Raw genomic sequence first — 226,958 nt, 5'->3', positions numbered from 1 at the left:
GCGATTTCGCCCGCAACGCCTATCTGTCGGTGTTCGTCACCAAGTCCATCGCCAAGGGCGGGGCGCTCTCCTCGGTGGTGCCCATGGTCAGCCATGTGGACCACACCGAGCACGACGTGGACATCCTCGTCACCGAGGTCGGCCTTGCCGACCTGCGGGAGCTGGCGCCGCGGGAGCGGGCGCGGGTCATCATCGCTAATTGCGTGCATCCGCTCTATCGCGATGCCCTGGCGGACTATTTCGAGCGGGCGACCGCGCGCGGCGGACACACGCCGCACATCATCGAGGAGGCCCTTTCCTGGCATGTGCGGGCGCGGGAAGAGGGCACCATGCTCCCGGAAAAGACACGGAAGATCGCGTGACCGCCACGGCGGCGTCACCGTGCCGCCGCGGCAGGGGGAACTAATCCCAAGCGCAGCCGTTCGTTTGGTCACGAATCCGTGCTATCTCGCGACCGCGAAATTTTGCGTGCTGCGGAGGAATGGTGCCCATGTTCCCGACGCCGAAGCCGGTCCTGACGCCCAATACCTACGCCTACGAGTCCGAGCCCATGGTGAAGCCGACCGGCTTCCGGGAGTACGACGCCCGCTGGTTGTTCCAAAAGGAAATCAACCTCATGGGCGTGCAGGCCCTCGGCATGGGCCTCGGCACGCTGATGCACGAGATGGGCGTGAAGCCCGAGATCGTCACCGGCCACGACTTCCGCTCCTATTCCTCCTCCATCAAGCTGGCGCTGGTTTCCGGCCTCATGGCGGCGGGCATCAAGGTCCACGACATTGGCCTCGCCATGTCGCCCATGGCCTATTTCGCCCAGTTCGCGCTGGACGTGCCGGCCGTGGCGATGGTCACCGCCTCGCACAACGACAATGGCTGGACCGGCGTGAAGATGGGCGTCAACCGCCCCCTCACCTTCGGCCCGGACGAGATGACCCGGCTCAAGGAGATCGTGCTCGGCGCGAAATTCGACCTCAAGGGCGGCGGCGCCTACGTGTTCGTCGAGAACTTCCCGGAGGTCTACATCAAGGACCTCACCAACCGGCCGAAGCTGAAGCACCCCATCAAGGCGGTGGTGGCCTGCGGCAACGGCACGGCCGGCGCCTTCGCCCCGAAGATCCTGGAGGCGCTGGGCGTCGAGGTGGTCCCGCTTGATACCGAGCTGGACCACACCTTCCCCAAGTACAATCCCAATCCCGAGGACATGGAGATGCTCCATGCCATGCGGGACGCGGTGCTGGAGCATAATGCGGACGTGGCCCTCGGCTTCGACGGCGACGGCGACCGCTGCGGCGTGGTGGACAATACCGGCGAGGAAATCTTCGCCGATAAGGTGGGCGTGCTGCTCGCCCGCGACCTCGCCAAGCTCCACCCCAACGCCACCTTTGTTGTGGACGTGAAGTCCACCGGCCTGTTCGCCACCGATCCCGAGCTGATCAAGCTCGGCGTGAAGGCGGACTATTGGAAGACCGGCCATTCCTACATGAAGCGCCGGGTGAACGAGACGGGCGCGCTGGTGGGCTTCGAGAAGTCCGGCCACTATTTCTTCAACAAGCCCGTGGGTCGCGGCTATGACGACGGCCTCGTCTCCGCCATCGCCGTGCTCGACATGCTGGACCGCAACCCCGGCAAGAAGCTTTCCGAGCTGCGCGAGGCGCTGCCCAAGACCTGGTCCTCGCCCACCATGTCGCCCCACTGCGCGGACGAGGCCAAGTATGGCGTCGTCGCCAAGGTGGTGGAGCATTACGAGAAGCTGGCTTCCGAGGGCGCCACCGTCACCGGCCAGAAGATCCGCGACCTCGTGACGGTGAACGGCGTGCGCGTCACCTGCGAGGACGGCTCCTGGGGCCTGCTGCGCGCCTCCTCCAACAAGCCCGAGCTGGTGGTGGTGGTGGAAAGCCCGGTCTCCGAGGCTCGCATGCGCGAGATGTTCAAGGAGATCGACGGCGTGCTGCGCCAGCACCCCGGCATCGGCGAATACAACCAGACCATCTGAGGCGGCATCGCGTGCCGTGGATCAGGCGGCCGGAGCCAATGGCTTCGCCCGCTCGATCCGGGCGCGTTCCTCCGGCGAGTTTAGCGTCTGCCAAAGATCGACGCGGCGCTGGACGTTCAGCCAGAAATCCGGGCTGTTGCCGAACACGCGCGCGAGAATGAGCGCCGTCGCGGCCGTCACGGCGCGGCGATCATTGCACAATTCGTTCACATGCTTCCTGGGAACACCCATGGCCTCCGCGAGCGCGGCCTGGGTGAGGCCGAGCGGGACCATGAATTCCTCGACGAGGATTTCGCCGACCCCTGCCGGCTTGCGCTTGGTCAACCGCATGAGTGGCCTCACCGATAGCTGTGGTCATCGAGGTAGAGGTCGAAAGCTTCGCCGCGTTCCCCGTCCCAACGGAAGATCAGGCGCCACCGCAGGTTCACGCGGATCGAGTGAAAACCATCGAGCGAACCGCGCAGCTTCTCGAAATGGTTGCTGGGCGGCACGCGCAGATCCTGATCGGTGGTCGCGTCGTCGATCATTTGGAGCTTTCGGAACAGCCGATCCTCGATATCCGCCGGGATGTGGCGGGAGCGCGTGTCATCGACAAAGAACGCTTCCAGCCACGTATCGCGGAAGCTGACGATCATTTTGCCCCCCGATCTAGACCCAATGTACCACTCAATGGTACATTGGGCAACTTTTCCCTCAATGCGCCGTGGCGCCCTCCTGGGTGGCGCGGGGGATGATGGCGCCGCGGTGCATGATGACCTCGGCGGCGAGGCGGTGGCCGGCCTGGGCGGCGGCTTCGGGCGTCGCGCCGGCGATGCGGGCGGCGAGATAGCCGGCGTTGAAGCTGTCGCCGGCGCCCGTGGTGTCGAGGGGGGAGACGGCGCGCTCCACCGGCACTTCCACGGTGCGACCCTCGGCATGGACCAGCGCGCCGCCGGCCCCGTTCTTCACCACCACTTCGCTCACCCCGTAGGTGGTGATGCGCTCGATGGTGGCGGCGGGGGAGGCATCGCCCCAAAGGGCCGCCTCGTCCTCGAAGGTGGGCAGCGCCATGCTCGAGCGCTTCAGCGCCTCGGCGAACACGGTGCGGGCGCGGGAGAGATCGCCGCCCCAGCCGCGCGGGCGGAAATTGCCGTCGAACACCCGCCAGGCCGGCGGACCGCTGCGGCTGTCGCCGGCCCCGCCCGCCATCTCCAGAGCGGCGAGGAAGCGGCCGAGCCCCTGGTTGGAATAAAGCGACAGGGTGATGCCGGAATAATAGACCGCGCCCGCCCCCACCAGCGCCGCTGCCACCTGCTGCCAGCCGTCCGCCTCGAACAGGGAGCGGGCCGGGGCGGTATCGCGCCAATAATGGAAGCTGCGCTCTCCGGCATTGTCCGTGGTGATGAGGTAGAGGCCCGGAACCTTGCCGCTTACGCGCGGGATCAGGCTCATGTCCACGCCCTCCGCCGCGCCGAGGGCGAGGATGTCGCCGGAGAATGCGTCGTCTCCGAGCGCCGTGGCATAGGCCACGTCCACCCCGGCGCGGGCGAGATAGACTGCCGTGTTGAAGGTGTCGCCGCCGAAGGCGAGGCCGAAGCGCCCGTCGGAACCGCGGGCGAGTTCCACCATCACCTCGCCCACACAGACCACTTTCGCCACGGCTGCCTCCGATTGTCGTGCCCTGCGTCGTCCCGCCCTGCGCGGGCGCCGGACCCTATCACAGGGATCAGCTCATTCCACCGGCGGCGGCACCGCGTGGGTCCAGGTGCCGTCGCGCGGCTCGGGGCCGGTCGGGCCCGGCTTGGCAGTGTCGCCTTCCACCTGGGGCGAGCCGTAGCGGGCGCGCAGGTCGGCGGCGCGGCCGCGGTTGGCGGCGATGAGGCAGAGCGAGCGCTGCTCGAAATTGCCGATGCCGCGCGGCCCCTCGAATGGCGCGACGCCCTGGCAGTCGAGATTGCGGAAGAGGAGGAAGCGCGACTGCGCCTCGTCCAGCTGGGTTTTCCAGCGCGCGCGCTGGGTGCCTTGCAGGTCGGTGCGCGCCTCGATGACGGTGAAGGCGTTGGCCAGTTCCGCCTCCAGCGCCTGCTCGGACGTGCGGGTCACGTCATAGAGGCAGCGATTGTACTGGCCGCCCGACACCTTCTCGCGCGGGCAGGCGACGACCACCTTCCAGCGCTCCGGCGTCGTCGTATCGCTGCCGCCTGCGCGGGGCGGCTGAGGGCGCGCCGGGGACGGGCCCGGCGGCAGGTCCGCATCGGCCGGGACGGCGGGCTCCGGCTCAGGCTCCGGCAAAGCGGGCGCGACCATGGGGGCGGGACCGTCCGGCAGCGGGCGCGTCAGCACCAGCAGCACGGGCGAGAAGGCCAGCAGAACGAGGGCGAGGGCGAGAAGCGCCCGCCGGCCCGTCCACCGCCGTGCCGCCCCCACGCCTCAGGCCACCTTGCGGTTGGCGGCGAGGAAGTCGCCCATGCGGCCGAGCGCTGCGGTGATGTTCTCCCGCGAGGTGGCGTAGGAGAGGCGCAGATAGCCCTCGCCATGGACGCCGAAATCCGGCCCGCCGATCACCGCGACGCCCGCCTCCTCCAGCAGCGCCGAGGCGAGCTTCTTGGCGGCGGTCCAGCCGGTGCCGGTGATGTTGGGGAAGGCGTAGAAGGCGCCCTTGGGCGTCGCGCAGGTGACGCCGGGCAGGGCATTCAGCCCTTCCACCACCATGCGGCGGCGGGCGTCGAATTCGGCGGTCATGGCGAACACCGCATCCTGTGGACCTTCGAGGGCGGCGATACCGGCATATTGTGTCGCGGCGTTGACGCAGGACCAGCAGTTCACCGCCAGCTTGCGCACCTGGTCGTAGAGGCCCTTGGGCCAGACCGAATAGCCGAGGCGCCAGCCGGTCATGGCATAGGTCTTGGACCAGCCGTTGAGCAGGATCAGCCGGTCGCGGATCTCGGGATAGGCAAGGAGGGTACGGTGCTCCTCCCCGTCGAACAGGAAGCGGTCGTAGATCTCGTCCGACATGAGGGCGACATGGGGATGGGCGGCGAGGCCCTTCACCAGCTTGTCTATCTCGGACGCAGGCGTGACGCCGCCGGTGGGGTTAGCCGGCGAATTGATGATGAGCAGGCGCGTCTTCGGCGTGATGAGGGCCAGCGTTTCATCGGCCGAGAAGGCGAAGCCGTTCTCCTCGCGGATCGGCACCGGGATGGGCGTCGCGCCGGTGTGCTCGATCATGGAGCGGTAGATGGGAAAGCCGGGATCGGGATAGAGGATTTCCGCGCCGGGCTCGCCGAACAGGCGGATGGCCGCATACATCGTGACCTTGCCGCCCGGCATGATCATCACGAGGTTCGGGTCCACCTCGACGCCATAGCGGCGGTTGAGATCGCCGGCCACCGCTTCGCGCAGGGGCAGGATGCCAACGGACGGCGTATAGCCGTGCTGACCGTCGCGCAGCGCCTTCACCGCGGCCTCGACGATGTGGGCCGGCGTCTGGAAGTCCGGCTGGCCGATGCCGAGGTTGAGGATGGAGCGCCCCTCCGCCTGAAGCGCCGTGGCGCGAGCGAGAACGGCGAAGGCGTTCTCCTCGCCGATGCGGTCGAAGGCGGGATTGGTGGTGAGCATGGCCGGCAGATCCTCGGGCGCGCGGCGTCTTGTGCGCCGCTTTCAAAAAGGACGCCTTGGATAGCACCGAAGGTCCCGGGTGGGGAGTGGGGGAAAATCTGCTGCAGCGCGTAAAGCGTGGCCATGGTCAGCATGTTACGACGGGTCGTGTGCCGAATCGCGAGAGGCCTTCATGCCCGCATCGACCCCCCGCCTGCCGTTCGAGGACACCGAGATCGCCATCGTCGGTGCCGGCATTGTCGGCCTGTCGGTCGCCCATGTGCTGACGCGCCTCGGCATCTCCGTGCGCTGCTTCGATGCCGGCGCGGCGGGCGGCGCCCAGTCGGCCGGCGGCTCGCGCATCATGCGCGCCGCCTATAACGACCCGAAGATGCTCTGGCTCGCCCGCAAGGCCAGCGCCGGCTGGGCGCGGTGGGAGGAGGAGGCCGGCCGCCCTCTTCTCGAGCGCACCGGCTCCTTCCTCATCGTCTCGCAGGCCGAGGCGGAGCTGAAGCGCCTCGCCGGGCTCGGTCTAAAGGTTCGCTTCGTCTCTCCGGCCGAGCAGGAACAGATGCTGCCGGTGCATCGCCCGTGGTCCCGGCCGGTGATCCTGGAGGAGGAGGCCGGTACCATCCGCGCCCGCGACAGCATCGAATGGCTGGCCGCGACGCTGGGCGATGCGCTTCACGAGCACACGCCGGTGCTGGGCCTCACCCAGCGGTCGGGCCATGTGCTGGTCTCCACCCGCAGCGCCATCTGGCGGGCGCGGCGCGTGCTGGTGGCGGCGGGCATGCAGACGCCGGTTCTCTCCGGCGCCATGGGCGTGAAGGTGCCGCAGGTCTACAGCGTCCACCAGCGCCTGCTCTTCCCCATGACCGGCGATCTCGCCACGCGGCCCATGGTCTCCTTCCGCGACAAGAGCGACCACCGCCACGGCGTGCTTTACACCTACGGCCTGCCGGCGCTGCATGACGGCCTGTTCGCCGTGGGACTGGAGCCGAGCGACACCGACCGCAGCGGCGGCGGCCATCCCGACCAGGTGATCGAGCACACGCTGGCGCTGGCAGCCGAGACGCTCCCCGGCCTCGACACCTCGCGCTTCACCATCGAGAGCTGCGTTTCCACCTCGCTGGAGCATCCCGACGACGGTGCGCCCTGGGAATCCGAGCGCCTTGAGGTGGTGCGCCGGGGCGCGGTGGACTTCTTCGCTGGCGGCCACCTCTTCAAGTTCGCCCCGGCTTTGGGCGAAATGCTTGCCGGCATGGTGCTGGGCGAGGACGTGCCGGATATGCTGCGGCCGGAGTGAGGCTTCGCCCCAATAAGAATCCCCGAAGGAAACGCCATGCACCTGCCCGAGAACCCGTTCAAGCGCGCGCTCCATGCCGGCACCCAGCAGATCGGCCTGTGGTGCGCCGTGCCCTCCAATTATGTCTCGGAGATCCTGGCCGGCGCGGGCTTCGACTGGCTGGTGCTGGACACCGAGCACGCGCCCAACGAATTGCCCAACGTGTTCAATCAGCTCCAGTCCATGGTGGGCTACGCCACCCAGCCGGTGGTGCGGGTGCCGTGGAACGATGCGGTGACGCTGAAGCGCTTCCTCGACATCGGCACCCAGAGCTTCCTCATTCCCATGGTGCAGAATGCCGAGGAGGCCCGCGCGGCGGTGGCGGCGACACGATATCCGCCGGATGGCATCCGCGGCTATGCGGTGGCGTCCCGCGCCACCCGCTTCGGCCGCATCGGCGATTATTTCACCCGCTACGCCGACGAAATGTGCGTGCTGGTGCAGGTGGAGACGCTGGAAGCGCTGGAGAAGGTGGAGGAGATCGCCGCCGTGCCGGGCGTGGACGGCATCTTCATCGGCCCCGGCGATCTTTCCGCCTCCATGGGCCTCCTGCACCAGCCCACCCATCCGAAGGTGGTGGAAGCCATCGAGGACGGGCTCAAGCGCATCACGGCCGCCGGCAATCGCGGCGGCGTGCTGGTGGTGGGCGACGAGGCGCTGGCCCGCCGCTACATGGCGGCCGGCTCGGTCTTCACTGCCGTGGGGGTGGATGCGGCATTGTTCGCACGCAGCGCTGACGCGCTGGCGCAGCAATACAAGGCTTAGGCCGCTCTTTGTGGCGACGCGTTTCTTCACGCGAACCGGTCCCCACTTCGCTCGAAAACGCTTTACTCCCGCAGCATCCGGCGGATCACCTTGCCGGTGGTGGTGAGCGGCAGTTCGTCCACGAACTGGATTTCGCGGGGATATTCGTAGGACGCGAGGCGGGTGCGCACGAAGTCGCGGATTTCCGCTTCCAGCTCCGGCGTGGGCTCCACGCCGGGCATGGGCACGATGACCGCCTTGACGATCTCCGTGCGCAGCGGGTCCTTCTTGCCCACGGCCGCCGCCATGGCGACGGCGGGGTGCTTCAGCAGCACGTCCTCGATCTCCGCCGGGCCGATGCGGTAGCCGGCCGAGGTAATGACGTCGTCATCGCGGCCGAGGAAGTGGAAATAGCCCTCCTCGTCCCGCGTCGCGAGATCGCCGGTGAGGAGCCAGCCGTTCTTCACCTTGTCGGCAGTGGCCTCGGGGCGGTTCCAGTAGTTCAGGAACATCACTGGGTCCGGCGCGCGCACGGCGATCTGGCCCATCTGGCCCGGCGGCAGAATGCGCCCGTCCTCGCCCAGCACCGCCACCTCATGGCCGGGCACGGCCTTGCCCGTGGCGCCGGCCTTGGCCACGCCCAGCGCGGCCGAGGAGCCGATGACGTAGTTGCATTCCGTCTGGCCGTAGAACTCGTTCACCGGAACGCCGAGCGCCTCGCGGCCCCACTCGAACGTCTCCGCCCCCAGCGCCTCGCCGGCCGAGCCCACCGTGCGCAGGGCGAAGTCGAATTTTTCGCGGGGGTTCGGCACCTGCCGCATCATGCGGAGCGCGGTGGGCGGGATGAAGACGTTGCGCACCTCGGCGGTCTTCATCAGAGCGAAGGCGGCTTCGGGATCGAACTTGCCGCGCGGCTGCGCCACCACCGGCACGCCCAGCGCCAGCGCCGGCAGCACGGTGTTCAAGAGCCCACCGGCCCAGGCCCAGTCCGAGGGCGTCCACATGCGGTCGCCCGCCTGGCCGATGCCATCATGGGTGAAGGTGACGCCGCTCACATGGGCGAACAGCACCCGGTGGCCGTGCAGCGCGCCCTTGGGCTGGCCCGTGGTGCCGGAGGTATAGATCATCAGCGCCGGATCGTCCGGGCCGGAGGCGATGGGGAGCGGACGGTCAGAGGCCGCCTCCACCAGTGCGGAGAAGCCGACGGCGGCATGGCCCGGGCCGTCCACATTCACCACCAGATCGAGCGTTTCCGGCCGTGCGACCAGCTTGGCGAGGCCGGCATCGTCGGTGACGAGGGCGCGGGCGCCGGAATCCAGAAGCCGGTAGGCGATGGCATCCACGCCGAACGCGCCGGCGAGCGGCACCGCGATGGCGCCCATCTTGTAGACGGCGAGATGGGTGACGAGCACTTCGAGCGACTGGGGGAGGAGAATGGCCACCCGGTCGCCGGGCCCGATGCCCTGCGCGACGAGCGCATGGGCCAGCCGGTTGGAGAGCCGCGCCAGCGCGCAATAGGAGACGGGGGAGAAGCCGTTGCCGTCGGGCAGGAAGAGCGCGGGACGGTCCGGATGCTGCGCCGCGATGGCGTCGCAGGCGTGGACCGCCATGTTGTAGCGCTCCGGCAGCATCCAGCGGAAGGCGCGGCGCCGGCGCTCGTATTCGCTGGAAACTGCGCCTGATCCCGATGCGCCCGTGCTGTGCGCCAGCATCCCGACCCGTGCCTTTCCGCCCCGCCCCTTTGTTGCGGTGCACGCTACAGGCTCGGACGCCCAAGGTCCACCCGGCCGTTAGCCGGGGTAACGCACTGCGGATTCGGGGAGGATCAGGCGGGCGGACGGACGGCTCAGCGCCGGACGCCTTCTTCCTGCATCAGGGCCTCGGTGGCGGCGATGGCGCCTTCCAGCTCGGAAATCTTGCGCAGCATGCCGTCGGAGGGAAGGGTGGAGCCCTTGGCTGCGGTGAGGACCAGCTCGCGCTGGGCCGCCTTGAGGCGATCGAGAAGGCTTGCGAGGTCAGCCTCGGCCTGTTGCGCCATGTTCGTGTTCAACTCCGGCATCGCCAGCAGGCTGGGCCTGCGAACGGAAACTGCAAAAACGGAAACGGCGCCGCGCTTGCGCCCGGCACCGCTGGTTGCATTGCTCTTCACCGCCGCCCGGAAGAACCGGCCGGCGGCAAAGGGATCTGCGAGATCAGTCGGCGAGCTCGATGCCGCGGGCTTCCGGACCCTTGGGGCCCTGACCCACCTGCACCACCACGCGCTGGCCCTCGGCGAGATCGCTGAGGCCCGAACGGGAGATGACGGTGACGTGCACGAACACGTCCTTGCCGCCGCCTTCCACCGCGATGAAGCCGAAGCCCTTCTCGGGGTTGTACCACTTCACGGTGCCCACGCGCTCTTCGGTGGGGCCGGTCGCGGCACGGGGGCCGCCGCCGGCGCGGGGGGCGCCGCCGAAGCCGCCGCCACCACCACCGAAGCCGCCGGGACGGTCGCCGAAGCTGCGGCGGGCCGGAGCGGCCTCCGCGGTCGAGGTGTCGACTTCGAGCACTTCAGTGACCTGGCGGCCCTTCTGGCCCTGGCCGACGCGCACCGACAGCTTGGAGCCGGGGGGCACGCTTTCCTGGCCGGCGGCCTCAAGGGCGCGGGCGTGCAGGAACACGTCACCCGAACCGTCGGACAGCTCGACGAAGCCGAAACCCTTCTCAGGGTTGAACCACTTCACGGTGGCGTCGATGGGCGGGCCGGAGGGGGCGGGGGCGCTGAAGCTGCTGCTGGGCGAGGAAAAGGGGCGGTCCCCTCCGAAGCCGCGGTCACGCGGCGGCGCAAAATCGTCGTCAAAGCCACGGCGGCGCGGCTCTCGGAAGTCTCGGTTACGGCTCATGTGTATTTCCGTTGAGGTCAGTCGCCAATTTTGGCTTAGGGCCATCCACCACTGCCGGACAATGATGCGTTTCTACGTGCCACACTTTAACTTGCACGCTCCGGGCGTCTTGATATCCGCCTTCGCACAACGCCTGTTCCAGCCACCCGCGTCTCGCCTCGCAGCCTATATGACAGGTCGGAAAACATGCCCACGCACTCGGGCGCACGGCTCCGACCAACATGCAGACTAACACATCTCTCCCGCTTTGGTACATGAATGTTGGGCGACGGCGCCGCTTGATTTGTTGCGCAGCATGGAGCGGGTCATTCCTTGACCTGACGGCGCCGCCCGCGCGGGGAGGTGATGGGCCGCCGGCGCGGGCCATGCGAAGACTTCTAGTTCGATTGTACCTCATTCTATTTTGCGGCGGCGCATCTATTCATGAGCGCTCCCCGCCCGTTCCGAAGGAGGCCGCCATGGCCGAGGCCGCCGCATCGCAATCCGCTGATCCGCAGGCTCCCTCCCGCCCGCACGGCCACGGCGCGGCGTTCGCCTATGAGGCGCCGCTGGCGGATGTGCCGGTGTCGTCCGCGACGCTCGACCTGCTGGAGACGCGCCGCTCCCTGCCGCTCCGCGCGCTGCTCGCGCCCGGCCCAACGCCGCAGGAGCTGGACCGCATGCTCGCCATCGCCGCGCGGGTGCCGGACCACGGCCGGCTGGTGCCGTGGCGCTTCATTGTCATCGAGGGGGAGGCGCGCGAAGCCGCCGGCGCGCGGCTCGATGCGCTTTATGCCGCGCAGAACCCGGGCCTCGCGCCGGACAAGGCGCGCATGTGGCGGGACTATCTGATGCGGGCTCCGGTGACCGTGGTGGTGGTCAGCCGGGCGGACCCCGCGGCGAAGATCCCCGAATTCAACCAGATTCTCTCGGCTGGCGCGGCGGCGATGAATCTGGTGGTGGCGGCGACGGCGCTGGGCTTTTCCGCGCTGTGGCTGCTGAAATGGCCGGGCCGCGACCCTGCTGCGGCGGCGCTCATCGGCGTCGGGGCGGGGGAGAAGGTGGCCGGCTTCATCCATGTCGGCCGGCCGGCGACGCGGCCGGAGGATCGTCCGCGCCCGCCTCTGGCCGACGTGGTGACGCGCTGGCAGCCGTGAGGCGGCTCAGGTGAGCGACATCTCCACCGCATAGGCGCGGCGGAAATACTTCACCGAGATATAGAGGGCGACGAGGCTGAACAGGGCCATCAGGCCATATTCGCCGATGTCGCCGAGGTGCATCAGACCGGCCAGCGCCCAGCCGGCGGCAATGGCGGTGGCGAAGGCCTCGGTGGCGATCAGCGCGGTGGCGCTCGCCACTGTGAACAGGCTGCCGCCCCCAGTCTTGCCCAAACCCGCCATTCCAGTCTCCCGATACCGTTCGGCGCGATCCGGCCGAACCGCGCGGCGGGCGTCGGACGCTGGAGTCTTTCGCCGGCCGCTGCTCTATAAGGGGCGGAAACTGCGCTGGGCGCGTCGCCGGGTCAAGTCCGGGGCCGTGCCATCCCTCTCCCGTCCTGCCCGCGAGGAGCCCCGATGCTGGCCGCCGAAGAGTATGAAAGCACCCACGCCGCCCGCGGCATCATCGCCGCGCCGCACCACCTCGCCGTCGCGGCCGGGCAGGAGGTGCTGGCCGAGGGGGGCAACGCCGTCGAAGCCATGATCGCGGCGGCGGCGGCCATCGCCGTGGTCTATCCGCACATGAACCATGTGGGCGGCGACGGCTTCTGGCTCATCCGCGAGCCGTCCGGCCGGGTGCGCTACATAGAGGCGTGCGGCTTCGCCGGCAGCCTCGCCACCATTGCCCGCTACCATGAGCTGGGCTTCGAGACGATCCCCACCCGCGGCCCGAACGCCGCCGTCACCGTGCCCGGCGCGGTGGGCGGCTGGGCGCTGGCGCTCGATGCGGCGCGCAGCCATGGCGGGCGGATGACCCTGCGCCGGCTGCTGGAGCCGGCCATCCGCTTCGCCCGCGAAGGTGTGGCGGTGACACGCTCGCAGACGCGGCTCACCCGCGAGAAGCGGGCGGAACTGGAGAAAGCCCCCGGCTTCGCCGAGGTGTTCCTGCCGGGCGGCGCGGTGCCGGAGGAGGGATCGCTGCAGCGCCAGCCGCGCCTCGCCGACACGCTGGACCACCTCGCCTCCGCCGGCCTTGACGATTTCTACCGGGGCGATGTGGGTCGCGAGATGGCGGCGGACCTCGAGCGCATCGGCAGCCCCGTGACGCGCGCCGATCTCGAGCGCTACAGCGCTCGCGAGCGGCCGCCGCTGGAGATGAAGATCGGTCGCGCCCGCCTGTTCAACGCCCCGCCGCCGACCCAGGGCCTCGCCTCCCTCCTCATCCTTGGCCTGTTCGACCAGCTCAAGGTGGCGCGGGCTGAGACGTTCGAGCACATCCACGGCCTCGTGGAAGCCACCAAGCGCGCCTTCCTGGTACGCCAGCAGGTGGTGTGCGATCCCGAGCACCTGCCGCACGATCCCGCCGCTTTCCTTGATCCCAAGGCGCTGGCGCAGCGGGCGGCGAAGATCGACATGGGCCGGGCGCTCGCCTGGCCGCACGAGGCGAAGCCTGGCGATACCATCTGGATGGGCGCCGCCGACGCCTCGGGGCTGGCGGTGTCCTACATCCAGTCCATCTATTTCGAGTTCGGCTCGGGCTGCGTGCTGCCTTCGACCGGCGTGCTGATGCAGAACCGCGGCTCCAGCTTCGTGCTCGATCCGAAGGCGCTCAACCCGCTGCTGCCCGGCCGGCGGCCGTTCCACACCCTCAACCCAGCTCTCGCGGAACTTGCCGACGGGCGCATCCTCGCCTACGGCACCATGGGCGGAGAGGGGCAGCCGCAGACGCAGGCGGCGGTGTTCACCCGCCACGCGCTGTTCGGTGTGCCGCTCGCGGAGGCCATCGCCCGGCCGCGCTGGCTGCTGGGCCGCACCTGGGGCGACCAGGAGACCAATCTGAAGCTCGAATCCCGCTTCGACGGCAATCTCGTGGACCGCCTCCTGTCCGTGGGCCACGAACTGGTGGTGCTGCCGGAGGCCTATTCCGACACCATGGGCCATGCCGGCGGCGTGGTGATCCACCCAGGCGGGCAGCTCGAAGGCGCCCATGATCCGCGCGCGGACGGCGGTGCGGCGGGCGTCTGATGGCTTGAGCTTGACGCCCGCCACGGCCGGCGCCGACCATGTCGCGAACAACCACAACGGGAGCGCGCCAATGGTCGGACGGGGAATGATCGGGCGACGGTCTTTGGTGAAGGGCATGGCCGGCTTCGGCCTCGCGGCGCTGGCCGCCGGCCGCGCTTCTGCGGCGGGCGAGCAGACGTTCGCCGGCGAGCCGCCCACCCGTGGGCCGGTCCAGCTCACCCGCGAGCGCGTGCTGGGGCAGAGCGCCATCCCGGTCTACCGCTACCGGGTGGTGAAGGTGCATCCGCACGACACCTCCTCCTACACGGAGGGTTTCGTGCTGGAGGGCGGCACCATCTATGAAGGCACCGGCCTCTACGGACGCTCGCGGCTCATCGAGTGGGATCTCAAGAGCGGGCGGGTGCTGCGCGAGCGGGCGCTGGACCCCAACGTCTTCGGCGAAGGCGTGACGGTGATGGGAGACCGCATCTACCAGCTCACCTATCTCGACAACCACGCCTACGTCTACGACCGCAGGAGCTTCGAGCGGATCGGGGACTTCCGCTACACCGAGCAGGGGTGGGGGATGACCCATGACGGCACCCACCTCATCACCAGCAACGGCTCCTCCTCCATCGTCTTCCGCGATCCCGCCACCTTCGAGCGGGTGCGCACCATCTTCGTCTCCGATGCGGTGGCGCCGCTGGGCTTCCTGAACGAGCTGGAATATGCGGACGGCAAGCTCTACGCCAATGTCTGGCAGAGCCACTTCATCGCGATCATCGATCCGGTGGACGGGAAGATGCTCGGCTGGATCGACCTCTCGGGCCTCAATCCGGATCCGGCGAAGCTGGTCTATCCCTATGTGCTGAACGGCATCGCCTTCGATCCCGCCACCGGCCACCTGCTGGTCACCGGCAAGTGCTGGCCCCATGTGTGGGAGATCGCGCTGGAACCGCGCTGAGGCTGGCCGGCCTGAGCCGGACATGAACTTGGCCCTGAGATGAAACCGGCTGCCGTCCGGGGAAGACGACAGCCGGGGAGCTTCGGCTGCGCCGGCGGGGGAAACCGCGGCGCCGCACGGGTCACAGCCCGGCGCAGATCGCGCCGCTGCTAAGTCTTGGCGTCAAGCTGACCTCCTTGCTCGATGCCGCGCGCGCAGCCCGGCCCACGCCTGCCACTGCAGGCGCGCCGGACCCCGGCGGGGCGTTCTTGATCTTGTTGCGAATGTCGCCGATGCGGACATGAGGGGGGCATGAGACGTCTCCATGCCGGCGCCCCCGCCTGCTCAGCGTTGCCATCATAGCGCGCCGGCGGGGCACGTACACCTCGCCCGGGCTGCCGCGCGAAAACTTGATCCGGGCTGGACAGGGGCTGAGGGCGATGGGGGCATGGGACCGGCGCCGGACAAGCAAAAAAGAACCCGGCTTGAGGCCGGGTTCCTGTCGCTCGCCGTGTAAAACTGGACCCAGAACGCCAGATGCTGGACGCTCAGGCGGCCTCTTCGGCTTCCATGTCCTGGTCGAGGTCGGCCTCGTCCGCCACCTTGGCGGCACCGCGGCGCGGACCCTTGAGGAGGTTCTGCTCGATGAGCTTCACGGCCTCGGTCTCGGTGATGTTCTGCACCGCCGACAGCTCGCGGGCCATGCGGTCGAGGGCGGCCTCGTAAAGCTGGCGCTCGGAGTAGGACTGCTCGGGCTGGGCCTCGGAGCGGTACAGGTCGCGCACCACTTCGGAAATGGCGACGAGGTCGCCGGAATTGATCTTCGCTTCGTATTCCTGCGCGCGGCGGCTCCACATGGTGCGCTTGACGCGGGCGCGACCCTGCAGGGTCTCGAGCGACTTCTCGACGATGTTGGTCTCGGAAAGCTTGCGCATGCCGACGCTGGCGATCTTGGCGAGGGGCACCCGCAGCGTCATCTTGTCCTTTTCAAACGAGATCACGAAGAGTTCGAGCTTGAAACCGGCGACTTCCTGTTCCTCGATGGCCATGATCCGGCCAACACCATGGGACGGGTAAACAATGTGCTCGCCCGTCTTGAAGCCGAGACGGGCCTGCGCGTTCTTCTTTGCCGACATGCTCTTGACACTCCTGATCCGGCCCGCGAAAACGGGCCGAACCTGTTGGTGCGCCGGCCGGCCGGTCCGGTCCCGGGACGGCGCGCACCTTCAGCTGCGGATATGGGTCGCGGCCGGAACGCCCGCCACCCCGCTCTGCCAGACGATGTACAGACAGCCTTGGTGCCGCGCCGCAGGAAAACGGCCGGCACAATATTCTCGCCCCTTTGTTCCCGAGAATGCACCCTGGAATGTGCGCGAACACATTGCGGGCGCCATGTGGCTGGTGCTGGAAGCAATCGACTGTAAAGTCACGTATATCACAATTTTTGTCGGAATCAAAGCGCGCGTGTCGCCAACCTTACCTTCGCCGGTAAGGGGCCGCGACTTGGGCGACGACTGGACGTTGACCGCGGCCGACTTGCGGCGCGTTGCACGGTGCCGCTTTGCGCTGCCTCCCGCCGGTATCATATAAGCATTTCTTTATATCCTTATTGCCCGGTTGGGGCCGCCGTGCTATTGGGCGCGCCACGATTGGCGGCTCGCACTGTGCCGCCCCGAGCCGATCTCAAGCGGAGCGATCCATGAGCAACGATTACGTGGTGAAGGACATCAACCTCGCGGACTGGGGCCGCAAGGAACTGGACATCGCCGAAATCGAGATGCCCGGCCTGATGGCCACCCGCGCCGAATACGGTCCCGCGCAGCCGCTCAAGGGCGCCCGCATCGCCGGCTCGCTGCACATGACCATCCAGACCGGCGTGCTCATCGAAACGCTGAAGGCGCTCGGTGCCGACGTGCGCTGGGCCTCGTGCAACATCTACTCCACCCAGGACCACGCCGCGGCCGCCATCGCCGCCGCCGGCACCCCGGTCTTCGCCATCAAGGGCGAGACGCTGGAGGAATACTGGGAGTACACCCACCGCATCTTCGAGTGGGCGGACGGCGGCACCCCCAACATGATCCTCGACGACGGCGGCGACGCGACGCTGCTCGTCCACCTCGGCAAGCGCGCGGAAGAGGGCGACACCGCCTTCCTCGACGGCGCCACCAACGAGGAGGAGGAAGTCCTCTTCGCGGCCATCAAGCGCCGCCTCAAGCACAAGCCCGGCTGGTACTCGCTCCTCGCCAAGAACATCCAGGGCGTGACGGAAGAGACCACCACGGGCGTGCATCGCCTCTACGAGATGCAGAAGAAGGGCACGCTGCTGTGGCCCGCCATCAACGTGAACGACAGCGTCACCAAGTCGAAGTTCGACAACCTGTACGGCTGCCGTGAATCTCTGGTGGACGGCATCCGCCGCGGCACCGACGTCATGATGGCCGGCAAGGTGGCCATGGTCGCGGGCTTCGGCGACGTGGGCAAGGGCTCGGCCGCCTCGCTGCGCAATGCCGGCTGCCGCGTGATGGTGTCCGAGGTCGATCCCATCTGCGCCCTGCAGGCGGCGATGGAAGGCTACGAGGTCGTCACCATGGAAGAGGCGGCGCCCCGCGCCGACATCTTCGTGACCGCCACCGGCAACGTGGACGTCATCACGGTGGAGCACATGCGCGCCATGAAGGATCGCGCCATCGTGTGCAACATCGGCCACTTCGACAGCGAGATCCAGGTCGCGGCGCTGAAGAACTTCAAGTGGCACAATGTGAAGCCGCAGGTGGACGAGGTCGAGTTCGCCGACGGCAAGCGCATCATCCTCCTGTCCGAGGGGCGCCTCGTGAACCTCGGCAACGCCACCGGCCATCCGAGCTTCGTGATGTCGGCGTCGTTCACCAACCAGACGCTGGCGCAGATCGAGCTGTTCACCAAGCCCGGTCACTACGACAAGAAGGTCTATACCCTGCCGAAGGCGCTGGACGAGAAGGTCGCGGCGCTCCACCTCGACAAGATCGGCGTGAAGCTGACCCGCCTCACCGACCAGCAGTCGGCCTATATCGGCGTGGCCCAGCAGGGCCCCTTCAAGCCCGAGCACTATCGTTACTGATCGCGTCTGATCGCGTCTTTCCATACGCTTCGCGAACGCCGGCCCTGGGGCCGGCGTTCTGCGTTCAGGCGGGCTCCGCGGCCTCCGTGTGGCACCGCATTGTGTTCACCTGCGAACGGGGATAGGTGTTGGTGACCCGCGACGCGCGGGAAGCCGGTTCCGTGATCGCCATGCGGCGGGGTGTCGGAACGGATCGATCCGGGGCATGCCGCGCTCCGGGCGAAGGCTTCCGGCGAGGAGCGGGGGCGGGTTCGGGCCTCGGGATGACCGGGGCCGAGACCTGCAGCGGGGCATGTGCGGGGGCTGGTTGCGGGGGCTTGGCCTTGGACGGTTACGTGCGACGCTCGCGAGGCGCCTACCTGCGCGAAGCATCCTGTTGCGATGCGCATTCCCCCGCCGGCCGGAGCGCCGGCCGCGGTTCGTCACGCTCACCCCTGACGTTCGCGCCCGGCTGAGAGGCAGCCGCCCTTCATGTCCACCAGCTTTTCCCGCGACCGTTCGCGCACCGTGCCGTTCGCTGCGGAGATCGGCGCCCTCGGCGTCGTCTTCGGCGACATCGGCACCAGCCCCCTCTACGCCCTCAAGCAGGGCGTGCTGGCGGTGGGCGGCACCAATTTCATCGGCGCCGACGTGCTCGGCCTGCTGTCCCTCATCACCTGGAGCATCATCCTCTCCGTCACGGTGAAGTACGTCTTCCTCGTGCTCAGGGCGGACAATGACGGCGAAGGCGGCATTCTCGCCCTCGTGACGCTGCTCGATCTCCATCGCAGCGCCATCGGCCTGAGATGGTACCTGCTTGCAGCCGGCCTGCTCGGCGCCGCCATGCTGATCGGTGACGGCGTGCTCACGCCGGCCATGTCGGTGCTCTCCGCCATCGAGGGCCTGCAGGTCATCGCGCCGGAGCTGGAGCACTGGGTGGTGGCGCTCACCTGCCTGGTGTTGCTCGCCATCTTCTTCTCCCAGCGCCTGGGCACCGAGCGCATCGCCTCCTTCTTCGGCCCGGTGATGCTGCTGTGGTTCGGTTCGCTCGGGGCGCTCGGCGTCTACGGCATCCTCCAGGCGCCGCAGGTGATCGCGGGCCTCGATCCGCGCTACGGCATCATGCTGATGGTCCAGCATCCCGGGCTCGCCGGCGTCATCCTCGGTGCCTGCTTCCTGGCGGTGACGGGCGGCGAGGCGCTCTATGCGGACCTCGGCCATTTCGGCCGGCCGGTGATCGCGCGGGCCTGGCTGTTCGTGGCCATGCCGGCGCTGCTGCTCAACTATTTCGGGCAGGGCGCCATCCTGCTGGTGGACCCGAGCGCGGTCCGCAATCCCTTCTACGACCTCTGCCCCGACATGTTCGACATCCCGCTGCTGTTCCTCGCGACGGCGGCGACCGTGATCGCCTCGCAATCGATCATCACCGGCGTGTTCTCGCTGGCGAAGCAGGCCATCGAACTCGGCTACCTGCCGCCCATGCGCATCCGCTACACCTCCGAGCACAACGAGCAGCACATCTATGTGGGCCGGCTGAACTGGCTTCTGATGATCGCCTGCATCGCCGTGGTGCTGGGCTTCGAGGCGTCCGACCGGCTGGCGTCGGCCTACGGCATCGCGGTGGCGTTCGCCATGGTGACAACCTCCATCCTGTTCATTGCCCAGGTGAAGCGGGCGTGGGGCTGGCCCTCCTTCGCGGTCTGGGCCATGGCGGCCGGCCTGCTGACGGTGGATTTCGCCTTCGCCTCCGCCAACATGACCAAGATCCACGACGGCGGCTGGCTGCCGCTTTCCATCGCCGCGGTCATCATCTTCGTGATGGTCAGCTGGCGTCGTGGCCTGGAAGCTGTGGTGGCCCAGCAGGTGCGCTTTACTGAGCCTCTGGACAATTTCGTCGCCCGCAAGGACCGGGTGAACGATGTGGAGGCGCCGCGCACTGCCATCTTTCTGTCTCGTGCGGGTGCGATGACGCCCGTGGCGCTTTCCCGTATGGCAGATCTCCTGAAGGTCCGCTTCGAGAAAGCGGTGATCGTCTCGGTCTGGATCGCCGCCCGCCCCAGGGTGTCGGTGGAGGACCGGGTCAAGGTGACCACCCTCAACGAGGGGTTCGTGCGGGTCGATCTGCGCTTCGGCTACATGCAGCAGATCGACGTGCCGTCTGTGCTGGGTCCGGCGCTGAGCGCGCGGGGCATCGATCCGGATGCGGCGATCTACGTGATCGGCCACGAGCGGATCATCCCGCCCGACGAGGTCATCAAGCTGAGGGACGTGGTCGCCCACGTCTTCGCGTTCCTCGCGCGCAATGCCGAGCGTTCGGTCGACCGGTTCGGCCTGCCGCGCGCCCGGACGGTGGAGATCGGCTATCCGGTGAAGCTCTGAGCATACGCTCCGGCACCGGCGGCCAGTCCGATCCCAGCCTCAGGCAGGGCCTAAAGTGTATCACGAACCCCAAGACGGCCTGACCACGACCGAGACGCCGCAAAAAAATGCTCCCCATAGGGCAGGGGAGCAAACTACAACAGGGGCGTCCGACGTCGTCGCGGGCGGGGGGAACGGTGACGATATGGCTGCGCGCACTTTGGCAGTGAGAGTATCGACGTTCTTCAAGGAACGCGTGGGGCTGCACGGCCTCGGCTTCATCCTGAGCCTGATCGTGATTGCCTTCGCGGCGGTCGTGCTCTACCGGATGCTGCACAACCTCAAGTGGTCGGACGTGCTCGACGCCCTGCGCGAGAAGAATCCGCGCGACGTCGCCATCGCCTTCTTCCTGGTGGCCGGCGCCTATCTGACGCTCACCTTCTATGACTGGTTCGCCCTGCGCACCATCGGCAAGGGCCATGTGCCCTACCGCACGGCGGCGCTGGCCGGCTTCTGCTCCTATTCGGTGGGGCACAACGTGGGCTTCACCGTCTTCACCGGCGGCTCGGTGCGCTACCGCATCTATTCGGCCTGGGGCCTCGGCGCCATCGATGTGGCGAAGATCTGCTTCGTCGCCGGCCTCACCTTCTGGCTCGGAAACATCGCCGTGCTCGGCCTCGGCATCACGCTGCATCCCGAGGCGGCCACTGCCGTGGACCAGCTGCCGCCCTTCGTGAACCGGCTGATCGGCGTCGGCGCCCTGTGTGCGCTGGTGGCCTACGTCACCTGGGTATCGCTGGCGCCGCGCACCATCGGCCGTTCGACCTGGTTCGTCACGCTCCCGCGCGGCCCCACCACCCTGCTGCAGGTGGGCATCGGCATCCTCGACCTCAGCCTGTGCGCCGCCGCCATGTACATGCTGATGCCGGCCTCGCCCTATATCGACCCCATCAGCCTCGCGGTCATCTTCGTCACCGCCACCCTGCTCGGCTTCGCCAGCCACGCGCCGGGCGGTCTCGGGGTGTTCGACGCGGCGCTGCTCGTCGCGCTGCCGCAGTTCGACAAGGCCGAGCTTCTGGGCGCGCTGCTGGTGTTCCGGCTGTTCTACTACATCGTCCCCTTCGCCTTCGCCCTGACCCTGCTGGGCGCCCGCGAACTGAGCCTGCGCATCGCCGGCAAGGAGCAGGCGGCGGCCGAGAAGGCCGAGGCCAAGGCCCGCGCCGCCGCATCCAAGACACCGGCCGAGTGACTTCGCGCCCGCGGAGCGGGCTTCCGCGGGCCCGACCGCCGCCTTCGCAGGCGGCGGCCGTTGCAAACGCCGTGTGGCCGATATAAAAAGCGAGCGCTCGCTCGTTTTTCTCATCGCATCCCGAGGGCGCACCATGGACTTCACCATTTCGCCGGCCCTGGAAGACCTCCGCCGCCGCATCGCTGCCTTCGTCACGGATGAGATCATCCCGCTCGAAAGCGATCCCGCCGCCTACGACGCCCACGAGAACATCGCCGCTGCGCCGCTCGAGCGCCTGCGCGCCAAGGCGAAGGCGGATGGGCTGTGGTGCCTCCAGTTGAAGCCGGAGAACGGCGGCCTCGGCGTCGGGCGGATGGGCATGGCGGTCTGCTACACCGAGATGAACCGCTCCATCTTCGGCCCGGTGGTGTTCAATTCCGCGGCCCCCGACGACGGCAACATGATGGTGCTGGAAGAGGTGGGCACCCCCGACCAGAAAGCCCGCTGGCTCGCCCCCATCGCGCGCGGCGAGGTGCGCTCCGCCTTCGTCATGACCGAGCCCCACCCCGGCGGCGGCTCCGACCCCTCCATGATGCTCACCCGCGCCGAGAAGCAGCCGGACGGTTCCTATCGCATCTATGGCCGCAAGTGGTTCATCACCGGCGCGGAGGAGGCAGCGCACTTCATCATCGTCGCCCGCACCTCGGACGATGCGCGCAAGGGCCTGACCGCCTTCGCCTTCCACCGCGATGCGCCGGGCTGGCGCATCGTGCGGCGCATCCCCATCATGGGGCCGGAGGAGCACGGCGGGCATTGCGAGCTGGAGTTCGACGGCCTCACCATCCCGGCCGAGGACGTGCTGATGAAGGAGGGCGACGGCCTGAAGGTCACGCAGATCCGCCTCGGCCCGGCGCGGCTCACCCACTGCATGCGTTGGCTCGGCCTTGCCATGCGCTCGGTGGCCATCGCCCGCGACTATGCGGCGGTGCGCGAGGGGTTCGGCATCCGCCTCGCCGATCGCGAGAGCGTGCAGACCATGCTCGGCCGCATCGCCATGGAGATCGAGATCGGCCGCCTGCTGGTCATGAAAGCGGCGTTCGAGCTTGATCGCGGCGGGCTCGCCCGCAAGGAAATCTCCATGGCCAAGATCAAGGCCGCCAACACCCTGCACCTCGCCGCCGATACCGCCATCCAGATCAATGGCGCGCGCGGCTATTCCAAGGACACGGTCCTGGAGTGGATCTACCGCTACGCCCGTCAGGCGCGCATCGTGGACGGAGCCGATGCGGTACACGAAATGGTGCTGAACCGCTTCCTGGAGAAGGAAGGCGACGGCTTCTGGAACTGGCCGGTGGCGGGAGGGACTGCGTGAGCGCACCGGCCTCCTCCCTCGGCTTCGATGCCGCCGCGCTGGACGCCTGGCTGAAGGCCCGCGTGCCGGGCCTCACCGGCACGCCGCGCTTCGAGGCCATTTCGGGCGGTCAGTCCAACCCGACCTTCTTCGTCACCTATGACGATCGCGCCCTCGTGCTGCGCAAGCAGCCCCCGGGGGAGCTGCTGCCCTCCGCCCATGCGGTGGACCGCGAATATCGCATCATGCACGCGCTGGCCGGGACCGGCGTGCCGGTGCCGCCCGTGCTTGCCCTGTGTGAGGACAAGTCCGTCATCGGCACCCTCTTCTATGTGATGGAGAAGGTGGACGGCCGGGTCTTCCACGACTGCACCCTGCCGGGCGTGTCCCCGCAGGAGCGCCGGGCCATGTACGAGGCCATGGCCAACACGCTGGCGGCCCTGCACAACGTGGAGCCCGACGCTGTGGGGCTGTCCGATTTCGGCCGCCCCGGCAATTACTTCAGCCGCCAGATCGCGCGCTGGACCCGCCAGTGGGAACTCTCCAAGACCCGCGAGGACGCAAACATCGACCGTCTCGTCACGTGGCTGCCGGCGCATGTGCCAGCGGACGAGACGAGCCGCATCGCCCATGGCGACTACCGCATCGGCAATCTCATGTTCCATCCCACCCGTCCCGAGGTGGTGGCGGTGCTGGACTGGGAATTGTCGACCCTTGGCCACCCCTTGGCGGACCTTGCCCATTGCGCCATGGCCTGGGTGTCGCGGCCGGAAGAATATGGCGGCATCGACGGGCTCGACCTCGATGCGCTGGGCATTCCCGCGCGTACGGATTTCGTCGCAGCCTATCAGGCGGCGGCGACCCATGGGGCGCAACTCACCGACTTCCACATGGCCTTCGCCTTGTTCCGCTGGGCAGTGATCTTCGAGGGCATCGCCGCGCGGGCGAAGGCGGGCAATGCCGCTGCCGAGGGTGCCGCCGACACCGGCCGCCTCGCCGAGGCCTTCGCCGCGCGGGCGGCGGCGTTCATCTGATCGGTCAGGCCAGCGCCTTCAGCACGAAGGCGTTGACCTGCGCCACATAGGCCGGTGCCTCGATGCCGCGCTCGCGATATTTGCTGCGCTTCACATACCAATCCTGCAGCAACGGCTTGATGAGCGTCGCCGCGAACAGAGGATCGCCGGCCGCGAACGTGCCGCGCCGCATGCCTTCCGCGATGGCATCGGCAAGAATGCGCTCGGTGGTGCGCTCGCTCTCCACGGCGCGCCTGCGGGCTTCGGGCGGGAAGGCCTTCGCCTCCATGTAGGCGAAGACGAACCAGGGGTGCATGGCCTCGGTGAGGAGGATGTGGCGCTCGATCAGCCACGCAAGGTGCCGGGCCGGGTCCGCGCGCACCGCCTCCGGCGCCCCGGCAAGCGCGCCCTCGGCGGCCTCCGCCACTTCCTCCAGGATCATGAGGAGCAGCGTGTCCTTGCTGTCGAGGTAGGAATAGAGCCCGCCCATGCTGAGGCCGGATTCCTCCGCCAGCTGGCGCAGCGTCATGGCGTGGAAGCCGTGACGGTTGGCCAGTGTCAGCGCCGCGCCGAGGATGCGGGCAAGGTTCGCCACCGCCAGATGGGGCTTGCGCACCTTGATGGTGTCGCGATGCCGGGCAAGGATGCGCGCGGCTCTGGCCGCGAGGGCATGGTCCGGCGCATGAGATGTCGCGATCTGCGCGTGCGCCGCCTGTTCCTCGCCCAATCGAGACCCCCGCCAAAGCTGTGTGCAGACTGCGACCGGGCCGGCGAATGTCAAGCGAGGTGCCGCACCGGCGGATTTGTCCCATCCCCTTGCATCATGGCCCCGCCTTCGCTTTTCTGCCGGAAAGGGACCGGAGCCCGTCCGCATGAGCCTTCTGCGCGTCTATGCCCGCACCATCAGCCTCCTCGGGCCGGAGGCCCGGCTGGGGGCGCTGCTGGCCGGCTCGAACCTCGCCCTGGCGGTGTCGCAGTTTGCCGAGCCCATCCTGTTCGGCCGCATCATCGATGCGTTGGCGAGCGCGCAGGCCGCCCAGCGCCTGCCGCACACGGACGACCTCGTGCCGCTCCTGGCGGCTTGGGTGTGCTTCGGCTTGTTCAACATCGGCGCCGGGGTGCTGATCTCGCTCCACGCCGACCGGCTGTCCCATCGCCGCCGGCTGGGCGTGCTGACCCAGTATTTCGAGCATGTGCTGCAACTGCCGCTGAGCTTCCACGGGGAAACCCATTCCGGCCGCCTGCTGAAGGTGATGCTGGAGGGCGTCGATGCCCTGTGGGGGCTCTGGCTTTCCTTCTTCCGGGAGGATTGCGCGGCGATCCTCTCCCTCGTCATCCTCGTGCCGGTGGGCATCTACCTGAATTGGCGGCTGGGGCTGGTGCTGATCGTGCTGATGGCGGTGTTCGGCGCCATCACCGCCTATGTCATCCGCCGCACCGAGGCGATGCAGCGGCAGGTGGAGGAATACAATTCCGATCTCGCCGAGCAGACCTCGGACGCGCTGGGCAACGTGGCGGTCATCCAGAGCTATACCCGCACGGAGGCCGAGGTCTCCGGCCTGCGCGACACGGTGAACCGGGTGCTGGCGGTGCAGATTCCGGTGCTGTCGTGGTGGGCAATGGTGTCCATGGCCACCCGCGCCGCGACCACGCTCACCATTCTCGCCATCCTGCTCATCGGCACGTGGCTCTACATGCAGGGCCTTGCCAACATCGGCGACATCGTCACCTATGTGGCCTTCGCCAACATGCTGATCGGCCGGCTGGACCACACCGTGTCCTTCTTCAACCGGCTGATGATGTCGGCGCCGCAGCTCGCCCAGTTCTTCGAGGTGCTCGACACGGTGGGCGCGGTGCGCGACCGGCCGGGGGCCAAGCCCCTGCCGCCGGTGAAGGGCGACGTGACGTTTGACGACGTGTCCTTTTCCTATGACGGCAAGCGCACGGCGGTGGGGGATGTGTCGTTCCACGCCGCGCCCGGCCAGACCTTCGCCTTCGTGGGCACCACGGGGGCGGGCAAGTCCACCGCGCTCGCGCTGCTGCACCGGGTGTTCGATCCCCAGTCCGGCGCCATCCGCATCGACGGCGAGGACATCCGGGACGTCACCCTCTCCTCCCTGCGCCACGCCATCGGCGTGGTGTTCCAGGAGCCGCTGCTGTTCAACCGCTCCATCGCCGACAATCTCAAGGTGGGCAAGCCCGACGCCACCGAGGCGGAGATGCGCGAGGCGCTGGCCCGCGCGCAGGCGCTGGAACTGGTGGAGCGCAATCCGCTCGGCCTCCAGGCGGTGGTGGGCGAGCGCGGCCGCGCGCTCTCCGGCGGCGAGCGCCAGCGGCTCTCCATCGCCCGCGCTCTGCTGAAGAACCCGCCCATCCTCATCCTCGACGAGGCGACCAGCGCGCTCGATGCTGCCACCGAGGTGAAGGTCCAGGCGGCGCTGGACGAGGTGATGAAGGGTCGCACCACCTTCGTCATCGCCCACCGCCTCGCCACCGTCCGCAATGCCGATCGCATCCTGGTGTTCGAGCACGGCGAGGTGGTGGAGGCCGGCACGTTCGAGGAGCTGGTGCGCCTCGGCGGCCGCTTTGCGGCCTTGGCCCGAGCGCAGTTCATGGCCGGTGCCGAAGAGACCCGGCAGCCGGCACCCGCGGTGATCGTCGAGACATGAGTGCCTTCGGCGGCCGAGCATTGCGTACCGTCAAGGACAAGCTGAAGTCTTCATGGTAAAGGTTTCGCGCTTTAAAGGAGTGCGGCCGAATTGTGGCAGACTAGGTTTGGCTTCCACCTGTGCCCGACCGGCAGTCCGCGTCCTTCCGCCTTTTCCGCGCAAGCGAAACCGGTTATGGAAGGACAGTTCCTGCGCGCGATTTCTCAACAGGGAGCGGATCGGTTGGCGCCCACGACATCACGTTTCGCCCTCCGAGCCTCGTTTGTAGGCTGCCTGTTGGCCGCTTTCGGGCTTGTGCTTGCCGCCGGTGCCCCGGCCCGCGCCAACCCGATCCTGCTGGTGGAGGCCGATACCGGCCGGGTGATCGAGCAGAAGGAGGCCGGGCGCCCCTGGCATCCCGCCTCCGTCACCAAGCTGATGACGGTCTATGTCGCGCTTAACGCCGTGCGCAACGGTCGCCTGACCTTCGACACGCCGCTCACCGTCTCGCCGGCTGCGGCGGCCCAGCAGCCCTCCAAGATGGGCTTCAAGGTCGGCACCGTCGTCACCCTCGACAATGCCCTGAAGATGGTTCTGGTGAAGTCGGCCAACGACATGGCCTGGCTGGTGGGCGAGGGCGTCGCCGGCTCCATGCCCGCCTTCGTCGCCGAGATGAACGCCACCGCCGCGCACCTCGGCATGACCGGCACCCATTTCGAGAATCCGAACGGCCTGCCGGACCCGGCGCAGGTGACCACCGCCCGCGACCTCGCCATCCTCGCCCGCGCCATCATCTATCATTTTCCCGAGCAGGAAGCCCTGTTCCGCATCCCGGCCATCAAGATCGGCAAGGTGGTGCTGCGCAACTACAACCGCCTGATCGACCGCTATCCCGGCGCGGACGGCATGAAGACCGGCTTCGTCTGCGGCTCCGGCTACAATCTCGTCGCCACCGCCACGCGCGGCAACAAGCGCCTCATCGCGGTCATCCTCGGTGCCCGCTCCGGCACCGCCCGCACGGAGCAGGCGGCGCTGATGTTCGAGAAGGGCTTCCAGTCGTCCTGGTCGGTGTTCGGCGCGGCAGCCCCGCTTCTGTCCGCCATCCCCAACAGCGGCGGGCCGATCTATGACATGCGGGCGGAAGTGTGCGGCGGCAAGCGCGCCGTGACCGCCTCCGAGGCGGACGACGAGCCGGATCCGCAGGCAAGCTCCAGCTTCTCCTTTGCGACGCCCGCGCTGCCCAAGTCCGGTGCCGAGCTGCTGCAGACCCTGCCGCCCTCCATGCCGCCGGTTCCGGTCTATGTGGGCACGCGCAATGCGGTGGAGGACTTCGCCACCGCCTACGAACCGGACCCGCCGAAGAAGCCCAAGGCCGGCGCCGGGTCGAAGCCCGACAGCAAGTCGGCCTCCACTTCGGACAAGCCTAAAGCCAGCGGGGATGCGGCGAAGAAGCCGGCGGCCAGCGCCGACAAGAAGCCCGCCCAGCCGCAGGGCGCGGTCGCGGCCGGCAGCTCGGCCACGCCGAAGCCGAAGCCCAAGCCGGCCCCCGCTCCGGCCAATCCCGAGGCTGCCGCTCCTGCGCCCAAGCCGGCGACGTAAGTCGCCGGTTCAGTACGCCAGTTTCGGCGACGTAGGCGCCGGTTCAGTAGGCAAGCTTTGGCGACGTAGGTCGCCGGTTCAAGCAACGGGTTTGGCGACGTAGGTCGCGGGTCCAAACCGTCAAGGCACCCTTGACCCGGCAGGCCGTCTCGTAGAGGCAGGGAGGCAATCCATCCCTCCGTCCGGGAGACACCCCATGCCGGGCTCCTCCGACGCTTTCCCCCCGGAAGGCGCCTCTCCGCCAGAAGCCGCGCCCCGCCGCGGGCCGCCCGATCCCATTGCCGTCACCGTGCTCACCGGCTTTCTCGGCGCCGGCAAGACGACGCTGCTCAACGCCCTCCTCGCGGATCCGGCGCTGGCCGACACCGCCGTTCTCATCAACGAGTTCGGCGAGGTGGGGCTGGACCATCTGTTCGTGCGGCCGGTGGAGGAGGGCATCGTGATGCTTTCCTCCGGCTGCCTGTGCTGCACCGTGCGGGGCGATCTCGTCGCCGCGCTGGAGGACCTGCTGCGCGGCCGCGACAACGATCGCCTGCCGCCCTTTTCCCGCGTCGTCATCGAGACCACTGGCCTGGCCGATCCGGCGCCGGTGATCCACACCCTGATGACGCATCCCTATCTCGGCCTGCGCTATCGGCTCGACGGCATCGTCTGCGTGGTGGATGCGGTGAACGGGGAGGCCACCCTCGATGCCCACGCCGAGGCGGTGAAGCAGGCGGCGGTGGCCGACCGCATCGTCCTCACCAAGACCGATCTCGTGACGGACGCTGAAGCCCTCCATGCGCTGAAGACGCGGCTGCATCGCCTCGCCCCGGCGGCGAAGATCGTCGATGCGGCGGCGGGGGAAGCGACGGCGGACGCCCTGCTCGGCGCCGGCCTGTTCGACGCGAAGACGCGGACCCCGGACGTAGCCCGCTGGCTTGCCGCAGAGGACGTAGCGGCGGCGCAAAGCGAGTTGGACCCCGCGGGTCTCGATCCCAACCGTCACGACAGCCGCATCCGCGCCTTCACCCTCGCCACCGACGCCGCCATTCCGGCCGCGACGCTGGACCTGTTCCTCGAGCTGCTGCGGGCAACCCATGGCGCCAGCCTGCTCCGCATGAAGGGCATCGTGAAGCTGGCCGAGGAACCGGACACGCCCGTGGTGCTTCACGCCGTGCAGCATGTGATGCACCCGCCCGCCCGCCTCGCCGGCTGGCCCGACGACGACCACAGGAGCCGCCTCGTAATGATCGTGCGCGACCTCGACCCGCAGGTGATCGCCCGCCTGTTCAACGCCTTCCTCGGCATCCCGCAGGTGGATACGCCGGACCGCGCCGCGCTCACCGACAATCCGCTGGCTCCTCCGGGGATGGCCCGATGAGCGCCCCCGTCCCCACCCCCGAGGCGGTGCTCTCCTTCTGGCAGGCCGCCGGACGCGAGAAGTGGTTCGGCGGCGGTCCGGCATTCGACGAAGAGGTCCGCGCCGCTCTGCTCCCAGCCTATGAGGCGGCGGCGGAAAGCGCCCTCGACGGCTGGCAGGGCACCGCGCCCGGCGCGCTCGCTCGGATCATCCTGCTCGATCAGGTGCCGCGAAACGCGTTCCGGGGCACGCCGCAGGCGTTCGCCACCGACGCCATGGCATTGGCGGCGGCGGAGAAGGCGGTGGACCGCGGTTTCGACAGGGACCCCTCCATTCCCGACGCGCTGCGCAGCTTCTTCTATCTGCCCTTCATGCACGCGGAGGACCGGGCGGCCCAGGTCAGATGCGTGGCGCTCTACAAAGCGCTGGGGCAGGAGGAGGGACTGCGCTACGCGCTCATCCACCAGGAGTGCATCGAGCGCTTCGGCCGCTTCCCCCATCGCAACGCCGTCCTCGGCCGCGCGACCACGCCGGAAGAGGCGGACTATCTGGCAAACGGCGGCTTCAGCGGCTGAGGCGTGCCTTTGCACCTTCCCCAGCGGCCCGGCCGGTGGCGATGACCGCCTGAAGCAGGTACCCGCCCGTGGGCGCCTCCCAATCCAGCATTTCGCCGGCGACGAACACCGGCGGGAGGTGGGGCGGCAGGCCGAGGAGCGAAAAGTCTCCGGCGATGCCCTCCCAGCCGATGCCCCCGGCTGATGAGATGGCCCGCTCCAGCCCGGCATGGCCGGTGACGGTCAGGGGGAGCGCCTTGATGAGGCGGGCCAGCGTCGCCGGATCGGATTTGCCCGGGCCAAGCTTGGCCGGGCCGGTCGCCTCGCGGAGGAGCCCCACCGCCACCGGTGCCAGCCCCGCGGCCTTCCGGAGGAAAGTGGAGAGCGAGGCGCTGCCCGGCCCACCGCCGAGCCGCCGGGCCAGCTGTGCGCCATCGAGGTCGGGCCGTAGATCCACGTGAAGCGTCACCGGTCCGTCCGCCAGTGCCCGCCGGAGCGGCGCGGAAAGGGCGTAGATGGCGCCGCCTTCGAGCCCCGCCGCGCTCACCATGGCCTCACCCCTCACCGTCACGCCGTTGAAGGTAAGCGCGATGCGCTTCAGCGGCGTGCCCGCGAACTTCTGTCGGAAAACCTCGGACCAGGGGACGAGCACGCCCATATTGGCCGGCACGAAGTCGTTGACCTCCACGCCGAGGCTCCGCAGCGCCGGCACGAAGGCGCCGTCGGAGCCCAGCCGCGGCCAGGAGGCGCCGCCGAGGGCGAGGATGACGGCATCCGCCTTCACGTCGGCCCGGCCGTCGGGCGTCTCGAACAGCAAGGTCCCGGTGGTGTCGAAGCCCCGCCAGTCGTGGCGGGGATGGAAGGTGACGCCGTTCGCCGCGAGGCGGCCCAGCCAGGCGCGCAGCAGCGGCGAGGCCTTGAAGCTCTTGGGGAAGACGCGGCCGCTGGAGCCGACGAACGTCTCCTCGCCCAGCCCCGCCGCCCACTCGCGCAGCGCCTGCGGCGGGAAGGCATTGAGCGCGGGGGCGAGGCGCTCCGCGGCCGTGCCATAGCGGGCGCGGAAGGCGTCCACCGGTTCGGAATGGGTGAGGTTCAGCCCGCCGCGCCCCGCCATCAGGAACTTTCGCGCGGCGGACGGCATGCGGTCATAGAGCGTCACCCGCAGACCGGCCGCCGACAACACCTCCGCGGCCGCGAGCCCGGCGGGGCCGGCACCGACGATGGCGATGAAGGGGGGAGGCTGGGTCACGATCGGGTCCACGATTGCAAGGCGCTCGCGTGTAAGCACGGCGGCGCTCCGGACGCCAGCTTTCTCGGCTCTGGTCTGCAAAGCCGTGGACGGCGGGGATTTGCCGACCCGCCCATCGACGTGCGGGCGCGCGATGCTATGTATGGGGCAGGCCAGCGACGGCCCCGAAGGCAGCCAGATGAGCGACGAGCAGCAGATCGACGACCAGCAGGATGGACCGGGCTTCGACCTCGGCCTGCCCGAAGCTGCGCCGCCGTCGGCGCCGGCCGCCCCCCCAACACCCACCCAATCCTCACCCGGCGCCTATCGCGTGCTCGCGCGCAAATACCGGCCGCAGAATTTCGCGGACCTGATCGGCCAGGAGGCCATGGTCCGCACCCTGCGCAACGCCTTCTCCTCGGGGCGGATCGCGCAGGCCTATATCCTCACCGGCGTGCGCGGCGTGGGCAAGACCACCACCGCCCGCATCCTCGCCCGCGCGCTGAACTACGAGCCGGCGGACGGCGCCCCCGGCGGCCCGAGCCTCGATCTCGCGGTGATGGGCAAGCACTGCCGCGACATCATCGAATCCCGCCATGTGGACGTGATGGAGATGGACGCCGCGTCCAACACCTCCATCAACGACATCCGCGAGATCATCGAGAGCGCCCGCTATCGCCCGGTGATGGCGCGCTACAAGGTCTACATCATCGACGAAGTGCACATGCTCTCCACGGCGGCCTTCAACGGGCTGCTGAAGACGCTGGAAGAGCCGCCGGAGCATGTGAAGTTCATCTTCGCCACCACCGAGATCCGCAAGGTGCCCGTCACCGTGCTGTCCCGCTGCCAGCGCTTTGACCTGCGTCGGGTGGAGGCGGGCACGCTCGCCGCGCACCTCTCGGGCATCTGCGCCCGCGAGGGCGTGACCATCGAGCCGGAGGCGCTCTCCATCGTCGCCCGCGCGGCCGAGGGCTCGGTGCGCGACAGTCTTTCGCTGCTGGATCAGGCTATCGCCCATGGCGGCGGCACGGTGAGCGCGGAGGAGGTGCGGCGCCTCCTCGGCCTTGCCGACAAGGGTCGCGTCATCGATCTGTTCGAGGCGCTGATGAAGGGCGAGATGGCCCGCGCGCTGGCGGAATTCCGCGACCAATACGATTCCGGCGCCGACCCCGCCGTCATTCTCACCGACCTCGCCGACTTCACCCATCTCGTCACCCGCCTGAAGATCGTGCCCGACGCGGCCGACGACGCGGCGCTGGTCGAGGCCGAGCGGGTGCGTGGGTCGGAGATGGCGCAGGGCCTGTCCATGCGGGTGCTGGCGCGCGCGTGGCAGATGCTCTCGAAAGGCATCGGCGAGGTGCAGCAGGCGCCCAAGCCCGCCCAGGCGGCGGAGATGGTACTGGTGCGCCTCGCCTATGCCGCCGACCTGCCGAGCCCGGACGAGGCGCTGCGGCGGCTGAAGGACCAGCCGGCGCCCGCGCCCTCCGCGCCATCGATGCCGCCCCCCGGCGGTGGCGGCGGCGGTGGCCCGCGCCTCTCCCTCGCGCCCCGCCCGGCGGAAGCCCGGCCCCAGCCGCGCGTCGAGATCCGCACCGATGCCCGCGCGGCGCTGCCGGCGGAAGGTCCGCGCCTCGGCAGCCTTGCGGATGTGGCGGCGCTCGCTGCGGCCCGCCGCGATCTCGCCCTGAAGCACGGTATCGAGACGCAATTGCGCCCCGTGCATGTGGAGGACGGACGCATCGAGGTGGCGCTGGTGCCCGGCGCGCCCGGCAGCCTCATCCAGGACCTCTCCCGCAAGCTCAACGACTGGACCGGCCGGCGCTGGATGGTCTCGGTCTCCTCCCAGTCCGGCGGGCCGACGCTGGCGGAGGAGAATGCGGCGGTGAAAGCCGAGCGGGAGGAGGGCATCAAGGCCCATCCTTTGGTCGCCGCCGTGCTCGCTCGCTTCCCCGGCGCCGAGGTGGTGGACGTGCGCACCCGCGAGGAGCCCCCCGCCGACGAGGGGCTGGCGCCCTCCGAGGAGGATTACCTCGCCGGACCGGGCGCCGACGACGAGATCGAATTCTAGAGCACACCGGGTGTGCTCTATCTGTTTGTTTTCTTACGCAACCACTTTCGCTGGAATTGCTCAAGCAAGGGATGACAGCACCATGCGCGACCTCATGGGCATGATGAAGCAGGCCAAGGAGCTTCAGGACCGCATGCAGCAGATGCAGGCGGAACTGGAGACCGTCGAGGTGGAAGGCAGCTCCGGCGGCGGTCTCGTCTCGGTGCGCGTCACCGCCAAGGGCGAATGCAAGGCGGTGCGCATCGACCCCTCGCTGGTGAAGCCGGACGAGGTGGAAATCCTCGAAGACCTCATCGTCGCCGCCCTGGCCGACGCCCGCGGCAAGGCCGAGCGGGTGATGCAGGAGAAGATGAAGTCGCTCACCGGCGGGCTGGCCTTGCCGCCGGGGCTGAACCTGTTCTGACGTCAGCGCTCCCAAACCATGCCGGCGAGGCGCGGGTCTGCGGCGAAGGCCTCCCGCCCGAAGGACAGTCGCTGGCGCGGCGCCTCGCAGACAGCTGAAACGCCGGTGCGGCCGAGCAACACGTGCCATGTCCGCCGCTCCACCGGCGCCGGGGCCGCGAAGGCCGCGCAGGCGAGCACGGCGAGGTTGGCGCCCGCATCGGGATCGCGCACCGAGCGGTAGCGGATGATCTCCACCGCCGCCGCCCGCGCCGCATCGGCGAGATGCTGGCAGGGGGCATAGTCGATGGGGTGGGTCCAGGCCGACCCGTCGCGGGAGAGCGGTTCTGCCGTGAGATCGAGATGGCGGTCCGTCCGCACCTCGGCAGCGAAGGCCGTGAACTGGCCGGCGCCGCGCGGCCATGGCGTCCCCGGCGATTCCGCGAAAAACAGCAGGCGATAGAAGGCCAGCTCCGCCAGCGCCGTCTCCGGCCGCTCCGCCGCATAATAGACGCCGGCCGTGCGCCCCGCGCGGCGGAAACGCGAGCCATGGGGATAGGGCGGCTCGTAGCGGAAGGGCGTGAAGAGCAGATAGTCGAGGTGTCGGCATTCCGGCGGGAGCGGTGGTTTGGTGGCCTCGATGAGGTCTTCCAGCACCTTCTGCTCGTCGGTGTCGTCCACCAGCTTGAGCGTGGACGTGAGGTGCTGCGCCTCCACCAGCCGCCAGCAGCGCCCGGCATAGGGCCGCGCCTCAGACGACAGCGCGTCGGGCGTCCAGATAGGCGATGACATCCATCAATCCCGGAATGGTCCTGATCTTGTCGATGGGCGCGGCGTCCAGCGCGGTGTTGGGGCTGGTGAGCCATGCGCGGGCGATGCGCTCATCCCCTCCGGCGATGGCGTCCAGCGAGCGGAACAGGCGCACGAACAGAATCGCCAGCTCGAACGGCTTGGTGCCGGCCTCCAGCGCGAATTCACCCTTCTTCATGCGGGTCAGCGAGGCGGGGCTGAGGCCGACGACGGTGGCGAGCGTCGCGCCCGTGACGCCCAGCCGGTCCGCGGCGCGCAGCAGGGCCTTGGTCAGAACCGCGCCCTGGCTGAGGGGCGCTTCGGCGAGGGGGGCAGCACGCATGTGGGCTCCCGGTGCATTCATCTGGAAAGAATAGCACGGGATAATTTCTAGGGGAATATCTTCGCGCTTGGAGAGGCCCAAAAGAAAAGGGCGGCCTCGCGGCCGCCCTTCCCCATTCAACGCGGGTGCGAAAGATCACTCCGCCGCGCCGGCCTCGCCCTCGGAGGCGGTGCGGCCGGCTTCGCGCTCGGCCTTGGCCTTGGCTTCGAGGTCCTCGCCGGTGGCCTGGTCGACCACCTTCATGGACAGGCGGGTCTTGCCGCGCTCGTCGAAGCCCATCAGCTTCACCTTCACCTTGTCGCCTTCCTTGACGACGTCGGAGGGCTTGGCGACGCGCTCGTTGGCCATCTGCGACACGTGGACGAGGCCGTCCTTGGAGCCGAAGAAGTTCACGAAGGCGCCGAAGTCCACCACCTTCACCACGGTGCCCTCATAGATCTGGCCCACTTCCGGCTCGGAAGCGATGGACTTGATCCAGTTGATGGCCGCCTTGATCGAGTCGCCGTTGGCGGACGCGATCTTGATGGTGCCGTCGTCCTCGATGTTGATCTTGGCGCCGGTCTTCTCGACGATCTCGCGGATCACCTTGCCGCCGGAGCCGATCACTTCGCGGATCTTGTCCACGGCGATCTTCATCACCTCGATGCGCGGGGCGTGCTCGCCGAGTTCCGCGCGGGCGGTGGTGAGGGCCTTGGCCATCTCGCCGAGGATGTGGACGCGGCCGTCCTTCGCCTGGGTGAGGGCGACCTTCATGATCTCCTCGGTGATGCCGGCGATCTTGATGTCCATCTGGAGCGAGGTCACGCCCTGCTCCGTGCCGGCCACCTTGAAGTCCATGTCGCCGAGGTGGTCCTCGTCGCCGAGGATGTCGGAGAGCACCGCGAACTTCTGGTCCTCGAGGATGAGGCCCATGGCGATGCCCGCCACCGGACGGCGCAGCGGCACGCCCGCATCCATCAGCGCCAGCGAGGTGCCGCAGACGGTGGCCATGGAGGACGAGCCGTTGGACTCGAGGATCTCCGACACCACGCGCAGGGTGTAGGGGAACTCGTGCTTGGCCGGCAGCATGGGGTGGATGGCGCGCCAGGCGAGCTTGCCGTGGCCGATCTCGCGGCGGCCGGGCGAGCCCATGCGGCCGGTCTCGCCCACGGAGAAGGGCGGGAAGTTGTAGTGCAGCAGGAAGTGCTCCTTGTAAGTGCCTTCCAGGCTGTCGATGAACTGCTCATCCTCTCCGGTGCCGAGGGTGGCGACCACCAGGGCCTGCGTCTCGCCACGGGTGAACAGGGCCGAGCCGTGGGCGCGCGGCAGGATGCCGACCTCGGAGACGATCGGGCGCACGGTGCGCACGTCGCGGCCGTCGATGCGGATGCCGTCGTCGAGGATGTTCCAGCGCACGATCTTGGCTTCGAGCGCCTTGAACACCTCGGAGACCACCTGCGGGTTCGGCACGGACGTGCCGCCGATGGCGAGCTCCTCGTAATACTTCTTCACCTTGGACTTGGCGGCGCCGACGGCGGCGTAGCGGTCCTGCTTCTGCTTGATCTTGTAGGCGGCGCGCAGATCGTGTTCGGCGATCTCCTTCACCTTGGCCTCGATCTCCGAGACGTCGAGCGGCGCGAAGGTGCGGGGCTCCTTGGCGGCCTTCTCGGCGAGGCGGATGATGGCCTCGATCACCGGCTGGAAGTGGCGGTGGCCGAACATCACGGCGCCGAGCATGATTTCCTCGGGCAGCTCCTTGGCTTCCGATTCCACCATCAGCACCGCGTCGCCCGTGCCGGCGACCACGAGATCGAGGGAGCTTTCCTTCACCTCGTCCACGGTGGGGTTGAGCACGTACTCATTGTCGATGAAGCCGACGCGGGCGGCGCCCACCGGACCCATGAAGGGGATGCCGGAGAGGGTCAGCGCGGCGGAGGCGGCGACCAGCGACACGATATCCGGATCGTTCTCGAGGTCATGCGCCAGAACGGTGACGACCACCTGGGTGTCGCACTTGTAGCCCTCGGGGAAGAGGGGGCGGATCGGGCGGTCGATGAGGCGGGAGACCAGTGTCTCCTTCTCGGACGGACGACCCTCGCGCTTGAAGTAGCCGCCGGGGATGCGGCCGGCCGCGTAGGTCTTTTCCTGGTAGTTCACGGTCAGCGGGAAGAAGTCCTGGCCCGGCTTCGGCTCCTTGGCCGAGACGACGGTGGCGAGGACCTTGGTATCGCCGTAGGTGGCCAGCACGGAGCCGTCGGCCTGACGGGCCATCTTGCCCGTCTCGAGGGTGAGGGTGGTTCCGCCCCAGTCCAGCTCTTCGCGGTGGATATCGAACATGTCTTGCTCTTTCAGTTCAGGCGCGAACGAAAAAAGCCATGAGCAAGACGGCCGGACGCGCCGCGCGAAGCCAACCCCTCATGCGGGGGCTCCGACGGTTGCGTCCGGCGATCCTGCCATGGCTTCTTCCATTCACGGACCCGCAGCAGGCCCCATGCCCGCTGCGCAAATGCACCCCCCGTGGCGGGGGCGCGCGGCGCCAACCGTTCCTCGGCCGGCGCCGGAAACCGGCGTCAGCGGCGGATGCCCAGACGGCCGATGAGGGACTTGTAGCGGCCCTCGTCCTTCTTCTTCAGATAGTCGAGGAGGCTGCGCCGCTGCGAGACGAGCTTCAGAAGCCCGCGACGCGAGTGGTTGTCCTTGTTGTGGGACTTGAAGTGCTCGGTGAGGTTGGTGATGCGCTCGGTGAGGATCGCCACCTGCACCTCGGGCGAACCCGTGTCGCCGTCCTTGGCACCAAAGTCCTTGATGAGCGCCTGCTTGCGCTCGGCCGTGATCGACATCGGTCAATCCTTTCAACAGAGAGTGGGGAGGAGGCGGAAGCCCTGGCGCCGGGTCCCTCGGAGAGGTAACGGCGGGCTCTCGATCTCCGCTCGGCCGGGCCGGGATGTCGTCCAGCACGGTCGACGCTGTGCGAAACGCGGGTTGGGTCCAGCGACCGCCCGTTGCCGTTTCCGTATTGTCGTCAGCATATTAAGCTGCCAACAGGAAACGCGGCGCCCCGAAGGGCACCGTCCGCGCGGCGGACTATATCCAAATTTCCGCGCCCGGCCAGCGGAATGTTTCGCCCCTTCCGGGGGCTCAGTCCGCGCCCTGATCGGGCGTGTGGCCGGCGGCGGTGATGCCGGCGATGGCGCAGGCCTCGTCATTGTCAGAGGTGTCGCCGGAGATGCCGACCACGCCGATCACCTTGCCGTCGCCGGAGCGGATCAGCACGCCGCCCGGCACGGGAATCAGCGAGCCGCCGATGGCCGAGGTGGCGGCGGCGATGAAGAAGGGCTGATCCTTCGCCCGCTTGAACAGGGAGCGCGAGCCCATGCCCAGCGCCAGCGCGCCCTTGGCCTTGCCGAGGGCGATGTCCATGCGGTTGAGGCTGGTGCCGTCCTCGGATCCGGCCGCCTTGAGCGCGCCGCGCGCATCGAGCACGCAGACGGCGAGCGGGTTCATGCTGCCCGCCCGCGCATGGGCGAGGGCCGTCGTGACGATGGTCTGGGCCTGATCGAGCTTGAGTTCCGACACGCCTTGGTCCTTTCCCCTTCGGACGCCGGGCGGCGTCGCGATTGCCTCTGATGTCTCCCTCTAGCCCATGCGGCGCCCGATGCGAACCGGGTGGGGAGGGCGGGAAAATCATCTCCCCTGTGCGCCCGTCGCCGTGCCACCATGCGCCGCCCCGCCCCAGAGATCCGATCCGGGAGAGCCGTCATGATCCCCACGCGGACCGTAGCCCCGCGCCAGAGCCGCGAACCCGGGCATCGTCGCAAGTTTCTGGTGGTGGTGGACGATACCCCGGAATGCGACCGCGCCGTCTATTACGCCGCCCGCCGCGCCGCCGGCACCGAGGGCGGGGTGGTGATGCTGGGGGTCCTGGAGCTTGAAGGCGTCAGCCAGCAATGGCTCGGCGTCGCCGATCTGATGCGGGCCGAGGCTCATGAGGAGATGGAGGCGCGGCTCGCCAAGTACGTCGCGCGGGCGCGGCAGGTGGCCGGCATCGCACCGGAGACCGTGATCCGGGAGGGTGCTTTGGCGGAGGCCATCGGCGCGGTGATCCATGAGGACCGCGATATCGCCATTCTGGTGCTTGCCGCCGGGACCGGAAAGGAAGGGCCGGGGCCGCTGGTGGCCTCGCTCGCCGCCGGCCATGCGGCACGGTTTCCCATCCCCGTCACCATCGTGCCGGGCGCGCTGACCGATCAGGAACTGGACGGACTGGCCTGAGAGCGTAAACCGCCGGGACGGATCGCTCCATCCCGGCGGTCGCGCGGCCCGGCGAGAAACGCAAGGACTTGATCCTCGCTCGGGACGGCGGTTCGCATGTCTGGTTGATCCGGCAGCTTTGGCGGATCGGGCGCGGCAGGCCTGACGCGGACGGGCCATCGAGATACGATGATGGCGGGCTCTTCAGCGTCGGGCGTCGCCATCGACGGGTCGAGGCGGAGCGCGGTCGGCGGGGTTGAACACCCCGCGTGCGGCGCAATTGCGGCGGCCCGGCTCGGGTGGGGCGGATGTGCCATGCGCGAATCGCAGGTCATTGCCGGCAAAGCGCTAACTTGGATGCCGGGCTTGCGTGTCCGGCATTTCCGTCTATATTAGCGCCGTCCCCCATGGGGATGCCTCAGCGCCATCGCAGTCGAAGGTGATGAGAGTGGGCCCCGGTCGGGACCCGCTCCTTTTCTGCTTATCCGGTGTTCCGCGACACCAGGATGCGCCCTTCGGGGTGCCGGGCGGGCCTGATGGCCATATGAATTTCGGGCGCCGGTGCCGAGCCGCCGCGTCCGGCAAAAAATGAACCAGCGGACGACGCGCGGCGGACAAGCCGGCGCGAAGCGATCCGCACCCGGAGTGACATGACCGAGATCAACGCCGTGCTGGACGATCCCAACGAGCCGCGCCTCATCACCGAGACCGGCGTGGCGGCCCGCGTCGCCGCCATCGCTTCCGGCGTGCTCGGCGGCCTGGGCTATCGCCTGGTGCGCGTGAAGGTGACGAACCGGGACGGCGGCACCGTGCAGATCATGGCCGAGCGCCCCGACGGCACCATGTCCATCGACGATTGCGAGGCCGCCTCCCGCGCCCTCTCGCCGGTGCTCGATGTGGAAGACCCCATCGCCAGCGCCTATCGCCTCGAAATGTCCTCGCCGGGCATCGACCGGCCGCTGGTGCGGCTGTCGGATTTCGTGCGCTGGGCGGGCCACGAGGTGAAGGTGGAGATGAGCGTGCCGGTGGACAGCCGCAAGCGCTTCCGCGGCATCCTCACCGGTGCCGAGGATGGCGATGCGCTGGTGCGCCGCACCGATGCGCGCGCCGACGAAGAGCCCACCGTCCGCCTGCCGCTCCGCGACATCCACGATGCCCGCCTCGTGCTCACCGACGCGCTGATCCGCGAGGCGCTGCGCGCGGCCAAGGCCGCCGGCCAGGAGCTGGACGAGGAGGCCGAAGACTTCCTCGACACCGTCGATCCGCTGGAGGCCGACGACACGTTCGAGCCGGGCGATCTGGACGGTGACGACGACGGGGCGCCCGCCAAGCCGGCGCGCGGTCCGGTTGCCAACAAGGCCGCCACCGGCAAGGTCGCCGGCAAGAAGGCGAAGAAATCCAAGGTCGCGGGCAAGAAGCCCGATGGAAAGAAGTCCAACGCCAAGAAGAAGGCGGGCCTCGAGACGGCCGCCTCCTCGGCCAACGCCAGCAGCGTGAAGGAGAAGCACTGATGGTCGCCGTCAGCGCAAACCGGCTGGAGCTCCTGCAGATCGCCGATGCGGTCGCGCGGGAGAAGTCCATCGACCGCAGCATCGTCATCGCCGCCATGGAAGATGCCATCGCCAAGGCCGCGCGCTCGCGCTACGGCCAGGAGACGGACATCCACGCCGACATCAACTCCAAGACCGGCGAGCTGCGCCTTGCGCGCCACCTGCTGGTGGTGGACGAGGTGGAGAATACCGCCACCGAGATCACGCTGGACGGCGCCCGCCGCCACAATCCCGCGGCGCAGGTGGGCGACACCATCGCCGACACCCTGCCGCCCTTCGATTTCGGCCGCATCGCCGCGCAGAGCGCGAAGCAGGTCATCGTGCAGAAGGTGCGCGAGGCCGAGCGCGACCGGCAGTATGACGAATACAAGGACCGCATCGGCGACGTGCTGAACGGTCTCGTGAAGCGTGTCGAGTACGGCAACGTCGTGGTGGACCTCGGCCGTGGCGAAGGCATCCTGCGCCGCGACGAACTCCTTCCGCGCGAGACGGTGAAGACCGGCGACCGCATCCGCGCCTACATCTACGACGTGCGTCGCGAGCCGCGCGGCCCGCAGATTTTCCTCTCCCGCACCCATCCCCAGTTCATGGCGAAGCTGTTCGCGCAGGAAGTACCCGAGATCTACGACGGCATCGTCGAGATCAAGGCGGTGGCCCGCGATCCCGGCTCCCGCGCCAAGATCGCCGTCATCTCCCGCGACCAGTCGGTGGACCCGGTCGGCGCCTGCGTCGGCATGCGCGGCTCGCGCGTTCAGGCGGTGGTGAACGAGCTGCAGGGCGAGAAGATCGACATCATCCCCTGGAACCCGGACATCGCCACCTTCATCGTCAACGCCCTTGCCCCCGCCGAGGTGGTGAAGGTGGTGCTCGACGAGGATCGCGAGCGCATCGAGGTGGTGGTGCCCGACGCCCAGCTCTCGCTGGCCATCGGCCGCCGCGGCCAGAACGTGCGCCTCGCCACCCAGCTCACCGGCTGGGACATCGACATCATGACCGAGCAGGAGGAGAGCGAGCGGCGGCAGAAGGAATTCGCCGAGCGCACCAAGATGTTCTCCGAGGCCCTCGATCTCGACGAGATGATGGGCCAGCTGCTCACCTCCGAGGGCTTCACCTCGGTGGAGGAGATCGCCTACGTGCCGATCTCCGAACTGGCCTCCATCGAAGGCTTTGACGAGGACACCGCCACCGAGCTGCAGTCCCGCGCCCTCAAGCACCTCGCCGAGGTGGAGGAGGCGCTCGACGCCCGCCGCAAGGAGCTGGGCGTCGAGGACGAAGTGAAGGACGTGCCCGGCGTCACCTCCAAGATGCTGGTCGCCTTCGGCGAGAACGACATCAAGACCGTCGAGGATGTCGCCGGCTGCGCCACCGACGATCTCATCGGCTGGAGCGAGCGCAAGGACGGCGAGACCATCCGCCATGCCGGCGCGCTGGACGGTTTCGAGTTCTCCCGCGAGGACGCCGAGGCCCTCATCATGCAGGCCCGCGTCGCCGCGGGCTGGATCGAGGCCGAGCCTGAAGCCGAGGGCGAAGACGCCCCGGCCGAAGACGCCTGAGCCCAAGGAGATGACCACTGGTGCACGCTATACTGGACGAGGACGAGACGGACGGGGGGCCGCGCAGCTTGTCTGCGGCGCGGGCGCCTTTGTCGCGCCTGTGCCTCGCCACGCGGCGGGTGCTGCCGGTGGCCGACATGCTCCGCTTCGTGGTGGCGCCGGACGGCGCCATCATCCCGGATCTTTCGCGTAAGCTCCCCGGCCGTGGTGCCTGGGTGGGGGCCACGCGCGCCGATTTCGAGACGGCGCTGAAGAAGAAGGCCTTCGGCCGCGCCTTCAAGGGTCGCGGCAAGGCCGCGCCCGATCTTGCCGATCTGGTGGATCGGCTCATCTACAAGGACGCCCTCGCCGCCCTCTCCCTCGCCAACAAGGCGGGACGGGTCGTGACGGGCCACACCAAGGTCGAGGCGGCCCTGGGCACCGGCGATGTGCTGGTCGTCCTCAACGCCAGTGACGCGCGCCCGGACGGGGTGCGCAAGCTCAATGCCCTCCTGCGTCAGGTCGAGGCCGCCGGTTTCCGAGCGGTCACCGTGGTCGATTGCTTTCCCGGCATCGATTTGGACTTGGCGTTGGGGCGGTCAAATGTGGTACATGCGGCGCTGCTCGCGCATCCGACGGCCAAAGGGTTTCTGGAGCGCTGCCACAGGCTCTCGCGCTGGCGGACGGGTACGTCCCTCGGCGAGACGCTCGGGCAGGGTCCAAACCCCAGCCATGGCAATGATTTGAGCCATGGTGCTGATCTCCCGCATGACCCCGGCCGGATGCAAGGAACGGATACGGAATGAACGACACCAAGACCCCAGGCGACAAGACGCTGCATCCCGCCCCCGGCAAGACGCTCACGCTGAAGCGCCCGGTGGAGCAGGGAACGGTGCGCCAGAGCTTCAGCCATGGCCGCTCCAAGGCGGTCGTGGTGGAGAAGGTGAAGCGCCGCGTCATCGCCCCAGGTGAGGCAGGACACGGGAGCGCGCCTGCGGCGCCGGCTCCGGCCGCCCCGCCTGCGCAGGCGAAGGCGCCTGTGGCTCCGGCTGCGCCTGCCCGTCCCGCACCGGCGGCTCCCGCGCCGTCCGCTCCGGCTCCCGCCGCGCCGGTCGAAGCCAAGGCTCCGGCTGCACCGCCGGCCGCACCTGTTGCCACGCCTGCCGCTGCTCCCGTTGCGCCGGCTCCGGCCGCGCCTGCGCCCGCCGCTCAGGTGGAGGCGAAGGCCCCGGCTGCACCGCCCGCTCCTGAGCCTGCTGCTCCGGCCCCCGCCGCTCCGTCGCCTGCCGAGCCGGCACCGGCCGAACCGGTTGCTGCCAAGCCTGCTGCCGCCAAGCCGGAGGCAGCTCCGGCTGCCGCCGCTCCGGCGGCGCCTGCGGCTCCGAAGCCGGCAGCGCCTTCCGCACCGGCTCCTGCCGCGGCCCGTCCGTCCGCGCCGTCCGGCGCGCGTCCCTCCGAGGGACCGCGCTCCGCTTCGGGCCAGACCTCCCGTCCCGGTTCCGCGGGCCAGTCCTCGTCGCGCCCTGGCGCGCCGTCGCGTCCCGGCCAGCCGCCGCGTTCCGGCGGGCCCGGCTCGGATCGGGACCGTCGCCCCGGTGGCGGTGGCGCCCCGTCGCGTCCCGGCCAGCAGCGTCCCGGCGGTTCCGGCGTGGTGCTGCGCACCCTGACCGAGGAAGAGCGTAACGCCCGCGCCAGCGCGCTCGCCGACGCCCGCGTTCGCGCGGTCGAAGAGCAGCGCATGGCCGAGGAGCGCCGTGCCGCCGAGGAGGAGGCCCGTCGCCGCGCCGAGCGCGAGCGCACCGAGCGTGCCGAGCGTGAGGCCGCCGAGGCCCGCAAGCGCGAGGACGAGGCCCGCCGCGCCCAGGAAGAGGACAAGAAGCGCAAGGCCGAGCAGGAGGCGCGCAAGCGCTTTGGCGGCGAGGAGCAGGGCGCGGGCGCCCGTCCCGCCGGTGCCGGTGCCACGAGCGCCCGTCCGCTCACCCCCCGCCCCGCCGGCACCACCGCTCCGGCAGCGGGTGGCACCGAGGAAGAAGAACGCCGTGGCGGTGCCGTCCGCCGTGGACCGGGCGCCCGCCCGGCTGCCCCGGTCAAGGTGCCCCGTGCGCCCGCCGGCCAGGAGAAGCAGCGCGGCCGCCTGACGCTCGTCACCGCCCAGTCGGGCGAGGAGGAGCGCCAGCGTTCGGTCGCCTCGTTCCGGCGCCGCACCCAGCGCATGACCGGTCACCGGCAGCAGGAGAGCAAGGAAAAGATCGCCCGTGAGGTGATCCTTCCCGAGACCATCACCATCCAGGAACTCGCCAACCGCATGTCGGAGCGGGCCGTGGACGTCATCCGCATGCTGATGAAGCAGGGGCAGATGGTGAAGATCACCGACGTGATCGACGCCGATACCGCCGAGCTCATCGCCGAGGATCTCGGCCACACCGTGCGCCGCGTGTCGGAGAGCGACGTCGAGGAAGGCCTGTTCGATACCCCGGACGCCCCCGAGACGCTGGAGCCCCGCCCGGCGGTCGTGACCATCATGGGCCACGTCGACCACGGCAAGACCTCGCTGCTCGACGCCATCCGCAAGGCGAACGTCGTTTCCGGCGAGGCCGGCGGCATCACCCAGCACATCGGCGCTTACCAGGTCACCGCGCCTTCGGGCTCGAAGATCACCTTCATCGACACCCCCGGCCATGCCGCCTTTACCGCCATGCGCGCCCGCGGCGCCAAGGTGACGGACATCGTGGTGCTGGTGGTGGCGGCCGACGACGGCGTGATGCCCCAGACGGTGGAGGCCATCAACCACGCCCGCGCCGCGCGCGTGCCGCTGATCGTGGCCATCAACAAGATCGACAAGCCCGGCGCCAAGCCCGAGCGCGTGCGCTCCGAACTGCTTCAGTATGAAGTGCAGGTGGAGAGCATGGGCGGCGAGACGCTCGAGGTGGAAGTCTCCGCCAAGGAGCACCTCAACCTCGACAAGCTGCTGGAGGCCATCGCCCTCCAGTCCGAACTGCTCGACCTGCGCGCCAATCCCAACCGCGACGCCGAAGGCACCGTGGTGGAAGCCAAGCTCGATCGCGGCCGGGGCCCCGTGGCCACCGTCCTCGTCCAGCGCGGCACCCTGCACGTGGGCGACATCGTGGTGGCCGGCGCCGAGTGGGGCCGCGTGCGCGCCCTCATCTCCGACACCGGCGCCAATGTGGACGCGGCCGGCCCCTCCTTCCCCGTGGAAGTGCTGGGCTTCAACGGCACGCCGGAGGCGGGCGACCGCCTCGCCGTGGTGGAGAACGAGGCCCGCGCCCGCGAGATCACCGATTACCGCCAGCGCCAGAAGCGCGAGAAGGCGGCGGCCCGTTCCGCCACCATCCGCGGCTCGCTGGAGCAGATGATGAGCCAGGTGAAGGCTTCGGGGCGGAAGGAATTCCCCCTCATCATCAAGGGCGACGTGTCGGGCTCGGTGGAAGCCATCATCGGCGCGCTGGAGAAGGTCGGCAACGACGAGGTGCAGGCCCGCATCATCCATTCCGGCGCGGGCGGCATCAACGAGAGCGACGTGACGCTGGCGGAGACCTCCGGCGCGGCGATCATCGCCTTCAACGTGCGCGCCAACAAGGAAGCGCGCGACGCGGCCGAGCGAGCCGGCATCGAAATCCGCTACTACAACATCATCTACGACCTCGTGGATGACGTGAAGAAGGCCATGAGCGGCCTGCTCGCGCCCATCAACCGCGAGACCATGCTGGGCAACGCCCTCATCAAGGAGATCTTCCTGGTCTCCAAGGTGGGCAAGGTCGCGGGCTGCCAGGTCACCGACGGCGTCGTGGAGAGGGGCCAGCACGTGCGCCTCATCCGCGACAACGTGGTGATCCACGAAGGCAAGCTCGCGACGCTCAACCGCTTCAAGGATGCGGTGAACACCGTCCACGCGGGCCAGGACTGCGGCATGTCCTTCGAGAACTACCAGGACATGCGTGCTGGCGATGTGATCGAGTGCTTCCGCGTCGAGGTGATCCAGCGCTCGCTGTGACCTGAAGACGAGCGCAAGGCTCGACGTTTCCGCCTCCGAACTTCCTCTCCTGACGGGGAGAAGGCCGGAGGCGTCGACGATTAACCGGAACGGCACGGTCCAAACCCGTCCGCTCCACAATCGAGGAGAAGGCGCCACGGCTTTGCCGGCGCCGAACGAAGCAGAAGAAAAATGAAACCCGACACCCGCACGGGAGGCGGCCCCTCCCAGCGCATGCTGCGCGTGGGCGAGCTTGTCCGCCATGCTTTGGCCGACGTGCTGTCCCGCGGCGACCATATCGATCCGGTGCTCGCCGGGCACATCATCACGGTGCCCGAGGTGCGCATGTCGCCGGACCTCAAGATCGCCACCTGCTACGTCATGCCCCTCGGCGGCAAGGACATCGCCCCCGTCATCAAGGCGCTGGCCGACAATGCCCGCCGCATTCGCGGCGAGCTGGCGCGGCGCGTGGAGCTGAAGAGCGTCCCCGAGCTGCGCTTTCGCAAGGACACGTCCTTCGACGAGGGCGCCCGCATGGATGCGCTCCTGCGCTCCCCCCAGGTGCAGCGCGACCTCGATGCCCTTGAGAGCGGCGCCGAGGACGCGACCGACCAGACTTCGACCGACAAAGAGACTGACGCCGAATGACCGTCCGAGCCATTGCCGAAGCCGCGGCTGAAGCCGCCGCCGAGCCCATCGTTGAAGCCGTTGTCGAGACCGCCGTCGCTGCTGAAGCGGCCGAAGCGCCCCGCGCCGGCGAGCAGCCCCGCGCCAGCCGCGAGCAGGACAACCGCCCCCGTGCGCCCAAGCGCGACCTCGATGGCTGGGTGCTGCTGGACAAGCCCACCGGCATGACCTCCACCCAGGCGGTGGCGGTGGTGAAGCGCATCTTCGGGGCCAAGAAGGCCGGACATGCCGGGACCCTCGACCCTCTGGCCTCCGGCTGCCTGCCCATCGCCTTCGGCGAGGCCACCAAGACCGTTCCCTATGTGATGGACGGCCGCAAGACCTACCGTTTCACGGTGCGCTTCGGCACCGAGACGGACACGGACGATTCCGAGGGCAAGGCGGTCGAGACCTCGGACCTGCGCCCCTCGGACGACGAGATTCTCGCGGCGCTGCCCACGTTCCGGGGCGAGATCATGCAGGTGCCGCCGGCCTATTCGGCGCTGAAGATCGGCGGCGAGCGCGCCTACGACCTCGCCCGTGAGGGTGAGGAGGTGAAGCTGGAGGCGCGCCCCGTCACCATCTTCCGCATCGAGCTGATGGAGCGTCCGGACGCCGACCATGCGGTGCTCGAGGCCGAGTGCGGCAAGGGCACCTATGTGCGCGCCATCGCCCGCGACCTCGGCCGCATGCTCGGCTCGCGCGGCCACATCTGCCAGCTGCGCCGCGCCTGCGTCGGGCCGTTCCTGGAGGAGCGCCTCGTGCCCCTCGACGAATTGCGCGACCGCGCCGAGGCGAGCGAGGAGGCGCTGATGGACGCCCTCGATCCGGTGGCCGTGGCGCTGGAGGAGATTCCCCAGCTCAACGTTACGCCGCAGGATGCCCATCGCCTGCGCTGCGGACAGAGCATCATCCTGCGCGGCCGCGACGCGCCCATCGTCGAGGGCCACGTGGCGGTGTCCTGCCAGGGTGCGCTCATCGCCATCGGCGACGGCGAGAACGGCGAGGTGTTCCCGCACCGCGTGTTCAACTGGGGCAAGTCCTCTGGCAAGTCTTCGGGCAAGCCCTCCGGCCGTCCGCCCCGGCGTGGGCGCTGACGCCCGTTTCGCAAAAGCGAAGCATACGGCATATCTTTTGCCTTCCTTCCGTGGGGCTTACTCACGGAAGGACGATAGATGCTGCGTTTCCGCGCGCTTCGAACCACTCTCGCCACCGCGCTTTTCCTCGGTCTTGCCGGAGCGGCACCGGCCGGCGCGGAGAGCGTGGTCCGCTATGGCATCTCCATGGCGGACATTCCGCAGACCACCGGTCAGCCTGATCGTGGGGCAGGTGCCTATCAATTCACCGGCTACACCCTGTACGACCCGCTGGTCGCCTGGGAGATGAACGTGGCCGACCGGCCCGGCAAGCTGGTGCCGGGCCTCGCCACCGAGTGGAAGGTGGACCCGGCCGATCCCAAGAAGTGGCTGTTCACCCTGCGCAAGGGCGTGAAGTTCCACGACGGTTCGGACTTCAATGCCGACGCCGTGGTGTGGAACCTCGACAAGGTGCTGGACGAGAAGGCACCCCAGTTCGACAAGCGCCAGTCCGCCCAGGTGAAGACCCGCCTGCCGTCCATCGCCTCCTGGCGCAAGGTGGACGACATGACGGTGGAGATCACCACCAAGGACGTGGATTCGTTCTTCCCCTACCAGATGCTCTGGTTCCTGGTGTCGAGCCCGGCGCAATACGAGAAGCTCGGCAAGGACTGGGACAAGTTCGCCCAGAACCCCTCGGGCACCGGCCCCTTCAAGCAGGACAAGCTAGTGCCGCGCGAGCGGCTGGAGCTGGTGAAGAACCCCGATTACTGGGATAAGACCCGCCTGCCCAAGACCGACCGGATGATCCTCATCCCCATGCCGGAGGCGCTGACCCGCACCAACGCGCTGCTCGCTGGCCAGGTGGACCTCATCGAGACCCCCGCGCCCGACGCCGTGCCGCAGCTCAAGGCGGCGGGGATGAAGCTCGTGACCAACGTCACGCCGCACGTGTGGAACTACCACCTCTCCATGCTGCCCGGCTCGCCCTGGACCGACATCCGCCTGCGCAAGGCGCTGAACCTCGCGGTGGACCGCGACGGCGTGGTGGAGCTGATGAACGGCCTCGCCCAGCCCGCCAAGGGGCAGGTGGACAAGACGAGCCCCTGGTTCGGCAAGCCCACCTTTGACCTCAAGTATGATCCCGAGGCCGCGAAGAAGCTGGTGCAGGAGGCGGGCTATTCCAAAGAGAAGCCGCTCAAGACTACCTTCATCATTGCCGCCGGCGGCACCGGTCAGATGCTCTCCCTGCCCATGAACGAGTTCCTGCAGGCGAGCTTCAAGGAGATCGGCATCGACGTGGAGTTCAAGGTGGTGGAGCTGGAGGCGCTCTACACCGCCTGGCGCAAGGGGGCGAAGGACCCGATGAACGAGGGCATCACCTCGAACAACATCGCCTATGTCACCTCCGACCCGCTCTACGCCCTGATCCGCTTCTTCGATTCGCGGCAGGTGGCGCCGGTGGGCGTGAACTGGGGCTATTACTCCAACCCCAAGGTGGATGCCCTCATCGACGAGGCGAAGCGCACCTTTGACACCAAGAAGCAGGACGAGCTGCTTGCCCAGGTGCACCAGCAGGTGGTGGACGATGCCGTTCTGGTCTGGGTGGTCCACGACGTGAACCCGCACGCGCTCTCGCCCAAGGTGAAGAGCTTCGTGCAGGCCCAGCACTGGTTCCAGGACCTCACCACCATCGGCCTCAACTGAGGCCTGCCCACAAACGCAAAGGGCGCCCCACTGGGGCGCCCTTTTTCATTCCGGGAACGCGATCAGAGGATCTGCGCGGCGTCCTCGAAGGCGAGGCGCGGCAGGCGGGGCATCACCTTGGAGGCATCGCCGTGGCCGATGGCGGCGATGAAATTGGTCTTGGTGGTGCCGCCGGGGAAGAATTCCGCGTCCACCTTGGCGGCGTCGAAGCCGGAGATGGGGCCGACATCGAGGCCGAGCGCGCGGGCGGCGAGGATGAGATAGGCACCCTGCAGCGAGGAATTGCGGAACGCGTGGGGCTCGATCATGCCCGGATTGTTGATGAACAGGTCGCGGAACTGCGGATAGTGCGGGAACAGCTCGGGGATCTTGTCGTGGAAGTCGAGGGCGTAGCCGATGATGGCCACCACCGGCGCGGCGAGGATCTTGTGGTTGCTCTCCGGCAGGGCCGGGCGCAGGCGCTCCTTGGCTTCCGCGGTGGTGAGAAACACGTAGCGCGCGGGCTGGGTGTTGGCGGAGGTCGGGCCGTACTTCACCAGATCATAGAGGGCGCGGACTTCCGCCTCGGTGACCGGCGCATCGGTCCAGCCATTCTGGGAGCGGGCGGCGAGGAACAGGCGGTCGATGGCGGCGGCATCGATGGCCGGGGTGACGGTCTGCGACATGGGGGGCATCCAATTTGAACCGGCGAGCGCAGGGAGGTGCGCGGGTGATGCAATGGACGTAGGACCGCGCGTCCGCGCCGGCAACGGTCCCGCTTCGCAAGAGGCTATTGCGTTTGTGCAATGACGTTACGGCGTATGCGATTCATCACCGGCGCTGATCGGTTCGCCACTTCATTTGATGGCGCACGGGCGCGCCCAGGCTCTATAAGTCGCGCCGGCGCACCCGCCGATGTCCCTCCGCGCCTCCACCCTGCTTTCGTGCCCGCGAGCAATCCATGATCTCCCCTGCTGCGCCCGTCCCCGCCTTGCCCGTGGAGGATCCCTATCTGGAGCGTGTGCGCGAGCACGTGCGCGCGCTGCCCGAGAGCGGGATCGTCGAGGTGATGAACTACGGCCGCGACCGGCCCGGCATGATCCCGCTCTGGGCCGGCGAGGGCGACGTGCCCACCCCGCCCTTCATCTGCGAGGCGGCCGCATCCGCCCTCCACGCGGGCGAGACCTTCTACACGTGGCAGCGCGGCCTGCCGGAGCTGCGCGCCGCCATCGCCCGCTACATGAGCGGCCTCTATGGCGTGCCGGACATGGCGGAGCGCTATTTCGTCACCGGCTCGGGCATGCAGGCCATCCACGTGGCCATGGCGCTGGTGGCGGGGGCAGGCGACGAGGTGCTCATCCCCTCGCCCACCTGGCCCAATGCCGCCGCGGCGGCGCAGAAGGCGGGCGCGCGCGCCGTCTATGTGCCTTTCAATTACGGACCCGAGGGCTTCTCCCTCGATCACGATCGCCTCGCCGCGGCGGTGACGCCCGCGACCCGCGCCATCTTCCTCAATACCCCGGCCAATCCCACCGGCTTCGTGGCGACGCTCGACGACCTCAAGGCGGTGCTGTCCCTCGCCCGCCGCCACGGCCTGTGGATCATCGCCGACGAGATCTATGGCCGCTTCTATTATGGGCAGGAGGGGCGGGCGCCGTCCTTCCACGACATCATGGACGAGGAGGACCACATCCTTTTCGTCCAGACCTTCTCGAAGAACTGGGCCATGACCGGCTGGCGCATCGGCTGGCTGGAGGCGCATCCGCGCCTCGGGCAGATCATCGAGAACCTCATCCAGTATTCCACCTCCGGCGTTGCCGCCTTCATGCAGCGCGGCGCCATCGCGGCGCTGGACCAGGGCGAGCCCTTCGTCGCCGAGCAGATCGCCCGCGCCCGCCGCGGCCGCGATCTCGTGGGCGATGCGCTGCTCGCCACCGGCCGGGTGGACCTCGTGAAGCCGCCCGGCGCCTTCTACCTGTTCTTCGGCATCGAGGGCCGGCGCGACGTGCGCAGCCTTGGCCTGACCCTGGTGGACGAGGCCAATGTGGGCCTTGCCCCCGGCACCGCCTTCGGGCTCGGCGGCGAGGGATTCATGCGCCTGTGCTTCGCGCGGGGCGATGCGCAGCTCGCCGAGGCGAGCCGGCGCTTGGTCGACTGGCTGGAGCGGACACGGCCGACGGGATCGGACGCCGCGTGAGGGGCTTGCCCTTCAGGATGCGCTCTGCCGCATCGGCGGTGATCACGCTGGGGGCCGGAGCCCTCGGCGGCGGCGCCTTCGCGCTGCTCGGCCTGCCGGCGGCATGGATCTCGGGCTCGCTGGTCGCCTGCATCGGCCTCGCGCTGGCCGGGGTGCGCATCGTCGTGCCCGAATGGCTGCGATTCCTCGCCTTTGTCGTGCTCGGCACCTCCATGGGTACCATGCTGACGCCGGAGACCTTCGCCCGCGCCGCCACCTGGCCGGTGAGCATGGCGTGCCTCGGCGCCAGCGTGCTGGGCACCATGGCGGGCGGAACGCTCTTCCTCACCCGCGTGGCCGGCTGGAGCCGGGAGAGCGCCTTCTGGGCCTCCGCGCCCGGTGCCTTCGGCACCGTGGTCGCCATGGCGGCGGACACCAGTGCGGACCTGCGGCAGGTCGCCTTCGCCCAGACCCTGCGGCTGTTCCTGCTGGTGGCGGCCCTGCCCAACGTGCTGGCGGCGCTGGGGATGACGGCGGGCGGCGTGCCGCCGCCGCCGCATGTCTCGACCATCGCAGAGATCGTCATCCTCTTCCTCGTCTGCACCGGCGCGGCCCTGCTCGCGGCGCGGCTGAAGCTGCCGGGGGGCCTGATCCTCGGGGCGCTCGCCGGCAGTGCGGTGCTTCACGCCACGCGGCTCTCCACCGCCGTGCTGCCGGCGGGCCTGCTCATTCCGGCTTTCGTGGTGCTGGGGGGTAGCGTCGGCGTGCGCTTCATCGGCACGTCCCTCGCCACCATCCGGGCCTATGTGCTTGCCTCGCTCGGGGCCTTCCTGGTGGCGGTGGCGATCTCCACGCTGTTCGCCGTGCTGGCGGCGTGGCTGACCGGCGATGATCTCGGCAAGCTCGTCACCGCCTTCGCGCCGGGTGCGCTGGAGGCCATGACGGCGCTTGGCTTCGCCATGGGCTACGACCCGGCCTTCATGAGCGCGCACCACCTTTTCCGCTTCGCCGGCCTGTCGGTCGCGCTGCCGGTGGCGGCGCGGCTGATGTTCGCCGCCGCCGAGGAGGCTGGGCGGGACCACACGCAATAGTGTTCTGAAACCTCCGCCCCAAGGTTGCGATGCAGCATTTCCAGCAGCAAACACGTACCGCTGCTTCCGTACGGGGAAGCGTGTGCTGGAGAACAAGCCTTGCGTACCCTTGATGATCTCGTCCTGCTCGTCGGCCGGCTCTTCCTCGCGGCTCTCTTCCTGCCGGCGGGAATCGGCAAGCTTGGCAACCTCGCGGGTTTCGCGGGCTCCCTCGCCGCCAAGGGCGTCCCGGCGCCGATGGTGTTTGCAGGCCTTGCGGCGGCCACCGAGGTCATCGGCGGACTGCTTCTCATCGCCGGTCTTTTCCCGCGCATCACCGCGCTGTGGCTCGCGGGCTTCACTGTGGTGGCCACCGTGCTTTCGCACCTGTTCTGGACGTTCCCGGAAGCCGCTCAGGCCGGGCAGCAGATCCACTTCTTCAAGAATGTCGCCATCATCGGCGGTTTCCTGATGTACTTCGTCGCCGGCCCCGGTGCGATCGCCATTGGCGGCAAGAAGGCGCTCTGAAGACGGGGCCTTAGGGCGCCGCCAAGTTCAGTCTTCGCCGTAGCGGTGAAGTTCGGAGCCGTGGCGCCTCAGCCACGCCTCCGCTTCCTTGCGGTTGGGGCAGACCTGCTCCACCAGCCGCCAGAAGCGCACCCCGTGGTTCATTTCGAGCCGGTGCGCGACCTCGTGGGCCGCGAGATAGTCGAGCACGAAAGCCGGCGCGAGGATCAGCCGCCAGGAAAAGGAGAGGTCGCCGCGCGCCGAGCAGGAGCCCCAGCGGCTCGCCGTGTCGCGAAGCGTGAGCCGTCCAACCTCGACCCCGAGGGCCTGCGTATAGTGCTTCACCGCGGCGGCAAGGTCGCGCCGCGCCTCCTTCTTCAGGAAGTCCTGCACGCGCCGGGCGACGTGCGGCGCCTCCCCGGCCACGCAGAGCGCGGGCATGCCGCGGACGGCCGGCTCGATCCACACGGTGCCGCGCGCATCGGGACGGTGGACGATGCGGTGCGGCTCGCCGCGCAGGGGGATGACGGCGCCATCCGCGAAGGGCACCGCCTCCGGCAGGCGCACGAGGCGCACCCGCACCCATTCGCGATGCCGCTCCACGAAGGCGCGGGCGAAGGAGAGCGCCACATGGGGCGGCGCCGTCAACGTCACGTCGCGGGAGGTGGCGCGCACCCGGAGCGTCAGGCGGCGGGCCTGCGGATGGCGACGGACCATGACGCGCAGCAACTCGTCATCAAGCAACAATTCGATCGTCTCGGCGCCGGGCGCGAGCGACGATTTGCGGTTCTCGTTGCGAGTCTCACGGCGAAACAGCATTGGGCAGCCGGGGCGAAGTTACCTCCGGTATCTTCCCAAGAATTTCGCCGCGCCGCCAGTGCTAAGTCGGCGCAATCCGGGGATAAAGCGCGGTCACATTCTTGTTGAGGGCGAACACATCCGGCTCTTCCTCGCCTGCGGCCTCGGGCGCAGGGCGGTCCGGCATGGGCCGGGCCCGGCCGTCGCGCCGGAATTCCTGGGAAAGGATGAAGTCCGAGATGCGCGGCGCGATCTCCGAGCGGAAGCGCGAGCCGTTGAAAACGCCGTAATGGCCGACGCCCGGCTGCTCCCAATGGGCCCGCATGTCCTCGGGAATCCGCGGGCACAGCTTGTGCGCGGCCTTGGTCTGGCCGATGCCGGAGATGTCGTCCTTCTCCCCCTCCACCGTCATCAGCGCGACGCGGTGGATGGCGTCCGGCTTCACCACCTGCGAGTGGTGCATGATCTCGCCCTTGGGCAGGGAATGGGTGATGAAGACATTCTCCACGGTTTCCAGGTAGAAATCCGCGGTCAGGTCCATGACGGCGAGGTACTCGTCGTAGAAATCGCGGTGCTTTTCCGCCGAGTCGCCGTCGCCCTGCACCAAGTGCCGGAACAGATCCCAATGGGCCTGCAGGTGCCGGTCGAGGTTCATGGACATGAAGCCGTTGAGCTGCAGGAAGCCGGGATAGACCTCGCGCAGGGCGCCCGGGTGGGGCCACGGCACCGTGGTGATGACGTTGCGGCGGAACCAGTCGATGCCGCGGTCCTTGGCGAGGGCGTTGACCGCCGTCGGGGCCTCGCGGGTGTCGATGGGGCCGCCCATGAGCACCATGGACTTGGGCACGAAGGGGTCTTCCTCCGCCTCCATCCGGGCGATGGCCATCATCACCGGCACCGCCGGCTGGCACACGGCCATGACATGGCAGTTGCCGCCCATGCGGTGGAAGATGGAGATGAGGTAGTCCACATAGTCGGATAGGCTGAAGCGGCCTTCCGACATGGGCACCAGCTTGGCGTCGATCCAGTCGGTCACGTAGACGTCGTGGGTGGGCAGCATGGCCTCGACCGTGCCGCGCAGCAGCGTGGCATGGTGGCCGGACACCGGGGCCACGATGAGCAGGCGCGGCTGCGGGCGGCGCGGCGGATATTCGAACGCGCGCTCGAAATGCAGCAGCCGGCAGAAGGGACGTTCCCACACCGTGTTGACGTGAACCGGCACCGTCTGGCCCGCGGCCGAGGTATGGGTGATGCCCCAGTCCGGCTTGCCGTAGCGGCGCGTGGTGCGCTCGAACAGCTCGCAGGCGGCCGCCATGGACTTGCCGATGGTGGTATGCGAGACGGGATTGATCGGGTTTTTCAGGAACAGCCGGCTGGCGTCGGCCATGGCCCGGGATGGGTTGAGCGCCGCATATCCCATCTCGTACATCCAGTAGAGCGGAGTCGAGAGTCCAACGTCGCCTTGACGCGGCAGCCGGGTGGCACTTGCAAACTCGCCGATTGCCATGACTGCTCCTCACCATTACTGCGCTGCCCAGAAAGGCGGCACGTTGACGCAAGCGTGTGCCCACTTCCAAGGTTGGTCAATGCCGACAAAAGACATAGGGCGCTATTGTTCCGCTGCTATGGCAGTAGGGTCACTATTCCCTTTCGCGAGGCTCGCTTCTGCGCATCGGGACACCGGGACCGCTACTCCATGACCACTGCCTTTGTAACGCCGCCACACGGCAGATCGTTCGGCCTGCGTCTCGACACTTTGATTCGCCTGCGATGGCTGGCGATTTCAGGCCAGATTGCGGCGCTGGTCGTGGTCAATCTCGGCCTTGGCTTCCCGCTGCCGCTGACATCCTGCCTCGCCGTGGTCGGTCTTTCCGCGCTGGTGAACGTCCTGCTGCGGGTCAAGTATCCGGTCGCCCGCCGGCTCGGTGACGCCGCGGCGGGACCGCTGCTCGCCTATGACGTGCTCCAGTTGACGGCATTGCTGTACCTGACGGGCGGATTGAAGAACCCGTTCGTGCTGCTCTACCTCGCGCCGGTGATGATCTCCGCCACCGCGCTCGCCTGGAGCACCACGGTGATGCTCGGCATCCTGGCCGTCGCCTGTGCTGGCGCCGTCGGCCTCTGGACCCGCCCGCTGCCGTGGGCCGGCGCCGATGTGCCGGTGCTCCCGGATCTGTACCTGGCAGGTATCTGGGTGTCCCTATCGGTTGCGGTGGGCTTCATCGGCATGCATGCGTGGCGGGTGGCGGAGGAGGCCCGCGAACTCGCCGACGCCTTGGCCGCCACCGAGCTGGTGCTGGCCCGCGAGCAGCACCTCACGGCCATCGACGGTCTCGCCGCCGCTGCTGCCCACGAATTGGGCACGCCACTGTCCACCATCGCCCTGGTGGTGAAGGAGATGCACCGGTCCATCGGCGACAGCAGTCCCTATAGCGAGGATGTCGCTCTGCTGCGCGACCAGGTGGCGCGCTGCCGTGACATCCTGCAGACGCTGACTTCGCTGAGGTCCGGCGATGCGCCGTTCGATCGCATGCCCCTGGCCCTGCTGCTGGAGGAGGTCGTGGAGCCGCACCGTAATTTCGGCATCACCATCGCCGTGTCGGTGAAGGACGATCCCGACGCCCCGGTCATCGCCCGCAATCCGGGGCTGCTCTACGGCCTGGGCAACCTCGTGGAGAACGCGGTCGACTTCGCCGCGACGCGGGTGGACATCAGCGCCCAGTGGACCCCGTCAGGTCTCGACATTGTTGTGGCAGACGACGGGCCGGGCTTTTCACCCGAAATTTCCGGTCGCATCGGCCAGCCCTATGTCACCTCCCGCGCCCGCGAGCGGCAGGATGCAGACCTTGAGGCGGAGAGTGGCCTCGGTCTCGGCTTCTTCATTGCCAAGACGCTGCTGGAGCGCACCGGGGCAAATTTGACCTTTGAAAACCGCGTGCCGCCGGCTACCGGCGCGGTCATCGGCATCCACTGGCCACGCAAAGCGTTGGCGATCGAGGTGGATGGGGACGCGACAAAGGGACGCGCATTGGATTAATCTACGGGCAGATCGGCGTAAAAGCCGCATCGCTCGTGCTTGTTTGCCGGCATTGCCGATCAGGGATTGAGGAAGACGCGATGAACGAGATGCCTGAGGTGGGGGAAGACCGGTCGGTTCTGATCGTCGATGATGATCGGTCCTTCCTCCAGCGCCTCGCGCGGGCCATGGAAGCCCGCGGCTTCGAGGTCGCCACCGCCGAGACGGTGGCCGACGGCCTCGCCCGCGTCGAGACCTCCGCTCCCGCCTATGCCGTGGTGGACATGCGGCTCGGCGACGGCACCGGCCTCGACGTCATCTCCGCCCTCAAGAAGAACCGCCCCGGCGCGCGCGCCATCGTGCTCACCGGCTACGGCAACATCGCCACCGCCGTCACGGCGGTGAAGCTCGGGGCCGTGGATTACCTCGCCAAGCCCGCCGATGCGGACGACGTGGTGGCGGCGCTGCTCGCCAATGCGGATCACAAGCCGACCCCGCCCGAGAACCCCATGTCGGCGGACCGGGTGCGCTGGGAACACATCCAGCGGGTCTATGAATTGTGCGGCCGCAACGTGTCCGAGACCGCCCGCCGCCTCTCCATGCACCGCCGCACCCTGCAGCGCATTCTGGCCAAGCGGGCGCCGCGCTAGCGGTTCCCATTCGGAAGGTGCAGGTCTTTGCCGTCACGCAGTCTTGTGTGACGGCCACGTCATGGCCACGACGCCCCCGACCACGCAGGCGAGCCCGATCCAGGCGTCCGGTGCCAGCGTCTCGCCAAGGCACAGGACGCCGATCGCGACGCCGATGGGCACCCTGAGATAGGCCTGCGCCGTGGTGCCAATGGAGCCGAGCGTCCGCACCAGCCGGAAATAGATGACGAAAGCGAGCGCGGTCGAGAAGACCGACAGCAGGCCCAGCGCGACGATGGAGCCGACGCTCGGCGCCAGCGTCCAGGGCTGGTCCACGGCAATGCTCACCGGGAGAAGGATCGCCGCGCCGCAGATCAGGGAGCCGGCCGCCGGCACCATCGGGTCGAACCCCTTGAACGACCTGCCGAAGATCGCGGCGCCGGCATAGCAGACCGTAGCGGCGACGATGGCGAACTGGGCCCACACTTGCTTGCCAAATCCCTCCAGCGCCCCGAAGCCGACGATGAAGCCCGTCCCCGCAAGACCTGCCGCAACGCCGAGGAGCTTGCGGGCGGTCACGGCTTCATGCCGGGTCACGAGGGCCGTCAGCAGGAAGGTGAAGATGGGGGAGGTGGCATTCAGGATGGTGGCGACGCCCGCGTCCACGGTCTGCTCGGCCCAGGCGATCAGGGTGAACGGCACGACGCTGTTCAGCCCGGCCTGGAACAGGAAGCGCGCCCAGGTGGCCCGATCCCGCGGCAGCCGCATGCCGCGCAGTCGAAGGATGACTGCGAGGAGCGTGCCGGCGATCAGGGTTCGGGCGGCGATGAAGGTCAGTGGCGGGATGGTTTCCACCCCGATCTTGATGAAGGCGTAGGACGCACCCCAGAGCGTCGAGAGCACCAGAAGCAAAAGCAACTCGATACCGAGGCGCGTCCTGCCTGCCATTGTGATCGCGTCCCTCACTAGAAAATCCACTGCCTCTCTAGCGGGCAAAGGCGTCGGCATGCTTCGGCGGCGGCCGAAGCATCCGGCGGTGACGCGGGCGGCACGGGCGGCTAGCTTTCCGGCATGTCGAACATGGTTTCGGGAAATACCGTTGCCGAAGTCGCCCGCCTGATCGGCGACGTGGCGCGCGCCAACATCCTCTCGGCATTGATGGGCGGGCAGGCGCTGACGGCGGGCGAACTGGCGCATCGCGCCGGCGTGACGCCGCAGACCACGAGCGGCCATCTTGCCCGCCTCGCCGAAGCGGAACTGGTCAAGGTGGAGAAACAGGGGCGCCACCGCTATTACCGCCTCGCCTCGGCAGAGGTGGCGCAGGCACTCCACGCTTTGATGACCGTCGCGGCGGGAGGGCCGAAGCGTCATCGTCCCATCGGTCCCAGAGATGCAGCGCTGCGGCTCGCCCGCACCTGCTACGACCACATGGCCGGCCGACTTGCCGTGGCCCTCGCCGACAGCCTCTGCGCCAACGGTCACGTCGTCATCGCCGACGGTGCCGGACTGGTAACCGACACCGGCCGCCGCCTCCTCTGTGATTTTGGCGTCGCGCTCGACGATGGGGCCAAGGGGCGGCGGCCACTCTGCCGCACCTGCCTCGACTGGAGCGAGCGCCGGCCCCATCTCGCCGGCCGCCTGGGCGCGGCGCTGCTGGATCGGGCGCTGGATCTTGGATGGGTGCACCGCGCGACGGACAGCCGCGCGCTACGCCTTTCTTCGGCTGGGGAACGCGGGTTCTCCAGCGCTCTCGGCCTGCCGGCTGGCTGGCGCGATGCGCCGGCGGCCTGACCTCCAACCCCTACACGTCCGCGCGCAGCAGGTCCGGGTCGTAGAGCACGGCAAGCCGGGTGGCGGCGGCGCGGGCGAAGCGCAGGGTCAGCGCCTTGCGGGTCGCTGCCGGCAGGGGATGGAGCGGCGCGGCCCTCAGGCATTCGGCGCCGAAAGCGTCGGCGACGAACAGGCCGGTCTCCTCCGGCAGGATCTCCACCGGGAAGTCCATCGGCACCGCGAACATCAGCCGGTCGCAGAAATCGCGATATTCCGGCCATTTGGCATCGGTGCGGAAGTCGGTCACCGACGACTTGATCTCGATGATGGTGATCTCGCCCTTCGGCCCCAGCGCGAGGATGTCCGCCCGCCGCCCGCTCACCAGCGAGAATTCGGGCAGCCCGGCCATGCCCGACAGGGCCAGATGGCGCAGCATGCCGCGTTGAACCGCCCGGGCGGTCTCCGACTGGCGGCCGTCCGGCCGTGGCTCGGGGAGGAGCGCCCGCATCGTCGTCTCAGGAGGCAGCCTTCAACGCCTCGGCCTCCTCGTGGGACGGCTCGGGCGCGAAGGCGCGCTTGATGGCGGCGTTGAGTTCGCCGCCGAACACGAAGATGGAGGCGGTGAGGTAAAGGAAGACCAGCGCGATCATCACCGAGGCGAGGCCGGCATAGGTGGTGACGTAATTGGCCGGAAATTCCGCCAGATAGAAGCCGAAGGCCGAGGCGGCGACCAGCCACATGACGAGCGTCACGAGAATGCCGGGAGCCACCTCCGCGAGCTTGCGCCGTCCGGCCGGCAGCCACAGGTGCGCCACCAGCAGCGACACCACGAGGATGATGGAGGTGGCGCCGAAGCGCAGCACGGTGATGGTGCCCGAAAAGCGCTTGAGCGCCGGCACCTGCGCCACCGCCGTCTGCCAGAGCAGCGGCCCGAGCACCACGAGGAAGGAGAGCGCCAGCATGGCGGCGGCGGCGATCAGCACATAGCCGATGGATTCCAGCCGCAGCCAGTACCAGGCCCGCATCTCCTTCATGCCATAGGCGCGGTTGAGGCCGATGCGCAGGCTTTCGACGCCGTTGGAGGAGAAATAGAGGGCGAGCACCACGCCGTAGGTGAGCACGTCGGTGCGCACCTGGTTCACCACGTTGTAGATTTCGCGGGAAATGGGGCCGGCCACCTGTTCAGGCCAGGTCTCCAGGATGAGCTGGATGGTTTCCTGCGCCAGCGGGCGAAGGTCGAGGAAGCCGGCCAGCGCGGTGACGAAGATCAGGAACGGGAACAGGGACATGAGCGCCGACAGGGCAATGTGGCTGGCAATCGCCCAGCCGTCGTCGGCGGAGAAGGTCCAGAACGCATCCAGAACGATATGGTAGATGCGCCGCAGCATGTGGTCTCCCGTTTCAACTCACATCGGGCTTTCCGGCCGGAATGGCAAGCGCCGGCAGCGCCCGTCCACGGTCCGGCTGGTGGCGCCGCGCGCCTTCGGCTAGACAGCGCAGACAGGGCGCCGTCGATCCGGCGTCCGGACCTGCCGAGAGGCCTCATGCCGCGCCAGCCCAAAAGTCCGGCTGAATTGTTCCCGGCTGAATCCCCGGGGGCCGGGACTTCCCAGGCCGACCCGGAAGATGCAACGCCGGACACCGCATCGGGCGTTCCCACGCTACGGGATCGGCTGGGCAAGATCATCGCCCTCGCCCACCTCAAGCTTGCGCTTCGGGCGACCATCGCCGGCATCGTCACCTATCTGCTGGCGGAACAGTTCTCCCTCCCCAACGGATATTGGGCGGTTCTGACGGCAGTGCTGGTGGTGCAGGCGACGCTGGGCGCCAGCCTCTCGGTGGCCATCGACCGGGCCTTGGGAACACTGGCGGGCGGTGTCGTCGGCGTGGCCGGGGCCATGCTGGCGGGGCCATCCCCGCTGGAAACCCTGGCCGTGCTGTCGCTGGCGCTGTTCGTCGCTGCGGCCATGGCGGCCCGCTCGCCCAGCTTCAAGCTGGCGCCGGTGACGGTCATCATCGTCATGCTCGCCCATCCCGGCGGCGACGCGCCGTGGCTGGCGGGGTTGACGCGGGTGGCGGAGATCGCACTGGGCGGGGTGGTCGGCCTCCTGTGCGCCATCCTCATCCTGCCCGAGCGCGCGCTCGGGAAGCTGTTCCCCCATTGTGCGAAGGCGCTGCGGCTGACCGCCCGGTTGCTGGACCTCGGGCAGGGCGGGCTGCTGGGGCGGGGGCTCGATCCCTCGGCCGTGGACCGGCTCAACGGCGGCGCACGGCTCGCTTTGCGCGCGGCCGACCTGCGCCTCGTGGAGGTGCGCGCCGAGCAGACCGGGCGGCTGACCACCCAGACCGATCCTGCACCGGTGGTGCGGGGCGCCCGGCGGCTGTGGCATTCCGCCATCATCCTGCTGCGCAACGCCGACCGGCCGCTGGACGAGCCCGTCGCCGGCCTCGTCTCCGCCACCCTGACCGCCGCGACGACGGCGCTCTCCGCCCAGATGTCAGCCATCGCCGACCGGCTCGACGGCCAGCCGGTTGCCGACCTCGCCACCCGTGCCGATGCGGCAGGTGCAGCTGTGGCGGCGCTGGAGGCGCGGGTGGAAGAGCTGAATACCCAGGGCGCCTTCGGTGCGGTGGGCGCGGAGACGCTGACGGCCCTGTTCTCGGCGGTGTCCGCCTGCGTCCACATGCGGGAAAATCTCGAGGAGCTGGCCGCCCGCCTCGCCGAGGTGCAGGGCGAGGCGCCCTGACGGCCGACTGCCGCTCCGTCCACTCACGGCGAAAGTCGGATCGACCGCGACGGTGGATTCCGTATCAAGGCGCATGCGCCGCACCATTCGCGGCGCAGCGCCTGATCCGGCCTTGTCCCGGCTTTCGTAATCAGGCGTTGCCTTGGCCGGGTTCCGGGGCAAGGATAGGTCAATTGCGCAATGCACAATCAAGGGGGAGAGTTCATGTCCGCCAGCGCCGCCGTTCAGTCCGTGCCCACCGGGGAATTCGACGCAGTGGCGCTCGGGCGCGTCGCGACCGACAGCCTGGAGAAGCTGCTGGCCGAGGCGACCTCCCTGGTGAAGGCCAAGGTGACGGATGGCGGGCGCATCTCTTCCGCTTTGCTGGAGAAGGAGCAGCGCGCCACCCACGGCCTCGCGTGGCTCGCCACCTACGTCTTCTCCGTGCGCGAGCTGGTGCACTATGCCGACCGCCTGACCGAGATGGGCAAGTTCGGCGACACGGAGAAGCTGATCGTCCAGATCGGCCTCGGCGAGTACACCGCCCAGATCCTCGGCGGCATTCCCATGAGCCAGGGCGAGATCGTCCGGCTGCCTGATCTTTACGTCTCCGGCGCGACCATTGCGGCGCTGGCCGCCGAGCCGGCCATCGCGGCGCTCGTGGAGAACGGCAACACGGCCGCGAGCCGCGCCGCGCTCGCCGACATCATCCGCGACGCGCATCTCGCCGGCACCATCGGCGAGGCGGGTCTGGACGAGACCACCGAGGCGATGCGCACGGAGATGCACCGCTTCGTGGAGGCGGAGGTCGCCCCCCACGCCCACGAGTGGCACCTCAAGAACGACTACATCCCGCTGGAGATCATCTCCCAGCTGTCCGAGATGGGCGTGTTCGGCCTCACCATCCCCGAGGAGTTCGGCGGCCTCGGCCTGCCGAAGGAGGCCATGTGCGTCGTCACCGAGGAGCTGTCGCGCGGCTATATCGGCGTCGGCTCGCTCGGCACCCGCTCGGAGATCGCGGCAGAGCTGATCCTCGCCGGCGGCACGGATGAGCAGAAGGGCCACTTCCTGCCCAAGATCGCCTCGGGCGAGATCCTGCCCACGGCGGTGTTTACCGAGCCCAACACCGGCTCCGACCTCGCTTCGCTCCGCACCCGCGCGGTGAAAGAGGGTGACGTCTACAAGGTCAACGGCAACAAGACCTGGATCACCCATCCCGTCCGCGCCGACATCATGACCCTCCTGGTGCGGACCAATCCGGCCGAGCCCGGCTACAAGGGTCTGTCCATCCTGCTCGCGGAGAAGCCGCGCGGCTCCGACGAGAACCCGTTCCCGGCCGAGGGCATGACCGGCGGCGAGATCGAGGTGCTGGGCTATCGCGGCATGAAGGAATACGAGATCGGCTTCGACGGCTTCACCGTGCCGGCGAAGAACCTGCTCGGTGGCGAGGAGGGGCAGGGCTTCAAGCAGCTCATGACCACCTTCGAGAGCGCCCGCATCCAGACCGCCGCCCGCGCCGTGGGCGTGGCCCAGGCGGCCATGGAGGTGGGCCTGAAATATGCCGAGGAGCGCATCCAGTTCGGCAAGTCGCTCATCAACTTCCCCCGCGTCGCCGACAAGATCGTGATGATGGCGGTGGAGACCATGATCGCCCGCCAGATCACCTACTTCGCCGCCCGCGCCAAGGACGAGGGCCGCCGCACGGACCTTGAGGCCGGCATGTCCAAGCTGCTCGGAGCGCGCGTCGCCTGGGCGGCGGCGGACAACGCCTTGCAGATCCACGGCGGCAACGGGTTCGCGCTGGAATATCCCGTGTCGCGCATCCTGTGCGACGCGCGCATCCTCAACATCTTCGAGGGCGCGGCGGAGATCCAGGCGCAGGTTATCGCCCGCCGCCTGCTGGACGGGGGCAATTGAGCGGCTCGGCTAGAGGGATCGGCGAAGCCGTGCTGATCGAGGACGCGCGGCCTGAGGACGAGGCCGCATGGCGTCGCCTGTGGGCGGGCTACAACGCCTTCTACGAAACCGAGGTGGGGGCGGACATCATCGCCCGCACCTGGGCGCACATCCTCGATCCCTCGGTCCCCATGATCGGCCGCATCGCGCGGCGCGGCAGCGCGCCGGTGGGCTTCTCCATCAGCATCCTGCATGAGGGCACCTGGGTCGCCACCCCGGTCTGCTATCTGGAAGACCTGTTCGTCGATCCCGCCTGCCGTGGCGGCGGGATCGGCCGTGCGCTGATCGCCGATCTCGTTCGCCTTGGCCGGGAGCGGGGCTGGTCGCGCCTCTACTGGCACACGCGGCAGGACAACCCCGCCCGCCGGCTCTACGACGAATTCGTCCTGGCGGACGATTTCGTCCGCTATCGCATGGACCTCTGACCCGCCCGCTCAGGCGAGCCGGGCGGCATTGTCACGCGCATAGGTCTCAAGCGTGCGGGGGGCATGGCCGGTCAGCGTTTCCACGTCACCGGTGATGCCCGCCGTCCACCCCTCGCGGACGGGATGGAACAGCGTGGCGAGGAAACGTGCATAAGCGTCCGGCACCCCGGCGCCCATGAGGATGCCGACGAAAGCATCATCGCTCACCGGCGTGTAGGCGATGGCCTTGCCCGTCACCCGTGAGAGGATGGCCGCCGCCTCGCCATAGCCCAGCGCTTCGGGGCCGGTGAGGTTGAAGGCGCGCCCGTCGAAACGGTCCGTGGTCAGCGCCGCGGCCGCGCTTTCGGCGATGTCGCGCCGGTCGATGAAGCTCGTCTTGCCATCCGCGGCCGGTACGGCGATCACGCCGTGATCGATGCCAGGCTTCCAGAAGGTCTGGAAATTGTCCGCGAACCAGTTGGGCCGCAGGATCACGAACGGCGTCCCGGAGCGCTCCAGCACCAGCTCCACCTGCCGATAGGGAATGGCGTCGTCCGCATCGACCCCGAGCGCCGTCATCAGCACCACCTTCACTTTCCGGGCGGCCGCGGCTTCCACCACGGGCAACAGGCGGCCAGTGATGTCGAGCGAGCCGGTGGGGGCGAGCAGGAAGACGCGGTCTACGCCCTCGAAGGCAGCGGCTAAGGTGGACGGATCGTCCATATCGATGGCGACGCCCTGCGCTCCGCCCACCGGTTTGCCCGTGCGGGAGGCCGCCTTCACCTGCTCACCCTTCGCGAGAAGGGCCTCCACCAGCGGCTGGCCCACATTGCCGTTGGCCGCGAAAACCAGAATCTGACCCGACATGATCGCTCTCCTGCTGACCGGCGCACCGGGCGAGGCATCCAAGGATAGGTTTCTATTGGAAACCAGCTTCCGAATGGATACATATTCCTGGTCGAGCGAGCCCAAAAGAGAGCACTTTGAAGTCACATGGTCACTTCCGGGAAACCTGAGGACATGCAGGCGCCGGGCGGCGAGAGCTGTCGCCTGCCGTGGCCCTTCGACGTCTACGAGGCCCAGTGCCCCACCCGCATGGTGCTGGACCGCATCGCCGACAAATGGGCGGTGCTGATCCTCGACCGCCTGCGCGACGGGCCGGTGCGGTTCAACCACCTGAGGCGGGACATCAAGGGCATCTCTCAGAAGGTGCTGTCGCAGACTCTGAAAAAGCTGGAGCGCGACGGGCTCCTCTCGCGGGCGGTGTTCCCCACGGTGCCGGTCACCGTGGAATATGCGTTGACCCCCCTCGGCCGGACGCTGACCGACGCGGTGGCGGCCATCGCCCATTGGGCCGAGCGCAACATGGATGCGGTGCTGGCCGCCCAGGCGGCCTATGATGCGCGGGCGGGAGGCGACGCGGGGCTCTAATCCCCCGTGCCCTCGTCCGCCTCTTCCGGCCCCGGCACGTATTCCAGGATGTCGCCCGGCTGGCAGCCGAGGGTTTCGCAGATGCGGGCGAGCGTGTCGAAACGCACGCCGCGCACCTTGCCGGACTTGAGCAACGAGACGTTCTGCTCGGTGATGCCGATGCGCTCGGCCAGCTCGCGCGAACGCATCTTGCGGCGCGCCAGCATCACGTCGAGATTGACGATGATGGGCATGGTGCTCCCATAACCTCCCCGCTCAGATGAAGCTCGCGTTTTCTTCCGCGATGCGCGCCGCCTCGCGCATGACCGCACCCACTCCGATGACGAGCAGGCCGACGATCACCGCCACCACGTCATGGCTGGAGATGGAGACGGCGATGGCGCGCGCACCGGGCGGATTGTTGAGGGTGAGGGCGATGCTCAGCGCCGCTCCGACGAAGGGTGCGATCAGCCCCTGAAGGGCAACCGCCGCGCCGAAGCGTTCCAGCCGCACCGCCAGCAACGCGGAGATGAGTTCGCCGCGCCCGAAGTCGCGGAAAATCTGGCGCACCTGCAACAGGCCATAGGCGAGGATGCCGAGCGGGATCGCGGAAATCGCGAGCCCGGCCGACAAGCTCGCGCCATCGAGCGCGACGGGATGCCCGACGAGGCCGACGCGCGGGACGATGACCCGTTCCACCAGCCCCGGCGACAGCCAGATGCCGAGGCCGGACGCCACGAGCAGCAGCAGAATCACGAGGGTTGCGACCGACAGTGTGCGGCCGAGGCGCACGACGCGATGGAGTTTGGGGTCGAGGGGCAAAGCGGACATGAGCGACCTTTCCTTGACGCATTCATTTTTTATCGTAAAACAGTAATTATTCAACCCAAAATGAGAGATCGAATGCATTTCTTTCCCGCCCTTGGGCGCGCCTTGTGGCCGCTCGCCGTGCTGGCGCTCGTTCTGTCCGTCGGTGCCTGCTCCCATGTGCCCATCAGCTCTCTGCCCCAGCTCGCCACACTTGATCTCGAGACGGCGGACCTCACCGTCCTGCGTGCGGCCGTGCGCGCGCCGAAGGAGATCGTCGCGGTTCCCGGCGGAGCGTTCGTCGTCATGTCCTACTGGCGACAGGGTGAGGAGGCCCGCAAGACCACCGTGCAGGCGGCGCTGGAGGTGGAGGCTGATCCGAAAGCGCTCTCGGCGCTGAAGGAGGAGGAGCGCACGGGCATGCGCATCACCGTCTTCCGGCTGACGGACGAAGGCCGGCGCAAGCTGGAGGCGGCGCGCAGCGAGGCGCTGGCGCTGAAATCGGACGAGCTGGCGAAGGGCCGGCGCGCCAGCGGATCGCTCGCGGTTTCCGCGGAGGGGTGCGTGCGCGGCACGCTGCCAGCGGGGCCGCTCCTGCTCAGCACCTATCTCAGGCTGAAGCCGGGCGGAAACTTCGTGACCCTGATCCAGGACATCGATCTGAGGACGCTGCTTGCCCAGGCCGGCTCCGACGAGAGCGCCATGAAGCCGTGCGTCAATTGAAGCCCTGCGCCAATTACCCGGGGCTCACGCCTCGGCCGGCGGGATCTCCACTTCCATCGCCTCGTGGCCGGTCAGGCGGAAGAAGGCGCGCAGCGCATCCGGCGTGAGCACGGTGGTGCGGGCATTGGTGAGCGGGTGGCAGCCCACGAGATCGGCGCGCATGAGCGCGGCGTCGATGGCGAAGCGGACACGGCCTTGGGTGTCGTTGGCGAGCGCCAGCAGGCTCACCGAGCCGGGCAGGATGCCGAGGTGCTCCATGAGCGCCTCTGGCGAGGCGAAGGAGAGCGAGCCCTTCGCCCCGAGCGGTCCGCGCAGGGCCTTGAGGTTCACCGGGGTGTCCTCGGCCAGCGTGAGCAGGAAATAGGTCTTCTTCCCGTCGCGCAGGAAGAGGTTCTTCGTGTGGGCGCCGGGAATGTCGCCGCGCAGCGCCTGGGATTCGGCCACCGTGTGGACGGGCGGATGCTCGTAGGTGGTGCCGGGGATGTCGTTCTGGACGAGGAAGGCGAGGAGCGTGTCGGGCGTGTGGGGCGTGTTGGTCATGGGCCGGTCGGTCTGGTCGGGAAACAGGCGAGCCTTAGACCCGTCCCGCTGCCTCGGGCAAGCGGGCTCCCGCGCCTGAGGGCCCGAAGGCCGCTCGCCCGGGGCCCTGAACAGCCCGCCCGCCCGAGGGCGTGAAGGCCGCCCGCTCCACGGAGCCGGCGGCCTGTTCAGTCAGCGCAGCTGGGTGAGGCACGCGCCGGCCGCTTCGGCGGCGGGGCGGGCGTTGCTCATGGAGACGGCGCCGGACTGCACCAGAGCCTTGGTCTTCGCGGTCACGAGCGCCCGCGGGTCGGACGCGCTGGCGAAGCCCGGCGCGACGGCGGCATAGATCGCCTTGGCGTCGGCGCCGAGGCCGGCGGCGCACTGGTCGGCCGAGGCCTTGTCGGCGAGCGCCGGGGCGGCGCAGGCGAGGGTGAGGGCGGCGGCGCAGAGCAGGGACTTCATGGGGTGTTGCCTCCAGTGGATTTCAGGACGCGCGCGGTCAGCGGACGCCGACGCGGTTCACCGGGCCGCCGGCATTCACGCCGGCTCCGGGCGCGACGCCGACACCGGGCGCACCGACGCCGACGCCGGGGGTGACTCCCACTCCGGGGGCACCGGCGCCGGGCACGCAGCCTGCGGGATAGCCGGGCCGGGTGCAATGGACCGCTGCACGGGCCGCCGGGGCCGTGGGACGGGCGACGCAGCCCTTGGGAACGCCGACCGTCCGGCAATAGACCACGGCGCCCGCGGGAGCGGTCGTCGCGAGCGTGACGACGGCGGCGGGGGGCATCGCGGCGAGGGTTGCGGCAAGGAAAGCGGAACGTGTCAGCAGGCGCAGTCGCATGGCGGCCTCGGCATCCTTGGAAGACACCTGTGCGTGACGCCCGGGGTGACACCGCGCCGAGGTGACTTCACGTGAGCTAGGCGCCATCCTGTCTTACCGCAATGGCGATTCTTGGCCCGACTGACGTTGGGTCCTGCGGGACGATGGGGCGGAGGCGCGGGTGCCGGGGCGGCGGGTTGCGGAGCGGTCGGGTTCGGCGGTGGATTGGCTCGATGCCGCGTGCGGGGCCGAGACGCGGGCGGCGCTTGCCGCCCATCCGGCCTTCCGGCCGGCGGTGGCGCGCCTCGTCAGCGAGATCAGCGCGCTCTACAGCGGCAACCGCCTGCTCAATCGGTTGCTCAGCGATCGCGGCCGCAACATGCTGGGCCTTCTGGTTCTCTATCTCGATGCCTTGCCGCCGGCCGAGGGCGGCGGGCTGACGGCGGCGCGGATCGTCGCCCTGTGTACCGCAACCGGCCTGTGCAGCCGGGGCCGGGCGAAGGCGATGCTCGCCCTGATGCGCTGGGGTGGCTATCTGACGTCGGCGGCGCCCACCGAGGATCGACGGGTGAAGCCGCTGATCCCGCAGGAGAAGCTCGTCGCCCTCCAGCACCAGCGGTGGCGCCTCGTTTTCGAGGCCGGCAGCGCGCTCGATCCTGAACTCGCCCGGCTCGCGCCCCGCCTTTCGGATGCGGCCTTCACGCGGATGCTCGCGGTGATGCTGGGCGATGCCTTCCTCGCCGGCTTCCGCCCGGTCTCCGCGGCCCGCGAACTGGAGGATCTGGTTGATCGCGACGGCGGTCTGATGGTGCTGATCGCGCTGCTCACCGCCGAATCGGCGGGCGACGAGCCACCCTCCATCGCCAATCTCGCGCGCCGCTTCCACCTGTCGCGGGCGCATGTGCTCGATTTGCTGCGGCTCAGCGAGGAGCGTGGGCTGGTGGAGCGCGGCGCGCGCGGCACCGGCCATCTGTCCCCGCTGGGGCGGGAGGCGCTGGAGCGCTTCTTCGCCTGTATCTTCGCCGTGATGTCGGGCGCCGCCCGCGCCGCCGAGGCCCGTCTTCACGGCGCGTGAAAGCACCTTCGCCCGGAACGCCCTTTCGCTCCTGCACAATTTCCTTAAGACTAAGGTCGAAAGAGACGTGCGCCGCAGCAGCGGACGAGTCCGGGGGAAATCGGATGACGAATTTGGCACTTTCGAGCGGCATCGCGCCGCGCGCAGAGGACGTGAAGGACCAGCCGCTGCGCGACGACATCCGGCTGCTCGGCCGCATTCTCGGTGACACCGTGCGTGACCAGGAAGGCGCCGAGGTGTTCGACCTCGTGGAGCGCATCCGCCAGTTGTCCATCCGCTTTCACCGCGACGACGACCAGGCGGCCCGCGACGAGCTGGGCGGCCTGCTCGGCGCGCTGCCCGCCGACCGCTCCCTCGATACCATCCGGGCCTTCAGCTACTTTTCCCACCTCGCCAACATCGCCGAGGACCAGCACCACATCCGCCGCAACCGCGCCCACGCCATCGCCGGCTCGGCGCCGCGGGCGGGCAGCCTCGCCTATGCCTTTTCGCGTGCGGAGCAGATGGGCATCGGCCGCGAGGCACTGGCCCACTTCTTTTCCGGCGCCCGCATGAGCCCGGTGCTCACCGCCCACCCCACCGAGGTGCGCCGCAAGAGCACGCTCAACCGCGAGATGGAGATCGCCGCCGAGCTGGATCGCCGCGAGCGCGTGGTGCCCACCCCGCAGGAGCGGGAGGAGGGCGAGGAGATCCTGCGCCGCGCGGTGCTGACCCTCTGGCAGACGGCGCTGCTGCGTCGCATCAAGCTGACCGTGCTGGACGAGGTGGCGAACGGTCTCTCCTATTACGATTACACCTTCCTCACCGAGGTGCCGCGCCTCTATTGCGCCATCGAGGACCGCCTCGCCGAAGAGGGGGACGAGGTGCAGCTTCCCTCGTTCCTGCGCATCGGCAGCTGGATCGGCGGCGACCGTGACGGCAACCCCTTCGTCACTGCTCAGGTGCTGAAGGAAACCGTGCGCCTGCACCGCGACCGCATCCTCGCCCATTACGAGGAGGAACTGGTGGCGCTCGGGGCCGAGCTGTCCCTGGCCCAGCGCCTCGTGACCGTTTCCGATGCCCTCACCGAACTCGCCGCCCGCTCACCGGACCGCTCCCAGGAGCACCGGGAGGAGCCCTATCGCCTCGCCCTCGCCTACGTGCTGGAGCGCCTGCGCCAGACCGGCCGCAAGCTGCGCGGGGAGCCGCTGACGGCCGAAGGGCTTGTGCCCTATGCCACGGCGCAGGAGTTCCGTGCGGACCTCGACATCATCAGCGAGTCGCTGGTGGCAAACGGCTCGAAGGTTCTGGCGCGCGGGCGGCTGCGGCTGCTGCGCCGCGCGGCCGACTGCTTCGGCTTCCACCTCGCCTGCATCGACCTCAGACAGAATTCCGATGTCCATGAGCGCGTGGTGGCGGAACTGCTGGAGAAGGCGGTGCCCGGCAGCAACTACGCAGGCCTCGACGAGGAGGCGCGCATCGCGCTGCTGCTCAAGGAGCTGGCGACGCCCCGGCCGCTCGCCTCGCCGTTCATCGCCTATTCGGACGAGACCTGCTCGGAACTCGACATCCTGCGCGAAGCGGCCGCCGCGCACCGGGCACTCGGACGGGAGGTGATCCCCAACGCCATCATCTCCAAGGGCGAGGGCGTGTCGGACCTCCTCGAGGTGGCGCTGCTGCTCAAGGAGGTCGGCCTCGTCACCAGCGACGGGGCGGGCGGGCTCGTGAGCGAGGTGAACATCATCCCGCTGTTCGAGACCATCTCAGACCTCAAAGCCTGCGCCAAGGTGATGGACCGCGCCTTCGCCATTCCCGCCTATCGAAAGCTGGTGGAAAGCCGCGGCGCCGAGCAGGAGGTGATGCTCGGCTATTCGGACAGCAACAAGGACGGCGGCTTCGTCACCTCCGGCTGGGAACTATACAAGGCGGAGATCGGCCTCATCGAGGTATTCCGCGCACATGGGGTGCGCCTGCGCCTGTTCCATGGCCGCGGCGGATCGGTGGGCCGGGGCGGCGGGCCGAGCTACGACGCCATCCTCGCCCAGCCGGGCGGGGCGGTGAACGGGCAGATCCGCATCACCGAGCAGGGCGAGATCATCGCCTCCAAATATTCCAACCCCGATGTGGGCCGTCGCAACCTTGAGATCCTTGTCTCGGCGACGCTGGAAGCCTCCCTGCTCCAGCCGCAATACAAGGCGCCGCGCACCGAATTCCTCACCGCCATGGAGGACATCTCGGACACCGCCTTCGCCGCCTATCGCAACCTCGTCTACGAGACCGAGGGCTTCGAGGACTATTTCTGGTCCTCCACCGTCATCAACGAGATCGCGACGCTGAACATCGGCTCGCGCCCGGCCTCGCGCGCCAAGACCCGCTCCATCGAGAAGCTGCGCGCCATTCCGTGGGTGTTCTCCTGGGCGCAGTGCCGGCTGATGCTGCCGGCCTGGTACGGCTTCGGCACGGCGGTGGAGGCCTTCGTGGCGCGCCGGCCGGACTATGGCCTCTCCTTCCTCAAGGCCATGCAGCATGAATGGCCCTTCTTCCGCACGCTCCTGTCCAACATGGACATGGTGCTGGCGAAGAGTTCGCTTGCCATCGCCTCGCGCTATGCGGAGCTGGTGCCGGACGTGGAATTGCGCACCGCCATCTTCGGCCGCATCCGAGCGGAATACGAGCTGACGCTGAAGCACCTCCTCGCCATCATGGACCAGCAGAAGCTGCTGGAGGGCAACCCGCTGCTGGACCGCTCCATCCGCAACCGCTTTCCCTATCTCGATCCGCTGAACCACCTGCAGGTGGAGCTTCTGCGCCAGCACCGCGCCAGCCCCGGCGACGACAAGGTGCTGCACGGCATCCAGCTGTCCATCAACGGCATCTCGGCCGGCCTGCGCAACTCGGGCTGAGGGCGCACCTGTCCCGTTCCGGCACAGGCCGGGACGGCCGATCGGGACGCAGCGGGAACGGGGCGTGACCGAATCGGCCGCGGCCCCGTTTTCCATGTTCGTTCTCTTTGGCGGCACTTCCCCTCGACGCGGGCTCTTCCCAGCTGCGTCGCTTGGCGCTCTAATCAAAACGATTAGGGCCAAGCCCCAACACCAATAGCCCAAGGGATTTCGTATGCCCCTCACCCTCGGCGTCATCGCTGATGACTACACCGGCGCCTCCGACCTCGCGAACACGCTGTCAAAGGAGGGTGTGCGCACCGTCCAGACCATCGGCGTGCCGGATGCGGCGCTGGCCCTGCCCGATGCCGACGCGGTGGTGGTGTCGCTGAAAAGCCGGTCCATCCCGGCGGACGAGGCGGTGGCACAGTCGCTGGCGGCCTATGCGTGGCTGAAGGGGCGGGGGGCATCGCACATCCTGTTCAAGGTCTGCTCCACCTTCGATTCCACCGACGAGGGCAATATCGGCCCCGTCACCGATGCCCTGCGCGTCGCCACTGGCGCTGCCATCGTGCCGGTGACGCCGGCGTTTCCGGAGACCGGGCGCACCGTCTACATGGGCCACCTCTTCGTGGGCGGCTTGCCGTTGAATGAGAGCCCGTTGAAGGACCATCCCCTCAACCCCATGACCGATTCGGACCTGAAGCGCGTGCTCGCCCGCCAGAGCGCGGGCCGGGTCGGACTGGTGCCGCTGAAGGACGTGGCGGCGGGCGCCGATGCGGTTTCCGCGCGGCTGGAAAAGCTGGCGCTGGAAGGACGCACGGCGGCCATCGTGGATGCGGTGTTCGACCGGGATCTGGAAGCGGTGGGCATCGCGGCGGCGGCCCTGCCGCTCTCCACCGGCGCCTCGGGCCTCGGCCTCGGTCTGGCGCGGGCGCTGATCGCGGACGGGCGGATGTTGCGGCAGCAGAGCGATGGCGCGGCATTGGCGGCGGGCATCGGCGGCCCTGCGGCGGTGGTCGCGGGCAGTTGCTCGAAGGCGACGCTGGAGCAGATCGCCATCGCGGAAGGCCAGATGCCGGTGCTGCGGCTTTCCGCCGAACGCCTCGTGACCCATCCCGAGGCGGAAGTCGCCGCCGCGCTGGAGTGGGCGAAGGCGCGCCTCGCATCCGGGCCGGTGCTGATCGCCGCGAGCGGAGCGCCCGAGCAGGTGGCCGAGGTGCAGGCCCGCTTCGGCCGTCACGCGGCGGGCGTCGCCATCGAGCACGGCACGGCGGCGATTTCCGAAGGGCTGGTGGCGGCCGGGGTGCGCCGGCTGGTGCTGGCCGGCGGCGAGACATCCGGAGCAAGCGTGGACCGGCTGAAGATTCCCGCCTTCCTCGTCGGCCCCGAGATCGCTCCCGGCGTGCCCCTGCTGCGCACCGAAGGGCAACCGGGCGAACCCATGGTGCTGGCGCTGAAATCCGGAAATTTCGGCGGGCCGGACTTCTTCGCGAAGGCGCTCGCGATGATGGGTGTGGGGTGAAACGTTCGCCCGAGTAACCGGCCGAGACGCAGCATAGAAAAAGCCCGGCTGAACGGGGCAGTCCGTTCGGCCGGGCTTCGTCCGCGGGTCACGTCGCGGAGCGATCTTCAATGTGACGAATGCGGCGCTCCGCCCCCGATGGGGCGAGCCCCGGCTGAGTGCCCTCCTCAGCCGCCGTGGGCGGGGCCGGAATGGGGGTCGTTATCCGAGAACGGGCCGGAAGTGGTCGCGGCTGTGGTGTCGCGGTGCTGCTGGGCGCGCTGTTCCTGGATGGGGGAGCTGGCGGCCTGACGCTCGAGGCTCACAGGCGCGGCATTGATCGGCAGGCGGGCCTCGTCGCTGTAAGCTCCGGCGGCGACGGCGTGCGCCTCGTTGTTCAGCGCGGTCACGTATTCGTCGGCGAATGCGGAAGTCGCGGAAGCGGAAAGTCCCGTGGCAATCAACGCCGCCGCAATAATCTTCGCAGTGTTCAGGGTCTTCATGGTCTTCTTTCCTATACATCCACCAATACACGAGGTGGCGACGCGCCATGTGTGTTCGGCTTCGTCTGGTGGTGAACTTATGTATTCGGGACAGTTTCGCAAATCACGACGACGTGTGCGCTGCAATAACAAACTTGTCATCGTCATCTGCGCGAAGATCGATTTGCATTCGTGCACATGAACGCGGAATTTATCTCCGCATGGCGGAAAACGGACGCGATTTATATTGTTATCGTTTGTCTACAAACATCAGTTTTAATCTACGAATTACATTGGGTATGAATGTCATTTCGCTGATTTTATGAATATGCCAATCGTATTTTCAGCGATGTCGTAAGGGCTGAGCGCTGTAAAAAAGCCCCGGCATCTTGCGATGCCGGGGCCGGGCAGACGTGTGCGTGGTCTCGAAGCGGGTCAGGACCTGGAAGGGCTGCTTGGCCGCCTCCTATTCCCCCGGCTGGAGCGCATGAGGCTCATGAGCGGCCGGCGTGCTCCCTACGGTCCCGTGCCCGTGCTGGGTAAGCGGCCGGTTGCCCGCCAGCCCGCGCAGCATCACGTAGAACACCGGCGTCAGGAAGATTCCGAAGGCTGTCACGCCGATCATGCCGGCGAACACCGCCGTGCCCATGGCCTGCCGCATCTCCGCGCCCGCGCCGATGGAGGTGACGAGGGGCACCACGCCCATGATGAAGGCCAGCGAGGTCATCAGGATGGGCCTGAGCCTGAGCCGGCTCGCCTCGATGGCCGCCTGGATCGGCGTGCGGCCCTCGAACTCCAGCTCGCGGGCGAATTCCACGATCAGGATCGCGTTCTTCGCCGAGAGCCCCACCAGCACCACGAGGCCGATCTGGGTGAAGACGTTGTTGTCCCCGCCCGCGAGCCATACGCCGGTCATGGCGGCGAAGAGGCCTGTCGGCACGATCATGATGATGGCGAGCGGCAGAACGAGGCTCTCGTACTGCGCCGCCAGCACCAGGAAGACGAGGAAGATGGCGAGCGGGAAGACGAACACCGCCGAATTGCCGGCCAGGATATCCTGGTAGGTCAGCTCGGTCCATTCGAAGGAGAAGCCCTTGGGCAGGGTCTCCCTGGCGATGCGCTCCACCGCCTGCTGCGCCTCGCCCGAGGAGAAGCCGGGCGCTGCGCCGCCGTTGACGTCGGCGGAGAGGAAGCCGTTGTAGCGCATGGCCCGCTCCGGCCCCGCCGCCGAGCGCACCTTGAGCAGCGCGGAGAGCGGGATCATCTCGCCCGTGGCCGATCGCACCTTCAGCGTACCCACGTCCTCGGCGCGGGCGCGGAAGGGGGCGTCGGCCTGGACGCGCACCGTGTAGGTGCGGCCGAACTTGTTGAAGTCGTTCACATAGGATGAGCCGAGATAGATCTGCATGGTCTCGAACACGTCGGTGACGGCGACGTTCAGCTGGCGCGCCTTCACCCGGTCGATGTCGGCAAAGAGCTGCGGCACGTTCACCTGATAGGAGGAGAACAGTCCGGCCAGCTCCGGTGCCTGCCGGGCGGCGCCGAGGAAGGCCTTGGTGGCCTCGTCGAGGGCGGCGTAGCCGAGGCCGGCGCGGTCCTCGATCTGCAGCTTGAAGCCGCCGATGGTGCCGAGGCCCTGCACCGGCGGGGGCGGGAACATGGCAATCATCGCATCGGGGATGCCGGCGAACTTACCGTTCAGCTTCATGGCGATGGCGTTGCCGTTCAGCCCCGGGTCGCGGCGTGCCTCGAACTCGTCGAGGCCGACGAAGACGATGCCGGAATTGGACGAGTTGGTGAAGCCGTTGATGGACAGGCCCGGGAAGGCGATGGCCGACTTCACGCCCGGCTCCTTGAGGGCGATGTCGCTCATCTTGCGGATCACCTCCTCGGTGCGGTCAAGGGTGGCGCCGTCGGGCAGCTGGGCGAAGCCGACCAGATATTGCTTGTCCTGCCCCGGCACGAAGCCGGGGGGCACCGCCTTGAACAGCACGCCGGTCAGCGCCACCAGCACGATGTAGAGGCCGAGCATCAGCACCTTCTGGCCGATGACGCGGCGGACCACCCCGCCATAGGCATTGGAGCCGCGCACGAAGGCCTTGTTGAAGCCGCGGAAGAACCAGCCGAACAGCCGGTCCATGATGCGGGTGAGGCGGTCCTTCGGCGCGTCGTGGCCCTTCAGCAGCAGGGCCGAAAGCGCGGGCGAGAGGGTCAGCGAGTTGACGGCCGAGATCACCGTCGAGATGGCGATGGTGAGGGCGAACTGCTTGTAGAACTGGCCCGTGAGGCCGGTGATGAAGGCGAGCGGCACGAACACCGCGATCAGCACGAGGGCGATGGCGATGATCGGGCCGGACACCTCTTGCATGGCCTTGTAGGTGGCCTCGCGCGGGGAGAGGCCACCCTCGATGTTGCGCTCCACATTCTCCACCACGACGATGGCGTCATCCACCACGATGCCGATGGCGAGCACCAGGCCGAACAGCGTCAGCGCATTGATGGAGAAGCCGAAGACGTACATCACCGCGAACGTGCCGACGATGGAGACCGGCACCGCCAGCAGCGGGATGATGGAGGCCCGCCAGGTCTGGAGGAACACGATCACCACCAGCACCACCAGAGCGATGGCCTCCAGTAGCGTGTGGATCACCGCCTCAATGGAGGCGCGGACGAACTGGGTGGTGTCGTAGACTATGGAATAGTCCACGCCCTCCGGCATGTTCTGCTTGATCTCCTCCATCACCCGCCGTGTGTCGTCGGCGATGCGGATGGCGTTGGAGCCCGGCGCCTGGAAGATCGGCACCGCCACCGCCTGGGTGTTGTTGAGGAGCGAGCGCAGGGCATATTCCGAGGCGCCGAGCTCGATGCGCGCCACGTCCTTCAGGAGCACGATTTCGCCGTTGGCGCCGCTCTTCACGACGATATTGGCGAACTCCTCCTCGTTGGCGAGGCGGCCCTGCGCATTGATGGAGAGCTGCAAATCGAGCCCCGGCGCGCCGGGGGAGGCGCCGACCACGCCGGCCGCCGCCTGCACGTTCTGGGCGCGGATCTCGCGCACCACGTCGGCGGCGGAAAGGCCGTGCTCGGCCACCTTCTGCGGGTCCAGCCAGATGCGCATGGAATAATCGCCCGCGCCGAACAATTGCACCTGTCCCACGCCGTCGATGCGGGCGAGGCGGTCCTTCACGTTCAGCACCGCGTAGTTGCGCAGATAGGTCGTGTCGTAGCGGTTGTTGGGGGAGATCAGGTGGACGACCATGGTGAGGTCCGGCGAGGACTTCACCGTCGTCACGCCGAGACGGCGCACCTCCTCCGGCAGGCGCGGTTCCGCCTGCGAGATGCGGTTCTGCACCAGCTGCTGCGCCTTGTCCGGGTCGGTGCCGAGCTTGAAGGTGACGGTCAGCGTCATGATGCCGTCGGTGGTGGCCTGGCTCGACATGTAGAGCATGCCCTCGACGCCGTTGATGGATTCCTCCAGCGGGGTCGAGACCGTCTCGGCGATCACCTTGGGATTGGCGCCGGGATAGGTGGCGCGCACCACCACCTGCGGCGGCACCACCTCGGGATATTCCGAGATGGGCATCGCCCGCATGGCGATGAGGCCGGCGAGGAAGATGAGGACGGAGAGCACGCCGGCGAAGATTGGGCGGTCGATGAAGAATCTGGACAGGTTCATGGAACCCTCCCGCCACGCGGCGGCTGGATGAAGACGGGCGAAACGCGGAACGCGGCCGGCACCCCTGCTGCGCTGTGCGCGCGGGAATGATCCGGCAAAGGGGTGAGGGGCTGCACCGGACGAGGGGGGCGTTTACGCCCGGCGCAGCCCTCTCCCGACCCCCTCCGTGCGGGGAGGGGGCGAGACGATCTCCTGGGAGCGGTGGCCGTTCCGGCAGGGCCGGAAAGGCCGGCTTGGGTCAGTTCGTGCGGGTGGTCGCAGCGTCGCTCACCCGCATGGCGACGGGCTCGGGCGTCACGGCGGCACCGGGGCGGACCCGGTGCAGGCCGTTGACGACCACGCGCTCGCCGGCGGACAGGCCGTTGGTGACGACGCGCAGACCGTCCACGGGAGCACCGAGGGTCACCTCGCGCCACACCGCCTTGTTGGAGGCATCGACCACGAAGACGAACTTCTTGTCCTGGTCAGTGCCCACAGCGCGCTCGCTGACGAGCACGGCGGGCGCGGCCTTGGGCTGGCCCATCTCCAGCCGCACGAACTGGCCCGGCAGGAGGCGTCCGTCCGGATTGGCGAAGCGGGCGCGGACACGGACCGTGCCGGTGCGGGGATCGACCTGATTGTCCACCAGCTGCATCACGCCTTCCACCGGCGGGGTGCCCGCGGCGACGGTCATCAGCACCGGGATCTGGTCGAGCCGGTCGGCCACGTCACCACCACCGCCGAGTCCGGCGAGGGCGCGGGCGACGGTGCCTTCGTCGGCGCTGAAGCTGGCGTAGATGGGGTCCACCGAGACCAGCGTGGTGAGCACCGGCGCGCCGGGGCCGGCTGCCACCAGATTGCCGACCGTGATCTCCGACTTGCCGACGCGGCCGGAGACCGGGGCGCGGACCTTGGTGTAGGAGAGGTTGAGCTTCGCGGCAGCGAGCTTCGCCTGCGCGGCCCTGAGGCCGGCCTCGGCGGCGCGCTGTCCGTTGAGGCGCTCGTCCAGGGTGCTCTGGGAGAGCGTCTTGGTGGTGAACAGCTTCTCGCCGCGCTCCAACTCGTTGCGGGCGAGGTCGAGGCGGGCCTGGACGGAGGCGACCTGCGCCTCGGCCTCGGCCACGTCGGCCTCATAGGGCTCGGGATCGATGGAGACGAGGAGTTCGCCCTCCCGCACCAGCGCGCCTTCGCGGAAATGCACCGCCTTGATGGCGCCGGCCACGCGGGAGCGCACCTCCACCCGCTCCACCGCCTCCAGGCGACCGGAGAAGGTGTCGAACAGGCGCGCCTCGCGCTGCTCGACGGTGGCCACCGAGACCGGCACGGCCGGCGGGGCGGACGCCGCCGCGGCAGCGGGCTTGTCGGCATGGGCGCCGCCTTCCTTGGGCAGGCCGTAGAGCACGCCGAACACGGCAAGCAGCGCGGCAGTGCCGAGCAGCAGAGCCTCCCGGAGGCGGGACTTCTTCGCGGCGGCGGGCTTGGTGGAGGCGTTCTCAGCAGTCTGGGGGGTGGGAGGCGTATCGTTCGGAGCGGTCATGGGGGCAGTCCTTGGCGGTCGGTCTGTCAGAGGACGGCCGGATCGGCCTTCAGCCGACCGGTCCGTGAAGCGGGACGCGTGGAAACGAAGAAATCGCGGAACAGGTCGCGCATGGCGGTGCTCCAGGCGGCCGGTTTGGGAGCCGGACACGAGATGCTGTCGGGCCATTCGGTCGGGCCCTGAAGGATGTGCACGCAGGTCGGAACGCCGGCCGAGGCGAGCGCGTCGGCATAGCGCCGGCTCTCGTCGCACATGGGACAGTCCTCGGCGCTCACCACCAGCGCCGGCGGCAGGGCGCCGAGGCGGGAGGAGGCGAGGGGCGCGGCATAGGGATGGGCCGCCTTCTCGGGCGAGCCGAGATAGGTCTGCCAGCCATCCGCCCACTTGCAGCCGCAGCTGCCGGCATCGGCGCGGCGGATGGAGGCGGTGGCGAGGCTGGGATCGAGCATGGGCGAGACGAGGATCTGCCCGGCGATGGGAGGGGACTGCTGGTCACGCGCCATCATGGCGAGGCCGGCGGCGAGGTTGCCACCCGATTCCTCCCCCGCGAGATAGAGCGGCGCGCCGCGCCCGGCGAGGGCGGCCCGGCGGCGATAGACGTCGGTGACGGCGGCGAACAGCGCTGTCAGGGCGAAGGGGAACGGGTGCTCGCAGGCCAGCGGATAGTCCGCCGAGACCACCACCGCCCCGGCCGCCGCGAGGATGCCGGAGATATAGGCCCCGCACTCCAGATTTCCGCCGGTGAAGGCGCCGCCGTGGAGGTGGAAGACGAGTGGCGCGGACCCCTTCGCCGGACGCGCCCCATAGAGCCGCGCCGGCAGCGCGCCGGTCCCGGTCTCAAGGGTGATGGTCTCGGTGGCGGTGGTCATGATCTCGTCCCTCGCGTGAGGCCGGCGGCGGCCGCGCTCTCACGCTCTTGTGCAATGCAGTAACGATATTGGAGGGATAGAACGCGATAAACCGCCTTAACGTGACATCATTATTCACGTGACGGAACAATATGCACAGAAGGGCCTGCCCATGGACCAGCTCACGGCGATGCGCGCCTTCACCCGCGTGGTGGAAACCGGCAGTTTCACCCGGGCGTCCGACCTGCTGGTCATGCCGAAGGCAACGCTCACCAAGCACGTTCAGTCGCTTGAGGCGCATTTGCAGACACGCCTCCTCAACCGCACCACGCGGCGGGTGACGGTGACGCCGGACGGGGCGGCCTATTACGAGCGGGCGCTCGCGATCCTCCACGACATCGAGGAGCTGGACGGCTCCCTTTCTTCCGCCCAGGCGGCCCCGCGCGGCAAGCTGCGCATCGACATCTCCCCCTCGCTGGCGACGCAACTGCTGATGCCGGCGCTACCGGACTTCTTCGAGCGCTATCCCGATATCGCGCTGGATGTGGGCTGTACGGACCGGCCGGTGGACCTGCTCGGCGAGAATGTGGACTGCGTCATCCGCGTCGGCGAGATCCGCGATCCGAACCTTGTGGCGCGACGCATCGGCGTGCTGCGCTTCGTCACGGCCGCGTCGCCCGGCTATCTCGCGCGTTACGGCGTCCCGAAGCACCCCCTCGACTTCGAGGAGACGCACAAACTGATCCGCTATTTCAGCCAGCAGAGCGGCCGCTACCACCCCTTCGATTTCACCCGTGGCGACGAAGTGGTGGAGCTGACCGGGCGCTACAGCGTCGCCACCAATGACGGCAATGCCTATATCGCCGCGGCGCTGGCCGGCATGGGCGCGATCATGTCACCCACCTTTCAGGTGGAGGAGCACCTCGCCTCCGGGGCGCTGGTGCCCATCCTGCCGGACTGGGAGGCGGGCGAGATGCCCATCCATGTGGTCTACCCGCCGAGCCGCCACCTCACCAGCCGGCTGCGCGTGTTCGTGGACTGGGTGGCCGAACTCTTCGCCCGCTCCGAGGTCACCCGCCGCCGGGCGGCGTGAGGGCGCGGATTAATCGTCCGAATAGCGCTGCTCGGCCCACGGGTCGCCGCGCATGTGATAGCCGCGCTCCTCCCAGAAGCCGGCCTTGTCGCGGGCGATGAACTCGATCGCCTTGATCCACTTGGCGCTCTTCCAGAAATAAAGGTGCGGCACGACGAGGCGCGCGGGGGCACCGTGTTCCTGCGTCAGGGGCCGGCCTTCCCAGCTGTGGGCGATGAGGGCGTCCTCCGAGGCGAAATCGGCGAGGAGCAGGTTGGTGGTGTAGCCGTCATAGCTGTGCAGCATCACCGCCGCCGCATGGGGGGCGGGACGCACGGCTTCGAGCAGGTCGCGCGTCAGCACCCCTTCCCACGTGTTGTCGTACCGCGACCAGGTGGTGACGCAGTGGATGTCGCTGAGGCTGCGGCTCTGGGGCAGGGCCGAGAAGGCCGCCCAGTCCAGCGAGAGGGCGGTCTCCACCGCGCCGGTCACGTCCAGGCGGAAGGATTCCCGCGTCACCACGGGCTGGAGGCCGAGGTCGAGCACCGGCCAGTCGCGCACCAGATGCTGGCCGGGCGGCAGGCGCTCGGAGTCCGATCGGGCGATGCGGCCGGTGAGGAAGCGGCCTTCCTCGGCCCAGCGTTGCTTGGTGGTGGTGAGCTTGGTGTCGGGCGGAAGCGCGTCTTCGCTCATGGTGGGCAGCTCCAGGCGAATGGAGCCGCATGATGCCACGGCCGGGGTCGCGGAGGAAATCAGGTTACCGACGAAATCGCCCGGCTTGCCCTGTCGCCGCTTGTGTGGGAGAGGCACGCCCGAAGGACCGGTGACACCATGAGCATGGCCGAGACCAGCGGGGCGGCCCCCGCCGCATTCCCTGATCTTCTGCCCGCCTTGCGGCCTCTCCTGCCGGAGCTGCGCGGCACGCTCACCGCCAATGCGCCGCTGGCCGACTTCACCTGGTTCCGCGTCGGCGGACCGGCCCAGCTCCTGTTCCTGCCGGCCGATGCCGACGATCTCGCTTATGTCCTGGCCCATCTCCCGGCCGATCTTCCCGTGACGGTGATCGGCCTCGGTTCCAACCTCATCGTGCGCGACGGCGGGGTGCCCGGCGTGGTGATCCGCCTCGGCCGCGGTTTCACGGATGTCGCCGTGGAGGGCACGCGCATCGTCGCCGGCACCGGCGTGCCCGACGTGAAGGTGGCCCGCGCGGCGGCGGATGCGGGGCTGGCCGGCTTCTCCTTCCTGCGCGGCATTCCCGGCGCCATCGGCGGCGCATTGCGCATGAACGGCGGCGCCTATGGCGGCGAGACCAGGGACGTGCTGGTGGAGGCCGAGGGCGTCACCCGCGCCGGCGCCAAGGTGCGCTTCACCAATGCCGAGATGGGCTTCACCTACCGCCATTGCGGCGTGCCGGACGACGTGATCTTCACCCGCGCCATCTTCGAGGGCCGCCCCGGCGATCCGGTGGAGATCGCGGCCGAGATGGCCAAGATCACCGAGAGCCGCGAGGCGACCCAGCCCATCAAGAGCCGCACCGGCGGCTCCACCTTCAAGAACCCGCCCGGCACCAGCGCCTGGAAGCTGGTGGACGCCGCCGGCTGCCGGGGCCTCACCATCGGCCGCGCCCAGGTGTCGGAGCTCCACACCAATTTCCTCATCAATCTCGGCGGCGCCACGGCGTCCGAGATCGAGGGGCTGGGCGAGGAGGTGCGCCGGCGGGTGAAGGAGACCTCCGGCGTGGCGCTGGAGTGGGAGATCAAGCGCATCGGCCTGCCGCTCTCGCCCGCCTGAGCCATTAGCAAAACCTAAAACCGGACCGCGCCATGGTGATGGCGCAAAGCTGCTCTCTTCAGGGCGGGCGCCGGCGCGCGCCGGTAACGGAACGGGAATGACGTCGATGGCCAAACACGTGGCGGTGCTGATGGGCGGATGGTCCTCCGAGCGGGAGGTCTCGCTCAATTCGGGCGCCGCCTGCGCCGCCGCCCTTGAAGGCGCCGGCTACCGCGTGACGCCCGTCGATGTGGGCCGCGATGTTGCCGAGGTGCTGGCCCGGCTGAAGCCGGACGTGGTGTTCAACGTGCTGCACGGCGCGCCGGGCGAGGACGGCACCATCCAGGGCATCCTCGAAATCCTGCGCATCCCCTACAGCCATTCCGGCGTGCTCGCCTCGGCGCTGGCCATGGACAAGGCGCAGGCGCGCATCATGCTGGCCGCGGCCGGCGTGCCGGTGGCCAAAGGCGGGCTGATCAGCCGGGCCGCGGCCGCCAAGGCCCATGCCATGGAACGGCCCTACGTGCTGAAGCCCAATACCGGCGGCTCCAGCGTGGGCGTCTTCATCGTGCGCGAGGACCAGGAGCACCCGCCCCAGGAATTGACGCGCGAGGACTGGACCCTCGGCGAAAATCTTCTTGTGGAGGAATTCATTGCCGGGCTCGAGCTGACCTGCGCCGTGATGGGCGACAAGGTCTTCGATGTCATTGAAATTGAATCGACCCAGGCGTTTTACGATTACGAAAGCAAGTATGCACCGGGTGGCTCGCGCCACATCCTTCCGGCCCGCATTTTACCCGAAATTTACCAACGGGTGCAGATGTTAAGCCTCACGGCGCATCGAGCTCTCGGGTGCCGGGGGGTGTCGCGGAGCGATTTTCGCTTCGACCCGTCGAAGGGCGATGCCTCCGGCCTCGTCTGTCTCGAGGTCAACACCCAGCCCGGCATGACGCGGACGTCTCTGGTGCCAGAACTGGCCGCTCACGCGGGCATCTCATTCGGCGAGCTTGTGACATGGATGGTGGAGGACGCGTCGCTGGATCGCTAGGACCCCGCCCCGGCGCGGGCAGGCGACCCCCGCAGCGCCCCGGAGAGCGCCCAGGTGCAGGCTATGGGTCAAGGCCCGATGCCGCCCCCCGCGCCGCTGCGCCGCCCCCCGGGCGGCACAAGCGCCTCGCCATCGATCCCCGGCCGGCCAGCCGCTTCGCGCTGTTCCTGCGCCGCCTGTCGGTGCGCATGTCCACCTCGCGCCTCGGCCGGCGCAGCGCCAGCCTCCTCGCCATCGCGGTCGTCGGCGGCTTCTCCGCCTACGGCACCGTGCTCGGCGGGCATGTGGAAGAGGCGAAAAGCATTGTCATCGACGTGGCGGACGCCGCCGGCAACCTCGCCGGCTTCAAGGTGAAGGAAGTCAACATCGCCGGGCACAATCACGTCACGCCCGCGCAGATTCTCGCGACGGCGGGCATCAAGTCCTCCACCTCCATCCTCTTCCTGAACGCCGACGAGATGCGCGCGCGGCTCGAATCGCTGCCGTGGATCGCCAGCGCCAGCGTGCGCAAATTCTATCCCGACCGGATCGAGATCGCCGTCTCCGAGCGCCAGGCCTATGCGCTCTGGCAGGTCAACGGCGAGCTGAAGGTGATCGCCCGCGACGGCATTCCCATCGCCCCCTATTCGGACGATCCGCGCTACGTGCAACTGCCCATCGTCGTCGGCGAGGGGGCGCAGAACCATGTGGGCGAGATCGTCGACGTGCTCGCCCGTCTGCCCGCCCTCAAGGAGCAGGTGCGCGCCGCCATCTTCGTCGCGGAACGGCGGTGGACGCTGAAGACCCGCAACGGCATCGACGTGCGCCTGCCGGAAGAGAATCTCGAAGGGGCGCTCGTCGCCCTCATGGACCTCGACCGCGAGAAGAAACTGCTCAGCCGCGACATCACCATCGTCGACCTGCGCCTGCCGGATCGCGTGGTGGTGCGCCAGTCCGACGCTGCCGCCGCCGCCCGCGCCGAAATGCTCAAGGCCCGCGCCAAGGCAAAGAAGGGAGGCCCCGCATGAGGGGACGGCTCGCCCAGGGCTTCGCGCCGAAGATGCGCCCGCTGCCGCCGAAGAAGGGCGGCATCGTCGGGGTGCTCGACATCGGCACCAGCAAGGTGGTCTGCGCCATCGCCCGGCTGAAGCCGCGCGGCGCATCCGACGTGCTGACGCGGCGCACCCACGCCATCGACGTGCTCGGCATCGGCCACACCCGCGCCCACGGCATCAAGGGCGGCGCGGTGGTGGACATGGCCAAGGCCGAACTCGCCATCCGCCAGGCGGTGGACATGGCCGAGCGCGCCTCGGGCGTGCAGATCGCCTCGGTGGTGGTCGGCGTCTCCGGCGGCCGGCTCGCCTCGCAGCATTACGAGGCCGCGGTGCGCCTCTCGGCTCCGGCGGTGGAGGAATTCGACATCCGCCGCGTGCTGGAAGCCGCCTCCACCTACGCGGTGGGCGACGGCCGCGCCGTGATGCACGCGCTGCCCGTGGGCTATTCGCTGGACGGCCGGCGCGGCATCGGCGAGCCGTGCGGGATGCTCGGGCGCGAACTCGGCGCGGACATGCACGTCATCACCGCCGATCTCACAGCGCTGAAGAATCTCGTGCTGTGCGTCGAGCGCTGCCATCTCTCCATCGAGGCCATGGTGGCGGCGCCCTATGCGGCGGCGCTCTCCTCGCTCACCGACGACGAGATGGAACTGGGCGTCACCCTCATCGACATGGGGGCCGGCACCACCACCTTCTCCATCGTCGCCGGCGGCCATTGCCTCTATGTGGACGGCGTGGCGCTGGGCGGCCAGCACATCACCAACGACGTGGCCCGTGGCATGCCCGCGCGCCTTGCCGATGCCGAGCGCCTGAAGGCGCTGCACGGGGCCGTGGTGGCGGTCTCCTCCGACGACCACGACATGCTGACCGTGCCGCCCTTATCGGGTGATTCGCGTGACCAGCCGCACATGGTTCCCAAGTCCCGGCTCGTCACCATCGTGAAGCCGCGGGCGGAGGAAATCGTTGAACTGTTGCGCGATCGCCTCAGGGCCTCCGGCCATGCCGGGGATGCCGGCCGGCGCATCGTGCTCACCGGCGGCGCGGCGCAGCTTCAGGGGCTTGCCGATCTCGTGGCGCGGGTCATCGGCCCGCAGGTCAGAATCGGCCGCCCGCTTGGCGTTTCCCGTCTTCCCGAGGCGGCGCGCGGCGCGGCCTTCGCGGTGACGGCAGGTCTTCTCGTCTATCCGCAGGTGGCAGGGCTCGAACACTTCGAGCCGCGCCGGCGGCAGGCGGCAGTGGGCGAGGGACCGGGCTATTTCGGTCGCGTCGGCCGCTGGCTGAAGGACAGCTTTTAGACATGGTTAACGAAAGCTGCCGTAACAAAGAGGTCATCAAGGATTCGCGAGCGGCGGACAGGGCCGATCGGGACGGAGCAATAGCATGACGATCAACCTTCAGATGCCCGACATTCGTGAGCTTCGTCCCCGGATCACGGTGTTCGGTGTGGGCGGCGCCGGTGGCAACGCCGTTAACAACATGATCACCTCCGGGCTCCACGGCGTGGAGTTCGTGGTGGCGAACACCGACGCCCAGGCCCTCGCCCTCACCAAGGCCGAGCGCGTGGTGCAGATGGGCGTGGCGGTGACCGAGGGTCTCGGCGCCGGCTCCCAGCCGGAAGTCGGCCGCGCCGCCGCCGAGGAAGTCATCGACGAAATCCGCGATCACCTGTCCGGCTCGCACATGGTCTTCATCACCGCCGGCATGGGCGGTGGCACCGGCACCGGCGCTGCCCCCGTGGTGGCCCGCGCGGCCCGCGAGCTCGGCATCCTGACCGTCGGCGTGGTGACCAAGCCCTTCCACTTCGAGGGCCAGCGCCGCATGCGCGTCGCCGAGCACGGCATCAGCGAGCTGCAGAAGAGCGTCGACACCCTCATCGTCATCCCGAACCAGAACCTGTTCCGGGTGGCGAACGAGAAGACCACCTTCGCCGACGCCTTCGCCATGGCCGACCAGGTGCTCTATTCGGGCGTCGCCTGCATCACCGACCTGATGGTGAAGGAAGGCCTCATCAACCTCGACTTCGCCGACGTCCGCGCCGTGATGCGCGACATGGGCAAGGCCATGATGGGCACGGGCGAAGCCTCCGGCGACAAGCGCGCCATCCAGGCCGCCGAGGCCGCCATCGCCAACCCGCTGCTGGACGAAACCTCCATGCGCGGCGCCGGCGGGCTGCTGATCTCCATCACCGGCGGCAAGGACATGACGCTGTTCGAGGTGGACGAGGCGGCGACCCGCATCCGCGAGGAAGTGGACCCCGACGCCAACATCATCCTCGGCGCCACCTTCGACGAGATGCTCGACGGCATCATCCGCGTCTCGGTGGTGGCCACCGGCATCGACCCGGCGGTGATCCCCGAGCAGCTCCAGCCGCTCGCCGACCGCTTCCCCGATCTGTCCGGCCGCAAGATCTCCAACGCCGGCCGGGCTGCCGTCGAGGCCACCCGCGAGGCGCAGATCCGCAGCGCCGTGGCTGCGATCCAGGCCGAAGACCTGATCGCCATGGAAGACGCCGCCCAGAAGGGCCAGGCGCCGCAGGCCTATGGACAGCCCCAGGGCTACGCCCAGCCGCAGGCCTATGCGCCTCAGGCCTATGCCCCGCCGGCTCAGCCCCAGCAGGCCCCGGCCGAGCGCGCCGTCGCCATTGACGACGTGACCATCCGCACCGCGCCGCCCAAGCCCACCTATTTCGCCGAGCCGGAGCCCGCGCCCCAGCCCGCGCCGATGGTGGAGGACGAGTTCGCCCCCTACATCCCGCCGGCCGGCCAGCGTCCGCGCTCCCCGCGCATGCCCCGCGTCGACGAGCTGCCGCTGCCCGCGCAGAACCAGATCCGCGCCCAGCGGGGCGAGCCGCCGGTGGAGCAGGCCCAGCCGGACAAAAAGCGCATGACCCTTCTCCAGCGTCTTGCGCACGTTGGTCGCCGCGAGGAGCCGGAAGCCGAGCCCGCCCGCCGCGAGCAGCCGAGCATGCGGGCCCCCGAGCGCCGTCCCGAGCAGCGCCCCGATCCCCGCGGTGAAGGCCGTGGCGAGCCGCGCGACGCCCGCCCGACCATGCCCTCGCGCGGCGGTGAGCCGCCGGTGTCCGAGTTTGCCAAGCGTCCGCCCATGCGCCCGGCCGCCGAGGTGCCCTCGCGTCCCGGCCCGCACCATGACGACGACCAGCTGGAAATCCCGGCTTTCCTCCGCCGCCAGGCGAACTGAAGTTCGATGAAGGCTTAGCCGGCGCCGGTCTCCCCGGTGCCGGCTGCCGGCCGCCTTCCCGCCCATTACGCGTCCATTGCGCGGCAGCCGGTCAGTCGCCGAAGCGCTGGCTTCAGCACGTCGCAACCCTGTGGCTTTCGCGCCACATCTCTCCCGATTCGTGTGGCTCCACCCCCGCGGAAGGCTGTAACAGAGGCCTCTCCGGCGCCTTGAAACTTGCCGCTAACTATCTGATAGTTAATGGGAAATTGAGAAAGGGCGTTCGTAACAGAGGGTAAGCAAGCGTGATTTGGCGTCACCCCCCGTGACGACTAGGGTGCACCCATCCTGAGGGACCGACTCGCCGACCGTGTTGACAATTTCTTTGTACAACCGGGGCGAAAGTTGGGACCCAAGGTGAAGGTTTGAGGGAAGCAGTGCGGCAAGCGGGTCACACCCGTTAGCCGGAAACTTCCCCGAAACGGGACGCACCAAAGATGCAGACCACTCTGGCTCGCGAAATCGCACTCAAGGGTGTCGGCGTTCACGCCGGGGTCGAAGCGACCATCACCCTGAAGCCCGCGTCCGCGAACACTGGTGTCGTCTTCATCCGCTCCTTCGCCGATCAGGCGCCCCGCAAGGCCACCGTCAGCCGCCGTTCCGTGCAGGCGACCGACCTTGCCACCGTTCTCGGCGATCGCTCCGGCGCCCTTGTCTCCACCGTCGAGCATGTCCTCGCGGCCCTCAGCGGCCTCGGCGTGGACAATGCCACGGTCGAGATCGACGGCCCCGAAGTTCCGATCCTCGACGGCAGCGCGGGCGATTTTGTGGCCGCCATCGACGCCGCCGGCGTCGCCGAAGTGCGCGGCCGCCGCAAGTTCCTCAAGGTGCTCAAGCCCGTCCGCGTCGAGAACGGCGCTGCCTTCGGCGAGCTTCTGCCCTACGAAGCCGGTTTCCGCCTTGAGGTGGAGATCGAGTTCGGCCACGACATGATCGGCCGCCAGCGCTTCGCCGCCACCATGTCGCCGGCCGTGTTCCGCCGTGAGCTGGCTTCGGCCCGCACCTTCGGCTTCCTCAAGGATGTCGAGCGCCTGCGCTCCGCCGGCTACGCCCGCGGCGCCGCCCTGGAAAACACCATCTGCCTCGACGAGAGCGGCGTGCTGAACCCCGAGGGCCTGCGCTTCTCCGACGAATTCGTCCGCCACAAGGCGCTCGACGCGGTGGGCGATCTCGCCCTCGCCGGAATGCCCCTGCTGGCCCGCTACCGCTCCTTCCGCGGCGGCCACAAGCTGAACTTCCAGGTGGTGGACGCCCTGCTGGCCGACCGCGCCAACTATGCCATCGTCGAGGCTCCGGTCCGGCCCGTCCGCGAGACCGTGGGTGCCGAGATCGGCGTGTCGAGCCCGGTGCCGGTGTTCGCGCCGGAAATCTGATCTTCGGGTCTTCCTTCCGCGTATCTTGCAACTGCGGCGCCCTCTCGGGCGCCGCTTTTGTTTGCGCCATAGTCGCTTACGTCATCGGCCTGTGTCTTGGGTGGCGTGCGCTCGCGAAGTGTTAACCCCATTCCGATTTAGATGCCGCGCGCCCCTCGCGCTGCGTGAGCCGGCGTGGCGGGGCGGCCACACACCGGCGCAGCAGGCGCGGGGAAGCGGTCGCCGCCACATTGCCGACTGAAAGCACCGATAGCGCGGAGGGGCCGTTTCCTGCCGTGGCCATGGGCGCGGGGGCCGAGGCATTCGGACCTGTCGCGGGCATCGCCCGCGGCGGTACGCGGCAGGGGCAAGCAGGGGAGCGTGCCGAGGAATGGGGCGGAGGCGCCCGGCCGGGAGACAGCCGGCCGTGCGGTTTTCCCGGCACGATCCTTCGGGTACAAGCAACGCCGTAAGGCGCGGGACGGAAGCTGAACCGTGATGCGATTCTTGAACGATGTCCTGCCCATGCGCGCCTTTCTCCGCGGCGGCGCGCTGGTGCTCGCGCTGGCCATGGGCCTCCTCGTCTCCGGCTGCGCCAGCGACAAGGATGACACCATCCCGCCCGATGAGCCGGCCGAGAAGATCTACAACGAAGGCCTGACCCTGCTGCGCAGGCAGGAGCCCGAGAAGGCCGCCAAGCGATTCGAGGATGTGGACAAGGCCCACCCCTATTCGGAGTGGGCCCGCAAATCGATGCTCATGACCACCTACTCCTATTTCGAGGCGGGCAAGTACGACGAGGCGATCGGCGTCGGAAGGCGCTACATCGCGCTTTACCCGGGCTCCGCCGACGCGGCATATGCCCAGTATCTCGTCGCCTCCGCGCTCTACGAGAACATTCCCGACATCACCCGCGACCAGCGCAAGACGCGGCAGGCGCTCGATGCCCTCCAGGACGTCGTGCGCAAGTATCCGAACACGGAATACGCCGCCACCGCGAAGCGGAAGATCGAGGTGGCCCGCGACCAGCTCGCCGGCAAGGAGATGGCCATCGGCCGTTACTATCTGGAGCAGCGCAACTACACGGGCGCCATCAACCGCTTCAAGGTGGTCGTGACCCAGTACCAGACCACGCGGCAGGTGGAGGAAGCCCTCTATCGCCTGACCGAGTGCTACATGGCCATGGGCATCATCGGCGAAGCGCAGACCGCCGCTGCCGTGCTTGGCTATAACTTCCCCGACAGCTCGTGGTATAAGGACGCCTACAAGCTGGTTCAGTCCGGAGGGGGCGAGCCGCAGGAAAACAAGGCGTCCTGGATCAGCCAGGCGTTCAAGAAGATGGGGCTCGGCTGACGATCCATGCTGGCGACGCTCTCGATCCGGGACATCGTCCTCATCGAGAAGCTCGATCTCACCCTGTCGGAGGGCCTCACGGTCCTCACGGGTGAGACGGGTGCTGGCAAGTCGATCCTGCTCGATGCGGTGTCGCTCGCCCTCGGCGGGCGGGGAGATGGCGCCCTGGTACGCCACGGCCAGCCCAAGGGGCAGGTGACGCTCACCTTCGATCTCGCGCCCGACCATCCGGCCCACGCCATCCTCGCCGCCGCCGAGCTGCCCGACGAAGACCAATTGGTGATTCGCCGCATCCAGATGGCCGACGGGCGCACCCGCGCCAGCGTCAACGAGGAGGCGGTGAGCGTGCAGACGCTGCGCCTCATCGGCGCCAGCCTCATCGAACTGCACGGCCAGCACGCCGACCGCGCCATGGTGGATGCCGCGAGCCACCGGCTGCTGCTCGATGCCTTCGGCACCCTCGCCCCCAAGGTCGCGGCCGTGGGCGACCTGTGGCGCGCGTGGCGGACTGCGCTCACCGAGGCGAAGGACGAGCGGGAGCGGCTGGAAATCGCGGCCCGAGAGGCCGATTTCATCCGTCATGCGGTGGAAGAGCTTTCCGCCCTCTCTCCCGAGCCGGGTGAGGAACTTGCATTGTCCGAGCGGCGCACCTCCATGATGCGCTCGGAGAAGATCGCCGGCGATCTCGACGAGGCGCTGGATGCCGTCTCGGGCGGCAGTTCGCCCATACCGTCCCTGGCTGCCGCCGTGCGCCGGCTGGAACGCCGGGCGGGCGACGCGCAGGCGCTGGTGCGGCCGGCCGTCGAGGCCATCGATCAGGCGCTCGATGCGCTGGAGACGGCGCGCCAGCTTCTGGAATCCGCCCGCGCGGACGCCGACTTCGATCCCCGTGAGCTGGAGCGCATCGAGGAGCGGCTGTTTGCGCTCCGGGCCGCCGCCCGCAAATATCACGTCGGCGCCGACGACCTTCCTGCCTTGGCCGCCCGTTACCAGTCCGATCTGGAGCGCCTCGACCGCAGCGCGGCGACGCTCGCGCGGCTGGAAGCGAGCGTGAATGCGGCCGAAGCCGCCTATCGGGCGGCGGCGGAGGATCTGTCCCGTGCCCGTCACAGCGCGGCCGCCGTCCTCGACAAGGCGGTGGCAGCCGAATTGCCGCCGCTCAAGCTGGAACGGGCGAGCTTCATCACCCGCGTCACCAGCGATCCCGCTGCGGCAGGACCGGCCGGGCACGACCAGGTGGAGTTCTGGGTCCGCACCAACCCCGGCACCCGGCCCGGCGCGCTGATGAAGGTGGCCTCCGGCGGCGAGCTGGCCCGCTTCCTCCTGGCGCTGAAGGTGGTGCTGGCGGATCGCGGCTCGGCACCGACGCTGATCTTCGACGAGATCGACACGGGGGTGGGCGGTGCCGTGGCCGACGCCATCGGCCAGCGCCTCGGCCGCCTTGCCGAGCGGGTGCAGGTGCTGTGCGTCACCCATGCGCCGCAGGTGGCCGCCCGCGCGCGCAACCACCTCCTCATCGCCAAGGCGAGCGCCCAGGACGTGGTGGACCCCGACGCCCCCGTGACCACCCGCGTCAACGCCCTCACCGCTAGCACGCGGCGCGAGGAGATCGCCCGGATGCTCGCCGGCGCGACCGTGACCCAGGAAGCCCGCGCCGCCGCCGACCGCCTGCTGAAGGCGGCGCGCTAGCGCCTCTCAGTCCGCGTCGGGCTTTGACTGCCGCATGGATTTCACCTGGCCGCGCCGGTCCTTGGCGGCAAGGCGCCGCTCCTTGGAGGCGAGGGTGGGGCGCGTGGGCCGTCGCACCGGCATGACCACGGTGGCGGCACGGATCAGTTCCACAAGCCGCTCGATGGCGTCCTCCCGGTTCCGCTCCTGGGTGCGGAAGCGCTGGGCCTGGATGACGATGACGCCATCCTGCGTCATGCGCCGACCGGCGAGGCGGGCAAGGCGAATCTTCACGCCCTCCGGCAGGTTGGGCGAGCGCGCCGCATCGAAGCGCAGCTGGACCGCGCTCGACACCTTGTTGACGTTCTGCCCGCCGGGCCCGGACGCACGCACGAAGGCGAGCTCAATCTCGTCCTCGGCGATGGCGATGCGGGGCGTGATCTCGATCATGGCGCCCTCTCCTGAGGGCGCAGCTTATGCACGGCCCGGCGCGCCGTGCCAACGCTCAGATGGCGTGGCGATTCGCGGTCGGCCCGAAATGCTCCACGTAACGCGGGCTGATGACCGACACCGGCAGGATGATGAGCACGTCGGTGGTGCCGAACTGGTGGTCCACCACCGCGCCGTCGCCGACGAAGCCGCCAAGCCGCAGATAGCCCTTGATGAGGGGCGGAAGCGCCTGCAGCGCCTTCTTCATGTCGATGTCGGCCTTGGCCATGCGGTCCATGGAGACGTGCCGCCCCTCCACCGCCCGCGCCCGCCACTCTTCCGGGGCCATGGCGTTGTGGTGGAGGAAGGACAGCGGCAGGTCGAGTTCCGCGGGGTCGGTGCCCTCAAGGCTGGCGCAGCCGAACATGGCGTCGATCTTGTTGCGCAGGATGTAGGTCCACACCCCGTGCCACAGCAGCTCCACCGTGCGCTTGTTGCGGTAGGGCTTGAGCACGCAGGAGCGGCCGAGCTCCAGGAAGCGCAGGGTGGGATGGGCGGCGATGACCCCGCCCACGTCGAACTCGCCCTGGGTGTAGAAGCCGCCGTGGCGGTTCGCCACCTCCTGTCGCAGCAGACGATACGTGCCGACCACCTTGGGCTTGCGCCGGCCGAGCACGATCTTCCCGGCGTCGTGGTCGAGCACCAGGATGTGGTCGCAGATGGTGTCGAAGCTATCCATGTCGCGCCGGGCGAGGCGCGTCGGAGCGTCGGGGGTCGCCGACATCTCCTCGTAGAACACCTTGTAGCGCAGGCGCTGGGCGCGGCGCACGTCGCGGGCGGTGCGGGCAAGCCGCACTTCCAGCGCGCCGAGCCGGCCGAGAACGATGCTCTCGGGCTCGGTCGGGACGGCATCCCGGTGGCGCAGGCCCGAATAGGCGCGGAAATCCGTCACCAGCTTCTGCGGCCCCGGCATCACCGGGCGGCCGGCGGGCTGCTGCGCCCGCAGGAAGGGGAAGGCGCCGGGCTCGGTGCCGAACAGGGGGGCGGCGCCCTCGCGGCCAAAATCCTTCTTGAGGTCCTTGGCGAAGTCGCGGGCGAAATCCCGCGCGGCGTCGCGGGCGACGTCGAAGCCGCGGCCGAACAGGGCGGGCAGGTTGAAGCCGGGATCCGGTTGTCCCATTCTTTTCATCGCAACGACCCCCACTCCGGGCCGCCGCCTTTGGCGGGCGCGCCTCACCCAACGCTTGGTATCGCCCTGCCGCCGCGTACCTCCCGGGCGTTCTGCCCGGCGGGTGCGCCTCAATGGCCGCGAGGAGCGACCTGGAAGATGCCCCGCTTCGGGCGGGTGCCCAGGACTTGAACGCCAGCATCACCATAGTTTTCCGACGTGACTGTGACAATGGGCGACCCCCGGGCGCCACAGCGCATCGATCGCGCCTTGCCGCCACGGCATCCCAGGTGATAGCGGCAGGCTTCCGGCGCGTCAGCGCCTGTGATTCGTCTGGGGGACGACATGATTTCCACGCGCATGCAGCTTTCGGTCGCGCTCTTTGCCGGCTTCACTTTTCTCGCGCCGGCGGGCGTGCAGGCGCAGCAGCGCCCCACGCCGGTCGAGGTCACGCAGGTGCTCGTCCAGGGCATCGGGCAGGTCAACGTGCTCACCTACAAGGCCAAGTTCGTGTCGGCCGATCCCGCCACGCGCCGCGTGGTGCTCGAGGATCCCGCCGGCCGTCGCTGGGCGGTGGTCGCGCCCCCGCTGCTCGGCGACCTCTCCCTGTTCCGGGTGGGTGAGAACCTCCTCATCCGAGTGGCACCGGGCGTCGTCACGGCGCTCGGCAAGGCGCACCAGGGCCGTCCGGGCGAGGTGATGGCCGAGGTGGCCATCAATGACGGCCTGCCGGGCTGGCCGGAGGGCTTCGGCATCCGCGAGGTCACGCTGACCTCCATCTTCGTGGGCGTCGACCCGGCGGCGGGCACCGTCACCTTCGAGGGGCCGGACGGCAATGTCCGCGTGGTGCGCGCGGCCAACGACAAGGTGCTGGCGGACGTGCAGAAGGTGCAGCCGGGGGACCTCGCCCAGATCACCTACATCGAGGGCCTCGCCGTCAACGCGATGCGCTGAGCCGGCGCTCCACGAGAGGCTCGTCCGGCATCGCGATGGTGCCGGACGCTCCCGCGGGTGCGTGCCGCCGATCTGCGCCGCCGCCAGCCTTAAGCTGCCGCCCTCGGCCGCTCGGCGGCCGCGCGATAGGCGAGGGCTTCCGCCAGATGGCGGCGGCCCACCCCCTCCGCGCCGTCGAGATCGGCGAGGGTGCGCGCCACCTTCAGCACACGGTGATAGCCGCGCGCACTGAGCCGCATGGCGTCGGCGGCATCGCGCAGCAGGACCGCCCCGCTGGAATCGGGCGTCGCCACGGCCTCCAGCAATGGCCCGGAGGCCTCGGCATTGGTCCGCACGTCGGGCCGGCCGAGCGCGGCATAGCGTTCCAACTGAATCTCGCGCGCCAGGGCGACCCGCGCCGCCACTTCCCGCGAGCCTTCGGCCGGGGCCGGCAGCACGAGGTCGGAGGCGGAGACCGACGGCACCTCCAGATGGATGTCGATGCGGTCGAGGAATGGCCCGGAGAGCCGCGCCTGATATTCGTCGGCGCAGCGCGGCCCGCGCTTGCAGGTGAAGCCGGGTTCGCCGGCCCGGCCGCAGCGGCAGGGGTTCATGGCGGCGATGAGCTGGAAGCGCGCGGGATAGGTGACGCGATGGTTGGCGCGGGCGATCAGCACCTCGCCCGTCTCCAGCGGCTGGCGCAGGGAATCGAGCACCTGCGGCGTGAATTCCGGCAATTCGTCGAGGAACAGGACGCCGTTGTGGGCGAGCGAGACCTCGCCCGGCTTCGCCTTGGCCCCGCCGCCCACCATGGCGGCCATGCTGGCCGAGTGATGCGGGGCGCGGAACGGACGGCGGTCCATCAGCGCGCCGTCCTCGATGGTACCGGCCACCGAGGCGATCATGGACACATCCAGCATCTCGACCGGCGACAGCGGCGGCAGGATGGAGGGCAGGCGCTGCGCCAGCATGGACTTGCCCGCGCCCGGCGGGCCGACGAACAGCAGATTGTGCCCCCCGGCGGCCGCCACCTCCAGGGCCCGCTTGGCGGTCTCCTGGCCCTTCACGTCCCGGAGGTCGAGCATGATGTCCCCCGGCGGCTTCATCCGCGGCTCGGGCCGGCCCATCACCTGGCGGCCGGTCATATGGTTGGCGAGCTGGATCAGCGACTGGGGGGCGAGAATTTCCATGTCGGGGCTGGCCCAGGCGGCCTCGGCGCCGCACGGGGCGGGGCAGATGAGGCCGTGGCCGCGGGCATTGGCGCCGATGGCCGCCGGCAGTACGCCGGCCACGGCCGCGATCGCGCCGTCCAGCGCCAGTTCACCCACCACCGTGAAGCCCGCCAGGGCATCGCCGGGAATGGCGCCGATGGCGGCCATCAGCCCCAGCGCGATGGGCAGATCGTAGTGGGAGCCTTCCTTGGGCAGGTCGGCGGGCGCGAGATTCACCGTGATGCGCCGCGCCGGCAAAGCGAGGCCGGAGGCGATGAGCGCGGCGCGCACCCGCTCCTTGGCCTCGGTCACCGCCTTGTCGGGCAGGCCGACGATGGTAAAGGCCGGCAGGCCCGCGGCCACATGCACCTGCACATCCACCGGGCGCGCCTCGACGCCCTCGAACGCGACTGTCGCCACCCGCTGGATCACAGCCGCCCCCTGCCTGCTGCCCGTCTGCACCTCAAGGTAGCGGAGCGTGGGCGTGCCCGCAAGAACGAAAGAGGAACGATCATGCTTGCGCCCCGCGCCACCCCGGCTATGCTTGGAGGTAGCAAAAGGATCAGGGAGAACCGCCATGGCCGCCGAGGGTGCAGGCGCGCGCAGTCATGAGGCCCATGTGGTCGAGATGTTCGGCCCGCAGGCCGCCGCCTATGTGGCGAGCGCGGTCCATGCCCGCGGCGCGGACCTCGATGCACTCAAGGCCCTCGTGGAAGAGGCGCAGCCCGCCCGGCTGCTGGACCTCGGCTGTGGCGGCGGGCATGTGAGCTTCACCGCCGCGCCGTTCGCGGGCGAGGTGGTGGCCTACGATCTGTCCGAGGAGATGCTGGGCGCCGTCGCGGCGGAGGCGAAGGCGCGCGGCCTTGCCAACATCGCCAGGCAGCAGGGCGGGGCCGAGCGCCTGCCGTTCGCCGATGCGAGCTTCGACATGGTGGCGTCCCGCTACAGCGCGCACCATTGGCGCGACGTGCCGCGGGCGCTTGCAGAGGTGCGGCGGGTGGTGAAAGAGGGCGGGCAGGTCGTCGTGATGGACGTGATCGCCCCCGAATGGCCGGTCGCCGACACCTTCCTGCAAACTGTGGAATTGCTCCGCGATCCCTCCCACGGGCGGGACTACAGCGCCTCCGAATGGACGCGCTTCGCCGAGGAGGCGGGGTTCCGGGTGGTGCGCACGGCACACCGGCGCCTGAGGCTGGAGTTCGCCTCCTGGGTGGCGCGCATCCGCACGCCGGAGCTGCACGTGGCCGCCATCCGCTCGCTGATGGCGGGCGCGAGTGCGGACGTGGCAACCCATTTCGAGTTCGAGCCGGACGGCTCGTTCTCCATCGATACGTTGACGCTTGAGCTGGAGACGGCCTGAGCCGGCCTATTTCTTCTCAAGCATGAGCCGGCCCTGCTTCTGGATGAGGTCCTTCGCCTTGCGGGCGATGAGATCCAGCATGAAGGGCAGTTCCACGGAAAGATGCACGGCGTCGTCCGCCACCTGAAGCTTGCCGCTCGCGGTCTGGCCAAGGGCGGCGATGCGGAAGTCCAGATGCTCACCCGTCCAGGTTTCCTCCAGGATGGAGATGTGGCGGGAGAAGCGGTCGCGCACGCCGGTGAGCCCCGTCTGCAAGCGCCGCGTCGCCTCGGCCTTGCCGAGGCGGTGGGGGATGGAGGCGGTGAAGGGCTGTCCCATGGTAGGTCCTGTCGTGTCCGGCGCTGCGTCTTTCCCAGACAACGCCCGCAGCCGCATAGCGGTTCGCGCGGCGGGCCGGTGGCGCCGCCGCGTCGGTCTTGATGGGAAGGCCGGGCCTTCAGGCGGCGCGGCGGGCCTCGATGCGGTCCCAGATCTGCGCGGCGATGTCCGGCCCGCCCAGCCGCTTGATGGCGCGCAGGCCGGTGGGAGAGGTGACGTTGATCTCAGTGAGGTTGCCGTCGATCACGTCGATGCCCACGAAGATGAGCCCCTTCTCGCGCAGGGAGGGGCCAATGCGGGCGCAGATTTCCAGCTCACGGTCGGTGAGGTCGGTGGGCCGCGCTGCGCCGCCGCGCACCATGTTGGAGCGCAGGTCGCCCTCGCTCGGCACCCGGTTCACCGCGCCTGCCGCCTCGCCGTCAACGAGGATGATGCGCTTGTCGCCATGCTTCACCGCGGGCAGGAAGCGCTGGATGACCCACGGCTCGCGGAAGGTGGCCGAGAAGAGGTCGTAGAGGGAACCGAAATTGAGGTCGTCGGCGGTGAGACGGAAGACAGCCGCGCCGCCATTGCCGTAGAGCGGCTTCATCACCACGTCGCCGAACTCGGCGCGGAACGCCTTGATCTCGGCGAGGTCGCGGGAGATCAGGGTCGGCGGCATAAGGTCCGGGAATTCGGTGACGAAGATCTTCTCCGGCGCGTTGCGCACATGGCCGGGGTCGTTCACCACCAGCGTCTTGGGGTGGATGCGCTCCAAAAGGTGGGTCGCCGTCACATAGGCCATGTCGAAGGGCGGATCCTGGCGCATCAGCACCACGTCCATCTCGGTGAGGGGAATGCGCTCGCGCGCGCCGAGGGTGAAGTGGGCGCCGGCCTCGTCCTTTACGGTCAGCGGCTCCACGGCCGCGAACACTTCGCCATCGCGCATGGCCATGCGGTCGGGCGTGTAGTGGAACAGCGCATGGCCGCGCCGCTGGGCCTCCAGAAGGAGGGCAAAGGTGGAATCGCCTTGAATGTTGATGCTGGCAATGTGGTCCATCTGGACCGCGACCTTAAGGGCCATGGCAATCTCCCGCTGGCCTCTGAGGCCACGCTCTCTGTCGGCTCTATCTATAGGCGGGCGGCGCGCGCCGCCACTCGGCTCACAATTCCATCTCGAAGGCGCCGGGCAGGTGCTCGGCCTCGCCCGTGCGGGCGAGGAGCACTGCATCGAAGCGCATGTTCAGCGCTGAAAGCTCGGGGTGTTCGGCAAGGTAGGCCTCCGCCGCCCCCGCGATGCGCCGGCGCTGGCGAGGCTGAAGGGAGAAGGCGGCGTCGTCCAGCCGCGCCCTGAGCTTCACCTCGCAGAACACGAGCAGATCGCCCTGCCGGGCGATGAGGTCGATCTCTCCCGCCTTGGTGCGCACCCGCCGGGCGAGGATTTCAAATCCGTGGGCGCCGAGCAGGATCGCGGCGCGCTCTTCCGCAGCAACTCCGCGATCGTGCGCCGCGCGGCGGCGCAGCTTTCCCGCGTCGGGGGGAGGGCTGGCCGGCGCTTCAGGCATCCTCGCCCGGCGCCTCGGGCTCTTCCCCGCCCTTCGCCTGCGTGAGGGCGAGGGCGCGCGCATAGACCTCCCGCTTCGGCCGGCCGGTGGCCCCGGCAACGGCCGCGACGGCATCCTTCAGGGACGTATCCTTCAGCGCGCGGATAAGGGCCGCGTCCACGTCCGCATCGCCGGCGGCCTCTTCCAGAGGCGGCCCGATGACGAGGACGATCTCGCCCTTGGGGTCTTCTGCATCCGCATAGTGGGCGGCGAGAGTGGGCAGATCGGCGCGCCGCACCTCCTCGAACGCCTTGGTCAGCTCGCGGCACACGGCGGCGCGGCGGGGGCCGAGCACCTCGGCAAGGTCCGCGAGGCTCTCGGCGAGGCGTGGGCCGGTCTCGTAGAACACGAGCGTGCCCGGCACGGCGGCGAGCGCGGCGATGCGGTTGCGCCGCTGGCCGGACTTGGGCGGCAAAAAGCCGTCGAACAGGAAGCAATCGGTGGGCATGCCCGCCGCCACCAGCGCCGCGAGCAGTGCCGAGGCGCCGGGCACGGGATGCACGGGGAAGCCCAGTTCCGCCGCCTCCACCACCAGCTTGAAGCCGGGGTCCGACACCAGCGGAGTGCCGGCATCCGAGATGAGCGCCACCCGCTCCCCGGCGGCGAGGCGGGCGAGCAGCTTCGGCCGGGCGCTGGCGCCGTTGTGGTCGTGATAGGCGACGAGGTGGGTCTGGATGCCGTAGCGGTCGAGCAGCCGGCGGGAGATGCGGGTGTCCTCGCAGGCGATCACATCGGCCGCCGCCAGCGTCTCCAGCGCGCGCACCGTCACGTCGGCGAGGTTTCCGATGGGGGTCGCCACGACATGCAGGCCCGGCGCGAGGCCGGGGGCGGGAAGGGTGGAGCCGGCGAGGAGGAAGGTTTTCACGGCAGCCGCGGCGCGGCCTTCGGGGCGGCTGTGCGGATGCGGACGATGGGGCGTGGTCATGGCCCCACCATAGTCCCGCCCGCGCCGGACGGGAACGGCTCCCCCTGCATGGCTTTACGCCATGTGTCGCGCCGCCGCGACCACCGCCTGACCGAAGGCGAGGCCGCCGTCGTTGGCCGGTACCTGTGACGGGATGAGCGGGGTGAGCCCGCGCGCGCGAAGCCGGGCGGCGGTCTCCGCCAGCAGCCGGGCATTCTGGAACACGCCGCCGGAGAGCGCCACGGCCGGGGTGCCGGCCTCGTCTGCCGCCCGTGCGGCGACGGTGACGAACGCTTCCGCCAGCCCGGCATGGAAGGCAGCGGCGATTTCCGGGAGCGGCCGGACAGCGGCGCGATCCGACACAAGGGCGCGCCAGAGCGGGGCGGGATCGATCTCGATGAGTGCGCCTTGCGTGGAGATGTCGAAGGGGTAGGGCGCCGCCGGCCCTTCTGCGATGGCCTCCAGCGCCATGGCCGCCTCTCCCTCGTGGGAGAGCCGGTCGGGCGCGAGCCCGAGGAGCGCTGCGACGGCATCGAACAGCCGGCCGGCAGAGGAGGCGAGGGGGGCGTTGAGGCTCTTGTCCATCATGGCGCGCAGGGTGGGCACCGGCTTGCCGGCGAACAGCGCGGCGAGGCGCGCATCTGCGTCCACCGGTGCCCGGCCGAGCGCCCGGTCGAGATGGGCGAGCAGCACCCGCCATGGCTCGCGGCTCGCGGCATCCCCGCCTGCGAGAGGGATGGGGGAGAGGCGGGCGATGCGGCGGCTCTCGCGATAGTCGCACAGCAGCACCTCGGCGCCCCATACGGTGCCGTCCTCGCCCAGCCCCAGCCCGTCGAGGGCGATGCCCACCACCTTGCCGTCCGCCCCCCGCCAGCCATTCTGGGTCATGGCGGCGGCAATATGGGCGTGATGGTGCTGCACCGTTTCAAGCTTCAGCCCGCGCGCTTCGGCGAGGGCGGCGGCGAGGCGGCTGGCGCGGTAGTCCGGGTGAAGATCGGCCGCGATCACCTGCGGTGCGTGCGCGAAGAGGGCGGAATAATCCGCCAAAGCGGTCTCGAAGGCGTCGCCCGTGGCCGGCTCGTCGAGGTCGCCGAGATGATGGGAGAGCAGGGCGCGGGCGCCGTGGGTGAGGCAGAGCGCGCTTTTCAGTTCGCCGCCCATGGCGAGCACCGGCGGGGCGTCGGCGAAATCCTCCGGCAAAGCGAGGGGGAGGGGGGCGAAGCCCCGTCCCCGCCGCATCACGCGGAGCCCCCCGGCGGCGTGGCGCGCCACGCTGTCATCCAGCCGGCGGGCGATGGGGCGGTCGTGCATGAGGAAGCCGTCGACGATGCCGGCGAGGCCGGTTCGGGCTTCCTCGTCCCGGAAGATCTGCGGCTCGCTGGAGCGGTTGCCGGAGGTCATCACCAGCGGGCGCCCGGCTGCCGCGATCAGCAGATGATGCAGCGGCGTATAGGGCAGCATCAGGCCGAGGTGGCTCTGGACCGGCGCAATCCCAAGGGCAAGGTCCGCATCCGGCCGGAGTGGCAGGAGGAGGATGGGCGCGGCGGGGGCGAGCAGGGCCGCCTCTTCCTCCGGTGAGATGACGCAGAGACGGTGCGCGGTGGCAAGGTCCGCCATCACCGCCAGCGGTTTGGTGGGGCGGTGCTTGCGGGCGCGCAGGGTGGCAACGGCCTCGGGGTTCGTGGCGTCACAGGCGATGTGGAAGCCGCCGATGCCCTTGATCGCGAGGATATGGCCAGCGCGCAGAAGTTCGGCCGCATCGCGGATGGGGTCGGACGCCACCATCTCCGCGCCCTCCCGCTCCAGCCACAGGCGCGGGCCGCAGGCGGGGCAGGCGATGGGCTGGGCGTGGAAGCGCCGGTCGGCCGGGTTCTCGTATTCCGAACGGCAGGCGGAGCACATGGCAAAGCCGGCCATGGTGGTCGCGGGCCGGTCGTAGGGGAGCCCTGCGACGATGGAGAAGCGCGGGCCACAATCGGTGCAATTGGTGAAGGCGTAGCGGTGCCGCCGGGCGGTGGGATCGGCGATCTCGGCAAGGCAGGCCGGGCAGGTCGCCACGTCAGGCACCACGCCGATGGAGACCGTGCCGGCCCCGCTCTCGATGATGCGGAAGCCGGGCTCGGGCCGTTCGGCCGGCTTGCGCTCAACGCGCTCGATGCGCGCCAGCGGCGGCGCCTCCGCGATGAGCGCGGCAGCGAAGGCGTCGAGGGCCGCGCGCGGCCCGCCCGTATGGATCAGCACCCGCCCGCCCGCATTGGACACGGTGCCGTCGAGGCCGAGGCGCAAAGCGAGGCGATAGACGAAGGGCCGGAAGCCCACCCCCTGCACGATGCCGGAAATCTCGATGATCTCGCCCTGAGCCGCTCCCATGGCCGCTCAATGCACCGTGCAGACCATGCAGGGATCGAACGAGCGCACGATGTGCTGCACGGCGAGCGGCGTCGTCTCCCCCTGCCGCACGGGCGCGCCGACGAGGGCGGTTTCCAGCGGCCCGGGCTGGCCGGAGGCGTCGCGGGGGGAGAAGTTCCAAGTGGTGGGGGCAATGATCTGGTAGCGGGCGATGCGGCCGCGCTCCACCACCATCCAGTGGCCGAGCGCGCCCCGCGCCGCCTCGGTGAGGCCGAAGCTGCGGCCCGCCTGCGGCAGGGCGCCCTGCGCGCACCACGGTTCGCCGGGCCTCAAGGCCCGCACCCAGCCTTCCATGGCGATGAGCGTGCGCGCGGTCTCGATCAGGCGGCCGACCACGCGGGCGCGCACGTTGGCCCCTTCCTTCGTGGCGAGGTCGCGGGCGAGGGGCTGGCCGGCGATGACCTGCCGGGCGAAGGCGCCGGTCTCGAAGGGCAGGCCGGCGAGGCGGGGCGCCTTGCACCAGGTGTAGCCGGTCTCGTCCGCACCATCGGGAAAGGTCGAGCCTTCGAACGGATGATGCGGCGCCTCCCGCTCCTCCATGCGGGCGAAGGAATGATCCTCGGCGATGGCGGCGGGATCGACCGTCCCCAAACGTCCCGCCGCGAAGGTGCCGCCCGCATAGAGCCGGCCCTCCTCCTGCGGATAGGCGCCATAGGAGAGGAAGCGGTCGTCGGCCCGACCCAGCGCGGCGAGGTCGAGGTCTTCGGCGATGGTGAGGAACAGGCGGAAATCGCCGTCCGGCCCCGCCCGGCGCCAGGCGTCCAGCTCTTCCGTGTCGGCCAGTGCGGCGACGCGCTCCAGCGGGGCGCCGTAGAGGCGGGCCTCAAGGTCCGCGCGCACCGCGCCGAGGGTGGCGAGCAGCCGCATCTTGTCCCGCGCGTCCGCCCCCTTGGCGACGCCGCCGGGCTGGAGCGCCAGCGTGTGCGGCCAGCGGCCGGCGAGCAGGCCCATGACGTGGAGCAGCGTCGTGCGGGTTGCGAGAGCATCGCGCACGCTCACCCCCTGCGCCGCCTTGAACCGCCGCTCCGCCTCCGCGAACCACGGCCGGTCGGCATAGGCTGCGCGGGCGAAGTCCGGCATGAAGAAGACGTGGAAATGGGTGAGGTGGTCGGCCACGTTCTCGGTGGCGAGGATGAGGTTGGTGGCGACGCGCCCGTTGTCGGTGGGCACCACGCCTTCCAAGGCCGCCAGCGCCAGCGCCGCCGCATGGGATTGCGACACCGAGCAGATGCCGCAGATGCGGGGCGCGATGACGAGGGCGTCACGCGGGTCCCGCCCTTCCAGGATGCGCTCGAACCCACGAAACAGGGGCGAGGAGACGAAGGCCTGCTTGACGGCCCCGTCCGCCACGTCGAGGCGCACCTCCAGGTCGCCCTCCACGCGGTTGAAGGGGCCGACCACCAGCCGTTTCGTGCCGTCGCTCATGGTGCCCGGCTCATCGCTTCTTGATGTCCCGGACGGCGGGCGGGGTCACCACGTGGTCGCTCACCGCATTGCGGCGCAGGCGCTCGGGCGTCGCGGCCTTGGCGAGGGAGGAGAGGGCTATGAACCACGCCTTCGGCATGTCGGTGGGCAGGCCCACGGGGATGCCGCCGATCTTCGGCGTCTCAATGAAGGCGTGCCCCGGCTCCTCGAACTCGGGCGCGGTGCAGTTGATGCAGGCGTGGCCGCCGCGGGTGCAGGAGCCTTCGCCGTTCCACAGGCGGGTGTTGCAGTCCGCATGGGCCTGGGTGCCGAGGCAGCCGAGATGCTCCATCATGCAGCCGAGGTCGCTCATCTTCTCGGCGCTGGCCTTGTACTCGTAATATTCGTTGCGCGGGCAGCCGTGGTGGACGAGGTGGTCGGCGTAGAAGCGCGGGCGGCCGTAGCTGTCGAGGTCGCCGCCGTGCAGCAGGCCGGCGGAGAGCAGCATCAGCGTTTCCGTCACCCAGTTGGGATGGGTCGGGCAGCCGGCGACATTGATGACCGGCAGGCCGGCGCGGGCGCGGAAATCAGCGCCGAGCGCGCCACCGGGCCGGCGCCCGTCATATTGCAGGCCGCAGGCGTCGGCCGGATTGACCCCCGCCGCTGTCACCCCGCCATAGGCCGCGCAGGTGCCCACCGCCACCACGTGCTCCGCCACGGCGGCGAGCCGGCGCACCCAGTCGATGGTGGCCGTGTCGGTGCCGGCGAGCATGTGGAAGCGGCCGGTGCCGTTCGGCCCGCGCAAAAGCGCGCCCTCGATGCACAGGGCATCGAGCCTTATATCGCCGGAAAGAACCGCCTCGAAAACGGCGATGGCCTCGTCTCCCGTCTCCTCGGAGAGGGTGGGGTGCCAGAGGAAGCGGATGTTGGCGGAGGCGAGCGTCGCGGCGAGGTCCGGCGCCTCGGCGCAGAGCAGCGACATGGTGCAGCCGCCGCAGCCGCCCGACTGCAGCCAGAGTACGGTGAAGGGCGCGTTCAAGTCCCGCATCACGGCGCAGCCGACAGCACGAGGGAGAGGATGGCGCCGCCCTCGGGGTGGTTCGCGGCCTCCAGCCGCCCCTCGTGCTCCTCGGCGATGCGGTAGCAGATGGAGAGGCCGAGGCCGGTACCCTTGCCCACCGGCTTGGTGGTGAAGAAGGGATCGAAGATGCGGTCCATGAGCGCGTCGGGAATGCCCGGCCCGGTGTCACGCACGCGCACCGCCACCTTGAGCCCGTCGGGCGTCTGGAAGCGGGTGCCGGTGATCTCGAGGCGACGGTCGGGGCGCCCTTCCATGGCGTCCACGGCGTTCTGCACGAGGTTCATCATTACCTGATGGATATGGCCGGGATGGCCCACCGCTTCCAGCCCCTCGGGCACCGCGACGGTGATGGGCAGGTCCGGCATCTGGGATTTGGCCACCCAGTCCACCGCCGAGCGCACCACGCCGGCGAGGTCGAACACCTCCCGCGCCTCGCGCCGGTCGGAGGAAAAGCGGCGCAGGTCCGCCACGATGTCGCGCACGCGCTCGGCGCCCTCCAGCATGCCGGAGAGGGTGGCGGGGATGTCGGACAGCGCCCGGTCGATGCGCAATTCGCCCCGCGCCTTCGCCAGCGCCGCGCCATCCGCGCCCGCATGGACCTGATCGAGATAGGCGATCAGCCGCTCGGCATAGCGCTTCATCGCATGGGCGTTGCCGTAGACGAAGGAAATGGGATTGTTCAGCTCATGGGCGACGCCGGCCACCAGGCGGCCGAGGGAGGCCATCTTCTCGGCATGGACCAATTGCTGCTGGGTGCGCTTGAGGTGCTCGTGGGCCTTGGCGAGGGCGCCATAGGCGGCGCGCAGCTCGCCGATGGGGCGGCCCACCAGCACGATGCCCACCGCGCGCCCGCGCGGATCGAACCGAAGCGCGCCGTTGACGGCGATGGCGAGCGGCCCGTCCGGCGTCGCCAGAGTGAACTCGCGGTCGGCGATGCGCTGGCGCCGCGCGACGGTGGCAAGCACGTCCGCCGCCGTGGTTTCGGAGGAGGCATCGAGCAGATCGGACAGGGGACGTCCCAGCAGCGCCTCGGCCCTCTGGCCGAAGGCGCGTTCCGCGGCAAGGTTCACCTGCTCCACCCGGCCGGAGAGGTCGCACGCCACCAGCACGTCGGTCATGGAGCCGAGGAGGCCAGCGATGAAACCCTGGGCTTCTTCCAGCGCGGTGTTCTTGGCCTCCAGCTCCACCTGCTGGCGGACCAACTCCGCGTAGGTCTCGTCCATCTTGCGGATGACGGCGATCCATGCCTCGTCCGCGTCGATGGCGCCGAAGTCCGCCCCCGCCCGCGGCAGGGGGAGCGCGCTGTCGGGCAGCGGATCCCTCAGTGTATCCTTGGGCCCGGACATGGGCATGAGCGGTCCCCGGCGGAAAAGTGACCGCGAAGGGTAATCCCGCTTGTGGTACCGGCGCAATGCGCCCCTCAGCGGGACTCCACGCCGTCCCGGAGCGCGCGCAGGCGGTCGTAGACGTCGGGAAAGGCGTCGAGCTTGGTCACGCCCACCATGCGGATATAGGCGGTGGGTCCGAAGCGGATCCACTGCACCACCTTGATGGGCACCCCGGTGCGGGCGTCGGCGCCGGTGGCCATCACCTCGAACCCGGCCTGTCCATTGATGCGCTGGGGCTCGGCGCGGTCGAGCTTGAGGTCCTTCACGCCGGGAATGGTTGAGAGGGCGCGCAGCGCGAACTGGCGGCGCTCGTCGTCGCGCGGCGCCCCGCCGGCAATGGAGACGACGAACACCGGCTGGTCGGGGCCGTCGAGGGCATCCTTCGGTCCGTCGGTGAGCAGCAGCGTCGTGCCGCCCAGCGCCCGTACCGGGCGGAAGCCAGCGAGGTTGGTGACCGCGAAGGGCAGGGAGCCTGCCTGATCGGCCACGTTGCGGAAAGTGATGCTCGCCAAAGCCTCCCGCACCACCTTGTCGGGATAGGCCGCGGCGCCCGTCTCCGGCACCTGCACGGTGACGATGCCCGTTCCCTTGTCGCTGCCCACCAGCAGCACCCATTTGCGCACGGTGATCGGCCCGGCGGTCTGCCGGCCGATGAACAGGATCGCCTTCGCGTCCTTGAGGGGGAAGTTCTCGCGGTCTTCCAGGGTGACGCCGCGCGTGGTCAGCGCCTGCTCGCTGAAGCCGGTGACGAGCTGGTCGTAGGCATCGGCCGGCATGTCCACGATCAGGATGGAGGACTTGGTGTCGTCGTCCTCGAAGCCGGCGAACTGGTTGCTCTCCACCATGCCCGGCGGCGGCACGAGGCCGAGGGCGGAGCCGCGCGGATACATCAGCTCCACGGCTCCGGCCGGCAGCGCCAGCGTGACGGCGAGCATAAGGGCGAAGGCTGCGGAGAGGAAGGCGGAGAAAGAGGCGGACTTGGAGACGAGGCGCATCGAGGGCTCCGGCGGGAACCCGGCCAAAGCGGGCCTTCGCCAGCGGGCCGGTTCAACTGTGTCCGGTGATAATCCGGCTTTTCTGTGAATGACGTGGCGGAAAAGTGGCCGATCACGCGGCGGTGACGCGCCGCAGCGTGAGGTTGAAGCGCCCGCCCTCCGCCAGCAGGCGGGACGTGCCGGGCAGCAGGCGATCGATGCCGTGGAAGGCGAGGCGGCTCGGTCCCGACAGCAGGAAGACGTCGCCCGAGGCGAGGTGGATTGAGCGTGTCGGCCCCCGCCGCGTCTCGCCGCCCACCCGGAACACGGCGGTGTCACCCAGCGACACGGACAGAACAGGCGCGGTGAAATCGGCCTCGTCGCGGTCCTGATGCAGGCCCATGCGGGCGTCGGGCGCATAATAATTGATGAGGCACGCCTCGGGCGGCGCCGCCCCGCCGGCAAGGCGCTCCCACAGCGCCAACAACTGCGGCGGCATGGCCGGCCAGGGTCGGCGCGTGTCCGGGTGGAAGCTCTGGTAGCGGTAGCCGGTGGCATCCGACACCCAGCCGAGCGGCCCGCAATTGCTCATGCGCACGGAAAACGGCTGGCCGGAGCGGGGCATGGTGGGGGTGAAAAGCGGTGCGTCGTCGAGCACCGCGCGGATGTCGGCGAGCAGCGCCGCCTGGGCCTCCCGGTCCAGCGCCTCGCGGAACCACAGGGCGCCGGGCTGGAGTTCGAGGGCGCCCGCCAAAGATCCCGTCATCCCTCAGGCCACGCGATGGTGGCGAATTGAAGAGGAAGCGGCAGCGGCATGGTGGCTTTCCCTTGTCCCGGCGCCGGTTTTAACAAGGTAGTAACTATATATTTCATCTGAAGTTTCGGCCATATGCCGACAGAATCCACGCGGACGATGCCTTCCCGGTGCTGGGGTCGGGAAGAGGAGTTGTCGTCATGCGCAATCATCTCCTGTCGATTGGTCTTGTCTCTCGCGGCGTCGTGCTGTCCGGCCTCGCCGCCGTCGTTTCCGTCCCGCTGGTCGTCGCCGGAAGCGTCGCGCCAGCCGCAGCCCAGACCACGGTGGCGGTCCCGGGCGGCTATGTGACGTTCACGCCGGTGCAGCGGCGCTACATCGAGACTTATGTGGTCCGCCACCCGGTTCCGCCTGCTTATATTCCCGGCGGCTTCGTGGCGGAGGTTGGCGCGGTGGTGCCGCCCGACGTGGACCTGCGCCGCTTCGGTCCCGCACCGGAGCCTTATGGCCGCTACGGGCAGGCCGTGGGGCGGCCGGGCTATGGCCAGCCGGCCTACGAGCCGGATTACGACGACGAGGACAGCTATCAGACCTTGGACCAAGCGGGCTATGCGCCGGACCCCGGCCTCTCCCAATACCGCTACGTCACGCTCCCCGGCAACGAGGCGGCGGTGGTGGAGCCGCGCTCGCGTCGGATCATCCTGATCGTGGAGTAAGCCTCGCGCCGCGTGGCGGCGGCGCCGTGCCTCGGGCATAGTGCCGCCGGCCATCCGGCCGTTCGAGGGAGGCGCCATGGGCCCGCACGGGAAATTCTACTGGAACGAGCTGATGACCGACGACGTGGAGAAGGCGCAGGCCTTCTATGCCGCGACGCTGGGCTGGACCTTCAGCGAAATGCCCATGGATGGCGGCCGCGCGTATTACGTCGCGACCCTCGGCGGCGAGCCGGTGGCCGGGATGATGGACAAGACCGACATCCTGCCGCCGCAGGTGCCGCCCCACTGGTTCAGCTACATCAATGTGGACGACGTGGGCGCACGCGTGGAACGGCTGAAGGCGGCGGGCGGGCAGGTGATCCGCGAGCCGTTCGACATTCCCGGCGTCGGCCGCATCGCCATCGTCTGCGACGCCACCGGCGCGCCGTTCGGCATGATGACGGCCGCCGATCAGGATTGAGCAGCGTCAGGCGCGCAGGTCCGTCGTCGCCAGCCGGCGGACCGCCGCCCTTTCCATGTCGGCAAGGGCGGCCGCGAGCGAGCCGTCCACGTCGATGGACCGGCAGGCGTCCTCGATCACATAGGTGGTAAAACCGTGCCGGGCGGCATCCACCGCGGACCACGACACGCAGAAATCGAGGGCGAGGCCGGCGAGATACACCGTATCGATCCCCCGCTCCCGGAGGTATCCGGCAAGGCCGGTGGGGGTGGTGCGATCGGCCTCGTAGAAGGTGGAATAGCTGTCGATGGCCGTGTGGTGGCCCTTGCGGACCACCAATTGAGCGTGCGGCACGTCGAGGCCAGGCGCGAAGGCAGCGCCCGGCGTGCCCTGCAGGCAGTGGTCCGGCCAGAGGATCTGCGGGCCATACGGCAGGTCGATCATGTCGTAGACCGCCCGGCCCGCATGGGTTGAGGCGAAGGAAATGTGGCCGCGCGGGTGCCAGTCCTGCGTCAGGATCACGTTGCGGAAGCTTGTGGCGAGCCGGTTGGCGAGGGGCACCACCTCGTCGCCGCCGGGTACCGCAAGGGCGCCGCCAGGCAGGAAGTCGACCTGCAGATCCACGAGCACGAGGGCGGCGTGCGGATCGGCGCCGGGACCCGGCCCGGCGGCTGGCTTCGAGAGGGCCATCCGATTTCCTCGCGCGGCTGTGAAAAATGGAGCGTGGCGCCTGCTACCACGCCTTGCGGGGCCAAATCACCCCCCCTATATGCGCCTCGATCGCCGTTTTCGCGGCGAACCCCAATTCTAAGTTTCAGGGGGCCGGCGGACCGGTCGCGGGAGGGGCTCGCGACGTTCCACCTCGGGTGCCGAAAGGGCCCGGTCGGCCTGCCGGCAAGGAGAACCATATGGCCAAGATCATCGGTATCGACCTCGGCACCACCAATTCCTGCGTCGCGGTGATGGAGGGGTCCACCCCGAAAGTCATCGAGAACGCCGAGGGCGCGCGCACGACGCCCTCCATCGTCGCCTTCACGGAGGACGGCGAGCGTCTCGTCGGCCAGCCTGCCAAGCGGCAGAGCGTCACCAATCCCGAGCGCACCTTCTTCGCGGTGAAGCGCCTCATCGGCCGCCGCTATGACGACCCGACCGTCGCCAAGGACAAGAACCTTGTGCCGTACCAGATCGTGCGCGCCGACAACGGCGACGCCTGGGTGGAAGCCGACGGCAAGAAGTATTCCCCCTCGCAGATCTCCGCCTTCATCCTGCAGAAGATGAAGGAGACGGCCGAGTCGTTCCTGGGCGAGAAGGTGGAGAAGGCGGTCATCACCGTCCCCGCCTACTTCAACGACGCCCAGCGCCAGGCCACCAAGGACGCCGGCAAGATCGCCGGCCTCGAGGTGCTGCGCATCATCAACGAACCCACCGCGGCGGCGCTCGCCTACGGCCTCGACAAGAAGTCGGCCGGCACGATCGCGGTCTATGACCTCGGCGGCGGCACCTTCGACGTGTCGGTGCTGGAGATCGGCGACGGCGTGTTCGAGGTGAAGTCCACCAACGGCGACACCTTCCTCGGTGGCGAGGACTTCGACATGCGCCTCGTCGGCTACCTCGCCGACGAGTTCAAGAAGGAGCAGGGCATCGACCTGCGCAACGACAAGCTCGCCCTCCAGCGGCTGAAGGAAGCCGCCGAGAAGGCCAAGATCGAGCTGTCGTCCGCGACGCAGACCGAGATCAACCTGCCGTTCATCACGGCGGATGCGACCGGCCCGAAGCACCTCACCATGAAGCTCACCCGCGCCAAGTTCGAGGCGCTGGTGGACGACCTCATCCAGCGGACCGTCGAGCCCTGCCGGCTCGCGCTGAAGGATGCCGGCCTCACCGCCGGGCAGATCGACGAGGTGGTCCTCGTCGGCGGCATGACCCGCATGCCCAAGGTGCAGGAAGTGGTGAAGCAGTTCTTCGGCAAGGAGCCCCACAAGGGCGTCAACCCGGACGAGGTGGTCGCCATCGGCGCCGCCATCCAGGCCGGCGTGCTTCAGGGCGACGTGAAGGACGTGCTGCTGCTCGACGTGACCCCGCTTTCGCTGGGCATCGAGACGCTGGGCGGTGTCTTCACCCGCCTCATCGACCGCAACACCACCATCCCCACCAAGAAGAGCCAGGTGTTCTCCACGGCTGAGGATGGCCAGACCGCGGTGACGATCCGCGTGTTCCAGGGCGAGCGCGAGATGGCGGCGGACAACAAGATCCTCGGTCAGTTCGACCTCATGGGCATTCCCCCGGCGCCCCGCGGCGTGCCGCAGGTGGAGGTGACCTTCGACATCGATGCCAACGGCATCGTGCAGGTCTCCGCCAAGGACAAGGGTACCGGCAAGGAACAGCAGATCCGCATCCAGGCCTCGGGCGGCCTGAATGACGCCGACATCGAGAAGATGGTGAAGGACGCCGAGGCCCACGCGGCCGAGGACAAGAAGCGTCGGGCCCTGGTGGAAGCCAAGAACCACGCGGAAGCCCTCGTCCACTCCACCGAGAAGGCCGTCGCCGAGCATGGCGACAAGGTCGGCGCGGCGGAGAAGGGTGCCATCGAGGCGGCGCTCAATGACCTCAAGTCCTCGCTGGAAGGCGACGACGTGGAGGCCATCACCGCCAAGACCAACACCCTGGCCCAGGCCTCCCTCAAGCTCGGCGAGGCCATGTATGCGGCCCAGCAGGGCGGCGCGGAGCCCGGCGCGGCCAAGAAGGACGACGTGGTGGACGCCGAGTTCACCGAGGTCGACGACGACAAGAAGAAGTCTGCGTGACTTTAAAGAAACCGGCGGGCGACCCCCGCCGGTTTCTCGCCGCCGCGGCGGCCATTTGATTCGCGTCGTTTCAGGCGTTATTGCCCGGGTTGACCGGGCGCAGGCCGGACACAGCGCCGACCCTCCTTCCAGATGCCGAGCGGGTGCGTGAGGCTGGGGACCGGCATCCGATCGCTATTGCAGGATGGCCGCTCGAGACAGAGCCGGCGTGGCAAGTGCCAGTGTGGCAGGTGAAGGCAGACGATGGCCAAGCGCGACTATTACGAAACCCTCGGCTGCGATCGCGGCGCCGACGAGACGGTGCTGAAGGCCTCCTACCGCAAGCTCGCCATGAAGTGGCATCCCGATCGCAACCAGGGCGATGCGGAAGCCGAGGTGATGTTCAAGGAGGTCAACGAGGCCTACGAGGTCTTGAAGGACCCCCAGAAGCGCGCCGCCTATGACCGCTTCGGCCATGCCGCGTTCGAGAACGGCGGCGGCGGCCCCGGCTTCGGCAACGATTTCGCCTCCTCCTTCGCCGACATCTTCGACGATCTCTTCGGCGGCGCCATGGGCCGCGGGCGCGGCGGCGGCGGTGGCCAGCAGCGCGGGCGCGGCTCGGACCTGCGCTACAACATGGAAATCACGCTGGAGGACGCGTTCGTCGGCAAGACGGCGCAGATCAAGATCCCGACCTCGGTGTCGTGCGAGGCCTGCAACGGCTCCGGCGCCAAGCCCGGCACCCAGCCGAAGGCCTGCCGCACCTGCGGCGGCGCCGGCAAGATCCGCCACGCCCAGGGCTTCTTCACCCTTGAGCGCACCTGCCCCACCTGCCAGGGTCGCGGCAGCGTCATCGAGGACCCGTGCGGCGCCTGCGCCGGCGCGGGGCGCGTGACGCGCGAGCGCACCCTCTCCGTGCAGATTCCGCCTGGCGTCGAGGACGGCACCCGCATCCGCCTCGGCGGCGAGGGGGAGGCCGGCGTGCGCGGCGGCCCGGCGGGCGACCTTTATATCTTCCTGTCCATCGAGCCCCACGCCTTCTTCCAGCGGGAAGGGGCGGATCTCTATTGCCGGGTGCCCATCTCCATGGTCACGGCGGCCCTCGGCGGCTCGGTGGAGGTGCCGACCATCGACGGCGACAAGACCAAGGTGAAGATCCCCGAGGGCACCCAGTCGCAGAAGCGCTTCCGCCTCTCCGGAAAGGGCATGCCCATCCTGCGCTCGCGCTCCGCCGGCGACATGTATGTGCAGGTGGTGGTGGAGACGCCGCAGAAGCTGACCAAGCGTCAGAAGGAGCTGCTCGCCGAGTTCGACAAGGAAAGCTCCGGCGAGACCCATCCCGAATCCGCCGGCTTCTTCGCCAAGGTGAAGGAGTTCTTCCAGGGCGCGGCCGGCGAAGGGGCGTGATCCCCGCCGGCGGTCAGCCGGCGCGCGCCGCGGCCACGCATTGCGCGATGCCGTCCGCATAGGACGTCTTCGCGATGGGGCCGATGGCCCGTTCGAGGGCACTGCCGTCGAAGATGACCGGCGTGGTCATCAGATAGTGCATCTCGACCAGCTCACGCATGACCGGATCGAACAGGCCGGCGAGGCGCAGCATCGTCTTGCCCGCCACCATCAGCTTCGGCGTGCCTCCCGCAAGGGCATAGGCCTGCCGCGCCACCTCCCGCACCGTGATCGTTCCGGCGCCAGCGAGATTGTAGGTGCGGCCGAAGGTGTCCTCCCGTTCCAGCAAGGCCCCCACCACCGGCCCCACGTCCGGCACGAAGACGAATTCGTGCGGGGTGTCGATGGGCCCCACCACCTTGGCCCGGCGGCCTGCCGCGGCGGCGGCGAAAAGGTCGGCGAGGAAGCTGCGCTCCACGCCGGGGCCGTAGAAATCCGGCAGGCGCAGGATCGCGCTCTGGAGCGCGCCACGCGCGTCGGCCTCCATCAGGATGTCCTCCTGCTCCTTGCGCATCCGCCCCTTGAAGGTGTGTGGGTCGCGCGGATGGTTCTCGTCCATCCGCGGCGCCTGCGGCCGGCCGAAGGGATAGGCGGTGCCGATGAGCAGCACCCGCCGCACCCCTTCCGCCTCGGCCGCCTCGACCACGGCCCGCATGAGACGGGGGTGGAGGTGGAAGGCGTCATAGGGCACGCCCACCATGTGGACGAGCGTATCCATCCCGCGCACCGCCGCGCGCAGGCTTGCGGCATCGTCCGGGTTCCAGATGCGCGGTGAGGCGAGGGGGAGCGCGCCGAAGGCCGCCGAGAGGCCGGCGGCGGAGCGCCCGACCGCCGCGAACGGCGTGCCGGCCGCACTCAGGGCCTGGGCGATGCTCGCGCCGATGGCGCCGGTTGCGCCGAGGAGAGCGAGTCGGGGCGCGTCGGCCGCTTGCACGGGAGCGGGGGAGATCATTATGGTGATGTCCTGAACAGTGTTCACTAAACATCGTTCATAAACTGAACATCGTTCATGTCAAGCGCCAAGGGTCCGTCGTGTCCGAAGTGAAGTCGTCGTCCCCGCCCGTCGGCGGTTCGCCCCGCGCCCGTCGGAAGGAGGATGCCCGCGCCCGCATCCTCGCTGCCGCGCGCCGGATCGTGCTCGACCAGGGGTTCGAGGCACTCACCATGCGAGGGATCGCCGACGCCGCCGGCTATTCCGCTGGGGCGCTCTATCTTCATTTCGAGAATCGCGAGGCCATCGCCCGCGAACTCGGCGAGGCCGGCATGCGCGCGCTGCTCGATGGCCTCGCCGAGGCCGGGAAGAGCGCGGACCCGCTCGATCGGCTCAAGGCCCTGGCGCTGGCCTATGCGGCGTTCGGGCGCGCCGAGCCCGAAACCTACCGGCTGATCTTCATGGAGCCGGGCTTCGCGGCCACCGCTCTGGGGGGGAAGGACGCGGCCGGGGCGGCGGCATTTGCGCTCATCGGCGGCGTGTTCGAGGATCTCGCGACCGCCGGACGGCTGAGGACCGGGCTCGACCCGGAGGGCCTTGCCCTCACCTTCTGGATCGTCCTGCACGGCGTGGTCAGCCTGAAGCTGACCTGCTCGGCCTTTCTCGTCGCGCCCGAGGAGGATCTCCTTTCCACAGCCCTCGACAACCTGCTTCACGGAGCCTTGCGCGCGGACCGCGAACCTTGACCCCGCCCCCTTTCCCGTCTAAGCGCCTGATATCCGACCCGCTCGGGCGCCCGAGGTGCAGTTGATGCTCCAGTCCCACGACCACCGCAGGCCGCTCCAGAAGCCCCTGCTCCAGAAGCCGAACCTCAAGGACGAGGTGCGTTTCCTGCAGTCGTGGTTCCAGAATCCGCTCAAGACCGGCGCGGTCGCGCCCTCGAGCCCGGCACTCGCCAAGATGATGGCGAGCTATCTCGATCCCAAGATGGACGGCCCGGTCATCGAGCTTGGACCCGGCACCGGCCCGGTCACCAAGGCGCTGATCCAGCGCGGGTTTGCCCCCGAGCGCCTGTTCCTGATCGAGTACAACCCCGAATTCTGCGCCCTGCTGCGCCTGCGCTATCCCGGTGTCACCGTCATCAATGGCGATGCCTACCAGCTCGGCAAGACGCTGAAGGACCGCCTGCCCGGCAAGGCGGTGGGCACCATCTCCTCGCTGCCGCTCTTCACCATGCCGGAGAGCGAGCGCCATCGGATGGTCAACGAGGCGTTCGACCTCTCCCATCCCGGCACGCCCTTCGTGCAGTTCACCTATGCGGTGGTTTCGCCCGTGCCGCTGCTGCCGGGCGCCATCGAGGGCGAGCGCTCCCCGCGGGTGTGGCGCAACATTCCCCCGGCCCGCGTCTGGGCCTATCGCCGGCCCTGATCCTCTTTCCGGCCGGTCCGGCGCCGGACCTCAGTTCGCCGCCGCGAGCCTCGCGGCTGCAAGTCTCGCCGGTGCCGCCCGTGACGGATTTCCTCTATCTGACCCATCCGCAGGTCCAGGTGGACCCGGCTGTCCCCGTGCCGCGCTGGGGGCTGTCGGCCGTCGGCCGTGCACGCACGCTGGCCTTCGCCGCGCGCTTCGATCTCTCCGGCATCAGCCATGTGATCTCCTCCACCGAGGAGAAGGCGAAGGAGACGGCGGCCCTCATTGCCGCGCCGCTGCGGCTTCCGGTCGTGATCCGCGACGGCATGGAGGAGAACGACCGCTCCGCCACCGGCTACCTGCCCGAAGCCGAATTCCAGGAGATGGCCAACGCCTTCTTCGCCCGCCCCGCGGAAAGCGTGCGCGGCTGGGAGCGGGCGGTGGATGCCCAGGCGCGGATCGTGGCGGCGGTGGAAGCGGCGCTGGCGGCCTTCGGCGGGGCGGGGCAGCGCCTGCTCTTTGTTGGCCATGGCGGGGTGGGCACCTTGCTTCTGTGCCACCTGGCGGGCTACCCCATCTCCCGCGTCCACGACCAGCCACCGGTCGGGGGCGGCTGCTGGTTCCGCGCCGGTCCCGCGCGGCGGCCGGACCGCTGGCGCGCAATGGAGGAGACGGCATGACGCAGGTTGCTCAGGACACCCCGATCCGCGCGGATGTCCGCGACAAGCTCATCGTCGCCCTCGACTATCCCTCCGTCGCCGCCGCCGAGGCCGCCGTGGCGAAGCTCGGCGACGTGGTGAGCTTCTACAAGATCGGGCTGGAGCTGGCGGTTTCGGGGGGCATCGACCTTGCCGCCGACCTCATCGCCGCCGGCAAGAAGGTGTTTCTCGACCTCAAGCTCCACGACATCGGCAACACGGTTGAGCGGGCCACCGCCGCCGCCGCCGAGCGGGGCTTCGACATCCTCACCGTCCATGCCTACCCCATGACCATGGCCGCCGCCGCGCGTGGCGCCGCCGGCAGCAAGCTGGAGGTGCTGGGCGTCACCGTGCTCACCTCCTATGACGATGCCGACCTCGCGGCGACCGGCGTCGTCGGCGGTGTCACGGAAACGGTGCGCCTGCGCGCCGGGCAGGCGCGGGAGGCCGGCATCGCCGGCGTCATCTGCGCCCCCACGGACGCAGCCATGGTGCGCGGCATCCTCGGCCCCGACATGCGGGTGGTGACGCCGGGCGTGCGGCCCAAGGGCGCCGCCGTGGGCGACCAGAAGCGCTTCGCCACGCCGGCCGAGGCGCTGGCGGCGGGTGCCGACCGCATCGTGGTGGGCCGGCCGGTGACGGCGGCCGAGGACCCGGTCTCGGCGGCGCGGGCGATCCTTGCCGAACTTCAAGGTGCGTGACGGGGGCGGAGCGATGGCAAAGGGCTACTGGTTCCTCAATCTCGATGTGGTCAATCCGGTGGACTACATCACCTATCGCGAGGCGAATTTGGCCTTTGCGCGCTCGCACGGCTTCCGCTTCGTGATCCGCGGGGGCGATTTCGAGCAGCTCGAAGGCATCAAGCGCCATCGCAACGTGCTCGTGGAGCTGCCCTCCTATGAGGATGCCCTGAGCACCTACAACTTGCCCGAATACCAGACCGTGCGAGACCTGCGCCGGGCCACCGCCATCGCCGACCTCGCTGCGGTGGAGGGCTTCGAGGGTCCCCAGTTCTCGCCGGAGCCGCCGGAGGGCACGCCCGAGCACCCCCGCGGCTACTGGATGGTCAAGGTGGATGTGACCGACCCTGATCGCTACAAGGACTACGCCGCGGCGGCCGCCGAAGCCTTCACCGAATACGGCGCGTGGTTCCTGGTGCGGGGCGGGCGCAATCATCTCCTGGAAGGCCGTGGCCGTTCGCGGTATGTCGTCACCGCATTCAAGGATGTGGCGACGGCGCGCGCCTGCTATTTCTCGCCCGCCTACCAGAAGGCGCGGGCCATCCGGCAGCAAGTGTCGGAAGCCGACTTCCTCATCATCTCCGGCTATACCGGGCACGAGCTGCCACCCGCCTGAACGCGACCATTCAAAGGACCTCACCCGTGACCGATCTGCGCATCGTCATCGCCGGGGCCGGCGGCCGCATGGGCCGCACCCTCATCCGCGCCATCGCCGAAAGCGAGGGGCTGAAGCTCGTGGGGGCGCTGGAATATGCCGGCTCCGCCCATCTCGGCGAGGATGCCGGCCTGATGGCGGGCGCGGGCCCGAATGGCGTCACCGTGGAAAGCGACGTCGCCCCGGCGCTCAACGGCACCGACGTTGTGATCGACTTCTCGACCCCCGCCGCCACGGTGCGCCTCGCCGGCCGCCTGGCCGAGGCCGGGATCGCCCACGTCATCGGCACCACGGGCCTCTCCAACGAGGACAACGCGGCCATCGCCGATGCGGCGCTGCGCACGGTCATCGTCAAGTCCGGCAACATGAGCCTCGGCGTGAACCTGCTGGCCGCCCTCACCCGCCGGGTCGCGGCGACGCTGGGCGACGATTTCGACATCGAGATCGTCGAGATGCACCACAACCGCAAGGTGGATGCGCCTTCGGGCACCGCGCTGCTCCTCGGCGAGGCGGCGGCGGCGGGCCGCAAGCTCAAGCTGGACGACTGCTCCGAGCGCGGCCGCGATGGTCTCACCGGGCCGCGGGTGAAGGGCAATATCGGTTTTGCCAGCCTGCGCGGCGGCTCCGTGGTGGGCGAGCACATGGTGATCTTCGCCGGCGCCTCCGAGCGCATCGAGCTGGTTCACAAGGCCGAGGACCGCACGCTCTTCGCCAATGGCGCGCTCACCGCCGCCCGTTGGACGAAATGCGGAGAGACCAAGCGGGAGCCGGGGCTCTATTCCATGGCCGATGTGCTCGGCCTCGCCGATTTCTGAGCGTCTGGAGATTTTTCATGTCGGATCGCATCCTCGTCCTCGTCCGTCACGGGCAGAGCGAGTGGAACCTGAAGAACCTTTTCACCGGCTGGCGTGACCCCGGCCTGACCGAGCAGGGCGTCGCGGAGGCAAAGCGCGCGGGCGCACTGCTGAAGGCCGAAGGCCTGAAGTTCGACGTGGCGTTCACCTCGCTCCTGTCCCGCGCCCAGCGCACCCTGTCGCTGGTGCTCGGCGAGATGGGGCAGGAGGGCGTCGAGACGCTGACCAGCCAGGCGCTGAACGAGCGGGACTACGGCGACCTCTCCGGCCTGAACAAGGACGACGCCCGCGCCAAGTGGGGTGAGGAGCAGGTCCACGTGTGGCGCCGCTCCTACGACATTCCCCCGCCCGGCGGCGAGAGCCTGCGCGATACGGTGGCCCGCACGCTGCCCTATTACAATCAGGAGATCCTGCCGCGCGTGCTGCGGGGCGAGACGACGATCGTCACCGCCCACGGAAATTCGCTGCGGGCCCTCATCATGGTGCTGGAGAAGCTCTCTCCCGAAGGCATCATGAAGCGCGAGGTGCTCACCGGCGTGCCGATGGTCTACCGCCTGCGGGCCGATTCCACCGTCGAGGACCGGCGCGACCTCGCCGCCTGAGGACGCCTTTGGAGGCGGCCGGTTTGCCGGCCGCTCCCTTCCGAAAATGCGCTCAGCTGCGCCGGGCGGCGACGAACCGGGCGGCCTCGGCGAGGATTTCGCCGCGCGCGCCGAACGGCGCCAGCGCCTCGGCGGCCTCCGCCACCAGACGGTCCAGCAGCCGGCGCGCCTCGGGCAGGCCGAGGCGGGAGACCAGCGTCGCCTTCCCGGCGGCGGCATCCTTGCCCACCTTCTTGCCCACCTCCTCCGCCGTGCCTTCCACGTCGAGGATGTCGTCGGCGATCTGGAACGCCGCGCCCAGCGCCCGCCCATAGGCGAGGAGCGCCGCGCGCTGGCCCGCGTCGGCGCCGCCGAGGAGCGCGCCGGCCTCGGCCGAGACGGCGAGCAGGGCGCCGGTCTTCATGGCCTGCAGGTCGCGGATGGCATCCTCGCCATGGGCGAGGGGCGTGCCGCCGGAGAAGCGCCCTTCGGCGGCGAGGTCCAGCATCTGCCCGCCCACCATGCCGCCTATGCCCGCCGCCCGGGCCAGCGCCCGCACCAGAGCGATGCGCACGGCGGGGTCGGGATGGGCGTGCTCGTCCGCGAGCAGGTCAAAGGCGAGGGTGAGCAGCCCGTCGCCGGCCAGGATGGCGGTGGCCTCGTCATAGGCCTTGTGGACCGTGGGCCGGCCCCGGCGCAGGTCGTCGTCGTCCATGGCCGGCAGGTCGTCATGGACGAGGGAATAGCAATGGACGCACTCGATAGCGGTGGCGGCGGTCACGGCGGCGTCCGGCGCAAGGCCGAACAGGGCCGCCCCCTCGATCACCAGGAACGGCCGCAGCCTTTTACCGCCACCCAGCGCGCCGTGGCGCATGGCGGCCATCAGGCGCTCCGGCCGCAGCCGCTCGCCGGGGAGCGCCGCATCGCCGAGCGCGGCGGCCAGCCGGGTTTCGGTGAGGGTGGCGGCGGCGTCGAGACGATCCTTGAGGGAAGAGGTCACCGGGTGGCCTAGCGTGGCTGAGAAGGGCAAGGTGGGAACGCCCGCGCCGGGCGCACCGTTGACGGGGGCCACCGGGTGCCTCAACCAGGGGGCAAGGTCAAGCCGCATGGCGGCGGGGAGGGCTGGGGATGATCCGTCTGGTGCTTCGGGTGGTGCTCGTCCTCGCCGCCATCCCGCTGCTGCTCGCCGTCCTCTACAACGTCGTCAATCCGGTCTCCACGCTGATGATCGGCCGCTGGATCGCCGGCGAGCGGGTGGAGCGCATCTGGACTCCCATCGAGAAGATGTCGCCGGCGCTGGTGCGCACCGTCATCGCCTCGGAGGATGCGAGCTTCTGCCAGAACATCGGCATCGACATCGGCGAATTGCGCGAGGCCCTTGAGAAGGCCGACGATCTGGAAGACACCCGCGGCGCCTCCACCATCCCCATGCAGATCGCCAAGAACCTGTTCCTGTGGCCGGGGCGGGACTACATCCGCAAGGCCATCGAGATGCCGCTCGCCATCTGGCTCGACCTGGTGGTGAGCAAGAGGCGGCTGATCGAGATCTATCTCAACATCGCCGAATGGGGGCCGAACGGGGAGTTCGGCGTGGAGGCCGGCGCCCGGCGCGCCTTCGGCATTCCGGCCGCGCAGGTGGATGCGCGGCAGGCGGCGCTGCTGGCGGTGATGCTGCCCAATCCGCACCGGCGCGATGCCGGCAGTCCCACCGCCGGCGTCCAGCGGCTCGCGTCCCGGCTGCAGGCGCGGGTGCCGAAGGAGGGGCCGGAACTGGTCGCGTGCCTGGGTCCGCTGCGCTGAACCGGCACGCGGCTTGATTGTTGGCCCGACACGCGCCACATGGGGGACGTCGCGCCGTTCCGGCTGAACCGCCGGGCCCGGCGGTATTTTTCTCCTGCCGGCCCGCCTGAATGACCCAATCGCAAGTCCCTTCGCCCGCGCCTGCCTCCGCGCCCGCCCCCCGCAAGATGAGCCCTTGGCTCAAGATCGGTCTGGAGATCGGCCCGCTGGTGCTGTTCTTCATCGCCAACGGGCGGGGCGGCATCTATGTGGCGACCGGCGTCTTCATGGTGGCGACGCTGCTCGCGCTCGGCGCCATGTGGGTGCTGGCCCGGCGCATCGCGGTGATGCCGCTGGTCTCGGCACTGGTGGTGATGGTGTTCGGCGGCCTGACGCTGTGGCTGCAGGACGACCATTTCATCAAGCTCAAGCCGACCATGGTGAATGCCCTTTTCGGCGTGCTGCTTCTCGGCGGGCTCTGGTTCCGTAAGCCGCTCCTGCCTTATGTCTTCGACGGCATGGTGAAGCTCACCGACGAGGGGTGGCACAAGCTCACCATCCGCTGGGGCATCTTCTTTCTGGTGATGGCGGTGCTGAACGAGATCGTCTGGCGTTCGGTCTCCACCGACACCTGGGTCACCTTCAAGACCTTCGGCTATCTGCCGATGACCTTCGCCTTCGCCATCGCCCAGGCCCCGCTGATGAGTCGCTACGAGCTGAAGGACGGCTCCGGCGCCAAATGATGCCGGGTAGAATTTCACACGCCCGCCGTTGACGGCGGCGCGCCCAGTCCCCATAAGCCCGAAAGAGGGCGCTCCATGCTGACGAAAAAGGGAAAATACGGTCTCAAGGCGGCGGTCCACCTGGCGCGTCTGCCGCCGGGCGGCTCCACGCAGGTGGCGGACATCGCCGAGGCCAACAATATCCCGAAGAAATTCCTCGACGTGATCCTCGGCGAGCTGCGCAACGCCGGCTTCCTGTCGTCCAAGAAGGGCAAGCTCGGCGGCTACCGGCTGGCCAAGCCCGCGGACGACATCATCGTCGGCGAGATGATCCGCGCCCTCGACGGGCCGCTGGCGCCCTTCCCTTGCGCCAGCCGCAATGCCTATGAGCCGTGCGAGGATTGCGACATCGCCACCTGCGAGGTGCGCCTGCTCATGGTGCGGGTGCGCGACGCCATCGGCACGGTGCTCGACACCTACACCCTCGCCCAGATGCGCGACCTCTCCCAGGAACAGCTCGCCTCCTTCGTGGACTACATCTGAAGCCCGCGCGGCGCCTGAGCCGAAACAAACCGATCCCTCGCTGTTCTTCCCTTTGTCATCGCCCGCCTTGTGCGGGCGATCCACCGTGGGGCGCCACGGTGCCCGGATTGCCGGGGACAGGACGAGCGGAGGCGTGGATCCCCCGGACGAGCCGGGGGATGACGGTCCGGCAATGGCGGCTTCCCTCACTGCTGGGCGGCGAGGAACGTGCGGAAGCGGGCCAGCGCCACGGCGAAGAACAGCGCGCCGATGCCGAAGGTGGCGGCGAAGCGCGGCCACACCGTCTCCAGCCCCGCCCCGCGATAGAGGATGGCCTGCGCGAAGGCCACGAACTGGGTGGAGGGCGAGGCCTGCATCCCCACCTGCAGCCATTGCGGCATGCTCTCCAGCGGCGTGAAGCCGCCCGACAGCATGTTCATGGGCAGCACCACCAGGAAGAACAGCAGCCCGAACTGCGGCATGGACCCGGCCAGCGTGCCGAGGAAGATGCCCAGCGACGCGGTGAAGAACAGATAGAGCGCGGCCCCCGCCAGGAACAGCGGGATCGAGCCCGCGATGGCGACGCCCAGCACCCCTTTCAGCACCGCGATGAGGCTGACCAGGGTGGCGACGAGGATCACCGCCCCGTTTGCCACCACCTTCGCCAGCATGATCTCGGAGGGGCGCACCGGCAGCACCAGCAGGTGCTCCAGCGTGCCGTGCTCGCGCTCGCGGATCAGCGCTGCGCCGGCCAGGAGCACCGAGAGCATGGTGATGTTGGTGATGAGACCCATGGTGCCGGTGAACCAGGAGGATTCCAGCCCCTGGTTGAAGGCGGCGCGGATCTGGAGGTTGACCGGGCTCGCCACGCCTTCTGAATGGCGCAGCACGAAGCGGTTCACCTCGGTCTGGAAGATGGCGGAGATGTCGTTGGCCCCGAGCCCGGCCTGCATCAGCGCCGTGGCGTCGATGAGCAGTTGCACCTCGGGGCTGCGGCCGGCCAGCACGTCCGCCTGGAAGTTCGGCGGGAAATTCAGCACGAAGGTGTAGCGCGCCGCGTCCATCACCGGGTCCACGTCCTGCGGGGCGATGGGCACCGGGCGCTGGAAGGAGGGCGGGAGCAGCGCGTCGAGGATGGCGTTGGAGAGGGCGGAATTGTCCTCGTCCACCACCGCCACGGCGGCGCGGTTGAGATCGTGCTTCATGCCGTTCGCCTGCAGCACGATGGCGAGGGTGAAGGCGTAGACCACCAGCACCAGCAGCGCCCGGTCGCGCCACAGGCCGAGCAGTTCCTTGCCCACCAGCCAGTGGACATTGGCCAGCGGCAGCCGGCGGGGCGTCTTCGCCTTGAGGGGGGAGGGGGCGGGCGCGGCCATGTCAGGTCTCCTGCTTGCGCAGGATGAGGAAGGCGATGGCGAGCAGCGCCGGCCAGAAGGCGGCGGTGGCCAGGATGAAGGGCACAAGCTCGGCGAAGCTCAGCCCCTTGGTGAAGGCGCCGACGCTCACCCGCATGAAATAGGTGGTGGGGAAGAAGGTGCCGAGCACCCATCCCCCGCCCTCCAGCGAGGCCACCGGCTGGAGCATGCCGGAGAACTGGGTGGCGGGCATCATGGTGCCGATGGCCGTGCCGAACAGCGCCGCCACCTGCGTGTTGGTGAGGGTGGAGGAGACGAGCCCGATGGCGGTGGTCGCCAGCACATAGGCGAAGGCGCCCAGCGCCAGCCCGAGGAACGAGCCCTTCAGCGGCACGCCGAACAGGAAGAGCGCCATCAGCACCATGACCACGAAGTTGAACAGCGCCACCCCCACATAGGGCGCCTGCTTGCCGAGCAGAAATTCCAGCTTCGTCACCGGGGTGACGTAGAGGTTGGTGATCGAGCCCAGCTCCTTCTCCGTCACCACCCCGAGCGCGGTGAGGATGGCCGGGATGAAGATGAGCATCAGCGCGATGTTGGCCGGCACCATGGCATCGAGGCTGCGGAAGGACTGGTTGTAGCGGTAGCGCATCTCCAGCCCGGCGAAGGCGGAATAGGCGCGCCCCGCCGCCTGCGCCGCATCGGCGAGGAAGAGGGTGTGGACCGCCTCCACATAGCCCTTGATGGTCTCCGCCCGGAACGGCATGGCGCCGTCGATGGTCACGAGCACTTCCGTCTGCCGCCCGGAGCGCAGGTCCGCGCCGAAGCTCGGCGGCAGCTCGATGGCGAAGGCGATGGCGTTGGATTTCAGCCGCTGGTCGAGGTCGTCCGGCGAGGTGAGAGGCGGCTGGATGCGGAAATAGGTGGAGTGGGCGAAGCCGTCGATATAGGCGCGGCTTTCCGGGGTCTGGTCGCGGTCGAGCACGGCGAAGCGCAGGCGGTCCACGTCGAGCGTGATGCCGTAGCCGAAGATGATCATCAGGAACGCAGTGCCGAGCAGCGCAAAGGCGAGGCGCACCGGGTCGCGCTTCAGTTCCAGCGTCTCGCGCCAGGCATAGGCGGCGAGCCGGCGGGGCGAGAAGGCGGAGGGCTTGCCTGCCGGTCGGGGCTGGGGCGGCGGCAGCCGGGCTTCGGTGCCGGCGGCGCGGCCGCCCATCTCCATATAGGCGACGAATGCCTCTTCGAGGCTCGCGGCGTGCTGCGCCTCCTTCAGCGCCTCCGGCGTGCCGGTGGCGATGACGCGGCCGGCGTGCATGAAGGAGATGCGGTCGCAGCGCTCCGCCTCGCCCATGAAGTGGGTGGAGACGAAGATGGTCACGCCCTCCTCGCGGGAGAGCCGCTGGAGATGATCCCAGAAGCCGTCGCGGGCCACCGGGTCGACGCCGGAGGTGGGCTCGTCGAGGATCAGCACCTCCGGCTCGTGCAGAACGGCCACCGCCAGCGACAGGCGCTGGCGCACGCCCAGCGGCAGGCCGTCCGAGAGGTCGTCCAGATGGTCGGTCAGGTCGAAGGTGGCGACGAGATCGGCGATGCGCTTTTTCGCCGCCTCCTCGGGCAAAGCGAACAGGCGGGCGTGCAGCTCCAGATTCTGCCGCACGGTGAGTTCGCCATAGAGCGAGAAGGCCTGCGACATGTAACCGACGCGCCGCCGCGTCTCGATGTCCTTCGGGTCTACCGGCACGCCGAAGAGCAGCGCCTCGCCCGAACTTGCCGGCAGCAGGCCGGTGAGCATCTTCATGGTGGTGGACTTGCCGCAGCCGTTGGAGCCGAGGAAGCCGAAGATTTCGCCGCGGCGGATGGTGAAGCTCACATCGTCCACCGCCACGAAATCACCGAAGCGGCGGGTGAGGCCGCGGGATTCGATGGCGATGGGCGCGTCGGCAGGAATGGCCGCCACCGGGAGGGCTGCTTCGCCGTCGCCACGCTGGCCTTCAGGCAGCAGGGCGATGAAGGCGCGCTCCAGGGTCGGCTGGCCGGTGCGGGCGAGGTGCTCGGCGGGGCTGCCGTCGGCGAGGATGCGGCCGTTGTCCATCAACACCACTCGGCCGAAGCGGGCGGCCTCCTCCATGTCGGCGGTGGCGACGAGGAGGGTCAGGTGCGGACGGTCGGCGCGGATGGTGTCCACGAAGTCCCAGAACTGTCGGCGGGAGAGAGGATCGACGCCGGTGGTGGGTTCGTCCAGCAGCAGAAGGTCGGGGTCGTGGACCAGCGCGCAGCACAGGCCGAGCTTCTGTTTCATGCCGCCGGAGAGCTTGCGCATGAGCCGGTCGGCGAACGGGTCGAGCCCCGTGGCGGCGAGCAGTGGCGCGACGCGCGCGCCCTTGGTGGCGGCATCCTCGCCGAACAGGCGGGCGAAGAAGGCGATGTTCTCGGCCACCGAGAGGTTGGGATAGAGGTTGCGTCCCAGCCCCTGCGGCATGAAGGCGATGCGCGGCTGCGCCTCCTCCCGCGCCTTGCGCGACGAGAAGTCCGCCCCCAGCACCTCGACCTGGCCGGTCTGGATGCGTTTCGCCCCGGCGATGAGGCCGAGCAGGGTGGACTTGCCCACCCCGTCCGGCCCGACGAGGGCGACGGCGGAGCCTTCCTGAATGGCGAGGTCCACCCTGTCCACCGCCTGCGTCTTTCCATAGGCGTGGCGGATGCCGGCGAGCCGGACGGCGCTGGCGCGCGCCGCCTCTGCCTCGCTCACTTCTGGGCTCCCGCGTCTTTGGCTCCCGCGTCCTTCACGCCAGTGCCCTTCGTGTCGGCATCGGCGGCGTCGCGCACGAGGTCGGACTCAAGCCATGCGGGCCACTGGGCGGCGGGATCGAGCCGCACATAGCCGACGCCGGTGACGCCGGTCTTCACATGCTCCAGATACTTCTCCACCAGCGGCCGGGAGATGCGCAGCTTCACGCGGAACATCATGCGGTCGCGCTCGCGCTGGGTTTCCACCTGCTTGGGGGTGAACTGGGCGCGGGCCGAGACGAAGGAGACGGCGGCGGGGACCGCGCGGTCGGGCAGGGGCTCCAGCAGCAGCCGCGCCGGCGTGCCGAGGCCGATGCGCCCGGCGTCGGCGGCGGGCAGGAAGATGGTCATGTAGACGTCGGAAAGGTCGATGAAGGTCAGCACCTTGCCGCCCGCGCCCAGCACCTCGCCCGGCTCGGCGAGCCGGTAGATGACCCGGCCAGACTTGGGGGCGATGAGGGTGCCGTCGGCCACGAGGCGCTTCAGGCGATCCACCTCGGCTTCGGCCGCGCGGATGGCGCTCTCGCTCGCCGCAAGGCTCGACTGGGCGGCGGCCAGCGCCGCGGCAGCGGTGAGCTTGGTGGTGCGATACTGGTCCACCTTCTGCTCGGTGGCGAAGCCCTTGGCGACGAGGGTTTCCTGCCGCTCCAGCTCCTTGGTGGCGAGGTCCAACTCGCCCTTGCGCTGCTCCACCACATGGAAGGCCGTGTCGCGGGACTGGCGCGCCTGCGCAGCCTGCGCGTCCGCCGTGCGCAGGGCCGCCTCTAGGTCCGAGACGTCCATGTGCGCGACCACCTGGCCCTGCTTGATGAAGTCGCCTTCCTCGGCGAGCACGTCCAGCACCCGGCCGGCGGCCTTGGTGGCCACGTCCACCTCGGTGGCCTCGATGCGTCCGTTGCCCTCGGCGAAGCCGGGGGGCAGGGCGCGGCTGCGGTGCGCGAGATACCACGCTCCGGCGCCGCCTGCGGCCGCGAGGGCGACGATGACGGCAAGAATGGCGAGGGAGCGCTTCATAGGGACACCTTCAGGGGGCTGGCACGCCCCCGCGATGCCGATCGAGAATGGCACTCCCGCGGGGCGTCGGGGACCGTCTCTGTGTCAACACTTTACCGCAGCGCACACGTCTGGCGTTGATTGAGGTCAACGGCTGTTCACCCGCCGTCCGCCTCCCGCTGCAAGGCGATGGCGCCCGCCGGGTTGCGCACTTTGGCACCGGCGATGAGGTAGAGGAAGACATCGCGTTTGGCCGCCTTCTTCCCCTTCGCTTTCTTGTCGGGCGTACCAATCTCGGGCAGCCCCTCGGGCACCTTGCCGTCTTCCCACGCCTTGGCCGCCTTCGCCCAGCGGGTGAGATCGGCGGCGCCATAGCCGGTCTCGATTTCCTCCTGGGTCTGCTGGAGGCGGGCGTAGGTGAAGTCCGCCGTCAGGTCGGGGATGGCGGGATAGGTCTCATGATCCGCGAAGACGATGGCGACGCCATGCTTGCGGGCCAGTTCCACGAACTCGGGCACGACGAACGATGGATGCCGCACCTCCAGCGCATGGCGCAGGGCGACGCCTTCGTGCGCCTTCGGCAGCAGCGGCATGAAGGCGGCCATGTCGTCCGGATCGAAGGCTTTCGTCGCCGCGAACTGCCAGTTGATGGGGCCGAGCCGGTCGCCCATCTCCACGATGCCGCTGGCGATGAATTTGCCGACGCTCTCCTCCGCCTCCGCCAGCACGCGGCGCTGTGTGACGTAGCGCGTCGCCTTCAGCGCGAAGACGAAGCCGTCCGGCACCTGCCGGGCCCAGTCGGCGCAGGATTTGGCGGAGGGCGTGCGGTAGAAGGTGCCGTTGATCTCGATGGTCTTCAGCACGGAGGCGGCGTGCCGCAGCTCCTTCGCATGGGGCAGGCCTTCGGGATAGAAGACGCCGCGCCACGGCTCGAACGTCCAGCCGCCGATGCCGACGCGTATGGCCATTTTCGCCCTCCTCTCGCGTCCCGGCCGTTACGGCAGCGGCAGGACGTGGGAATATTTCACCTGTTCCAGCGCGAAGGAGCTTTCGATGGAGGCGATGCCGTCGAGCCGCGTGAGCTTCTCCTTCAGGAAGCGCTCATAGGCATCGAGATCGGCCGCCACCACCCGTAAAAGGTAATCGCGCGGGCCGGTCATCAGATAGCATTCCAGCACCTCCGGCCAGCCCCGTATGGCGGCCGAGAAGGCATCCAGCGCCTCCTCCTGCTGGCGCTCCAGCTTGATGGAGACGAACACGCTCACCGGCAGCCCGGCCTTGCGCTGGTCGAGGACCGCCGCATAGCGCGAGATCAGGCCTTCCTCCTCCAGCGCCTTCACGCGCCTCAGGCACGGCGAGGGGGAGAGGCCCACCTCGCCCGACAACTCCGCGATGCTCTTTCGGCCATCCGCCTGCAGCGCGGCGAGGATCTTCCGGTCGATGGCGTCGAGGCGCATGATCCTGCTCCGGCGGCTGCGGTCGGCAGCATTTTATGGCGCAGATCGCAGCAAAGTAAGGCCGATTCGGCCGGAAACGCCGCTCCGGCCACGCTACACTCGGCGCCGGGCCGATGCTCCGGCCCCGAAAACATCCGCGCCGAGGAAACGCCATGGCCTCCCCCCGTTCCACCCCTCCCGCCCTCAAGACCCCGCCGTCGGCCGCCGATCTCGCGGTTTTGGCCGAGCTGGAGAAGAAGGTGCTGTGGCTGGCGAGCTGGATGATCCACAACGCCAACCATTTGCGGCCCGGCACGGACGGCCTGAAGGTCGGCGGCCATCAGGCCTCCTCGGCTTCGCTGGCCGCCATCATGACCGCGCTCTATTTCCACGTGCTGCGCCCCGAAGACCGGGTGGCGGTGAAGCCGCACGCGAGCCCCATCTTCCACGCCATCCAGTATCTGCTCGGCCGGCAGGACCGCGCGCGGCTGGAGAATTTCCGCGGCTTCAAGGGCGCGCAATCCTACCCCTCGCGCACCAAGGATGCCGACGACGTGGACTTCTCCACCGGCTCGGTGGGCTTGGGCGTCGCGCAGACGCTGTTCGCCAGCCTCGCGCAGGATTACGTCCACGCCCACGGCCTCGCCGGCGACCGGCCCAAGGGGCGGATGATCGCCCTCGTGGGCGATGCGGAGCTGGACGAGGGCAACGTCTTCGAGGCCCTTCTGGAGGGCTGGAAGCACGAGGTGCGCAACACCTGGTGGATCATCGACTACAACCGCCAGAGCCTCGACGGCGTGGTGCGCGAAGGCCTCTACGAGCGCTTCACCGGCATCTTCGAGGCCATGGGCTGGCAGGTGGTCGTGCTGAAGTACGGCACCCTGCAGCAGGCCGCCTTCGCCGAGCCGGGCGGCGCGGCGCTGAAGCGCTGGATCGACACCTGCCCGAACGCCGAATATTCGGCCCTCACCTTCCAGGGCGGGGCCGCGTGGCGCAAGCGCCTGATGGACGATCTCGGCGACCAGGGGGACGTTTCCGCCCTCATCGCCCGGCGGACCGATGCCGAATTGTCCGCGCTGATGACCAATCTCGGCGGCCACGACATCGCCTCCCTCATCGCCGCCTTCGACGCCATCGATCACGACCGGCCGGTGGCCTTCCTCTGCTACACGGTGAAGGGCTTCGGTCTGCCGCTGGCCGGCCACAAGGACAACCACGCCGGCCTCATGACCCCCACCCAGATGGAGGCGCTGCGCGCGTCCATGAACGTGGGCTCGGGGCGCGAATGGGAGCCCTTCGAGGGGCTGAAGCGCCCGGAAGGCGAACTGCGCGCGTTCCTCGATCGCGTGCCCTTCGCGCAGGGCGGCCCGCGCCGCTATGCCGACCCGGCGCTCGCCGTGCCCGCGCTCGCCCCGCCGCCCAACCCCAGCATCTCCACCCAGGCCGGCTTCGGCCTCATCCTGCAGGACCTCGCCAAGGGCGACAGCCCGCTCGCCGACCGCATCGTCACCACCTCGCCTGATGTGACCGTCTCCACCAATCTCGGCCCGTGGGTGAACCGGCGCGGCCTGTTCGCCCATGAGGCGCTGGCCGACGTGTTCCGGCGCGAGCGCATTCCCTCCACCTTCGCCTGGGAGTTCTCGCCCAAGGGCCAGCACATGGAACTCGGCATCGCCGAGATGAACCTGTTCCTGACCCTCTCGGCCTTCGGCCTCTCCCATTCCCTGTTCGGCGCCCGCCTCGTGCCGGTGGGCACGCTCTACGATCCCTTCATCTGCCGCGGGCTCGATGCGCTGAACTATGCCTGCTACCAGGATGCCCGCTTCATCCTCGTCGCGACGCCCTCCGGCATCACGCTCGCGCCCGAGGGCGGGGCGCACCAGTCCATCGCCACCCCGCTCATCGGCATGGCGCAGGATGGCCTCGCTGCCTTCGAGCCGGCCTTCGTCGATGAGCTGGCCGTGCTGATGGAATTTGCCTTCGACTATGTGCAGCGCGACGGCGAGGGCGCCGCCGACGAGCGCAACTGGCTGCGCGACGAGACCGGCGGCTCGGTCTATTTCCGCCTTTCCACCCGCCCGCTGGAGCAGCCGAGGCGCGCCTTCACCGAGGCGCAGAAGCGCGCCATCGTGGACGGTGCCTACTGGCTGCGCGAGCCCGGCCCCAATTGCGATGTGGTGATCGCGGTGCAGGGGGCGGTGACGCCCGAGGCCATCGATGCCGTGGCCCTCATCGCCGAGGACCGGCGCGACGTGGGCCTCCTTGCCGTCACCTCCGCCGACCGCCTCAACGCCGGCTGGACCGCCGCTGCCCGCGCCCGCGAGCGGGGTTTTGCGGGGGCTGAGAGCCATGTGGAGCGGCTTTTGGCACCCCTGCCGCGCCATTGCGGGCTCGTCACCGTCATCGACGGCCATCCCGCGACGCTCGGCTGGCTCGGCGCCGTGGCCGGCCACCGGGTGCGGGCGCTGGGGGTGGAGCATTTCGGCCAGACCGGGACGCTCGCCGACCTCTATGCCCATTACGGCCTCGACACCGCCTCCATCATCGCCGCCGCCCAGGGCATCTCCTCGGGCCGGCCGCTGCGGCACCTGAAGGCGGTGTGAGGGGCAGCGCCTCACCCCCTGGCGACAATAGACTCCGGCGTTTCCCCGCTCCGCCCGCGCAGATCCGTTCATGTTCCCGCGACGGACCTTCGCGCGACCGCTTGTCCTCCGCCCAAACGTCCGCTAGAAGCGCACGACCACGCCACCGGCGTCATGGATACCCTCGCGGATTTCCTCCGGCGCCGGCTCTGCGGAGAGGTGGCAGAGTGGTCGAATGCACCGCACTCGAAATGCGGCATACGGGCAACCGTATCGGGGGTTCGAATCCCTCCCTCTCCGCCAGACCTTAAGTCGCCTCCGGTCACTGACGGTCGAAAACCCCTTTGACATCAACGAAAATCTGCCCTCTGCTAGTCGCTGACGGTCGCAGCTAGTCGCCCAAAGGCGCGTTTTGCGCTGGGGCAGATGCTGGGGCCGCTGGGGCACGCAGATGGGTCGCGAGACGAAGAGGCTGACCGCGCGCACGGTCGCGACGCTCACCACGCCGGGGCGGCATGCCGACGGCGGCAACCTCTATCTGTCCATCTCCGCGAACGGTGGGCGCCGGTGGATCTTCCTCTATCGCTGGGGCGGCAAGCAGCTCGAGATGGGGCTGGGCTCCGCCCGCGACGTGTCGCTCGCGCGGGCGCGTGAACTGGCGGACGCGGCTCGCGCCCAGCTCGCCGAGGGGATCAGCCCGCTGTCCCTCCGGCGGGCCGAGCAGGTGGTCCCCACCTTCGGCGAAGCTGCGGATGCGCTGGTGGATGACATCGCGCCCGGCTTCCGGAATGCCAAGCACATCGAACAGTGGCGCATGACCCTCAAGGAGTACGCGGCCTCGCTTCGCGACAAATCGGTTGCCGACATTGCCACCGATGACGTTCTGGAGGTTCTGAAGCCGCTGTGGTCCACGAAGCAGGAGACGGCTTCCCGCCTTCGCGGGCGCATCGAGCGCGTCCTCGACGCAGCCAAGGCGAAGGGGCTCCGCACCGGCGAGAACCCGGCCCGGTGGCGTGGCCATCTCGACGCCTTGCTGCCCAAACGCCAGAAGCTCCAGCGGGGGCATCATGCCGCGATGCCGTATGGCGAGGTGCCGGCGTTCGTGAAGCGGATCCGCTCCCTGAAGGGCGCCACTGCCCTCGCACTGGAATTCCTGATCCTCACGGCCGCGCGTACGGGCGAGGTGCGTGGCGCGACCTGGGCGGAAATCGACCTTGAAGCCAGGGTGTGGACGGTGCCGGCTCCGCGCATGAAGGCGGGCAAGGTGCACCGCGTGCCGCTCACTTCGGTGATGCTCGATGCCCTGGAGCGCGCGAAGGACCTCCAGCCAGATCCGGGCCGAGACAAATTCATCTTCCCCGGTGGGCGCCGGGGCCAGCCGCTTTCCGTCATGGCGCTCGATATGCAATTGCGCCGGCTGGAGGTGGATGTGACCGTCCACGGCTTCCGGTCCTCCTTCCGGGATTGGGCCGGAGAGGAAACCAGCTTCCCCCGTGAGGTTGCAGAGGCGGCGCTGGCCCATGCTGTGGGCGACGCCACCGAGCGCGCCTATCGCCGGGCCGATGCCCTCGAAAAGCGGCGGCAAATGATGGAAGCGTGGACGCGGTTCGTTCAGGGCGGCGCCGGCGCCACTGTGGTGCCGCTCCGGCCGGCGGCAGAGGGATAGGAATTGCCCTGTCCAGATTGGACGGGGCTTCGTGAAGCGTGGGGCTAGGCCGGCCAGCCGAAAGCCGAGAGCGCACCCTCGGTGCCCCACGCGCCATCTGGTGCGAAAAGGCGGTGCGCGCCGTGACGAGAAGACCGAGAATTGTGCCTCCCGGCATGTGGCTCATCGCCGATGCAGAAGCTTGGGTCGGCGAGCTGATGTTCGGGAAGGACTGGTTTCCGCCGTGGGCGCTCCCCAACCGCTGGATCATCCCGCCCCTTGGATCGAGCGCCGACAATTTGAGCGCGCGAACCCTGGCGGTTGAATATCTGGACTACCGGCGCAACTTCGACCGGCACTTCCTGGTTCACGCCGAGGAATATGGCCTGCGCCCCCCTCTGCTGGTTCGGGATGAGAACGACACCTCGGCGGCGGACTTCTCCGAAGGTCCTGATGACGCGGACGAAAGCATGAAGCTTGTCCGGATAGCCGTCCCGGATCGCCAGTACCGCGCAGCTCTCCGCCTCAACGCCGACGTAGCTAACCGCTGGCAGCGAGTGGCGCAGGTGCGAGAAAGCTTGGTTCGCAATTTCGCGAGCTGTGCAATCCAAACGTTTGTCCGCCCGGAGCACGGTGGGCCGCCAGTCCCGTTCGACGCGGGCAACTGGCATCTGGAGTATTGGGACCCGAGGTTCGATACCCGGCGTGTGGATTTGAGCGAGCCATTCCCGCCCCGCCCCGTCGAGGCGGACTTGAGACCCAGTGAGGACCTGGGACGGTGGCTGGGGAAACTCTATATGGGTCCCATTCGCCCCGCCCATCCGCCGAGCAATGGCCATTGGATCTTCGTCGATATCGAAAGCCTTTATCGCGCCTATAACGTGCCGATGAAGACGGGCTCGGGCGGCAATCCGCCCCCGGATCTGCCTGGGCTTCAGCCCGAGGATATCGCCTTGCCGGGCCTGTCCTACCCAACGCTGCAAGAGGCGGTCTCGGCGGCCCTAAAGGAGATCCCAGAGCAAGCCGACACGACCCGCCGAGCATTAAAGGCTATTCAGGTCCTAGGATGGACGGGGTGGCCCACTGGTTCATCGAAGAAGATATATCCAATGATCCGAAGCAAAATGGGACTTCAGAAGGGGGAAAACGTATCCGATACCCTTCGCAGAATGGTTCGCGCTTATCGCCTGAATGAGTACCGATAATAGGTAAGTGATACATCCGTACTTCAGCACTTCATCCCGGTGCACGAATCGCGATATGTTCTCACCTTCTTGCTCGCTGGAGGTGCAGATGATCGACGGACTTTACAAGGTGGAGTTCGGTACGCAGCTGGGTGCAGGAACGGGTGTAGTCCACTTGAAGGATGGCCGCGTCTGGGGCGGGGACATGAGCCTATACTACGTCGGCACCTACACCCTTGACGGCGACAGGTTTGCTGCGGAGGTTCGAACCGATAAGCACTCTACCGTTCCCGGTTTGGCTTCCGTCTTCGGCATAGACCGGGTCAACATCCGCCTCAACGGCAGCGTCGCGGGCAACTCGATCCGCACCAATGGCACGGCCGCGGAGGCCCCCGGCGTGAGCTTTCAGGCTCACCTGACGCGCCTCGCGGATTGAGGTCCGGCTCTGGGGAGCGGAGGCACCGGAGATGGGCGCGCCATGACAGTGGCAGACGAGGTTAAGGCACTCGTGGCGCGAACGCCCGGCGTCACCGAGGAAAAGAACCAGTGAGCCGGCCGCGGGCGCATCACTTCGTGCCGCAGTTCCTCCTCCGGCGATGGGCGGACGCTGATGGCCGCGTGCAGGCGTGGCGATGGGATGGCGGACAGGTCCGAAACTTTCGCGTCCGACCTTCGGAGACCGCGAATGTCCGGAACCTCTATGCTCGCGAACTCGTGCCGGATGATGAGCAGGACGAAGTCGAGCGGTTCCTTGGTGCCTTAGAAGCTAGGGCGGCCGCAGCGATCGATGCAACGGTAAGTGGGGATTTCAGTCTGCTTCCCGACGAGCATCTACGCAACCTCGCGGTTTTCATGATCGCGAGCCATGTGCGGCTTCCGCATCACATCGATCATATGCGAGCAGAAGGACGCCGTCTCGTTGAGGAGGCCTTATCGAGGCCCGATCCGGACTTCGAACGGCTGAATACGACTTCCGCGCGTAACCTATTGGAGTGGACTCGACAGCATCATCCCGCACGCATCGCCAACTTCGGCATCGATACCTTGCCGGGCGTCATTCTTCGCGGCGGATCGCTAGATAAACTGCTCAGAATGAAGTGGATGCTCTCTAATTTTGAAACAACGCCATTCGAAGTGCTCCTATCTGATCGGCCGTTGGTGCTCTACGGTGGGATCGATAACCCGCACCATTTGCAGGCGTTCGCGATTGGGCCTCGCCATATCATCTTCGCCGCCCCAAGTGGCGAGACACTCACCCGCATCACAAGGTGGTTGCCCCGCGACGTAGTGCGGGCGTTCAATCAGGCCGTAGTCGGGCAGTGTGCCCGGTTTGCCTACGGGCGCGCCGAAGCTCGCTTCATCGAGAAGTTCCTGCCGCGCTCGCCGCCTGCGTCACGCCTCCTACCGATCGGGTCTTGAGGCAGGCGCGCCAAACCACCAGGGAAGGCAGCGGCCAGTTCGTGGCGGGCCATGCTTCCCTCGGCGGCCGCCCTGGGCCTCACGATTGGCGAGGGTGAAGCGGTGCATTGAGAGGCAAGCCGAGCGGAACTGCGGGTTAACCGCTCGGCCCCCCATCGGCCCCCCATCTGAGCTGGAGGCAGATGCCGACTTAATCAGCTTCAGTTTGCCCGTCCGCCAACGAGAGCCCGGCTGTCTGGAGCGTCACGGGACGCGGGAAAAGCCCTTCTCTCGATCGGAGTGAGTCCGAGTCGGAGATAATATCCTCAAGAAGAGACAAAATCAGAACACGCTCGCATGATGTTACCGATCTCTCGATCGACATAAACAGATTCATTGCCCGCGCCATCGCTGCCGATTTTTTCATGATTTATCTTTCTGCCGGGCAGACAGACGGCTTTTTATGCGCAGACAATTGCTGTCCGAGAGATCGGGCGACTCCAGTTCTGATTATCCTTTAGGGGTCGCGGCAATGGGCTTGGACGCCTTTTCTTCCGCAAGTAGACGAACGAGCATTCGGCGAACAGCCGGGTCCGTTTCGTTCTCGATCTTTTTCTCAAAGTTTTTGATGTTTCTTAGATGGACGAATTCGTCGAAGCTGCGGGGCATGAGGTATCCCTTTTTCAGGGTCGTCATCAGCCATTTGCATTCGATGCTTAAAGGAGAACGCCCCAAAGTCCTCCGAAAAATCCCGTACCATCCCTCCAGTGCGACACGAGAACGAGATGGCGGATTTTTCAAACTCCAAGATTTTACTATGCGCCGGCGCGCATGGATTGGCAAATCAAATAGAAAGCCATGCCAAGCTTGAGCGGAACAATTTTGTCTCCGGCCGAGTTCTATTTCTCGTCAGCAGGAGACGGCGATGTCTACGGGTATTATTATCCTGCTAATCGTCGTCAGCCTCATCTGCATTCTTTTGGTCACGTGGTTGACTCGGTAGGCTTAGCCGAGACGCCGAGAAGCTGCTCCTCGTCGATGACGAAACGGTAGATTCCCGGCGGAAGGTCGCCATCCGCCTCGCTGAGGCGAATGGCGCGATCGAACGTGACCGTGATTTCACGGATTCATACGTTCAAGACGGCACCTCAACCCTTCTTCTTGGGCGGGCTCAACGATACCGGGGACCCCTTCACGAAAGAAGCTGGCGCGTCCGGCACCTTGATCTTCTTAGGCTTCTTTGCCTCGCGATTGCCGCGCAGCTGTCCTTTGGCCATGGCCGTTTCCTCTCGGGCACGTGGGTCGATCCTGCCGGCGAAACGAAAAACGCCCTGCGACCGTCAAGGGCCACAGGGCGTCGGGCGCTCTGCTAGGCAAAGGGATGGCACATCACCACCGGAGCTGCCGGTACATCCGCGGTCAGCCGTCGGCAACAATGATCAGTCCGGCGCTCCTGAAAGACTCAGGCTGCCGGCCATCAGGTCAGCTCAGATCCCTGAGCATGTCCGCGGACATCTTCCCGCTCTTGCGATCGGCGACAAGCACAAAGCCCACCTTCTGGCCTTCGCGCAGTTCGCCGAGGCCGGAGCGCTCGACAGCGCTGATATGGACGAACGCGTCATTGCCGCCTGCATCAGGGGCGATGAATCCAAAGCCCTTCTGGGCATTGAACCACTTCACGGTTCCCTCAGTCATGGGAAACCCTCTCAATTTCGATAATTAGCTCACCGGCCCACGGCCAGTCGTCGACATCGCATTTTCTGGCGAGAATTTCTGGATGGGCGCAAAATAAAAATCTGCGCAAAACCAATTGATCAGGCTTTGTATCGACCAGACCACTATGCGCCGATATTCGCGAGTGTGCAACATTATTTATCTGTCAATCAATTCAACGAGGGAGCCGAACGGCAATGTGCTAAGCTGATGACCCTGCCCCCCTTGGAGCTGACCTGAACCCAGGCTAGCTAGGTGCGCTCTTGTTTGCGCAGCCTGTCCAGACGTTCGAGCGCGGCAGACCCCACGGAGCGCCCTTGATCCCTCTCCAGATCCGCCACACCACCACCTATCACTTCCATCGACCCGTGACATTCGGGCCGCACAGACTGATGCTGCGCCCCCGTGAAAGCCGCGACCTACGACTGATGTCGAACGAACTGGCGCTGACCCCAGCGGCAACGGTGGACTGGGCCCAGGATGTCTTCGGCAACGCCGTCGCCACGGCGACTTTCGCGACTTCCGGCGATCAACTGGTCATCAAGAGCAAGACCGAGCTCCAGCTTGATGCCGTGCCATGGCCGGTGTTCGCCATCGAGGGCTCCGCCACGTCTTTTCCCTTCAACTATTCCGCCGATGAGTGGACCGATCTCGGGGCGCTGGCGGTCCCCCAGTTTCCCGATGCCAGTGGACGGTTGCGGAGCTGGGCGATGGGCTTCGTCCGGGGAAATTCCACTGACACTCTCTCCCTGCTCAAGGATCTGAGCGCCGGCGTCTCCCGGCAGATCTCCTACCAGAGCCGCGACGAGGAGGGGACACAGTCGCCAACCCAGACGCTTGATCGTGGTTGGGGCTCATGCCGCGATTTTGCGGTGCTGTTCGTCGAGACGGTCCGCAGCCTAGGCTTCGGCGCGCGTATCGTATCGGGCTATCTCTATAACCCGACCGGAACTGTCGTGGGCACTCAGGGCATGGGCTCCACCCATGCGTGGGCGGAGGTGTTTGTGCCCGGCGCCGGCTGGATCCCATTCGACCCCACCAACCGCAGCATGGGCGGGTACAATCTCATCCCGGTCGCGGTGGTGCGCGACATTCGTCAGGCGATCCCCGTGCAGGGCAGCTTCATTGGAGACAGCAGCGCCTTCGGCGGCATGACGGTTGACGTCCACGTCACCTCATGACCGGACGCCTTAGCCCAGGGCGGTGCTCTCGGCTCTGATCGGCCTCTAGCTGGCCGACGCCGTACTCCTCACCCTGCTGTGGCGGTCCCATCGTGGTGATGTGGACTAGGCACTGTCGATCGGCGGGCAAGCGGCCGGCGCCCGGTTTCCCCGACGCCGGCCGAAGTACTTCACGCCAGCTCTACCTCGCGAACGGCGCCGGCCATGGCCTGCGCACAGGCGGCATAGGTTCGGCGGTGCAGCTCGGTCTCCCCGTAGTTCAGGCTTTCCAGCTTGCCCTGGAGCAGATCGAACTCGCCGCCGGGCACGATGTCCGTGGAGTATTCTGGGGATTCTGCCTTGCATCATTAGCGAACCAGCGGGCATTCTTGATCGGCGGTGCGGGGGCTGAGGAGCAGATTTCTCGGCACTGATTAACTATGGGGCCGACTAATGCCGGTTACGGCCGCTCAAATTGATTTGTGGCGTAAGGCGCCAACGGAAACCCAAATCCTCGAGTTCAAAGAGGCAAAAGCAAGCTTTGATCGGGAAAAACTTAATGAATATTGTGTAGCTATCGCTAATGAAGGCGGCGGCCACCTTGTTCTTGGGGTATCTGATGTAAGGCCACGCGTCGTGGTGGGAACCCGAGTATTTCAGAATCTGATCGATTTAGTGAATGAGGTCTTCCAGCGGGTCGGCTTCAGGGTCGAGGTCGAAGAGGTCGAACATCCCGATGGGCGCGTGGTAGTTTTCACGATTCCCTCCCGACCGAGAGGAACAGCGTACCACTTGGCCGGTCGCTATCTAATGCGCTCGGGATCATCATTAGTGTCGATGTCGGAGGACCGGCTTCGCTCAATTTTCGCCGAGGGGGCACCAGACTGGCTCGAAGAGCCATCAATGAGCGGGATAGACGCTCAGGAGGTAATAGACAAACTCGATACCCAAGCATTCTTTGAGATGATGAAAATGCCTTATCCAGGCGACAGGGCGGGCGTTATTGCGCGGCTTCTTGATCAGCGCTTGATAGATCAAGTGGATGGCATGTTTTCGATACGAAGAATCGGAGCTCTTTTACTCGCCAAAAAGCTTGATGATTTCGCTGACGTCTCTCGCAAGGCGGCGAGGGTTGTCGTTTATACAACTAATTCAAAATTAGAAACTCGTCTCGACCAGATTGGTCAACGAGGGTATGCGGCTGGTTTTCAGGGGTTAGTCAATTTCGTTCTTCAGCAAATGCCCCAAAACGAAGTTATCCAGAACGCTTTGCGAAAGAAAGTTAAGCTCCTTCCAGAAAACAGTGTGCGCGAGCTAATAGCAAATTCGCTAATTCATCAAGACTTGAAAGTGGGTGGCGCAGGCCCAATGATCGAAATACACCCAGAGAGGATCGTAATCTCGAACCCGGGTGAGCCGATAGTCAAGGTCGACCGCTTTATTGATGGCTATCAATCCAGGAACGAGCGCCTCGCCGACTTCATGCGTCGAATGGACATTTGCGAGGAGAGAGGAAGCGGCATTGATCGTGTGGTGCATGAAGCCGAGCTTTTTCAACTCCCCGCACCAAAATTTCAGAGTGACCCGCAGCGGACCATGGTGACCGTATTTGGCCCGCAACCGTTTGAGCATATGGACCGAGAGGACCGCGTTAGAGCTTGTTACCAGCATTGCTCGCTGAAATGGGTACTTAACGAGCGTATGACCAATCAGACGCTTCGCGAGCGCTTTGGACTGCCCGAAAGTCGGGCGGCCATAGCGTCCCAAATTATCAGCGCAACGATCGATTCGGGGATGATTAAGCCCGATGAGACAGTGGGGGCTTCGCGAAAGTACGCGCGCTATCTGCCTTTTTGGGCCTAGCTCATTTTTGAGCATCCGCGCCTCAAGCGGGCGCAGGACAAAAACCCTTGTTAAATCAATATGATGTTATTTTAGCCTTTCCGAGGGGTGTGGCCGTATTATACCTCTTATCTTATTTTAGCTCCCGCCTCCGACTGGCTCCTCCCCGCCCGAGAACCCCGCCTCCTCAATACCTTACCATTTTAGCCTATTCCGCGACGGGCGCTCAGAGTGCTATAATACCGTGTGGGCTCGCTGATGAGGATTTCCTGTTCACTGCTGCGCTATAGGCAGCGCTAGCGAGCCCCGGCAGCTTTTGCCGCATCTCTCTCTCGCTCCCACGCATCCCACGAATCTTCCGGCGCCGTCACAGCCTCGCGCAGCCCGCTCGCCTTGTCGAGGGCGGCATCCAGCGCCTTGCGGTCCCATCGGTTCGTGCCTGGGATCGGGCCGGGCACCAGCCCTTGCCGCTGCCATGCCGAGAAGCCGCTGCGCGTTAGGGCGCAGTAATCCGCGGCCTGCTGCAGCGTCAGGCAGCGCGGCTCGATGGCGAGGGCGGGCTTGTCCTTGTTGCGGGCCATGGGTCAGCTTTCGTCCTTCTTCACACCCCGCGCGACGATTTGGAGCGCATCGGCCGGAAGCGGCCTCTGTAGCGCCTTCGCATCCTGCCATGGCGCGGTCATCCAGATTTCGATTTCCTCAGGCTCCGTGAGGATCACCGGCATGGCCTTGGGATGGATCGAGGCGACCGGCTCGCTCGGCTCGGTGGTGAGGAACCCGAACAGGTCCGCGGTCTCGACGCCCGTCTTCATCTTGCGGACGCAGGTCCATCCCGCCGTCCAGATCCCGGCGAACACGGCCAGCGGGCGCGCCTCCGAGAAGGCGAACCATACGTCGCCGCCGGCCGCCTTGTTGAACTCGCTGAAGCTCGTGAAGGGCACGACGCAACGGCTCTCCGGCCCGAGCCATCGCTGCCAGTGCTTGCTCGACGTGTTGCGGATGTTCGTTGTGCCGCTGTCCGGCTCCAGGCGCAGCAGCTCCTTGAAAACGACCGGCTGCCCCTTGGCCTCGAGCTTTGCCGCGCGCTTCTTGGCGGCCTCCATGAGCGCCAGCTGCGACGACGGCATGCCCCATCGCGCCATGGCAATCTCGCGCACACCGTCGGCACCCCTGCGCACGATGGGCGCGTCATAGTCTGGGAAGATCCCCGGCTGCGGCGGCAGATTGCCGGCGAGGTTCCGCGTCGCGCGCGCCAGATCGATGATTGCCTGGACGTTCGAGGTGTGGCTGTAGAGGTTGCACATGGGGCGAGGCTACGGCACAGCGCCGGCCGCGCGCCAGCCCCTATATCTCGTGACTTGTTCTCTTTTTGTTCTCGTGGAATCCATGGGCGGGGAGTGTCCGCTCATGCGTCTGGTCGAGTATCCCCACGTCGTTGTCCGGGTGGCTTGCGTCTTGTGCCAGAGGCGCGGGCGGCTCCGGCTGGCTCGGCTGGCAGAACGGTATGGGGCAGACGCGGGCCTGGATGTGATCTTGGACCGGCTCCGGTTCCCGTGCCCCTATCCGCTCCCCGATCCAACACGGCGTGCACAACGCAAACTGTCGCCCACCTGCGGAATCTATCTTCCGGATCTGGCGAAGCCCCGCCCGCCTGATCTGGCCCGGCCGGAGCTGCGGGTGGTGCGTGGGCGCAACGAGTGAGGGGCGGATGAAGGACGAGCCTTGGACATCGCCCGACGCGCCGCGCTGGAAGCGCTGGGCTGGGAGCGTGATCCTCACGCTCCGCATGGCGGGGCCCGGCGCACCGAACGCACATGTTGATCCTGCGCGTGCTTGGAAATAGTGGGGGGCATGCGTGCGCATCGTCGCGCAGGATCATCGGGAAGCGCCTCATGTCGTTCCGTTTGACGCGGGAACAGCTCTACGACTTGGTGTGGTCCGAGGCCATGCAGAAGCTGGGGCGGCAGATCGGAATTTCCGATGTCGCCTTAGCCAAGCATTGCCGGAATCATAATATTCCGGTCCCCGAGCGGGGCTATTGGAACAAGCTGAGCGCAGGTAAAAAGGTTACTCGGAAGCCTCTGTCGTTACGTGACCTAGGTTCGATTGATTGGATCGAGATTTCCGGGAAACTTACCTCGGATCTGCTCGCGCGGATCAAAGGCGAGCCGGGCGTGCCGAATCCGGAGGAAGGCAGCCTCGATCTCCTCACAGAACGCTTCCGGCGGCGCCTGGGTAGCGTGTCTGTTCCTCGGAGCTTTGCCCGAGCGCATCCCCTTATCGCCAAGCTACTGGCTAAGGACGAAACGCATCGCCAGAGGAAGCTGGCCGAGCCCTTCTATTGGAGGGAGCCTCAGTTCGATACCCCATTCGAGAGGCGGCGCCTTCGGGTTTTGAACGGCCTTTTTCTCGCTTTCGAAAAAGTGGGATGTGGAGGTTGGGTTAGGGGCGAGCAAGCGCGTGAGCTCTCTCTTTCCATTGGGGGGAAGCATATGGGGTTCACACTCGATCGCCCCTCGAGTCGCCGAGGCGGTGGTCGGCCGGCATCATCGGGTGACACCAATGACAAGCTTTGCCTCGAGCTTGCGTCTTACGAGCCACCTGCGGGTGTACGGCTGCTCTGGGCGGACGAAAACGGTTCGACCTTGGAGGACCAATTTACGGAAATGATCGTGGGTATCGCTGTGGCGGCGGAGCAGCTTCAACGCGCAGCGATATCCAGGCAGATTGCATGGGAACGACAGCGGAGGGAGGAAGCCGAGCGAGAAGCATTGAAGCGCAAGATCGAGGAAGAGCGCCGAGAGCGCGAACGGCTTGCTGCGTTGGCACGGGCTAAAGTCGATCGTCTTCGCAATCAAACAGAAGCATGGTTCTCTGCAGCGAATATCCGTACTTTTGTCGCCGCCGCCTTAGCCTCCGCCAGTGGGGCGCAGGACAGAGCCAGGGCAGAGGCGTGGGCAAGCTGGGCGCTTGAAGTGGCAAATGAAATGGATCCTTTGACGTCTGGTTCCGCCATCGAATTCATCAGGACATTCCGGGCGTCTGAGGACCAAGATCCAATCGCTCGGGGGGAAGGAGAAGAGGAGGAGGATTTCTAGGCGCCGGTATGTCTGCTACCGCTCCTTCCTCAGCCTCACGCCCGGCCCCTCGCAGTTTTCGGCGACGAAGATGATACGGGCCGGATTGGTTATTTGTTGAAACGGTACCCCCAAGGGCCGGGCGTCCATTGGGGGACGTCCATTTTCGGCACCGTCAATGAACTGCCCTTAATGCGCCAAACGTCGTTTCCGTGATCGAAAACGGCCACAGGTGTTCGCGTTTCGTTGATCTGAAAATCGATGATCACTTCCTCATTCTCTGGCGGCAGGTGGCCGTTTTTAGTGATGAACCAGTTAGGGCCACGCATTCTTACCCCCGGTTGCCCATGGTTCAGGAACTCGACGCCGGCTTCTTCGAGGGCGCGCATGACGGCCGTGATTTTGTCGAGGCCGCTCGTGAGCATGTCAGGCCCGCGCTTTTCCATGGCGCCGATGGTGTTGATGTTGACGCCCGCTCGGCGCGCGAGTTCACCCTGATCCATCCCCGCCAGCGCTCGCGCTGCCTTGAGCTGGTTTCCCGTTGTCAGCATTCCGCTTCCTCATATCTATCTAACTAGGATTTTTTCATAGTTCGCTGTTGACGGCAACTGAAATGCAAATCATAGTGAACTAGGATTTAAACCTAGTTAGACGGGTCCAGAGATGCCCAACCTCTCCCACATCATGCGCCGCGCCTGGTCGCTCCTGCGCCAGTCAATGGCGCTCTACAGCCGGCCCGCTTTCGCCGCCCATCTGCGGCAGGCATGGCATGAGGCCCGGAATGCCCCGGTGACGGACTGGGCAGTCCTTCAACGCTACATCGTCGTGTCGCGCGGCGCCCACCGGGCCGAGGTCATCGGCAAGCTGGAGAACGCCCTTGCCGAGGCGCGTTCTCGCTCGGCGAAGTACAGCCGGGCCGGCGTGCCTGCCTCGTGGACAGCAGGCAAGCACCGCTCCAACGACCTGATGCGCGTCGCCAACGTCGAAGCCATCCTGCGCGCCGAGAAGGCCGCGGCCGGCATCGCTGCCAGCTACACCGCGAAGCGGGACGGCGCCGCCTTTGTTCTGAAGCGGGATGGCGTCGAGTTCGGCCGGCTGATCGGCCCCGCCGACCGGCTAGCCTTCACCAGCACCGACATCGCCCTCGCCGAGAAGGTGCGCACCGCCGTCGTGCCGTGGGGCGGTGTCCCTGCCGCCCTCGCCAAGGTCCGGGCGGCTGACGAAGCCCTGCGCCTCGCCCGTATCGCCTGATCCCGAGGCGGCCCGCCGCCTCCCATCGCCCACCCTTCACACCCCTGGAGCCCACCGATGCCGAAGCCCACCGCGGCGGCAAACGCCGCCCCCATGCCTGCATCCTCCCGCCGCGCCTTCCTCAAGGCCGGTGCGGCCCTCGGAACCGTCGCGGCGCTCGCTGTGCCCGTCGTCGTGCTGCCGAAGGCGGAAGCCGCGGAACCCGATCCCGTCTTCTCCGCTATTGCGGCGGTGCGCAGCGCCCAACAGGAGCGCGACCGCCTCTGTCGCAAGGTCGATGCCGAGCACATGGCCGGAGGCATCTCCGCCCAAACGGATGCCGAAGTGATGGCCGCGTGTTCGGCCTACGCAATCGTGTTGCACCGCGCCGTGCGCACCGTACCCACCTCCGCCGACGGAATGCAGGCCTGGCTCGCTCTCATGTGGGCGCCCAGCACCTGGGATGATGACATCTGGGAGGAAGAGGTCCGTCCTATCCTCGCGACGGTGCGCGCCTATCACGCGCGGGAGGCAGCCCATGCGTGAGCCCCGCACCCTCTCCCGCCGCGGCGCCCTTCTCGGCGCTGCCGCGCTCTCCCTCGGCGCAACGATGGTGGGCGCCTCGGCCATCGCTGCGCCCGATCCGGTCTTCTCCGCGATTGCGGCCCACGCCGCCGCTCGCGCCCGGCTGAACGAGATGGACAGCACGGATACCGGCTGGGACGCCGCCCTCGATGAGGAGGAAGACCTGTGGAAGGCCTTCTGTGCCTGCCGTCCGGTCAGCATGGGCGGCCTCGCGGCCTATGCGGCCCACGCTGCGGTATACCCCGATCTGGAGGTGTTGACCGGTCATTACGGCCCCGCGCAGATCATCTCGAACATGGCCGAGGCTCTGCGCCGCCTTCCGGTGGGAGGCGCCAATGTCTGAGCGTCACTCTTCCCCTTCTCGACGCGGCATCCTCAAGGGTGCTGTTGCCGGCCTTGGGGGCGCCGCAGAGGCCGCTCCCGCCGACGAGGAATTGCTCGCCATGGGGCGCGAGCTGGCCGCTCTGGCTGTACAGGAGCAGGCTGCGGATGTTGCTTCGGATCGTCTCCATGATGCGGCCAAGCGCAGTTGCTCGGCTCCTTCTGCCGCCCTGTTGGCCTATACCCATCAGGGCGAACCGCTGTTCCGCCCGCTGGGCGACGGCTACACGCTGAACACGGGGCCGTATGGCCATCTGCTGGAGCGGTTCCGACTGTGCAACTCCTTGGGCACCGTTGCCGACCGTTGGCCCGAAGTATCGCTGATGGCGGATCTCAGGACTTGGGAGGACGGGTTGCGCGCGGCCGGTGAAGCGAACGGCTACGCGGCGGCGATGCGGGAAATGGAACGGGCTGCACAAGCCGCCCACGCCCTGTGCGAGCGCATCGCGGTGACGCCTGCCACGACACCGGCCGGCGTCCGGGTGAAGCTCCAGGCGTTGGCCTACTGTCATCGAGGCGAGCCCGGCGAAGGCACCGAGTGGATTGCGGAAACCATCAACAATCTCCCGATCTATGGGCGCGGGTTCACGATGGACGAACGGCTCGTCTACAGCGTCTTTCGCGATGCGTGCGCCCTTGTCGGAGGCGCCCATGTCTGAGCATCGCCCCAGCCGCCGGGGCCTCTTGGCGGGAGCCGCCGCCGTCGCGCTTATCGGCCCGGCCACCACCGCCCACGCTGCCGACCCGCTCGTGGCTCTCATCGCGGCTTATCGCGCCGAGTGCGAACAGCTCGACGCGACCGTGGGCGATATCCCGGAGGATGCCCCCATGCCGATCTGGCACGCGCTCAACGACGGCCGCATCCCGGCCGCCACGAGCAAGGCGGGGGCGGTTGCCGCCCTGAGGCTGGCAGCCGAGATGTGCGAGGACTTCGGCGGCGCCGATGCCGTGCCGAACCTCATGCAGGCGGCCCTGAGCTTCTTGGAAGGTGCCGCAGCATGACCCGCCGCACATCCACTGGCCGGCCGGGCCGCGCCCTCGCCACCACGCCGCAGCTCCCGGCTGTCCAATTTGAGCACCAGCCCGAGCTGCGCGCCCTGATGATCCTGCCGGCGCTCCCGCCGGGGCAAATGACGTTCCCGGTGGAGGATGACGCCTTCCACCCGCACCTGCGCCGTGGCGAGTTCGCCGTGGTGGACCTCGCCGACCGCCAGCCGGCGCAGGGCGAGCTGTTCCTGATCTCCTACTCCGATCCACGGATCGAGTGCGGCCGCACCTTCGCCCTCTGCCAGATGGTGGGGCGGCCCCGCTATCGACGGCCGGGTGGCGGGTGGGTGCAGCAGCCGGAGGCGGGCGCCGAGCCCGCAACGTGCTGGATGGCCCGGCACTGGATCCCGCCGGCTGATCCGCGGGACCGCGAGGCGGCGCTGCGCTCCGGGCGCTTCGGCGCGAGCGAGGGACCATTCACCACCGAACACGCCGCTGAGAAGCTCGTGGGGCGCGTCGTGGGCGTGTGGGTGCCAGGGTGATTTGGGGCATGATTCTCACATGCGGCGTCGTCACGGTCCTGAAAAGCCGCAAGTCTCGTCGCGAAAGCCGCAAGTCGGGCCCCAGGTGCGACCGCCAGCGACCGGCTTATAGCCGCTTCTATCTCGCATGCGGGGCAAGTCATCTCGCATGCGGCGCAAGTGCCTCTGATGCGGGTTCTTTTGCAGAAATTCGATCGGCACTCTTCTCGTCGTCACACGCCGTTGTGCGCCGGATCGGCGCAGGCGGCACAAGCAGCGAGGACGCGATGGCCGCCAGCACGAACACCGGTTTCGCCACCACAGAGGCTCCCTCCGCCGCCGCACGGGATCTGCAGCACGGCGCCTACAGCATCCGCGACGCCGCGACCTATCTCGGCATCGGGGAAACCAAGCTCAAGGAGGAGATCCGCGAGAAGCGCCTGGAGGCGCGGAAGTACGGGACCCGTACCCTCATCCTGCGTGAAGCTCTCGACGCGTGGCGCCTGAGGCTTCCCGTCCGTGCCGCCTGAAATCGAAAACGCCCCGATGCCAGCGAGCAACGGGGCGCTGATTTCGTTGGTCTGACGCCTCTCTTCCGGAAAAGCATCATGGACAAATCCATACCTCACACCCGCCGCGCCGGCAAGCGTCCGCCGCCCACCAGCAGCGCCAAGCCCGCGTCCTCCAGCCTCCCGAACACCCTTCACCTCGCGGCCCATCGGCTCGCATCCGCCCTCGGCGTGCCGTTCGGCGTGGCCCTGGCGCACGCCGAGGCCGCGGGCCTTGGACGGGAGGCGCGTCATGGCTGATGTGATCCGGGTCACCTTCCGCCTCGATGCTGAGGGGCCGGCCTTCACTGTGAAAGGCCGCATGGCCTGGGCCCTCCACGCACTTGTCGAGGCCGGAGAGCGCGGCTGCACCCCCATTGACCGGCCCGCGCCCCGTTGGTCCGACTATATTTTCAAGCTCCGCAAGGCGGGGCTGGCCATCGAGACGCTCGATGAAGCCCACGGCGGAGCCTACAGCGGCTCCCATGGCCGCTACGTGCTCCGCTCGCCGGTGCAGGTGATCGAGGAGGCGCGGCGATGACGAATGTCGTCCACCTCCACGCCGAGCCCCACGTCATCCTGGAAGTGGGCACCGTCGCCCGCTCCAATGATCCGCGGGACCTCGGCCAGCGCCGATATTTCCTCTACCGCTGCGAGGGCGGCAACAGCTCGTGCGTCTGGAGCGGTGGCGACCACGCCGCCGCCTTGGATGCTCTCTCCCGCTGGCGGCAAGATGGCTTCCTCGGGTTCGACCGGACAAGCCCGCCGGCTCGGGAGGTGCGGGCATGAACGAACACGCCCTCAAGCGGCGCGTCGAGCGCCTGACCGCCAAGAACACATCCACGACCAACGCGGACGAACGGTTCTTCGCACGCTTTCCGGATCGCCGGCACCGCGTGCGGCTCGCGTCCATCCACGAAGTGGAAATCTTCTGCCTCATCGGCAATCCGCCGCCGGTGGCCGAAGGCTGGCGGGTCTATGCGGTGCTCCGCACCATAGGCGGGGCCCGGATGCGCGGCTTCCTTGTACTTCCCGCCGCGGCGGCCGCTCAGGTGGACAGCCTCACCGAGGCGGACTGTGCCGAGACCTTTGAATGGTTCCTCCGGCTGCATCCGCAGATGGGCGCGGTGGAAGCCGAGGTGCGCAACACCTTCGCAAAGGGAAGCGCGGCATGAGCGGCGTCGTCAGCTTCCCCCCTTCAGCGATCCATTCGCACGAGCACGCGAGCGCCGAGACGACATTCGCCGTTGAACATGACGGCGGACCGTGGTGGGTGGTGCAGCGCCTCGCCAGCAGCAGCTGGCTCATCCGCCGCATTTCTTGCGCCACGGAGCGTGAGGCTCGCGCCATGGCGGAGTGTCTGAGCGCCGGTGAAGAGCAGGTGCTGGATGGCGAGACCCTGGCGGCTTCCCACGGAGGGCTGGACGACTGGGGAGGCGCTGCATGACCCCTCTCGAGCACGCCCTCGACTACGCCCGCCGGGGCTGGCGGGTGTTCCCGTGCAATCCGACGCCCAGGCGTGGCTTTTCCAAGGTGCCACTGATTGGGTGCGACAAGGATGACGCCGGGAAGGACATTAAGGACACCGGGTGGAAGTTGAAGGCCACCACGGACGAGGCCCAAATCCGGGAGTGGTGGGCGAGGTGGCCGGGCGCGCTCATCGGCGTGCCCATGGGCCCCGTGAGCGGCGTGTGGGCCATCGATCCCGACGGCGTGAAAGAGGAAGGCGACCCCGACGGCATGGCTGCATGGGAGAACATCGCCAGCCAGCACCCGACGATCCGGACCCATACGCATCTCACGCCCAACGGCGGGCGCCACCTCCTATTCCGGTGGCGGGACGACCGGCCCATGACGAATACAGAGCGCGGGTTCCGCGCTCATGGTGCGCGCGGCATCAACGTTCGCGGGGAAGGGGGTTATGTCATCGCACCGGGCTCACGGCTTTCGGACGGCCGCAGCTACGAGATGGAAGATCCCATGGATTTCTTCCACTTCGCCGAGGCGCCTGACTGGCTCTATGCGATGTTCGATGCGACGGCGACGCAGCCGGCGCCCCAGCGCTCCGCGAACGTCGTGGACTTCCGCGGACAGCGGCAGGCGCCGCCGGACCGCTACGTGCAGACGGCCATTGCCGGAGAGTGCTGGGCGCTGGCGCAGAGCGGCCGCGGCGAGCGCAACAACCGGCTCAACGTCGCCGCCTTCAGCCTGGGGCAACTCGTGGGCGCCGGGCTGGTGGACGAGGACATCGTGCGAGGCGAACTCCTTCAGGCGGCGGCGAGCTGCGGCCTCATCGCCGACGATGGGGAGCGGCCGGTGCTCGCCACCATCGAGAGCGGTCTGTCGGCCGGCCGGCTGAAACCCCGCGAAGTCCCGGACCGGCAGGAGCACCGGCACGAGATGCGCGGCACCGGCACGGATGGCCCGGCCCCTGCGCCACAGGCTGCGCGGCGTCAGCGGATCACTGCAACCCCCTGGCAGTGGGTGGACCCGACCACGATCCCGCCGCGCCGCTGGATCTATGACAAGCACTATGTCCGCCGCTTCGTCTCGGGCACGGTGGCACCGGGTGGCGTCGGCAAGTCGTCGCTCATCATCGCCGAGGCGCTGGCCATCTCCACCGGCCGGGCCCTCTTGGACGTGCCAGTGCAGGAGCGGGCGCGCGTCTGGTACTGGAACGGCGAGGATCCCCGCGAGGAGATGGACAGGCGCCTTGCTGCCGCCTGCCAGCACTACGCCGTCCAGCCGCAGGAGATCGAGGGCCGGCTGTTCATCGATACCGGCCGCGAAGTACCGATCATCATCGCTGAGAAGGTTCGGGACACGCTGACGGTGTCGCGGCCGGTGATCGAGGACATGGAAGCCACGATCCGAGAGAACGACATCGACGTTGTCATCATCGATCCCTTCGTGTCGTCCCACAGCGTCGGCGAGAACGACAACGGGGCCATCGACCGGGTGGTGAAGGAGTGGGCCGGCATCGCCGAGCGGTGCAACTGCGCTGTGGAGCTCGTGCACCACGTCCGCAAGGCCATGGGCGAGCACACCTATACCGTGGAAGATGCCCGCGGCGGGTCGGCCCTCATTGGTGCGGTCCGCTCGGCCCGCGTGCTTAACGTCATGGCTCAGGACGATGCTGACAAGGCCGGCATTGAGCCCGAACACCGCAGGCTGCACTTCCGGGTGGACAACGGCAAGGCGAACATGGCGCCCCCCATGGAGCGCGCCGTCTGGCGCAAGCTGGTGTCGGTCGGGCTGGGCAACGGCAGGGATTACGGGCTCATCAACACCGAGGATCACGTCGGCGTCGTCACCGCCTGGGAAATGCCTGACACCCTGCACGACGTGCGCGCCGAGCACATCGAGAAGGTCGTGGCGGCCGTGCGGGAGAACCCGGATTACCGCGTAGACATCCGCGCCGCCAACTGGATCGGCAACCTCGTGGCGCAAGTGCTAGGCGTGGACCTTGTCGACAAGGCCGCCAAGGAGAAGGTCAAGCGGGCGCTGGCCATGTGGTTCGCCTCGAAGGCGCTCGGGAAAGAAATCAGGCCCGACAGCAAGCGCGAGATGCGCGAATTCGTGGTGGTCGGTCCGGGGTGGCAGTCATGATTGCCGCAGTTGAAAAACCAAACTGCGGCAGACTGCGGCAACTACGGCGGAAAAGGGCGGTTGCCGCAGTGCCGCAGTTGCCGCAGTCCTATGTATATAGGACGCGGCACTACTGCGAACTGCGGCGCCCCGGTGTGGGAAGAGAAGTGCGGCAAAATCGGGTGGTCCCGAGGCCGATATCCCGACCTCGCCGCCTACCTGCCCGCGCCGTGCCCGCCGGGTCGCCTAGACCGGCATCCCCTTCTGCGGTCCTGCCCTCGATCATCCACTCCGCATTCCCATGACGACAAATGACGGTTTCCGCCGCGCAGGAGGGCAACGCATGGCGACGCTCGATCTGGAGAAGCTCCGCAAGGTTCACGGCCTCATGACCGGCGGTGCGACCGAGGGCGAACGTGCCGCAGCCCGGTCCCGTGCCGAGAGCATCGCGATGGCCGCCGGCATGTCGCTGAATGTCGCCTTGTCCAAATTGGACGCCGCACCGCAGCCGACGGCCCGCAGCATCTTCGAGGGCTTCGATGACTGGATGGAGGCGAAGGAGCCCGGCTACAAGGCGCGGCAGGCGGCGAAGCGCGCGGAGCGCCATGCTCGGGAAGCACGGCGCCGTGCGGAAGTGCTGACTGCCTGTGGCTCGGAAGCCGCCGTGTTCGCCCGCAACGAGCGCGAGGCACTGCTTGATGCTGCCATCGCGCATCTCGCCACCTGGGACCACTGGACGGACGACGCGGGCACGGTGCACCGCTTTGCCAAGACCCTCGACGGCCGGGCGGGCGACCTCTGGCGCGTGACGGACATCACGCCTGCCATCCGCGAAGCCGTGACCGGCGCATACCCATGGCCTGCGACGCTCGCCGATGCCCTCGCCGAGGTGAAGGACTGGGACCGCCTCGCCATGGATCGGGGCCTTTTCTGCCGGCATGGCGAATGGAACCACTACGCCGAGGTGCATTGCCGGGTGCTGCTGCTGGAGGACGAGCTGGAGGCCTCTCGCCCCGTCGCCTCATGGGATGACATGCAGGCTCGCTTCGACTGGAAGCGCTACGCCCACGAGCGCACATGGATCGATCCCAAGAAGCGAGACGCGCCCTTCCTTGAGCGGCTAGAGGCGGATTTCGCCATCCTCCGGGCGAATGCGGGTGCCGTCCAATCTGGACAGGCCGAAGCCTCGCCAGCGGCCCGCCGCATCGATGCGCAGAAGCGCGCCGACGTGCTGTCCATGTTGGACACCCAGCCCGAGCTTTCCGACCGCGAGATTGCCCGCCGGGCCGGCGTGTCGCCGCAGACCGTGAACACCTGGCGCAGGAAGGCGCGTCTCGATGATAGCAAATGACAAGACCCGCGACCGGCGCAGATGACTGATTACGATCATCCCAGACGCGTCCAGCGTTTGAAAAAATAATCAACGGAAATCAAAATTCAAACCCCGCTCCATCAACTTTGGAATGCAGCAATAGGCAGCGTCCCGGCGGGCTGGAGGTGAGTAATGCCGAATAAGCAGAAATCTCCTTTTGAAATCCTCCTACGCACGCTTGCGGCTTGGATGGAAATGCGTCGAAGCAGCCCCAATCGCACCGCCCGCGCCGAACGCCGCCGCCGTTCTCGTCAGCGGCTAAAGCAGCGGGCCGCGCTGGCGGACTTCTTCCGGGACCGCTGCCACGACCTCGGTGGCCAGGTGGACGCCCTCCAGCAGCTCGTGGCCGGCCTCAACGTCGAGCGTGACCGCCTGCGCCAGCAAATCCAGATCCACCACGAGTGCATGGACGACCTTGGCCGGCGCAACGCATACCTGCTGGACCAGTGCGCCGTGTCGCAGCACGAGGCCGAGCACTGGAAGCGCTTCGTGGAGGGCGAGCGGGAGCGAGAGGCTGAGATTGCGCGGAAGCTTCAATTAAATTGATGACGCGACCGCTCCTGACCTCCTATGACCTTTTACCCTCTCTGACCCATCAAGATAAATCGCAATATTACAGAATTCATTCGCTGTACCATGGGCCGATCTGGAGATTTGCAGATGGCCGGTTCCCTCACCGAAATCATGAACCTCCGAGGCCCGCAGGGCTTCAACGCCGCGATTACAGAGGCTGCGGCCCGCGAGAGCATCACGCAGGCCGAATTCGCGCGCCGCGCCATCCTGGAGCGCATCGAGCGCGCCGGCGTGACGCCGCCGGCCGTGAAGCCGCTCCCGAAGCGGGAGGGCTGACGCCATGGCCTGGGATGTCCCGAGCTTCTTCATTCCGGTCCAGCCCAATCAGGGCGGCCAGATTGCCTCCTACGCCGACCGGCTGTTGGGAGCCTTCGATCAGGGCCAAGCGTCCCGGCGCCAGCAGGATGTGCTGGACGGCCGAAAGGCACTCGGTGCCGAGATGGCGGCGAACCCCACGGCGACGCCGAACTACCAGAGCATGGCCGCGCGGCTGATGGGCAACGGGGATCTGGAAGGTGCCCGCGTCTATCAGGGGCTCGGCCAGCAGGCTACGCAGAACGATTTCGAGCGGCAGAAGATCGACATCATGCGCCAGCGGGCCGGGAAGGCCGAACAGCCGACCTACGGCCTCAACCCGGTGTGGGGCGTGGACGCCAACGGCAATCCCGCGATCATGCAGCTGGGCAAGGACGGCAACCCGATCCAGCTGAAGCTCCCCGCCGGCTTCACGGTCGCGAAGGACCCGATCAAGGTCGACGCCGGCACTCACTTCGTGTTGCTCGATCCGCAGACGCGCCAGCCCATCACCACGATCCCGAAGAACGTGGCTGGCGTGGCGCAGCAGAACGCTGTCGGCAAGGCGGCCGGCGAAGCGCAAGCACAGCTCCCCGGCGCGGAAGGCATGGCGGGCCAGATCACCAAGCAAATCGAGGATCTGGCGACCGATCCCTACCTGCCGATTATGCTCGGCCCGCTCGCCTCCAGCCTGCCGAATGTGTCGGCCGACGCGGCGCGCGTTCAGGCCCGCATGGATCAGCTCAAGGGTGGCGTGTTCCTTCAGGGGTACAACATGCTGAAGGGCGGCGGGGCCATCACGGAAGTGGAAGGCCTGAAGGCAGAGAACGCCATGGCCCGCCTCAACGCTGCGCAGAACGAGAAGGACTACAAGGCGGCCCTCTACGAATTCCGCGACGCGCTGACCATCGGCCTCAACAAGCTGCGGGCGCAGGCCGCGATGGTGCCTGGCAGTCAGCCGCAGTTCGGCCAGCAGCCGCAGGGTGGGCAGGCGGCCGCGAGCGGCGGCCAGCAGCCCGGCACCGGACAGGGGGCCGGCGGCCTCGTGCCGGGCACCATCGTGAAGGGCTTCGTCTATCGCGGCGGCAATCCGAAAGACCCGAACTCGTGGGGGCGCACGCAATGAACCCTTGGGAAATGGACTGGGCAGGGGCGACCCTCCCGCCGGCCGCCGCCAGCTTCGCCGACCGCCTCATGGGCCCGGCGCCGCGCGCCACCACCTATTCGCCCCAGCGCGCCGGCGACCCGATGGAGGGGGGCTATGCGTCGTCGCGCCCGGGCCCGGACGGGCAGGCCGTTGTGCGCACGCTGGAGGACTTCCGCATGGGGCAGGCGCCCTATGTGACTATCGCCGGCAACCCGGCGCTCTATGGGCGCGAGTACACCATCCCCGAGGTGAGCTATCAGGCCGGCGGGCAGCGCCACGTGCTGCGCGACGTTCCCGTGGTGGTCCACGACACTGGCGGCTCCTTCCGCAATGCGCCGGAAGGCCGGTTCGACGTGCCCGTGGGGCGCGACCTCGGCCCGGCCGACACCAACCAGGGGCTTCCCGGAGTGCAGTTCGTTCCTCGTCAGGCCATGGCCTACATGGCAGAGCCGCCGAAGCCGACCGGCGTGCAGGCCATCGAGGGCGCCATGCGGCCGACTGGTGCCGTCGATCCCGTTCCGCCGCGGCCGACGGATGCGCAGGTGCGGCCCTGGCAGGACGGCACCGTGCAGCGGATGCCCGCGCCACCGGTGGATGATGGCCAGCCGCCGTGGGAGATGGATTGGCCGGACGCGGGGCCCCAGCAGCAAGCCGCGCAGTCTTCCGGGCCGATGCCCTGGGAGATGGACTGGAGCGGCCACGAGGCGGCACAGCCCCAGCAGGCCAGCCAGCCCGCGCCCTCCGGCCCTTGGAACAACTTCACTGCTGGCGCGAACGAGGCGATCTATTCGACCCTGGGCGCGCCGGTGGACGCCGCCACGTGGCTGACGAACAAGGGCGTGCAGGCCATCAACGCTGTCACCGGCGCCGATCTGCCACAGGCGCGCACCAACCTGCCCGGGTCCAGTCAGTGGCTGGCTGGCGTCGGTGAGGCCGCGGGGGTGAACGACCCCGCCAAGGTGCAGGCCACCACCATCCCGGAGAAGTTGGGGCGCGCCGCCGGTGCGGGCGCCGCCGGCATGCTGGCGCCCGAGGCGGTGCTGGGTGGCCTGAACCGGGCCGGCGTGGTCGGCGAAGGCGCCATGAACACACTCGGGCAGGTCTTCGGCCGCTCGGCATCGGTCGGAGACGCCGCGGTCAATGCCGGTGTTGGCGCCGCGGCGGGTGTCGGCGGACAGATGGCGGGGCAGGTTGTCCCGGACCAGTGGAAGCCGCTCGCCGAGACGGTGGGCGGCATGGCCGGGGCCGGGCTGGGTGTCGGCGCCGTGGCGGCCGGGCGCGGCGTGGCCGGCCTGCCGCAGGCCTGGCGCGACTTCCGGCTGTCCGATCCCGCGACGCAGGAGCGCGTGGCCGGCGAGCGCCTTCAGCAGTGGGCGAGCGATCCCCAGGCGGTGCGCGACACGCTCGACGCGGCTGCGGCATCGAAGCAGGTGGGCCTGCCCGCCGAGCCGGGAGCCGTGGCGCGCAATCTGGTGCAGGGCTCGGACCCGACGACCTTCCAGTTGACGGGCGACATGGGCCTTGGCGCGCTGGAGCGCGCGAGCGCGGCGCAGAACCCGGCTGAGTTCATGCAGCGACGGGCTGACCAGAACTCGGCGCGTGTCGGTGCGCTGGAGGCGATCCAGCCCAAGGGCGCGCCGGAACAGGTGGTCAACACGCTTCGGCAGAACCTTGCCGCGCTGGATCAGCAGACCGGGCAAGCACTGGAGGCGGCCACCAGCCGAGCGCAGGGAGCGGCGGCGGCCATCGGCGGCGAGGGCGCGCCGGAGGCCTATGGCGGCGCGATCCGCCAGAGCATCATGGACGCGCGGGGCGTGGCCAAGGAGCGCGAGCGCGCCCTGTGGAAGGCTGTGGACCCGAACGGAGACTTGAACCTGCCGGCCATGGGCGTGCGCGACACGGCCCGGTCCATCGTGAAGGAGCTCGAGAAGTCGGCTGCGCCGCTGGCGGGCGAGGAACGCGCCACCATCGTGACGGCGCTGCAGTACCCCGATGTGGTGCCTTTTCGCGAGATGACGGCGCTCCGCAGCCGTGTGTCAGACGCCATGCGGCAGGAGATGGTGACGAACGGACAGTCTCGCGTATATGCTCGCCTGTCGCAGCTTCGCGGTGCCATCGAGCGTGACATCGAGAACGCTGTGGCCGCGAAGGCGGAGATGGAACAGCGGGCGGTGCAGGCCGGCGCGATGTCCGAAGAGGACACGATGGCGGTGGCAATCGCTCAGCTCCAGCGGGACCAACAGGCTTGGTATGAGCGACGCGCCTCCGAGACGGCCATGGGGCAAGGCGCTGCAGAAGGTGGTGGCGGAAATGCCTCCTTCGGACCGGGCCGAGTTCATCCAACACCTGGAGGCCAAGTACCGGGCGGAGGGGGATTTCGCGATGCTCCGCGAGATCAAGGCTTACAAAGCCCTGGCCTCTTCCCCGACAACCTCTCCCCCAACATCGACGAAGCCGCCGCAGGACGACTGAAGGCCGCCAGCGAGGCGACCAAGCAGCGCGCGCAGACCTTCGATGCCGGCCGGGTGGGCAGCACCATCCAGCGCTCCGGCGCCGCAGGCCCCTTCCAGATGGAAGCCTCGGTCGTGCCCGGTCGGTTCTTCGTGCCCGGCCCGCGCGGCTATGAGGCCATGCAGGCGCTGCGCAACGCCGCTCCCGGCGCCATGGCGCAGGTGCAGGACTATGCTCTCTCCACCCTGCGCAAGGCCGCGCAGAGCCCCCTCGACGGCACGCTCGACCCCGCCAAAGTGCAGGCGTGGCGCCAGAAGCACGCCGACGCCCTGCGGGCCATGCCCGAAGTGGACCGCATGCTCGCCGACCCGGTAGCCGCGTCCGAGGCCATGGCCAAGGCGGCTGTGGACCGCAAGGCGGCGCTGGACACTTTCGAGCAGGGCGCCGTCGCGCGGCTCCTGAACCTCTCTGACCCGGCCGACGTTACCAAGACCATCGGCGGCATCTTCTCGCGGCAGGACGCCGTGCAGCAGATGGGCCGGCTGGCGCGCGAGACGGCCGGCAACGAAGAGGCCCGCAACGGCCTGCGCAAGGCGGTGGCCGACTACATCAACCTCCGCTTCATCGGCAACACCGAGGGCGCCACGTCCGGCACGGACTTGATGCGCTCGGACGCCTTCCAGCAGTTCCTGCGCCAGAACGTTCCGGCCCTCAAGCAGGTTCTGTCCGGGCCGGAGATCATGACCCTCCAGGCCGTCGCGGCGGACCTGAAGCGCTCCAACCGCTCCATCGCGGCGGTGAAGCTTCCGGGCGGCTCCAACACGACGCAGGACATGGCCGGCGTGGCCAAGGCCGGCGGCGCGCAGTCGTGGCTCGCCCGCATCCTGTCGCCGGGCGCGCTCGCCAGCGCCGGCGCGGCGGCGGGAAGCATGACGGCCGGCGGCATCGGCGCGGCGGCCGGCGCTGGTGGTGGTGCACAGCTCGGCCGCGTCATCGAAGCCATGCGACAGGCCGGCCTTCAGAGCGTCGATGACATCGTGAAGGACGCCCTGCTGAACCCGGAGCGCGCCCGCGCGCTGCTGGCGCAGGTGAAGGGTGAACCCACCTCCGGGCAGGCTCTCAGCCTCACCCGCGTCTACATGCGGGCCGCAGCGGCCAACGCCGCCGACTGACCTATCAAGGGGGAGCGCTCATGGACCACGAAATTCGGCTCGCGTGCCTGAAGTTGGCGATGGAAGCCGGCGGCCCCGACGAAGACGTCATCAAGCGGGCCGCCACCTTCTACGCGTTCGTCACCGGTCGCGATTACCCCTGACGGCTTCAAGGCATTCAGCAAAGGTGTCGAGGATCCATTTCCTGTCGGCCTTTTCTCCCGAATTGTGAAAGGGGCTCACATCTTTCTTTTCCGCGTAGCAGACGGCGCCCAATAGCTTGAACGCGATCTGTTCTGGCGAATTTTCTCCGATGTGCACGACTGGCGGTTTATCGGCCATCCCATCCTCCCCATAGTCAATGCGGGCACGCTAGCACCGGCTCAATCAGGGGTGGAGTCCGTCAAAAGAAGGAGCGAACCATGGCCCCTCTTCGCAACGGCCGGCGCGAGCGGTTCGCCCAGCTCGTGGCGGAGGGAAATGCGACGGCCGAAGCCTATGCCGAAGCCGGCTTCCGGGCGGATCGAAAGAACGCCCACCGGCTGGCGAGCGAGCCGGCCGTGCGCGCCCGGATCACCGAACTGCAGGAGAGAGGCGCCATGCGCGCGGAAATCACCCTGGCCGACGTCACCGCAAACCTGAAGCGCATCGCGGAGGCCGCCGAGGAGGAGGGCGGGGCGCCTGGCCTCTCGGTGGCCCGCGCCGCCTGGATGGACGTGGCGAAGCTGAACGGGCTCGTGGTGGACAAGAGCGAGAACGTGAACGTCGTCCACACCATCAGCGACAAGCCCATGTCGGAGGACGAATGGACCGCGGCTTATGGGGCGGAGGGCGCTACTGGCAACTGATCGAGAAACCAGTGGCGCGACATCCATAGCCGGAGGGGAAGCTGGTCCCCGCGATACCGGCGTTCAGCCTCGGACCGCCAGGGCCGAGGACGCCCCTCCCTTCCACCTTTGACAGCTACTGCTCGATGCGTCGAGGGCTCTACGGGACGAGATGGTGTTTTGATTGGTGGTGGGCGCGATGTGGAATTTGGGCGGTGCGACCATCCGCTTACTCCCGATCCCGAGCGGCGCTGCCCTGGAGACGGATGGACCGCACATCCACAATTCGCAATAAATTGGAAGCGAAAAGGATAATCTCGAAGGCTTCCTCAGAATTAGTTATGGTCATTTCCCTGTGTGCGGCTGCGTTGCGATAATATTGCATTGCTCCAGCAAACATGTGGGCAATCCCTTCTTGCTCAGAAATGTCGTCATCCTCAAGTGTTAGGGGTCCTCCTCCGGACTGAAAGGATTTTCTCATAAGTTCTTTTCCATAAAATTTTGACAGGCGCGGATCAGCGTCCCTTACTTTCTGCTCAACCGCGCGAAATGCTTTGAAAATAGCATCTCCAAACTGTCCTCGTGCAAGCTCGATCCAAACTTCGCTTCGTATGTCATCGTGAATAAGGTCGGGGTTTAGCTTCTTGGCCGAGGCATAAGTTCTAAATGCCGCCTCATCGTCAACCAGCTTCATTCCTCGTCTAGTCAATACCCACCATCCATTCGATCCGTTTATGCCATCTGCCGGCATTATCAACATGTTCAGTGAAAGCCAATGCCATGCTTCCATTACAGCGGATCGAAACTCCAGTTCACCAGATGCGCTTTTTGCAGGTTTAAATCCCATCTTCTCCATAGTAACGTCAATCATGGAAAGCATGGATCCTTGCATATTACGTTTTGAAAAAAGGAGAATTGGATAGGCTAATTCTTCCGGAGGCATCGATAAAACGAGCCTATAATCCGAAATTAATTCAGAAAGCAGCATATTTGGGGGCAATGTGGTCTCCTAGTCGCGTAAGGGAAGGGTTGCGGCTCATGTTTGGTGAGGTAGAGAAAGAATCCACCGTCCTGCTTGTTCATGAAGCGAGCTGGCTTACGAGCATAGATAGGGCTGCCGATAAGGCTGAGGCGCCGCTCCATAGGGCGGCGGTCTTGTTCAGCCGGCCGCCCTCCTGCAGTGCAATGGCAGTGCCGGCTATCCACCCGTCCGAGGCCAAAAGACGATCTATTGGTTCGGCGGCCAGATTTGGAGGCTGACCGCGCGCCCACACTGGGATAACTTCAATTGCCGAAGCCTTGTACCAATAAAATGATGCAACAAATGCGCAGGCGGCGCTGATAAGTCCAAGGGCGGAAGAAGTGCCTTTGAGGATCAATAGCAGAGTCTCATTTTCCATATCTTGGCCTCGCGGAATATCATATTTCAATATGCTTCATTAACCAAACAGGCAGGGTGGGGCGCATTCGTCCCAGACTCGCCAAGTATGAGGCCATAGCATATCTGCGGTGGCCCTCCACCAAGAGGTAGGCGGCTGGGTAGAACCCTGGCACGATATCGTCGACTATGTGGAGATCCCGGTTATCGACTATGATTGGTGGGGACGGGAAAGTCCCGGTTTCAACGAGATAGCCACTTAGATAGGTAGGCCAGCGTTGATGGTGCTCTTCAATTAGGAAGCGACCATGCGAGACGGCCGGTTCGTGGTCCTCGGCGAAATTATTGAAGTTCCACCGGATAGAGCGGAGATCGGCGCTATCCCAATCTATCAGATCGAACCGGTGCTCCGCGGACCTGAGAAACGCGAACGGGGAGTGGCGCCAATGACGGTGAAGCCATTCGCGGGCGACCTCCTCGGGAACATTTGGAAAGGACGCTGCGACCTGCGCCCACCATTCGGGGAAAGACGTCGCAACCCCGCCACCTTCGTCGAAATCTGGTGCCAGGTGGTCCGGGTAGCCGTCCATCGCCCAAATTTCCTCGCCTAGGTGCGCAACCAGGGAATCTCATTGCCGCGTCAAAATAACTTAATCATGCCGGCTTGGTCACCGCCGGTCGCTGCAAGTCGTGTCAGATGCTGGGGCAAATGCTGGGGCAGTGCATTTTTGTTCGGAAAAATATCATATAATATCAAATATTTATCAGTTTTGTTTGCCGGTCTCCCTCTCCGCCAGTTCTCTTTAAAATATCAATAAAAATAGAGACTTGGTCTGGCGTCTAGCCTCTGGTCCCTCATTCTGTTTCTGTCGTCTCGTGCGCGCGAGGACAGCAAGCAGCGGGCCATTCGGGTGCCTTCGCCGCAGCCGCCTCGCCCTGCAGGCGCAGAATGAGTTCGACCTGCTGAACGGCGACGGCCAGCTCGTCGTCGTCCAGATTGTTCACGGCCGACACCATGCGGTCGATCAGCTTCTGAGCGCTCGGTCGGCTGGGGCAGGTCGTCAGGCTCGCGCTTCGTCCCGGGCAGCGCATCGGGCGTCGTGCCCCGCGCCTTCGATATCTTCACCAGCGTCAGGAGGAGAGGGCATTTCAGGGGGAAGACGCAGCCGGCGTTCCCGCCGTCCAGGCGATGGGCGAGGACCCGTGACGGCGGCTTGAGGTGGACGGACGCTGAAGACGCCCGTCCCAGGCTCTGGCCGCACCGCTGTCTGCAGTCGACGCTATTTGCCAGCCGGATGGGCGATGGGGTCGAGCCCCGTCTTGCGGATGGCGGGTGCCGCCTGGGGGGATGCGAGGAAGGCGATGAGGTCCGCGCCCGCCTTGGCGGAGGCCGCCTTCGTGGAGACGCCCGCCGCAAAGATGGTGATCTTCTGCACGCTGTCAGGGATGGGACCCACAACCTCCACCCCGGCCACGGGCAGCAGTTCGCTGATCTGCTGGAAGCCGAGTTCCGCATCGCCGCGCGCCACCACTGCGGCCACCGGTTCGGCCGGGATCATGCGCGCCTTGCCTTTCACCTGCTCCTCGATGCCGAGGCGCTTGAACAGTTCGGTCTCCACATAGACGCCGCTGGCGCTGTCGGAATAGGCGATCGATTTGGCCGCGAGCAGCGCGGCGCGCAGACCATCGACCGAGGAAATGTCCGGCTTCGGCGCGCCGGCGCGTACGGCGATGCCGATGGGCGAACGGGCGAGATCGACGCGGGAGGACTTGTCCGCCTTGCCCTGCTCCGTCAGGCCGGTAAGGGCTTCGCCCACCATGATGAGGACGTCGACGGGCTCGCCGCGGGCGAGGCGCACGGGAATGGCGTTCTCGGTGGTGCCCATGGACGGTCCGTAGGCGGTGAGTACCTTGTGGCCGGTCGCCTGCTCGAACTGGGGCACGAGCTGTTTGTAGGCGGCGGAGAACCCTCCCGAAATCATCACCCTGACCTCATCCGCCCGCGCCGCGGCCGGCAGTGCCAGCGTTGCGCCCACGAGCAATGCGGAGAGCCAGTTCCTTGCCGTCGTCATGTTCTATCCTCCCGAGATTGATCTTTGTTTTGTTCAGCCGACCCCGCCGGGGTCGGAAAGGCGCGGGCCGAGCGCGCACCGCGGGTGGCCGCGGGACCTGGAGTCAGGCGTCGTGGCCACGCTCCTGCGCGTAGCGGACCAGCGCGGCGAAGCGATAGAGCCCGTGCACGAACCGCCCGTAGGGCAGGCTCAGGAACAGGGCGAACACGATGCCGAGATGGATCGCCAGCAGTGCATTCATGGCCGGTGTCGCGCGCAGGACGAGAAGGAGCAGACCCGACACGGCCGTGAGCAGGAGCATCACCGTGAAGGCCTTGTCCATGCCCGCACTGGCGTCGCTCACCAGGGCCGGGTCGCGCTGGCGCTTGGCCTTGAGGAGGCCGATGGGGCCGACCACGAGGCCGAGGCCGCCCAGGGTCCCGAGCACCACCGGCAGGTCCCACCAGGGATAGGGCGCCTCCCGACCGAACAGGAAGTGATAGAGCGCGCCGACGCTGGTGGCGGCGAAGCAGAGCATGAAGCCGTAGAAGGTGAGGTGATGGTAGAAGCGGCGGTTGTCGTCCGGCTTCTCATCCTTGTTGTAGCAGCCCACCCCGCCGCCATCGAGATAGCGCAGCGAGCCCGCATCCTTGATGGCCTGCCACAGCGGGCGCGGCGCGAGCGGGCTCTCGGCGCCTTTGCCGATGTCCCGCCAGAAGCGGCGCAGCGACAGGGCGAGCGCGACGAGGCCGAAGGTGAAGACGCCACCGAACAGCCACGCGATCAGCTCATGGGGCATGATGCGGTAGAACGCGCCGGTGCCCAGAGCGGGCTCGCCGAAATGCGCGCCGCCCGCCCCCATGAAGGCGAAGATGAAGAGCGCCACGCTCGCCGCCGTGGCCAGCGCCACGAACAGCCCGTTGCGCCGGAACAGCACCGCCAGAGGACCGGGCCAGGCGTAGTGCGCGTAGGACTGCGCCCGCACCGTCGCCAGCGTCCGCGGCACATTCACGTTGAACTCGTGGGGCGGCGAGAACTGGCAGTCGGTGTAGCAGGCCCCGCAGGCGTGGCAGAGGTTGGCGAGGTAATTGAGGTCGCCGCTGCTGAAGGCGCGCCGCATCTCCATGGCCGGAAACACCGCGCACAGACCTTCACAATAGCGGCAGGAGTTGCAGACCGTCATCAGCCGGTCGGCCTCCTTCAGAGCATCAGTGGCGTGCATGAGCGGCCGCCTCCCGTCCTGCGATGCGTCCGAACACGCTGCCGATCGTCATGCCGATGCCGGCGGCATATCCGCGGCCCAGCACGTTGCCGGCCATGATCTCGCCGGCGGCAAACAGGTTTTCCGCGCCACCGCCGGAGGCCATGCGCATCCGGGCGTCGGCATCGACCCGCACACCCAGATAGGTGAAGGTGATGCCGGGACGCACGGGGTAGGCGTAATAGGGCGCCTTCTCCAGCTTGCGCGCCCAGTGCGACTTGGGCGGCGTCAGCCCCTCCGTCCGGCAATCGTCGAGAATCTTGTCGTCGAAGGTACCGGGACGGACCGCGGCATTGAAGCCGTCGACGGTGCGCGTCAGGCTCTCGGCATCGAGGCCCAGCTTACCCGCCAGTTCGGCAATGGTGGGCGCCGAGATGGGCGGGAACAGGGAGGGCATGAACAGCTCGAGCGAAGAGGCGTCGAAGATGATGTAGGCGATCTGGTCTGGCTGCTGGGCCACGAGCCGCCCCCAGATGGCATAGCGCTTGGGCCAGATGTCCTCGCCCTCGTCGTAGAAGCGCTCGGCCCGATTGTTCACGACGATGCCGAAGACCACGCAGTCGAGCCGCGTGATGATGCCGCCGTCGAACTTGGGCGCCCGCGCATCGATGGCCACGGCGTGACACTGCATCGGGTCGCCGGTCTTCTCCACGCCCCGGTCGATCAGCATTCTCAGCAGGGACCCGCGATTGTAGGGCGTGCCGCGGATGAGGAAGTTTTCTGCGGGCGGTCCCCAGGCCTCCTTCAGCCAGTCGATGTTGGCCTCGAAGCCGCCGGCGGCCGCGACATAGGCCTTTGCCTCGATGCGGGCGATGCCATCCGGGCGACGGATGCGGACGCTGTGGCAGCGCCCGCCATCCATCTCGAGGTCGATCACCTCGCAGTCGTAGAGCACCTCGACGCCGAGGCGCTCGGCCGTGAGATAGAGGGCGTTGAGCATCGCTCGGCCGCCGCCCAGAAAGAACGAGTTGGTGCGGCCAAGGCTGAGCGTGCCGCCGAGCGAGGGCTGCCAGCGCACGCCCTGCTCGACGATCCAGCCGAGCATGTCCTTGGATTCCCGGATCATCAGTCGGGCCAGATTCTCGTCGGTCTGGCCCTGCGTGACCCGCAACAGGTCGTCGTAGAACTCATCCTCGGTATAGGGACCGGAGAGGATGGCCGTCGCGCTGTCGTGGGCGCAGCGCATGTTGCGGGTGTGGCGCGTGTTGCCGCCGCGGTAGAATTTCGGCGCCGCCTCCACCACCAGCACGGACGCGCCGGAGCGTCGCGCCGAGATGGCGGCGCAAAGCCCGGCGTTGCCGCCACCGATGACGAGGACGTCCACGCTTGCGAGCGTCGCGTCCATCGTCTCAGCTCCGCTGCGGGGTCGCGCCCCGACCGCGATAGATGAGGATGGTCGCGATGAGGCCCGAGGCCGCCGCCGCCATGAGCCAGAAGCCCGGGGCTGCGCGGTTGCCCGTCATGTCGATCAGCCAGGTGGAGACCAGGGGCGTGAACGTGCCGAACAGGGCCGCGGCGAGGGCGAAGGCGAGCGAGAAGCAGGTGGTGCGCACATGGGCCGGCACCTCTTCGGACAAGGCCGCCACCATGGCGCCGTTATAGACGCCGAAGCACAGGGAGAACCACAGCTCCACCATCAGCATCTTGTTGAAGGTCGGCTCCACCACCAGCCACGCGAGGGCGGGATAGGCCGTCGCCAGCGCCAGGATGGCGATGGTCAGCAGCACCGGGCGGCGACCCACCCGATCCGAGATCGCGCCGCCGATGGGCAGCCAGATGAAGTTGGTGGTGGCCACCAGCAGCGTGACGAGAAGGCTGTCGGTGATGGACAGCTTCAGCACGTTCTTGCCGAAGGTGGGGGTGTAGACGGTGATGAAGTAGAAGGTCACCGTGGTCATGGCCGTCAGCATCATGCCGAGCAGCACGATCCGCCAGTTGGCCAGCATCGCGGCGAAGACTTCGCGCTGGGTCGGGTGCTTCTTCTGCTTGAGGAACTCCGGGGTTTCCTCGAGCGTGCGGCGGATGAAGAAGATGAAGGGGATGATCGCGCAGCCGATGAAGAAGGGAATGCGCCAGCCCCAGGCGGAGATGGTTTCGGCCGGCATCAGCTGGCTCAGCGAGAAGCCGATGATGGCCGCGAAGAAGATGGCGACCTGCTGGCTGGCCGACTGGAACGAGGTGTAGAAGCCCTTGTTGCCGGGTGTCGCGATCTCGAACAGGTAGATCGAGACGCCGCCCAGTTCCACGCCCGCCGAGAAGCCCTGCAACAGGCGGCCGAACAGCACGATGAGCGGCGCGGCGATGCCGATCTGCGCGTAGGTGGGACACACCGCGATCAGCACCGTGCCGGCGGCCATGATGCCGAGGGTCACGATCAGGCCCTTGCGGCGGCCGATGTGATCGAGATAGGCGCCAAGCACGATGGCGCCGACGGGCCGCATCAGCGCGCCGAGCCAGAAGGTGGTGAAGGTGAGCAGCAGCTCGGTGACTTCATTTCCGGTCGGGAAGAACGCCTTGGAGATGGACGTCGCGTAGAAGCCGAAGAGGAAAAAGTCGAACTGCTCGAGGAAGTTGCCGCTCGTCGAGCGCAGGATGGCTGCGGTTCTCGACTTGATCGCAGGCACCTCTGCGGTCGCGGTGGATGGAACGGCGGCTGCCGATGGCCCGACCATGCGTTGTCTCCCATGCCGGCGCAGCCGCTCGCGGCGTCTCTGCGCTGCTTCTTGTTGCTTCGTCCGGCCGTCTGCAGCCCGCCGGTCCCTTGGCGGGAATCCGGCGCAGCCCATCGCATGACGGCATCGGCGGGGAGCCTAGGGGGGAGAACCTGTCAAGAACCTGTCACGTGCGGTGCAACGATCGTCGGATGCGCATGGGCGATCGCCGCCGCGATCATTCGCCTTCGAGCGCCTTCCGCCAGTCGCGGAAGAAGATGCGGCGACGCGACTGGTCCTGGTAGGCCAGAAGCTCGGGGCCCACATGGATCGGGCGCAGCCGTGCGGGATCGGCTCCGGCTTCCGCCGGCGGCGGCATGTCGAGCCGGACAGTGCCGAAGTCCCGACGCGCGAGATCCTCCTGCCCTTCGCGGGACAGAAGGAAATCCAGGAAGAGATGCGCCTGCTCGGGGTGCGGCGCCTGTTTGGGAATGAGGGCGATGCGGGTCATCACCAGCGTGTAGTCCTCGAAGGCCACGACGCCGAGGGCCGGCTCCTCCCGCGCCCGGGCCCGGGCATAGGAGGAGATGGTGTTGTAGGCGAACAGCTGGTCGCCATCCGACACGCGGTCGAGCATGGTGTGCGCAAACGAATAGAATTTCGGCCCGGTCCGCCCCAGGGCCCGGACCAGTTGCCAAGTGTCTGCGGTGATGCGCACATCACTGTTCCAGAACAGAAAACCGGTGCCGCTGCGCTCCGGGTCGTAAGCCGCCACCTTGCCCCGATAGGCCGTGCCCTTCTCGCGCAGGAGGCGGACGAAATCGGCATGGGTGCGCGGCACGTCTTCCGGCGGCACGCGCATCTTGTTGTAGACGAGGACGATGGGCTCCGCCGTGACGCCGAAGGCCTCGTTGCGCCACACCGCCCACGGCGGAAGCATCGCCGTGGCGGGGGATTCGTGGCGCGCGGCATAGCCGTCATTGACCAGCTTGATCTGGAGATCCATGGCGGAACTCCAGGCGATATCGGGACATGGGCGGGGGTCGTTGCACTCCACCACGTCGGAATAGACGTACAGCGAATTCTTGTGCCGGTAGGTCAGCTTGATGTCGGGATAGCGCGCCCGCCAGTGCTCCAGAAGTTCGCCCATTTCCACGAGATCGATGGAAGACACGACGGTGAGCGAACCGGCGGTGCCGGTGCCGACCGAGATCTCGTCAGAGCGGGACTGCGCTTCAGCCGGGCGCCCCCCGACCGCGAGGCCCCCCGCAACGAGGACTACGGCAAGGAGGATTCCGCTCAGGCGCCCTGCAGCCGCCCGAAAGCGTCGCACCATGGACGGCGTGTCGATCCGCCCCCAGTCGCTGCCCATCGGGGCCATCCAGCCGCCTGCCGCACGCACGTCCGCACTCTCTTGAACTTGCTTCCGTTAGCCGGTCTACATTATGCGATGCGACGGGTGTGGTCACGTATGGGGCATCCTTCCCGCTTTGAACCTGGGGCGGTCACGCCTTGCGGCCGGTTGCAGCCCGGCCGGGAGACGGCTTGATGCGTATCCTCATCGTGGAAGACGACCGGGCGCTGGCGAGCGGACTGAAGCGCTCCCTTGCATCCCTCGGCTATGCGGTCGACCACGAGGCCGATGCGGCCGATGCCGTGGGGCTCGCGACCCGCGAGGCGTACAATCTGGTGGTGCTCGATCTCGGCCTGCCCAACGGCAGCGGATATGACGTGCTCAGGGCGATCCGCCGCGCCGGCCTCAAGACGCCCGTGATGATCCTCACCGCACGCGACCATGTGAGCGAGAAGGTGAAGGCCCTCGACCTCGGCGCTGACGATTACGTAAACAAGCCGTTCGCCCTCGCCGAGTTCGAGGCGCGGGTGCGGGCGCTGGTGCGCCGGGGCTTTGGCGTCAGCGACGCCCTGATCGAGTTCGGGCCGCTGCAGTTCGATACCGTGCAGCACATCGCGCGGCTGGAGGGGAGCCCGCTCGATCTCCGCCGGCGGGAGCTCGCGGTCCTGCATCTCCTTCTGGTCCAGGCGGGCAAGCTCGTGCCCAAGGCCCGCCTCATCTCGGAGGTGTTCGGGCTGGACGACGCGGTGGGGCCGAATGCCCTTGAACTGTACATCGCCCGCCTGCGCAAGAAGCTCGGGGCGGGCGGGTTGCGCATCCGCACCGTCCGCGGGCTCGGCTACATGCTGGAGAAGGACTGATGCGCCCCACCCGCCGCTCGCTGAAGCGCGCGGTCCTTCTCAATCTGCTCGCGCCGGTGCTGCTGCTGGCGGTGGCCATCGGCGCCGGCGGCTATCTCACCATCACGTCGGTGGTGGAGAGCTCCCACGACCGCCTCCTCGACGGCTCCCTGATGGCCATCGCCGAGCGTCTGGCGGTCGAGAGCGGCGAGGTGGTGGTGGACATGCCGCAGGTGGCTCTGGGCATGCTCGAAACCAAGACGCAGGACAATGTCTATTACCTCGTCGCCTCGGACGCCGGGCCGGTGACGGGCTATCCCGACCTGCCGCTCGGCGGGATGGCGGCCGCCCTGCCCGGCCAGCCGGTCCACTGGAACGATACCTATCGCGGCAATGCCGTGCGGCTCGCAGCGGTGGCACGTCGCGTCTATGGCGTCGAGCACCCGGTCATCGTCGCCGTCGCCGAGACCCGGCTCGCCCGCAACCAGCTGCGCAACGAAATGCTGCGGAACCTGGGTCTTGCGGAAGCCGTCCTCATCCTCGCCATCGGGGTTCTGGCGTGGGTGTCCGTCGAGCGCGGGCTGATGCCGCTCGCCGACCTCAGCCGGCAGATCGACACGCGCGCCGTCAGCGACTGGCGCGACCTGCGGCCGCTCGATCTGTCCGAGGTGCCGCAGGAGGCGATGGCCCCCGCCACCGCCATCAACGCCATGTTCGAGCGCCTGCGCTCGGCGACGGAGCTGCTACGGCGCTTCACCGCCGACGCCTCCCACCAGATGCGCACGCCGCTCGCCATCGTCAGGATGCATGTGGACCTGCTGCGGCGGGAAAGTTCGGATCCCGAGCTGCGGGGCAGCGCGCTGGCCGAGCTGGACCAGGGCGCCGAACGGCTGGAGCGGCTCATCACCCAGCTTCTCACCCTCGCCCGCGCCGACGAAAGCGCGGTTTCAGCCGCAGGCGGTACGCCATGCGATCTGGGCGAGGTGATCGAGCACGTCATCGCCGAACGCATCGCCGGCATTCCCGCAGACACCCAGGTCTCCTGCCTGATCAAACACCGCCCGCTGCCGCTCGTGTCCGACACGGTGCTGCTGTCCGAGCTGCTGGGCAATCTTCTCGACAATGCGGTGAAATATTCCGGCGCCGGTGGCCAGGTGGTGCTGTGCGCCGACCGCAGCGGCGCTGCCGCCGTGGTCACCGTCGAGGACAGCGGCCCCGGCATTCCCGAAGCCGAGCGCGAGCGCGTGTTCCAGCGCTTCTACCGTGCGCGGAACCAGGCAGACGTGCCGGGCAGCGGCCTTGGCCTTTCGATCGTGAAGGTGATCGGGGACCTGCTGCACATTTCGATCGTCCTTGATGGCAGCCCGGACCTCGGCGGCCTGCGGGTCACCCTGCGCATGGCGCTGTCCCCATTGCTCGGCCATGAGGCGGCGGCCGGAACTGCGGCGCGGGGCTAGACGCGGGGGTCCGCCGGGCCACAAGCGCGCGCTTGGCACCCGGCGTCCCATCCTGGTGCCGGATCGGGTCAATGTCCGCTGGAGCCTTGATTTCGTGTCGGATGCCTTCACGCACGGTCGGCGTCGACGACTTCAGCCGGGAGTGCCTGGCGCTGGTGGCCGACACTCGCTCTCGGCCCATGGTCCCAGCCGAGCGGCGTCGAATGGCACGACATCGCTCCCGGCAAGCCGATGCAGAACGGCTTCGTCGAGAGCTTCAACGGTCGGTTCCGGGACGAATGCCTGAAGGAGACCCTATTCTCGAACCTGGGCCAGGCCCGTTCCGCAATCGCCTGATGGAAGGAGGACTTAAACCTGAACCGCCCTCATTCGGCTCTCGGCAATCGATCCTCCGCCGAGTTCGCCGCAACAATCCTCTGGAAACCCAAGCCGCCTGAGGCCAAAAATCAACCCTCGGACGCTCCTCTTAACCGGAGGAGAAAACGGGCTCAGGTCACCAGATGACACGTCAAGGGACGGGGCGCTTGAGCGGGGAGGGGCGATGACCGAGCAGGGCGTGCTGCGCATATCCATCGGTGTCACCCTGCTGCTGGCGCTGCTGGGCATCGTGTTCGGGCTGATGTCCGGCTCATATGCCATCGTGTTCGATGGCGTCTACGCGCTCACCGACGCCAGCATGACGGTGCTGGCCCTCGTGGTGGCGCGGCTGATCGCGACCTCCACCGCGCCGGGGGCGCCGGCGAAGGGGTTCATCGCGCATTTCACCATGGGGTTCTGGCATCTGGAGCCCATGGTGCTCGGGCTCAACGGCATCCTGCTCATGAGCGCGTCGGTCTATGCGCTCATCAATGCCGTGGGCAGCCTCATGTCCGGTGGGCGGGCGCTCGATTTCGACCAGGCGATCCTCTACGCGGTCATCACCGTGGCGGTGGCGCTGGCAATGGCGCTGTTCGTGCGGCGGGCGAACCGGGCCATCAAATCCGACTTTCTCGCCCTCGATGCCAAGGCGTGGCTGATGTCGGCGGGGCTCACCGCGGCGCTGCTCGTCGCCTTCCTCATTGGCCTTGCGGTGCAGGGCACGCCGCGGGCGTGGATTTCGCCCTATATCGATCCGGTGGCGCTGGCACTCGTCTGCCTCGTCATCATCCCCCTGCCATTCGCCACGGTGAAGCAGGCGCTGGCGGACATCCTGCTCGTGACCCCGCCGGCGTTGAAGGAGCACGTGGATCAGGTGGCCGCCGGCATCGTGGCGCGCTACGGCTTCCTCGCCTTCCGCTCCTATGTCGCGCGGGTGGGGCGGGGCAGGCAGATCGAGCTTTATTTCATCGTGCCCCATGGCTGGCCGCCCATGCGGCTGGAAGACTGGGACGTGATCCGCGACGAGATCGGCGCCGCCATCGGCAACGACACGCCGGACCGCTGGCTGACCATCGCCTTCACCACCGACCCGGAATGGGCGGATTGAGGTCAGCAGTCCGGGAAAATTGGTCAGGCCAATATTCCGCTTGCGGCCTGACCAATCTCAAGCCATAGAGATTTCGCGCGCCAGCTGCCGATATTGGACTGACCAATATCCCAGTGCCGCCGCAGCCGCGAGGGGCGCTCTTGGCCGACCTGACCGACACCATCGAGGCCCTCATCGCCGAACGCGGCCTTCAGCCCGGCGCGCGCCTGCCGGCCGAGCGGGCGCTGGCGGCGGAGCTGAACGTGTCGCGGCCGACCCTGCGCGAGGCCATCCGCCATCTTGCGAGCCGCGGCCGGCTGGTGAGCCGCAGGGGCGGGGGCACCTATGTGGCCGCGCCCGCGGACGCCCCGCTCTCCGAAACCCCGCTCTCCGTGGCGCTCGGCCCGCTGGCCGAGGTGGCGGCGGGGGAGCCGGGCTACTGGCACGACGTGATGGAAATCCGCAAATCGCTGGATGCGGACATGGCGTATCACGCGGCCCTGCGCGCCGGCCCGCAGGACAAGACGAACCTTCAGGCGGCGCTGGAGCATGTCCTCTCCGCCGCCGCCACCGATGCGCAGACGCAGGCCAAAGCCGATTCCGCCTTCCACATGGCGGTGGCCGAAGCCTCCCAAAACGTAGTGATGCGGCAGGTGATGGCGGGTCTCTTCGACCTCCTGCGCGCCTCCATCTCCCGCAGCCTCGAAAAGCTCTACCTCATCCCCAGCACCGCGCAGGCGCTGGACGACCAGCACCGCGCCATCGCCACCGCCATCATCGAGGGCCGGCCCGAGGAGGCGCGCAAGGCCGCGCTGCTGCATCTCGAATTTGTCGAGGAAACCCTGCGCGGGATCGAGGACGACGCGGCCCGCCGCCGTCGCTCGTCCCGCGTCGCCCAACGCCAGCAAGAAAACCAGCAACAGAAAGAACTGACGCCGTGATCATCTCCTCCGCCTCGGACTATCGCGAAGCCGCCCGTCGGCGCCTGCCGCCCTTCCTGTTCCACTACATCGACGGCGGCGCCTATGCGGAGACGACGCTCGGGCGCAACGTCTCCGACCTCACGCTGCTCGCCCTGCGCCAGCGGGTGCTGAAGGGCGTGGGCGAGGTGGACCTGTCCACGACGCTGCTCGGCGAGAATCTCGCCATGCCCATGGCTCTCGCGCCGGTCGGCCTGTGCGGCATGTTCGCCCGGCGCGGCGAGGTGCAGGCGGCGAAGGCGGCGCTCGACAAGGGCATCCAGTTCACCCTCTCCACCGTCTCCGTCTGCCCCATCGAGGAGGTGCGCGCCAAGGTGGAGAAGCCCTTCTGGTTCCAGCTCTATGTGCTGAAGGACCGGGGCTTCATGAAGAACGCGCTGGAGCGCGCCTGGGCGGCGGGCATCCGCACGCTGGTCTTCACCGTGGACATGCCGGTGCCCGGCGCGCGCTATCGCGATGCGCACTCGGGCATGTCCGGCCCCAACGCCGCCGTGCGCCGCATGGTGCAGGCCGCGCTTCACCCCTTCTGGGCTTATGACGTGGGCCTGATGGGCACGCCGCACGATCTCGGCAACGTCTCCGCCTATCGCGGCCACAAGACCACGCTGGAAGACTATGTGGGCTGGCTCGGCGCCAATTTCGATCCCTCCATCGCCTGGCGCGATCTCGAATGGATCCGCGAGTTCTGGCAGGGGCCCATGGTCATCAAGGGCATCCTCGATCCGGAAGACGCGGAGGACGCGGTGCGCTTCGGCGCCGATGGCATCGTGGTGTCGAACCATGGCGGCCGGCAGCTCGACGGTGTGCTCTCCTCGGCCCGCGCGCTGCCGCCCATTGCCGACAAGGTGAAGGGCCGCCTCGCCATCCTCGCCGATTCCGGCATCCGCTCGGGTCTCGACGTGGTGCGCATGGTGGCGCAGGGCGCGGACGGCGTGCTGCTGGGCCGCGCCTTCATCTATGCGCTGGCGACCCACGGCCAGAAGGGCGTCGAAAACCTCCTCGACCTGTTCGCCAAGGAGATGCGCGTGGCCATGACGCTCACCGGTGCCCGCAACCTCTCGGAAATCTCCCGCGAGAGCCTGGTGCGCGACGTGGAGCAGCCGCTCAAGCATCTCTCCGCCGCGGCGGAGTGAGGGGAAAGCGGTGTTGCTTCAAGGCTCGGCCGTCGCACGGCGCCGATCCTAACCCCGCGCCGCCATCTGCGGCGCATAGCCAGCCCGCAGCACCCCCACCGTGGGCCGGGGCGTGAGCACGGTCACGTCCGTGGCCGGCATCGCGACGGGCGGGCCGTACCCGGCGTGGCTCCAGCGGTGGAGCGCGCCGTGATCGACGAGGAAAGCCTCGTCCGGCCGCTCGTCCAGCGCGACGAAGGTGCCGGCCGGGAGATCGCGCAGGGCGGCGCGGAAGGTCACCTTCCGGCCGCGCGCGATGCGGGCCGCGTGGAGCGCCATATCCATGGCGCCGGCGGTCAGGGGCGCGCTCTCGGGCATGGCGAAGGCGCGCCGCCAGGCCTGCTTGAAGGCCTGATAGTCCGCGTGCCGGCATTCCCCGCAGGGCCGGTGACCGGCGGCAAGGGCGACGGCCTCGTCCATGAAGAAGAGTGGCGTGTAGCGGTGCGGATCATCGAGATCGAGACGCCGGCCCCGGAAGGTCGTGACGCAGCAGACCCAGCCGCGCGCGTGCCAGAGCTTCTGCGTGCCGTCCGGCCGGCGCAGGTTGCCCCGGTTGCCCATGAGGAGGCCGCGTTCGGGTACCGCCTCGATGGTGCCGAAGGGTGTCACCCGGTTCTGCCGGTGCGTGCCGCCTGCCATGTCCCATGCCTCCGGGGATGCCCGGCGTCGGGAATAGGGGGAAGGGCGGGCCGCGCCAACCCGGTTCAGCCGGCGGGCTTGTCCTTCGGCCCGTAGGCGGCAAGGAACACCCGCACCGCGCGGCCGACCGTCCGTTCGATGTCCTCGGGCGTCGGCCCTTCGGACACGCCGAACATCAGCCCCTTCACCTGATTGCCCTGGCACAGGTTGATGAACTCGAAGGCGGCGGCCTGGCAGTCGTCCACGTCGAGCCGGCCCAGTTCCACCTGCTTCTGCAGCAGCTCGGCGAGGCGGCGGCCGCCATAGCAGGGGCCGCTCTCGAAGAAGGTCTGGCCGATGGCCGGAAACTTCTCCGCCACGCCGAACACCATGCGCACGAGGCGGATGTGGTTCGGCCGGATCATCATGCTCATGAACGTGACGCCGATGCGCTTCAAAACGCGCCCGACGTCCGCATCCGCCTCGTCGAACTCGAACAGGCGTTCGGCGGACTGCCGGCGGTCGGCCTCCACCAGCGCGCGGAACAGGTCCGCCTTGCTCTGGAAATAGACGTAGATGGTGGCCTTGGAGACCGCCGCGGCGCGGGCGATCTCGTCCATGCTGGCGCCGTCGAAGCCCTTGTGGAAGAAGACGCGGCGGGCGCCGTCGATGATGTCGAGACGCTTCTTCGCCTCCAGATCCTGTTCGGCGGGGGAGGGGGTGTCCGTCGCCTTCGCGCGTTCGAGTGCCTCGTTCATATCCGCCCTCCTTCGGCGGTCTCCTGCATGGAACCCTTCCAGCATTTTGTCAAAGTAATTGACTAAACCGTTCAGTTCAATATAGTGGCTGCAGATTTTGACTAAACCGTTCAGTCAGGCCCCAGCTGGCCGGGAGAGACCAAGGTGGCTCAGATCAACAGGAAAGAGGCGGCAGCGCCCGCCATCACACCCGAACCGCAGACGGATGCGCAGGCCGAAGCCCCCTCGGCCGGCGTGACCGTGCTCAAGGCGCGGCGGGAGGAGACCCCTACCGCCGCTGCGGTGGCGGAAGCCGAGGCGGCGGCCCCGGCCAAGGCCCGCTCGCGCAAGCCCCTCATCTTCGGGTCGGTGCTCGCCGTTCTGCTCGCGGCCGGCGGCTGGTACGGCACCCATTGGTGGCAGGTCGGCCGCTTCCAAGTCTCGACCGACGATGCCTATGTGGCGGCCGACACCTCGGTGATCGCGGCGAAGGTCGGCGGCTACGTGAAGAGCGTGGACGTGGACACCAACCAGTGGGTCAAGGCCGGCGACGTGATCGCCCGCATCGATGACGGCGACTATCGCCTCGCCCTCCAGTCGGCCGAGAACAAGATCGCCACCCAGCAGGCAACGCTGGCCCGCTTCGACCAGCAGGAGACGGCGGCCCGCGCCACGGTCGACCAGATGAAGGCGCAGCTCACCTCGGCCGAGGCCGACCAGAAGCGGGCGCAGGCGGAATTCGACCGGCAGGACAAGCTCGCCCGCTCCGATTTCGCCAGCCGCTCCACCCTCGACAATGCCCGCGCCGACAAGGACAAGACCGCCGCGAGCGTCGAGGCCGCCAAGGCCGCCATCGCGTCTGCCGAGGCGCAGGTGGTGGTGCTCGGTGCCCAGCGCACCGAGGCGGCGCACGTGCTCGACGAGCTGAAGACCGCCCGCGATCAGGCCAAGCGTGACCTCGATTTCACCGTGGTGCGCGCGCCCATCGACGGCGTTGTCGGCAACCGCGCGGTGCAGGTGGGCCAACTGGTGCAGACCGGCACGCGCCTCGTCGCCGTGGTGCCGCTGGAGGGCGTCTATGTGGATGCCAACTTCAAGGAGACCCAGCTCGGTCGCCTGAAGCCCGGCCAGAGCGTCGACGTCTATGTGGACGCCTATCCGGACCACGACTTCACCGGCAAGGTGGTGAGCGTGTCGCCGGCCTCGGGCTCGGTGTTCAGCCTGCTGCCGCCGGAGAATGCCACCGGCAACTTCACCAAGATCGTGCAGCGCATCCCCGTGCGTATCGCCATCGATCCCCGCGTGCTTGCCAAGCATGAACTGCGCCCCGGCATGTCGGTGACGGCGACGGTGGACACCAAGTCCGCTCCCGCCACCTCCACCGCCGCCGCGCCCACCCCCTCGCCCGCGTCCTGACGCGCGCATCCTGAGCCTCGACAGGAGGCGGCCATGGCCGACACCCTGACCCTGAAGCCATCCGCGGCGGGAGCGCCTCCTGCCGCCCCCGCCGCGCATGTGGACGGGCGGCGCATGTTCGCCTTCCTGTGCATGGTGTTCGGCATGTTCATGGCGATCCTGGACATCCAGATCGTCTCCGCCTCCCTCGCCGAGATCCAGGCCGGCCTTGCCGCGTCGTCGGATGAAATCTCCTGGGTGCAGACCAGCTACCTCATCGCCGAGGTGGTGATGATCCCGCTGTCGGGCTTCCTGTCCCGGGCGCTGTCCACGCGCTGGCTGTTCGCGGCCTCGGCGGCGGGCTTCACGCTCATGAGCTTCATGTGCGCGACGGCCTCCTCCATCAACGAGATGATCGTCTACCGCGCGCTGCAGGGCTTCCTCGGCGGCGGCATGATCCCCACCGTCTTCGCCGCCGCCTATTCGGTGTTCCCGCGCGAGAAGCAGCCCATCGTGGCGCCCATGATCGGCCTCGTGGCGACGCTCGCGCCCACCATCGGCCCGACGGTGGGCGGCTATCTCACCGACCTGTTCTCCTGGCACTGGCTGTTCCTCATCAACGTCATCCCCGGCATGTTCGTGGTGCTGGCGGCGGTGACGCTGATCGACTTCGACGAGCCGGATTTCGCGCTGCTCGACAAGTTCGACTGGTGGGGTCTCCTCTTCATGGCGGGCTTCCTCGGCAGCCTTGAATTCGTGCTGGAGGAGGGGCCGACCAACGACTGGTTCGAGGACCAGTACATCGTCGCCTTCGCCATCGTGTGCGGGGTGTCGTCCCTCGCCTTCTTCGCCCGCGTCTTCTCCACGGACCATCCGGTGGTGGATTTGCGCGCCTTCGAGAACCGCAATTTCTCCATCGGCTCGGCCTTCAGCTTCATCATGGGCATCGGGCTCTACGGGCTCACCTATCTCTATCCCGTCTTCCTCGGCCGGGTGCGCGGCTACTCGGCGCTGCAGATCGGCGAGACCATGTTCGTCACCGGCATCGCCATGTTCCTCACCGCACCCATTGCCGGGCGGCTGATGACCAAGATCGATCCGCGCATCATGATGGGCGCTGGCTTCGGCGCCTTCGCGGTGGGCACCTGGTGGGTGACCTACATCACCAAGGACTGGGATTTCTGGGAGCTGTTCGTCCCCCAGATCCTGCGCGGCGTCGGGCTGATGATCGCGATGATCCCCATCAACAACATCTCGCTCGGCACCATGCCGCCGGCGCAGCTGAAGAACGCCTCCGGCCTGTTCAACCTCATGCGCAATCTCGGCGGCGCGGTGGGGCTCGCGCTCATCAACACGGTGCTGAACAACCGCTGGGACCTGCACCTCGCCCGCCTGCACGAGCATGTGGAATGGGCGAGCGCGGCGGCCGTGGAGCGGCTGGACACCATCACCGCCGGCTTCGCCAAGCTCGGCTCGGATGCCTCGGCCGCGGCGCTGAAGCAGATGGCGGCGATCGTGCGCCAGCAGGCGCTGGTGATGGCCTTCTCGGACGTCTTCTACCTGCTCACCTTCCTGTTCGTCGCTTTGGTGCTCGCCGCGCCTTTGATGAAGCGGCCCAAACCCGGCGCCGGAGGCGGCGGGGGGCACTAAGAGGTTCCGGCGCTGGAGGCGGCGGGGGGCACTGACGGGCTTTCGGCACCGTCACTGTCCCGTCCCTGAGGGGCGGGACGGCGTCGCCGCCGCGTGCGGAATGATCTTCTGACAATTCGGTGATGTCCCGGGCCGGAACCCCGTTTTCCCGCGGGCGTTGGGGTCCGGTCGTGCCGCGCACGGCTGGCGAAGCGCGCCATTTGGTGCGAATGCTGCACTGCACAGCTGCCGCTCGGCTCCAGAGCGACTGCCCCCATCAGCCACAGGCACCCGTCCGAAGGAGGATCAGGCACCCATGGCGAGCTCTCCCGATCTCGATATCAACCGGCGCGAGGTCATCCTCGCCGGGGCCGCCGCGGCGGTCGCCTCCTCCCTTCCCGGCGGCGCCGAGGCCCAGCCCGCGCCGCTGCCGGCGGGGACCGGACCCAACCACGCGACGGTCTCCCTCACCGTCAACGGCGTCATCCGCGAGGTGGAGGTGGACACCCGCACCACCCTCCTCGACCTCTTGCGCGAAACCCTCCATCTCACCGGCACCAAGAAAGGCTGCGACCACGGCCAGTGCGGCGCCTGCACGGTGATCGTGGACGGTCGGCGGATCAATTCCTGCCTCTCCCTCGCGCTCATGCACGAGCACCAGAGCGTGACCACCATCGAGGGGCTCGGCTCGCCCGACCAGCTCCACCCCATGCAGGCGGCCTTCGTGGAGCATGACGGCTACCAGTGCGGCTATTGCACCCCGGGGCAGATCTGCTCGGCGGTGGCGGTGCTCGCGGAGGTGAAGGCCGACATTCCGAGCCATGTCACCGACGATCTCACCGTTCCCGTCGAACTCACCGAGGCGGAAATCCGCGAACGCATGAGCGGCAACATCTGTCGCTGCGGCGCCTATTCCAACATCGTGGAGGCCATTGTCGAGGTGGCCGGGAGGCGCGCATGAAGCCCTTCACCTACGAGCGCGCCCTGAGCCCGGCCGATGCCGCGGGCGCGGCGGCGGCGACCCCCGGCGCCCGCTTCATCGCCGGCGGCACCAACCTGCTTGATCTCATGAAGCTGCAGATCGAGACGCCCGCCCACCTCATCGACGTGAACGGCCTCGGGCTCGACCGCATCGAGGCAACCGACGACGGCGGCCTGCGCATCGGGGCGCTGGTGCGCAACACCGACCTTGCCGCTGACGCACGGGTGCGGCGGGATTATCCGGTGCTCTCCCGCGCCTTGCTGGCGGGGGCTTCCGCGCAGTTGCGGAACAAGGCGACCACCGCCGGCAATCTGCTCCAGCGCACACGCTGCCCGTATTTCTATGACCCCGCGCAGGCCTGCAACAAGCGCGCGCCCGGCAGCGGCTGCGCCGCGCTCGGCGGCTATTCGCGCCAGCTCGCGGTGATCGGCGGCTCGGACGCCTGCATCGCCACCCATCCGAGCGATATGGCGGTGGCCATGCGCGCCCTCGATGCGGTGGTGGAGACCGTGCAGCCCCACGGACGCACGCGCCAGATCGCCATCGCTGACTTCCACCGCCTGCCCGGCGACACGCCGCACATCGAGACCGCGCTGGAGCCCGGCGAACTCATCACCGCCGTGACCTTGCCGAAGCCCGTGGGCGGGCGGCAGGTGTATCGCAAGGTGCGCGATCGTGCCTCTTACGCCTTCGCTCTCGTCTCCGTCGCGGCGGTGATCCAGGAGGACGGCACCGGGCGCATCGCGCTGGGCGGCGTGGCGCACAAGCCGTGGCGGGTGGAGGCGGCGGAGGCCGAGCTGCCGCGCGGCGCGAAGGCCGTCTCCGAGCGCCTGCTCGCCGGCGCGAAGCCGACCAACGACAACGCCTTCAAGATCACGCTCGTGGAGCGCACCCTCGGTGCCGTGCTGGCGGACGGGAGGAACTGAGCCATGAAGTTCGAGACCCCTGCCGCCGACAATCCCATCGACCAGCTCAAGGTCATCGGCCGTCCGCTGCCGCGCATCGACGGCCCGTTCAAGACCACCGGCACCGCGCCCTATGCCTACGAGCGGCACGACGTGGCGCCCACCGCCGCCCACGGCTTCGTGGTGGGCACGACCATCGCCAAGGGCCGCGTTACCGCCATCGACACGGCGGCGGCCGAGGCTTCGCCCGGCGTGCTCGCCGTGGTGACGGCCGCCAATGCCGGGCCGCTCAAGAAGGGCAGCAACAACACGGCGCAGCTCATCGCCGGCCCGGAGGTGGAGCATTATCACCAGGCCGTGGCGCTGGTGGTGGCGGACACGTTCGAGCAGGCCCGCGCGGCCGCCGCTCTGGTGAAGGTGGACTATGCGCCCGCCGAAGGCGCCTTCGACCTCGCCAAGGCCATGGACAGTGCCGTGAAGCCTGAGAAGGGCGACGGCATGGGCGGGGCGGCCGACACCGCGGTGGGCGACTTCCACGGGGCCTTCTCCGCCGCGGCGGTGCGCCTCGACGCCACCTACTCCACCCCCGACCAGTCCCACGCCATGATGGAGCCGCACGCCTCCACCGCCGCCTGGGAGGGCGACCGGCTGACGGTGTGGACCTCCAACCAGATGATTGAGTGGGGCCGCAGCGATCTCGCGAAAATGCTCGGCCTGCCCAAGGACAAGGTGCGGCTGGTCTCGCCATTCATCGGCGGCGGGTTCGGCGGCAAACTGTTCGTGCGCGCGGATGCGCTGCTGGCGGCCTTGGGTTCGCGAGCGGCCAGGCGGCCGGTAAAGGTGGCGCTGCACCGGCACCTGATCGCCAACAACACCACCCACCGCCCGGCCACCATCCAGCGCATCCGCATCGGCGCGGGGCGGGACGGGCGCATCACCGCCATCGGCCATGAGAGCTGGTCCGGTGACCTGCCCGGCGGCGGGCTGGAGACGGCGGTGAACCAGACGCGCCTGCTCTATGCCGGCGCCAACCGCCTGACCGCCATGCGGCTCGCGACCCTGAACCTGCCCGAGGGCAACGCCATGCGCGCCCCCGGCGAGGCGCCGGGCATGATGGCGCTGGAAATCGCCATGGACGAGATGGCGGAGAAGCTCGGCCTCGACCCGGTGGAGTTCCGCATCCTCAACGACACCGAGCGCGACCCAGAGCACCCGGACCGCCCCTTCTCCCAGCGCCAGCTGGTGGCTTGTCTTCGCCTCGGCGCGGAGCGGTTCGGCTGGAGCCGGCGCAATCCCAAGCCGGGACAGGTGCGCGAGGGCGACGTTCTGGTGGGCCTCGGCATGGCCGCCGGCTTCCGCAACAACCTGCTCATGAAGTCCGGCGCGCGGGTGCGGCTGGATGGCGAGGGGCGGGTGACGGTGGAAACCGCCATGACCGACATCGGCACCGGCAGCTACACCATCCTTGCCCAGACGGCGGCGGAGATGATGGGCGTTCCGCTCGACAAGGTGCGCGTGGTGCTGGGCGATTCCGATCTGCCCGCCTCCTGCGGCTCGGGCGGCCAGTGGGGCGCCAACAACGCCACCTCCGGTGTCTATGCAGCGTGCGTGAAGCTGCGCGAGGAGGTGGCCCGCAAGCTCGGCTTCAATTCGCAGGAAGCCGTGTTCGCCGATGGCGAGGTGCGCGCCGGAAACCGCGCGGTGCCGCTGGCCCAGGCGGCGGGTGCGGAGGGGCTGACGGCGGAGGACACCATCGAATATGGCGACCTCGGCAAGCGCTACCAGCAATCCACCTTCGCCGGCCATTTCGTGGAGGTGGCGGTGGATGCGGCCACCGGCGAGGCGCGGGTGCGGCGCATGCTGGCGGTGTGCGCCGCCGGGCGCATCCTCAACCCCAAGACGGCGCGCAGCCAGGTGATCGGCGCCATGACCATGGGCGTCGGCGCCGCGCTGTTCGAGGAGCTGGCGGTGGACACGCGCCACGGCTTCTTCGTCAACCACGATCTCGCCGGATACGAGGTGCCGGTGCACGCCGACATCCCGCACCAGGAGGTCATCTTCCTCGACGAGACCGATCCCATGTCCTCGCCCATGAAGGCCAAGGGCGTGGGCGAGCTGGGCCTGTGCGGGGTCGGCGGGGCGGTGGCCAACGCGCTCTACAACGCCACCGGCGTCCGGGTGCGGGACTATCCCATCACCCTCGACAAATACATCCACCGCCTGCCGCAGGTGGGGTGAGGGGGAAAAACATCCGCGCCGTGTCGGATGCGTCGCGCGCCGTCCGTCATTAGAGTGACGGGCGGCGCCGCCGCCTCTGACAGGGAGAAGAGACATGCCCGGCTCCGTCCGCCTGCACCGCATCCTCACCACGAGCCCGGAGAAGGTCTATCGCGCCTTCGTCGAGGCCGATGCGCTGGCCAAATGGCTGCCGCCCAACGGCTTCACCTGCACCGTGCATCACCTCGACGCCGTGGTGGGCGGCACCTTCCGCATGTCGTTCCGCAACTTCACCACCGGCCACAGCGATGCCTTCGGCGGGGAGTTCCATGAGCTGATCCCCGGCGAACTCGTGCGCTACACCGACCGCTTCGACACGCCCGCTCTGCCCGGCGACATCCATGTGACCATCGCATTGAAGAAGGTCTCCATGGGCACCGAGCTGGAGATCACGCAGAGCGGCATCCCGGACGTCATTCCCGTGGAGGCCTGTTATCTCGGCTGGCAGGAGTCGCTGCGCAATCTGGCGCGGCTGGTGGAGCCCGAGATCAAGCAATAGCGCGGGCTTTGTCGTTGCCGTCGCTCAGGCGCCGCGCGGGCTTTGCCGTTGCTTTCGCTCAAACGCCGCGCGGGCTTTCCAATCACATCTGCGCCCAGCTTCGCAGCAGGTTGTGATAGACGTTGGTGAGCTGCAGCACGGCCGCCTCGTCGTCCGGCAGCCGGCTGCGCACGGCCATGATGGCGAGGTCGAGGTCGTAGAGCAGGGCGCGGCGGCCGTCGTCCGGGATCATGGACTGGGTCCAGAAGAAGGAGCCCCAGCGGCTGCCGCGGGTGATCTCGCGGACGCTGTGCAGGCTGCTCGCGGGATAGACCACCGCATGGCCAGCGGGCAGCTTCACCTCGTGGACGCCGTAGCTGTCCTCGATGAGCAATTCGCCGCCGTCATAGTCGTCGGGATCGGTGAGGAAGACGGTGGTGGAGACGTCCGCCCGCATCCGTCGGCCCGCGCCCGGCACGGCGCGGATGGCGCCGTCCACATGGGCGCCGAACTTCATGCCCACGTCGTAGCGGTTGAACATGGGCGGCAGCACGTGGAGCGGCATGGCCGCCGAGTTGAACACCGGGTTGCGGCCGAGCGCGCGCAGGATGAGGTCGCCCAATTCCAGCGCCTCGGCCGACTCCACCGGGATCTGCAGATTCTGCTTGGACTTCGCCGCCTGCTCCCCGGCCGTCACGCGGCCGTCCACCCAGGGGGAGCCTTCCAGCACGCGGCGGCAGTGGGCGACCTCGGCGGCGGTGAGCAGATCGGGAATTTGAACGAGCATCGCGCATCCTGAAACAGGGCGACGGCCCGGCCTCATCGACCGCGCCGCCGCATCGTGACTTCTCAGAAGGTGTAGCCGACGCTCAGCGTGAACGAGCGGCCCGGAGCCGGAATGGCGCGGTTGCCCCAGCCGGATGAATAGTTGAGCGCGTTGGTGAGGTTGTATCCGTTCAGCGCCACGCGATACTTGTCGTGCTTGTAGGAGATCAGCGCATCCAGCGAGAACGTCTCGGGAATGATCGAGGAATTGGCGCTGTTGGTGAAGTAGCCGTCGGCATAGGTGATGCCGCCGCCCACCAGCAGCTGGCCCGGAATGGCCCGCACGACGCCGCCCTTGATGAGGTCGTAGGTGGTCCAGAGCGTGAAGTTGTTGGGCGAGACGAACGGCACCTCGTTGCCCACGTAGCTCAGCGTGGTGGAGGTGAGGATCTCGCTGGAATAATAGGCGTAGCCGGCCTGGATGGTCCAGGCGTCGGTGATGCTGCCGGTAATGCCCAGCTCCACGCCCTGCACGCGCTGGTTCTCGCCGCTCTCCACCGAGTTTCCGGTGACGGGATCGGTATAGAAGACGTTGCTCTTGTTGATGCGGAACACCGCGCCGGTGAGCCCGAGCCGTCCGTCCAGCACCGAGACCTTGGCGCCGGCCTCCCACGTCTCGTTGTCCTCCGGCTCGAGATTGTTCTGCACCGGGTTGACCACGGTCACGTCATTGGTGGGGAAGCCGCCCTGCGGGCTGAAGGACTTGGCGTAGGAGACATAATAGGTCTGGGTCTTGGTGGGCTCCCAGATCAGCGCGGCCTTGGGGCTGAAGAAGCGGGTGTTGGACTCCGCGTTGATCCAGGTGCCCTTGCTGTTCAGGCAGCCCGGCACGGTGGAGGTGCCCTGCGCGTCCACGCACCAGTATTTGTAGTCGGAAGAATAATTGTCCCAGCGGATGCCGGCGAGGATGGAAAGCTGGTCATTGAACCAGATGCGGTCGCTGGCGAAGGCGCCGAAATCGTAGCTGTTGCTGATCTTCTGGCCGCTGTTGCCGAACGGATTCTCGTAAAGATAATAACCGGTGGTGTTTTCATAGACCGGCAGCCAGATGGTCGACAGGCCCTTGCTGCCGGAGACCGACAGCGCAGTGCGGTTGTCGTTGACGAAGTAATAGTCGATGCCCGTCACCAGCTCGTGCCGCAGGAAGCCGGTGTTGAACTTGGCGACGAGGGTCGCGACATTCTCGGCCGCCAGACTTTCCTGCAGATAGCCGGGATTGCCGCCGCCGAAGGTGATGGCCGGGTTGTTGCCCGCGAAGAACTGGCCCGTGCAGCTCGCGGCATAGGTCTTCGGCGTCGCCGGGACGGTGGTGGTGGAGCCGTTGCTGCAGCCGGGGACGGAGGTGGCGAAATCGCGGGTGTAGTATCCGACGCGGCTGTCATTGGTGAAGGTCAGCCAGTCGTTGATCTCGTTCTTGTAGTTCGCCGTGAACATGTTGGTGTCGGTGATGTCGCGGTCCGTCACCTTGCCGTAGAAGTTGGAGCGCGGAACGCCCCATTCCGTCACCGGCTGGCCGAGGGCGCCGAACTTCTTCACGTCGTTGAACAGCGGCGTCACGATGGGCACGCCATAGTCCGGCGTGCGGTCCCCGTGCTGGTAAAGATAGTTGAGGTAGAGCGTCTGGTTGGTGCCGAGGCCGAAGCCCAGCGAGCCCATGAGACCCCAGCGGTCGGCCTCCACATGGTCGCGCCCCACCACGTCCTGCTCATTGATCATGCCGACGATGCGGGCCGCCGTGGTGTCGTCGATCTGCTTGTTGAAGTCGAACACGCCGCGATAGAGCGGGCCGGAGCCGAACTGGCCGTCCACGTCGTACTTGTCGCCACGGTGCGCCTGCTTCAGCTGCATGTTGATGGCGCCGCCCGTGGTGCCCGAGCCGAAGCTTTCGGAGCTCGGGCCCTTGAAGACCTCCACGTTCTCATAGGCGAAGCTGTCGCGCACATAGACGCCGAAGTCGCGCAGGCCGTTGACGAAGAGGTCTCCCTTGGCCTGGAAGCCGCGGATGCGGAACTGGTCGCCGTTCATGCCGCCGCCGCCCTCGCCGATGCCGACGGTGACGCCCGGAACGTTGCGCAGCGCCTGCTCCAGCGTCGTCACGCCCTGCTGCTGCATGGTCTGCTGGGAGATGACGGTGACGGTCTGCGGTGTGTCCTGGATCGTGCCGGGCAGGCGCGACAGGCCGGTGGTCGCCTCCAGCGAATTGACCGGCTCGCCGTCGGCATCCACCACGATGGTGGGCAGGTCCGTGTCGGTGCCGGCGGGCGCGGTCGCCTGCTGGGCGAACGCCTCCATGAATGGCACCGCCGACAGGCCCATCAGCAGGCCGGCGCCCACCGTCGTGCGCGACATGCTGGGCCGAAGTGTGCTCAACGCTCCCATGATCTTTCCCCGTAAGGTGAGACGGCCCGGCGATGCTTGCGGCGGCGCGCTGCGGGCTGGTTTCGGCAATAGTCGAGCGCTGACGGAACAGGCGTCAGGGCGGTGTCTGCAATAATGATCGAAGTAGAAGTGATCTAAGGTCTGGTTTGGACCATGATACGTCAAGCCTGACTGTAGGCGCGCTGCCCCTCAACCCGGCGACGGCACGCATATGGAAGTCATCATTCTGTTACGGGAGGTATAGAGGCCCATCCTTCCGCAGCGCAACCATTATGTTTTTGATCTGATCCAAGGTGGGCGGAAAAGGGGCGGATGGTGATATCGCAATACTGAATGTTACATCTCGCGACATCACCTGAAATCGTTCAAATCGAGAACTGTTCCATTTAAGAACTGCGGCGTCGTGGTTGACAGGGCGGGTCGAGGCGATGGTCTATCGCGCTGGCGCACCTCTGCGGGCCGGGCATGAGCGACGAGCGGATTTCCTACAGCGCCCTGAAGGGCATGAGCGTGGACGACCTGCGTGCGCGGCTGTCCGCCGAGCCGGCGCGCAGCGTCACGCTGGTGCGGGCGGCGGCGCACAACGGCATCAAGAGCGCGCAGGTGGTGTTCGGCCAGATGCTGCTGGACGGCCTGGGGGTCGCGCGCGATCCCGAAGCCGCCTGCCGCTGGTTCGTCATCGCCGCCGATGCCGGCAGCCTCGACGGCGTGAACATGGTGGGGCGCTGCCATGAGAAGGGCTGGGGCGTGCCGCGCGATCTCTCCGAAGCTGAACGCCGCTATCGCGCGGCGGCGGAGCGGGGACATGCGTGGGCGCAGTTCAACCTCGGCTCGCTGCTGGTGAATGCGGAGGATTTCGCCGCCGATCCCGCGCGCGCCCTCCACTGGTTCGTGCGGGCGGCGCGGCAGGGGCATCCCAAGGCCATGGCGATGGTCGGCCGTTTCCTCGAGCAGGGCTGGGGCCGGCCGGCCGATCCCGGGGCGGCGCGCCGCTGGTATCGCCGCGCTGCGCTGGGCGGGGATTATCGCGGCCAGTTCGATTATGCCCGCACGCGCTATGAAGACGGCGCGCGGGAGGAGGCGCTCGCCTGGTTCGCCCGGTGCATCGAAAATGCGGTCCCGGATTTCTGCCGGCTGGCGGCGGAAGGGTTGCGCGCCTCCGGCGATCCCGCGCTCGCCGCGCTCGCGGACCGGGCGATGGAGCGGGTGCGCGAGGCCGAGGAGGCGCAGGCGGAGGCGGACCGGCGGGAGGCCCAGGAGACGGCGCAAGCGCGCGCGGCCCGTGCCGCCCGTCCCCGCCGCGGCTTCGGGCGCTGGCTGCGGATGCGGTAGTCATACCAAAGGCGCTTGAGCTTGGCTCAAGGCCTTTGGTCAAGCCCGCGCGGCGCCTGAGCGTAGCCAGCCCATCTCAAGCCCGCGCGGCGCCTGAGCGTGGCCCGCCCCTCTCAATCCCGCGCCAGCGCCGCCACCGGGTCGAGGCGGGAGGCGTTGCGCGCGGGCAGATACCCGAAGCCGACCCCGATGAGGCTGGAGCACACCACGGCGGCGACGATGGACGACGCCGAATAGATCAGCGTGAAGTTCGAGCCCGAATAGGCGAACAGCACGCCGAACCCCAGCGCCAGGGCGATGCCGGTGACGCCGCCGACGAGGCACACCAGCACCGCCTCGATGAGGAACTGGTTCAGGATGTCGCTCTGTCGCGCGCCCACCGCCATGCGCACGCCGATCTCGCCCACCCGCTCCGACACCGACACCAGCATGATGTTCATCACGCCGATGCCGCCGACGATGAGCGAGATCACCGCAATGGCGGCGATCAGCACCGTCAGGGTCTCGGTGGTGGCGGTGATGGTGTTGCGGATGTCGTCGGTGTTGATGATGAAGAAGTCCTTGGTGCCGTGGCGCTGCGTGAGGAAGCGCGTCACCTGCTGCTCGGCCACGTCCATGGGCGCATCGTCGGCCACCTTCACGGTGATGGAGCGCAGGGAGGTGGAGCCGACGAAGCGGGACTGCACCGAGGTGTAGGGCAGGTAGACGGAGAGGTTCTGGCTGGAGCCGAACCCGCCCTGCTGCGGCGCCGCCACCCCCACCACGCGGGCGAACACGTCGCCGATGAGGATCACCTTGCCGAGCGGCCCGCCAGGCACGTCCTGGAACAGGGTGCGGCGGGTGTTCTCGTCGATCACCGCATCGAGCTCGCGCCCGCGCACGCTGTCGGCGTCGAACAGCCGGCCCTGGGTGAGCTTCACGCCCTTGGCCGCGAAATAGCCGTCGCCGACGCCGTTGATGAGCGCGCTCGCCTCGGTGCCGCCGTAGCGCACGGTGGTGGATTTGGAGACGGTGGGCGTCACCGCCGCCACATAATGCTGGCGCGCGAGGGCGTCGGCATCCGCCACCACCAGTGTGGTGATCTTGCCCGAGCGCGTATCGCCGAAGGTGCGGCCGGCGAAGATCTCCAGCGTGTTGGTGCCAAGGCTGGAGATGTTGGCGAGCACCTTCTGCCGCGAGCCCTCGCCCAGTGCCACCACGCATACCACCGAGGCGATGCCGATGATGATGCCCAGCATGGTGAGGAAGGTGCGCAGCCGGTGGGCGTTCATGGCCAGCAGCGCCATGATGAAGGCCTCATAGAGCCGGTCGCCGAAGGCGCGCCAGCGGGCGAGCCGCGAGGTGGGCGCAGCAACGGGCTTCGGCACGCTCACCATGCGGGTGCGGGCCGCGGCCGATGGCCGGTCGGCGACGATCTCGCCGTCACGGATCTCGATCACCCGCTGCGCCCGTTCGGCCACCGTCATGTCGTGGGTGACGATGATGATGGTGCGGCCTTCCGCGTTCAGCTCGTCGAGGATGCGCAGCACCTCGGCGCCACTCCTGGAATCGAGCGCGCCGGTGGGCTCGTCGGCGAGGATCACGTCGGCGCCGTTCATCAGCGCGCGGGCGATGGAGACCCGCTGCTGCTGGCCGCCGGAGAGCTGGCCCGGCCGGTGGCCGGTGCGGTCCGCCATGCCGAGCCGGGCGAGGATGGCCTCGGCCCGCTCGCGCCGGGCCTCGGCATTGGCGCCGGCATAGACGGCAGGGATCTCCACATTGCCCAGTGCGGAGAGTTCGCCCAAGAGGTGATAGCGCTGGAAGATGAAGCCGAAATGCTCGCGGCGCAGGGCCGCCAGCTCGTCCGGCTCCAGCGCCGCCGTCTCCTTGCCGCTCACCCGGTAGCTGCCGGAGGTGGGCCGGTCGAGGCAGCCGAGGATGTTCATGAGCGTGGACTTGCCAGAGCCCGAGGCGCCGACGATGGCCACCATCTCGCCGCGGGCGATGTCGAGGTCGATGCCCTTGAGCGCGGCAATGGTGCCCTCGCCGGAGGGATATTCCCGCCACACGCCCTTGAGCTGGATGAGCGGCGCCTCGCCGGTTTCCGCCACGGGCGGAGGAAGAGACACGTTCATGCCGGGCGCCTCCTCACAGACCGCCCATGGGCGGCGGCCGCCGCGGCGCCCCGCCGGCGCCAGCCGCGCCGGCCACGGCCTCGCCCGTCACCACGCGCTCACCCTCGGCGAGGCCGGAGCGGATCTCCGCCGTCACCTTGTCGTTGAGGCCGACCTCCACCGGGCGGCGCTCCACCGTGCCGTCGCCATGGAGCACGCGCACGCGCCAGCCCTTGCCGGCCCGTTCCAGCGCGGTTGAGGGCACGGTGAGCACGTTCTCGGCCCGGCCGAGGATGATGTGAACCTCGGGCGTCATGTAGGTCCGCAGCCGCCCCTTGGGGTTCGGCACGTCGAACACGCCGATGTAGTAGATCGCCGACGACGTGGTGGAAGACGACGACGAGGACGACGAACTGCTGCTGGTGGTGGAGAAGCTGCTGTCGTTCTTCAGGCTCTCCGGCGCCGGCTCGATGAAGCCGAGCTTGGCGTTGTGCCGCTCGTCCGGCGCGCCCACCACGGTGAACCATAGCGGCATGCCGGGGGCGACCTTGATGATGTCGGCCTCGGAAATCTCGGCGCGCACGGTCATCACGTCGAGCTGGCCGAGGATGGCCACGGTGGGCGCGGTCTGCGTGGCGTTCAGCGTCTGGCCCTGCTGGGCCACGAGGGCGAGCACGGTGCCGTCCGCCGGGGCGGTGATCTGCGTGTAGCCGAGATTGGCGCGGGCGGTGTCCACCGCCACCTGCGCCGAGATGATCTGGGCATCGAGCGCCGCGAGCTGCGCGCGGGTCACCTTCACCGCGGAATCGGCCGCCTCGAAGTCCGCCTGGGAGACCGCCTTCTGCGCCACCATGGTCTTCTGGCGGGCGAGGGTCTGCTCGTTCAGCACGAGGGTCGCCTCCTTCTCCGCCTTCTGGGCGCGGGTGTTGGCGAGGGAGGCTTCCGCCGTGCGCAGGGCATTTTCCTGCGTGACCGAATCGATCTGGGCGATGAGATCGCCCTTCTTCACCTGGTCCCCCAGCTTCACCTTGATGGCGATGATGCGGCCGGAGGCCTGCGAGCCCACCGCCACGAGGTTGGAGGGCTTCAGCGTGCCCGAGGCGAGCACCGTCTCCTCCAGATTGCCGCGGGTGACGGGCGCGGTCATCAGCCCGGCGCCGGGCACCGGGGCGGTGTAGCGGCTGTAGCCATAGGCGCCGGCGGCGATCAGCACCGCGAGCAGCCCCCAGCGCCACAGCCGGCGGGGCTTCTTCTTCGGCCGGGTGGTGGCGGCGGGCGCGGCGCGGGTTTCGTCGAGGGGAGGCAAGGCGTTCACGGCAGCACCGTCATGGCTGGGCGCTCCCGGCAAGGGGCGCGAGCGGCGCGATGCGGGCGAAGTGGGGGCCGGTGTTCTGGTCCACCACCTCGGGCCTGGAGGTGTCGACACCCCCGTCCCAGCCGCCGCCGAGCGCCTTGTTGAGGGCGATGTAATATTTTGTGGTCGCGACCCGGCTCTGGATGAGCTGCGTCTCGGCCGCATAGAGCGAGCGCTCCGCGGTGAGCACGTCGAGGAAGCTCGTGGAGCCGTTCTCGTAGAGCGTGCGGGAGAGCCGCGATGCTTCCCGGTACGAGGTGACGGCGATGGTCAGCTTGCCGGTCTTGAGACGCTGCTGGGAGAGGGAGACGGAGGCGTTCTCCACATCCTCCAGCGCCGTGAGCACGCTCGCCCTGTAGGCGATGAAGGAGACATCGCGATTGGCCTCCGCGAGGTCCACCAGCGCCTTCAATTGCCCGCCGGTGAAGATCGGCACCGTGAGCGTCGGCCCGAATGCCCAGCTGATGGACGAGGCGCGGCCCAGATCGCCGAGCCGCGAGCCGGTGGCGTCGATGTTGCCGGTGAGGCTGATGGCGGGATAGCGGTTCGCCTCCGCCTGCCCGATGAGGGCGGTGGACTGGCCGAGCTGCCGCTCGGCCGCGCGCACGTCCGGGCGGTTGATCAGCACGTCGGCGGGAATGCCGCGCGGCACCGGCAGGCGCGGCGATGGCACGGGCTTCACCCGCGACAGCCGCAGCATGAGCGCCGCCGGCGGCTGGCCGGTGAGCACCGAGATGCGGTGGATGGCGGCCGCGAGGGAGGCCTCCAGCTCCGGGATGTTGGCCTCGGTGGAGGCGACGAGGCCGGAGGCGTTGGCGAGGTCCACGGCCGAGGCGGCGCCGGCATCGAGCTTGCGCCGGGTCAGCGCCTCCGTCTCCTTCTGCGAGGCGGCGGTGCGGCGGGCCAGCGCGATCTGCGCCTGATAGCCGCGCACGTCCGCATAATAGGAGGCGACATCCCCTACCAGCGTCAGCAGCACCGCGTCGAGGCTGTTGACCACCGCATCCACATTGTAGGCCGCCGCTTCCAGCCCCCGGCGGTTGGCGCCGAACAGGTCGATCTCCCAGCTGGCGTCGAGGCCCGCCTGGTACTGGCCGTAGCCGTTGGACACGGTGATGTCGCCATTGGGGCTGACCCCGCCGCCGCTGTCGCCCCGCGTGCCGGAGGCGTTGCCGGTGATCTGGGGGAACAGCGTTCCCATCTGCTGGTGGTAGGAGGCACGGGCGGCCCGGACATTGGCCTTGGCGGTGGCCACATCGAGATTGCCGGCGACCGCCTCCGCCATCAGGGCATCGAGCATGGGATCGCCCATGCGCCGCCACCAGGCCTTGAGGTTGGGTGCCGGCTCCCCGGTCTTCGCCGTCGCCCCCCAGTGGCCGGGGAGGGTCAGCTCCGGCGTGTCGTATTCCGGCCCGACCGCGCAGGCGGAGAGCATGAGCGCGACGAGGATGCCCAACGTGGCCCGCACGGATCCCGCCCTCAGGGATCGCTCCCCCGCCGGTCTCGCGACCGGGGGGGCGGCGGCCGGGGCGGGGGCCGTCGGGGTGGTCTGGCCGTCTATACGATGCACGCGCAACCTGCCTCCCCGCCCCCGAATCTCGATCTCGACTCGAACCTTGTCCCGAACCTCTACCGAATGCCGGCCTGACACCCACCGGAAACCCGGTGAAAGTGCGCCACTATGCGCCATCAGTTGAACGTGTCCACGCGAACCCGCCCCTCGGCGACCCACTGTCCGATCTCCGCCCGCGCCGCCTCCGGCTTCAGCCCGCCTTCGGTCACGAGAACCTCCGCAAGGGCCACCAGCACCGCCTCCGACATGGCCCGGCGACCGCAGATATAGACGATGGCCTTCGTCTCAACGAGCCATTCAAATACCTCCGCAGCGTGCTCCCGGAGCCGGTCCTGCACCCGCGCGCCGTCGTTGGAATCGCGCGAAAATGCAGTATCCATGCGGGTTAGCGTGCCATCGGTCAGCGCGGTTTCGAACACATCGCGCCACAGGAAATCGCCGTCACGATGGCGGTTGCCGAAGATCAGCCACGCCGGCCCCGCCCGTCCCGAGGCGCGGCGCTCCGCGATGAAGCCGGGGAAGGGGGCGATGCCGGAGCCGGCGGCGATCATCATGATGGGCCAGGAGGGGTCCGCAGGCGGGTTGAACCCGGGGTGGGGATCGAGCCGGGCCTCGACCGTAACCCCTTGCTCTGCCTCACGTAACAGGAACCCGGAGACCCGTCCGAGCCGTCGCGCGCCGTCCTCCGCGGTCCAGTCATGCAGCCGGACGGTCAGGGCGATGCGGCCGGGATCGACCAGGCTGGAACTGCCCACCGAATAGGAGCGCGGCCGCTCCCCCGCCCCCGCGGCGATGCGCACCAGATCGCCGGGACGGAAGGCGAGGTCGTCCGCTCCCTCCAGGAAAATCCGCCATGTTTCCTGAGTGTTACCGGTGCCCGGCACATCGAGGCGCTGGCGGCCGGCGACCGTGAGGGCGACCGGCGGCGAGACCGGAGGCAGGCCGGCGATGGCGCAGTTCAGGGCCAGTTCGCTGCGCACCGTATCCACCCAGGCCATGAAGACGCCGGAGGGATCGCCGTCGGCCTCCCGGAGCGGCAGCGCCTCCACCGCCCCCGCCGCCAGCAGGGCCGCCCTGACCCGCTGGCCACCGCCGCAGAAATGGGTATAGCTGCGGTCGCCGAGGGCGAGCACCGCGACACGTATCCCCTTGAGGCTGCTGGATTTCAGCTGCCTGATCAGCGCACGGGCGCCGTCCGGCACCTCGCCCTCGCCGGTGGTGGAGGCGACGAGAAGCACGAGGGGAAAGCGGGCGATATCGGCCGGCTTCAGCGCGCCGAGGGGCGCCAGCGTCGCCTTCTCCCCGCCCGCGATCAGTCCCTCGAATACCGCCCCCGCAAGGCGCATGGCGGTGCCGGTCTGGCTGGCGTGGGCGACCAGGATGTCGCCGCCCGCCGCCACCGGCCGCACCCGGTTGCGCGCCTTGCGCCTCCCCCACGACCACAGGCCGGTGACTGTAAGGCCAAGAAGCGCCAGCGAAATTCCGAAATTGAGCACACCCGACCATGCCCCGCCCCAGGTGCCCTCGTGGATCTGCTTGACGAGGCCCGGGCCGCCGACCAGCGGCGTGACCCCCGCATCCGTCACCACGAAGCCACCCCCGTTCCGGCCTGCGGCATCCGGAGCGATCTGCAGCATCACCGTGCCCCCGCGGAACTTTCGGGCACCGGTGAGACGGTTCAGGTCTAGATCGCGTCCGGCAATGGCAAGGGCCTGGCTGATGGTCACCGGGCGCTTGGTCCGCGGCAGTTCAGGCCGCGACCCGGTGCCAAGGTGGAGCGAGAGCATCACCGCCGTTACCGGCGAGGTCAGCGTGAGCGGCAGCAGGAGCCATCCTACGGCGGCATGCCAGCCCATCAGGCTGTTGCGGAAGCGCAGCCAGGCGAGGAAGGGCCCGGCCACCATGATACCCAGCATCAGGAAGCTCGCCACCTCCACCACGATGCCGAGGCCCAGCAGCAGCGTCTTGTGCAGCCCTTCCGCCGTGCGGAAGATGTCGATGCCGCCGGCCGGGGCAGGGGTGTGGGCGCCGGTGGCCATGTCCCAGCGACCGGCGACCGACGGGTCCTGAGACATGACCTGAAGCGCGCGGCCACCCTCCGCCACGCTGATCCCGCCGGGTTGGCCCGCCTTCTCGATGGTCCCAACCAGCTGGCTCAGGGCGGCGACGTCCACGACGGCGCCGGGGCGCGGTCCCTGCAAATCATTGAGAACAGGGCGGAAAGACAGCACCGCGCCGGTCAGGATGATGACGAGGAAGATGGGCGTCAGGATCAGCGCGATCCAGCGATGCAGAAGGATCAGCGTGCGGCGCAGGGCGGCAAACGACATCTGTGCAACTCCAGACGGAACCTGAGCGTGCTGGCTGGACGCGCGGGGCGGTCTGGCTACGGGTTCGTTGCGGATGTTCATGCCTCATCCGCGTCGGGAAAATTTGTCCGGCCGCGGTCGCTTCGTAAATGTTCGTCCCATGCGGCGGCGCTGATACAGTTGGATACAATTTCGCGGTGGCGGGGCGCGGACCTGTCGGCTCAAGTCACGCCGGAAGGGCACGTGGCCGGCGCCCGCATCCCAGAGAACGGCAACCCAACGGCAACATGGAACGCACGCCGCATATCCTCGTCGTCGACGATCATCGCGAGATCCGCGAACTCCTGGCCAAATACCTCACGCGGAACGGCTTTCGAGTCAGCGTCGCATCCGGCGGCGTGGACATGCGCCAGCAGATGCGCACGGGGACATTCGACCTCGTGGTGCTCGACATCATGATGCCTGGCGAGGACGGGCTCACCCTGTGCCGCCAGCTGCGGCAGGCAAGCGACATTCCCGTCGTGCTCCTCACCGCGGTGGCGGAGGAGACGGACCGGATCGTCGGGCTGGAACTGGGCGCGGACGATTATGTCACCAAGCCGTTCAATCCGCGCGAGCTGCTCGCCCGCATCCGCGCCATCCTGCGGCGGGCGCAGGGGCCGGCACGGGCGCAGCAGGGGGAGCCGGCGCTCTACCGCTTCGATCGCTGGCAGCTCGATCCTGGCCGGCGCGTGCTTTTGGACGAGACCGGCAATGATGTGCGGCTCGGCAGCGCCGAATTCCGCCTGCTGCTTGCATTCGTCACCCGTCCCTCGGTGTTGCTCTCGCGCGACCAGCTGCTGGACATCACCGCCGGCCGCCCGGCCCAGGTGTTCGACCGCAGCATCGATAACCTTGTGAGCCGCCTGAGGCGCCGGATCGAGCGCGACCCGCAGAATCCCACCCTCATCAAGACCGTGTGGGGCGATGGCTACGTCTTCGCGGCTCCGGTGGAGGTGGAGGCGTGAGCGGCCGGCTGAAGGGGCTGCTGCGCTTCCTCTGGCCGGGCAGCCTCGCGGGGCGGCTGGTGCTGCTGCTGGTGGCGACGCTGGCGCTGGCGCAGGTGCTCCTGGTGCTGGTCCTCCAGAACGAGCACGACGCCGTGGTTGCGGGCATCGTACGCGGGCAGGCCCTGAGCCAGACGGTGACGCTCACCCGCCTCATCGAATCCATGCCGCAGGAGCAAGCCGATCGCCTGGCCGGCGCCTTCACCACGCGGGGCACCTGCGCCTGGGTCTCCGCCGATCCTCCCGACCCGCACGAAATGACCTCGACGGAAGACGGGCTCGCCCGCCTGCTGTCGCGGCGCCTGCATGGTGTCGGCAACGGAGCGCCGGCCGTACACATCGATACCGACGGCCTGTGGGATCGCCGCTGCCCCGAGCGCAGCAGCGATGACTTTCCTTGGCTGCGCCGTGGCACGGGCGGCCCCGCCCAGCCGCTGCGGCCGGGGCTCGGCGTGGTGGCGCTGAGCGTGCCGCTTTCGGGCCAGCGCTGGCTGCATGTAGATGCGGTGGTGGGTTTGCCGGGCATCTGGAGCCGGCCCATCGTTCTCTCCTTCCTGATCTCGGCGCTGGCCGTCTCGCTGGTGACGGTGGCCTGCGTGCGCCTCCAGACCCGATCCCTACGCTCGCTGGCCGATGCCTCCGAGCGCTTCGGCCGCGGCGAGAGCGTTGAGCCGCTTGATGTGCGTGGTCCCTCCGAGGTGGCGGCGGCGACGCGGGCGTTCAACACGATGCAGCAGCGCCTCAGCCAGTTCGTGCGCGACCGCATGCGCCTGCTCGCGTCCATCAGCCACGACCTGCGCACGCCGCTCACCACGCTGCGTCTCAAGGCGGAGTTCGTGGACGATGCGGAGGTGCGCAACGACATCGTCGCCACCATCGACGAACTGGTGGCCATCTGCGAGGCGACCCTCGCTTTCACGCGCGCCGAGGCGACGAGCGAAGAAACCCGGACGGTGGACATCGAAGACCTGTGCGCGGATGTGGTGGAGGAATTCGCCGGCGTCGGTGCCGATGCCCGGATGGCGGATCGGATGGCCGCCCATGTCAGGCTGCCGTGCCGGCCGGTGGCGATGCGTCGGGCCCTGCGCAATCTGGTGGACAACGCGGTGCGCTACGGGCGCGGCGCGGTTGTGTCCGTGCGCCACCCTGTCGACGGCACGGTCGCGATCCGGGTGGAGGACGACGGTCCCGGCCTGCCGGAGGATCGCTTCGAGGAGGCGTTCCAGCCCTTCGTGCGACTGGAGCCCTCGCGGAGCACGGAGACCGGCGGCATCGGCCTCGGCCTCGCCATCGCCCGCAGCATCGTCAAGGCGCACGGCGGCGAACTGACCCTCGCCAACCGCCCCGGCGGGGGCCTGTGTGCCGAAATCGTGCTGCCGACGGTCGGCTCCGGATCAGGAGCGGCCTGAGGCGGGGAGCTGCACAGCTTCCAGCGAGAGGGTGACAAGCAGGCCTGTGTGGTCGGAGAGGCGCCGCCCGTCATCGGTCTGGTTGGGCAGCACCGTGACCGAGATCAGTGTGAGGTCGCGGCTGTGCGCCACATGGTCGATGGCGGCGGTGGGAAGACCGGCAATCGCACCTGCCGTGGCAATTGCGAAACGCGGTCTGACGGTGGCCTCCAAGCGCTCGAACACCGCAATCGGCGCGTGGCGGCGCGGAATGGCCTGGTTGAAGTCGCCGAGCAAGATGGTTCGGGCAGGGGCGTCCGCTCGGCCGAGGATATGGCTGAGGCCGTCGAGGTAGCGCGTGTGCTCCTGCCAGGGACGGCTATCGCGTCGTCCAGTGCTGACATGGGCGGCGCTCCAGGGAATGCAGACGCCAATCACGTCGAGTGGTCCATACGGCGTTGCAACGCTGCCACGCACGAAGCGTCCCTTGGGCAGGGCGGCATCGCCGATGCTGTCGATCGCCTGCCAGGGCCAGCGGCTCCAGAGGAGAACCTTCCTGCGGTCTTCGCGGATGGGGTACCCGAAGTCCGCATCCGACGCGATGCGTCCCGTCTCGTCGAGCAGGTCGAGATTGCTTTCGGTGAGGCAGATCAGGTCCGGGTCATGCGCGGCGATAATGGAGCGGATCTCCGCGCCGCGATCCGTGCGGGCGCGTTGCCACTGGACGTTCCAGAGAAGGATTTTGATCGAGCTCATTGCCGCCGCCGCGGGCCGGGCATCGGCCCCGGCCGGGTGTTAGCCCGCGTCCGCAGCGGCGGCAATGCCTCAGTCGTCCTCCATTTCCAGCCCGTAGAGCGAAGCATCGGGCGTCGCGAGCGGGGCAGAGAGTGTGGCCTTGAGGGCGGTGGCGAAGAACAATGGCGGAGCCATGGTGCGGGCGAGCTCGACCACCTTCTCTTTCAGTTCGGCCACCTTCGCCGGGTTTTGTGCCGAAAGGTCGTTCTTCTCCTCCGGGTCGGCGTCGAGGTCGAACAGCTCCACTTTCGGCGGCAGCAGCACGTGCCAGACGAGCTTCCACTTGCCCTCGCGCACGCCGCCCGTGGTAGGTTCCACGTTGTAGATTACCTCGTCGCGTCCCGGGGCGCCGGCCGTCAGGGCCGCCCATGCATCCTTGCCGTCGAGGGGCTTGGACTGCTTAAGGTCCGCGCCCGCGAGCTTCGCGAATGTGGGCAGCATGTCCACGACATGCATCACGCCGTCCGCCTGCCCCGGCTTGATGTGCCCCGGCCAGTTGGCGAGCGCTACCACGCGGGTGCCGCCCTCGTAGAGGGAGCCCTTGCCGTCGCGGTAGGGGGCGTTGTTGGGGGGCGGATCTCCGGCGAGCGCGCCTTCACCCACGAACATCTTGTTGCGGGTGCCGCCGTTGTCCGAGTGGAAGAGGATGAGGGTGTTCTCGCGCATGCCGCGGGCGTCCAGCGCGGCCACCACCTTGCCGATCTGGTCGTCCATGGCGGTGACCATCGCCGCATAGGCGCGGCGGGAGGGGTCGGCGATGTTCGCGTACATGTCGAGATAGCGCTGCGGCGCCTGGTAGGGCGTGTGCGGCGCGGTGAAGGCGAGGTAGAGAAAGAACGGGGTCTTGGGGTCGTGGGCGCCCAGCTGTCGCACGGCCTCGGCACCGAACAGGTCGGTGTCGTAGCCCTCTTCCTTCACAAGCGTGTTGTCGCGATACCAGTCGGTGACGCCGTGGGCCTCGTGCTTGAAATGATCGATCTCGCCCACCAGGGGACCGTAGAAGCTGTCGAAGCCGCGCTGGCGGGGCCAGTATTTCCGGTCCGCATGGCCGAGGTGCCACTTGCCGACCAAGGAGGTTCGGTAGCCTACGTCCTTTAGTGCCTGCGGCAGCAGGAATTCGTCGGTGGCAAGTCCGTAGCTGCCGCCGGAGGGGATCACGCCCACCTGCAGGCCGTAGCGCATGGGATAGCGGCCGGTCATCAGCGCCGCGCGCGTGGGCGTGCAGAGGGGCTGGGTATAAAACTGGGAAAGCTTCGCGCCGCCTGCCGCGAGTCGGTCGAGGTTCGGCGTCTTGATGTCCGAGCCGTGGAAGCCCACGTCGGCGAAGCCCAGATCGTCAGCCAGGATGTAAAGGATGTGCGGACGCGGTGCGCCCTGCGCCCGCGCGCCCGGGGCGAGCAGGGAGAGGCCGGCAACGGCGGCGAGGAACCCGGCGCTGCCAGCCAATACATCGCGACGGCTGGGAGCCTGCGCGTCAGTCTTCTCGCTATGATCGGTCACTCGAAACCTCGTCAGCTGGTGAGGCGACGCACACATCGGAAGCCGATGTGGACGGAGCCGGTATCGACGGATTGCGGCTGGCGCGCGGCGGGCCGATAGCGCCGGCAATAGCTGGGCGCGCAGAGGTGTGAGCCGCCCTTGAGCACTTTTCGCGGAATGGCGAGACCGGGGGCGGCCCAATCCAGGCTGTCCGCGATCGTCCCGCCGCGCGGGTTGCGCGGCAGGCAGCAGGCCTTCGCCGCGGGCGCTGGATGGCGCGGGCGATACCAGTCGTCGGTCCACTCCCAGACATTGCCGATCATGTCGAGCAGGCCGTAGCCGTTGGGCGGGAACGCGGTGACGGGCGAGGTGCCGACGAAGCCATCCTCCGCGAGGTTCTCCACCGGAAAGCGCCCTTGCCAGGTGTTGGCGCGATAAACGCCGCCGGGGGCGAGTTCGTCCCCCCAGGCGAAGGCCGCTCCGTCGAGCCCGCCCCGCGCCGCGAACTCCCATTCCGCCTCTGTGGGCAGGTCCTTTCCGGCCCAGGCGGCATAGGCGGCCGCGTCGGTGTGGCAGACGTGAACGACGGGGTGGTCCTCGATGTTGGAAAGATCGCTGCCGGGACCCTGCGGGTGGCGCCAGGATGCGCCGGGCACGAACTGCCACCAGCGTGTCCAGTCGTCGGGATCGCCTGCATCGGCGGGCATGCGAAACACCAGAGAGCCCGGCGCCAGCAGGGCGGGATCGGCGCCCGGATAGTCCTCGGCGCGCGGCACCTGCTCGGCCACGGTGACATAGCCGGTGGCCTCAACGAAGCGGGCGAACGCGCGGTTGGTGACGGGGGTGCGATCCATGAGGAAGGCGTCCACATGCACCTGATGCACGGGCGCCTCTTCCGGATAATGATCGTCCGACCCCATGCGGAACAGCCCGCCGGCGATCCGGACCATCTCCGGATCGCCGGCCGCGGCTGGTACGTCCTCGACGGAGCCAGTCCCCTGATGTGCGACGGTGCAGCTCTGCCCGTCCATGACCTCTCCGCCAGCGACCGTTCCGCTCTCGGCCTGCGCCCGTTCATGTCCCCCGCATGCGACGGTCTTAGCCAACTCCTGCTCTAGCGGGAGGGGCGGGGGCTTCTCAATTGCCATTTGGCGCCACGTCTGAAGTCACCGGGGCATCCGCGCAGAGGTTCGGAACGCGAGGGGCGTGCGGCCCTCCCAGCGCCGGAACGCGCGGACGAAATGCGCGGGATGGCCGTAGCCGAGGGCGCGCGACACCGAAGAGACCGGCGCCGTCGAGCCGCCGAGCTGCAGCCGTGCCTGCGCATGCCGCCACGTGTCGAGCAGTCCTTCGTAGGACGTGCCGAGCCCGGCAAGCCGCCGCTGCAGCGTGCGGGGCGACAGGCCGAGGCTGCGCGCCGTATCCACGAGGGAAAGGGCGCCGGTGAGGGCCGCGCTGTCGAACAGCGCTTCGATCATGGCGATGAGCGCGTCGTCGTCGAGGGAGACGGGCGCGGGAGGCAGCCCTGTGGCGGCACCGTCGGGAGCCGGCGCAAACAGCAGGTTGGTCTGGTCGAGCCAGCGGGCATCGAACGAGATCTCGATGCCGTCGCCACCACCGAAGCTGACGCCGGCCTGGAGCCGATCCTCGTAAAGAGATGCCGGCGCCTTGGCCCGATGGGCGAACCGCAGGTGGACCGGCGCGGCGTCCGCCCCCGTGATGGCCCGCAGCGCGCGCAGGATAAAGGTGGCGATGCCCTCGTTCAGCACCTGCGCATGCTCGGGATCGCTGTCGGCGAGGCGATGGCGCCAGCGGGCGATGCCCTCGCGCTCCTCGATCGCAACCGAGACGCCGCCCTGCAGGTCCGGCATCTGGTGGTGCAGGGCGCCAAAGCAGTCGCGCAGGGTACGGCCGGCGAACAGGGCGCGGCCGGCGAGACCGAGCTGCATGGGATCGGCGGCGGCGGCAAGGTCGAGCCCGATGGCGGCCTCGCCGCTGCGCCGGGCGAGGTGGAACAGCAGGGTGGAAATCTGGCCGCGGGCGACCACGCGATCGCCGCCGAGCGAGGTGTCGTCGAGCGCATTGTCGCGGGGTGCCGCATCGGCAAGTCCCGCCCGGCCGAACAGCGGCGCGAGTGGCACGCCCTGGCCGTCGGCGACCTTGGGCAGCATGTGGACGAGCGAGAGCCGGATCGGATGGCGGTCCCACATGGGCTGCGGACTCCAAATCGGCAGGGATCAGGGGCCGATGCGTCGGGCGTGCCTCGCCCGCGACCGGTCCTAGGATGATCCGGCGCCCCCCTTGCTGACTTTGAACCCTACCTGCAATGGCGTGGTCAAGTTGCGCTTGCGTTACTCAGGTCGGGCGACGCGCGGATCGATGGATCGTGTCAGGGATGACAGGCGCCGCGATAGTCGTTCCGGCAGGGGGAAGCTCAGAGACCGCCGAACCATGCGCCGAAATAGCCGGCATAAAGCTCCGGGGCCTCCAGATTCATGGAATGGCCGACGCCGGGCACGGCGACGAAGCGGCAATCGGGCATCAGGGCGGCCATCTCCTTCATGTCCGCTTCCTTGATGACGCCGTCGCGCAGGCCCCAGACGACGAGATGGGGATGGAGGATGGTGCCCATCTTCCCCTTCAGCTCCCCGCTCCTCGCCTCCTTGGTGAGGGTGTCGGGCGTGCCGAACCAGATGCCGTCCGATACCGCCCAGACCTGATCCACGATCCGGTCGAACAGGCCGGCGCGCGGTCCGGCGTCGGCGATGAAGCGGGCGGGGCCGTTCGCGAGGGTCTCGTCCACGAAAAGGCTCGGCGCAGTCGCGGCCATGATCTGGCGGGTGAGGTCGTAGCTCTCCTTCATCTGGCCGAAGAAGGCGGCCTGCTCCGGCCGGAAGTCGATGCCCTGCGGGCCGACGGGAGACAAAGAAAACACCCGGCCGAAGCGGTCCGGCTGCTTCAGGATCATGCGCGTGGAGATGATGCCGCCGGTCGAGTGGGTCGCCAGATGGCAGAAGGAGATGTCGAGGGCATCCAGCGCCGCGATCATGTCGTCGGCATGCTGGGTGATGGAATAGTTGGAGAAATCGGCGGCGGGGGCCGGCTTGTCGCTGTCGCCGCAGCCGCGCCAGTCCACTGCGACGGTGCGCACGCCGCGCGGGAAATGCGGGGCCGCCAGCTCGATCCAGTCCTTGCTGGCGAGATTGCCATGGATGAAGAGGACTGTCGTGTCCCCCGAGCCCCATTCCCGGTAGGCGAGGCGAAGGCCATTCACGTCGAGCGTCTGCATGGAGGCCTCGTTCTAGAGGGGAAAGGCTTGCGCCCTGATGCCGGAGCGCAAGCCGATGCTTCGTCCGGCGCCTACTTGTTCAGCCCGGTCGGTGCCGCCGCCTTGGCCGGGGCGACCTCTGCGGCGGCGGGCGCGCCGTGGATAAGGCGGTCGATGCTGGCCGGCGCGCCGGTGGGGACGCGACCGGTCTCCACGAAGTCCACCACATCCTCGGCGAAGGCGACCGGCTCGTCCGTGTGGATGAAGTGGGCGGTGCCGGGATAGATCTTCACCTGCACGTCACGCCCCGCTGTGTTCATGCGGCGCAGGAAGGGCAGCACGAGCTGGCGCGAGAGATCGGTGAGCCCGTTGAAGGCGGTGCCGGGGATGAAGGGCTCCTTGTCGCCGAAGGCGAGGAAGATGGGTACCTTGATCTCGGTCAGCCGCTTGTAGAGGCTCTGCGGATCCTTTTCCTGCAACTCCGCCACCATGGCGTAGATGTCGAAGGTGAAGACATCCACCCACTGCTGCAGCTCGCGCGGATCGCCCTTGATCATGCCGATGCGCTGGGCGGTGTGGAGGCGGGCATATTCGCTGTCGCGCAAGAAGTAGCCGTTGCGCTGGGTCGTCACCGCCCCGGTGACGGGATCGCGGCTGCGGAAGTGATAGAAATCGTCAATCTGCTGGGCGGTGAGGTTCTTCTCCCGCTCGCGCAGGCCGGTCTGGTCCCACGCCTTCTTCCACGCGTCGAAATCGTGGGCGAAGGCGGGATCGAACAGGTCCAGCTTCTTGCCCGGCGCGATGGTGACCTCGCGCGGATACTCCTCGAGGCCGGCGGGCGCCTCGAGGATCAGCTTCGTTACCGCATCCGGCCAAGAGAGGGCATAGCCGAGCACGATCTGCCCGCCCATGGAATGACCGAGATAGGCGGCCTTGGGAACCTTCAGCTGGTTCACCACCACCTCATGCAGCACGTCGCGCATGTCCTGCAGGGTGCGGGCGGGGCTCTTGTCGAGGTTGCCCGGCCCGGACATGCCATAGTGCGGCATGTCCACGGCGATGACGCGCAGCCCGCGCTCCAGTGCGATGCGCATGATGTTGCCGTAGTGCCCGCCGAACGCGCCCTTGCCGTGGACGATGACCAGCACGTCGGGATTGGCCGCCGTGCCGGCATATTCGTCCATGTAGCCGATGTCCCACTCGACACCCCGGCCGTCTTTCGCCTTGGTCTTCTTCACGGGGAAAGGATAGGTGACGAAGCTGTTCCAGAACGACTTTTCGGGGGTGATGTCCGCCGCGACCGAGGGGGTGCGGTAGGTCTTCGCCGCCATCTCGCGATTGCGGGTGAGGCGGGAGACGTCGCCGAGGAAGGCGGCCACGGTCGGATCGAACTGGCGGTTCTTCAGGATGGGGAAGACGCCGTAATGGGCGACCGGGCTCGTCTCATGCACGAAGTCCGCGCCGGGCACCTTCTCCACCGTGCGCTTGGCGCGGTCGAAGGTGAGCCACTGGTCGTTCTCGATGTGCATCACGAGGGTGCGCGCCTTGATGCGCTTCAGCTCAGCATTGATGTTGTAGGTCTCGCCGGCCCGGTTGCGCCACAGCAGGTCGACCGCGTCGAACAGCAGCGATCGGGCGGCAATGGAGGCGCCGGCCTGCGGATTGGGCGGGTTCCAGTAGAAGACGTCCCGCTGCACCGTCGACCAGTCTTGCTGCGAGCGGTGCTGGAAGTCGAACCCGGTGAGGTTGAGGATCGACCAGCCGAAGGCGACGCCCTGGTTGGGATGCTTGTCCTTGGGCAGGTTGTAGTAATTACCGCCGGTCGCGCGCCACTGCGGATCGCTCTCGATGGCGGCGGACATGAGCTGGAAGGTCCAGTTGCCGACCGGATCCTCGCCGTCCGACTGGCTGGTGCCGCCGATGGGCATGAGGCCGTCCATGAAGTCCGGATGCATCACACCCCAGACATAGGTCTGGGTCGCGCCCATGGAGACGCCGGTTACGAGGGAGGCGCGGGCGACCTTCAGATGGTCGCGCAGCATCCGGTAATTGGCCTGCACCATGTCCTGGTAGCTGTATTGCGGGAATTTCTGCCCGAGCCCTTCCGAGGGCTTGCTGGTGCCCCACAGGCCGAGGGCATCCACCAGCACCACGTAATACTGGTCGGTGTCGATGGGCTTGCCCGGCCCGATCACAGAGCCGCCGGAAAGCGCCGTGCCCTCCACCCATTGGGCGTACATGTCGGTGGCGTCGCCGGAATAGAAGGAGTTCACCACCACCGCGTTGGTGATCTCGCCGGCCGCGTTGCGCTTCGGGGTGCCGAGGGCGATGTAGGCGGTCTTCGCCGGGCCGGCACCGAGGGATTCCAGCGTCGTGCCGCCTTCGCCGCCGTTCGTCCATTTGTCCGGGCTCGACAGGTCATAGCGTCCGCCGATCCGGAAGTTCGCGACTTCGTAGAACTTCTTGAGTTGGCAGAGCCTTTGCTGCGAGCAGGTGCCGGTGAGGGGCGGTTGCGGCGCCTGGGCCGCCGGTGCCTGTGTGGCCGGTGCCTGGGCGTAGGCGGCAGGGATGGTCGCGGACAGGGCCGTCGCGGCGAGCGCGAGGCCCAAGGCTATGGCATTCCTCATGTTTCCTCCTGCGGCCGGTCTTTGTCATCGCCGCCGTCCGGAGGAGAGAACAGCATGCCGGCGCGCCCAAGGGAAGCGCGGCCGTTCTGATGATGGATGCAACCTGTGGGCGGCGCGATTCCTTAGCCGCCGTAGCGTCGTGCCGCCTCGATGGCGAGGCCGGTGCCCACGGAACCGAAGGTGTCGCCCTCGATCACCCGAGCCTGCGGCAGGCAGGCGCAGATGGCCGCGCGCACATGGGCGAGGCGGGTCGAGCCGCCGGTGAGGAACAGGGCATCGATGGCGTCCGCCTTCAGCCCGGCCGCAGAGAGGCAGGACGAGATGCGCCCGGCGATGCGCTCGGCGAGGAGCCCGGTGTGCGCGATGAGATCGTCGTGGGAGATGCCGACCGAAAGCCCGGCCTCCAACACCGCGAGATCGAGCACTGTGGCACCTTCCTCCGCCACCCGGATCTTCGCCGCCTCCACATCGAGCGCGAGACCATGGCCGCGCTCTTCCTCCACCGCGCGGGCGAGGCGCGAGACCAGCTCCGGCTGCGCCGCGGCGCGCTCCAGCTCGCGGATCGAGCGCGCCGTGCGGCCGTCATACAGCCGGTTGATGGCCGACCAGGTGGCGAGGTCGTGGTAGAGCGCCGCCGGCATGGCGAGGCCCTTGCGCTTCAGCGGGCTGCCGTGGCCGAGCAGGGGCATCACCACGGCGAGCGATAGCTGCCGGTCGAAGTCCGTGCCGCCGATGCGCACGCCCTCGTTGGCGAGGATGTCGGAGGCGCGGTCAGCGCGGTTCTGGTGCCCGCGATCGATGCGCACGATGGAGAAGTCCGACGTGCCGCCGCCGATGTCGGCGATCAGCGCCAGCTCCTCGCCGGCCACCTGCCGCTCGTAGTCGAGGCTGGCAGCGATAGGCTCGAACTGGAAGGAGAGGGCGGTGAAGCCGATGTCACGGGCGATGGAGCCCAGGGTCTCCTCGGCGCGCTTGTCGCCGTCTGCGTCGCCATCGACAAAATGCACCGGCCGGCCGAGGACGACTTCGCGCAGCGGCCCGTTGGCCTCGGCCTCGCCCCGCGCCTTCACCTCGGCGAGGAATTCGCCGATCACGCCCTTGAAGCCGAGCCGGCGGCGGCCGACCGGCGTCGTCTCCTCGATGAGGGAGGTCCCCAGGACGGATTTGAGGGCGCGCATGAGGCGCCCCTGTTCGCCGCCCACATAGGAGGCCATGGCGGCGCGGCCCACCAACGGCGTGCCGCTCCAGGGGAAAAAGATGGCGCTCGGAAGCGTGTCCGCGCTGCCTTCCAGCCGCGCGAGGCGCGGGCCGTTAGGTCCGTTCAGGCCGAGGGTGGTATTGGAGGTGCCGAAATCGAGGCCGCAGGCGGTCATCGGGCCTCCTTGCCGTATGCGGGTGCGGAAGGCCGGGCTAGCTAAAGCAAGTCTCGCTGCAGCGCAAGAGAAGCCGCGAGCGAAAGCGGCGGGAGCCGCCCGGGTGGCATGCCGTCGCCCGGGCGCTATCCGAACTCAGAAATGATAGCCGATGCTCATGAACGGCCCGTGCATGGTGGTGTTGTAGCGGAAGTCGCGCGTGGGTGACGTTACGGACTGGTAGTCGGTGTAAAGCGCCCGATAGCCGAGCGCGGTCGACCAGGACTCATTCCAATTGTACCCGATGGCGACAAGGCCCTGCGAGGACAGCTTCGAACTCGCCGGCAGCCCGAAGCCGCCCACGTCGGCCAGCGCGTTCAGGAACCATTGCTTGTTGAGCTTCCACTGAAGCGCAAGGCCGAAGGTCGGATCCAGCCAGTCCTTGGAGTCGGACTCGGAAAAGGCGAAGGGAAAGAAGAGCGAGCTGATCGAGGTGTTGGCCGACAGGCGCTGATAGCGGAAGCCGGCCGTCGCGGAGAGATCGAAATCGGCATCGCCCAGAGGCAGTCGATAGCCGGCGGCGCCGGACAGGATGAACAGGCGCTGGGAGAAATCGACGAGGGGCTGGCCGGCCGTCGACAGGTTCTTGCTGGTGCCGAGCTGCGACCAGAACACGTCCGCGAACAGCGTCCAGTTATCCTTCTTGGCGATGAAGTTGCCCATCACCGCGCCCTGGAAATTCTGCATCACGTCGCCGAAGGTGATGTCCACCGGGATGGCCGGCAGGCGCCGGATGCCGATGTCGCCGTCGATGCCGGTGGCCCAGAGGTACAGGGTCGCCTGATACTGCCAGCCCGAATTCGCCTGGGGCTGTGGTGCCGGTGTCGCCGCCGGTGCGGCGCCAAGGTCCGCGGCTCGCGCGGTGCGGCCCGCCGCCCCCAGAAGTGCACCGGCGACCAGCATGGCGATCGCTGCGCGCACTCCCATACGCCTGCTACGGTGCGTGCCGGCCATGGCATCCGCGCCGCGCAAACGATCCGCCACCTTCGTTCCGGATTGATACCCCCCGACCATAATTCCCCCGTCTTGACCTGACGCCGCACCGCGGCGTCTCGCGGCGCGGCTCGTCACCCCGCCACTTGGCCCCCGCCAATGGCCGCACTCTAGCGCAAGCACGGCTTTGGAACTGCCCCTTGCGCGCTATTCCCGGCGAGGTGTGGCGCCGACGCCACGGCATTGGTTGGGCTTGCGCAAGGGCATGCCCCGGAATGTCGAATTTCGTGTCCGCGTCATGCAATCTCTGACGATCGGCATGTCGGCCAGCTTCGCGCCGGTGTGAACGCAAGTCCGCACGCCAGGCGGGATTTGACCTTGCGCGCCACGACGAAAATATGGGAACAGGCATGGTCACGGTTCAGCTTGCGCGGCGGCCGCCCCACCCCAGTCGGGCTCGCGAGGGCATAACCGTTTCGTCGGAAAGAGAGCGAGAGAAGATCGTTCGTGACCACCACTCTGCCCCTGGTGCGCGCAGCCGCCATCGCGCCGATCATGGTCTGGCTGCAGGATGGCGGCCATCCGCTCGATCGGATGCTCCGTGATGCCGGGCTGCCGGCCGGCCTTATCGAAGATCGCGATCGTCCGATCCCCCTGATGGCGGGAATCCGCCTGCTGATGGATGTGGTTCGGCGCGAAGGCCATGATGTGCCGTGCCGCATGGTGGCCCATGCCGGGATCGAGGAACTCGGTTTGCTGGGGCAGGTCGTCATGTCGTCCCGCACGCCGCGCGAGGCCTTTATCAAGGTGGAGCGCGCCTATCAGCATCACGGCTCACATGAGCTGTTCACTTTGACGCCAACTCCCGGCGGCGGCGCGGTGCGCCATGCCTTTCGCGTGCCCGTGGACCTGGTGCATCTGTCCTACGTGCAACAATACGTGGCCGCGCTGATCCGCACTGTGGTTCAGCGCACCGGACTTGCCGGGTCACTGGTCGAGCGGGTCGAGTTGAGCCCTCACCCGCTTCACGGCGTGGAGGGAATGGGCACACAATTCGGCTGCGAGACTGTGCCCGCGGCGAACCGGACGGTGACCATGCATTTTTCCGATGCGGTGCTCGACCGGCCCTATGTGAACGGCCGTCAGCTTGCCGATGCGGTCGTCCCTCCGGGAGCCGCAGTGATCCGCGGCGACGGCACGTTGGCGGGCTCGATCGCCGCCATCCTGCCCGGCCTCATTGAGGCGGGGGCGGAGCCGGGGCTCGCCAGCATCGCCGAGCTTGCCTTCATGAGCCGGCGCACGCTGCAGCGTCGACTGGCGGGGGAGGGGACCAGCCTCTCCGAGTTGGTGGATAAGGTGCGCGCCGAGCAGGCGATCGCCCGTCTCACAGCCAGCGGCAGCGCCATTCGCGCCGTAGCGGCGGAGGTGGGCTATGGGTCCAACGCCAGCTTCAGTCGCGCCATCCGTCGCTGGACCAGCACATCGCCGAGCCGGCTTCGACGCAGCGCGTTGGCGGGGCGGGTGCGCATCGGTGAAGAGGCGGAGTAGAGCCTCTAGCGTCGGCGTGTCCCCTTGCTGGGCTGGGCCTGCGTCACCGGATGCGGGACAGCTCCCGGCGTAACCTCTGGCCCGCCATGAAATGTGCATTGGCCGTGATCGGCCAGTATCTCGATTACACGGCATTCCGCCACCCGGCCGTGCGCGCAGGCATGGACCATGTGCTCCAGCTCTGCCTCCAGCGCCTTGAGCGAGGAGATCCGCCGCCGCACTTCGTCGAGCCGGGCGCCGGCGATGGCGTCCGCTTCGGCGCAGGGCTGGTCGGGGCGATCCTGCAAGGTCAGCAGCGTGCGGATGGCGTCGAGGCCGAAGCCCAGCTCGCGGGCATGGCGGATGAAGGCGAGGCGCTTGACCTGCGCATCGTCGTAGAGCCGGCGATTGCCTTCGCTGCGCGGCAGGTGGGGCAGCAGGCCGGTTTCCTCGTAGAAGCGGATGGTGGGCACCTTCACGCCGCTGATGCGGGCGGCTTCGCCGATGGTCAGGTGAGCAGGGACCGGTGCTGCTGCCATGGGGCTTGCTCCTCTAGTCGCTAGAGCATCTAGGCTGCCACCATGACCAAAGGAAAGGCGGCATCATGACAGCCAGTCAGGTTCAGACTCGGTATCGCGTCTCGGGCATGGACTGCGCCTCCTGCGCAGCGAAGATCGAGGCCGTTGCAAGCCGTCTGGACGGGGTGGCGGAGGCGCGCGTGTCCGTGGCTGCGGCGACCTTGGTCGTGCGGCACGTTTCTGGTGCCGATCTTTCTGCCTTGCCGGCGCGGCTGAAGCCCATGGGCTATGGCCTCATGCTCGCGAATGCCGAGCCCGCCCACACGTCGGCTCCGGTCGCGGCACGCGAGGCCTGCTGCGGGCACGATCATGGGGCCGGCCTCGGGAGCCACGATCATGGCGGCCACGATCACACGGCGCATGACCACGGCGGGCAAGATCGCGCTGGGCAAGATCACGCCCGGGAAGCCCATGCCCGCCACGATCATTCCGGTCATCCAGATGAGACGGCGCCCGCCGCCCGCCACGATCACGCCCATGGCGCCGAACTGGGCGAGGGCGGCTTCTGGTTCAACGGCAAGTTGCGGCTGACCCTCGCCAGCGGCGCCGCCTTTGCGGCGGCCTTCCTCGCCGGACTGGTGCTGCCGCAGGTCCAGACGCCGCTGTTCATCGCCGCCATGCTGGTCGGCCTGGTCCCCATCGCGCGCCGGGCATTTGCGGCGGCGGCCGTCGGCATGCCCTTCACCATCGAGACGCTGATGACCATCGCCGCCGTGGGTGCGGTCATCATCGGCGCGGCGGAGGAGGCTGCGGCCGTCGTGTTCCTGTTCCTCGTCGGCGAATTGCTGGAGGGCTTCGCCGCCGGCCGTGCCCGCGCTGGCATCAAGGCGCTCGCGGTGCTGGTGCCGAAGACGGCGCTGGTGGTGCGGGGCAGCGATGTCGTGGAGGTGCCGGCGGCGCAGCTCGCCGTGGGCGACACCATCCTCGTGCGCCCGGGCGACCGCATCGCAGCCGATGGCGCGATCCTCGCCGGAGAGGGCGGGATCGACGAGAGCATGGTCACCGGCGAGAGCGCCCCCGTGACCAAGGGTGTGGGCGCGAACGTCTTCGCCGGCACCGTGAACGGCGATGCGGCGCTCACCGTCCGCGTGACCGCGACCGCCGAGGACAACACCATCGCCCGCGTGGTCAAGCTGGTGGAAGAAGCGCAGGAGGCGCGCGCCCCAACGGAGCGGCTCATCGACCGCTTTTCGCGCGTCTACACCCCCGCTGTCGTGGTCATCGGCGCGCTGGTTGCGACCATCCCGCCATTGCTGATGGGCGGTGACTGGGGCGAATGGGTCTACAAGGGCCTCGCCATCCTGCTTATTGGCTGTCCGTGCGCACTGGTCATCTCGACTCCCGCGGCCATTGCCTCCGGTCTTTCCGCGGGCGCGCGTCGGGGCTTGCTCCTCAAGGGTGGCGCAGTGCTGGAGACGGCGGGCAAGGTCACCATGGTCTGTCTCGACAAGACCGGCACCCTGACCGAGGGGCGGCCGAAGGTGACGGACGTGATCGGCGTTGCGCTACCCGAACTGGAGGCGCTGCGCCTTGCTGCCGCTCTGGAGGCCGGATCGAGTCATCCCTTGGCGAAGGCCATCCTCGACCGCGCTGCCGCCGATGGCCTCTCCATTCCCGCTGCGAGCGATGCCCGCGCGCTTGGCGGCAAGGGGGTGACGGGGATCGTGGAGGGACGCGCGGTGTTCTTCGGTTCCGTCGCGGCGGGGGCTACGCGGGTGGCGCTCGATCGCGCGCTGGAGGCTCGCCTCGCGGCGTTGAACGACGAGGGCAAGACCGTGTCCCTCCTCATCGTGGACGACGCGCTGGCGGGTGCCATCGCCATGCGCGACGAGCCGCGCGCGGATGCGGCGGCGGGTCTCGCGGCGCTGAAGGAACGTGGGCTGCGCACGATGATGCTGACGGGGGACAATCCCCGGACCGCCGCCGCCATCGGCGGGGTGCTGGGCATCGAGGTGCGCGCCGGCCTCCTGCCGGAGGACAAGCAGCGCATAGTCTCCGAGCTGAAGCGGAAGGGGGAGGTCGTCGCCAAGGTGGGTGACGGCATCAACGACGCGCCGGCGCTCGCCGCCGCCGACATCGGCATTGCCATGGGCGGCGGCACCGATGTGGCGCTGGAGACGGCGGACGCCGCCGTGCTGCATGGCCGCGTCCGGGATATCGCCGGCATGATCGACCTGTCGCGACGGACCATGCGCAACATCCGCCAGAACATCGGCCTCTCACTGGGGCTGAAGGCGGTGTTCCTGGTCACCACCATCGCCGGCCTCACCGGCCTGTGGCCGGCGATCCTCGCCGACACAGGGGCGACCGTGCTCGTCACCGCAAACGCGCTGCGGCTTCTGCGAGCGACGAAGGGATGATGCCCTTCGTCACGTCGGGATGCTGAGGCTCCACATGGCATCGAACATGGACGCCTGGAAAGCTGCGAACTCGGCGCTGTCGATGATCATGCCGTAGCTTTCGCGGGCGGACGAGATCAGCGCGACCTTGTTGCCGTAGATGAAGCAGGTCATCGCCAGCTGGTGGGCGGGCGGTGCGTAGCGCAGTTCGCGCCGCTGCTCCTGGCTGGACGGCCAGATGGGCGCGATGTCGCGCTCCGCAGAGCGGATCACGTGCAGCCAGATGCCGCGGCGCGCGCGCTCGGTCAGATATCGTTCCATCTCGTCGAGGCCCGGCTCGGCCATCAGCTCCTTCATGGAGAGGGTGGCCCGCAGCACCGCGTCGCCGCCGGAGAGCGTATCCCACAAGGTCGTGCGGATGCCCTCCGGGCCGGGATGGAAGCGCACGTTCGGCTTGCCGGTCTCGTGGTGGTACATGGACCTGAGCACCGGCATGACATCTTCCAGCATCTGCCGGCGCGCCTCGATGCGCTCCAGCAACACGCCGGGGTCCTGCGCGACCACGAAGCGCCGCTTTCCGTGGTCCACGAACCGGATCAGCCCCTCTTCCTCCAGCTTGGCCAGTGCATCGTGCGCCGTGGTGCGCGCGAGTCCCGCTTTCGCCGCGACCTCGGTGATGGAGGCGCCGCCGAGGCCGACCGCCGTCAGATAGAGCTTGTAGAGCGTCCCGGTGATGCCGATCCGGGCCAGCTTCTCTTCGATGTCCGCCGTCACTGTCACTTTCCCCCGATGGACGCAGCATGTCCGATCTCGCCGGAGAGGTCTATCATCGGTTTTAGCCGATAAAATTTCAAACGACGCGCCCAAAGAATAAGCGGGTTGCTATCGCTTTGATCGGATCAGTCGGCATTTTTGCCCGATGAATCATCATCTTCGCCGCCTTTGTGAATTGACGGAAATGACCGACATAAATTAGCCTTCGGTCATGGCTGATCGCATTGACGTGCCGCCGCTAGGCGGGGTGAAGGAGGAGGTCCGGATGGGAGCGAACGCTGAAGCGAGCGCGATGACGGCGGTTCCCGACAGATCGGCGCCTGCCGGCCGCAAGGTCCTCTGGAGCCGGCTGTTCGCTGACAAGTCGGTCCGCGCGGGGCTGGGACTCGCAGCCTTCTTCGCCTTTTGGCAGGCGGTGACGGGGCTCGGCCTCGTGGACGGCTTCCTTCTGCCGTCGCCGTTCTCCGTGGCGCAGGCGCTGTGGAACATGGCCCTCGACGGCTCCTTGTGGATTCATCTCGCCGCCAGCCTCCAGCGCGTCGCCGTCGGCTTCCTGCTCGCCTGCGTTGTCGGTCTGGCGCTGGGGCTCGTCTGCGGCTGGTGGCGGTCGGTGTCGGATTTCGTACGGCCGGTGGTGGAGGCCCTGCGACCCATTCCGCCGCTCGCCTGGATTCCGATCACCATCCTCTGGTTCGGCCTCGGGGACGCGGCGTCCTACTTCCTCGTCTTCCTCGGCGCCGTCTTCCCTGCCTTCGTCGCCACCTACACCGCCGTGCGCGGGCTCGATCGCAACCAGATGAACGCGGCCCTCTGCCTCGGCGCCAAGCCCTGGCAGCTGTTCTGGGACGTGCTGATCCCCGCCTCGCTGCCGATCATTCTGCCCGGCCTGCGTATCGCCCTCGGCGTCGGCTGGATGTGCGTCGTGACGGCGGAGCTGATCGCTGCGCAGACCGGCCTCGGCTACCTGATCCAGCAGTCCCGCATGCTGTTCCAGATCAACAACGTGGTGGCAGGCATGGTCACCATCGGCCTCGTCGGCTTCGCAATGTCCGCCATTCTCGAGCGCATCGAGCGGCGGGTGAACGCCTGGGCGCCCTCCGAGCGCAGCTGAGGACAGCGAAAGGAACAGCCATGCTTGCCAGTGCCTCCCTCATGTCTTCCGCCGCCCCGACCCTCGCGCCGCAGCTCTCGCCCGAGGATGTGCAGATCGACATTCGCAATGTCGGCAAGGTCTACGGGTCCAAGACCGAAGAACCTGTCATTGCCCTCGATGGCGTGACGCTCCGTATCCGCCGCGGGGAGTTCATCTCGCTGCTCGGGCCGTCCGGGTGCGGCAAGTCCACCCTGCTCGGCATCATCGCCGGCTTCCAGTCCGCCACCAGCGGGCAACTGCTGCAGGATGGTCGGCCGATCACCCGGCCCGGCCCCTCGCGCACGGTGGTGTTTCAGGACTACGCCCTGTTCGGCTGGATGACGGTGCAGCAGAACGTGGAATTCGGCCTCAAGGCCAAGGGCATGGGCAAGGCGGAGCGGGCCGAGATCGCCCGGTCGCTCATCGCCATGGTCCGCCTGAACGGCTTTGAGGACAAGTTTCCGCACCAGATGTCCGGCGGCATGAAGCAGCGTGCCGCCATTGCCCGCGCGCTCGCGCCCGATCCCGACATCCTGCTCATGGACGAGCCGTTTGGCGCGCTCGATGCGCAGACCCGCGTGCTGCTGCAGGAGGAGATCGCCCGCATCTCCTCGGAGGCTGGCAAGACGGTGATCTTCGTCACCCACGGCATCGATGAGGCGGTGTTCCTCGCCGACCGCGTGGTGGTGATGAGCCCGCGTCCAGGGCGGGTGCGCGAGGAGGTTCTGGTGCCGCTGCCGCGCCCGCGCACGGCCGAGATGCGGTCCGATCCATGGTTCGTCTCCACGGTCAATGACCTGTGGGAAACGCTCAAGCCGGAATGGCAGAAAGGGGAATAATCGTGACCTCAGGACTTTCGCGCCGCCGTTTCGGCCAGCTGGCCGCCGGCTTCGCCGCCTCCCTTCCTTTGGCAGCCCCCTCGATCCTGCGCGCGCAGGAAGGGGACGTGGTGCGCATGTGCTGGTTCAACACGACCACCGTGTCGGCCCAGATCGCCCATGTGCTGATGCGCACGGACATTCCCGCGCGCAACGGGCTGAAGATGGAGATGATCCAGCTCGCCGCCTCGCCCGCCATCACCGAGGCGCTGGTGTCCGGCGCGGGTGACGTGGGCACGCTCTCCGATTTCGCCGCCGTCACCACCATGGCCATCGGCGCGCCGGTGACGACCGTGTCCTCGCAGGCCCGCTTCCGCTCGGCGGTGCTGGCGACCAAGAAGTCCGGCATCACCAAGATGTCGGACCTGAAGGGCAAGCAGGTCTACGGCACCTTCGGCATCACCGCCTTCCAGAATGCGCAGGATGCCGTGTTGAAAGCCGGCCTCGTACCGGGCAAGGACATGACCTTCGTGAACGTCGGCCCGGCGGAACTGGCCGATGCCGTCGGCGCCCAGCGCATCGACGCGTTCTTCACCTATGACCCCTTCGTGAGCTTCTTCGAGAGCACGGGAAATGCGGTTGTCGTCTCGGAAAACCTGAGCCCGGTCATCGTGCTCGCCGCCAACAACCGCTTCCTCCAGAAGCCGGATGTGCTGCGCCGTCTGCTGCTCGCCAATGCGCAGGCGCTATTCTTCGCCGCGCAGAACAATGACCTCGCCAACAGCTGGTTCCGCTCGCTGGAGCCGGCCAAGAACATTCCGGAGCCCGTGCTCCAGAAGGCGTCGAGCTACGATCCGGCGTGGAGCGCGAAGACCTTCACCGACATCAAGGTCGCGCTGTCCCCGGCCCAGATCGCGCAGATGGAGACGCTGGCCAAGTGGGGCGTGGAAGCCAAGCTTCTGCCGCGCCTGCCTGACGTGCCGAAGTTCATCAATACGGCCATCGCCGGCGAGGTGGACAAGGAGATCGCCACCGGCAGCTTCGACGTGAAGAGCGTGAAGATTCTTCGCGCCTGATGTCGCCCCCGTCCACCACGGAGACGACGGCCCCGCCTCGGGCGCGGGCTGTCTTCCGCCGGCCGGTGAGAGTGCTCGCCGCCGGCCGCAGGGACATCATGACCCATACCCAGACACAGGACGTGGCGCCCCCGGATGGCCCCGCCATGCGCCATTTCGATTTCAGCACGCTCTCCGCCGAGATGCGCTATCGGCTTTTGGCCTCCGCGGTTCTCCCGCGGCCCATCGCATGGGTTGGCACCATGAGCGCGGATGGGGTGGTGAACGCCGCGCCCTACTCCTTCTTCAACGTCTTCGGCGCGGATCGCCCCATCGTGGCGCTGGGCATTCTGGCGCGGCCGGAGCGGGAGAAGGACACCGCCGCCAACATCCGCGCCACCGGCGAATTTGTCGTCAATCTCGTGCCCCACGCCCTCGTCGAGGCCATGAACGTGACCTGCGTGGATGCCCCGCCCGAGGTGGATGAGATCGCGCTGGCGGGGCTTCGATCCGTGCCCAGCATTGGTGTACGTCCCCCCCGCATCGCGGAATCCCCCGTCGCTCTCGAATGCCGGATGACCCATATGCTGGACACCGGCCCGGGCCAGCTTCTGGTCGTTGGCGAGGTGATACACGCCCATTATGCCGTCCATGTGCTGACCGGCGATCCCGCCCGTCCGCGGGTGGATGGTGTCGCCCTCGATCTCGTCGCCCGGATGCACGGCCCGACGGCCTACACGCGCACGCGCGACCTTTTCGACCTCGACCGCCCGCTGTGGAACGGCGCAGCACACAACAAGGAATGAGCGAGATGCCCAGGATCAAGGTGGCCGCTGTCCAGGCCGCAACCATCCCCTTCGACGGCCCTGCAGCGACCCAGCGCACCATCGCCCTCATCGCCGATGCAGCCGCCACGGGAGCGAAGATCGCGGTCTTCCCGGAGGCCTTCATCGGCGGCTATCCCAAGGGGCTGGACTTCGGCTGCAGCGTCGGCCGGCGGACAGCCGAGGGACGGACCGATTTCGTCCGCTACGTGCGCGGTGCGATTACGGTGCCCGGGCCGGAAGTGGACCAGCTCGCCGCCGCCTGCGCGGAGCATGACATCCATGTGGTGGTCGGCGTCATCGAGCGGGACGGTGGGACGCTCCATTGCACCGTGCTCTATCTCGGCCCGGACGGCCTCCTCGGCAAGCATCGCAAGGTGATGCCCACCGGCTCCGAGCGCCTGGTGTGGGGGTTTGGCGACGGCTCCACCCTGACCGTAGTCGACACGCCCTACGGCAAGCTCGGCGGCGCCATCTGCTGGGAGCACTACATGCCCCTGCTGCGCGCCGCCTATTACGGCAAGGGCGTCGAAATCTGGACCGCGCCTACCGCCGATGACCGGGAGACCTGGATCTCCACCATGCGCCATGTGGCCATGGAGGGCCGCTGCTTCGTCATCAGCGCCTGCCAGGTGATGCGTCGCTGCGATTTTCCGGAGGACTACGCCAGCCGCATCCAGGCCAGCCCCGACGCCTTCATGATGCACGGCCGTTCGGTGATCGTCGGTCCGCTGGGGGAAATTCTCGCTGGGCCCGTGCTGGACGAGGAGACCATTCTCACCGCCGAGATCGACCTCGACGACATCATCGGCGCCAAGCTCGATTTCGACCCCATCGGCCACTATGCGCGGCCCGACCTGTTCAGCCTCAGCGTCGATGAAGCGCCGCAACTCCCAGTTATTTCCCGCGCCGAAGGCTAGGGTTCGACCGGGCTTTCAGAATTGCAGAGCGTCCTCATCCGCCAACGCGGACGGGGATGCGTCTGCATTGCGGAGGAACTCGCAACGACATCCCGCCGATGAAAACAACCATCGAGACGCGGATAATGTATTAGAATATCGAGCCGAATAGCATTTATTTGCCCTTCAAGAGGCTCGCCTGGGAATTGCCCAACAGAGGCATTCATCGTCCCGGTGGATTTGAAATTTATCAGAACAGTCACTGCCCAATTTTTCTCGATCCCCCTGATGCCATTCGCCAGCCTTCACAGTACCCTTGATCGCTTCCATAAGCGCAAAGGGCATCCGGCGAGGGCGAATGGCGAAAGATGACGTCAAGGGAGACGCTCTCGACGCGCCCATTCTGCTCGCGGAATGGGAAATGCCTCTGCAGCGTGAGGCGAGCCTGATCGAGCGGCTCTCGGAGGTCGATCAGGCCATCGTTCGGATGCATGGGCGGGAGATGCGCCTTTCAGCCGGCGAGCCGCTCTTTCGTCAGGGCGAGCACCACGACGGCATCGTGGTCATTGAAGACGGACAGATCCGCAGCTTCTACGTGGCACCCTCGGGCCGTGAAATCACGCTGGCCTATTGGTCCAAGGGCCATTTCGTCGGTGGACCGGACGTCTTCGGCGGCGGCACCCACATGTGGGCGGCGACGGCGGTTCGGCCGAGCCGGCTGGTGTTCCTGCCGGGCGCAGGCCTGCGGCAGCTGGCGCGACAGGTGCCGGACCTAGCCATCGGGATCATCGACGCCCTTGTCTTCAAGGCCCGCTGCTATTCCGCCTTTGCGCAGATGCTCGGCACGCGCTCCGTGGCGCAGCGGCTTGTGCAGTTGCTCCAGCACCTGGCTCAGACCTATGGCGTGAAGGATGAGCGCGGCATCCTCATCGCCGCCGCCTTTACCCACGCAGATCTTGCTGCGCTCATCGGCGCCACACGGCAGTGGGTGACGGTGCAACTCGGCCGGATGCAGCAGGACGGCATCCTCACCAACCGGCGCGGCCTGATGGTCATATTGAAGCCCGAGGCCCTGGCTTCCGAGCTGGAGCCGGCCGACCGCAACTGACAATCTGCGGACCGGGCAAAGGCCGCCGGTCTCTCCGCCTCAAGCAACGAATTGCTTTTATATTTAAATTATCGATTTGATATTTTTTGAGCGGCCTGACTAAGGTCCGCCCTGGCTCCGGCCGCGAAACTGAGCGAAGGCCGTTCAAAAGCAATTCCTTTGCAACGGAAAAACTGCTCGATTCTCCAAAGAGATAACTGCGCATTCCGCAAGTGGCATCCCCCTTGCTGAGGTCAAACCATATTCGAGGATGCCATGACCGTCGCACTCACTCCCCAACCCGCCGCGATCTCCCAGCGTGACGCGGTCTTGTCCTTCATCACCGAGCAGACGTGGCTCGATCTCGCCTGCGAATTGATCCCGGCCGGCCAGCCGGAGGCGGAGAATCCGCTGGACCCGGACCTGCCGGGCGGGCGGGAAGAGGGCATCGCTCTGCTGCTCGCCGACAAGCTGGCGGCGCTCGGCTTCACGGTGGACCTGAAGGCGCGCACGCCGCACCGGCTCAATGTCATCGGCGCGCTGGCCGGGGCCGAGGAGGGGCCGTCCCTCATCCTCAATGACCACCTCGACACCTACCCTGCCGGCGACTGGGCGGCCTGGACCATGACCGGCGGCCATCCCTTCCGGCCGACCCGACACGGCGATCTGCTCTATGCGCGCGGCACGTCGGACACCCGAGGCAACCTCGCCTGCACGCTGCTCGCGGTGGAGGCAATCCGCGCGGCGGGTGTGCGCCTCAAGGGCACGCTGAAGTGCGTCTACACGGCGGACGAGGAAAAGAACGGGCCAGACGGCTCCATCTTCCTGCTCGACGAATGCGGGCTTGAGGCTGACTACACCATCGTCTGCGAGCCCACAGCCTGGACAGCGCCGGATGGCAGCTGGGGCATGGGGATCGCCATCGCCAATTGCGGCAATTTCCTCGTGGAGGTGGAGACCTCCGGTATCAAGACCCATCTCTGGCGGCCCGATACGGGCATCAATGCCATCACCAAGATGATGGAATTGCTGCCCCAACTCGAAAAGATGAGCTTCGCCCATACCCCCACCCCGCACGCGGGCGGCACGCCGCCCACGGTCACGGTGCTGCGCATCGCCGGAGGCGTGCCGCGCGAGATGCAATTCACGCCGGACAGCTGCAAGGCGGTGCTGGGGGTGGTGGGCATCCTTCCCGGCATGACGCGGGAGAGCGTGATGGCGGACATCAACGCCGTGATCGCCACCGCGCTCGCCACCGATCCGACCCTGAAGGCCGAGGCCCGGCCGTTCCCCGGCGCCCTGTTCGTGGATGGCACGGGCGAGCAGGAGGCGGAGGCCGAGCCCGTCCGCACCCTGCGTAAGGCCTATGGCGAGGTGCTTTCGGGCGAGCCGAAGCTCTACCGCAAGAACGCCTTCAACGACACCATCCGCTTCTCCGAGCGCGGCTTCAAGGCCATCACCTTCGGCCCCGGCGAAGACGGTTGGGCGCCGGTGAACGAGAGCATCCACATCGGCAAGGCGGTGGCGGCAACGCGCATCCTTGCGCTCGCCGTGATGGACTTGCTGGGAGTGGAGGAATGAGCGCCGTGGAGACCGCTCCCGAGCGCGCCTCAAGCCCGGCCCGGACTAGCCTGCTGCCGGGCCGTGTGCGGGCGGCCCTCCCCCGCACACGGCTCCTGACTGCGCTGACCGCCGCCACGCTCTTCGCCCTGTGGTGGCTCGCGGCCCACTATGCATGGGTGAACCCGCTCTTCCTGCCGTCGCCGAAGGCGGTGTGGGAGGCCTTCGTGCGCACCGCGACCGTAGGCTACCAGGGCAGCCTGCTGCACGAGCATCTGATCGCCAGCCTCTACCGGGTGCTGGCTGGCTACAGCCTCGCGTGCCTCGTGGGCATTCCGCTCGGCATCGTCATGGGTCTCAGCCGTGACGTGAAGGCGGTGTTCGATCCGGTGATCGAATTCTACCGGCCCCTGCCGCCGCTGGCGCTCTATACCCTTATCGTGATGTGGCTGGGCATCGGCGACGCGTCCAAGATCGCCATCCTGTTCCTCGCCGCCTTGCCGCCGCTGACCATCAGCTCCATGCAGGCGGCGGCGAGTGTCGATCCGCGCTACGTGAAGGCGGCGAAAAGCCTGGGCGCCAACTCCCGCCAGCTGTTCCGGCACGTTTTCCTGCCCGCCTGCCTGCCCGGCATCTGCACGGGCATGCGCATTTCACTGGGCTTCACCTACACGGTGCTGGTTGCCGCCGAGATCGTCGCCGCCACCGCCGGCCTCGGCTGGATGATCTGGGACGCGAGCAAGTTCCTGCTCGGCGACATCGTGATCATGGGCCTGTTCGTCCTCGCTTTCACCGGCATGGCGCTCGACTTCCTCATCCGCCTTGCCGAGCGCGCCCTGACCCCCTGGCGCTTCCGCTGATTCCCCTTTCGCCGACTGGAGACTGAGATGAACACGCTTCGACGCACGGCCTCTCTTCTGCTCGCCGCCGCCTTCTCCCTCGGCCTTTCGGCTGGCGCGCATGCGCAGCAGAAGCCGGAGGGGATCACCATCGGCTATCTGAACCTCGTCAATGCCCAACTCGTCACCAAGGCGCTCGGCCTGCACGAGAAGTCCGGCGTGCCGATCAAGTGGGTCAAGTTCGGCTCGGGCGGCGACATGAACCGCGCCGTGGCGGCGAACCAGGTGGATTTCGGCGGCGTCGGCAACCCGCCCTTCACCCTCGGCGCCACCCGCGCTTTGCCCTACAAGGGCATCTTCGTGCTGAACATGCTCGGCCCGGTGGAATCCCTCGCCGTGCGCTCGGACAAGAACATCAAGTCCCTGAAGGACCTTGCCGGCAAGACCGCGGCCGCCCCCTTCGGCTCCACCACCCATTATCTGTTTATCGCCGCGCTCAAGGAGGCGGGGGTGAACCCCACCGACGTGAAGCTCATCGACCTTTCGCCCTCCGATGCCGTCGCCGCCTGGCTGCGCAAGGACATCGACGCGGCGTGGATCTGGGAGCCCAACCTCGACAAGATCGTGAAGAATGGCGGCGAGATCTTCCTCACCAGCGGTGAGATGGCGAAACGCGGCTATCCCACCTGGGACGTGGGCGTCGTGATGAACGACTTCGCCGCCAAGTATCCGGCGCAGGTGGTGGCCTACGTGAAGGCGGAGTGCGAGGGCATCGACTACTGGCTGAAGCACCCCAAAGAGACGGTGGACATCATCGCCAAGGAATTGTCCCTGCCCGCTGACGATGCCGAGCGCATGATGAAGGGCACCACCATGGTGCCGTGTCCGGAGCAGATCACGAAGGACTATCTCGGCATGCCCGGCCAGATCGGCCAGTTCGCCGACACGGTGCTTGCCACGGCCACCTTCCTGAAGGACCAGGGACGGCTTCCCACTGTCCTGGACCGGGCCGGCTATGCGGCCTTCATCGACCCGTCCTACCTTGCGAAGGCACTGGGCAAATGAGCGGCGGCCCCGATGGCGTGATCATGGAAGCTCCCGTTCCCGTGCCCACGCACCTCGCCCCCGTACCGGGGCGGGGAAGGCTGCAGCTGAAAGACCTCTCCATCGCCTACGGCGAGGGCGCGGCGCGGCGCACGGTGGTGGAGCGCTTCGACCTCGACGTGGAGCCGGGTGAGTTCGTCTGCGTGCTCGGTCCGTCCGGCTGCGGCAAGTCCACGGTGCTCAATGCGGTGGCGGGTTTCGTGCCCGCCGCGCGCGGGCTGCTGGAGGTGGATGGCGAGACCATTCGCGGCCCCGGCGCGGACCGGGGCATGGTGTTTCAGCAGCAGACGCTGTTCCCTTGGAAGAGCGTACTGGACAACGTCGCCTTCGGCCCGCTCATGGCGACCGGCAGCACCTCGACGGCCGAGCAGACGGCGCGAACCTTCCTCTCGCTGGTGGGGCTTACCGCGTTCGAGAAGCACTACCCGTCCGAGCTATCCGGCGGCATGCAGCAGCGGGTGGGTATCGCGCGGGCGCTGGCCAATTATCCGCGCGTGCTGCTCATGGACGAGCCGTTCGGCGCCCTCGATGCGCAGACGCGGGCCATGATGCAGGAGGCGCTCCTGAACATCTGGGCGGAGTTCCGCACCACGGTGCTGTTCATCACCCACGACATCGAGGAAGCCATCTTCCTCGGCGACCGGGTGGTGGTCATGAGCGCCAATCCGGGGCGCATCGTCGCCGACATCCGCGTGGACATTCCCCGCCCGCGCACGCCGGAAGTGCAGTTCTCGGAGGCGTTCGTCGCGATCAAGCGGGAATGCTTCGCGCACATCCGGTCAGAAACGCTGAAGGCCTTCGCCCACCAGCAGAACGCCGCCGTGCCGGCGGCGTGATCTTTCGATGCGGAAGCGGCAGGGTCACGCCTGCCGCTGGAACTGCCGCGCGAGCCCTGCGACCACACCATCCTGCCCGGCGAGCCCGATGAAGCTGAGCGACGAGGGCAGGCCCGCGCGCGCCGGAGCGCCCGGCGCCACGATGGCGCACAGATCCATGGGACCGACGAAATAGGTGTAGGTGCCCATCACGGAGTTCCGGCCCATGGGATCGGCCAGCATCTCCTCGATGGTGTAGATGGTGGGCACCGTGGGCACGACGAAGGCGGCGTAATCGGCGAGCGCGGTTTCGGCCACGCGCTTCAGCTCGCGCATCCGGTACAGCGTCTCGAAAGCCTGCTTGGCGGAATAGCCGCGCCCCGGCTCGATGGCGGCGAGCGCGGCCGGGTGGATGGCGTCGCGGTGGGTGGTGATGATCTCGTCGTATTCGACGAGGCGCTCGGCCACCAGCGCGGACTGGAACACCAGCCGCCCCGCCTCCTCGAACGGCGCGAAATCGATCTCCTCCAGCGTGAAGCCGAGCCCGCGCAGACGGTCGAGATTGGCAGCGAAGGCGGCCTCGGCGGCGGCGTCGCCGAAGAAGCGCATCTGGTCCCCGCGCGGGATGGCGAGGCGCGCCGAGGGGGCCGGGGCCGGCGCGGTTCCGATGGTGCCCGCGTCGCGGCGGCTCCACGGATCGAGTGGGTCATAGCCGGCGATGAGGCCGAGGATCTCGCTTGCGTCATCCACATTGGTCGCAAAGATGGGGATACAGTCGAGCAGGGGGCTGTTGTAGACGGCGCCGCGCGTGCTCACGAGCCCGAGGGATGGTCTCAGCCCCACGATGCCGTTGCAGGCTGCGGGAACGCGTCCCGACCCACCCGTGTCGCTCCCCAGCGAGAAGGAAACCAGACCGGCCGCCACGGCCACGCCGGAACCGGAGCTGGAGCCGCCGGGAATGAAGGCTGGGTCAAGCGCATTGCGGCACAATGGCTCGGGGCTGCGGGTGCCGTTCAGGCCGGTCGCGAACTGATCCAGAGTGTTCTTGCCGACGAGCACGGCGCCCGCCGCCTCAAGGCGCGTGATCGCGAGCGCGCTTTCCTGCGGCGCCATGGCGACGGCCGGGCAATTGAGCGTCGTCGCCATTCCCGCCACGTGCAGATTGTCCTTCACCGAGAAGGTGAGACCGAGCAGTGGGAGCGCCTCGCCGGCCCGCGCGCGGGCGGCGGCGGCAGCGGCCTTCCTCTCCACCTCTGCGCGGGGGACCAGAGCGGTGAAGATGCCGTCTCCTGCCGCCGCCTGGGCGCGATCCGCTCCATCAAGCGCCAGCGCCACGGGATCGGCGCCATCGGCAAGAGCGGCACGGGCGGCCGCGAAGCCGCTTCGCGGAGGGCGGACCGTGGGGGCGACCTTATCAAGCATCTTGGGTCCCTTCGAAGGCCTTCTGGCTCTGTTGTCGGATAAGGTCGAGGCACTCCCGGCGAAGCGCCTGGAAGCGGGTCCCCAATGTCGTTTCGATGGTGCGCGGCCGCGGAAGGTCTACGGCTAGGTCGCGGACAATGCGCCCCGGCCCCGCCGACATGACGAGAACCCGGTCCGCCAGCAGCACAGCCTCGTCGATATCGTGGGTGACGAAGAGGATTGTGGTGTCCAGTTGCGCCCACAGCCGGAGCAGGCCCTCCTGCATCACGGTGCGAGTCTGGGCGTCCAGCGCGCCGAACGGCTCGTCCATCAGCAGGATGTTCGGCCGGTTGGCGAGCGCGCGGGCGATGGCGACACGCTGCTGCATGCCGCCGGAGAGGGTGTGCGGCAGCGCGTCGGCAGAGCGCGAGAGGCCGACCATCTCGATCAGCTCGTCGGCGATCGCGCGGGCCTCGACACGGGACTTGCCGGCCATGCGCGGGCCATGCGCCACGTTCGCCCGCACCGACTTCCAGGGAAACAGGCGGGGCTGCTGGAACACGACGCCGCGATCCGGCCCCGGTCCCGTAACGACCTTCGTGCCGACCACCACCTCACCTTCATAGGGCGTCTCGAAGCCGGCAACGGCATTGAGGAGGGTGGACTTTCCGCAGCCGGACGGCCCCAGCAGGCAGATGAACTCGCCCCGGCGCACCTGGAAGGATACCCGGTCAACGGCGGGTACGAGTTCGCCGCCGTCTCGCTCGAACGCGATAGTGACATCGCGCACGTCGATTTCCACCTCGCCGGCCTCCCTCAGCGGGACAGGCACGGGCTTGCGGATCATGGAAATGATGCTCATCGCCACCATACCAGGCGCTGCGCCAGCATCGCGAAGCAGCGATCGGCGATGAAGGAGATCAGGCCAAGCGCCGCGAGGCCGGCGAAGACGAGGCCCGTCTGCATGTTCTGCTGGGCCTGCTGGATGCGATAGAAGATGCCGGCGAATGCGCCCGCCAACTCTGCCGCCACCAGCGTGTAGAAGGAAATGCCCACCGCCGTGCGCAGGCCCACGACGATGAAGGGCAGCGCGCTCAGCAGCACCACCTCGCCCACGAGCCGGCGGCGTGGCGTGCCCAGCATCTGGGCGGCGCGCACCAGTCCCTGGTCCACCTTCTGGACGCCGAGATGGGTGGACAGCCAGACGGTGAAGAACACACCCCAGACAATCAGGAAGACCTTTCCGCTCTCCGACAGCCCGAACCACAGGATGACGATGGAGACGAAGGCGATGGGCGGGATGGGCCGCAGCACTTGGAACAGCGGGCCGAGCAGCCCGGAGAAGAAGGCAGAGCGACCGGTGAGCAGGCCGCATCCCACGCCGACGACGGAACCGACGAGATAGCCGGTAGCGACCCGCTTCAGGCTCGCCACCACGTCCTCTAAGAACAGGCCACTCGTCACCCACTCCATCGCCGCGCGTGCAACTTCGGTGGGTGCGGGAAAGAGGATCGGATTGACGATCCTCGCCTGCGCGATCAGCTGCCACACCAGCACGAACAGCGGGATGGAGACGAGCCCCACCGCCATGTTGATCCGCTGGC

The 226,958-nt window shown here is 68.1% G+C and carries 211 protein-coding genes, 1 tRNA gene and 1 pseudogene (2 of these 213 running past the window's edge); 121 read left to right on the top strand and 92 right to left on the bottom strand.

Annotated elements, in window-relative coordinates:
• Both ACT54R_RS10305 and ACT54R_RS10300 read left to right on the top strand, forming a co-directional pair.
• Positions 1–362, top strand: the 3' end of a protein-coding gene (locus tag ACT54R_RS10305; RefSeq protein ID WP_476325949.1) for an acetyl-CoA hydrolase/transferase family protein. Its footprint begins 1,165 nt before the window's first position; the window shows 362 of its 1,527 coding nt (coding positions 1,166–1,527); its start codon lies off the left edge, out of view; the stop codon is at positions 360–362.
• A gap of 128 nt (positions 363–490) precedes the next feature.
• Positions 491–1,990: a phosphomannomutase/phosphoglucomutase gene (locus tag ACT54R_RS10300; protein WP_168458537.1), complete on the top strand. Its 1,500-nt coding sequence runs from the start codon at positions 491–493 to the stop codon at positions 1,988–1,990.
• Positions 1,991–2,011: 21 nt separating this feature from the next.
• Here the strand turns inward: ACT54R_RS10300 and ACT54R_RS10295 are convergent, their stop codons facing one another.
• The 5 genes from ACT54R_RS10295 to ACT54R_RS10275 form a co-directional block, all read right to left on the bottom strand.
• A complete protein-coding gene (locus ACT54R_RS10295) occupies positions 2,012–2,320 on the bottom strand; it encodes a HigA family addiction module antitoxin (RefSeq protein ID WP_476325947.1) in 309 nt (102 codons plus the stop codon).
• A gap of 8 nt (positions 2,321–2,328) precedes the next feature.
• Entirely contained in the window at positions 2,329–2,625 is a 297-nt protein-coding gene (locus tag ACT54R_RS10290; protein ID WP_476325945.1) for a type II toxin-antitoxin system RelE/ParE family toxin, read from the bottom strand.
• A 58-nt stretch (positions 2,626–2,683) separates the two neighbouring features.
• On the bottom strand, positions 2,684–3,628 hold the full coding sequence (locus tag ACT54R_RS10285) for a sugar kinase (RefSeq protein WP_476325943.1): 945 nt from the start codon (positions 3,626–3,628) through the stop codon (positions 2,684–2,686).
• Between the two features lie 72 nt (positions 3,629–3,700).
• Entirely contained in the window at positions 3,701–4,396 is a 696-nt protein-coding gene (locus tag ACT54R_RS10280; RefSeq protein WP_476325941.1) for a lysozyme inhibitor LprI family protein, read from the bottom strand.
• A 3-nt stretch (positions 4,397–4,399) separates the two neighbouring features.
• Complete coding sequence (locus ACT54R_RS10275) at positions 4,400–5,587, bottom strand: pyridoxal phosphate-dependent aminotransferase (protein WP_476325939.1); 1,188 nt, start codon at positions 5,585–5,587, stop codon at positions 4,400–4,402.
• Between the two features lie 172 nt (positions 5,588–5,759).
• Between ACT54R_RS10275 and ACT54R_RS10270 the strand changes: the two genes are divergently transcribed.
• Together ACT54R_RS10270 and ACT54R_RS10265 are read left to right on the top strand one after the other, a co-directional pair.
• Positions 5,760–6,872: an NAD(P)/FAD-dependent oxidoreductase gene (locus ACT54R_RS10270; protein WP_476325937.1), complete on the top strand. Its 1,113-nt coding sequence runs from the start codon at positions 5,760–5,762 to the stop codon at positions 6,870–6,872.
• Positions 6,873–6,908: 36 nt separating this feature from the next.
• Complete coding sequence (locus ACT54R_RS10265) at positions 6,909–7,676, top strand: aldolase/citrate lyase family protein (protein ID WP_476325935.1); 768 nt, start codon at positions 6,909–6,911, stop codon at positions 7,674–7,676.
• A 62-nt stretch (positions 7,677–7,738) separates the two neighbouring features.
• Here ACT54R_RS10265 and ACT54R_RS10260 read toward each other — a convergent pair whose 3' ends face one another.
• The 3 genes from ACT54R_RS10260 to ACT54R_RS10250 form a co-directional block, all read right to left on the bottom strand.
• A complete protein-coding gene (locus ACT54R_RS10260; RefSeq protein WP_476325933.1) occupies positions 7,739–9,367 on the bottom strand; it encodes an AMP-binding protein in 1,629 nt (542 codons plus the stop codon).
• 134 nt (positions 9,368–9,501) lie between these two features.
• Entirely contained in the window at positions 9,502–9,693 is a 192-nt protein-coding gene (locus tag ACT54R_RS10255; RefSeq protein ID WP_029556187.1) for a hypothetical protein, read from the bottom strand.
• Between the two features lie 154 nt (positions 9,694–9,847).
• Positions 9,848–10,537 (bottom strand): cold-shock protein, encoded by a 690-nt coding sequence (locus ACT54R_RS10250; RefSeq protein WP_168458530.1) that lies wholly within the window; start codon positions 10,535–10,537, stop codon positions 9,848–9,850.
• 458 nt (positions 10,538–10,995) lie between these two features.
• Between ACT54R_RS10250 and ACT54R_RS10245 the strand changes: the two genes are divergently transcribed.
• Positions 10,996–11,673 (top strand): nitroreductase family protein, encoded by a 678-nt coding sequence (locus ACT54R_RS10245; protein WP_476325931.1) that lies wholly within the window; start codon positions 10,996–10,998, stop codon positions 11,671–11,673.
• 6 nt (positions 11,674–11,679) lie between these two features.
• Here ACT54R_RS10245 and ACT54R_RS10240 read toward each other — a convergent pair whose 3' ends face one another.
• The gene (locus ACT54R_RS10240; RefSeq protein ID WP_476325929.1) at positions 11,680–11,916 is read right to left on the bottom strand and encodes a hypothetical protein; all 237 of its coding nucleotides are present in this window, start codon (positions 11,914–11,916) and stop codon (positions 11,680–11,682) included.
• A gap of 174 nt (positions 11,917–12,090) precedes the next feature.
• On the opposite strand from ACT54R_RS10240, the gene ACT54R_RS10235 reads away from it, so the two are divergent.
• The gene (locus ACT54R_RS10235) at positions 12,091–13,698 is read left to right on the top strand and encodes a gamma-glutamyltransferase family protein (RefSeq protein ID WP_476325927.1); all 1,608 of its coding nucleotides are present in this window, start codon (positions 12,091–12,093) and stop codon (positions 13,696–13,698) included.
• A gap of 70 nt (positions 13,699–13,768) precedes the next feature.
• Complete coding sequence (locus ACT54R_RS10230) at positions 13,769–14,641, top strand: glutaminyl-peptide cyclotransferase (RefSeq protein ID WP_476325925.1); 873 nt, start codon at positions 13,769–13,771, stop codon at positions 14,639–14,641.
• Between the two features lie 527 nt (positions 14,642–15,168).
• Here the strand turns inward: ACT54R_RS10230 and ACT54R_RS10225 are convergent.
• On the bottom strand, positions 15,169–15,756 hold the full coding sequence (locus ACT54R_RS10225) for a CarD family transcriptional regulator (RefSeq protein WP_168458525.1): 588 nt from the start codon (positions 15,754–15,756) through the stop codon (positions 15,169–15,171).
• 563 nt (positions 15,757–16,319) lie between these two features.
• Between ACT54R_RS10225 and ahcY the strand changes: the two genes are divergently transcribed.
• From ahcY to ACT54R_RS10200, 5 genes are all read left to right on the top strand, one after another.
• A complete protein-coding gene (gene ahcY / locus ACT54R_RS10220; protein WP_168458524.1) occupies positions 16,320–17,717 on the top strand; it encodes an adenosylhomocysteinase in 1,398 nt (465 codons plus the stop codon).
• Positions 17,718–18,188: 471 nt separating this feature from the next.
• The gene (locus ACT54R_RS10215) at positions 18,189–20,075 is read left to right on the top strand and encodes a potassium transporter Kup (protein WP_476325922.1); all 1,887 of its coding nucleotides are present in this window, start codon (positions 18,189–18,191) and stop codon (positions 20,073–20,075) included.
• A gap of 184 nt (positions 20,076–20,259) precedes the next feature.
• A complete protein-coding gene (locus ACT54R_RS10210; protein WP_476325920.1) occupies positions 20,260–21,303 on the top strand; it encodes a lysylphosphatidylglycerol synthase domain-containing protein in 1,044 nt (347 codons plus the stop codon).
• A gap of 133 nt (positions 21,304–21,436) precedes the next feature.
• Positions 21,437–22,654 carry an acyl-CoA dehydrogenase family protein gene (locus ACT54R_RS10205; RefSeq protein WP_476325918.1) on the top strand — a complete coding sequence of 406 codons (1,218 nt, stop codon included), beginning with the start codon at positions 21,437–21,439 and terminating at the stop codon, positions 22,652–22,654.
• Entirely contained in the window at positions 22,651–23,667 is a 1,017-nt protein-coding gene (locus tag ACT54R_RS10200) for a phosphotransferase family protein (protein WP_476325916.1), read from the top strand. The genes ACT54R_RS10205 and ACT54R_RS10200 overlap by 4 nt, the downstream gene beginning before the upstream one ends.
• 4 nt (positions 23,668–23,671) lie before the next feature.
• On the opposite strand, the gene ACT54R_RS10195 is transcribed toward ACT54R_RS10200, so the two are convergent.
• Positions 23,672–24,373 (bottom strand): TetR/AcrR family transcriptional regulator, encoded by a 702-nt coding sequence (locus ACT54R_RS10195; RefSeq protein WP_476325914.1) that lies wholly within the window; start codon positions 24,371–24,373, stop codon positions 23,672–23,674.
• Positions 24,374–24,518: 145 nt separating this feature from the next.
• Between ACT54R_RS10195 and ACT54R_RS10190 the strand changes: the two genes are divergently transcribed.
• The 4 genes from ACT54R_RS10190 (at position 24,519) to ACT54R_RS10175 (ending at position 29,810) form a co-directional block, all read left to right on the top strand.
• Positions 24,519–26,315, top strand: a complete 1,797-nt coding sequence (locus tag ACT54R_RS10190; protein ID WP_476325912.1) for a glucan ABC transporter ATP-binding protein/ permease — start codon at positions 24,519–24,521, stop codon at positions 26,313–26,315.
• Between the two features lie 276 nt (positions 26,316–26,591).
• Positions 26,592–27,893, top strand: coding sequence for a D-alanyl-D-alanine carboxypeptidase family protein (locus ACT54R_RS10185; protein ID WP_476325910.1), 1,302 nt, complete (start codon positions 26,592–26,594; stop codon positions 27,891–27,893).
• 196 nt (positions 27,894–28,089) lie between these two features.
• Positions 28,090–29,256, top strand: a complete 1,167-nt coding sequence (locus ACT54R_RS10180) for a CobW family GTP-binding protein (protein WP_476325908.1) — start codon at positions 28,090–28,092, stop codon at positions 29,254–29,256.
• A complete protein-coding gene (locus ACT54R_RS10175; RefSeq protein WP_476325906.1) occupies positions 29,253–29,810 on the top strand; it encodes a DUF924 family protein in 558 nt (185 codons plus the stop codon). The genes ACT54R_RS10180 and ACT54R_RS10175 overlap by 4 nt, the downstream gene beginning before the upstream one ends.
• Here ACT54R_RS10175 and ACT54R_RS10170 read toward each other — a convergent pair.
• Positions 29,800–31,038 carry a TIGR03862 family flavoprotein gene (locus ACT54R_RS10170; protein WP_476325904.1) on the bottom strand — a complete coding sequence of 413 codons (1,239 nt, stop codon included), beginning with the start codon at positions 31,036–31,038 and terminating at the stop codon, positions 29,800–29,802. The genes ACT54R_RS10175 and ACT54R_RS10170 overlap by 11 nt on opposite strands.
• A 178-nt stretch (positions 31,039–31,216) precedes the next feature.
• Here ACT54R_RS10170 and ACT54R_RS10165 point away from each other — a divergent pair, with 178 nt between their 5' ends.
• Positions 31,217–33,085 carry a DNA polymerase III subunit gamma/tau gene (locus ACT54R_RS10165; protein ID WP_476325902.1) on the top strand — a complete coding sequence of 623 codons (1,869 nt, stop codon included), beginning with the start codon at positions 31,217–31,219 and terminating at the stop codon, positions 33,083–33,085.
• Between the two features lie 82 nt (positions 33,086–33,167).
• Positions 33,168–33,488, top strand: coding sequence for a YbaB/EbfC family nucleoid-associated protein (locus ACT54R_RS10160; protein WP_476325900.1), 321 nt, complete (start codon positions 33,168–33,170; stop codon positions 33,486–33,488).
• Positions 33,489–33,490: 2 nt separating this feature from the next.
• On the opposite strand, the gene ACT54R_RS10155 is transcribed toward ACT54R_RS10160, so the two are convergent.
• From ACT54R_RS10155 to ACT54R_RS10135, 5 genes are all read right to left on the bottom strand, one after another.
• Positions 33,491–34,258 (bottom strand): RES family NAD+ phosphorylase, encoded by a 768-nt coding sequence (locus ACT54R_RS10155; RefSeq protein WP_476325898.1) that lies wholly within the window; start codon positions 34,256–34,258, stop codon positions 33,491–33,493.
• Entirely contained in the window at positions 34,218–34,598 is a 381-nt protein-coding gene (locus ACT54R_RS10150; RefSeq protein ID WP_168458513.1) for an MbcA/ParS/Xre antitoxin family protein, read from the bottom strand. The genes ACT54R_RS10155 and ACT54R_RS10150 overlap by 41 nt, the downstream gene beginning before the upstream one ends.
• A 135-nt stretch (positions 34,599–34,733) precedes the next feature.
• Positions 34,734–36,914 carry a polyribonucleotide nucleotidyltransferase gene (gene pnp, locus ACT54R_RS10145; protein ID WP_476325895.1) on the bottom strand — a complete coding sequence of 727 codons (2,181 nt, stop codon included), beginning with the start codon at positions 36,912–36,914 and terminating at the stop codon, positions 34,734–34,736.
• Positions 36,915–37,147: 233 nt separating this feature from the next.
• Positions 37,148–37,417 (bottom strand): 30S ribosomal protein S15, encoded by a 270-nt coding sequence (gene rpsO / locus ACT54R_RS10140; protein WP_024281319.1) that lies wholly within the window; start codon positions 37,415–37,417, stop codon positions 37,148–37,150.
• Positions 37,418–37,715: 298 nt separating this feature from the next.
• Positions 37,716–38,153: a GlcG/HbpS family heme-binding protein gene (locus ACT54R_RS10135; protein WP_476325893.1), complete on the bottom strand. Its 438-nt coding sequence runs from the start codon at positions 38,151–38,153 to the stop codon at positions 37,716–37,718.
• Positions 38,154–38,336: 183 nt separating this feature from the next.
• On the opposite strand from ACT54R_RS10135, the gene ACT54R_RS10130 reads away from it, so the two are divergent.
• The 8 genes from ACT54R_RS10130 to ACT54R_RS10095 all read left to right on the top strand — a co-directional run bounded on the left by ACT54R_RS10130 (position 38,337) and on the right by ACT54R_RS10095 (position 49,350).
• The gene (locus ACT54R_RS10130; protein ID WP_476325891.1) at positions 38,337–38,849 is read left to right on the top strand and encodes a universal stress protein; all 513 of its coding nucleotides are present in this window, start codon (positions 38,337–38,339) and stop codon (positions 38,847–38,849) included.
• Positions 38,850–39,478: 629 nt separating this feature from the next.
• Positions 39,479–40,339: a ribosome maturation factor RimP gene (rimP, locus tag ACT54R_RS10125; RefSeq protein ID WP_168458509.1), complete on the top strand. Its 861-nt coding sequence runs from the start codon at positions 39,479–39,481 to the stop codon at positions 40,337–40,339.
• A complete protein-coding gene (gene nusA, locus ACT54R_RS10120) occupies positions 40,339–41,931 on the top strand; it encodes a transcription termination factor NusA (protein WP_476325889.1) in 1,593 nt (530 codons plus the stop codon). Before rimP ends, nusA begins: the two co-directional genes overlap by 1 nt.
• A 20-nt stretch (positions 41,932–41,951) precedes the next feature.
• Positions 41,952–42,716, top strand: a complete 765-nt coding sequence (locus ACT54R_RS10115; RefSeq protein ID WP_476325887.1) for an RNA-binding protein — start codon at positions 41,952–41,954, stop codon at positions 42,714–42,716.
• The gene (infB, locus tag ACT54R_RS10110) at positions 42,713–45,922 is read left to right on the top strand and encodes a translation initiation factor IF-2 (protein ID WP_476325885.1); all 3,210 of its coding nucleotides are present in this window, start codon (positions 42,713–42,715) and stop codon (positions 45,920–45,922) included. Before ACT54R_RS10115 ends, infB begins: the two co-directional genes overlap by 4 nt.
• A gap of 171 nt (positions 45,923–46,093) precedes the next feature.
• Positions 46,094–46,549 (top strand): 30S ribosome-binding factor RbfA, encoded by a 456-nt coding sequence (gene rbfA, locus ACT54R_RS10105; RefSeq protein ID WP_476325883.1) that lies wholly within the window; start codon positions 46,094–46,096, stop codon positions 46,547–46,549.
• Entirely contained in the window at positions 46,546–47,664 is a 1,119-nt protein-coding gene (gene truB / locus ACT54R_RS10100) for a tRNA pseudouridine(55) synthase TruB (RefSeq protein ID WP_476325881.1), read from the top strand. Before rbfA ends, truB begins: the two co-directional genes overlap by 4 nt.
• A 78-nt stretch (positions 47,665–47,742) precedes the next feature.
• Complete coding sequence (locus ACT54R_RS10095; RefSeq protein ID WP_476325879.1) at positions 47,743–49,350, top strand: ABC transporter substrate-binding protein; 1,608 nt, start codon at positions 47,743–47,745, stop codon at positions 49,348–49,350.
• Between the two features lie 62 nt (positions 49,351–49,412).
• Here ACT54R_RS10095 and ACT54R_RS10090 read toward each other — a convergent pair whose 3' ends face one another.
• Positions 49,413–50,015, bottom strand: a complete 603-nt coding sequence (locus ACT54R_RS10090; RefSeq protein ID WP_168458503.1) for a malonic semialdehyde reductase — start codon at positions 50,013–50,015, stop codon at positions 49,413–49,415.
• A 275-nt stretch (positions 50,016–50,290) separates the two neighbouring features.
• On the opposite strand from ACT54R_RS10090, the gene ACT54R_RS10085 reads away from it, so the two are divergent.
• The 3 genes from ACT54R_RS10085 (at position 50,291) to ACT54R_RS10075 (ending at position 53,103) form a co-directional block, all read left to right on the top strand.
• Complete coding sequence (locus tag ACT54R_RS10085; RefSeq protein ID WP_476325877.1) at positions 50,291–51,526, top strand: pyridoxal phosphate-dependent aminotransferase; 1,236 nt, start codon at positions 50,291–50,293, stop codon at positions 51,524–51,526.
• 17 nt (positions 51,527–51,543) lie between these two features.
• Positions 51,544–52,596, top strand: a complete 1,053-nt coding sequence (locus ACT54R_RS10080) for an AbrB family transcriptional regulator (RefSeq protein WP_476325875.1) — start codon at positions 51,544–51,546, stop codon at positions 52,594–52,596.
• Positions 52,597–52,695: 99 nt separating this feature from the next.
• Positions 52,696–53,103 carry a DoxX family protein gene (locus tag ACT54R_RS10075; protein WP_168458500.1) on the top strand — a complete coding sequence of 136 codons (408 nt, stop codon included), beginning with the start codon at positions 52,696–52,698 and terminating at the stop codon, positions 53,101–53,103.
• A 27-nt stretch (positions 53,104–53,130) separates the two neighbouring features.
• Here ACT54R_RS10075 and ACT54R_RS10070 read toward each other — a convergent pair whose 3' ends face one another.
• Positions 53,131–53,901, bottom strand: a complete 771-nt coding sequence (locus ACT54R_RS10070; RefSeq protein WP_476325872.1) for a M48 family metallopeptidase — start codon at positions 53,899–53,901, stop codon at positions 53,131–53,133.
• A 61-nt stretch (positions 53,902–53,962) separates the two neighbouring features.
• On the bottom strand, positions 53,963–55,387 hold the full coding sequence (locus tag ACT54R_RS10065; RefSeq protein WP_476325870.1) for a polyhydroxyalkanoate depolymerase: 1,425 nt from the start codon (positions 55,385–55,387) through the stop codon (positions 53,963–53,965).
• 189 nt (positions 55,388–55,576) lie between these two features.
• On the opposite strand from ACT54R_RS10065, the gene ACT54R_RS10060 reads away from it, so the two are divergent.
• Positions 55,577–56,917, top strand: a complete 1,341-nt coding sequence (locus ACT54R_RS10060) for an ActS/PrrB/RegB family redox-sensitive histidine kinase (protein WP_168458497.1) — start codon at positions 55,577–55,579, stop codon at positions 56,915–56,917.
• An 80-nt stretch (positions 56,918–56,997) separates the two neighbouring features.
• Positions 56,998–57,546 carry an ActR/PrrA/RegA family redox response regulator transcription factor gene (locus ACT54R_RS10055; protein ID WP_476325868.1) on the top strand — a complete coding sequence of 183 codons (549 nt, stop codon included), beginning with the start codon at positions 56,998–57,000 and terminating at the stop codon, positions 57,544–57,546.
• Positions 57,547–57,579: 33 nt separating this feature from the next.
• Here the strand turns inward: ACT54R_RS10055 and ACT54R_RS10050 are convergent, their stop codons facing one another.
• Positions 57,580–58,473: a DMT family transporter gene (locus ACT54R_RS10050; protein WP_476325866.1), complete on the bottom strand. Its 894-nt coding sequence runs from the start codon at positions 58,471–58,473 to the stop codon at positions 57,580–57,582.
• 132 nt (positions 58,474–58,605) lie between these two features.
• Here ACT54R_RS10050 and ACT54R_RS10045 point away from each other — a divergent pair, with 132 nt between their 5' ends.
• Positions 58,606–59,316: an ArsR/SmtB family transcription factor gene (locus tag ACT54R_RS10045; RefSeq protein WP_476326448.1), complete on the top strand. Its 711-nt coding sequence runs from the start codon at positions 58,606–58,608 to the stop codon at positions 59,314–59,316.
• 10 nt (positions 59,317–59,326) lie between these two features.
• Here ACT54R_RS10045 and ACT54R_RS10040 read toward each other — a convergent pair whose 3' ends face one another.
• Both ACT54R_RS10040 and ACT54R_RS10035 read right to left on the bottom strand, forming a co-directional pair.
• Entirely contained in the window at positions 59,327–59,803 is a 477-nt protein-coding gene (locus ACT54R_RS10040) for an MmcB family DNA repair protein (RefSeq protein ID WP_476325864.1), read from the bottom strand.
• 7 nt (positions 59,804–59,810) lie between these two features.
• On the bottom strand, positions 59,811–60,683 hold the full coding sequence (locus ACT54R_RS10035; protein ID WP_476325862.1) for a YihY/virulence factor BrkB family protein: 873 nt from the start codon (positions 60,681–60,683) through the stop codon (positions 59,811–59,813).
• 156 nt (positions 60,684–60,839) lie between these two features.
• On the opposite strand from ACT54R_RS10035, the gene ACT54R_RS10030 reads away from it, so the two are divergent.
• From ACT54R_RS10030 to ACT54R_RS10020, 3 genes are all read left to right on the top strand, one after another.
• A complete protein-coding gene (locus tag ACT54R_RS10030; RefSeq protein ID WP_476325860.1) occupies positions 60,840–62,042 on the top strand; it encodes an FUSC family protein in 1,203 nt (400 codons plus the stop codon).
• Positions 62,043–62,246: 204 nt separating this feature from the next.
• A complete protein-coding gene (locus ACT54R_RS10025) occupies positions 62,247–63,938 on the top strand; it encodes an acyl-CoA dehydrogenase family protein (RefSeq protein ID WP_168458492.1) in 1,692 nt (563 codons plus the stop codon).
• A gap of 29 nt (positions 63,939–63,967) precedes the next feature.
• Complete coding sequence (locus tag ACT54R_RS10020) at positions 63,968–64,402, top strand: N-acetyltransferase family protein (protein ID WP_476325857.1); 435 nt, start codon at positions 63,968–63,970, stop codon at positions 64,400–64,402.
• A gap of 9 nt (positions 64,403–64,411) precedes the next feature.
• On the opposite strand, the gene ACT54R_RS10015 is transcribed toward ACT54R_RS10020, so the two are convergent.
• A complete protein-coding gene (locus tag ACT54R_RS10015; RefSeq protein ID WP_476325855.1) occupies positions 64,412–65,248 on the bottom strand; it encodes an SDR family oxidoreductase in 837 nt (278 codons plus the stop codon).
• Between the two features lie 153 nt (positions 65,249–65,401).
• Between ACT54R_RS10015 and ACT54R_RS10010 the strand changes: the two genes are divergently transcribed.
• Entirely contained in the window at positions 65,402–65,812 is a 411-nt protein-coding gene (locus ACT54R_RS10010) for a winged helix-turn-helix transcriptional regulator (protein WP_476325853.1), read from the top strand.
• Here ACT54R_RS10010 and ACT54R_RS10005 read toward each other — a convergent pair.
• Together ACT54R_RS10005 and ACT54R_RS10000 are read right to left on the bottom strand one after the other, a co-directional pair.
• On the bottom strand, positions 65,809–66,045 hold the full coding sequence (locus ACT54R_RS10005; protein ID WP_476325851.1) for a helix-turn-helix domain-containing protein: 237 nt from the start codon (positions 66,043–66,045) through the stop codon (positions 65,809–65,811). The genes ACT54R_RS10010 and ACT54R_RS10005 overlap by 4 nt on opposite strands.
• 22 nt (positions 66,046–66,067) lie before the next feature.
• Positions 66,068–66,622: a DUF2975 domain-containing protein gene (locus ACT54R_RS10000; protein WP_476325849.1), complete on the bottom strand. Its 555-nt coding sequence runs from the start codon at positions 66,620–66,622 to the stop codon at positions 66,068–66,070.
• Between the two features lie 72 nt (positions 66,623–66,694).
• Here ACT54R_RS10000 and ACT54R_RS09995 point away from each other — a divergent pair, with 72 nt between their 5' ends.
• Positions 66,695–67,321 (top strand): hypothetical protein, encoded by a 627-nt coding sequence (locus ACT54R_RS09995; RefSeq protein WP_476325847.1) that lies wholly within the window; start codon positions 66,695–66,697, stop codon positions 67,319–67,321.
• A 24-nt stretch (positions 67,322–67,345) separates the two neighbouring features.
• Here ACT54R_RS09995 and ACT54R_RS09990 read toward each other — a convergent pair whose 3' ends face one another.
• From ACT54R_RS09990 to ACT54R_RS09980, 3 genes are all read right to left on the bottom strand, one after another.
• Positions 67,346–67,861 (bottom strand): prolyl-tRNA synthetase associated domain-containing protein, encoded by a 516-nt coding sequence (locus ACT54R_RS09990; RefSeq protein ID WP_476325845.1) that lies wholly within the window; start codon positions 67,859–67,861, stop codon positions 67,346–67,348.
• 171 nt (positions 67,862–68,032) lie between these two features.
• Entirely contained in the window at positions 68,033–68,305 is a 273-nt protein-coding gene (locus tag ACT54R_RS09985; RefSeq protein ID WP_168458485.1) for a hypothetical protein, read from the bottom strand.
• Between the two features lie 37 nt (positions 68,306–68,342).
• Positions 68,343–68,687, bottom strand: coding sequence for a hypothetical protein (locus ACT54R_RS09980; RefSeq protein WP_476325843.1), 345 nt, complete (start codon positions 68,685–68,687; stop codon positions 68,343–68,345).
• 160 nt (positions 68,688–68,847) lie between these two features.
• On the opposite strand from ACT54R_RS09980, the gene ACT54R_RS09975 reads away from it, so the two are divergent.
• From ACT54R_RS09975 to otnK, 3 genes are all read left to right on the top strand, one after another.
• Positions 68,848–69,741 (top strand): hypothetical protein, encoded by an 894-nt coding sequence (locus ACT54R_RS09975; RefSeq protein WP_476325841.1) that lies wholly within the window; start codon positions 68,848–68,850, stop codon positions 69,739–69,741.
• A 104-nt stretch (positions 69,742–69,845) separates the two neighbouring features.
• Positions 69,846–72,623: a phosphoenolpyruvate carboxylase gene (gene ppc, locus ACT54R_RS09970; protein WP_168458483.1), complete on the top strand. Its 2,778-nt coding sequence runs from the start codon at positions 69,846–69,848 to the stop codon at positions 72,621–72,623.
• Positions 72,624–72,837: 214 nt separating this feature from the next.
• Positions 72,838–74,127, top strand: coding sequence for a 3-oxo-tetronate kinase (gene otnK, locus ACT54R_RS09965; protein WP_476325838.1), 1,290 nt, complete (start codon positions 72,838–72,840; stop codon positions 74,125–74,127).
• A gap of 167 nt (positions 74,128–74,294) precedes the next feature.
• Here otnK and ACT54R_RS09960 read toward each other — a convergent pair whose 3' ends face one another.
• From ACT54R_RS09960 to ACT54R_RS09945, 4 genes are all read right to left on the bottom strand, one after another.
• A complete protein-coding gene (locus ACT54R_RS09960; protein ID WP_476325836.1) occupies positions 74,295–74,609 on the bottom strand; it encodes a hypothetical protein in 315 nt (104 codons plus the stop codon).
• A 445-nt stretch (positions 74,610–75,054) separates the two neighbouring features.
• The gene (locus tag ACT54R_RS09955) at positions 75,055–78,264 is read right to left on the bottom strand and encodes an efflux RND transporter permease subunit (protein WP_476325834.1); all 3,210 of its coding nucleotides are present in this window, start codon (positions 78,262–78,264) and stop codon (positions 75,055–75,057) included.
• A gap of 238 nt (positions 78,265–78,502) precedes the next feature.
• On the bottom strand, positions 78,503–79,780 hold the full coding sequence (locus ACT54R_RS09950) for an efflux RND transporter periplasmic adaptor subunit (RefSeq protein WP_476325832.1): 1,278 nt from the start codon (positions 79,778–79,780) through the stop codon (positions 78,503–78,505).
• A gap of 26 nt (positions 79,781–79,806) precedes the next feature.
• Positions 79,807–80,649 carry an alpha/beta hydrolase fold domain-containing protein gene (locus ACT54R_RS09945; RefSeq protein WP_476325830.1) on the bottom strand — a complete coding sequence of 281 codons (843 nt, stop codon included), beginning with the start codon at positions 80,647–80,649 and terminating at the stop codon, positions 79,807–79,809.
• 151 nt (positions 80,650–80,800) lie between these two features.
• Between ACT54R_RS09945 and ACT54R_RS09940 the strand changes: the two genes are divergently transcribed.
• Positions 80,801–81,721: a LysR family transcriptional regulator gene (locus ACT54R_RS09940; RefSeq protein ID WP_168458478.1), complete on the top strand. Its 921-nt coding sequence runs from the start codon at positions 80,801–80,803 to the stop codon at positions 81,719–81,721.
• A 9-nt stretch (positions 81,722–81,730) separates the two neighbouring features.
• Here the strand turns inward: ACT54R_RS09940 and ACT54R_RS09935 are convergent, their stop codons facing one another.
• Positions 81,731–82,393 (bottom strand): sulfite oxidase-like oxidoreductase, encoded by a 663-nt coding sequence (locus ACT54R_RS09935; RefSeq protein WP_476325828.1) that lies wholly within the window; start codon positions 82,391–82,393, stop codon positions 81,731–81,733.
• A 138-nt stretch (positions 82,394–82,531) separates the two neighbouring features.
• Here ACT54R_RS09935 and murB point away from each other — a divergent pair, with 138 nt between their 5' ends.
• From murB to recN, 8 genes are all read left to right on the top strand, one after another.
• Entirely contained in the window at positions 82,532–83,491 is a 960-nt protein-coding gene (gene murB / locus ACT54R_RS09930; RefSeq protein ID WP_476325826.1) for a UDP-N-acetylmuramate dehydrogenase, read from the top strand.
• Positions 83,492–83,597: 106 nt separating this feature from the next.
• On the top strand, positions 83,598–84,518 hold the full coding sequence (locus ACT54R_RS09925) for a D-alanine--D-alanine ligase (RefSeq protein ID WP_476325824.1): 921 nt from the start codon (positions 83,598–83,600) through the stop codon (positions 84,516–84,518).
• 188 nt (positions 84,519–84,706) lie between these two features.
• Positions 84,707–85,525, top strand: a complete 819-nt coding sequence (locus tag ACT54R_RS09920; RefSeq protein ID WP_168458475.1) for a cell division protein FtsQ/DivIB — start codon at positions 84,707–84,709, stop codon at positions 85,523–85,525.
• A complete protein-coding gene (gene ftsA, locus ACT54R_RS09915; protein WP_024281276.1) occupies positions 85,522–86,847 on the top strand; it encodes a cell division protein FtsA in 1,326 nt (441 codons plus the stop codon). Before ACT54R_RS09920 ends, ftsA begins: the two co-directional genes overlap by 4 nt.
• 85 nt (positions 86,848–86,932) lie before the next feature.
• Entirely contained in the window at positions 86,933–88,750 is a 1,818-nt protein-coding gene (ftsZ, locus tag ACT54R_RS09910) for a cell division protein FtsZ (RefSeq protein WP_476325821.1), read from the top strand.
• Positions 88,751–89,226: 476 nt separating this feature from the next.
• Positions 89,227–90,162: a UDP-3-O-acyl-N-acetylglucosamine deacetylase gene (lpxC, locus tag ACT54R_RS09905; RefSeq protein WP_168458473.1), complete on the top strand. Its 936-nt coding sequence runs from the start codon at positions 89,227–89,229 to the stop codon at positions 90,160–90,162.
• Positions 90,163–90,666: 504 nt separating this feature from the next.
• On the top strand, positions 90,667–91,494 hold the full coding sequence (locus ACT54R_RS09900) for an outer membrane protein assembly factor BamD (RefSeq protein ID WP_476325819.1): 828 nt from the start codon (positions 90,667–90,669) through the stop codon (positions 91,492–91,494).
• A gap of 6 nt (positions 91,495–91,500) precedes the next feature.
• Positions 91,501–93,183 carry a DNA repair protein RecN gene (recN, locus tag ACT54R_RS09895; protein WP_476325817.1) on the top strand — a complete coding sequence of 561 codons (1,683 nt, stop codon included), beginning with the start codon at positions 91,501–91,503 and terminating at the stop codon, positions 93,181–93,183.
• A gap of 6 nt (positions 93,184–93,189) precedes the next feature.
• On the opposite strand, the gene arfB is transcribed toward recN, so the two are convergent.
• Positions 93,190–93,612, bottom strand: a complete 423-nt coding sequence (gene arfB / locus ACT54R_RS09890) for an alternative ribosome rescue aminoacyl-tRNA hydrolase ArfB (RefSeq protein WP_476325815.1) — start codon at positions 93,610–93,612, stop codon at positions 93,190–93,192.
• 55 nt (positions 93,613–93,667) lie between these two features.
• A complete protein-coding gene (olsB, locus tag ACT54R_RS09885) occupies positions 93,668–94,780 on the bottom strand; it encodes a l-ornithine N(alpha)-acyltransferase (protein ID WP_476325813.1) in 1,113 nt (370 codons plus the stop codon).
• A gap of 324 nt (positions 94,781–95,104) precedes the next feature.
• Here olsB and ACT54R_RS09880 point away from each other — a divergent pair, with 324 nt between their 5' ends.
• Complete coding sequence (locus ACT54R_RS09880; protein WP_476325811.1) at positions 95,105–95,713, top strand: hypothetical protein; 609 nt, start codon at positions 95,105–95,107, stop codon at positions 95,711–95,713.
• An 89-nt stretch (positions 95,714–95,802) separates the two neighbouring features.
• Here ACT54R_RS09880 and ACT54R_RS09875 read toward each other — a convergent pair whose 3' ends face one another.
• Entirely contained in the window at positions 95,803–97,335 is a 1,533-nt protein-coding gene (locus ACT54R_RS09875) for a YifB family Mg chelatase-like AAA ATPase (RefSeq protein WP_476325809.1), read from the bottom strand.
• A gap of 145 nt (positions 97,336–97,480) precedes the next feature.
• Between ACT54R_RS09875 and ACT54R_RS09870 the strand changes: the two genes are divergently transcribed.
• Entirely contained in the window at positions 97,481–98,263 is a 783-nt protein-coding gene (locus ACT54R_RS09870; RefSeq protein WP_476325807.1) for a class I SAM-dependent methyltransferase, read from the top strand.
• A gap of 6 nt (positions 98,264–98,269) precedes the next feature.
• Here ACT54R_RS09870 and ACT54R_RS09865 read toward each other — a convergent pair whose 3' ends face one another.
• The 10 genes from ACT54R_RS09865 to ACT54R_RS09820 form a co-directional block, all read right to left on the bottom strand.
• On the bottom strand, positions 98,270–98,581 hold the full coding sequence (locus ACT54R_RS09865; protein ID WP_168458468.1) for a polyhydroxyalkanoic acid system family protein: 312 nt from the start codon (positions 98,579–98,581) through the stop codon (positions 98,270–98,272).
• A gap of 118 nt (positions 98,582–98,699) precedes the next feature.
• Positions 98,700–99,644 (bottom strand): glutathione synthase, encoded by a 945-nt coding sequence (gene gshB, locus ACT54R_RS09860; RefSeq protein ID WP_237354782.1) that lies wholly within the window; start codon positions 99,642–99,644, stop codon positions 98,700–98,702.
• A gap of 79 nt (positions 99,645–99,723) precedes the next feature.
• The gene (locus ACT54R_RS09855) at positions 99,724–100,125 is read right to left on the bottom strand and encodes a YraN family protein (RefSeq protein WP_476325804.1); all 402 of its coding nucleotides are present in this window, start codon (positions 100,123–100,125) and stop codon (positions 99,724–99,726) included.
• Entirely contained in the window at positions 100,118–101,089 is a 972-nt protein-coding gene (rsmI, locus tag ACT54R_RS09850; RefSeq protein ID WP_476325802.1) for a 16S rRNA (cytidine(1402)-2'-O)-methyltransferase, read from the bottom strand. Before rsmI ends, ACT54R_RS09855 begins: the two co-directional genes overlap by 8 nt.
• Before the next feature lie 54 nt (positions 101,090–101,143).
• Positions 101,144–103,438 (bottom strand): carbamoyltransferase HypF, encoded by a 2,295-nt coding sequence (hypF, locus tag ACT54R_RS09845; protein WP_476325800.1) that lies wholly within the window; start codon positions 103,436–103,438, stop codon positions 101,144–101,146.
• Between the two features lie 6 nt (positions 103,439–103,444).
• The gene (locus ACT54R_RS09840) at positions 103,445–104,902 is read right to left on the bottom strand and encodes a nickel-dependent hydrogenase large subunit (protein WP_476325798.1); all 1,458 of its coding nucleotides are present in this window, start codon (positions 104,900–104,902) and stop codon (positions 103,445–103,447) included.
• Positions 104,903–104,912: 10 nt separating this feature from the next.
• A complete protein-coding gene (locus tag ACT54R_RS09835; protein WP_476325796.1) occupies positions 104,913–105,929 on the bottom strand; it encodes an NADH-quinone oxidoreductase subunit B family protein in 1,017 nt (338 codons plus the stop codon).
• Entirely contained in the window at positions 105,929–107,314 is a 1,386-nt protein-coding gene (locus ACT54R_RS09830) for a sensor histidine kinase (RefSeq protein WP_476325794.1), read from the bottom strand. The genes ACT54R_RS09835 and ACT54R_RS09830 overlap by 1 nt, the downstream gene beginning before the upstream one ends.
• Before the next feature lie 68 nt (positions 107,315–107,382).
• Positions 107,383–108,345: a hypothetical protein gene (locus ACT54R_RS09825; protein ID WP_476325792.1), complete on the bottom strand. Its 963-nt coding sequence runs from the start codon at positions 108,343–108,345 to the stop codon at positions 107,383–107,385.
• A gap of 112 nt (positions 108,346–108,457) precedes the next feature.
• On the bottom strand, positions 108,458–109,090 hold the full coding sequence (locus ACT54R_RS09820; protein ID WP_476325790.1) for an alpha-ketoglutarate-dependent dioxygenase AlkB family protein: 633 nt from the start codon (positions 109,088–109,090) through the stop codon (positions 108,458–108,460).
• Positions 109,091–109,278: 188 nt separating this feature from the next.
• Here ACT54R_RS09820 and ACT54R_RS09815 point away from each other — a divergent pair, with 188 nt between their 5' ends.
• Positions 109,279–109,794, top strand: coding sequence for a hypothetical protein (locus ACT54R_RS09815; protein WP_476325788.1), 516 nt, complete (start codon positions 109,279–109,281; stop codon positions 109,792–109,794).
• Between the two features lie 76 nt (positions 109,795–109,870).
• Entirely contained in the window at positions 109,871–110,254 is a 384-nt protein-coding gene (locus ACT54R_RS09810) for a VOC family protein (RefSeq protein WP_476325786.1), read from the top strand.
• A gap of 6 nt (positions 110,255–110,260) precedes the next feature.
• On the opposite strand, the gene pncA is transcribed toward ACT54R_RS09810, so the two are convergent.
• On the bottom strand, positions 110,261–110,923 hold the full coding sequence (pncA, locus tag ACT54R_RS09805; protein ID WP_476325784.1) for a bifunctional nicotinamidase/pyrazinamidase: 663 nt from the start codon (positions 110,921–110,923) through the stop codon (positions 110,261–110,263).
• Between the two features lie 218 nt (positions 110,924–111,141).
• Here pncA and dnaK point away from each other — a divergent pair, with 218 nt between their 5' ends.
• A complete protein-coding gene (gene dnaK / locus ACT54R_RS09800) occupies positions 111,142–113,037 on the top strand; it encodes a molecular chaperone DnaK (RefSeq protein WP_168458457.1) in 1,896 nt (631 codons plus the stop codon).
• A gap of 243 nt (positions 113,038–113,280) precedes the next feature.
• On the top strand, positions 113,281–114,423 hold the full coding sequence (gene dnaJ / locus ACT54R_RS09795) for a molecular chaperone DnaJ (protein ID WP_476325782.1): 1,143 nt from the start codon (positions 113,281–113,283) through the stop codon (positions 114,421–114,423).
• Between the two features lie 13 nt (positions 114,424–114,436).
• Here the strand turns inward: dnaJ and ACT54R_RS09790 are convergent, their stop codons facing one another.
• Complete coding sequence (locus ACT54R_RS09790) at positions 114,437–115,414, bottom strand: NAD-dependent epimerase/dehydratase family protein (protein WP_476325780.1); 978 nt, start codon at positions 115,412–115,414, stop codon at positions 114,437–114,439.
• Between the two features lie 80 nt (positions 115,415–115,494).
• Between ACT54R_RS09790 and ACT54R_RS09785 the strand changes: the two genes are divergently transcribed.
• The 7 genes from ACT54R_RS09785 (at position 115,495) to ACT54R_RS09755 (ending at position 120,352) form a co-directional block, all read left to right on the top strand.
• A complete protein-coding gene (locus tag ACT54R_RS09785) occupies positions 115,495–116,139 on the top strand; it encodes a TetR/AcrR family transcriptional regulator (RefSeq protein ID WP_476325778.1) in 645 nt (214 codons plus the stop codon).
• A 64-nt stretch (positions 116,140–116,203) separates the two neighbouring features.
• Positions 116,204–116,821 (top strand): rRNA adenine N-6-methyltransferase family protein, encoded by a 618-nt coding sequence (locus tag ACT54R_RS09780; protein ID WP_168458454.1) that lies wholly within the window; start codon positions 116,204–116,206, stop codon positions 116,819–116,821.
• Positions 116,822–116,901: 80 nt separating this feature from the next.
• Positions 116,902–117,483, top strand: coding sequence for a histidine phosphatase family protein (locus ACT54R_RS09775; RefSeq protein WP_476325776.1), 582 nt, complete (start codon positions 116,902–116,904; stop codon positions 117,481–117,483).
• Positions 117,480–118,202: an orotidine-5'-phosphate decarboxylase gene (gene pyrF / locus ACT54R_RS09770; RefSeq protein WP_476325774.1), complete on the top strand. Its 723-nt coding sequence runs from the start codon at positions 117,480–117,482 to the stop codon at positions 118,200–118,202. The genes ACT54R_RS09775 and pyrF overlap by 4 nt, the downstream gene beginning before the upstream one ends.
• A 13-nt stretch (positions 118,203–118,215) precedes the next feature.
• On the top strand, positions 118,216–118,857 hold the full coding sequence (locus ACT54R_RS09765) for a DUF1330 domain-containing protein (protein WP_476325772.1): 642 nt from the start codon (positions 118,216–118,218) through the stop codon (positions 118,855–118,857).
• Positions 118,858–118,883: 26 nt separating this feature from the next.
• Positions 118,884–119,711, top strand: a complete 828-nt coding sequence (dapB, locus tag ACT54R_RS09760; RefSeq protein WP_168458451.1) for a 4-hydroxy-tetrahydrodipicolinate reductase — start codon at positions 118,884–118,886, stop codon at positions 119,709–119,711.
• Between the two features lie 17 nt (positions 119,712–119,728).
• Positions 119,729–120,352 carry a 2,3-bisphosphoglycerate-dependent phosphoglycerate mutase gene (locus ACT54R_RS09755; RefSeq protein WP_168458450.1) on the top strand — a complete coding sequence of 208 codons (624 nt, stop codon included), beginning with the start codon at positions 119,729–119,731 and terminating at the stop codon, positions 120,350–120,352.
• Positions 120,353–120,404: 52 nt separating this feature from the next.
• Here the strand turns inward: ACT54R_RS09755 and ACT54R_RS09750 are convergent, their stop codons facing one another.
• Positions 120,405–121,331, bottom strand: a complete 927-nt coding sequence (locus ACT54R_RS09750) for a polyprenyl synthetase family protein (protein ID WP_476326446.1) — start codon at positions 121,329–121,331, stop codon at positions 120,405–120,407.
• Positions 121,332–121,459: 128 nt separating this feature from the next.
• Between ACT54R_RS09750 and ACT54R_RS09745 the strand changes: the two genes are divergently transcribed.
• The 3 genes from ACT54R_RS09745 (at position 121,460) to ACT54R_RS09735 (ending at position 123,375) form a co-directional block, all read left to right on the top strand.
• The gene (locus ACT54R_RS09745) at positions 121,460–122,131 is read left to right on the top strand and encodes a transglycosylase domain-containing protein (RefSeq protein WP_168458449.1); all 672 of its coding nucleotides are present in this window, start codon (positions 121,460–121,462) and stop codon (positions 122,129–122,131) included.
• Positions 122,132–122,298: 167 nt separating this feature from the next.
• Positions 122,299–122,853 (top strand): septation protein A, encoded by a 555-nt coding sequence (locus ACT54R_RS09740; RefSeq protein WP_476325769.1) that lies wholly within the window; start codon positions 122,299–122,301, stop codon positions 122,851–122,853.
• Between the two features lie 75 nt (positions 122,854–122,928).
• Positions 122,929–123,375 carry an RrF2 family transcriptional regulator gene (locus ACT54R_RS09735; RefSeq protein WP_168458447.1) on the top strand — a complete coding sequence of 149 codons (447 nt, stop codon included), beginning with the start codon at positions 122,929–122,931 and terminating at the stop codon, positions 123,373–123,375.
• 185 nt (positions 123,376–123,560) lie between these two features.
• On the opposite strand, the gene ACT54R_RS09730 is transcribed toward ACT54R_RS09735, so the two are convergent.
• The 5 genes from ACT54R_RS09730 to ACT54R_RS09710 form a co-directional block, all read right to left on the bottom strand.
• Positions 123,561–124,730 (bottom strand): ABC transporter permease, encoded by a 1,170-nt coding sequence (locus ACT54R_RS09730; RefSeq protein ID WP_476325767.1) that lies wholly within the window; start codon positions 124,728–124,730, stop codon positions 123,561–123,563.
• Between the two features lies 1 nt (position 124,731).
• On the bottom strand, positions 124,732–127,458 hold the full coding sequence (gene rbbA / locus ACT54R_RS09725; RefSeq protein WP_476325765.1) for a ribosome-associated ATPase/putative transporter RbbA: 2,727 nt from the start codon (positions 127,456–127,458) through the stop codon (positions 124,732–124,734).
• Complete coding sequence (locus ACT54R_RS09720; RefSeq protein WP_476325763.1) at positions 127,455–128,510, bottom strand: HlyD family secretion protein; 1,056 nt, start codon at positions 128,508–128,510, stop codon at positions 127,455–127,457. Before ACT54R_RS09720 ends, rbbA begins: the two co-directional genes overlap by 4 nt.
• Before the next feature lie 137 nt (positions 128,511–128,647).
• Entirely contained in the window at positions 128,648–129,457 is an 810-nt protein-coding gene (locus ACT54R_RS09715; RefSeq protein ID WP_476325761.1) for a DUF72 domain-containing protein, read from the bottom strand.
• Positions 129,458–129,484: 27 nt separating this feature from the next.
• Positions 129,485–129,949, bottom strand: a complete 465-nt coding sequence (locus ACT54R_RS09710) for an Lrp/AsnC family transcriptional regulator (RefSeq protein ID WP_168458761.1) — start codon at positions 129,947–129,949, stop codon at positions 129,485–129,487.
• A 149-nt stretch (positions 129,950–130,098) separates the two neighbouring features.
• Here ACT54R_RS09710 and ACT54R_RS09705 point away from each other — a divergent pair, with 149 nt between their 5' ends.
• The 6 genes from ACT54R_RS09705 (at position 130,099) to ACT54R_RS09680 (ending at position 136,755) form a co-directional block, all read left to right on the top strand.
• The gene (locus tag ACT54R_RS09705) at positions 130,099–132,528 is read left to right on the top strand and encodes a 1-deoxy-D-xylulose-5-phosphate synthase N-terminal domain-containing protein (RefSeq protein WP_476325759.1); all 2,430 of its coding nucleotides are present in this window, start codon (positions 130,099–130,101) and stop codon (positions 132,526–132,528) included.
• Between the two features lie 192 nt (positions 132,529–132,720).
• Positions 132,721–132,810 (top strand) — tRNA-Ser (locus tag ACT54R_RS09700).
• A 148-nt stretch (positions 132,811–132,958) separates the two neighbouring features.
• Positions 132,959–134,173, top strand: a complete 1,215-nt coding sequence (locus ACT54R_RS09695) for a tyrosine-type recombinase/integrase (protein WP_476325757.1) — start codon at positions 132,959–132,961, stop codon at positions 134,171–134,173.
• A 155-nt stretch (positions 134,174–134,328) separates the two neighbouring features.
• Entirely contained in the window at positions 134,329–135,357 is a 1,029-nt protein-coding gene (locus ACT54R_RS09690; protein ID WP_476325755.1) for a hypothetical protein, read from the top strand.
• An 88-nt stretch (positions 135,358–135,445) separates the two neighbouring features.
• Positions 135,446–135,772 carry a GrlR family regulatory protein gene (locus tag ACT54R_RS09685; protein WP_476325753.1) on the top strand — a complete coding sequence of 109 codons (327 nt, stop codon included), beginning with the start codon at positions 135,446–135,448 and terminating at the stop codon, positions 135,770–135,772.
• A gap of 110 nt (positions 135,773–135,882) precedes the next feature.
• On the top strand, positions 135,883–136,755 hold the full coding sequence (locus ACT54R_RS09680; RefSeq protein ID WP_476325751.1) for a DUF4238 domain-containing protein: 873 nt from the start codon (positions 135,883–135,885) through the stop codon (positions 136,753–136,755).
• A 1,127-nt stretch (positions 136,756–137,882) separates the two neighbouring features.
• Here the strand turns inward: ACT54R_RS09680 and ACT54R_RS09675 are convergent.
• Complete coding sequence (locus ACT54R_RS09675; protein ID WP_476325749.1) at positions 137,883–138,011, bottom strand: hypothetical protein; 129 nt, start codon at positions 138,009–138,011, stop codon at positions 137,883–137,885.
• 205 nt (positions 138,012–138,216) lie between these two features.
• Positions 138,217–138,429, bottom strand: a complete 213-nt coding sequence (locus ACT54R_RS09670) for a cold-shock protein (protein ID WP_476325747.1) — start codon at positions 138,427–138,429, stop codon at positions 138,217–138,219.
• Positions 138,430–138,764: 335 nt separating this feature from the next.
• Between ACT54R_RS09670 and ACT54R_RS09665 the strand changes: the two genes are divergently transcribed.
• Positions 138,765–139,628, top strand: a complete 864-nt coding sequence (locus ACT54R_RS09665) for a transglutaminase family protein (RefSeq protein ID WP_476325745.1) — start codon at positions 138,765–138,767, stop codon at positions 139,626–139,628.
• A 170-nt stretch (positions 139,629–139,798) separates the two neighbouring features.
• Here ACT54R_RS09665 and ACT54R_RS09660 read toward each other — a convergent pair whose 3' ends face one another.
• On the bottom strand, positions 139,799–139,936 hold the full coding sequence (locus ACT54R_RS09660) for a hypothetical protein (RefSeq protein WP_476325743.1): 138 nt from the start codon (positions 139,934–139,936) through the stop codon (positions 139,799–139,801).
• Between the two features lie 124 nt (positions 139,937–140,060).
• On the opposite strand from ACT54R_RS09660, the gene ACT54R_RS09655 reads away from it, so the two are divergent.
• Entirely contained in the window at positions 140,061–141,470 is a 1,410-nt protein-coding gene (locus tag ACT54R_RS09655; RefSeq protein ID WP_476325741.1) for an ATP-binding protein, read from the top strand.
• 275 nt (positions 141,471–141,745) lie between these two features.
• Here ACT54R_RS09655 and ACT54R_RS09650 read toward each other — a convergent pair whose 3' ends face one another.
• Both ACT54R_RS09650 and ACT54R_RS09645 read right to left on the bottom strand, forming a co-directional pair.
• Positions 141,746–142,030, bottom strand: a complete 285-nt coding sequence (locus ACT54R_RS09650; RefSeq protein WP_476325739.1) for a hypothetical protein — start codon at positions 142,028–142,030, stop codon at positions 141,746–141,748.
• Between the two features lie 3 nt (positions 142,031–142,033).
• On the bottom strand, positions 142,034–142,753 hold the full coding sequence (locus tag ACT54R_RS09645) for an SOS response-associated peptidase (RefSeq protein WP_476325737.1): 720 nt from the start codon (positions 142,751–142,753) through the stop codon (positions 142,034–142,036).
• Between the two features lie 588 nt (positions 142,754–143,341).
• Here ACT54R_RS09645 and ACT54R_RS09640 point away from each other — a divergent pair.
• Complete coding sequence (locus ACT54R_RS09640; RefSeq protein ID WP_476325735.1) at positions 143,342–144,547, top strand: hypothetical protein; 1,206 nt, start codon at positions 143,342–143,344, stop codon at positions 144,545–144,547.
• Positions 144,548–144,636: 89 nt separating this feature from the next.
• Here ACT54R_RS09640 and ACT54R_RS09635 read toward each other — a convergent pair whose 3' ends face one another.
• Positions 144,637–145,077 carry a helix-turn-helix transcriptional regulator gene (locus tag ACT54R_RS09635; protein ID WP_476325733.1) on the bottom strand — a complete coding sequence of 147 codons (441 nt, stop codon included), beginning with the start codon at positions 145,075–145,077 and terminating at the stop codon, positions 144,637–144,639.
• 112 nt (positions 145,078–145,189) lie between these two features.
• Between ACT54R_RS09635 and ACT54R_RS09630 the strand changes: the two genes are divergently transcribed.
• From ACT54R_RS09630 to ACT54R_RS09540, 19 genes are all read left to right on the top strand, one after another.
• A complete protein-coding gene (locus ACT54R_RS09630) occupies positions 145,190–145,777 on the top strand; it encodes a hypothetical protein (protein WP_476325731.1) in 588 nt (195 codons plus the stop codon).
• 57 nt (positions 145,778–145,834) lie between these two features.
• On the top strand, positions 145,835–146,302 hold the full coding sequence (locus ACT54R_RS09625; protein WP_476325729.1) for a twin-arginine translocation signal domain-containing protein: 468 nt from the start codon (positions 145,835–145,837) through the stop codon (positions 146,300–146,302).
• Entirely contained in the window at positions 146,295–146,684 is a 390-nt protein-coding gene (locus ACT54R_RS09620; protein WP_476325727.1) for a hypothetical protein, read from the top strand. Before ACT54R_RS09625 ends, ACT54R_RS09620 begins: the two co-directional genes overlap by 8 nt.
• Positions 146,677–147,381: a hypothetical protein gene (locus tag ACT54R_RS09615; RefSeq protein WP_476325725.1), complete on the top strand. Its 705-nt coding sequence runs from the start codon at positions 146,677–146,679 to the stop codon at positions 147,379–147,381. The genes ACT54R_RS09620 and ACT54R_RS09615 overlap by 8 nt, the downstream gene beginning before the upstream one ends.
• A complete protein-coding gene (locus ACT54R_RS09610) occupies positions 147,374–147,724 on the top strand; it encodes a hypothetical protein (RefSeq protein ID WP_476325723.1) in 351 nt (116 codons plus the stop codon). Before ACT54R_RS09615 ends, ACT54R_RS09610 begins: the two co-directional genes overlap by 8 nt.
• A complete protein-coding gene (locus tag ACT54R_RS09605) occupies positions 147,721–148,251 on the top strand; it encodes a hypothetical protein (RefSeq protein ID WP_476325721.1) in 531 nt (176 codons plus the stop codon). Before ACT54R_RS09610 ends, ACT54R_RS09605 begins: the two co-directional genes overlap by 4 nt.
• Before the next feature lie 266 nt (positions 148,252–148,517).
• Positions 148,518–148,760, top strand: a complete 243-nt coding sequence (locus ACT54R_RS09600) for a helix-turn-helix domain-containing protein (RefSeq protein WP_476325719.1) — start codon at positions 148,518–148,520, stop codon at positions 148,758–148,760.
• Between the two features lie 78 nt (positions 148,761–148,838).
• On the top strand, positions 148,839–149,039 hold the full coding sequence (locus ACT54R_RS09595; RefSeq protein ID WP_476325717.1) for a hypothetical protein: 201 nt from the start codon (positions 148,839–148,841) through the stop codon (positions 149,037–149,039).
• The gene (locus ACT54R_RS09590) at positions 149,032–149,319 is read left to right on the top strand and encodes a winged helix domain-containing protein (RefSeq protein ID WP_394103270.1); all 288 of its coding nucleotides are present in this window, start codon (positions 149,032–149,034) and stop codon (positions 149,317–149,319) included. Before ACT54R_RS09595 ends, ACT54R_RS09590 begins: the two co-directional genes overlap by 8 nt.
• Positions 149,316–149,567 carry a hypothetical protein gene (locus tag ACT54R_RS09585; protein ID WP_476325715.1) on the top strand — a complete coding sequence of 84 codons (252 nt, stop codon included), beginning with the start codon at positions 149,316–149,318 and terminating at the stop codon, positions 149,565–149,567. The genes ACT54R_RS09590 and ACT54R_RS09585 overlap by 4 nt, the downstream gene beginning before the upstream one ends.
• On the top strand, positions 149,564–149,953 hold the full coding sequence (locus tag ACT54R_RS09580) for a hypothetical protein (RefSeq protein WP_476325713.1): 390 nt from the start codon (positions 149,564–149,566) through the stop codon (positions 149,951–149,953). Before ACT54R_RS09585 ends, ACT54R_RS09580 begins: the two co-directional genes overlap by 4 nt.
• Positions 149,950–150,225 (top strand): hypothetical protein, encoded by a 276-nt coding sequence (locus ACT54R_RS09575; protein WP_476325711.1) that lies wholly within the window; start codon positions 149,950–149,952, stop codon positions 150,223–150,225. The genes ACT54R_RS09580 and ACT54R_RS09575 overlap by 4 nt, the downstream gene beginning before the upstream one ends.
• Positions 150,222–152,387 carry an AAA family ATPase gene (locus ACT54R_RS09570; RefSeq protein ID WP_476325709.1) on the top strand — a complete coding sequence of 722 codons (2,166 nt, stop codon included), beginning with the start codon at positions 150,222–150,224 and terminating at the stop codon, positions 152,385–152,387. The genes ACT54R_RS09575 and ACT54R_RS09570 overlap by 4 nt, the downstream gene beginning before the upstream one ends.
• Positions 152,388–152,709: 322 nt before the next feature.
• Positions 152,710–153,717 carry a transposase gene (locus ACT54R_RS09565; protein WP_476325707.1) on the top strand — a complete coding sequence of 336 codons (1,008 nt, stop codon included), beginning with the start codon at positions 152,710–152,712 and terminating at the stop codon, positions 153,715–153,717.
• Positions 153,718–153,870: 153 nt separating this feature from the next.
• The gene (locus ACT54R_RS09560; RefSeq protein WP_476325705.1) at positions 153,871–154,284 is read left to right on the top strand and encodes a hypothetical protein; all 414 of its coding nucleotides are present in this window, start codon (positions 153,871–153,873) and stop codon (positions 154,282–154,284) included.
• 114 nt (positions 154,285–154,398) lie between these two features.
• The gene (locus ACT54R_RS09555) at positions 154,399–154,587 is read left to right on the top strand and encodes a hypothetical protein (protein WP_209487457.1); all 189 of its coding nucleotides are present in this window, start codon (positions 154,399–154,401) and stop codon (positions 154,585–154,587) included.
• Positions 154,588–154,591: 4 nt separating this feature from the next.
• Positions 154,592–155,731: a hypothetical protein gene (locus ACT54R_RS09550; RefSeq protein ID WP_476325703.1), complete on the top strand. Its 1,140-nt coding sequence runs from the start codon at positions 154,592–154,594 to the stop codon at positions 155,729–155,731.
• A complete protein-coding gene (locus tag ACT54R_RS09545; protein WP_476325701.1) occupies positions 155,728–159,375 on the top strand; it encodes a hypothetical protein in 3,648 nt (1,215 codons plus the stop codon). Before ACT54R_RS09550 ends, ACT54R_RS09545 begins: the two co-directional genes overlap by 4 nt.
• A gap of 20 nt (positions 159,376–159,395) precedes the next feature.
• Positions 159,396–159,518, top strand: a complete 123-nt coding sequence (locus ACT54R_RS09540; RefSeq protein WP_476325699.1) for a putative ring-forming protein — start codon at positions 159,396–159,398, stop codon at positions 159,516–159,518.
• On the opposite strand, the gene ACT54R_RS09535 is transcribed toward ACT54R_RS09540, so the two are convergent.
• Complete coding sequence (locus tag ACT54R_RS09535) at positions 159,496–159,696, bottom strand: hypothetical protein (RefSeq protein WP_476325697.1); 201 nt, start codon at positions 159,694–159,696, stop codon at positions 159,496–159,498. The two genes, ACT54R_RS09540 and ACT54R_RS09535, sit on opposite strands and share 23 nt — an antisense overlap.
• Positions 159,697–159,776: 80 nt before the next feature.
• Between ACT54R_RS09535 and ACT54R_RS09530 the strand changes: the two genes are divergently transcribed.
• Positions 159,777–160,202 carry a terminase small subunit gene (locus ACT54R_RS09530; protein ID WP_476325695.1) on the top strand — a complete coding sequence of 142 codons (426 nt, stop codon included), beginning with the start codon at positions 159,777–159,779 and terminating at the stop codon, positions 160,200–160,202.
• 208 nt (positions 160,203–160,410) lie between these two features.
• Here the strand turns inward: ACT54R_RS09530 and ACT54R_RS09525 are convergent, their stop codons facing one another.
• The 9 genes from ACT54R_RS09525 to ACT54R_RS09485 form a co-directional block, all read right to left on the bottom strand.
• A complete protein-coding gene (locus ACT54R_RS09525) occupies positions 160,411–161,181 on the bottom strand; it encodes a TIGR02391 family protein (protein ID WP_476325693.1) in 771 nt (256 codons plus the stop codon).
• A 79-nt stretch (positions 161,182–161,260) separates the two neighbouring features.
• Entirely contained in the window at positions 161,261–161,581 is a 321-nt protein-coding gene (locus ACT54R_RS09520) for a hypothetical protein (protein ID WP_476325691.1), read from the bottom strand.
• A 19-nt stretch (positions 161,582–161,600) separates the two neighbouring features.
• Positions 161,601–162,149, bottom strand: a complete 549-nt coding sequence (locus ACT54R_RS09515) for a hypothetical protein (protein ID WP_476325689.1) — start codon at positions 162,147–162,149, stop codon at positions 161,601–161,603.
• Positions 162,150–162,414: 265 nt separating this feature from the next.
• Positions 162,415–162,576, bottom strand: a complete 162-nt coding sequence (locus ACT54R_RS09510) for a hypothetical protein (RefSeq protein WP_476325687.1) — start codon at positions 162,574–162,576, stop codon at positions 162,415–162,417.
• 263 nt (positions 162,577–162,839) lie between these two features.
• Positions 162,840–163,631 (bottom strand): substrate-binding domain-containing protein, encoded by a 792-nt coding sequence (locus ACT54R_RS09505; RefSeq protein ID WP_476325685.1) that lies wholly within the window; start codon positions 163,629–163,631, stop codon positions 162,840–162,842.
• A 103-nt stretch (positions 163,632–163,734) separates the two neighbouring features.
• Positions 163,735–164,832, bottom strand: a complete 1,098-nt coding sequence (gene tcuB, locus ACT54R_RS09500; protein ID WP_476325683.1) for a tricarballylate utilization 4Fe-4S protein TcuB — start codon at positions 164,830–164,832, stop codon at positions 163,735–163,737.
• Positions 164,819–166,216 carry an FAD-dependent tricarballylate dehydrogenase TcuA gene (gene tcuA / locus ACT54R_RS09495; protein ID WP_476325681.1) on the bottom strand — a complete coding sequence of 466 codons (1,398 nt, stop codon included), beginning with the start codon at positions 166,214–166,216 and terminating at the stop codon, positions 164,819–164,821. Before tcuA ends, tcuB begins: the two co-directional genes overlap by 14 nt.
• Before the next feature lie 4 nt (positions 166,217–166,220).
• Positions 166,221–167,543 (bottom strand): tricarballylate/proton symporter TcuC, encoded by a 1,323-nt coding sequence (gene tcuC, locus ACT54R_RS09490; protein ID WP_476325679.1) that lies wholly within the window; start codon positions 167,541–167,543, stop codon positions 166,221–166,223.
• Positions 167,544–167,760: 217 nt separating this feature from the next.
• Complete coding sequence (locus ACT54R_RS09485) at positions 167,761–168,924, bottom strand: ABC transporter substrate-binding protein (protein ID WP_476325677.1); 1,164 nt, start codon at positions 168,922–168,924, stop codon at positions 167,761–167,763.
• Between the two features lie 146 nt (positions 168,925–169,070).
• Here ACT54R_RS09485 and ACT54R_RS09480 point away from each other — a divergent pair, with 146 nt between their 5' ends.
• The 6 genes and pseudogenes from ACT54R_RS09480 (at position 169,071) to lldD (ending at position 174,729) form a co-directional block, all read left to right on the top strand.
• A complete protein-coding gene (locus tag ACT54R_RS09480) occupies positions 169,071–169,736 on the top strand; it encodes a response regulator (RefSeq protein ID WP_476325675.1) in 666 nt (221 codons plus the stop codon).
• Positions 169,736–171,172: a sensor histidine kinase N-terminal domain-containing protein gene (locus tag ACT54R_RS09475; protein ID WP_476325673.1), complete on the top strand. Its 1,437-nt coding sequence runs from the start codon at positions 169,736–169,738 to the stop codon at positions 171,170–171,172. The genes ACT54R_RS09480 and ACT54R_RS09475 overlap by 1 nt, the downstream gene beginning before the upstream one ends.
• Before the next feature lie 16 nt (positions 171,173–171,188).
• Positions 171,189–171,676, top strand: a pseudogene (locus ACT54R_RS09470) (integrase core domain-containing protein); the annotation flags it as partial.
• A gap of 37 nt (positions 171,677–171,713) precedes the next feature.
• Positions 171,714–172,637 carry a cation diffusion facilitator family transporter gene (locus ACT54R_RS09465; RefSeq protein WP_476325671.1) on the top strand — a complete coding sequence of 308 codons (924 nt, stop codon included), beginning with the start codon at positions 171,714–171,716 and terminating at the stop codon, positions 172,635–172,637.
• A 140-nt stretch (positions 172,638–172,777) separates the two neighbouring features.
• On the top strand, positions 172,778–173,557 hold the full coding sequence (locus ACT54R_RS09460) for an FCD domain-containing protein (protein WP_476325669.1): 780 nt from the start codon (positions 172,778–172,780) through the stop codon (positions 173,555–173,557).
• Positions 173,554–174,729, top strand: a complete 1,176-nt coding sequence (lldD, locus tag ACT54R_RS09455; protein ID WP_168458427.1) for an FMN-dependent L-lactate dehydrogenase LldD — start codon at positions 173,554–173,556, stop codon at positions 174,727–174,729. The genes ACT54R_RS09460 and lldD overlap by 4 nt, the downstream gene beginning before the upstream one ends.
• Before the next feature lie 48 nt (positions 174,730–174,777).
• Here the strand turns inward: lldD and ACT54R_RS09450 are convergent, their stop codons facing one another.
• Positions 174,778–175,407: a hypothetical protein gene (locus ACT54R_RS09450; RefSeq protein WP_476325667.1), complete on the bottom strand. Its 630-nt coding sequence runs from the start codon at positions 175,405–175,407 to the stop codon at positions 174,778–174,780.
• Positions 175,408–175,472: 65 nt separating this feature from the next.
• On the bottom strand, positions 175,473–176,144 hold the full coding sequence (locus ACT54R_RS09445) for a TetR/AcrR family transcriptional regulator (RefSeq protein ID WP_476325665.1): 672 nt from the start codon (positions 176,142–176,144) through the stop codon (positions 175,473–175,475).
• Positions 176,145–176,288: 144 nt separating this feature from the next.
• Here ACT54R_RS09445 and ACT54R_RS09440 point away from each other — a divergent pair, with 144 nt between their 5' ends.
• From ACT54R_RS09440 to ACT54R_RS09415, 6 genes are all read left to right on the top strand, one after another.
• The gene (locus ACT54R_RS09440; protein WP_476325663.1) at positions 176,289–177,539 is read left to right on the top strand and encodes an HlyD family secretion protein; all 1,251 of its coding nucleotides are present in this window, start codon (positions 176,289–176,291) and stop codon (positions 177,537–177,539) included.
• A 33-nt stretch (positions 177,540–177,572) separates the two neighbouring features.
• A complete protein-coding gene (locus ACT54R_RS09435) occupies positions 177,573–179,168 on the top strand; it encodes a DHA2 family efflux MFS transporter permease subunit (protein WP_476325661.1) in 1,596 nt (531 codons plus the stop codon).
• Positions 179,169–179,463: 295 nt separating this feature from the next.
• Positions 179,464–180,108: an aldehyde dehydrogenase iron-sulfur subunit PaoA gene (gene paoA / locus ACT54R_RS09430; RefSeq protein ID WP_476325659.1), complete on the top strand. Its 645-nt coding sequence runs from the start codon at positions 179,464–179,466 to the stop codon at positions 180,106–180,108.
• Complete coding sequence (locus tag ACT54R_RS09425) at positions 180,105–181,055, top strand: FAD binding domain-containing protein (RefSeq protein WP_476325657.1); 951 nt, start codon at positions 180,105–180,107, stop codon at positions 181,053–181,055. Before paoA ends, ACT54R_RS09425 begins: the two co-directional genes overlap by 4 nt.
• A gap of 3 nt (positions 181,056–181,058) precedes the next feature.
• A complete protein-coding gene (gene paoC / locus ACT54R_RS09420; protein WP_476325655.1) occupies positions 181,059–183,272 on the top strand; it encodes an aldehyde oxidoreductase molybdenum-binding subunit PaoC in 2,214 nt (737 codons plus the stop codon).
• A 94-nt stretch (positions 183,273–183,366) separates the two neighbouring features.
• Positions 183,367–183,810 (top strand): SRPBCC family protein, encoded by a 444-nt coding sequence (locus ACT54R_RS09415; RefSeq protein WP_476325653.1) that lies wholly within the window; start codon positions 183,367–183,369, stop codon positions 183,808–183,810.
• Between the two features lie 82 nt (positions 183,811–183,892).
• On the opposite strand, the gene ACT54R_RS09410 is transcribed toward ACT54R_RS09415, so the two are convergent.
• Positions 183,893–184,576, bottom strand: coding sequence for a Fe2+-dependent dioxygenase (locus ACT54R_RS09410; RefSeq protein ID WP_476325651.1), 684 nt, complete (start codon positions 184,574–184,576; stop codon positions 183,893–183,895).
• A gap of 62 nt (positions 184,577–184,638) precedes the next feature.
• Positions 184,639–186,993, bottom strand: a complete 2,355-nt coding sequence (locus ACT54R_RS09405; protein ID WP_476325649.1) for a TonB-dependent receptor — start codon at positions 186,991–186,993, stop codon at positions 184,639–184,641.
• A 465-nt stretch (positions 186,994–187,458) separates the two neighbouring features.
• On the opposite strand from ACT54R_RS09405, the gene ACT54R_RS09400 reads away from it, so the two are divergent.
• On the top strand, positions 187,459–188,325 hold the full coding sequence (locus ACT54R_RS09400) for a tetratricopeptide repeat protein (protein ID WP_476325647.1): 867 nt from the start codon (positions 187,459–187,461) through the stop codon (positions 188,323–188,325).
• 113 nt (positions 188,326–188,438) lie between these two features.
• Here ACT54R_RS09400 and ACT54R_RS09395 read toward each other — a convergent pair whose 3' ends face one another.
• The 4 genes from ACT54R_RS09395 to ACT54R_RS09380 form a co-directional block, all read right to left on the bottom strand.
• The gene (locus tag ACT54R_RS09395) at positions 188,439–190,439 is read right to left on the bottom strand and encodes a MacB family efflux pump subunit (RefSeq protein ID WP_476325645.1); all 2,001 of its coding nucleotides are present in this window, start codon (positions 190,437–190,439) and stop codon (positions 188,439–188,441) included.
• A 13-nt stretch (positions 190,440–190,452) separates the two neighbouring features.
• A complete protein-coding gene (locus ACT54R_RS09390; protein WP_476325643.1) occupies positions 190,453–191,733 on the bottom strand; it encodes an efflux RND transporter periplasmic adaptor subunit in 1,281 nt (426 codons plus the stop codon).
• A gap of 10 nt (positions 191,734–191,743) precedes the next feature.
• Positions 191,744–193,240 carry an efflux transporter outer membrane subunit gene (locus tag ACT54R_RS09385; protein WP_476325641.1) on the bottom strand — a complete coding sequence of 499 codons (1,497 nt, stop codon included), beginning with the start codon at positions 193,238–193,240 and terminating at the stop codon, positions 191,744–191,746.
• A 221-nt stretch (positions 193,241–193,461) separates the two neighbouring features.
• The gene (locus ACT54R_RS09380) at positions 193,462–195,675 is read right to left on the bottom strand and encodes a PepSY domain-containing protein (protein WP_476325639.1); all 2,214 of its coding nucleotides are present in this window, start codon (positions 195,673–195,675) and stop codon (positions 193,462–193,464) included.
• 266 nt (positions 195,676–195,941) lie between these two features.
• Here ACT54R_RS09380 and ACT54R_RS09375 point away from each other — a divergent pair, with 266 nt between their 5' ends.
• Both ACT54R_RS09375 and ACT54R_RS09370 read left to right on the top strand, forming a co-directional pair.
• Positions 195,942–196,661, top strand: a complete 720-nt coding sequence (locus ACT54R_RS09375) for a response regulator (RefSeq protein ID WP_476325637.1) — start codon at positions 195,942–195,944, stop codon at positions 196,659–196,661.
• Entirely contained in the window at positions 196,658–198,109 is a 1,452-nt protein-coding gene (locus tag ACT54R_RS09370; protein ID WP_476325635.1) for an ATP-binding protein, read from the top strand. The genes ACT54R_RS09375 and ACT54R_RS09370 overlap by 4 nt, the downstream gene beginning before the upstream one ends.
• Here ACT54R_RS09370 and ACT54R_RS09365 read toward each other — a convergent pair.
• The 8 genes from ACT54R_RS09365 to ACT54R_RS09330 form a co-directional block, all read right to left on the bottom strand.
• Complete coding sequence (locus ACT54R_RS09365) at positions 198,095–198,844, bottom strand: endonuclease/exonuclease/phosphatase family protein (RefSeq protein WP_476325633.1); 750 nt, start codon at positions 198,842–198,844, stop codon at positions 198,095–198,097. The two genes, ACT54R_RS09370 and ACT54R_RS09365, sit on opposite strands and share 15 nt — an antisense overlap.
• Positions 198,845–198,913: 69 nt before the next feature.
• Complete coding sequence (locus ACT54R_RS09360) at positions 198,914–200,383, bottom strand: arylsulfatase B (protein WP_476325631.1); 1,470 nt, start codon at positions 200,381–200,383, stop codon at positions 198,914–198,916.
• Positions 200,384–200,394: 11 nt separating this feature from the next.
• Entirely contained in the window at positions 200,395–201,393 is a 999-nt protein-coding gene (locus ACT54R_RS09355) for a formylglycine-generating enzyme family protein (RefSeq protein WP_476325629.1), read from the bottom strand.
• Between the two features lie 135 nt (positions 201,394–201,528).
• Positions 201,529–202,572: an AraC family transcriptional regulator gene (locus ACT54R_RS09350; RefSeq protein ID WP_476325627.1), complete on the bottom strand. Its 1,044-nt coding sequence runs from the start codon at positions 202,570–202,572 to the stop codon at positions 201,529–201,531.
• Positions 202,573–202,796: 224 nt separating this feature from the next.
• A complete protein-coding gene (locus tag ACT54R_RS09345; RefSeq protein ID WP_476325625.1) occupies positions 202,797–203,651 on the bottom strand; it encodes an alpha/beta fold hydrolase in 855 nt (284 codons plus the stop codon).
• Between the two features lie 71 nt (positions 203,652–203,722).
• The gene (locus ACT54R_RS09340; protein ID WP_476325623.1) at positions 203,723–206,257 is read right to left on the bottom strand and encodes an alpha/beta hydrolase; all 2,535 of its coding nucleotides are present in this window, start codon (positions 206,255–206,257) and stop codon (positions 203,723–203,725) included.
• Between the two features lie 122 nt (positions 206,258–206,379).
• Positions 206,380–207,630, bottom strand: a complete 1,251-nt coding sequence (locus tag ACT54R_RS09335; RefSeq protein WP_476325621.1) for an Hsp70 family protein — start codon at positions 207,628–207,630, stop codon at positions 206,380–206,382.
• Positions 207,631–207,765: 135 nt separating this feature from the next.
• Complete coding sequence (locus tag ACT54R_RS09330; protein ID WP_476325619.1) at positions 207,766–208,596, bottom strand: hypothetical protein; 831 nt, start codon at positions 208,594–208,596, stop codon at positions 207,766–207,768.
• A gap of 513 nt (positions 208,597–209,109) precedes the next feature.
• Between ACT54R_RS09330 and ACT54R_RS09325 the strand changes: the two genes are divergently transcribed.
• A complete protein-coding gene (locus ACT54R_RS09325; RefSeq protein ID WP_476325617.1) occupies positions 209,110–210,150 on the top strand; it encodes a helix-turn-helix domain-containing protein in 1,041 nt (346 codons plus the stop codon).
• Positions 210,151–210,155: 5 nt separating this feature from the next.
• Here ACT54R_RS09325 and ACT54R_RS09320 read toward each other — a convergent pair whose 3' ends face one another.
• Complete coding sequence (locus ACT54R_RS09320) at positions 210,156–210,668, bottom strand: MerR family transcriptional regulator (RefSeq protein WP_476325615.1); 513 nt, start codon at positions 210,666–210,668, stop codon at positions 210,156–210,158.
• 65 nt (positions 210,669–210,733) lie between these two features.
• Between ACT54R_RS09320 and ACT54R_RS09315 the strand changes: the two genes are divergently transcribed.
• Complete coding sequence (locus ACT54R_RS09315) at positions 210,734–213,067, top strand: heavy metal translocating P-type ATPase (RefSeq protein ID WP_476325613.1); 2,334 nt, start codon at positions 210,734–210,736, stop codon at positions 213,065–213,067.
• Positions 213,068–213,076: 9 nt separating this feature from the next.
• Here the strand turns inward: ACT54R_RS09315 and ACT54R_RS09310 are convergent, their stop codons facing one another.
• The gene (locus ACT54R_RS09310; RefSeq protein WP_476325611.1) at positions 213,077–213,820 is read right to left on the bottom strand and encodes a TrmB family transcriptional regulator; all 744 of its coding nucleotides are present in this window, start codon (positions 213,818–213,820) and stop codon (positions 213,077–213,079) included.
• Between the two features lie 265 nt (positions 213,821–214,085).
• Here ACT54R_RS09310 and ACT54R_RS09305 point away from each other — a divergent pair, with 265 nt between their 5' ends.
• From ACT54R_RS09305 to ACT54R_RS09260, 10 genes are all read left to right on the top strand, one after another.
• Positions 214,086–214,931: an ABC transporter permease gene (locus ACT54R_RS09305; protein ID WP_476325609.1), complete on the top strand. Its 846-nt coding sequence runs from the start codon at positions 214,086–214,088 to the stop codon at positions 214,929–214,931.
• A 20-nt stretch (positions 214,932–214,951) separates the two neighbouring features.
• A complete protein-coding gene (locus tag ACT54R_RS09300; protein ID WP_476325607.1) occupies positions 214,952–215,791 on the top strand; it encodes an ABC transporter ATP-binding protein in 840 nt (279 codons plus the stop codon).
• A 2-nt stretch (positions 215,792–215,793) separates the two neighbouring features.
• A complete protein-coding gene (locus tag ACT54R_RS09295) occupies positions 215,794–216,846 on the top strand; it encodes an ABC transporter substrate-binding protein (RefSeq protein ID WP_476325605.1) in 1,053 nt (350 codons plus the stop codon).
• Between the two features lie 98 nt (positions 216,847–216,944).
• On the top strand, positions 216,945–217,631 hold the full coding sequence (locus ACT54R_RS09290) for a flavin reductase family protein (RefSeq protein ID WP_476325603.1): 687 nt from the start codon (positions 216,945–216,947) through the stop codon (positions 217,629–217,631).
• A gap of 5 nt (positions 217,632–217,636) precedes the next feature.
• On the top strand, positions 217,637–218,569 hold the full coding sequence (locus ACT54R_RS09285; RefSeq protein ID WP_476325601.1) for a carbon-nitrogen hydrolase family protein: 933 nt from the start codon (positions 217,637–217,639) through the stop codon (positions 218,567–218,569).
• A 337-nt stretch (positions 218,570–218,906) separates the two neighbouring features.
• Positions 218,907–219,656 (top strand): Crp/Fnr family transcriptional regulator, encoded by a 750-nt coding sequence (locus tag ACT54R_RS09280; protein WP_476325599.1) that lies wholly within the window; start codon positions 218,907–218,909, stop codon positions 219,654–219,656.
• A 255-nt stretch (positions 219,657–219,911) separates the two neighbouring features.
• Positions 219,912–221,216, top strand: coding sequence for a M20 family metallopeptidase (locus tag ACT54R_RS09275; protein WP_476325597.1), 1,305 nt, complete (start codon positions 219,912–219,914; stop codon positions 221,214–221,216).
• Positions 221,213–222,055 carry an ABC transporter permease gene (locus ACT54R_RS09270; protein WP_476325595.1) on the top strand — a complete coding sequence of 281 codons (843 nt, stop codon included), beginning with the start codon at positions 221,213–221,215 and terminating at the stop codon, positions 222,053–222,055. The genes ACT54R_RS09275 and ACT54R_RS09270 overlap by 4 nt, the downstream gene beginning before the upstream one ends.
• Positions 222,056–222,082: 27 nt before the next feature.
• Positions 222,083–223,099, top strand: a complete 1,017-nt coding sequence (locus ACT54R_RS09265) for a taurine ABC transporter substrate-binding protein (RefSeq protein WP_476325593.1) — start codon at positions 222,083–222,085, stop codon at positions 223,097–223,099.
• The gene (locus ACT54R_RS09260; protein ID WP_476325591.1) at positions 223,096–223,974 is read left to right on the top strand and encodes an ABC transporter ATP-binding protein; all 879 of its coding nucleotides are present in this window, start codon (positions 223,096–223,098) and stop codon (positions 223,972–223,974) included. The genes ACT54R_RS09265 and ACT54R_RS09260 overlap by 4 nt, the downstream gene beginning before the upstream one ends.
• Before the next feature lie 24 nt (positions 223,975–223,998).
• On the opposite strand, the gene ACT54R_RS09255 is transcribed toward ACT54R_RS09260, so the two are convergent.
• The 3 genes in view from ACT54R_RS09255 to ACT54R_RS09245 are tightly spaced (each overlapping or abutting the next) and all read right to left on the bottom strand, a layout consistent with a single transcriptional unit that may run on beyond the window.
• On the bottom strand, positions 223,999–225,375 hold the full coding sequence (locus ACT54R_RS09255) for an amidase family protein (RefSeq protein WP_476325589.1): 1,377 nt from the start codon (positions 225,373–225,375) through the stop codon (positions 223,999–224,001).
• Positions 225,368–226,216 (bottom strand): ABC transporter ATP-binding protein, encoded by an 849-nt coding sequence (locus ACT54R_RS09250; protein WP_476325587.1) that lies wholly within the window; start codon positions 226,214–226,216, stop codon positions 225,368–225,370. Before ACT54R_RS09250 ends, ACT54R_RS09255 begins: the two co-directional genes overlap by 8 nt.
• Positions 226,213–226,958, bottom strand: partial view of an ABC transporter permease gene (locus ACT54R_RS09245; RefSeq protein WP_476325585.1) — the 3' portion only. It continues 94 nt past the right edge of the window; the window shows 746 of its 840 coding nt (coding positions 95–840); its start codon lies off the right edge, out of view; its stop codon occupies positions 226,213–226,215. The genes ACT54R_RS09250 and ACT54R_RS09245 overlap by 4 nt, the downstream gene beginning before the upstream one ends.

It is taken from the genome of Xanthobacter sp. DMC47 (genome assembly GCF_056313845.1).
Note: the sequence above shows the minus strand (reverse complement) of the source record. Positions and strands in the feature narration are given on the sequence as shown.

Coding starts and splice junctions, on each gene's coding strand:
- tcuB (WP_476325683.1), bottom strand. CDS start 164,832: ATGCACGCCACTGATGCTCTGAAGGAGGCCGACCGGCTGATGACGGTC.
- ACT54R_RS10235 (WP_476325927.1), top strand. CDS start 12,091: ATGCTGGCCGCCGAAGAGTATGAAAGCACCCACGCCGCCCGCGGCATC.
- ACT54R_RS09275 (WP_476325597.1), top strand. CDS start 219,912: ATGACCGTCGCACTCACTCCCCAACCCGCCGCGATCTCCCAGCGTGAC.
- ACT54R_RS10155 (WP_476325898.1), bottom strand. CDS start 34,258: ATGTCATCGCCTATCTGGACGCCCGACGCGCTGTCGTCTGAGGCGCGG.
- arfB (WP_476325815.1), bottom strand. CDS start 93,612: ATGATCGAGATCACGCCCCGCATCGCCATCGCCGAGGACGAGATTGAG.
- ACT54R_RS10035 (WP_476325862.1), bottom strand. CDS start 60,683: ATGCTGCGGCGCATCTACCATATCGTTCTGGATGCGTTCTGGACCTTC.
- rbfA (WP_476325883.1), top strand. CDS start 46,094: ATGAAACCCGACACCCGCACGGGAGGCGGCCCCTCCCAGCGCATGCTG.
- ACT54R_RS10045 (WP_476326448.1), top strand. CDS start 58,606: ATGGTTTCGGGAAATACCGTTGCCGAAGTCGCCCGCCTGATCGGCGAC.
- pnp (WP_476325895.1), bottom strand. CDS start 36,914: ATGTTCGATATCCACCGCGAAGAGCTGGACTGGGGCGGAACCACCCTC.
- ACT54R_RS09960 (WP_476325836.1), bottom strand. CDS start 74,609: ATGAAGACCCTGAACACTGCGAAGATTATTGCGGCGGCGTTGATTGCC.
- ACT54R_RS09790 (WP_476325780.1), bottom strand. CDS start 115,414: ATGATCTCCCCCGCTCCCGTGCAAGCGGCCGACGCGCCCCGACTCGCT.
- ACT54R_RS10255 (WP_029556187.1), bottom strand. CDS start 9,693: ATGGCGCAACAGGCCGAGGCTGACCTCGCAAGCCTTCTCGATCGCCTC.
- ftsA (WP_024281276.1), top strand. CDS start 85,522: ATGAGGGGACGGCTCGCCCAGGGCTTCGCGCCGAAGATGCGCCCGCTG.
- ACT54R_RS09900 (WP_476325819.1), top strand. CDS start 90,667: ATGCGCGCCTTTCTCCGCGGCGGCGCGCTGGTGCTCGCGCTGGCCATG.
- ACT54R_RS09675 (WP_476325749.1), bottom strand. CDS start 138,011: ATGGCCAAAGGACAGCTGCGCGGCAATCGCGAGGCAAAGAAGCCTAAG.
- ACT54R_RS09765 (WP_476325772.1), top strand. CDS start 118,216: ATGGCAAAGGGCTACTGGTTCCTCAATCTCGATGTGGTCAATCCGGTG.
- ACT54R_RS09605 (WP_476325721.1), top strand. CDS start 147,721: ATGACCCGCCGCACATCCACTGGCCGGCCGGGCCGCGCCCTCGCCACC.
- ACT54R_RS10000 (WP_476325849.1), bottom strand. CDS start 66,622: ATGTCCGCTTTGCCCCTCGACCCCAAACTCCATCGCGTCGTGCGCCTC.
- ACT54R_RS10065 (WP_476325870.1), bottom strand. CDS start 55,387: ATGGCAATCGGCGAGTTTGCAAGTGCCACCCGGCTGCCGCGTCAAGGC.
- ACT54R_RS09480 (WP_476325675.1), top strand. CDS start 169,071: ATGCGTATCCTCATCGTGGAAGACGACCGGGCGCTGGCGAGCGGACTG.
- ACT54R_RS09650 (WP_476325739.1), bottom strand. CDS start 142,030: ATGGCCCGCAACAAGGACAAGCCCGCCCTCGCCATCGAGCCGCGCTGC.
- ACT54R_RS10210 (WP_476325920.1), top strand. CDS start 20,260: ATGGCTGCGCGCACTTTGGCAGTGAGAGTATCGACGTTCTTCAAGGAA.
- ACT54R_RS10010 (WP_476325853.1), top strand. CDS start 65,402: ATGCAGGCGCCGGGCGGCGAGAGCTGTCGCCTGCCGTGGCCCTTCGAC.
- ACT54R_RS10060 (WP_168458497.1), top strand. CDS start 55,577: ATGACCACTGCCTTTGTAACGCCGCCACACGGCAGATCGTTCGGCCTG.
- ACT54R_RS09555 (WP_209487457.1), top strand. CDS start 154,399: ATGGCCGGTTCCCTCACCGAAATCATGAACCTCCGAGGCCCGCAGGGC.
- ACT54R_RS09815 (WP_476325788.1), top strand. CDS start 109,279: ATGCGCAATCATCTCCTGTCGATTGGTCTTGTCTCTCGCGGCGTCGTG.
- ACT54R_RS10250 (WP_168458530.1), bottom strand. CDS start 10,537: ATGAGCCGTAACCGAGACTTCCGAGAGCCGCGCCGCCGTGGCTTTGAC.
- ACT54R_RS09830 (WP_476325794.1), bottom strand. CDS start 107,314: ATGCCCATGTCCGGGCCCAAGGATACACTGAGGGATCCGCTGCCCGAC.
- ACT54R_RS09935 (WP_476325828.1), bottom strand. CDS start 82,393: ATGAGCGAAGACGCGCTTCCGCCCGACACCAAGCTCACCACCACCAAG.
- ACT54R_RS09715 (WP_476325761.1), bottom strand. CDS start 129,457: ATGGCCATACGCGTCGGCATCGGCGGCTGGACGTTCGAGCCGTGGCGC.
- ACT54R_RS10265 (WP_476325935.1), top strand. CDS start 6,909: ATGCACCTGCCCGAGAACCCGTTCAAGCGCGCGCTCCATGCCGGCACC.
- ACT54R_RS09365 (WP_476325633.1), bottom strand. CDS start 198,844: ATGAGCTCGATCAAAATCCTTCTCTGGAACGTCCAGTGGCAACGCGCC.
- ACT54R_RS10130 (WP_476325891.1), top strand. CDS start 38,337: ATGATCCCCACGCGGACCGTAGCCCCGCGCCAGAGCCGCGAACCCGGG.
- ACT54R_RS09565 (WP_476325707.1), top strand. CDS start 152,710: ATGGCGACGCTCGATCTGGAGAAGCTCCGCAAGGTTCACGGCCTCATG.
- ACT54R_RS10260 (WP_476325933.1), bottom strand. CDS start 9,367: ATGCTGGCGCACAGCACGGGCGCATCGGGATCAGGCGCAGTTTCCAGC.
- ACT54R_RS10165 (WP_476325902.1), top strand. CDS start 31,217: ATGAGCGACGAGCAGCAGATCGACGACCAGCAGGATGGACCGGGCTTC.
- ACT54R_RS09810 (WP_476325786.1), top strand. CDS start 109,871: ATGGGCCCGCACGGGAAATTCTACTGGAACGAGCTGATGACCGACGAC.
- ACT54R_RS09305 (WP_476325609.1), top strand. CDS start 214,086: ATGGGAGCGAACGCTGAAGCGAGCGCGATGACGGCGGTTCCCGACAGA.
- ACT54R_RS09695 (WP_476325757.1), top strand. CDS start 132,959: ATGGGTCGCGAGACGAAGAGGCTGACCGCGCGCACGGTCGCGACGCTC.
- ACT54R_RS09585 (WP_476325715.1), top strand. CDS start 149,316: ATGACGAATGTCGTCCACCTCCACGCCGAGCCCCACGTCATCCTGGAA.
- pncA (WP_476325784.1), bottom strand. CDS start 110,923: ATGGCCCTCTCGAAGCCAGCCGCCGGGCCGGGTCCCGGCGCCGATCCG.
- ACT54R_RS09520 (WP_476325691.1), bottom strand. CDS start 161,581: ATGGAAAATGAGACTCTGCTATTGATCCTCAAAGGCACTTCTTCCGCC.
- ACT54R_RS09475 (WP_476325673.1), top strand. CDS start 169,736: ATGCGCCCCACCCGCCGCTCGCTGAAGCGCGCGGTCCTTCTCAATCTG.
- ACT54R_RS09320 (WP_476325615.1), bottom strand. CDS start 210,668: ATGGCAGCAGCACCGGTCCCTGCTCACCTGACCATCGGCGAAGCCGCC.
- ACT54R_RS09635 (WP_476325733.1), bottom strand. CDS start 145,077: ATGCTGACAACGGGAAACCAGCTCAAGGCAGCGCGAGCGCTGGCGGGG.
- ACT54R_RS10295 (WP_476325947.1), bottom strand. CDS start 2,320: ATGCGGTTGACCAAGCGCAAGCCGGCAGGGGTCGGCGAAATCCTCGTC.
- ACT54R_RS10085 (WP_476325877.1), top strand. CDS start 50,291: ATGATCTCCCCTGCTGCGCCCGTCCCCGCCTTGCCCGTGGAGGATCCC.
- ACT54R_RS09835 (WP_476325796.1), bottom strand. CDS start 105,929: ATGCGGGACTTGAACGCGCCCTTCACCGTACTCTGGCTGCAGTCGGGC.
- ACT54R_RS10215 (WP_476325922.1), top strand. CDS start 18,189: ATGTCCACCAGCTTTTCCCGCGACCGTTCGCGCACCGTGCCGTTCGCT.
- ACT54R_RS09870 (WP_476325807.1), top strand. CDS start 97,481: ATGGCCGCCGAGGGTGCAGGCGCGCGCAGTCATGAGGCCCATGTGGTC.
- ACT54R_RS09600 (WP_476325719.1), top strand. CDS start 148,518: ATGGCCGCCAGCACGAACACCGGTTTCGCCACCACAGAGGCTCCCTCC.
- ACT54R_RS09380 (WP_476325639.1), bottom strand. CDS start 195,675: ATGTCGTTTGCCGCCCTGCGCCGCACGCTGATCCTTCTGCATCGCTGG.
- paoC (WP_476325655.1), top strand. CDS start 181,059: ATGAAGTTCGAGACCCCTGCCGCCGACAATCCCATCGACCAGCTCAAG.
- ACT54R_RS09290 (WP_476325603.1), top strand. CDS start 216,945: ATGACCCATACCCAGACACAGGACGTGGCGCCCCCGGATGGCCCCGCC.
- gshB (WP_237354782.1), bottom strand. CDS start 99,644: ATGGCCCTTAAGGTCGCGGTCCAGATGGACCACATTGCCAGCATCAAC.
- rpsO (WP_024281319.1), bottom strand. CDS start 37,417: ATGTCGATCACGGCCGAGCGCAAGCAGGCGCTCATCAAGGACTTTGGT.
- ACT54R_RS09820 (WP_476325790.1), bottom strand. CDS start 109,090: ATGACGGGATCTTTGGCGGGCGCCCTCGAACTCCAGCCCGGCGCCCTG.
- murB (WP_476325826.1), top strand. CDS start 82,532: ATGAGCATGGCCGAGACCAGCGGGGCGGCCCCCGCCGCATTCCCTGAT.
- ACT54R_RS09825 (WP_476325792.1), bottom strand. CDS start 108,345: ATGCGCCTCGTCTCCAAGTCCGCCTCTTTCTCCGCCTTCCTCTCCGCA.
- ACT54R_RS09510 (WP_476325687.1), bottom strand. CDS start 162,576: ATGGTGTCGGCCGTGAACAATCTGGACGACGACGAGCTGGCCGTCGCC.
- ACT54R_RS09705 (WP_476325759.1), top strand. CDS start 130,099: ATGGCCTCCCCCCGTTCCACCCCTCCCGCCCTCAAGACCCCGCCGTCG.
- truB (WP_476325881.1), top strand. CDS start 46,546: ATGACCGTCCGAGCCATTGCCGAAGCCGCGGCTGAAGCCGCCGCCGAG.
- rsmI (WP_476325802.1), bottom strand. CDS start 101,089: ATGACCACGCCCCATCGTCCGCATCCGCACAGCCGCCCCGAAGGCCGC.
- ACT54R_RS10205 (WP_476325918.1), top strand. CDS start 21,437: ATGGACTTCACCATTTCGCCGGCCCTGGAAGACCTCCGCCGCCGCATC.
- ACT54R_RS09615 (WP_476325725.1), top strand. CDS start 146,677: ATGTCTGAGCGTCACTCTTCCCCTTCTCGACGCGGCATCCTCAAGGGT.
- ACT54R_RS09630 (WP_476325731.1), top strand. CDS start 145,190: ATGCCCAACCTCTCCCACATCATGCGCCGCGCCTGGTCGCTCCTGCGC.
- ACT54R_RS10300 (WP_168458537.1), top strand. CDS start 491: ATGTTCCCGACGCCGAAGCCGGTCCTGACGCCCAATACCTACGCCTAC.
- ACT54R_RS09610 (WP_476325723.1), top strand. CDS start 147,374: ATGTCTGAGCATCGCCCCAGCCGCCGGGGCCTCTTGGCGGGAGCCGCC.
- ACT54R_RS10055 (WP_476325868.1), top strand. CDS start 56,998: ATGAACGAGATGCCTGAGGTGGGGGAAGACCGGTCGGTTCTGATCGTC.
- ACT54R_RS10095 (WP_476325879.1), top strand. CDS start 47,743: ATGCTGCGTTTCCGCGCGCTTCGAACCACTCTCGCCACCGCGCTTTTC.
- ACT54R_RS09450 (WP_476325667.1), bottom strand. CDS start 175,407: ATGGCAGGCGGCACGCACCGGCAGAACCGGGTGACACCCTTCGGCACC.
- ACT54R_RS09415 (WP_476325653.1), top strand. CDS start 183,367: ATGCCCGGCTCCGTCCGCCTGCACCGCATCCTCACCACGAGCCCGGAG.
- ACT54R_RS09730 (WP_476325767.1), bottom strand. CDS start 124,730: ATGGCCGCGCCCGCCCCCTCCCCCCTCAAGGCGAAGACGCCCCGCCGG.
- pyrF (WP_476325774.1), top strand. CDS start 117,480: ATGACGCAGGTTGCTCAGGACACCCCGATCCGCGCGGATGTCCGCGAC.
- ACT54R_RS09355 (WP_476325629.1), bottom strand. CDS start 201,393: ATGGACGGGCAGAGCTGCACCGTCGCACATCAGGGGACTGGCTCCGTC.
- ACT54R_RS09940 (WP_168458478.1), top strand. CDS start 80,801: ATGGACCAGCTCACGGCGATGCGCGCCTTCACCCGCGTGGTGGAAACC.
- ACT54R_RS09855 (WP_476325804.1), bottom strand. CDS start 100,125: ATGCCTGAAGCGCCGGCCAGCCCTCCCCCCGACGCGGGAAAGCTGCGC.
- ACT54R_RS10015 (WP_476325855.1), bottom strand. CDS start 65,248: ATGTCGGGTCAGATTCTGGTTTTCGCGGCCAACGGCAATGTGGGCCAG.
- ACT54R_RS09315 (WP_476325613.1), top strand. CDS start 210,734: ATGACAGCCAGTCAGGTTCAGACTCGGTATCGCGTCTCGGGCATGGAC.
- ACT54R_RS09300 (WP_476325607.1), top strand. CDS start 214,952: ATGCTTGCCAGTGCCTCCCTCATGTCTTCCGCCGCCCCGACCCTCGCG.
- ACT54R_RS09575 (WP_476325711.1), top strand. CDS start 149,950: ATGAGCGGCGTCGTCAGCTTCCCCCCTTCAGCGATCCATTCGCACGAG.
- ftsZ (WP_476325821.1), top strand. CDS start 86,933: ATGACGATCAACCTTCAGATGCCCGACATTCGTGAGCTTCGTCCCCGG.
- rimP (WP_168458509.1), top strand. CDS start 39,479: ATGACCGAGATCAACGCCGTGCTGGACGATCCCAACGAGCCGCGCCTC.
- nusA (WP_476325889.1), top strand. CDS start 40,339: ATGGTCGCCGTCAGCGCAAACCGGCTGGAGCTCCTGCAGATCGCCGAT.
- ACT54R_RS10025 (WP_168458492.1), top strand. CDS start 62,247: ATGTCCGCCAGCGCCGCCGTTCAGTCCGTGCCCACCGGGGAATTCGAC.
- tcuC (WP_476325679.1), bottom strand. CDS start 167,543: ATGGTCGGGCCATCGGCAGCCGCCGTTCCATCCACCGCGACCGCAGAG.
- ahcY (WP_168458524.1), top strand. CDS start 16,320: ATGAGCAACGATTACGTGGTGAAGGACATCAACCTCGCGGACTGGGGC.
- ACT54R_RS09405 (WP_476325649.1), bottom strand. CDS start 186,993: ATGGGAGCGTTGAGCACACTTCGGCCCAGCATGTCGCGCACGACGGTG.
- ACT54R_RS09985 (WP_168458485.1), bottom strand. CDS start 68,305: ATGAAGTCCCTGCTCTGCGCCGCCGCCCTCACCCTCGCCTGCGCCGCC.
- ACT54R_RS09270 (WP_476325595.1), top strand. CDS start 221,213: ATGAGCGCCGTGGAGACCGCTCCCGAGCGCGCCTCAAGCCCGGCCCGG.
- ACT54R_RS09640 (WP_476325735.1), top strand. CDS start 143,342: ATGTCGTTCCGTTTGACGCGGGAACAGCTCTACGACTTGGTGTGGTCC.
- ACT54R_RS09735 (WP_168458447.1), top strand. CDS start 122,929: ATGCTGACGAAAAAGGGAAAATACGGTCTCAAGGCGGCGGTCCACCTG.
- ACT54R_RS09515 (WP_476325689.1), bottom strand. CDS start 162,149: ATGGACGGCTACCCGGACCACCTGGCACCAGATTTCGACGAAGGTGGC.
- ACT54R_RS09620 (WP_476325727.1), top strand. CDS start 146,295: ATGCGTGAGCCCCGCACCCTCTCCCGCCGCGGCGCCCTTCTCGGCGCT.
- ACT54R_RS09590 (WP_394103270.1), top strand. CDS start 149,032: ATGGCTGATGTGATCCGGGTCACCTTCCGCCTCGATGCTGAGGGGCCG.
- dnaK (WP_168458457.1), top strand. CDS start 111,142: ATGGCCAAGATCATCGGTATCGACCTCGGCACCACCAATTCCTGCGTC.
- ACT54R_RS09410 (WP_476325651.1), bottom strand. CDS start 184,576: ATGCTCGTTCAAATTCCCGATCTGCTCACCGCCGCCGAGGTCGCCCAC.
- ACT54R_RS09625 (WP_476325729.1), top strand. CDS start 145,835: ATGCCGAAGCCCACCGCGGCGGCAAACGCCGCCCCCATGCCTGCATCC.
- ACT54R_RS09395 (WP_476325645.1), bottom strand. CDS start 190,439: ATGAACGTGTCTCTTCCTCCGCCCGTGGCGGAAACCGGCGAGGCGCCG.
- ACT54R_RS09980 (WP_476325843.1), bottom strand. CDS start 68,687: ATGCGACTGCGCCTGCTGACACGTTCCGCTTTCCTTGCCGCAACCCTC.
- olsB (WP_476325813.1), bottom strand. CDS start 94,780: ATGAAAAGAATGGGACAACCGGATCCCGGCTTCAACCTGCCCGCCCTG.
- ACT54R_RS09505 (WP_476325685.1), bottom strand. CDS start 163,631: ATGACGACGGCAAGGAACTGGCTCTCCGCATTGCTCGTGGGCGCAACG.
- ACT54R_RS09350 (WP_476325627.1), bottom strand. CDS start 202,572: ATGTGGGACCGCCATCCGATCCGGCTCTCGCTCGTCCACATGCTGCCC.
- ACT54R_RS10090 (WP_168458503.1), bottom strand. CDS start 50,015: ATGTCGCAGACCGTCACCCCGGCCATCGATGCCGCCGCCATCGACCGC.
- ACT54R_RS09645 (WP_476325737.1), bottom strand. CDS start 142,753: ATGTGCAACCTCTACAGCCACACCTCGAACGTCCAGGCAATCATCGAT.
- ACT54R_RS09465 (WP_476325671.1), top strand. CDS start 171,714: ATGACCGAGCAGGGCGTGCTGCGCATATCCATCGGTGTCACCCTGCTG.
- ACT54R_RS09955 (WP_476325834.1), bottom strand. CDS start 78,264: ATGAACCTGTCCAGATTCTTCATCGACCGCCCAATCTTCGCCGGCGTG.
- ACT54R_RS10005 (WP_476325851.1), bottom strand. CDS start 66,045: ATGCCCATCATCGTCAATCTCGACGTGATGCTGGCGCGCCGCAAGATG.
- ACT54R_RS09445 (WP_476325665.1), bottom strand. CDS start 176,144: ATGAACGAGGCACTCGAACGCGCGAAGGCGACGGACACCCCCTCCCCC.
- ACT54R_RS09375 (WP_476325637.1), top strand. CDS start 195,942: ATGGAACGCACGCCGCATATCCTCGTCGTCGACGATCATCGCGAGATC.
- ACT54R_RS09535 (WP_476325697.1), bottom strand. CDS start 159,696: ATGGCCGATAAACCGCCAGTCGTGCACATCGGAGAAAATTCGCCAGAA.
- ACT54R_RS09540 (WP_476325699.1), top strand. CDS start 159,396: ATGGACCACGAAATTCGGCTCGCGTGCCTGAAGTTGGCGATGGAAGCC.
- ACT54R_RS09435 (WP_476325661.1), top strand. CDS start 177,573: ATGGCCGACACCCTGACCCTGAAGCCATCCGCGGCGGGAGCGCCTCCT.
- ACT54R_RS09255 (WP_476325589.1), bottom strand. CDS start 225,375: ATGCTTGATAAGGTCGCCCCCACGGTCCGCCCTCCGCGAAGCGGCTTC.
- ACT54R_RS09550 (WP_476325703.1), top strand. CDS start 154,592: ATGGCCTGGGATGTCCCGAGCTTCTTCATTCCGGTCCAGCCCAATCAG.
- ACT54R_RS09865 (WP_168458468.1), bottom strand. CDS start 98,581: ATGGGACAGCCCTTCACCGCCTCCATCCCCCACCGCCTCGGCAAGGCC.
- ACT54R_RS09340 (WP_476325623.1), bottom strand. CDS start 206,257: ATGAGGAATGCCATAGCCTTGGGCCTCGCGCTCGCCGCGACGGCCCTG.
- ACT54R_RS09595 (WP_476325717.1), top strand. CDS start 148,839: ATGGACAAATCCATACCTCACACCCGCCGCGCCGGCAAGCGTCCGCCG.
- ACT54R_RS09920 (WP_168458475.1), top strand. CDS start 84,707: ATGTCCACCTCGCGCCTCGGCCGGCGCAGCGCCAGCCTCCTCGCCATC.
- ACT54R_RS09345 (WP_476325625.1), bottom strand. CDS start 203,651: ATGCAGACGCTCGACGTGAATGGCCTTCGCCTCGCCTACCGGGAATGG.
- ACT54R_RS10175 (WP_476325906.1), top strand. CDS start 29,253: ATGAGCGCCCCCGTCCCCACCCCCGAGGCGGTGCTCTCCTTCTGGCAG.
- ACT54R_RS09840 (WP_476325798.1), bottom strand. CDS start 104,902: ATGAGCGACGGCACGAAACGGCTGGTGGTCGGCCCCTTCAACCGCGTG.
- ACT54R_RS10160 (WP_476325900.1), top strand. CDS start 33,168: ATGCGCGACCTCATGGGCATGATGAAGCAGGCCAAGGAGCTTCAGGAC.
- ACT54R_RS09260 (WP_476325591.1), top strand. CDS start 223,096: ATGAGCGGCGGCCCCGATGGCGTGATCATGGAAGCTCCCGTTCCCGTG.
- ACT54R_RS09990 (WP_476325845.1), bottom strand. CDS start 67,861: ATGACCAACACGCCCCACACGCCCGACACGCTCCTCGCCTTCCTCGTC.
- ACT54R_RS10240 (WP_476325929.1), bottom strand. CDS start 11,916: ATGGCGGGTTTGGGCAAGACTGGGGGCGGCAGCCTGTTCACAGTGGCG.
- ACT54R_RS09945 (WP_476325830.1), bottom strand. CDS start 80,649: ATGACCACCGCCACCGAGACCATCACCCTTGAGACCGGGACCGGCGCG.
- ACT54R_RS10180 (WP_476325908.1), top strand. CDS start 28,090: ATGCCGGGCTCCTCCGACGCTTTCCCCCCGGAAGGCGCCTCTCCGCCA.
- ACT54R_RS09335 (WP_476325621.1), bottom strand. CDS start 207,630: ATGACCGCCTGCGGCCTCGATTTCGGCACCTCCAATACCACCCTCGGC.
- ppc (WP_168458483.1), top strand. CDS start 69,846: ATGACGAATTTGGCACTTTCGAGCGGCATCGCGCCGCGCGCAGAGGAC.
- ACT54R_RS09400 (WP_476325647.1), top strand. CDS start 187,459: ATGAGCGACGAGCGGATTTCCTACAGCGCCCTGAAGGGCATGAGCGTG.
- ACT54R_RS09925 (WP_476325824.1), top strand. CDS start 83,598: ATGGCCAAACACGTGGCGGTGCTGATGGGCGGATGGTCCTCCGAGCGG.
- ACT54R_RS09950 (WP_476325832.1), bottom strand. CDS start 79,780: ATGACCGCTCCGAACGATACGCCTCCCACCCCCCAGACTGCTGAGAAC.
- ACT54R_RS10080 (WP_476325875.1), top strand. CDS start 51,544: ATGCGCTCTGCCGCATCGGCGGTGATCACGCTGGGGGCCGGAGCCCTC.
- ACT54R_RS10225 (WP_168458525.1), bottom strand. CDS start 15,756: ATGTCGGCAAAGAAGAACGCGCAGGCCCGTCTCGGCTTCAAGACGGGC.
- ACT54R_RS09570 (WP_476325709.1), top strand. CDS start 150,222: ATGACCCCTCTCGAGCACGCCCTCGACTACGCCCGCCGGGGCTGGCGG.
- dnaJ (WP_476325782.1), top strand. CDS start 113,281: ATGGCCAAGCGCGACTATTACGAAACCCTCGGCTGCGATCGCGGCGCC.
- ACT54R_RS10050 (WP_476325866.1), bottom strand. CDS start 58,473: ATGGCAGGCAGGACGCGCCTCGGTATCGAGTTGCTTTTGCTTCTGGTG.
- ACT54R_RS09755 (WP_168458450.1), top strand. CDS start 119,729: ATGTCGGATCGCATCCTCGTCCTCGTCCGTCACGGGCAGAGCGAGTGG.
- paoA (WP_476325659.1), top strand. CDS start 179,464: ATGGCGAGCTCTCCCGATCTCGATATCAACCGGCGCGAGGTCATCCTC.
- ACT54R_RS09250 (WP_476325587.1), bottom strand. CDS start 226,216: ATGAGCATCATTTCCATGATCCGCAAGCCCGTGCCTGTCCCGCTGAGG.
- ACT54R_RS09265 (WP_476325593.1), top strand. CDS start 222,083: ATGAACACGCTTCGACGCACGGCCTCTCTTCTGCTCGCCGCCGCCTTC.
- lpxC (WP_168458473.1), top strand. CDS start 89,227: ATGCAGACCACTCTGGCTCGCGAAATCGCACTCAAGGGTGTCGGCGTT.
- ACT54R_RS09655 (WP_476325741.1), top strand. CDS start 140,061: ATGCCGGTTACGGCCGCTCAAATTGATTTGTGGCGTAAGGCGCCAACG.
- ACT54R_RS10270 (WP_476325937.1), top strand. CDS start 5,760: ATGCCCGCATCGACCCCCCGCCTGCCGTTCGAGGACACCGAGATCGCC.
- ACT54R_RS10190 (WP_476325912.1), top strand. CDS start 24,519: ATGAGCCTTCTGCGCGTCTATGCCCGCACCATCAGCCTCCTCGGGCCG.
- ACT54R_RS10040 (WP_476325864.1), bottom strand. CDS start 59,803: ATGCGGGCGCTCCTCCCCGAGCCACGGCCGGACGGCCGCCAGTCGGAG.
- ACT54R_RS10230 (WP_476325925.1), top strand. CDS start 13,769: ATGGTCGGACGGGGAATGATCGGGCGACGGTCTTTGGTGAAGGGCATG.
- ACT54R_RS09580 (WP_476325713.1), top strand. CDS start 149,564: ATGAACGAACACGCCCTCAAGCGGCGCGTCGAGCGCCTGACCGCCAAG.
- ACT54R_RS09745 (WP_168458449.1), top strand. CDS start 121,460: ATGATCCGTCTGGTGCTTCGGGTGGTGCTCGTCCTCGCCGCCATCCCG.
- ACT54R_RS09560 (WP_476325705.1), top strand. CDS start 153,871: ATGCCGAATAAGCAGAAATCTCCTTTTGAAATCCTCCTACGCACGCTT.
- ACT54R_RS10290 (WP_476325945.1), bottom strand. CDS start 2,625: ATGATCGTCAGCTTCCGCGATACGTGGCTGGAAGCGTTCTTTGTCGAT.
- recN (WP_476325817.1), top strand. CDS start 91,501: ATGCTGGCGACGCTCTCGATCCGGGACATCGTCCTCATCGAGAAGCTC.
- ACT54R_RS09720 (WP_476325763.1), bottom strand. CDS start 128,510: ATGAAGCGCTCCCTCGCCATTCTTGCCGTCATCGTCGCCCTCGCGGCC.
- ACT54R_RS10070 (WP_476325872.1), bottom strand. CDS start 53,901: ATGCTGTTTCGCCGTGAGACTCGCAACGAGAACCGCAAATCGTCGCTC.
- ACT54R_RS09530 (WP_476325695.1), top strand. CDS start 159,777: ATGGCCCCTCTTCGCAACGGCCGGCGCGAGCGGTTCGCCCAGCTCGTG.
- ACT54R_RS09545 (WP_476325701.1), top strand. CDS start 155,728: ATGAACCCTTGGGAAATGGACTGGGCAGGGGCGACCCTCCCGCCGGCC.
- otnK (WP_476325838.1), top strand. CDS start 72,838: ATGCCCCTCACCCTCGGCGTCATCGCTGATGACTACACCGGCGCCTCC.
- ACT54R_RS09880 (WP_476325811.1), top strand. CDS start 95,105: ATGATTTCCACGCGCATGCAGCTTTCGGTCGCGCTCTTTGCCGGCTTC.
- infB (WP_476325885.1), top strand. CDS start 42,713: ATGAACGACACCAAGACCCCAGGCGACAAGACGCTGCATCCCGCCCCC.
- ACT54R_RS09425 (WP_476325657.1), top strand. CDS start 180,105: ATGAAGCCCTTCACCTACGAGCGCGCCCTGAGCCCGGCCGATGCCGCG.
- ACT54R_RS10030 (WP_476325860.1), top strand. CDS start 60,840: ATGCCGCGCCAGCCCAAAAGTCCGGCTGAATTGTTCCCGGCTGAATCC.
- ACT54R_RS09995 (WP_476325847.1), top strand. CDS start 66,695: ATGCATTTCTTTCCCGCCCTTGGGCGCGCCTTGTGGCCGCTCGCCGTG.
- ACT54R_RS10150 (WP_168458513.1), bottom strand. CDS start 34,598: ATGCGTGCTGCCCCCCTCGCCGAAGCGCCCCTCAGCCAGGGCGCGGTT.
- ACT54R_RS09330 (WP_476325619.1), bottom strand. CDS start 208,596: ATGGGAGTGCGCGCAGCGATCGCCATGCTGGTCGCCGGTGCACTTCTG.
- ACT54R_RS09780 (WP_168458454.1), top strand. CDS start 116,204: ATGCTCCAGTCCCACGACCACCGCAGGCCGCTCCAGAAGCCCCTGCTC.
- ACT54R_RS09670 (WP_476325747.1), bottom strand. CDS start 138,429: ATGACTGAGGGAACCGTGAAGTGGTTCAATGCCCAGAAGGGCTTTGGA.
- ACT54R_RS09690 (WP_476325755.1), top strand. CDS start 134,329: ATGTGGCTCATCGCCGATGCAGAAGCTTGGGTCGGCGAGCTGATGTTC.
- ACT54R_RS10275 (WP_476325939.1), bottom strand. CDS start 5,587: ATGCTCACCACCAATCCCGCCTTCGACCGCATCGGCGAGGAGAACGCC.
- tcuA (WP_476325681.1), bottom strand. CDS start 166,216: ATGGACGCGACGCTCGCAAGCGTGGACGTCCTCGTCATCGGTGGCGGC.
- ACT54R_RS09685 (WP_476325753.1), top strand. CDS start 135,446: ATGATCGACGGACTTTACAAGGTGGAGTTCGGTACGCAGCTGGGTGCA.
- ACT54R_RS09285 (WP_476325601.1), top strand. CDS start 217,637: ATGCCCAGGATCAAGGTGGCCGCTGTCCAGGCCGCAACCATCCCCTTC.
- hypF (WP_476325800.1), bottom strand. CDS start 103,438: ATGGGAGCGGCTCAGGGCGAGATCATCGAGATTTCCGGCATCGTGCAG.
- ACT54R_RS10245 (WP_476325931.1), top strand. CDS start 10,996: ATGGCCGAGGCCGCCGCATCGCAATCCGCTGATCCGCAGGCTCCCTCC.
- ACT54R_RS09280 (WP_476325599.1), top strand. CDS start 218,907: ATGGCGAAAGATGACGTCAAGGGAGACGCTCTCGACGCGCCCATTCTG.
- ACT54R_RS09740 (WP_476325769.1), top strand. CDS start 122,299: ATGAGCCCTTGGCTCAAGATCGGTCTGGAGATCGGCCCGCTGGTGCTG.